General features: G+C 68.8%; 205 protein-coding genes, 2 tRNA genes and 1 riboswitch (2 of these 208 cut by a window edge). Of the genes, 103 read left to right on the top strand and 104 right to left on the bottom strand.

The window, feature by feature from the left end:
• Both paaA and ACWPKK_RS26795 read right to left on the bottom strand, forming a co-directional pair.
• Window positions 1-838, bottom strand: the 5' portion of a protein-coding gene (gene paaA / locus ACWPKK_RS26800; protein WP_452010509.1) for a 1,2-phenylacetyl-CoA epoxidase subunit PaaA. 176 nt of this gene lie to the left of the window's left edge; the window shows 838 of its 1,014 coding nt (coding positions 1-838); it begins with the start codon at window positions 836-838; its stop codon lies off the left edge, out of view.
• A gap of 378 nt (window positions 839-1,216) precedes the next feature.
• Entirely contained in the window at window positions 1,217-2,044 is an 828-nt protein-coding gene (locus ACWPKK_RS26795; protein ID WP_324870851.1) for a Crp/Fnr family transcriptional regulator, read from the bottom strand.
• 255 nt (window positions 2,045-2,299) lie between these two features.
• On the opposite strand from ACWPKK_RS26795, the gene ACWPKK_RS26790 reads away from it, so the two are divergent.
• Entirely contained in the window at window positions 2,300-2,545 is a 246-nt protein-coding gene (locus tag ACWPKK_RS26790; protein ID WP_324870852.1) for a hypothetical protein, read from the top strand.
• Between the two features lie 34 nt (window positions 2,546-2,579).
• Here ACWPKK_RS26790 and ACWPKK_RS26785 read toward each other — a convergent pair whose 3' ends face one another.
• From ACWPKK_RS26785 to rimO, 7 genes are all read right to left on the bottom strand, one after another.
• Window positions 2,580-4,958 (bottom strand): ATP-binding protein, encoded by a 2,379-nt coding sequence (locus ACWPKK_RS26785; RefSeq protein ID WP_452010506.1) that lies wholly within the window; start codon window positions 4,956-4,958, stop codon window positions 2,580-2,582.
• An 8-nt stretch (window positions 4,959-4,966) separates the two neighbouring features.
• Window positions 4,967-6,064 (bottom strand): ABC transporter substrate-binding protein, encoded by a 1,098-nt coding sequence (locus tag ACWPKK_RS26780; RefSeq protein WP_452010504.1) that lies wholly within the window; start codon window positions 6,062-6,064, stop codon window positions 4,967-4,969.
• Between the two features lie 351 nt (window positions 6,065-6,415).
• Window positions 6,416-6,841 (bottom strand): OsmC family protein, encoded by a 426-nt coding sequence (locus ACWPKK_RS26775; RefSeq protein WP_452010502.1) that lies wholly within the window; start codon window positions 6,839-6,841, stop codon window positions 6,416-6,418.
• 163 nt (window positions 6,842-7,004) lie between these two features.
• Window positions 7,005-7,256 (bottom strand): hypothetical protein, encoded by a 252-nt coding sequence (locus tag ACWPKK_RS26770; RefSeq protein ID WP_014189516.1) that lies wholly within the window; start codon window positions 7,254-7,256, stop codon window positions 7,005-7,007.
• Window positions 7,257-7,387: 131 nt separating this feature from the next.
• Window positions 7,388-7,555 (bottom strand): hypothetical protein, encoded by a 168-nt coding sequence (locus ACWPKK_RS26765; RefSeq protein WP_452010500.1) that lies wholly within the window; start codon window positions 7,553-7,555, stop codon window positions 7,388-7,390.
• 53 nt (window positions 7,556-7,608) lie between these two features.
• Window positions 7,609-7,956: an HNH endonuclease gene (locus ACWPKK_RS26760; protein WP_452010498.1), complete on the bottom strand. Its 348-nt coding sequence runs from the start codon at window positions 7,954-7,956 to the stop codon at window positions 7,609-7,611.
• 21 nt (window positions 7,957-7,977) lie between these two features.
• On the bottom strand, window positions 7,978-9,297 hold the full coding sequence (gene rimO, locus ACWPKK_RS26755) for a 30S ribosomal protein S12 methylthiotransferase RimO (protein ID WP_452010777.1): 1,320 nt from the start codon (window positions 9,295-9,297) through the stop codon (window positions 7,978-7,980).
• Between the two features lie 492 nt (window positions 9,298-9,789).
• Here rimO and ACWPKK_RS26750 point away from each other — a divergent pair, with 492 nt between their 5' ends.
• Window positions 9,790-10,242 (top strand): MarR family winged helix-turn-helix transcriptional regulator, encoded by a 453-nt coding sequence (locus ACWPKK_RS26750; protein WP_149227146.1) that lies wholly within the window; start codon window positions 9,790-9,792, stop codon window positions 10,240-10,242.
• Window positions 10,243-10,324: 82 nt separating this feature from the next.
• On the opposite strand, the gene ACWPKK_RS26745 is transcribed toward ACWPKK_RS26750, so the two are convergent.
• From ACWPKK_RS26745 to ACWPKK_RS26720, 6 genes are all read right to left on the bottom strand, one after another.
• The gene (locus tag ACWPKK_RS26745; protein ID WP_452010496.1) at window positions 10,325-11,308 is read right to left on the bottom strand and encodes a DUF1624 domain-containing protein; all 984 of its coding nucleotides are present in this window, start codon (window positions 11,306-11,308) and stop codon (window positions 10,325-10,327) included.
• Window positions 11,305-12,198, bottom strand: a complete 894-nt coding sequence (locus ACWPKK_RS26740) for a hypothetical protein (RefSeq protein WP_452010493.1) — start codon at window positions 12,196-12,198, stop codon at window positions 11,305-11,307. The genes ACWPKK_RS26745 and ACWPKK_RS26740 overlap by 4 nt, the downstream gene beginning before the upstream one ends.
• A gap of 33 nt (window positions 12,199-12,231) precedes the next feature.
• Window positions 12,232-13,116 (bottom strand): alpha/beta fold hydrolase, encoded by an 885-nt coding sequence (locus tag ACWPKK_RS26735; RefSeq protein ID WP_452010490.1) that lies wholly within the window; start codon window positions 13,114-13,116, stop codon window positions 12,232-12,234.
• A gap of 134 nt (window positions 13,117-13,250) precedes the next feature.
• Window positions 13,251-13,865: a hypothetical protein gene (locus ACWPKK_RS26730; protein ID WP_452010489.1), complete on the bottom strand. Its 615-nt coding sequence runs from the start codon at window positions 13,863-13,865 to the stop codon at window positions 13,251-13,253.
• A 97-nt stretch (window positions 13,866-13,962) separates the two neighbouring features.
• On the bottom strand, window positions 13,963-14,190 hold the full coding sequence (locus tag ACWPKK_RS26725; protein ID WP_324870862.1) for a hypothetical protein: 228 nt from the start codon (window positions 14,188-14,190) through the stop codon (window positions 13,963-13,965).
• 210 nt (window positions 14,191-14,400) lie between these two features.
• Entirely contained in the window at window positions 14,401-15,393 is a 993-nt protein-coding gene (locus ACWPKK_RS26720) for a LysR family transcriptional regulator (RefSeq protein ID WP_452010485.1), read from the bottom strand.
• 166 nt (window positions 15,394-15,559) lie between these two features.
• Between ACWPKK_RS26720 and ACWPKK_RS26715 the strand changes: the two genes are divergently transcribed.
• A complete protein-coding gene (locus ACWPKK_RS26715; RefSeq protein WP_452010483.1) occupies window positions 15,560-16,732 on the top strand; it encodes a mandelate racemase/muconate lactonizing enzyme family protein in 1,173 nt (390 codons plus the stop codon).
• 565 nt (window positions 16,733-17,297) lie between these two features.
• Window positions 17,298-17,852: a carbonic anhydrase gene (locus ACWPKK_RS26710; protein WP_452010480.1), complete on the top strand. Its 555-nt coding sequence runs from the start codon at window positions 17,298-17,300 to the stop codon at window positions 17,850-17,852.
• A gap of 67 nt (window positions 17,853-17,919) precedes the next feature.
• Here the strand turns inward: ACWPKK_RS26710 and nadC are convergent, their stop codons facing one another.
• The 3 genes from nadC to nadA form a co-directional block, all read right to left on the bottom strand.
• Complete coding sequence (gene nadC, locus ACWPKK_RS26705; protein ID WP_452010478.1) at window positions 17,920-18,753, bottom strand: carboxylating nicotinate-nucleotide diphosphorylase; 834 nt, start codon at window positions 18,751-18,753, stop codon at window positions 17,920-17,922.
• Window positions 18,738-20,372: an L-aspartate oxidase gene (locus ACWPKK_RS26700; RefSeq protein ID WP_452010475.1), complete on the bottom strand. Its 1,635-nt coding sequence runs from the start codon at window positions 20,370-20,372 to the stop codon at window positions 18,738-18,740. Before ACWPKK_RS26700 ends, nadC begins: the two co-directional genes overlap by 16 nt.
• Before the next feature lie 208 nt (window positions 20,373-20,580).
• Window positions 20,581-21,630, bottom strand: coding sequence for a quinolinate synthase NadA (gene nadA, locus ACWPKK_RS26695; protein WP_452010473.1), 1,050 nt, complete (start codon window positions 21,628-21,630; stop codon window positions 20,581-20,583).
• A 180-nt stretch (window positions 21,631-21,810) separates the two neighbouring features.
• On the opposite strand from nadA, the gene ACWPKK_RS26690 reads away from it, so the two are divergent.
• From ACWPKK_RS26690 to ACWPKK_RS26635, 12 genes are all read left to right on the top strand, one after another.
• Window positions 21,811-21,987, top strand: coding sequence for a hypothetical protein (locus ACWPKK_RS26690; protein WP_324870869.1), 177 nt, complete (start codon window positions 21,811-21,813; stop codon window positions 21,985-21,987).
• 137 nt (window positions 21,988-22,124) lie between these two features.
• Window positions 22,125-22,733, top strand: a complete 609-nt coding sequence (locus ACWPKK_RS26685) for a TorD/DmsD family molecular chaperone (protein WP_452010470.1) — start codon at window positions 22,125-22,127, stop codon at window positions 22,731-22,733.
• Window positions 22,730-22,939, top strand: coding sequence for a twin-arginine translocation signal domain-containing protein (locus tag ACWPKK_RS26680; RefSeq protein WP_014189537.1), 210 nt, complete (start codon window positions 22,730-22,732; stop codon window positions 22,937-22,939). The genes ACWPKK_RS26685 and ACWPKK_RS26680 overlap by 4 nt, the downstream gene beginning before the upstream one ends.
• 19 nt (window positions 22,940-22,958) lie before the next feature.
• On the top strand, window positions 22,959-25,865 hold the full coding sequence (locus tag ACWPKK_RS26675) for a formate dehydrogenase subunit alpha (RefSeq protein WP_452010467.1): 2,907 nt from the start codon (window positions 22,959-22,961) through the stop codon (window positions 25,863-25,865).
• Window positions 25,866-25,894: 29 nt separating this feature from the next.
• Window positions 25,895-26,530: a formate dehydrogenase FDH3 subunit beta gene (fdh3B, locus tag ACWPKK_RS26670; protein ID WP_014189539.1), complete on the top strand. Its 636-nt coding sequence runs from the start codon at window positions 25,895-25,897 to the stop codon at window positions 26,528-26,530.
• Window positions 26,531-26,690: 160 nt separating this feature from the next.
• Window positions 26,691-27,689, top strand: coding sequence for a formate dehydrogenase subunit gamma (locus ACWPKK_RS26665; RefSeq protein WP_452010464.1), 999 nt, complete (start codon window positions 26,691-26,693; stop codon window positions 27,687-27,689).
• Window positions 27,690-27,890: 201 nt separating this feature from the next.
• Window positions 27,891-29,411 carry an aldehyde dehydrogenase gene (gene adh / locus ACWPKK_RS26660; protein WP_452010461.1) on the top strand — a complete coding sequence of 507 codons (1,521 nt, stop codon included), beginning with the start codon at window positions 27,891-27,893 and terminating at the stop codon, window positions 29,409-29,411.
• Between the two features lie 92 nt (window positions 29,412-29,503).
• A complete protein-coding gene (locus ACWPKK_RS26655; RefSeq protein ID WP_452010459.1) occupies window positions 29,504-29,899 on the top strand; it encodes a DUF779 domain-containing protein in 396 nt (131 codons plus the stop codon).
• Between the two features lie 156 nt (window positions 29,900-30,055).
• The gene (nosP, locus tag ACWPKK_RS26650) at window positions 30,056-31,228 is read left to right on the top strand and encodes a nitric oxide-sensing protein NosP (RefSeq protein WP_452010457.1); all 1,173 of its coding nucleotides are present in this window, start codon (window positions 30,056-30,058) and stop codon (window positions 31,226-31,228) included.
• A 3-nt stretch (window positions 31,229-31,231) separates the two neighbouring features.
• Complete coding sequence (locus tag ACWPKK_RS26645) at window positions 31,232-33,070, top strand: NahK/ErcS family hybrid sensor histidine kinase/response regulator (protein WP_452010455.1); 1,839 nt, start codon at window positions 31,232-31,234, stop codon at window positions 33,068-33,070.
• 55 nt (window positions 33,071-33,125) lie between these two features.
• The gene (locus tag ACWPKK_RS26640) at window positions 33,126-33,845 is read left to right on the top strand and encodes an endonuclease III domain-containing protein (RefSeq protein ID WP_452010452.1); all 720 of its coding nucleotides are present in this window, start codon (window positions 33,126-33,128) and stop codon (window positions 33,843-33,845) included.
• A 128-nt stretch (window positions 33,846-33,973) separates the two neighbouring features.
• Entirely contained in the window at window positions 33,974-34,159 is a 186-nt protein-coding gene (locus tag ACWPKK_RS26635; protein ID WP_452010449.1) for a hypothetical protein, read from the top strand.
• Window positions 34,160-34,220: 61 nt separating this feature from the next.
• Here the strand turns inward: ACWPKK_RS26635 and ACWPKK_RS26630 are convergent, their stop codons facing one another.
• From ACWPKK_RS26630 to ACWPKK_RS26615, 4 genes are all read right to left on the bottom strand, one after another.
• Window positions 34,221-35,729, bottom strand: coding sequence for an acetyl-CoA hydrolase/transferase family protein (locus tag ACWPKK_RS26630; RefSeq protein ID WP_452010447.1), 1,509 nt, complete (start codon window positions 35,727-35,729; stop codon window positions 34,221-34,223).
• 272 nt (window positions 35,730-36,001) lie between these two features.
• On the bottom strand, window positions 36,002-38,062 hold the full coding sequence (locus tag ACWPKK_RS26625) for a putative bifunctional diguanylate cyclase/phosphodiesterase (protein ID WP_452010444.1): 2,061 nt from the start codon (window positions 38,060-38,062) through the stop codon (window positions 36,002-36,004).
• A gap of 349 nt (window positions 38,063-38,411) precedes the next feature.
• Window positions 38,412-39,047 (bottom strand): LysE family transporter, encoded by a 636-nt coding sequence (locus ACWPKK_RS26620; protein WP_310115428.1) that lies wholly within the window; start codon window positions 39,045-39,047, stop codon window positions 38,412-38,414.
• Window positions 39,048-39,161: 114 nt separating this feature from the next.
• Window positions 39,162-41,000, bottom strand: coding sequence for a hypothetical protein (locus tag ACWPKK_RS26615; RefSeq protein WP_452010441.1), 1,839 nt, complete (start codon window positions 40,998-41,000; stop codon window positions 39,162-39,164).
• A gap of 354 nt (window positions 41,001-41,354) precedes the next feature.
• Between ACWPKK_RS26615 and ACWPKK_RS26610 the strand changes: the two genes are divergently transcribed.
• Window positions 41,355-42,131: a DUF1194 domain-containing protein gene (locus tag ACWPKK_RS26610; RefSeq protein ID WP_452010439.1), complete on the top strand. Its 777-nt coding sequence runs from the start codon at window positions 41,355-41,357 to the stop codon at window positions 42,129-42,131.
• Window positions 42,132-42,143: 12 nt separating this feature from the next.
• On the opposite strand, the gene ACWPKK_RS26605 is transcribed toward ACWPKK_RS26610, so the two are convergent.
• A complete protein-coding gene (locus ACWPKK_RS26605; protein ID WP_085092305.1) occupies window positions 42,144-42,332 on the bottom strand; it encodes a hypothetical protein in 189 nt (62 codons plus the stop codon).
• A gap of 320 nt (window positions 42,333-42,652) precedes the next feature.
• On the opposite strand from ACWPKK_RS26605, the gene ACWPKK_RS26600 reads away from it, so the two are divergent.
• The 3 genes from ACWPKK_RS26600 (at window position 42,653) to eat (ending at window position 46,297) form a co-directional block, all read left to right on the top strand.
• Complete coding sequence (locus tag ACWPKK_RS26600) at window positions 42,653-44,047, top strand: ethanolamine ammonia-lyase subunit EutB (RefSeq protein WP_452010436.1); 1,395 nt, start codon at window positions 42,653-42,655, stop codon at window positions 44,045-44,047.
• Window positions 44,044-44,820: an ethanolamine ammonia-lyase subunit EutC gene (gene eutC, locus ACWPKK_RS26595; protein ID WP_452010433.1), complete on the top strand. Its 777-nt coding sequence runs from the start codon at window positions 44,044-44,046 to the stop codon at window positions 44,818-44,820. Before ACWPKK_RS26600 ends, eutC begins: the two co-directional genes overlap by 4 nt.
• A gap of 64 nt (window positions 44,821-44,884) precedes the next feature.
• Window positions 44,885-46,297 carry an ethanolamine permease gene (gene eat / locus ACWPKK_RS26590; protein WP_452010430.1) on the top strand — a complete coding sequence of 471 codons (1,413 nt, stop codon included), beginning with the start codon at window positions 44,885-44,887 and terminating at the stop codon, window positions 46,295-46,297.
• Between the two features lie 154 nt (window positions 46,298-46,451).
• On the opposite strand, the gene ACWPKK_RS26585 is transcribed toward eat, so the two are convergent.
• The 3 genes from ACWPKK_RS26585 to ACWPKK_RS26575 form a co-directional block, all read right to left on the bottom strand.
• Window positions 46,452-47,678, bottom strand: coding sequence for a polyhydroxyalkanoate depolymerase (locus ACWPKK_RS26585; RefSeq protein ID WP_452010428.1), 1,227 nt, complete (start codon window positions 47,676-47,678; stop codon window positions 46,452-46,454).
• A gap of 264 nt (window positions 47,679-47,942) precedes the next feature.
• Window positions 47,943-48,752 carry an endonuclease/exonuclease/phosphatase family protein gene (locus ACWPKK_RS26580; protein WP_452010425.1) on the bottom strand — a complete coding sequence of 270 codons (810 nt, stop codon included), beginning with the start codon at window positions 48,750-48,752 and terminating at the stop codon, window positions 47,943-47,945.
• Window positions 48,749-51,025, bottom strand: a complete 2,277-nt coding sequence (locus ACWPKK_RS26575) for a VTT domain-containing protein (protein WP_452010422.1) — start codon at window positions 51,023-51,025, stop codon at window positions 48,749-48,751. Before ACWPKK_RS26575 ends, ACWPKK_RS26580 begins: the two co-directional genes overlap by 4 nt.
• A 252-nt stretch (window positions 51,026-51,277) precedes the next feature.
• Here ACWPKK_RS26575 and ACWPKK_RS26570 point away from each other — a divergent pair, with 252 nt between their 5' ends.
• The 3 genes from ACWPKK_RS26570 to ACWPKK_RS26560 are packed head-to-tail and all read left to right on the top strand — an operon-like array spanning window position 51,278 to window position 54,583.
• The gene (locus tag ACWPKK_RS26570) at window positions 51,278-52,042 is read left to right on the top strand and encodes an ABC transporter permease subunit (protein ID WP_452010419.1); all 765 of its coding nucleotides are present in this window, start codon (window positions 51,278-51,280) and stop codon (window positions 52,040-52,042) included.
• 16 nt (window positions 52,043-52,058) lie between these two features.
• Window positions 52,059-52,865, top strand: a complete 807-nt coding sequence (locus ACWPKK_RS26565) for an ABC transporter permease subunit (protein ID WP_452010416.1) — start codon at window positions 52,059-52,061, stop codon at window positions 52,863-52,865.
• Window positions 52,862-54,583: an oligopeptide/dipeptide ABC transporter ATP-binding protein gene (locus ACWPKK_RS26560; protein WP_452010413.1), complete on the top strand. Its 1,722-nt coding sequence runs from the start codon at window positions 52,862-52,864 to the stop codon at window positions 54,581-54,583. The genes ACWPKK_RS26565 and ACWPKK_RS26560 overlap by 4 nt, the downstream gene beginning before the upstream one ends.
• Window positions 54,584-54,670: 87 nt before the next feature.
• Here the strand turns inward: ACWPKK_RS26560 and ACWPKK_RS26555 are convergent, their stop codons facing one another.
• Window positions 54,671-55,282: a cold-shock protein gene (locus tag ACWPKK_RS26555; protein WP_452010411.1), complete on the bottom strand. Its 612-nt coding sequence runs from the start codon at window positions 55,280-55,282 to the stop codon at window positions 54,671-54,673.
• Window positions 55,283-55,537: 255 nt separating this feature from the next.
• Window positions 55,538-56,035 (bottom strand): YchJ family protein, encoded by a 498-nt coding sequence (locus ACWPKK_RS26550; RefSeq protein ID WP_452010409.1) that lies wholly within the window; start codon window positions 56,033-56,035, stop codon window positions 55,538-55,540.
• A 170-nt stretch (window positions 56,036-56,205) separates the two neighbouring features.
• On the opposite strand from ACWPKK_RS26550, the gene ACWPKK_RS26545 reads away from it, so the two are divergent.
• The 4 genes from ACWPKK_RS26545 to lhpI all read left to right on the top strand — a co-directional run bounded on the left by ACWPKK_RS26545 (window position 56,206) and on the right by lhpI (window position 59,454).
• Complete coding sequence (locus ACWPKK_RS26545; protein ID WP_452010407.1) at window positions 56,206-56,871, top strand: ribonuclease HII; 666 nt, start codon at window positions 56,206-56,208, stop codon at window positions 56,869-56,871.
• An 89-nt stretch (window positions 56,872-56,960) separates the two neighbouring features.
• Entirely contained in the window at window positions 56,961-58,043 is a 1,083-nt protein-coding gene (locus ACWPKK_RS26540; protein ID WP_452010405.1) for a DNA methyltransferase, read from the top strand.
• Window positions 58,044-58,131: 88 nt separating this feature from the next.
• Window positions 58,132-58,515, top strand: a complete 384-nt coding sequence (locus ACWPKK_RS26535; protein ID WP_085092178.1) for a dihydroneopterin aldolase — start codon at window positions 58,132-58,134, stop codon at window positions 58,513-58,515.
• Between the two features lie 36 nt (window positions 58,516-58,551).
• Window positions 58,552-59,454, top strand: a complete 903-nt coding sequence (gene lhpI, locus ACWPKK_RS26530) for a bifunctional Delta(1)-pyrroline-2-carboxylate/Delta(1)-piperideine-2-carboxylate reductase (protein WP_452010402.1) — start codon at window positions 58,552-58,554, stop codon at window positions 59,452-59,454.
• Between the two features lie 30 nt (window positions 59,455-59,484).
• On the opposite strand, the gene ACWPKK_RS26525 is transcribed toward lhpI, so the two are convergent.
• From ACWPKK_RS26525 to ACWPKK_RS26510, 4 genes are all read right to left on the bottom strand, one after another.
• Entirely contained in the window at window positions 59,485-59,976 is a 492-nt protein-coding gene (locus ACWPKK_RS26525; RefSeq protein ID WP_452010399.1) for a hypothetical protein, read from the bottom strand.
• Between the two features lie 96 nt (window positions 59,977-60,072).
• On the bottom strand, window positions 60,073-60,771 hold the full coding sequence (locus tag ACWPKK_RS26520; RefSeq protein ID WP_324870900.1) for a phosphatase PAP2 family protein: 699 nt from the start codon (window positions 60,769-60,771) through the stop codon (window positions 60,073-60,075).
• A gap of 80 nt (window positions 60,772-60,851) precedes the next feature.
• Window positions 60,852-61,805 carry a D-2-hydroxyacid dehydrogenase family protein gene (locus ACWPKK_RS26515; RefSeq protein WP_452010397.1) on the bottom strand — a complete coding sequence of 318 codons (954 nt, stop codon included), beginning with the start codon at window positions 61,803-61,805 and terminating at the stop codon, window positions 60,852-60,854.
• Window positions 61,806-61,818: 13 nt separating this feature from the next.
• Window positions 61,819-62,799, bottom strand: a complete 981-nt coding sequence (locus ACWPKK_RS26510) for a phosphoribosylaminoimidazolesuccinocarboxamide synthase (protein WP_452010394.1) — start codon at window positions 62,797-62,799, stop codon at window positions 61,819-61,821.
• A gap of 103 nt (window positions 62,800-62,902) precedes the next feature.
• Here ACWPKK_RS26510 and ACWPKK_RS26505 point away from each other — a divergent pair, with 103 nt between their 5' ends.
• Window positions 62,903-63,685: a 4'-phosphopantetheinyl transferase family protein gene (locus tag ACWPKK_RS26505; RefSeq protein ID WP_452010392.1), complete on the top strand. Its 783-nt coding sequence runs from the start codon at window positions 62,903-62,905 to the stop codon at window positions 63,683-63,685.
• A 121-nt stretch (window positions 63,686-63,806) separates the two neighbouring features.
• On the opposite strand, the gene ACWPKK_RS26500 is transcribed toward ACWPKK_RS26505, so the two are convergent.
• From ACWPKK_RS26500 to ACWPKK_RS26475, 6 genes are all read right to left on the bottom strand, one after another.
• Window positions 63,807-65,234, bottom strand: a complete 1,428-nt coding sequence (locus ACWPKK_RS26500) for a S41 family peptidase (protein WP_452010389.1) — start codon at window positions 65,232-65,234, stop codon at window positions 63,807-63,809.
• 305 nt (window positions 65,235-65,539) lie between these two features.
• Entirely contained in the window at window positions 65,540-66,208 is a 669-nt protein-coding gene (locus tag ACWPKK_RS26495) for a sugar transferase (protein ID WP_452010387.1), read from the bottom strand.
• A gap of 187 nt (window positions 66,209-66,395) precedes the next feature.
• On the bottom strand, window positions 66,396-67,442 hold the full coding sequence (gene hypE, locus ACWPKK_RS26490; protein ID WP_324870906.1) for a hydrogenase expression/formation protein HypE: 1,047 nt from the start codon (window positions 67,440-67,442) through the stop codon (window positions 66,396-66,398).
• A gap of 44 nt (window positions 67,443-67,486) precedes the next feature.
• Window positions 67,487-67,717 carry a HypC/HybG/HupF family hydrogenase formation chaperone gene (locus ACWPKK_RS26485; RefSeq protein ID WP_324870907.1) on the bottom strand — a complete coding sequence of 77 codons (231 nt, stop codon included), beginning with the start codon at window positions 67,715-67,717 and terminating at the stop codon, window positions 67,487-67,489.
• A 16-nt stretch (window positions 67,718-67,733) separates the two neighbouring features.
• Complete coding sequence (gene hypB / locus ACWPKK_RS26480; protein ID WP_452010384.1) at window positions 67,734-68,762, bottom strand: hydrogenase nickel incorporation protein HypB; 1,029 nt, start codon at window positions 68,760-68,762, stop codon at window positions 67,734-67,736.
• Between the two features lie 93 nt (window positions 68,763-68,855).
• Window positions 68,856-70,037 carry a nickel-dependent hydrogenase large subunit gene (locus tag ACWPKK_RS26475; RefSeq protein ID WP_452010382.1) on the bottom strand — a complete coding sequence of 394 codons (1,182 nt, stop codon included), beginning with the start codon at window positions 70,035-70,037 and terminating at the stop codon, window positions 68,856-68,858.
• A 237-nt stretch (window positions 70,038-70,274) separates the two neighbouring features.
• Here ACWPKK_RS26475 and ACWPKK_RS26470 point away from each other — a divergent pair, with 237 nt between their 5' ends.
• From ACWPKK_RS26470 to ACWPKK_RS26445, 6 genes are all read left to right on the top strand, one after another.
• Window positions 70,275-70,874, top strand: a complete 600-nt coding sequence (locus tag ACWPKK_RS26470; protein ID WP_452010379.1) for a HupE/UreJ family protein — start codon at window positions 70,275-70,277, stop codon at window positions 70,872-70,874.
• A gap of 152 nt (window positions 70,875-71,026) precedes the next feature.
• Window positions 71,027-71,890: a DUF3618 domain-containing protein gene (locus tag ACWPKK_RS26465; RefSeq protein WP_452010377.1), complete on the top strand. Its 864-nt coding sequence runs from the start codon at window positions 71,027-71,029 to the stop codon at window positions 71,888-71,890.
• 12 nt (window positions 71,891-71,902) lie between these two features.
• A complete protein-coding gene (locus ACWPKK_RS26460; protein WP_324870912.1) occupies window positions 71,903-72,964 on the top strand; it encodes a YihY/virulence factor BrkB family protein in 1,062 nt (353 codons plus the stop codon).
• A gap of 276 nt (window positions 72,965-73,240) precedes the next feature.
• Window positions 73,241-73,414 carry a hypothetical protein gene (locus ACWPKK_RS26455; RefSeq protein WP_452010374.1) on the top strand — a complete coding sequence of 58 codons (174 nt, stop codon included), beginning with the start codon at window positions 73,241-73,243 and terminating at the stop codon, window positions 73,412-73,414.
• Between the two features lie 232 nt (window positions 73,415-73,646).
• Window positions 73,647-74,348 (top strand): hypothetical protein, encoded by a 702-nt coding sequence (locus tag ACWPKK_RS26450; protein ID WP_324870914.1) that lies wholly within the window; start codon window positions 73,647-73,649, stop codon window positions 74,346-74,348.
• A gap of 72 nt (window positions 74,349-74,420) precedes the next feature.
• Entirely contained in the window at window positions 74,421-75,017 is a 597-nt protein-coding gene (locus ACWPKK_RS26445; RefSeq protein WP_452010371.1) for a HutD/Ves family protein, read from the top strand.
• Here ACWPKK_RS26445 and ACWPKK_RS26440 read toward each other — a convergent pair.
• Together ACWPKK_RS26440 and ACWPKK_RS26435 are read right to left on the bottom strand one after the other, a co-directional pair.
• Entirely contained in the window at window positions 75,014-76,345 is a 1,332-nt protein-coding gene (locus ACWPKK_RS26440) for a GH1 family beta-glucosidase (protein WP_452010368.1), read from the bottom strand. The two genes, ACWPKK_RS26445 and ACWPKK_RS26440, sit on opposite strands and share 4 nt — an antisense overlap.
• Before the next feature lies 1 nt (window position 76,346).
• A complete protein-coding gene (locus ACWPKK_RS26435; RefSeq protein WP_324870917.1) occupies window positions 76,347-76,685 on the bottom strand; it encodes an acyl carrier protein in 339 nt (112 codons plus the stop codon).
• Between the two features lie 268 nt (window positions 76,686-76,953).
• Here ACWPKK_RS26435 and ACWPKK_RS26430 point away from each other — a divergent pair, with 268 nt between their 5' ends.
• On the top strand, window positions 76,954-78,321 hold the full coding sequence (locus tag ACWPKK_RS26430; RefSeq protein ID WP_452010364.1) for a nucleobase:cation symporter-2 family protein: 1,368 nt from the start codon (window positions 76,954-76,956) through the stop codon (window positions 78,319-78,321).
• Here ACWPKK_RS26430 and yddG read toward each other — a convergent pair.
• Window positions 78,318-79,271, bottom strand: coding sequence for an aromatic amino acid exporter YddG (gene yddG / locus ACWPKK_RS26425; protein ID WP_452010361.1), 954 nt, complete (start codon window positions 79,269-79,271; stop codon window positions 78,318-78,320). The genes ACWPKK_RS26430 and yddG overlap by 4 nt on opposite strands.
• A gap of 197 nt (window positions 79,272-79,468) precedes the next feature.
• Between yddG and ACWPKK_RS26420 the strand changes: the two genes are divergently transcribed.
• A complete protein-coding gene (locus ACWPKK_RS26420; protein ID WP_452010359.1) occupies window positions 79,469-80,209 on the top strand; it encodes a helix-turn-helix domain-containing protein in 741 nt (246 codons plus the stop codon).
• On the opposite strand, the gene ACWPKK_RS26415 is transcribed toward ACWPKK_RS26420, so the two are convergent.
• Window positions 80,206-80,895: an alpha/beta fold hydrolase gene (locus ACWPKK_RS26415; RefSeq protein ID WP_452010357.1), complete on the bottom strand. Its 690-nt coding sequence runs from the start codon at window positions 80,893-80,895 to the stop codon at window positions 80,206-80,208. The two genes, ACWPKK_RS26420 and ACWPKK_RS26415, sit on opposite strands and share 4 nt — an antisense overlap.
• 121 nt (window positions 80,896-81,016) lie before the next feature.
• Window positions 81,017-81,634, bottom strand: a complete 618-nt coding sequence (locus ACWPKK_RS26410; RefSeq protein WP_452010354.1) for a DedA family protein — start codon at window positions 81,632-81,634, stop codon at window positions 81,017-81,019.
• A 137-nt stretch (window positions 81,635-81,771) separates the two neighbouring features.
• Between ACWPKK_RS26410 and ACWPKK_RS26405 the strand changes: the two genes are divergently transcribed.
• On the top strand, window positions 81,772-82,251 hold the full coding sequence (locus tag ACWPKK_RS26405; protein ID WP_149223014.1) for an Lrp/AsnC family transcriptional regulator: 480 nt from the start codon (window positions 81,772-81,774) through the stop codon (window positions 82,249-82,251).
• Here ACWPKK_RS26405 and ACWPKK_RS26400 read toward each other — a convergent pair.
• The gene (locus ACWPKK_RS26400; RefSeq protein WP_452010350.1) at window positions 82,211-83,497 is read right to left on the bottom strand and encodes a winged helix-turn-helix domain-containing protein; all 1,287 of its coding nucleotides are present in this window, start codon (window positions 83,495-83,497) and stop codon (window positions 82,211-82,213) included. The two genes, ACWPKK_RS26405 and ACWPKK_RS26400, sit on opposite strands and share 41 nt — an antisense overlap.
• 327 nt (window positions 83,498-83,824) lie before the next feature.
• Here ACWPKK_RS26400 and ACWPKK_RS26395 point away from each other — a divergent pair, with 327 nt between their 5' ends.
• Window positions 83,825-85,027: an NnrS family protein gene (locus ACWPKK_RS26395; RefSeq protein ID WP_452010348.1), complete on the top strand. Its 1,203-nt coding sequence runs from the start codon at window positions 83,825-83,827 to the stop codon at window positions 85,025-85,027.
• A 28-nt stretch (window positions 85,028-85,055) separates the two neighbouring features.
• Here ACWPKK_RS26395 and ACWPKK_RS26390 read toward each other — a convergent pair whose 3' ends face one another.
• The 4 genes from ACWPKK_RS26390 to ACWPKK_RS26375 all read right to left on the bottom strand — a co-directional run bounded on the left by ACWPKK_RS26390 (window position 85,056) and on the right by ACWPKK_RS26375 (window position 89,737).
• Entirely contained in the window at window positions 85,056-85,436 is a 381-nt protein-coding gene (locus ACWPKK_RS26390; protein ID WP_324870926.1) for a response regulator, read from the bottom strand.
• A 154-nt stretch (window positions 85,437-85,590) separates the two neighbouring features.
• Window positions 85,591-85,971, bottom strand: coding sequence for a hypothetical protein (locus ACWPKK_RS26385; protein WP_452010345.1), 381 nt, complete (start codon window positions 85,969-85,971; stop codon window positions 85,591-85,593).
• A gap of 161 nt (window positions 85,972-86,132) precedes the next feature.
• The gene (locus tag ACWPKK_RS26380) at window positions 86,133-88,895 is read right to left on the bottom strand and encodes an ATP-binding protein (RefSeq protein WP_452010343.1); all 2,763 of its coding nucleotides are present in this window, start codon (window positions 88,893-88,895) and stop codon (window positions 86,133-86,135) included.
• A complete protein-coding gene (locus ACWPKK_RS26375) occupies window positions 88,892-89,737 on the bottom strand; it encodes a phosphate/phosphite/phosphonate ABC transporter substrate-binding protein (protein ID WP_452010341.1) in 846 nt (281 codons plus the stop codon). The genes ACWPKK_RS26380 and ACWPKK_RS26375 overlap by 4 nt, the downstream gene beginning before the upstream one ends.
• Window positions 89,738-90,083: 346 nt before the next feature.
• On the opposite strand from ACWPKK_RS26375, the gene ACWPKK_RS26370 reads away from it, so the two are divergent.
• The 6 genes from ACWPKK_RS26370 to ACWPKK_RS26345 all read left to right on the top strand — a co-directional run bounded on the left by ACWPKK_RS26370 (window position 90,084) and on the right by ACWPKK_RS26345 (window position 94,753).
• Window positions 90,084-90,272 (top strand): hypothetical protein, encoded by a 189-nt coding sequence (locus tag ACWPKK_RS26370; RefSeq protein WP_452010338.1) that lies wholly within the window; start codon window positions 90,084-90,086, stop codon window positions 90,270-90,272.
• 85 nt (window positions 90,273-90,357) lie between these two features.
• A complete protein-coding gene (locus ACWPKK_RS26365) occupies window positions 90,358-90,651 on the top strand; it encodes a toxin-antitoxin system TumE family protein (protein WP_452010336.1) in 294 nt (97 codons plus the stop codon).
• Window positions 90,648-91,001 (top strand): HVO_A0114 family putative DNA-binding protein, encoded by a 354-nt coding sequence (locus tag ACWPKK_RS26360; RefSeq protein WP_324870932.1) that lies wholly within the window; start codon window positions 90,648-90,650, stop codon window positions 90,999-91,001. Before ACWPKK_RS26365 ends, ACWPKK_RS26360 begins: the two co-directional genes overlap by 4 nt.
• A 204-nt stretch (window positions 91,002-91,205) precedes the next feature.
• Window positions 91,206-92,393 carry a urate hydroxylase PuuD gene (locus ACWPKK_RS26355; protein ID WP_452010774.1) on the top strand — a complete coding sequence of 396 codons (1,188 nt, stop codon included), beginning with the start codon at window positions 91,206-91,208 and terminating at the stop codon, window positions 92,391-92,393.
• 198 nt (window positions 92,394-92,591) lie between these two features.
• Entirely contained in the window at window positions 92,592-93,938 is a 1,347-nt protein-coding gene (guaD, locus tag ACWPKK_RS26350) for a guanine deaminase (protein ID WP_452010334.1), read from the top strand.
• A gap of 26 nt (window positions 93,939-93,964) precedes the next feature.
• A riboswitch (yybP-ykoY riboswitch) is annotated at window positions 93,965-94,091 on the top strand.
• A gap of 83 nt (window positions 94,092-94,174) precedes the next feature.
• Window positions 94,175-94,753: a manganese efflux pump MntP gene (locus ACWPKK_RS26345; protein WP_324870934.1), complete on the top strand. Its 579-nt coding sequence runs from the start codon at window positions 94,175-94,177 to the stop codon at window positions 94,751-94,753.
• Between the two features lie 183 nt (window positions 94,754-94,936).
• On the opposite strand, the gene tenA is transcribed toward ACWPKK_RS26345, so the two are convergent.
• Genes tenA through ACWPKK_RS26330 form a run of 3 tightly spaced genes read right to left on the bottom strand, consistent with a single transcriptional unit; the run spans window position 94,937 to window position 97,320 of the window.
• Window positions 94,937-95,623 carry a thiaminase II gene (gene tenA / locus ACWPKK_RS26340; RefSeq protein ID WP_452010331.1) on the bottom strand — a complete coding sequence of 229 codons (687 nt, stop codon included), beginning with the start codon at window positions 95,621-95,623 and terminating at the stop codon, window positions 94,937-94,939.
• Between the two features lie 49 nt (window positions 95,624-95,672).
• Complete coding sequence (locus ACWPKK_RS26335) at window positions 95,673-96,524, bottom strand: ABC transporter permease (RefSeq protein WP_452010329.1); 852 nt, start codon at window positions 96,522-96,524, stop codon at window positions 95,673-95,675.
• Window positions 96,511-97,320 carry an ABC transporter ATP-binding protein gene (locus tag ACWPKK_RS26330; RefSeq protein ID WP_452010327.1) on the bottom strand — a complete coding sequence of 270 codons (810 nt, stop codon included), beginning with the start codon at window positions 97,318-97,320 and terminating at the stop codon, window positions 96,511-96,513. The genes ACWPKK_RS26335 and ACWPKK_RS26330 overlap by 14 nt, the downstream gene beginning before the upstream one ends.
• A 78-nt stretch (window positions 97,321-97,398) precedes the next feature.
• Between ACWPKK_RS26330 and ACWPKK_RS26325 the strand changes: the two genes are divergently transcribed.
• Window positions 97,399-98,805, top strand: coding sequence for an ActS/PrrB/RegB family redox-sensitive histidine kinase (locus ACWPKK_RS26325; RefSeq protein ID WP_452010325.1), 1,407 nt, complete (start codon window positions 97,399-97,401; stop codon window positions 98,803-98,805).
• A gap of 36 nt (window positions 98,806-98,841) precedes the next feature.
• Complete coding sequence (locus tag ACWPKK_RS26320) at window positions 98,842-99,411, top strand: ActR/PrrA/RegA family redox response regulator transcription factor (RefSeq protein WP_044553362.1); 570 nt, start codon at window positions 98,842-98,844, stop codon at window positions 99,409-99,411.
• An 88-nt stretch (window positions 99,412-99,499) separates the two neighbouring features.
• Here ACWPKK_RS26320 and ACWPKK_RS26315 read toward each other — a convergent pair whose 3' ends face one another.
• Together ACWPKK_RS26315 and ACWPKK_RS26310 are read right to left on the bottom strand one after the other, a co-directional pair.
• Entirely contained in the window at window positions 99,500-99,703 is a 204-nt protein-coding gene (locus ACWPKK_RS26315) for a YgaP family membrane protein (RefSeq protein WP_452010323.1), read from the bottom strand.
• Window positions 99,704-99,967: 264 nt separating this feature from the next.
• On the bottom strand, window positions 99,968-100,654 hold the full coding sequence (locus ACWPKK_RS26310) for a Crp/Fnr family transcriptional regulator (protein WP_452010321.1): 687 nt from the start codon (window positions 100,652-100,654) through the stop codon (window positions 99,968-99,970).
• 393 nt (window positions 100,655-101,047) lie between these two features.
• Here ACWPKK_RS26310 and ACWPKK_RS26305 point away from each other — a divergent pair, with 393 nt between their 5' ends.
• The 8 genes from ACWPKK_RS26305 (at window position 101,048) to ACWPKK_RS26270 (ending at window position 112,368) form a co-directional block, all read left to right on the top strand.
• On the top strand, window positions 101,048-103,204 hold the full coding sequence (locus ACWPKK_RS26305) for a GumC family protein (protein WP_452010318.1): 2,157 nt from the start codon (window positions 101,048-101,050) through the stop codon (window positions 103,202-103,204).
• Between the two features lie 91 nt (window positions 103,205-103,295).
• On the top strand, window positions 103,296-104,759 hold the full coding sequence (locus ACWPKK_RS26300; RefSeq protein WP_452010316.1) for a flippase: 1,464 nt from the start codon (window positions 103,296-103,298) through the stop codon (window positions 104,757-104,759).
• 419 nt (window positions 104,760-105,178) lie between these two features.
• Entirely contained in the window at window positions 105,179-106,534 is a 1,356-nt protein-coding gene (locus ACWPKK_RS26295) for a nucleotide sugar dehydrogenase (RefSeq protein WP_452010314.1), read from the top strand.
• Between the two features lie 34 nt (window positions 106,535-106,568).
• Window positions 106,569-107,564, top strand: coding sequence for an NAD-dependent epimerase/dehydratase family protein (locus ACWPKK_RS26290; RefSeq protein WP_452010312.1), 996 nt, complete (start codon window positions 106,569-106,571; stop codon window positions 107,562-107,564).
• A gap of 161 nt (window positions 107,565-107,725) precedes the next feature.
• Window positions 107,726-108,691, top strand: a complete 966-nt coding sequence (locus tag ACWPKK_RS26285) for a GDP-L-fucose synthase family protein (protein WP_452010310.1) — start codon at window positions 107,726-107,728, stop codon at window positions 108,689-108,691.
• A gap of 7 nt (window positions 108,692-108,698) precedes the next feature.
• Complete coding sequence (locus ACWPKK_RS26280) at window positions 108,699-109,979, top strand: glycosyltransferase family 4 protein (protein WP_452010307.1); 1,281 nt, start codon at window positions 108,699-108,701, stop codon at window positions 109,977-109,979.
• Window positions 109,976-111,217 (top strand): glycosyltransferase family 4 protein, encoded by a 1,242-nt coding sequence (locus ACWPKK_RS26275; RefSeq protein ID WP_149222994.1) that lies wholly within the window; start codon window positions 109,976-109,978, stop codon window positions 111,215-111,217. The genes ACWPKK_RS26280 and ACWPKK_RS26275 overlap by 4 nt, the downstream gene beginning before the upstream one ends.
• 2 nt (window positions 111,218-111,219) lie before the next feature.
• A complete protein-coding gene (locus ACWPKK_RS26270; protein ID WP_452010304.1) occupies window positions 111,220-112,368 on the top strand; it encodes a glycosyltransferase family 4 protein in 1,149 nt (382 codons plus the stop codon).
• 181 nt (window positions 112,369-112,549) lie between these two features.
• On the opposite strand, the gene ACWPKK_RS26265 is transcribed toward ACWPKK_RS26270, so the two are convergent.
• Entirely contained in the window at window positions 112,550-113,029 is a 480-nt protein-coding gene (locus tag ACWPKK_RS26265) for an Lrp/AsnC family transcriptional regulator (RefSeq protein ID WP_452010302.1), read from the bottom strand.
• A gap of 136 nt (window positions 113,030-113,165) precedes the next feature.
• Between ACWPKK_RS26265 and hppD the strand changes: the two genes are divergently transcribed.
• Entirely contained in the window at window positions 113,166-114,239 is a 1,074-nt protein-coding gene (hppD, locus tag ACWPKK_RS26260; protein WP_452010299.1) for a 4-hydroxyphenylpyruvate dioxygenase, read from the top strand.
• A gap of 157 nt (window positions 114,240-114,396) precedes the next feature.
• Here the strand turns inward: hppD and ACWPKK_RS26255 are convergent, their stop codons facing one another.
• Complete coding sequence (locus tag ACWPKK_RS26255) at window positions 114,397-115,572, bottom strand: AI-2E family transporter (RefSeq protein ID WP_452010296.1); 1,176 nt, start codon at window positions 115,570-115,572, stop codon at window positions 114,397-114,399.
• Window positions 115,573-115,995: 423 nt separating this feature from the next.
• On the opposite strand from ACWPKK_RS26255, the gene ACWPKK_RS26250 reads away from it, so the two are divergent.
• Together ACWPKK_RS26250 and ACWPKK_RS26245 are read left to right on the top strand one after the other, a co-directional pair.
• Window positions 115,996-119,145, top strand: a complete 3,150-nt coding sequence (locus ACWPKK_RS26250) for a carbohydrate-binding domain-containing protein (protein ID WP_452010293.1) — start codon at window positions 115,996-115,998, stop codon at window positions 119,143-119,145.
• Between the two features lie 307 nt (window positions 119,146-119,452).
• Entirely contained in the window at window positions 119,453-120,184 is a 732-nt protein-coding gene (locus tag ACWPKK_RS26245) for a phytochelatin synthase family protein (protein WP_452010290.1), read from the top strand.
• A gap of 6 nt (window positions 120,185-120,190) precedes the next feature.
• Here ACWPKK_RS26245 and ACWPKK_RS26240 read toward each other — a convergent pair whose 3' ends face one another.
• Window positions 120,191-120,604 (bottom strand): hypothetical protein, encoded by a 414-nt coding sequence (locus tag ACWPKK_RS26240; protein ID WP_452010287.1) that lies wholly within the window; start codon window positions 120,602-120,604, stop codon window positions 120,191-120,193.
• A gap of 121 nt (window positions 120,605-120,725) precedes the next feature.
• On the opposite strand from ACWPKK_RS26240, the gene ACWPKK_RS26235 reads away from it, so the two are divergent.
• Window positions 120,726-121,295, top strand: coding sequence for a DUF3305 domain-containing protein (locus tag ACWPKK_RS26235; RefSeq protein ID WP_452010285.1), 570 nt, complete (start codon window positions 120,726-120,728; stop codon window positions 121,293-121,295).
• On the top strand, window positions 121,288-121,917 hold the full coding sequence (locus ACWPKK_RS26230; RefSeq protein WP_452010282.1) for a DUF3306 domain-containing protein: 630 nt from the start codon (window positions 121,288-121,290) through the stop codon (window positions 121,915-121,917). The genes ACWPKK_RS26235 and ACWPKK_RS26230 overlap by 8 nt, the downstream gene beginning before the upstream one ends.
• 107 nt (window positions 121,918-122,024) lie before the next feature.
• Here ACWPKK_RS26230 and ACWPKK_RS26225 read toward each other — a convergent pair whose 3' ends face one another.
• From ACWPKK_RS26225 to ACWPKK_RS26215, 3 genes are all read right to left on the bottom strand, one after another.
• Window positions 122,025-122,771, bottom strand: a complete 747-nt coding sequence (locus tag ACWPKK_RS26225) for a glucose 1-dehydrogenase (RefSeq protein ID WP_324865238.1) — start codon at window positions 122,769-122,771, stop codon at window positions 122,025-122,027.
• Window positions 122,772-122,961: 190 nt separating this feature from the next.
• Window positions 122,962-123,038 (bottom strand) — tRNA-Asp (locus tag ACWPKK_RS26220).
• Window positions 123,039-123,042: 4 nt separating this feature from the next.
• Window positions 123,043-123,118, bottom strand: a tRNA-Asn gene (locus ACWPKK_RS26215).
• A gap of 217 nt (window positions 123,119-123,335) precedes the next feature.
• Here ACWPKK_RS26215 and ACWPKK_RS26210 point away from each other — a divergent pair.
• Complete coding sequence (locus ACWPKK_RS26210; RefSeq protein WP_452010280.1) at window positions 123,336-123,914, top strand: hypothetical protein; 579 nt, start codon at window positions 123,336-123,338, stop codon at window positions 123,912-123,914.
• 40 nt (window positions 123,915-123,954) lie between these two features.
• Here the strand turns inward: ACWPKK_RS26210 and ACWPKK_RS26205 are convergent, their stop codons facing one another.
• From ACWPKK_RS26205 to exbB, 4 genes are all read right to left on the bottom strand, one after another.
• A complete protein-coding gene (locus ACWPKK_RS26205) occupies window positions 123,955-125,232 on the bottom strand; it encodes a PepSY-associated TM helix domain-containing protein (protein WP_452010277.1) in 1,278 nt (425 codons plus the stop codon).
• A 153-nt stretch (window positions 125,233-125,385) separates the two neighbouring features.
• A complete protein-coding gene (locus ACWPKK_RS26200; RefSeq protein ID WP_452010275.1) occupies window positions 125,386-126,258 on the bottom strand; it encodes an energy transducer TonB in 873 nt (290 codons plus the stop codon).
• Entirely contained in the window at window positions 126,255-126,686 is a 432-nt protein-coding gene (gene exbD / locus ACWPKK_RS26195; protein WP_324868959.1) for a TonB system transport protein ExbD, read from the bottom strand. Before exbD ends, ACWPKK_RS26200 begins: the two co-directional genes overlap by 4 nt.
• A gap of 5 nt (window positions 126,687-126,691) precedes the next feature.
• Entirely contained in the window at window positions 126,692-127,642 is a 951-nt protein-coding gene (gene exbB, locus ACWPKK_RS26190; protein ID WP_452010272.1) for a tonB-system energizer ExbB, read from the bottom strand.
• 392 nt (window positions 127,643-128,034) lie between these two features.
• On the opposite strand from exbB, the gene ACWPKK_RS26185 reads away from it, so the two are divergent.
• From ACWPKK_RS26185 to ACWPKK_RS26175, 3 genes are all read left to right on the top strand, one after another.
• Entirely contained in the window at window positions 128,035-128,289 is a 255-nt protein-coding gene (locus tag ACWPKK_RS26185) for a hypothetical protein (protein WP_324868961.1), read from the top strand.
• 70 nt (window positions 128,290-128,359) lie between these two features.
• A complete protein-coding gene (locus ACWPKK_RS26180) occupies window positions 128,360-129,160 on the top strand; it encodes an SDR family NAD(P)-dependent oxidoreductase (protein ID WP_452010269.1) in 801 nt (266 codons plus the stop codon).
• The gene (locus ACWPKK_RS26175) at window positions 129,157-129,609 is read left to right on the top strand and encodes a nuclear transport factor 2 family protein (RefSeq protein ID WP_452010266.1); all 453 of its coding nucleotides are present in this window, start codon (window positions 129,157-129,159) and stop codon (window positions 129,607-129,609) included. Before ACWPKK_RS26180 ends, ACWPKK_RS26175 begins: the two co-directional genes overlap by 4 nt.
• Here ACWPKK_RS26175 and ACWPKK_RS26170 read toward each other — a convergent pair.
• From ACWPKK_RS26170 to ACWPKK_RS26155, 4 genes are read right to left on the bottom strand one after another with little or no spacing between them, the layout of a single operon-like run.
• On the bottom strand, window positions 129,572-130,099 hold the full coding sequence (locus tag ACWPKK_RS26170) for a DUF3833 domain-containing protein (RefSeq protein WP_452010264.1): 528 nt from the start codon (window positions 130,097-130,099) through the stop codon (window positions 129,572-129,574). The two genes, ACWPKK_RS26175 and ACWPKK_RS26170, sit on opposite strands and share 38 nt — an antisense overlap.
• A gap of 16 nt (window positions 130,100-130,115) precedes the next feature.
• Entirely contained in the window at window positions 130,116-131,363 is a 1,248-nt protein-coding gene (locus ACWPKK_RS26165) for a class I SAM-dependent methyltransferase (protein WP_452010262.1), read from the bottom strand.
• Entirely contained in the window at window positions 131,360-132,355 is a 996-nt protein-coding gene (locus ACWPKK_RS26160) for a DUF1365 domain-containing protein (RefSeq protein WP_452010259.1), read from the bottom strand. The genes ACWPKK_RS26165 and ACWPKK_RS26160 overlap by 4 nt, the downstream gene beginning before the upstream one ends.
• Window positions 132,355-133,746 carry an NAD(P)/FAD-dependent oxidoreductase gene (locus ACWPKK_RS26155; protein WP_452010256.1) on the bottom strand — a complete coding sequence of 464 codons (1,392 nt, stop codon included), beginning with the start codon at window positions 133,744-133,746 and terminating at the stop codon, window positions 132,355-132,357. The genes ACWPKK_RS26160 and ACWPKK_RS26155 overlap by 1 nt, the downstream gene beginning before the upstream one ends.
• 215 nt (window positions 133,747-133,961) lie before the next feature.
• Here ACWPKK_RS26155 and ACWPKK_RS26150 point away from each other — a divergent pair, with 215 nt between their 5' ends.
• A complete protein-coding gene (locus tag ACWPKK_RS26150) occupies window positions 133,962-134,624 on the top strand; it encodes a sigma-70 family RNA polymerase sigma factor (RefSeq protein WP_452010254.1) in 663 nt (220 codons plus the stop codon).
• Entirely contained in the window at window positions 134,621-135,361 is a 741-nt protein-coding gene (locus tag ACWPKK_RS26145) for a ChrR family anti-sigma-E factor (protein ID WP_452010251.1), read from the top strand. Before ACWPKK_RS26150 ends, ACWPKK_RS26145 begins: the two co-directional genes overlap by 4 nt.
• Before the next feature lie 108 nt (window positions 135,362-135,469).
• On the opposite strand, the gene ACWPKK_RS26140 is transcribed toward ACWPKK_RS26145, so the two are convergent.
• The 4 genes from ACWPKK_RS26140 to ACWPKK_RS26125 all read right to left on the bottom strand — a co-directional run bounded on the left by ACWPKK_RS26140 (window position 135,470) and on the right by ACWPKK_RS26125 (window position 143,792).
• Window positions 135,470-137,539 (bottom strand): methyl-accepting chemotaxis protein, encoded by a 2,070-nt coding sequence (locus tag ACWPKK_RS26140; protein ID WP_452010249.1) that lies wholly within the window; start codon window positions 137,537-137,539, stop codon window positions 135,470-135,472.
• A gap of 198 nt (window positions 137,540-137,737) precedes the next feature.
• Window positions 137,738-141,190 carry a PAS domain S-box protein gene (locus ACWPKK_RS26135; protein WP_452010246.1) on the bottom strand — a complete coding sequence of 1,151 codons (3,453 nt, stop codon included), beginning with the start codon at window positions 141,188-141,190 and terminating at the stop codon, window positions 137,738-137,740.
• Window positions 141,190-142,881: a hypothetical protein gene (locus tag ACWPKK_RS26130; protein ID WP_452010244.1), complete on the bottom strand. Its 1,692-nt coding sequence runs from the start codon at window positions 142,879-142,881 to the stop codon at window positions 141,190-141,192. The genes ACWPKK_RS26135 and ACWPKK_RS26130 overlap by 1 nt, the downstream gene beginning before the upstream one ends.
• 194 nt (window positions 142,882-143,075) lie before the next feature.
• The gene (locus ACWPKK_RS26125; protein ID WP_452010241.1) at window positions 143,076-143,792 is read right to left on the bottom strand and encodes a LuxR C-terminal-related transcriptional regulator; all 717 of its coding nucleotides are present in this window, start codon (window positions 143,790-143,792) and stop codon (window positions 143,076-143,078) included.
• Between the two features lie 298 nt (window positions 143,793-144,090).
• On the opposite strand from ACWPKK_RS26125, the gene ACWPKK_RS26120 reads away from it, so the two are divergent.
• Both ACWPKK_RS26120 and ACWPKK_RS26115 read left to right on the top strand, forming a co-directional pair.
• On the top strand, window positions 144,091-144,549 hold the full coding sequence (locus ACWPKK_RS26120; protein ID WP_452010239.1) for a response regulator: 459 nt from the start codon (window positions 144,091-144,093) through the stop codon (window positions 144,547-144,549).
• Window positions 144,546-145,607, top strand: coding sequence for an HD domain-containing phosphohydrolase (locus tag ACWPKK_RS26115; protein ID WP_452010237.1), 1,062 nt, complete (start codon window positions 144,546-144,548; stop codon window positions 145,605-145,607). Before ACWPKK_RS26120 ends, ACWPKK_RS26115 begins: the two co-directional genes overlap by 4 nt.
• A gap of 33 nt (window positions 145,608-145,640) precedes the next feature.
• Here ACWPKK_RS26115 and ACWPKK_RS26110 read toward each other — a convergent pair whose 3' ends face one another.
• From ACWPKK_RS26110 to ACWPKK_RS26080, 7 genes are all read right to left on the bottom strand, one after another.
• Entirely contained in the window at window positions 145,641-146,069 is a 429-nt protein-coding gene (locus tag ACWPKK_RS26110) for a hypothetical protein (RefSeq protein WP_324868976.1), read from the bottom strand.
• A 125-nt stretch (window positions 146,070-146,194) separates the two neighbouring features.
• On the bottom strand, window positions 146,195-146,590 hold the full coding sequence (locus tag ACWPKK_RS26105) for a hypothetical protein (protein ID WP_149222966.1): 396 nt from the start codon (window positions 146,588-146,590) through the stop codon (window positions 146,195-146,197).
• A gap of 219 nt (window positions 146,591-146,809) precedes the next feature.
• Window positions 146,810-148,612: a gamma-glutamyltransferase gene (ggt, locus tag ACWPKK_RS26100; protein ID WP_452010232.1), complete on the bottom strand. Its 1,803-nt coding sequence runs from the start codon at window positions 148,610-148,612 to the stop codon at window positions 146,810-146,812.
• A 208-nt stretch (window positions 148,613-148,820) separates the two neighbouring features.
• The gene (locus ACWPKK_RS26095) at window positions 148,821-149,144 is read right to left on the bottom strand and encodes a YgaP family membrane protein (protein WP_452010230.1); all 324 of its coding nucleotides are present in this window, start codon (window positions 149,142-149,144) and stop codon (window positions 148,821-148,823) included.
• A gap of 99 nt (window positions 149,145-149,243) precedes the next feature.
• Window positions 149,244-151,487, bottom strand: coding sequence for a response regulator (locus ACWPKK_RS26090; RefSeq protein ID WP_452010227.1), 2,244 nt, complete (start codon window positions 151,485-151,487; stop codon window positions 149,244-149,246).
• 144 nt (window positions 151,488-151,631) lie between these two features.
• The gene (locus tag ACWPKK_RS26085) at window positions 151,632-152,513 is read right to left on the bottom strand and encodes an EamA family transporter (protein WP_452010224.1); all 882 of its coding nucleotides are present in this window, start codon (window positions 152,511-152,513) and stop codon (window positions 151,632-151,634) included.
• A gap of 293 nt (window positions 152,514-152,806) precedes the next feature.
• On the bottom strand, window positions 152,807-153,448 hold the full coding sequence (locus ACWPKK_RS26080) for a hypothetical protein (protein WP_452010222.1): 642 nt from the start codon (window positions 153,446-153,448) through the stop codon (window positions 152,807-152,809).
• A 134-nt stretch (window positions 153,449-153,582) separates the two neighbouring features.
• On the opposite strand from ACWPKK_RS26080, the gene dnaE reads away from it, so the two are divergent.
• Complete coding sequence (dnaE, locus tag ACWPKK_RS26075) at window positions 153,583-157,074, top strand: DNA polymerase III subunit alpha (protein WP_452010220.1); 3,492 nt, start codon at window positions 153,583-153,585, stop codon at window positions 157,072-157,074.
• 27 nt (window positions 157,075-157,101) lie between these two features.
• On the opposite strand, the gene ACWPKK_RS26070 is transcribed toward dnaE, so the two are convergent.
• The gene (locus ACWPKK_RS26070; protein ID WP_452010218.1) at window positions 157,102-157,536 is read right to left on the bottom strand and encodes a flagellar export protein FliJ; all 435 of its coding nucleotides are present in this window, start codon (window positions 157,534-157,536) and stop codon (window positions 157,102-157,104) included.
• Window positions 157,533-158,870, bottom strand: a complete 1,338-nt coding sequence (fliI, locus tag ACWPKK_RS26065) for a flagellar protein export ATPase FliI (RefSeq protein ID WP_452010215.1) — start codon at window positions 158,868-158,870, stop codon at window positions 157,533-157,535. Before fliI ends, ACWPKK_RS26070 begins: the two co-directional genes overlap by 4 nt.
• A 254-nt stretch (window positions 158,871-159,124) precedes the next feature.
• Here fliI and ctrA point away from each other — a divergent pair, with 254 nt between their 5' ends.
• The 4 genes from ctrA (at window position 159,125) to ACWPKK_RS26045 (ending at window position 160,962) form a co-directional block, all read left to right on the top strand.
• Window positions 159,125-159,865 (top strand): response regulator transcription factor CtrA, encoded by a 741-nt coding sequence (ctrA, locus tag ACWPKK_RS26060; protein WP_014189665.1) that lies wholly within the window; start codon window positions 159,125-159,127, stop codon window positions 159,863-159,865.
• Between the two features lie 267 nt (window positions 159,866-160,132).
• Window positions 160,133-160,342: a cold-shock protein gene (locus ACWPKK_RS26055; protein WP_012977930.1), complete on the top strand. Its 210-nt coding sequence runs from the start codon at window positions 160,133-160,135 to the stop codon at window positions 160,340-160,342.
• Between the two features lie 128 nt (window positions 160,343-160,470).
• Complete coding sequence (locus ACWPKK_RS26050) at window positions 160,471-160,689, top strand: hypothetical protein (RefSeq protein ID WP_324868987.1); 219 nt, start codon at window positions 160,471-160,473, stop codon at window positions 160,687-160,689.
• A gap of 48 nt (window positions 160,690-160,737) precedes the next feature.
• Window positions 160,738-160,962: a hypothetical protein gene (locus tag ACWPKK_RS26045; RefSeq protein WP_014189667.1), complete on the top strand. Its 225-nt coding sequence runs from the start codon at window positions 160,738-160,740 to the stop codon at window positions 160,960-160,962.
• Between the two features lie 57 nt (window positions 160,963-161,019).
• Here the strand turns inward: ACWPKK_RS26045 and ACWPKK_RS26040 are convergent, their stop codons facing one another.
• From ACWPKK_RS26040 to ACWPKK_RS26020, 5 genes are all read right to left on the bottom strand, one after another.
• Complete coding sequence (locus ACWPKK_RS26040) at window positions 161,020-161,859, bottom strand: CheR family methyltransferase (protein ID WP_149222955.1); 840 nt, start codon at window positions 161,857-161,859, stop codon at window positions 161,020-161,022.
• Window positions 161,856-163,022 carry a protein-glutamate methylesterase/protein-glutamine glutaminase gene (locus tag ACWPKK_RS26035; protein WP_324868988.1) on the bottom strand — a complete coding sequence of 389 codons (1,167 nt, stop codon included), beginning with the start codon at window positions 163,020-163,022 and terminating at the stop codon, window positions 161,856-161,858. The genes ACWPKK_RS26040 and ACWPKK_RS26035 overlap by 4 nt, the downstream gene beginning before the upstream one ends.
• A 130-nt stretch (window positions 163,023-163,152) precedes the next feature.
• Window positions 163,153-163,518: a response regulator gene (locus ACWPKK_RS26030; RefSeq protein WP_014189670.1), complete on the bottom strand. Its 366-nt coding sequence runs from the start codon at window positions 163,516-163,518 to the stop codon at window positions 163,153-163,155.
• Window positions 163,519-163,608: 90 nt separating this feature from the next.
• Window positions 163,609-164,109 carry a chemotaxis protein CheW gene (locus ACWPKK_RS26025; protein WP_111070250.1) on the bottom strand — a complete coding sequence of 167 codons (501 nt, stop codon included), beginning with the start codon at window positions 164,107-164,109 and terminating at the stop codon, window positions 163,609-163,611.
• Window positions 164,106-166,889 carry a hybrid sensor histidine kinase/response regulator gene (locus tag ACWPKK_RS26020; RefSeq protein ID WP_452010210.1) on the bottom strand — a complete coding sequence of 928 codons (2,784 nt, stop codon included), beginning with the start codon at window positions 166,887-166,889 and terminating at the stop codon, window positions 164,106-164,108. Before ACWPKK_RS26020 ends, ACWPKK_RS26025 begins: the two co-directional genes overlap by 4 nt.
• A gap of 205 nt (window positions 166,890-167,094) precedes the next feature.
• Between ACWPKK_RS26020 and ACWPKK_RS26015 the strand changes: the two genes are divergently transcribed.
• Window positions 167,095-167,268, top strand: a complete 174-nt coding sequence (locus ACWPKK_RS26015; protein WP_452010208.1) for a hypothetical protein — start codon at window positions 167,095-167,097, stop codon at window positions 167,266-167,268.
• A gap of 6 nt (window positions 167,269-167,274) precedes the next feature.
• Here ACWPKK_RS26015 and ACWPKK_RS26010 read toward each other — a convergent pair whose 3' ends face one another.
• Window positions 167,275-167,970: a histidine phosphotransferase family protein gene (locus tag ACWPKK_RS26010; RefSeq protein WP_452010206.1), complete on the bottom strand. Its 696-nt coding sequence runs from the start codon at window positions 167,968-167,970 to the stop codon at window positions 167,275-167,277.
• Between the two features lie 125 nt (window positions 167,971-168,095).
• Here ACWPKK_RS26010 and ACWPKK_RS26005 point away from each other — a divergent pair, with 125 nt between their 5' ends.
• The 3 genes from ACWPKK_RS26005 to ACWPKK_RS25995 all read left to right on the top strand — a co-directional run bounded on the left by ACWPKK_RS26005 (window position 168,096) and on the right by ACWPKK_RS25995 (window position 170,445).
• Window positions 168,096-168,275 (top strand): DUF3553 domain-containing protein, encoded by a 180-nt coding sequence (locus ACWPKK_RS26005; RefSeq protein ID WP_324868992.1) that lies wholly within the window; start codon window positions 168,096-168,098, stop codon window positions 168,273-168,275.
• A 116-nt stretch (window positions 168,276-168,391) separates the two neighbouring features.
• Complete coding sequence (locus tag ACWPKK_RS26000; RefSeq protein ID WP_310115319.1) at window positions 168,392-168,514, top strand: hypothetical protein; 123 nt, start codon at window positions 168,392-168,394, stop codon at window positions 168,512-168,514.
• 125 nt (window positions 168,515-168,639) lie between these two features.
• Window positions 168,640-170,445, top strand: a complete 1,806-nt coding sequence (locus ACWPKK_RS25995) for a sensor histidine kinase (protein WP_452010202.1) — start codon at window positions 168,640-168,642, stop codon at window positions 170,443-170,445.
• A 22-nt stretch (window positions 170,446-170,467) separates the two neighbouring features.
• Here the strand turns inward: ACWPKK_RS25995 and ACWPKK_RS25990 are convergent, their stop codons facing one another.
• Window positions 170,468-171,337, bottom strand: a complete 870-nt coding sequence (locus ACWPKK_RS25990) for a DMT family transporter (RefSeq protein ID WP_452010770.1) — start codon at window positions 171,335-171,337, stop codon at window positions 170,468-170,470.
• A gap of 169 nt (window positions 171,338-171,506) precedes the next feature.
• Window positions 171,507-172,589, bottom strand: a complete 1,083-nt coding sequence (locus tag ACWPKK_RS25985) for an esterase-like activity of phytase family protein (protein ID WP_452010200.1) — start codon at window positions 172,587-172,589, stop codon at window positions 171,507-171,509.
• 244 nt (window positions 172,590-172,833) lie between these two features.
• Between ACWPKK_RS25985 and ACWPKK_RS25980 the strand changes: the two genes are divergently transcribed.
• On the top strand, window positions 172,834-173,538 hold the full coding sequence (locus ACWPKK_RS25980) for a sensor histidine kinase (RefSeq protein WP_149222947.1): 705 nt from the start codon (window positions 172,834-172,836) through the stop codon (window positions 173,536-173,538).
• Window positions 173,539-173,549: 11 nt separating this feature from the next.
• Here the strand turns inward: ACWPKK_RS25980 and ACWPKK_RS25975 are convergent, their stop codons facing one another.
• Window positions 173,550-173,939 (bottom strand): NifB/NifX family molybdenum-iron cluster-binding protein, encoded by a 390-nt coding sequence (locus tag ACWPKK_RS25975; protein ID WP_452010197.1) that lies wholly within the window; start codon window positions 173,937-173,939, stop codon window positions 173,550-173,552.
• A 233-nt stretch (window positions 173,940-174,172) separates the two neighbouring features.
• Between ACWPKK_RS25975 and rpoH the strand changes: the two genes are divergently transcribed.
• From rpoH to pcp, 3 genes are all read left to right on the top strand, one after another.
• The gene (rpoH, locus tag ACWPKK_RS25970; protein WP_452010195.1) at window positions 174,173-175,051 is read left to right on the top strand and encodes an RNA polymerase sigma factor RpoH; all 879 of its coding nucleotides are present in this window, start codon (window positions 174,173-174,175) and stop codon (window positions 175,049-175,051) included.
• Window positions 175,052-175,153: 102 nt separating this feature from the next.
• Complete coding sequence (locus ACWPKK_RS25965; protein ID WP_452010193.1) at window positions 175,154-176,014, top strand: urea carboxylase-associated family protein; 861 nt, start codon at window positions 175,154-175,156, stop codon at window positions 176,012-176,014.
• A 13-nt stretch (window positions 176,015-176,027) separates the two neighbouring features.
• Window positions 176,028-176,675, top strand: coding sequence for a pyroglutamyl-peptidase I (pcp, locus tag ACWPKK_RS25960; RefSeq protein ID WP_452010191.1), 648 nt, complete (start codon window positions 176,028-176,030; stop codon window positions 176,673-176,675).
• 3 nt (window positions 176,676-176,678) lie between these two features.
• On the opposite strand, the gene ACWPKK_RS25955 is transcribed toward pcp, so the two are convergent.
• Complete coding sequence (locus ACWPKK_RS25955; RefSeq protein WP_452010188.1) at window positions 176,679-177,563, bottom strand: LysR substrate-binding domain-containing protein; 885 nt, start codon at window positions 177,561-177,563, stop codon at window positions 176,679-176,681.
• A 131-nt stretch (window positions 177,564-177,694) separates the two neighbouring features.
• On the opposite strand from ACWPKK_RS25955, the gene ACWPKK_RS25950 reads away from it, so the two are divergent.
• Window positions 177,695-178,123 (top strand): VOC family protein, encoded by a 429-nt coding sequence (locus ACWPKK_RS25950; RefSeq protein ID WP_452010186.1) that lies wholly within the window; start codon window positions 177,695-177,697, stop codon window positions 178,121-178,123.
• An 88-nt stretch (window positions 178,124-178,211) separates the two neighbouring features.
• Here ACWPKK_RS25950 and ACWPKK_RS25945 read toward each other — a convergent pair whose 3' ends face one another.
• Window positions 178,212-178,901: a LuxR C-terminal-related transcriptional regulator gene (locus tag ACWPKK_RS25945; protein WP_014189689.1), complete on the bottom strand. Its 690-nt coding sequence runs from the start codon at window positions 178,899-178,901 to the stop codon at window positions 178,212-178,214.
• A 533-nt stretch (window positions 178,902-179,434) separates the two neighbouring features.
• Here ACWPKK_RS25945 and ACWPKK_RS25940 point away from each other — a divergent pair.
• On the top strand, window positions 179,435-179,632 hold the full coding sequence (locus tag ACWPKK_RS25940; RefSeq protein ID WP_324869003.1) for a hypothetical protein: 198 nt from the start codon (window positions 179,435-179,437) through the stop codon (window positions 179,630-179,632).
• Window positions 179,633-179,730: 98 nt separating this feature from the next.
• Here ACWPKK_RS25940 and ACWPKK_RS25935 read toward each other — a convergent pair whose 3' ends face one another.
• The 3 genes from ACWPKK_RS25935 to hflK form a co-directional block, all read right to left on the bottom strand.
• Window positions 179,731-181,212: a DegQ family serine endoprotease gene (locus ACWPKK_RS25935; RefSeq protein ID WP_409017840.1), complete on the bottom strand. Its 1,482-nt coding sequence runs from the start codon at window positions 181,210-181,212 to the stop codon at window positions 179,731-179,733.
• A 353-nt stretch (window positions 181,213-181,565) separates the two neighbouring features.
• The gene (hflC, locus tag ACWPKK_RS25930) at window positions 181,566-182,507 is read right to left on the bottom strand and encodes a protease modulator HflC (protein WP_452010182.1); all 942 of its coding nucleotides are present in this window, start codon (window positions 182,505-182,507) and stop codon (window positions 181,566-181,568) included.
• Between the two features lie 13 nt (window positions 182,508-182,520).
• Window positions 182,521-183,780 carry an FtsH protease activity modulator HflK gene (hflK, locus tag ACWPKK_RS25925; protein ID WP_452010180.1) on the bottom strand — a complete coding sequence of 420 codons (1,260 nt, stop codon included), beginning with the start codon at window positions 183,778-183,780 and terminating at the stop codon, window positions 182,521-182,523.
• A gap of 175 nt (window positions 183,781-183,955) precedes the next feature.
• Between hflK and apbC the strand changes: the two genes are divergently transcribed.
• A complete protein-coding gene (gene apbC / locus ACWPKK_RS25920; protein WP_452010178.1) occupies window positions 183,956-185,104 on the top strand; it encodes an iron-sulfur cluster carrier protein ApbC in 1,149 nt (382 codons plus the stop codon).
• A 209-nt stretch (window positions 185,105-185,313) separates the two neighbouring features.
• On the opposite strand, the gene ACWPKK_RS25915 is transcribed toward apbC, so the two are convergent.
• Both ACWPKK_RS25915 and ACWPKK_RS25910 read right to left on the bottom strand, forming a co-directional pair.
• Window positions 185,314-186,564 (bottom strand): Hsp70 family protein, encoded by a 1,251-nt coding sequence (locus ACWPKK_RS25915; protein ID WP_452010176.1) that lies wholly within the window; start codon window positions 186,562-186,564, stop codon window positions 185,314-185,316.
• A 116-nt stretch (window positions 186,565-186,680) separates the two neighbouring features.
• Window positions 186,681-187,673, bottom strand: a complete 993-nt coding sequence (locus ACWPKK_RS25910) for an SDR family oxidoreductase (RefSeq protein WP_452010174.1) — start codon at window positions 187,671-187,673, stop codon at window positions 186,681-186,683.
• Between the two features lie 149 nt (window positions 187,674-187,822).
• Between ACWPKK_RS25910 and ACWPKK_RS25905 the strand changes: the two genes are divergently transcribed.
• The 3 genes from ACWPKK_RS25905 to ACWPKK_RS25895 are packed head-to-tail and all read left to right on the top strand — an operon-like array spanning window position 187,823 to window position 189,699.
• Complete coding sequence (locus ACWPKK_RS25905; protein WP_452010171.1) at window positions 187,823-188,065, top strand: sulfurtransferase TusA family protein; 243 nt, start codon at window positions 187,823-187,825, stop codon at window positions 188,063-188,065.
• 48 nt (window positions 188,066-188,113) lie between these two features.
• A complete protein-coding gene (locus tag ACWPKK_RS25900) occupies window positions 188,114-189,340 on the top strand; it encodes a DUF2478 domain-containing protein (RefSeq protein ID WP_452010168.1) in 1,227 nt (408 codons plus the stop codon).
• Between the two features lie 32 nt (window positions 189,341-189,372).
• Entirely contained in the window at window positions 189,373-189,699 is a 327-nt protein-coding gene (locus ACWPKK_RS25895) for a DUF1244 domain-containing protein (protein ID WP_452010166.1), read from the top strand.
• Window positions 189,700-189,766: 67 nt separating this feature from the next.
• Here the strand turns inward: ACWPKK_RS25895 and ACWPKK_RS25890 are convergent, their stop codons facing one another.
• The gene (locus tag ACWPKK_RS25890) at window positions 189,767-190,393 is read right to left on the bottom strand and encodes a glutathione S-transferase family protein (protein WP_452010163.1); all 627 of its coding nucleotides are present in this window, start codon (window positions 190,391-190,393) and stop codon (window positions 189,767-189,769) included.
• A gap of 82 nt (window positions 190,394-190,475) precedes the next feature.
• Complete coding sequence (locus ACWPKK_RS25885; protein WP_452010160.1) at window positions 190,476-191,285, bottom strand: substrate-binding periplasmic protein; 810 nt, start codon at window positions 191,283-191,285, stop codon at window positions 190,476-190,478.
• A 267-nt stretch (window positions 191,286-191,552) separates the two neighbouring features.
• On the opposite strand from ACWPKK_RS25885, the gene ACWPKK_RS25880 reads away from it, so the two are divergent.
• Window positions 191,553-195,065, top strand: coding sequence for a response regulator (locus ACWPKK_RS25880; RefSeq protein WP_452010158.1), 3,513 nt, complete (start codon window positions 191,553-191,555; stop codon window positions 195,063-195,065).
• Window positions 195,066-195,197: 132 nt separating this feature from the next.
• Window positions 195,198-196,112: a response regulator gene (locus ACWPKK_RS25875; RefSeq protein WP_452010155.1), complete on the top strand. Its 915-nt coding sequence runs from the start codon at window positions 195,198-195,200 to the stop codon at window positions 196,110-196,112.
• Between the two features lie 105 nt (window positions 196,113-196,217).
• On the opposite strand, the gene ACWPKK_RS25870 is transcribed toward ACWPKK_RS25875, so the two are convergent.
• Window positions 196,218-196,523: an STAS domain-containing protein gene (locus ACWPKK_RS25870; protein WP_324869014.1), complete on the bottom strand. Its 306-nt coding sequence runs from the start codon at window positions 196,521-196,523 to the stop codon at window positions 196,218-196,220.
• A 102-nt stretch (window positions 196,524-196,625) separates the two neighbouring features.
• Window positions 196,626-198,287, bottom strand: a complete 1,662-nt coding sequence (locus tag ACWPKK_RS25865) for a diguanylate cyclase (protein WP_452010151.1) — start codon at window positions 198,285-198,287, stop codon at window positions 196,626-196,628.
• 265 nt (window positions 198,288-198,552) lie between these two features.
• On the opposite strand from ACWPKK_RS25865, the gene ACWPKK_RS25860 reads away from it, so the two are divergent.
• The gene (locus tag ACWPKK_RS25860) at window positions 198,553-199,779 is read left to right on the top strand and encodes an ISAzo13 family transposase (RefSeq protein ID WP_452006970.1); all 1,227 of its coding nucleotides are present in this window, start codon (window positions 198,553-198,555) and stop codon (window positions 199,777-199,779) included.
• 4 nt (window positions 199,780-199,783) lie between these two features.
• Here ACWPKK_RS25860 and cobD read toward each other — a convergent pair whose 3' ends face one another.
• A complete protein-coding gene (gene cobD / locus ACWPKK_RS25855) occupies window positions 199,784-200,848 on the bottom strand; it encodes a threonine-phosphate decarboxylase CobD (protein ID WP_452010148.1) in 1,065 nt (354 codons plus the stop codon).
• A gap of 69 nt (window positions 200,849-200,917) precedes the next feature.
• Here cobD and cbiB point away from each other — a divergent pair, with 69 nt between their 5' ends.
• Window positions 200,918-201,880, top strand: coding sequence for an adenosylcobinamide-phosphate synthase CbiB (gene cbiB / locus ACWPKK_RS25850; RefSeq protein ID WP_452010146.1), 963 nt, complete (start codon window positions 200,918-200,920; stop codon window positions 201,878-201,880).
• 33 nt (window positions 201,881-201,913) lie between these two features.
• Here cbiB and ACWPKK_RS25845 read toward each other — a convergent pair whose 3' ends face one another.
• On the bottom strand, window positions 201,914-202,507 hold the full coding sequence (locus ACWPKK_RS25845; protein WP_452010143.1) for a hypothetical protein: 594 nt from the start codon (window positions 202,505-202,507) through the stop codon (window positions 201,914-201,916).
• 158 nt (window positions 202,508-202,665) lie between these two features.
• Here ACWPKK_RS25845 and ACWPKK_RS25840 point away from each other — a divergent pair, with 158 nt between their 5' ends.
• From ACWPKK_RS25840 to ACWPKK_RS25805, 8 genes are all read left to right on the top strand, one after another.
• A complete protein-coding gene (locus ACWPKK_RS25840) occupies window positions 202,666-205,005 on the top strand; it encodes a hybrid sensor histidine kinase/response regulator (RefSeq protein WP_452010140.1) in 2,340 nt (779 codons plus the stop codon).
• A gap of 150 nt (window positions 205,006-205,155) precedes the next feature.
• Complete coding sequence (locus ACWPKK_RS25835) at window positions 205,156-207,966, top strand: penicillin acylase family protein (protein ID WP_452010138.1); 2,811 nt, start codon at window positions 205,156-205,158, stop codon at window positions 207,964-207,966.
• The gene (locus ACWPKK_RS25830; protein ID WP_452010136.1) at window positions 207,963-209,177 is read left to right on the top strand and encodes a threonine ammonia-lyase; all 1,215 of its coding nucleotides are present in this window, start codon (window positions 207,963-207,965) and stop codon (window positions 209,175-209,177) included. The genes ACWPKK_RS25835 and ACWPKK_RS25830 overlap by 4 nt, the downstream gene beginning before the upstream one ends.
• A gap of 381 nt (window positions 209,178-209,558) precedes the next feature.
• Window positions 209,559-210,371, top strand: coding sequence for an ABC transporter ATP-binding protein (locus ACWPKK_RS25825; protein WP_452010767.1), 813 nt, complete (start codon window positions 209,559-209,561; stop codon window positions 210,369-210,371).
• Window positions 210,361-211,233 (top strand): ABC transporter permease, encoded by an 873-nt coding sequence (locus ACWPKK_RS25820; protein WP_452010133.1) that lies wholly within the window; start codon window positions 210,361-210,363, stop codon window positions 211,231-211,233. Before ACWPKK_RS25825 ends, ACWPKK_RS25820 begins: the two co-directional genes overlap by 11 nt.
• A complete protein-coding gene (locus tag ACWPKK_RS25815; RefSeq protein WP_452010130.1) occupies window positions 211,230-212,357 on the top strand; it encodes an ABC transporter permease in 1,128 nt (375 codons plus the stop codon). The genes ACWPKK_RS25820 and ACWPKK_RS25815 overlap by 4 nt, the downstream gene beginning before the upstream one ends.
• A gap of 56 nt (window positions 212,358-212,413) precedes the next feature.
• Window positions 212,414-213,430 (top strand): ABC transporter substrate-binding protein, encoded by a 1,017-nt coding sequence (locus ACWPKK_RS25810; protein ID WP_452010127.1) that lies wholly within the window; start codon window positions 212,414-212,416, stop codon window positions 213,428-213,430.
• A gap of 198 nt (window positions 213,431-213,628) precedes the next feature.
• Entirely contained in the window at window positions 213,629-214,387 is a 759-nt protein-coding gene (locus ACWPKK_RS25805; RefSeq protein WP_452010125.1) for a GntR family transcriptional regulator, read from the top strand.
• A gap of 28 nt (window positions 214,388-214,415) precedes the next feature.
• On the opposite strand, the gene ACWPKK_RS25800 is transcribed toward ACWPKK_RS25805, so the two are convergent.
• On the bottom strand, window positions 214,416-214,862 hold the full coding sequence (locus tag ACWPKK_RS25800) for a methylglyoxal synthase (RefSeq protein WP_452010123.1): 447 nt from the start codon (window positions 214,860-214,862) through the stop codon (window positions 214,416-214,418).
• Window positions 214,863-215,100: 238 nt separating this feature from the next.
• Between ACWPKK_RS25800 and kduI the strand changes: the two genes are divergently transcribed.
• From kduI to ACWPKK_RS25785, 3 genes are all read left to right on the top strand, one after another.
• A complete protein-coding gene (kduI, locus tag ACWPKK_RS25795; protein ID WP_452010121.1) occupies window positions 215,101-215,937 on the top strand; it encodes a 5-dehydro-4-deoxy-D-glucuronate isomerase in 837 nt (278 codons plus the stop codon).
• Window positions 215,938-215,951: 14 nt separating this feature from the next.
• On the top strand, window positions 215,952-216,725 hold the full coding sequence (gene kduD, locus ACWPKK_RS25790; protein ID WP_452010118.1) for a 2-dehydro-3-deoxy-D-gluconate 5-dehydrogenase KduD: 774 nt from the start codon (window positions 215,952-215,954) through the stop codon (window positions 216,723-216,725).
• Window positions 216,726-216,797: 72 nt separating this feature from the next.
• Window positions 216,798-217,175 (top strand): cupin domain-containing protein, encoded by a 378-nt coding sequence (locus ACWPKK_RS25785; RefSeq protein ID WP_310115277.1) that lies wholly within the window; start codon window positions 216,798-216,800, stop codon window positions 217,173-217,175.
• A gap of 45 nt (window positions 217,176-217,220) precedes the next feature.
• Here the strand turns inward: ACWPKK_RS25785 and ACWPKK_RS25780 are convergent, their stop codons facing one another.
• Window positions 217,221-218,003 (bottom strand): GntR family transcriptional regulator, encoded by a 783-nt coding sequence (locus tag ACWPKK_RS25780; RefSeq protein WP_452010114.1) that lies wholly within the window; start codon window positions 218,001-218,003, stop codon window positions 217,221-217,223.
• A 310-nt stretch (window positions 218,004-218,313) separates the two neighbouring features.
• Between ACWPKK_RS25780 and uxaC the strand changes: the two genes are divergently transcribed.
• Together uxaC and ACWPKK_RS25770 are read left to right on the top strand one after the other, a co-directional pair.
• Window positions 218,314-219,714 (top strand): glucuronate isomerase, encoded by a 1,401-nt coding sequence (gene uxaC, locus ACWPKK_RS25775; protein ID WP_452010111.1) that lies wholly within the window; start codon window positions 218,314-218,316, stop codon window positions 219,712-219,714.
• A 186-nt stretch (window positions 219,715-219,900) separates the two neighbouring features.
• On the top strand, window positions 219,901-220,598 hold the 5' end (the start) of the coding sequence (locus ACWPKK_RS25770) for a UxaA family hydrolase (RefSeq protein ID WP_452010108.1). It continues 826 nt past the right edge of the window; the window shows 698 of its 1,524 coding nt (coding positions 1-698); the start codon lies at window positions 219,901-219,903; its stop codon lies beyond the right edge, outside the window.

Genomic DNA, 220,598 nt, shown 5'->3' with positions numbered 1-220,598 from the left:
CGTAATGGCCGGTCTCGGCATTGAAGCGCAGTTCCGGGTCCGGGATGGTCAGGCCCAGGAACTCCGCCTGCGGCACCGTGGCGTCGACGAAGCGCTGGCGCAGCTCGTCGTTGGAGAAGCGCTTGATCTTCCAGGCCATGTTCTGGGCGGAGTGGGCGGACTGGTCGTCCGACGGGCCGAACATCATCAGCGATGGCCACCACCAGCGGTTCAGCGCGTCCTGCGCCATCCGCTTCTGCTCCGGCGTGCCCTGGGCCAGCGCCAGCATCAGTTCGTAGCCCTGGCGCTGGTGGAAGCTCTCCTCCCGGCAGATACGGACCATGGCGCGGGCGTAGGGCCCGTAGGAGCAGCGGCAGAGCGGCACCTGGTTCATGATCGCCGCACCGTCCACCAGCCAGCCGATGGCGCCGATGTCGGCCCAGGTCGGGGTCGGGTAGTTGAAGATGCTGGAATATTTGGCCTTTCCCGACAGCAGTTGCCCGACCAGCTCGTCGCGCGACACGCCCAGCGTCTCGGCGGCGCTGTAGAGGTAGAGGCCGTGCCCGCCCTCGTCCTGCACCTTCGCCAGAAGGGCCACCTTGCGGCGCAAGGTCGGCGCGCGGGTGATCCAGTTCCCTTCCGGCAGCATGCCGACGATTTCCGAATGGGCGTGCTGCGAGATCTGGCGGACCAGCGTGCGGCGGTAACCCTCCGGCATCCAGTCGCGCGGCTCGATCTTCTCTTCGGCGTCGACGCGCTCCTGGAAGCGGCCCTGGAGAGCGGCTTCCTGTTCCGTCACCAGCCGGGGAGACGGTTGAGCGCCCTGCTCGGTCTTGGCATCCAAACCTTGCGTGTACATCGGCATCCCCGAGATGGATTGCGCGTCCAGCGAACAATTTCTCAAGGAAAAATATGATACAGATCAACGACTGTAAAGCGGAATTGTGTGTCGCTTTCGGGGTGGGGTGAGCGGTCTGCAGAAACACATGATCTTTCAAATGCTTAGTTTAATGAATGACAGCGTGCCTTGGGCCGCTGTCCGTTGAGAATAGACGTGCCAAGGCATCCCCCGATACAAGGGCGATGTGGTTTTGCAAATTTTGTGCGGTGCAGAATGGGGAGGTCGAGGGGGGAGGGGCTCTGCCGCGGGAATAGCTGATCAAAGCCGTAGGATAATCCCCTCTCCCCAGGAGGGAGGGGGATTGGTGCCGGTGAGAAGGTCCGAGAGAGTGGAAACCTATGCCTTCGGGCGGTCTTCGCCGTCCGGGCGGGCGCCGTTGTGGTGATGGGGCGCGCCGGAGAAGGCGCGTTCCAGACGGCGGGGCGCGCGGATCAGGTGGAGGTACAGTTCGTCGAACTGGCCGACGGAGGCGAGTTGGCGCACGTCGTTGACGGTGATGCGCTGACCATTCAACTCGATCAGGCCGCTGTCGCGCAGGCGGCGGAGGGTGCGGTTGATGTGGACGATGCTCAGCCCCAGCGCGTCGGCCAGGATTTCCTGCGTCACCGGCAGCACGAAATGCCCATCGGTCGCCATGTTGACGATGCTGAGCCGGCGCAGAAGCTCCACGATCAGGTGGGCGGTTCGCTCCAGCGCGGTGCGCCGGCCCAGGCTGAGCAGGCGTTCGGCGACGATGGCCTCCTCCCGCGCGCCGGACCAGGCGAGGGCGGCGGCAAGGCGGGGAAAGGAGCGGAAAAGCTCGCCGATCCGTTCGGGCGGGAAACTCGCCACCTCCACCGCGGTCAAGGTGGTGACGCTGTGGTCCGCGGATTCGAACAGCGTGCAATACATGCCGATGAGATCGCCGGGCAGCACGAAGTTAACCACCTGGCGCCGTCCGTCCGGCAAGGCTTTGTGACGAATTGCCCAGCCGTCGCGTATGATGCGGACATCCCGGTATCTTTCGCCCTGCTGGAGAAGATCCGTCCGGGGCGGCTCGCGCACGATCGTCCTTTCCAAATCAGAAAGGTACGATTTCTCCTCATCCGACAGAACGAGGTAGCTGCTCAATTTGAGCCACAATGGAGTGGGCTCGAGGGCGCGGCTCGCCGGGGCGCGAGTCATGTTCGTCTCTTTGCCTTCTTTGTCCTAATATTGGCGCCTTGATGAACGGATGCGCAGTTCAACCGGTTCCGCGTCGTATCGAACGTTTAAGGCTTTCGGAAAAAGGGGCTACAACATAGGTTAATAGGCCGGATATTTTTCTCGAATGTGGTGTGACGCGCCACAGACCCCGCTGTTGTTCCTATGCCTTTTGCGATGTCGGATGGGCAGCACCGACGCCGGAGGGGCAGTGCAAGGAACAAACGGACGGGGGGCATGATGACGGCGGAGGAAGAGGCGGCGGGCATGGCCGCTCTCTCGATTTGTGAATCGCTGGTGATTGCAATGGTTGAAAAGGGCCTCCTCACGCCCGAGGAGGCGCGGGGCGCGCTGGAAGACGCGGCGGCGGCCCATCTGCGGCAGGAGATACGAGACCCGGCACGCCGCCAGGAGATGGCGGTGCGCGCCATAGAGCGGCTCGCCCTCCAGGTCGATGCCGCAGGGCAATCCCAGCGCGGGTAGCGTGCCGAAGGCAGGAAGCGGCCGGCCGGCGCGCTCAGCCCTGCAGGATGGCTGAGTCGCGGCGGCCGGCGCCTTCAGGTGTGGGCCCGCGGGCATCGTCGCGGCCGGACCCGTCCAGCAGCGCGCCGCTCAGCAACTGCGCCACCTCCTTGGCGGCGATGGGCTTGTGCAGGATGCGGTAGCCGCTGGCCTCGGCATCGGCGATGCGTTCGGGCGCGGTGTCGCCGGTCAGCACGACGCTGAGGGGCGGTGCGTGCCCCTGTTCCGTCAGCGCGGTCTCCACGGCGTGGATCGCCTGCAGCCCGGTGGCCCCCGCCTCCAGCCGGTAATCGGCGATCACCAGATCGGGCGGGCGCGGCTGCTCCCGCAGCAGGCGGAGCGCATGGCCGGCGCTGTCCGCCGCGATCGCCCGCCAGCCGAGATCCTCGATCAGCAGGGTCAGTCCCTCGCGCACCAGCGGGTCGTCGTCGATCACCAGCGCGATGCCGCGCCCCGGTTGCGGGGCGTGCTCCGCCTCCGCCTCCGCCGGTACGATGGCCGGCGCGGACAGGGCCGGCATCGGGATCTCCAGCGTGAAGCAGGAGCCGCGGTTGGGCCGGGACGCGACATGCACCCGGTATCCCAGCAGCCGCGCCAGCCGGTCGACGATGGCGAGCCCCAGCCCCAGCCCCTTGCCGCGGTCGCGGGTGGGGTTGGAGATCTGGTAGAACTCGTGGAAGATCCGCTCCAGATGCTCCGGTGGAATGCCGATGCCGGTGTCGTGGATCTGGATGCGCAAGGTCCCTGAGCCATGGCGGCAGCCCAGCAGGATACGGCCATGGTCGGTGTAGCGCAGTGCGTTCTCCACCAGATTGCGGATGATCCGCTCCAGCAGGGCCGGGTCGGCGTTCAGCGTCACGCCGGTGGGAACGCTGCGGAAGGCGATGCCCTTCTCCGCGGCGCGGAGCCGGTACTCCCCCTCCAGCCGCGCGAAGATGGCGCCGAGAGACACCGTCTGCACGTTGGGGGAGACGGTGCCGGCATCCAGCTTCGAAATGTCCAGGATGGCGTCGAGCAGCCGGCACAGCGCGTCCATCGACGCCTCGATGCTGCCGACCAGCGCCGCGGCGGGATGGTCGCCCAGCCTCAGCGCCAATGCCGAGGTCAGCAGGACCAGCGACTGAACCGGCTGGCGCAGGTCATGGCTGGCGGCGGCCAGGAAATGGGTCTTTGCGGCGTTGGCGCGCTCCGCCACCATCAGCGCCATCACCGCCTCCTGGCGCGAACGCTCCGCCTCGTTGCGGGCGCTTTCGGCCTCGGCGCGCGCCTGTTCGGCGCGTTCGGCCAGCGTGCGCTGGATGGTGATCTCCTCGGCAGCGCGCATCTCGCGCTCGCGCTGGATCGCCGCGATATGGTCCAGCATGGCGTTGAAGCCGCGGGCCAGCGCCGACACCTCGTCGTTGCCGCGCACCCTGGCGCGCTGGCCGGTGAATCCGTCGGTGGCGATGGAGCCGGCCAGCCGTTCCAGTTCGCGCAGGGAGCGGGTCATGTGGCTGCCGACGGCGCGGCTGCCGATATAGATCGCCAGCAGGGCGGCAACGGCGACCAGGCCGTAGGCCGGCAGCATCCAGGAGAGCAGGGCGGTGGTCGGCGTGCCCGGCGCCTCCAGCCGAAGCTGCAGCCCGAGCGTTGACAACCTGTTCGGCACGGTGAGCGGAACGGTCACCGCAATCATGTCCGAAGCCAGTGGCCGCGGTTGCTCCCCGGTGTGCAGCAGCTCCGCTTCCGGATGCAGCACCAGGGAGTCGAGCGGAACCTTGTAGAGCAGCGCCCCTTCCGGCGAGCTGGTGCGGGAATAGATCAGCATCTCCGCCGCCAGCAGGTAATGGGTGTCGTCCTGGTGGATCACGGTGGCGGCCGGCTTTCCGGCGGCGATTGCCGCGCGGAGCCAGGCCATGTCGGCGGGGGAGATGGACAGCGTGCCGGACTGGCGTCCGTTGTCGGCGATCGGTTCCCCTTCGAAATCGGTGAAAACGATCGCCACGGGCACGCTGGCGATGTGATTGAAGCTGCCCAGGAAGGGGACCAGATAGGTTTCCTTGCCCGCGGAATCGACCAGAGCCGTGGCGAGCACGCTGTTGTCCGCCAGTTCGCGCATGGTGGTGACCAGCGTGTTGAGCAGCCCTTCGGTCTGGCGGGCGGCGAGGCTGGCGTTCGCTTCCACATTGGCGAGATGCTGGCGCGCCAGATGGCGGCTGGACACCACATAGAGGCTGGCGCCGATCAGGATGGCGATCAGAACGCCCAGCATCAGCGACACCAGCGCGAAGCGGCGGGCCAGCCGGCCGGAGGTCAGCATCCGTTGCGCCGCGCTGGGGATGGCGCTCGGGGGGATGGCGCTGTTCGGGGGGCGGTAGGGATCGGGTCCGGTCATCGGCGCGCTCATTCCACCGGGACCAGCGCGCCGTCGGCACGGAAGCGTGCCATCAGCAGGTCTTGCGGTCCCAGCGCCTCGTGCCGGTCGGGGGCGAAGGGGCGGTCGAAATCGCGGATCACCCCACGATAGGGGCCGACCTGCTCCAGCGCGTCGCGCACGGCGGCCCGGTCGGTGGTACCGGCACGGTCGATCGCCAGCGCCAGGATGCGGGTCAGGTCATAGGCGTGCAGGAAGCCGACCGGCGACACGATGTCCTCCGGCCGGTGGATTCCGAACAGGCGCCCGGCGGTCTCCAGGACCGGAGCCAGCCGTTCGGGCGGGATGCGGAAGGGGCTGACCGTCTGGATCACGGTGAAGTCGACCTCCTGCAAGGCGGGTCCGGCCTGCCCAACGAAATCCCCGCCGGTAACCCCCCAGTGGCTGAGGATCGGCAGCCGCCGGCCGGGCGGCAGGGCCGCCACCTCGCGCACCAGCACGGCGGCCTCGTCGTCGTTGGCGACCAGCAGGATGGCCTGGGCGCCGGCGGCCTCCAGCTCCTCGTACTTGTCGATCAGCTTGCGGTCGCGCCAATTGTACCAGGCGGTGCCGACCACGCTCGGGCTGTCGCGCCCGGCGAGATGACGGTTCGCGGCCTCCAGGTTGGAGCGCCCCCAGGCGGTGTTGGTCAGCAGCAGCCCGACGCGGGTCAGCCCGCGGTCGGCGGCGCGCGTCAGCAGGAAGGGCATGGCCAACCCATCGCGCAGCGACAGGCGGAAGATGTAGTTGGGATTCATCCCGTTGTCGACGATGCCGTCCGCCGACGACCACGGCGCCAGGAACAGGGTGCGGGTCTGCTGCAGGACCGGCAGCTCCTCGATCACCACCGGGCTGAACCGGCCGCCGAACACCGCGATCAGGTCGGGGATGGTGGCGAGTTCCCGGATGTTCTTGATGCCGCGGGCGGAGATCGACCGGTGTTCGCGCGTGATCAGGGCCAGCGGCCGTCCGCCCAGCACGCCGCCCTGGCGGTTGATGTCGTCGATGGCGGTCAGGATGCCGCGTTCTATGGCCTCGGCCGAGGTGCTGTTGGTCAGCCCGAATTCGCCGTCCAGCGCCAGGATCACCGGTTCGGGTCCGGTCGCCGGCCTGCCGGCATCGGTCGCAGCCGCCGGTACAGCCCACGCGAGCGCAAGCAGAAGAAGTGCTGGCTTAAGAAGGCGAGTGGCTGCGGCAAACATTGTCCGTCGTTCGATTGATACGGCGGACGGAAGACGGGAGCTTCCGCGCGCGGAACGCGGCACTATGGGTGGGCGGATGCTGTTGGGTCAATCTGCCCTTCGGCCGAGCAGCGGCGCGGACGACCCCTTGCCCTTCCGGCAGGTTCATCCCGGCCAAGCCGATTTATTATCGCCGGCGGCACGCGAATTGGACGAAGCGCCGCCCGTCGACCGGGCGGCGCATGGATCGCCGTGGCGTCAGACCAGCTTGGCGGTCAGGCTGATCTCGGTGCCGGCGAGCGCCTTCGACACTGGGCAGTTGGCCTTGGCGCCGGCCGCCTGTTCCTGGAAGGTGGAGTCATCGATGCCGGGGATCTCCGCCTCGCACTCCAGCTCGATCCGGCTGATGGCGAAGCCGGCACCGGCCTTTTCCAGATGGACCTTGGCGGTGGTGTGGACGCGGGTCGGGGTGTGGCCGGCCTGGGCGAGGCCGGCGGACAGCGCCATGGAGAAGCAGCCGGCATGCGCGGCGGCGATCAACTCCTCCGGATTGGTGCCCTGGCCGTTTTCGAAGCGCGACGGGAAGGAATAGGCGCCTTCGAAGGCCCCGCTGCCCAGCCGCATCTTGCCGCTGCCCGATTTCAGGTCGCCGCGCCATTCGGCGTCCGATTGCCGCATCGCCATGTCGGTGTCTCCCCTCTCAGGTCTGGTGGTTCCGATCCGCAAGTCGGGACCGGTCGAGCCTGACCTAGGGCGGTGGAACGTTGCGGCCAGCCGCATAACACCTTCGCGCCGGTTGGGCGCGCTGAACTGGCGCGCCCAACCGGCGCAGGGGAAGGTCCGGCGGTCAGGCTTCCTGGACGGTTTCGATTTCCGACAGGTCGGACAGGCGGCGGGCCAGCCGTTCGGTGCAGCGGACCTCCAGGATGCCGAAGCCGGCGTTGGGAGCGATGGCGTGCAGGTCGCCGGCCATGCCGTTCTCGCTGGCCAGCCGCCGCACGCGCTCCACCATGGCGTCCCGTTCCGGCCGGCCGGGGCGCAGGCCGGGCAGCGGCCGCGTGAAATGGAGCTTGTAGCGTTTGAAGATCGAAGGGGCCATCTGGTCACGGGTGCGAAGTGGGGGCGTTCGCCTGGGGCAGGAAGTCTGCGGGCGCCGTCCCCCGGATCTCGCACAGGTCTCGCACAGGCCGGGCAGGGGATGCCAGCCCGAAAAGTCCCCGATCCCGCTGCTTACGTCTTGGGCTCGACATTCTCCGCACCGGCGCGGGTGCCGCCGAAGCGGTCGGCGCCCTTGGCGTCGGGGGCATCCGGCTTCTTGTGGTTGCCGGTGTTCTGCTCGCTCTCGGTGTGGCGGATGGTCTCTTCGGTGTGGGGCTGCTTGTTCTGCGAACCGGTCATCGGGGGAGTCTCCCATTATATAAGGTATCCTCCCATCAACCGGATCGGGCGCCTTACCGTTCCCGCGCGATCGCCTGAGCCACCGCCATCCACCGCTCCTCCTCGTCGGCCCCTTCATCCCCGTCGCGCAGCGCACGCAAGGGGGGCCAGACGCCGAGCCGGCTGGAGCGGCGCAGCGCGAAGAAGCGGTCGAGCTCCTCGTCGGTCGGCAGGCGGTCGCCCTTGCGCTGGTTGCAGCGGCGATGCGCCAGCACGACGTTGGCCGGATCGTCGATCCCGCCATAGGCCTGGGGGATCAGGTGGTCGAAAGTCGCCTTCGCCCCCACCGGCCCGTCGCAGAAGAAGCAGCGCCCGCCCTGCTGGACGTCCATCAGTTCGGCATCGTCCGGCGTGACGGGCATGGCGCTCTTCCTATAAAGGCGTTACAGGTCGCGCTCGACGCTGCCCCACAGGTCGTACTCGTCGGCATGCTCGATGGTGACGTCGACCATGTCGCCGGGCTTCAACCCGGTCTCGCCGTTCAGGAAGACATTGCCGTCGATTTCCGGCGCGTCGGCGTAGGAGCGGCCGATGGCCCCGTCCTCGTCGACCTCGTCGATCAGCACGCCCAGCGTCCAGCCCACCTTCTGCTGGAGCCGTTCGGCGCTGATCGCCTTCTGCGTCTCCATGAAGCGCTCCCAGCGCTCCTGCTTAACCTCTTCCGGGACGGCGCCGGGCAGGTCGTTGGCGGTGGCGCCCTCCACCGGCTCGTACTTGAAGCAGCCGACGCGGTCGAGCTGGGCCTCCTTCAGCCAGTCCAGCATGAACTGGAAGTCCTCCTCCGTCTCGCCGGGGAAGCCGGTGATGAAGGTGGAGCGCAGGACCAGATGCGGGCACTCGTCGCGCCACTTGCGGATGCGGTCCAGCTGCTTTTCCTGGGCGGCCGGGCGGCGCATCGCCTTCAGCACGGTGGGCGAGGCATGCTGGAACGGGATGTCGAGATAGGGGAGGATCTTGCCCTCCGCCATCAGCGGGATGACCTCGTCCACATGCGGGTAGGGGTAGACGTAGTGCAGGCGGACCCACAGGTCGAAGTTCGCCAGCTCGTTGCACAGGTCGAAGAAGCGGGTGCGGACCTCGCGGTCGTACCATTTCTCCGTCTTGTACTTCACGTCGACGCCGTAGGCGCTGGTGTCCTGGGAGATGACCAGCAGTTCCTTGACGCCGGCGACCGCCAGCTTTTCCGCTTCGCGCAGGACCGAATGGATCGGCCGGCTGACCAGATCGCCGCGCAGGGACGGGATGATGCAGAAGCTGCAGCGGTTGTTGCAGCCTTCGGAAATCTTCAGGTACGCGTAGTGGCGCGGGGTCAGCCGCAGCCCTTCCGGCGGCAGCAGGTCGGTGAAGGGGTTGTGCGTCGGCGGCACCGCCTCGTGCACCGCGGTGACCACCTGTTCATACTGGTGGGGACCGGTGACGGCCAGCACGTCGGGGTGGATCTGCCGGATCAGGTCCGATTCCACGCCCATGCAGCCGGTGACGATGACCCGCCCGTTTTCCTTGATCGCCTCGCCGATGGCGTCCAGCGATTCCTTCTTGGCGCTGTCCAGGAAACCGCAGGTGTTGACCAGCACGACGTCGGCGCCGTCGTAGCTGGGGGAGATCTCGTACCCCTCCGCGCGCAGGCGCGTCAGGATGCGCTCTGAATCGACGAGCGCCTTCGGGCAGCCGAGGCTGACGATGCCGACCTTCGGGGCGCCCATGGTCTGAGCGGCGGCCGGCGATGCGGACTTCGGAACGGGGGATGTGGTCATCGCGCGCGTATACCGCCGAATCGAAGATTACGCCAGTGAAACATGGCGACGAAGCGAGTTAGCATGGCCGATATGCCGATTTTGCCTGTGTTTCACAAGGGTTTCCAACAGCCGAGCCTTAGCCGGGACCCCTGCGCCGATGCGACAATTCGCAACAAACGAGCGAAGTGTTCACGGTTCCGTTTTCAGTTCAGTCGCGCTACAGTATGTGACGATCTCATGATCGACGTGGCTGCCGCCTTTCAGCGATAGCCGCCTGCCTCTTTGTATGGCCATCGTATAGCCACTAAACTTTATAGAGTGGAAAAAATGGACTTCGCAAAAGTGCGCGGCGTTGCTGCGGGACGGATGTCGGTGCGGAAGAACGGTGCGCTGGATCGCACTCCAATCGGTTCTCCCATTGGAGCGGGTTCGATCGGAACCGGACCCATGGGAGCCGGAATGGATATCGCCCACTCGGATCACACCGGCGGCGCGTCGCCGCAGGCCATTGCCGACGTGATGCTGCAGATCGCCCACATCGCGGACAGCCTGGGCTATACCCACGGGCTGAAGCCGTCGCAGTGGACGGCGTTGCGCTATTTCGCCGGCGCCAACAACAGCCAGCGCACCGTGTCGGCCTTCGCCGACTTCCATGCCACCACGCGCGGCGCCGCCTCGCAGATGGTGGAAGTGCTGGTGGGCAAGGAACTGCTGGTCCGCGTTCCGGTTCCGGAGGATCGCCGCGTAACCCAGCTGCATCCGACGCCCAAGGCGCTGGAACTGCTGCGCCACGATCCGCTCAACGACTTCGCAGGCGTCATCGACACCCTGCCGCCCGAGGACCAGTACCGTCTGGCCGAGACGCTGACCAGCCTGCTTCGCGGCCTGTTGGAAAAGCGGCAGTCAGTCTGATCGGTTCGGTCTGATCGGTTCGGTCTGATCGCTTCGGTCCGATCGGTTCGGGGGGCGGCCAGCCACCCGGCCGCACCCTTTCTCAGGGCTTCCGGCAGACGGCAACCGCGTCTTCGAGCCCGCGCTGCTCCCGCTCGCTCAGGCGATTGGCGACGAAACCTTCCCATAGCCCCTTCCGCGCCAGTTCCGACTGCACGCACCGGCAGTTGGCAGTGCAGGTCGCCGACGCGACGCCGGCGCGCTCGCAGTTCGCCACGCAGGCGGCTTGGAAATCGCGCACCGCCGGCGCCTCCACCGGCAGCATCTGTGCTGCCGCCCAAGCGATGCCAAACAGAACCGGCTGGTGCAGCAGATAGACCGCAAGACTGTGCCGTCCGGCCAGCGCCAGCGTTCGTCCGGCAGCACCGCTCACCGCCACGCCCTCGCCCATCCCCGGCCAAAGCCGTGCCAGCCCGATTCCCGTCAGCACGGCACCGATCCAGGGCAGGACCGGCACGAAGTCGTTGGAATCCGGCGCCACACTGGTCAGCCCGATCCAGCGCAGCCATGGGCTGTCGAACGCGGGGAAGGACAGCGAGGTGCCGGCCAGCACCGCCGCCGCAGCCGCCGTCAGGGTCAGTGCCGCCGGCAGGCGGACGAAGGCGAGGCCGACGATGCTCGCCAGCACGATGTGGTGCAGCACGCCGAAGAAGATCGGGCTGTCGGGGAACAGCGCGTAGGATGCCGCCGAAACCGCCGCCGCCCCGGCCACCACCCGCCCCAGCCGGCGCAGGAAGCGTCCGGTATCGAGCCCGTCGCGGGTCGCCAGCACCAGCCCGACGCCGGCCAGCAGCAGGAAGCTCGACAGGATCACGGTGCGGGCGGCGAGCCAGAGCGGGTCGCCCAGCAGATCGAAGCGGGCGAGCCCGAAATAGGTCGCGTCCCAACTGGCGTGATAAAGCGCCATGGCGACCAGCGCCACCCCGCGCGCGACATCGATCGCCGGGCGGCGCGATCCGCCCACTTTCGATCCGTCTGCCGTGCCCGGAGTTGAACCATCCGCCGGCACACCGTCGACTGCACTCATGATCCCGTCATCCCCACGCCGAAAATCCATCCTTCCTGCCGTCGCGCCACCTCGTCCAGTTCCGGCGGCGTCCAGGCCCGCGGGATGGCGGCGAACCGGCGCAGGCCGGCGGCCGAGACGAGCGCGTCGCTGTCATGGTCGCTGATGATGCCGGTCCGTTCCAGCGGACGCGAGCCCAGCCGGTGAAGTGCCTCGTCCAACTCGGCGGCGTCGCGGATCTTGCGCTGGCCGAAGCCGGTGTGTTTCAGGAACAGGCGCGGGTAGATCTCCACCATCACGCTGCCGTCCGGCGCCGGGTCCTCGAAGGGCCAGACTGCCAGCCGTCCGGGCAATGCCGCGCGCAGGGCGCGCAGCACACGCATGCCGGCCAGCGCGCCCTTGCCGACCTGACGCGAGCCGATCAGCTTGTAGGGGCTCTGCGGATAGCCGAGCCCGTCGGCGCGGCAGGCCCATTCGGTCGCCCGGTGCGGGTCCTCGTACCAGTCCGGCTGCGGGCCGCCATGCCAGAAGCCGGCGCCATGCAGCGGATGGACGGCGAAAGGGCCGCCGCCGAAATCGGGTTCGCCGGCACAGACCTCTTCCACCGCGTCCCACAGGTCGAAGACGGTGGCTTCCCGGCCGGGAAAGCCGCGCGCCGCCACCGCGAAGGGCAGGGAGAAGGCGCAGTCGATGCCGACCAATGCCGGCTCTCGCACCAGTTCCGTTCGCAGCCAGTCGAACAGAGCCGTCCGCGACCACCAGCCGCCGGGGCCGTCCACCAGACCGGGCGCCGCATCGCCGTTCCGGCACTCCGCCACCGCGATGCCGGCATAGCGCTTGCCACGGGCGCCGGACCAGTCGATGGCGATGAAGCGGGGGAAGGCCGGTATTGCCGATGAACCAGCCATCATGCCGGCCATCATGCCGGACACCGGTCGTGCCGGTCAGGGGGCAGGGACGCGTTCCGCCGTTGCCGCTTCCCGGCCTCGGCCATCCGCCGGAACGTCGGAGTGGAGAAAGTCGGCCAACAACCGGTTGACCGCTTCGGGTTCCTCATGCTGCACCCAGTGGGAAGCCTGCGTCAGGTGACTAACCTGCACTGTATCGCACAGAGCCGCAGCCTCCTCCGCCAAACTTCGATCCAGGAAAGCGTCGCGGTCGCCCCAGACGATCAGCGTCGGCGCCCGGACGCGCACCGTCGGCAGGGGCGGGCGCAGCCGCAGGGCGCGATACCAGTTGATCATCCCCGTCGGCGCGCCGGGCTGCTGCCAGGCCTGCCGATAGCCGGCGAGATCGTCGCGGCTGAAGGTGCCGGGGCGGCTGGAGGCCAGCAGCGACCGTTCCGCCATGCGGAAGCCGTTGGCGCGCATCAGCCGCTCCGGCAGGCCGGGCAGCTGGAAGAAGCCGACATACCAGCTTTTCAGCATCTGTCCGGGGTGCCGCATCATGTGGCTGCGCAGCGTCGCCGGATGGGGAGCATTGAGGATGGCCAGCCGCTCGATCCGGTCGGGATGGGTCAGCGCCAGCCACCATGCCACGATCCCGCCCCAGTCATGGCCGACGACGGAAAAGCGCGAACGCCCGGCATCGTCGGCGAGGCGCAGGATATCCTCCGCCAGCCGGTCGATGCGGTAATCGGCGATCCGTGGCGGCTTGTCGCTGAGATTGTAGCCGCGCTGGTCCGGCACCAACACGCGGAAACCGGCGTCGGCCAGCGGCCCGACCTGTCGGCGCCAGGACCGGCTGTATTCGGGAAACCCATGCAGCAGAATCACCAGGGGACCGTTGTCGGGACCTGCCGTGGTGCAGTGCAGCCGAACCTGGGCCATCGTAGCTTTCCCCCGTCGTTGAAGCCTCCCGAACCGGGACTTCAAACAGGAGGCGGAGCGATCCGTCGCGACCTGATTGCCGCGGCAGTCATCATCACAAGAGGGGATTGTCCGACGGAAGGGGGCGGAAGCGCTCAGACGGTGACGGAGACGAGGCCGCCCGGCGATCCGCTATAGCCGCCGGCCGCCGCGGCGGGCGTGAAGCCGGCGGAAACGCCTGTCGAGACGCTTGAGGAAACCGCCGCTCCGCTGCTGCCGGTGGCGCTGGCGAAGGACACGCCCGGGGATGTGCCGCCCGCTCCGCTCCCGGCAATGCCTCGCGTCGTTGCGGAGCCTGCCCCCGATGCAGTCCTGGCCGACCCGTCGGTGGAACCGGCAGCCGTATCCGCCTTGCCGCCGCTTGCCGCCTGCGTCCCGGCGGATTTCCTCTGGTCGTCCTGCGCAAGACGGTCGGCGGCGCGGCGATATTCCTCGACGACGCGCTGGGACGGGATCTGGTCCTGGGTTTCGCCGGTATCGAAGTCGCGGAAATATAGCACCGCGACCCGCGCACCCTGATCGTAGCGCAGATAGGGGCTGATATAGCCGGGTCCGGAGGACTTCCCCGCTTCCCCTCCGGTGGCGGTGCCGCCGGTCTGGGTGGGGGTGGGCTGGGTAGAGCCGGCCGAAGGGGCGGCGACGCCGGCCTCCGTCGGCTGGAAGGCCGTCGGGCGGACTGCCGTCGTGCTGGAAACGCCACGGATCTCCATCGGTGCCTCCCGCGTCTGTTGTCCGCTGACTGGAGGGGGCCGTTGCCGGGCGCCCCGTTTCACTCCCCTGCCGTTCCGGCCGTGCGACAGGTGCCGATCAGACCGTGATGTTCAGGTTCTGGCCGCGGGTCGGGGTGGTGTTGCCGCCGGAACCGGCCTGGACGTTCTGCGCCTCCTGCTGGCGGCGGGTGCGTTCGTCCTGGTCTTCCTGTGCGGATTCGACCGGCGAGGTGGACCGCTGCGCCGCGGCCGGACCGCTGCTGAGCGGGGTGACGTAGGGCTGCTGCTGATAGCCGCCGATACCGCCGATGCTGCTCACGCCCATGATGGTTCCTCCGGTCGCTGGTGCGACGCTTCTTGGACCAGCCGGCGAACAGGTCTTTGCTCCGGCCATCCGGCCGGGGGCGTCGGGGCCCGGCTGCACCCCAAACTAGGCAAATTTTGCCTGATCGAAAGGGTTAGCGCCAGCGAAATCGACTCGTTGGACGATCATCGGTGGGAATGTCAACGAACAAAGTGCCTTAGGAGGCGAACATCACAACTCTTTTTCCATAGGGTGTTCCAGCCCGGCAACCGCGATTCCGGGATCCGGCGGCGACTCGGCATTGCGCCACAGCGCGGCCTCCACCGCCAGGGTCCAGAAGCTTTCCGCCGCCTTGCTCTGGCGCGCGCGCGGACGGACCAGCCGGATCTGCACCGGCACGGTCCAGCGCGTGTCGGCGGCAGGAACGCCTGCCCGAACCAGGGTTCCGCGGGCCAGATCCTCGGCGATCAGGCTTTCCGGCAGCCATGCCACCCCGCGCCCGTCACGCGCCAGCGTGCGCAGAACCGCCGCGAGGTGAGAGGTGAAGACGGTGTCGAGCGCGCCGGGCAGCGGTTGCACTGCCCGCACCGCCTCCAGGATGCGGCCCATGCCGGATTCCCGGCTGTAGGACAGGTGGGGCAGCGCCGTGGTTTCGCCATCGGACAGCAGATGGCGGGGCCGCCCGCCGGCATCCGGGGCGGTCACCGCCAGCAGCCGGTCGCTGCCGACGACGATGGAGCGGAAGGATTCCGCGTCGAGACGGCCGGCCGCCGCCGGGTGGGCATGGCACAGCAGGAACTGCGCCTGGCCTGCCAGCATCAGCCGCTCGCAGGCCTCCATGCTGTCCGACGACAGGGTGATGGCGCCAAGACGTGCGCGGGCTTCCAGCGCCCGCAGCCAGGAGGGGAAGAAGGTCAGCGACAGCGCGTGCGTCGCGGCGAAGCGCAGGGTCGCGGCCTCAGACTGGGCGGCGAGCCGCGCCTCCTCGCGCCCCTGCAGCAGGCGGCGCACCGTCTCGTCGGCGAAGGGGCGGAAGCGGCGTCCGGCCTCGGTCAAGGTCACCGGCTGGCCGCTGCGGTCGAACAGCGGGGTGCCGGCCCAATCCTCCAGCGCGCGGATGCGGCGGCTGAAGGCCGGCTGGGTCAGGTGGCGCGCGTCGGCGGCGCGGGAGAAGTTGCCGCAATCCACCAGCGCCAGGAAATCGTCGAGCCAGGAGAGTTCCATCGCCCAATCTTCGTCACGGAATCTTCATCGCGTCCGGCGGGCCGGCGTTCCGCCACCCTATGCCGAACCCGCATGATGCGTTCCGGCCTTGGCATTGGCCCGGCGCCCCGCACCATCCCTACAGTGCCGGCACGAAACGCGCCACCACGCTGCAAGGGGAACCGCCATGCGCATCGTCGAAATCCGCGAGCAGACCGCCGGCATCAAGTCCGACATCGCCAACGCCTTCATCGATTTCAGCCAGATGACCTGCAGCGTGGTGGCGGTCGTCACCGACGTGGTGCGCGACGGCAAGCCGGTGATCGGCTACGGATTCAACTCCAACGGCCGCTATGCCGCGGGCGGGCTGCTGCGCGAACGGTTCATTCCTCGGCTGATGAGCGCCGCCCCCGACAGCCTGCTGGACGACACCGGCGAAAACCTGGACCCGTTCCGCATCTGGGCGCGGCTGATGACCAACGAGAAGCCGGGCGGCCATGGCGAGCGGTCCGTCGCCGTCGGCACCATCGACATGGCGGTCTGGGATGCCGTGGCGAAGATCGCCGGCGTTCCGCTCTACCGCCTGCTGGCCGACCGCTTCCGCGGCGGGGTGGCCGACGACAGCGTGTGGGTCTATGCGGCCGGCGGCTACTACTATCCCGGCAAGGATGTGACGGCGCTGCAGGACGAGATGCGCAGCTACCGCGACCGCGGCTACAAGGTCGTGAAGATGAAGATCGGCGGCGCCCCGCTGGAGGAGGATCTGCGCCGGATCGACGCGGTGCTGGAGGTCGTGGGATCGGGCGAGAACCTGTGCGTCGACGCCAACGGCCGCTTCGACCTCGACACCGCCATCGCGTATGCGGAGGCGCTGAAGCCCTACGGCCTGTTCTGGTACGAGGAGGCCGGCGATCCGCTGGACTATGCGCTGCAGGCCGAACTCGCCAACCATTACGACCGCCCGATGGCGACGGGCGAGAACCTGTTCTCGCACCAGGACGCCCGCAACCTGATCCGCCACGGCGGCATGCGCTCCGACCGCGACTGGCTGCAGTTCGACTGTGCGCTCAGCTATGGGCTGGTGGAGTATATGCGCACGCTGGACATGCTGAAGGAGAACGGCTGGTCGAGCCGCCGGGTGGTGCCGCATGGCGGGCACCAGATGTCGCTGAACATTGCCGCCGGCCTGCATCTGGGCGGCAACGAATCCTATCCCGACGTCTTCAAGCCCTTCTGCGGTTTCGCCGACGGCATCGCCGTGGAGGACGGCCGGGTGCGCCTGCCCGACCTGCCCGGCATCGGGTTCGAGGCCAAGTCGGAGCTGTTCGCGACCATGAGCGGCCTGCTGGAAACCCGATAAAATTGATCGGATATAGACTCCAAACCTGTCCGTATGGGAGACGGAGCACAGGCGACCGAATCGGCCATTGACCCAGCGCCATGCTGTGTCAATCTATTGGTGGTCGCAACGTTTCAGAAAGGAGGTGATCCAATGTCTCATGGAGCCAGTCCGGTTGTCGCCGCATTGTTCGGTCTCGCCGCACTCCTGACGGCGGGGATCGCCAACGCGGAGTGTTCGTCCAGCCATAGCGCGAGCGCGTCGCCGCCGCCGGCCTCCGGCACCGTCGGATCGGTCGGAACCCCGGCGCCCAGCAGCACGCGCGGCGGGTGATCGCCGGACGCTGACGACCAGGAACGTCCATGCTTTGGAACGGGCCGCCCCTCACCGGGCGGCCCGTTTCTTTTGTGCCGTTGAAGGGCGCGATTTCATGGTTGTGGGGCGAGCTTTCCGAAAAATGCCACAGAGATGAATAATTATTGCTTTTCCGCTTGGTGGAAGCCCCTATATTGAAATTTTTACTATTTGCCTGCCACCATCACGCGTGAAACCCCCGATATGGGTTCGGGGCGTGTTGGAGGGCACAATGGATCATTCGACCGGTCATCACCATGGCTGCTGCCAGGGCGAACACAGCTCGCGCCGCGGGTTCCTGAAGCTGGCGACGTTGGGTGCCGGCGTGACCCTGATGGCGCCGATGATGATGAGCCGCCCGGCCCGCGCCGGCAGCGTCGACACGCTTCTGCTGTCCTGCATGGATTATCGCCTGATGGGGCATGTCGCCGGCTACATGAACGCCCGCAACATGCAGGCGAATTACGACCACGTCATTCTGGCCGGCGCCAGCCTGGGCGCCCTGACCGACAAGAAGCCGGCCTGGGGCGAGGCTTTCTGGGACCATGTCGCGGTCGCCAAGGAACTGCACCACATCAAGCGCGTGATCGTCATGGATCACCGCGACTGCGGCGCCTACAAGGTCTTCCTCGGCATGGACGTTGCGTCCGACCCCGCCAAGGAGACCGCGGTGCACGGCCAGTACCTGACCAAGCTGAAGGCGATGGTCAAGGAGCGCCATCCCGACCTCGAGGTCGAACTGCTTCTGATGGGCCTTGACGGCACGGTCGAGAAGCTGGCGGCGTAAGGGAATGCACCTGGGAGCATCTCCCTCTCCCCGGGGGGGGAGAGGGGATCTCTTCCAGGTCTCACACTCACATATCCAGCCCCAAATCCAGGTTCGGGGCGCTGTGGGTCAGCCAGCCGCAGCTGATCATGTCGACGCCGGTCTCGGCGATGGCGCGGACGGTGGCGAGCGTGACGTTGCCCGATGCCTCGGTCAGCAGCCGGCCGTCCACCATCCGCACGGCGCGGCGCAGCGTGTCCGGGTCCATGTTGTCGAGCAGGACGACATCGACCGGCAGGCCCAGCAGTTCGTCCAACTGGTCGAGCGTGTCGACCTCCACCTCCACCTTCACCATGTGGCCGATGGCGGCGCGGACGCGCTCCACGGCCTGACGCACGCCGCCGGCGACCGCGATGTGGTTGTCCTTGATCAGAACCGCGTCATCCAGCCCGAAGCGGTGGTTGAAGCCGCCGCCCAGCTTCACCGCATGCTTTTCCAGAACGCGCAGGCCCGGGGTGGTCTTGCGGGTGCAGACGATGCGGGCATTGGTCCCCTCCACCTCGCGCACCAATGCGCGGGTGGCGGTGGCGATGCCGGACAGGCGGCCCATCAGGTTCAGCGCCGTGCGCTCCGCCGTCAGCAGGGCGCGGGCCTTGCCGGTCAGGGTGGCGATGGTGCCGCCGGGCGCCACGTCGTCGCCGTCGGCGCGCTCCACCGTCACCGAGATGGCGGGGTCGAGCAGGCGGAAGGCGATCAGCGCCGCGTCCAGCCCGGCGACGCGGCCGTCCTTGCGGGCGGCGATGCGGGCGGTCGCCACCGTATCGGCCGGGATGATGCTGTCGGTGGTGATGTCGCCGGCCCGGCCCAGATCCTCGGCCAGGGCGGCGCGGACGATGGGCTCGACGGTCAGAGGATGCAGCATGCGGCGTCTCCGGGCAGGGGACCGGCGGTGCCGGCCAGATCGCTGAGGGTCAGGGAGTGGCGGTTGGAGGCGGGATTCGGCAGGGGATGGTCGCTGCGGCAATGGGCACCGCGGCTTTCCTCCCGCGCCAGGGCGGCATGGACGACCAGCCGGCCGACCAGCAGCCGGTTGCGCGCCTCGCCCCACTGGCGGACGACCTCGGGCGGAGCCACGTCGCCGTCCTCGCAGCGCAACGTGTCCAGCGCCGTTGCCAGCCGGTCGAGCTTGCGCCGGGCGGCCAGCAGCCCAAGCCCGTCGCGGACCAGCCCGGCGCCTTCGTAGAGCGCCGTCCGCGCCTCCGCTCCGATGGCGTCGAGCAGGGCATGGCCGACATCGGCGGCGACCGCCGGGGGACGGGGCAGGGCGAAGGGCGGCAGCGGCGCCAGCGGCCGTTCCGCCACGTCGCGGGCGACACGGGCGCCGAACACCAGGGCTTCAAGCAGGGAATTGCTCGCCAGCCGGTTGGCGCCGTGGACGCCGGTGCAGGCGACCTCGCCGCAGGCCCACAGCCCCTCCAGGCTGGTGCGCCCGCCGGCGTCGGTGACCACCCCGCCCATGTGGTAGTGGGCGGCGGGCGCCACCGGCATCGGCTCCGCGAACGGGTCGAGACCATGCTCGGCGCAGAGCGCCAGCACGGTGGGAAAGCCGTCCGGCTTGGCGGCCAGCACCGGGCGCAGGTCGAGGAACACCGGCTCCCCCGCCGCGACGCGTCTGCCGATGGCGCGGGCGACCACGTCGCGCGGCGCCAGTTCCGCCAGCGGATGCTCGTCGGGCATGAAGCGGCGGCCCTTGCTGTCGAGCAGGAGGGCACCCGCACCGCGCAGGGCTTCGGTCAGCAGCGGCACCGGGTCGGCATCGACGGCGAGCGCCGTGGGGTGGAACTGCACGAATTCCAGGTCGGCCAGCCGGGCGCCGGCCCGCGCGGCGATGGCCAGCCCGTCGCCGGTCGCCTCCGCCGGGTTGGTGGTGCGGGCGAAGGCGGCGCCGATGCCGCCGGTCGCCAGGATCACGCGGGGCGCACGGTGCAGGACCCAACCCTCCGGATGGCAGGCCAGCAGGCCGCAGACCCGGCCGTTGCGGAGGACGAGATCGACGGCGAAGGCATCGGTCTCCACCCGGATCGAAGGGGTGGCGTGCAGGCGCTCGGCCAGGGCGGTGACCAGCGTGCGGCCGGTGGCGTCGCCCCCGGCATGAATGATGCGCGCCGCGCCATGGGCGGCCTCGCGGCCCAGCAGCGGCGAGCCGTCCGGCGCACGGTCGAAGGGCAGGCCGTCGTCCAGCAGGCGGCGGACCAAGGCGGCGCCGTCACGGGTCAGCAGGGCCGCCATCGCGGCGTCGACCAGCCCGGCCCCGGCGGAGACGGTGTCGGCGGCATGGTCCTCCGGCCGGTCGCCGGGGCCGACGGCGGCGGCGACGCCACCCTGTGCGTAAAGGCTGGAACCGCCGGGAAGGCCGGCGGTCTTGGTGATGAGCGTGACGGCGCGGGGGGCGAGTTGCAGCGCCGCGGTCATCCCGGCAAGGCCGGAGCCTACGACGATCACCTCGGCATCGCGGACATCGTAAGGCGTGCTGGAGGTCATGGGAGGACTCCTCGACGCAACGCGGACAAGTCCCTTCTCCCCCCTGGGGAGAAGGTTAGGATGAGGGGGTTCGGCGAAGCCGAAGAGACCCTCGAAGCGGATGCCCCCACCCCGACCCTCCCCCGCTCTCAGTGGACCTACGGTCCGCCTGTCGCGTCAGCACAAAGCAAAGCTTTGTGCGAGAGCTGGGCGGGGGAGGGGGATTGTTTTACTTCGGCTTTACCGCCAGCATCCGTTCCACGGAGCGGCGGGCGCGGGCGGCGAGCGCGTCCGGAATCTCGACCCGCGGTTCCAGGGTCTGCAGCGACTCCAGGATGCTCGACAGCGTCACCGTCTTCATGTGCGGGCAGAGGTTGCAGGGGCGCACGAACTCCGTCTCCGGCGACGCGGCGGCGACGTTGTCGCTCATCGAGCATTCGGTAACCATCAGCACCCGCGGCGGCTTCTCCGCGCCGACGAAGTCGATCATGCGGGCGGTGGAGCCGACGAAATCGGCCGCTTGCAGCACGTCGGGCGGGCATTCGGGGTGGGCGATCACGGTCAGCCGGTCGAAACGGCGGCGGAACTCGTCGATTTCCGCGCCGGTGAAGCGCTCGTGCACCTCGCAATGACCCTTCCAGGCGATGATCTCGACCTTGGTCTGGGTCGCGACGTATTTCGCCAGATACTCGTCGGGCAGGAAGATCACCCGGTCGACGCCCAGCGATTCGACCACCTCCACCGCATTGCCCGACGTGCAGCAGATGTCGACCTCCGCCTTCACCTCGGCCGAGGTGTTGACGTAGGCGACCACCGGAACGCCGGGATGCGCCTCGCGCAGCAAGCGGACATCGGCGGCGGTGATGCTGTCGGCCAGCGAGCAGCCGGCGTTGCGGCTGGGGATCAGCACCGTCTTGGCCGGGTTCAGCAGCTTCGCCGTCTCCGCCATGAAATGCACGCCGGCCAGCACGATCACGTCGGCGTCGGTCTGGGTCGCCTTGGCGGCCAGTGCCAGGCTGTCGCCGACGATGTTGGCCACGCCGTGGAAGATCTCCGGCGTCTGGTAGTTGTGCGCGAGGATGACGGCGTTGCGTTCCCGCTTCAGCTCGTTGATGGCGTGGACCAGCGGCGCGTGGAAGGGCCACTCGATGGCCGGCACGACACGCTTCATCCGGTCGTAGATCGGCGCGGTCGCCGCGGCGACGGCGGGGGTGTAGGCGAGTTCGGCGACCTCGGGCATCTGGCTGCTCCGCTGTATGCTCGTTCTGAGCAAAACCATATGTACTCTCTTAGAGCATATCAAGCGGAAAAGAGAACGCGGAAACATTCCGGTTCCCGCGGTGTTGTGCCCGGGTTGGGGGGAAGCCCGGATGCGGCCTCGCTCATCCGGGAGTTCGCTCATCCGGGAGTTCGCTCATCCGGGAGTTCGCTCAGTCGGGCGTTGTTTGGAGAACCGTCGATGAAAGCCTTCCTCGCCGCGCTCTGCGCCATCGTGGTCCTGGCCGCGGGCACTTGGGCAGTCCTGCCGACCCTGTTCGCCCGAACCGCCGACGAGACCTTCGCCTCCGTCGGCGCGCGGGTGGGGGAAGAGGCGTCCGTCGAGCACCGCAACTTCTCCGGCCGTCCGCAGAAGTGATGCCGCGGGTGGGAAAAGGATGACACCGGCCGGGTAACCTCGACCGGATAAGGCAACCTTTGCCCCCGCGGACCGTTATCCCAGTCTGGGCCAGCCATGGCCTTCGCGATTTGTCGGGAGCGGCTTGCGGGAGTGCGATGACGGTTCATGATCCGGAAAGCGGCGCGGACGGCCTGCGCGCCGACGTCTACCGGCTGCTGGCACTGGCGCTGGCGGCTCCGCCCTCCGCCGACCTGCTGGGATTGCTTGGCGACCTCACGGGCGACGCCACCGCGATCGGCCATGCCTTCGACGACCTCGCGTCCCGCGCCCGCGCCACCAGCCCGCAGGAGGCGGAGCGGGAGTTCAACGCGCTGTTCATCGGCGTCGTCCAGGGCGAGCTGGTCCCCTATGCCTCCTATTACCGCACCGGCTTCCTGACCGACCGGCCGCTGTCGGCCTTGCGCGCCGACCTGCAGGCGCTGGGGTTGGAGCGCGCGCCCGACGTGTCGGAGCCGGAGGACCACATCGCCGCGCTCTGCGACGTGATGGCCGTGCTGATCCGCGAAGGGGCCGATCCGGCCGTGCAGCGGCACATGCTGGACAGCCATCTGACGCCCTGGGCCGGGCGATTCTTCCAGGATTTGGAAACGGCTGAGGCCGCCGCCCTCTATCGCCCGGTCGGCGCCATCGGCCGCCTGTTCCTGGAGATCGAAGACGAAGCGCTGGCCAGACATCCTGGCCAGCTGGAGGGAGCCGACGCATGAAGACGCCGCCAGAACCCGCGCGCAATCCCCTGCAGCGCCGCGACATCCTGAAGACGCTCGGCCTGGGCGCGGCCGGGGCTGCCGCGGCCACCGTGCTGCCCGGTGGCGAGGAAGCGCAGGCCATGGAATCGCCGCAGGAGCAGGTGAAGGCCCGCTACCGCGAAACCGAACACGTCAAGCGCTTCTACGCGCTGAACCGCCTCTAGAGTGGCCGGGAGAGTTCCAATGCTGGTCAAACGGTCCTCAGCGAAAGCGGCGCGCGGCAAGAGCTCCGGTCTGTTCGGGGCGCTGGCCGACAGCCTGGAATCGGGCGTCAGCCGCCGCGGCTTCCTGCGCCGGTCCGGCCTTGCCGCGGGCGGCATCGCCGCCGTCGGCGCGCTGCCGGGCGCGATGATCCGCAAGGCGGAGGCGGGTCCCATCCTGCCGAACATCGAGGTGGTGACGCGCAAGAACGTCTGCACCCACTGTTCGGTCGGCTGCACCGTGATCGCGGAGGTGCAGAACGGCGTCTGGGTCGGGCAGGAGCCGGGCTGGGAAAGCCCGATCAACCAGGGCACCCACTGCGCCAAGGGTGCATCGGTGCGCGAGCTGACCAAGGGCACCCGGCGGGTCAAATATCCCCTCAAGCTGGTCGACGGCGTGTGGCAGCGCATCAGCTGGGACCAAGCGATCGAGGAGATCGGCAACCAGCTGGCGGACATCCGGCAGGCGTCGGGGCCGGACGCCGTGTTCTGGCTGGGCTCCGCCAAGTTCTCCAATGAAGGCGCCTATCTCTACCGCAAGCTGGCGGCCTTCTGGGGGACCAACAACGTCGACCATCAGGCGCGCATCTGCCATTCCACCACGGTCGCCGGCGTGGCGAACACGTGGGGCTACGGCGCCATGACCAACAGCTACAACGACATCCAGAACTCCAAGGCGCTGCTGATCGTCGGCGGCAACCCGGCGGAGGCGCATCCGGTCTCGATGCAGCACATGCTGCGCGGCAAGGAGCACAACCGCGCCCCCTTCATCGTCATCGACCCGCGCTTCACCCGCACCGCCGCGCACGCCACCGAATATGTCCGCATCCGCCCCGGCACCGACATCCCGATCGCCTGGGGCCTGCTGTGGCACATCTTCGAGAATGGCTGGGAGGACAAGGAATACATCCGCCAGCGCGTCTACGGCATGGACGAGATCCGCGCCGAGGTGAAGAAGTGGACGCCTGAGGAGGTGGAGCGGGTGACCGGCGTTCCCGGTGCCCAGCTGCGCCGGGTGGCGGAGGTGATTGCGAAAAGCAAGCCCAGCACCGTCATCTGGTGCATGGGCGTCACCCAGCACACGGTGGGCACCGCCAACGTCCGCGCGCTGTCGATCCTGCAGCTGGCGCTGGGCAACATCGGCGTGGCCGGCGGCGGCGCCAACATCTACCGCGGCCACTGCAACGTGCAGGGCGCCACCGACTTCGGCCTCGATGTCAGCACGCTGCCGGCCTATTACGGGCTGGCCGAAGGGGCGTGGAAGCATTTCGCCCGCGCCTGGGACGTCGAGTACGACTATCTGAAAAGCCGATTCGGCTCCAAGGAGCTGATGGAGGCCAAGGGCATCCCGACCACGCGCTGGTTCGATGCGGTGCTGGCCAAGCCGGGCGAGATCGACCAGCCCAGCCCCCTGCGCGCCATGATGTGCTTCGGCCATGGCGGCAACACCGTCACCCGCATGCCGGAGATGGTGAAGGGGCTGGAGAAGCTCAGCCTTCTGGTCATCGCCGACCCGCACCCGACCACCTTCGCCGCCATCAAGGAGCGGCGCAACGGCACCTACATCCTGCCGGCCTGCACCCAGTTCGAGACCGACGGGTCGCGCACCTGCTCCAACCGCTCGATGCAGTGGGGCGAGAGGGTGGTGGAGCCGATCTTCGAATCGAAGGACGACTACACCATCATCTACCTGCTGGCCCGCAAGCTGGGCTTCGCCGACGAGATGTTCAAGCACATCACGGTGGAGAACACGCGTCCGGTGCCGGAGGATATCCTGCGCGAGATGAACCGCAGCTGCCTGTCCATCGGCGCCACCGGCCAGTCGCCGGAACGGCTGAAGATGCACATGAAGCATCAGGCCGATTTCGACAAGATCACCATGCGGGCCGCCTCCGGCCCCTGTGCCGGCGACTATTACGGCCTGCCCTGGCCCAGCTGGGGCCATCCGGAGATCAGGCATCCGGGATCGGCGGTGCTCTACGACACCTCCAAGCATGTGATGGACGGCGGCGGCGTCTTCCGCGCCCGCTTCGGGGTGGAGCGCAACGGCGTCTCGCTGCTGGCCGACGGCTCCTATTCCAAGGGGTCGGAGATCGAGGACGGCTATCCCGAATTCACCATGGCCGTGCTGAAGAAGCTGGGCTGGGACAAGGATCTGACGCCGGAGGAGATGCGCGTCATCCAGGCCATCGGCGGAGCCGAAGTGGACAATGTCAGCTGGCAGACCGACCTGTCGATGGGCATCATCCGCGTCGCGCTGAAGCATGGCTGCGTGCCGCACGGCAACGCCAAGGCCCGCGCCGTCGCCTGGAACCTGCCCGACCCGGTGCCGATCCACCGCGAGCCGATCTATTCCCCGCGCCCCGATCTGGTGAAGGCCTTCCCCGCCGTCGAGGACCGCCGCGATTTCCGTCTGGTCCAGCTTGCCCGCTCGCTGCAGTTCAAGGTGGCCGACAGCGACCTGCGCCAGCGCTTCCCCATGGTGCTGACCTCCGGCCGGCTGGTGGAATACGAGGGCGGCGGCGAGGAGACGCGCTCCAACGTCTGGCTTGCCGAGTTGCAGCAGTCGATGTTCGTGGAGATCAACACCAAGGACGCCGAAAGGCTGGGCATCAAGGACGGGTCCTGGGTCTGGGTCTATGGGCCGGAGGACGGCAGCAAGGCCAAGGTGAAGGCGCTGGTGACGGAGCGCGTCGGCGGCGGCACGGTGTTCATGCCCTTCCACTTCTCCGGCTTCTGGCAGGGCGAGTCCTTGCGCAGCAACTACCCGCCCAACACCGACCCCATCGTGCTGGGCGAACCGGTCAACGGGGTGACGACCTACGGCTACGACCCCGTCACCTTCATGCAGGAAACCAAGGTCACCCTCTGCCGGGTCGAGCCGGCGTGAGCGGAACGCGACAGGGAAGCAGGTAGAACATGGCCCGGATGAAGTTCCTGTGCGACGCCGAACGCTGCATCGAGTGCAACGCCTGCGTCACCGCCTGCAAGAACGAGCATGAGGTCCCCTGGGGCATCAACCGCCGCCGGCTGGTCACGCTGAACGACGGCAAGCCGGGCGAGCGGTCGATCTCCATGGCCTGCATGCACTGCAACGACCCGCCCTGCGCCGCGGTGTGCCCGGTCGACTGCTTCCTGCAGACCGCGGACGGGGTGGTGCTGCACAGCAAGGACCTGTGCATCGGCTGCGGCTATTGCTTCTACGCCTGCCCGTTCGGTGCGCCGCAATTCCCACGCACCACCGATTTCGGCAGCCGCGGCAAGATGGACAAATGCACCTTCTGCGCCGGCGGCCCCGAGGCCGACAACAGCGTGGAGGAGTACCAGAAATACGGCTCCAACCGCTTGGCGGAAGGCAAGCTGCCCTTGTGCGCGGAGATGTGCTCCACCCGCGCGCTGATGGGCGGCGACGGTGCGGTGCTGGCCGACATTTATCAGGAACGTTCGCTGCGCCGCGGCTACGGCTCGGGCGCGCCGGGCTGGTCCACCGCCTACGGCCGCAACGACCGCGGCTCCCCCTTCGCGCCCGGCGGGCCGGGTACGGGAGGGGCGTGAGCGTCGGCTGACGATACCCCCCACCCTGACCCTCCCCCGCTGGGCGGGGGAGGGGATTGGACTTTTGTCGGCGTTCGGCGGCAGTCCCTCCCCCGCCCAGCGGGGGAGGTTAGGTGGGGGCAAGTGAAGCAAGAAGTCGCCTAACCGGGAGACCCAACCCATGCGCCCAACTCTGCGCCCCCTGCACGCCCTGCTGCTGATCGTCCTGCTCGCCGCTCCGACTTTCGCACAAGCGCAGCTCTATCAGGCGCCCGGCCCCAACTCGCCCACCACCAAGGAGCAGGTGCCGCTCTACGTCCCGCAGGACGACAAGCTGATCGGCCGCGTCAGCATTCCGGACGAGAAGCTGGCGGTGCTGGTCCAGCCGGAAGGGCGGGAATGGCGGGAATGGCGCAGCCACACGCTGCGGCTGGCGATCGGCGGGCTGGCCATCGGCATGACGGCCGTGCTGACGATCTTCTTCCTCTATCGCGGCACCATCCGCATCCATGGCGGAAAGGCGGGCCGGCTGGTCCTGCGCTTCAATTGGGTGGACCGCTTCGCCCATTGGACGACGGCGGTCAGTTTCCTGGCGATGGCGCTGACCGGCGTGGTCCTCACCTTCGGCCGGACGCTGCTGATCCCGCTGATCGGCCATCAGGCCTTCACGCCGCTGGCGGAATATTCCAAGTCGATCCACAACTTCGTCAGCGTGCCCTTCGTCGTCGGGCTGCTGATGATCGTGGCGCTCTGGATGCGCGACAACATTCCCGAAAAGTCGGACTGGCAATGGATCAAGACCGGCGGCGGCCTTTTTTCCAAGGCCGGCGGCCACCATCCGGAAGCCGGGCGCTTCAACGCCGGACAGAAGGGGGTGTTCTGGGGCATCGTGCTGGGCGGGATCGGCATGGCGGTCACCGGCTACCTGCTGATGGTGCCCTTCGCCTTCACCGGGATCGGCGGCATGCAGATCATGCACGTCATCCACGGGCTGCTGGCGGCCGTGCTGATCGCGGTGGTGATCGGCCATATCTACATCGGCACCATCGGCATGGAAGGCGCCTTCGACGCAATGGGCAGCGGCGATGTCGACGAGGCCTGGGCCATCGAGCATCACCGCCGCTGGTATCAGGAGCAGCTGCGCAAGGGCTATGTCGAGGGCCGTCATCCCGCCGAGTGAACGGCCGCCGAGTGAGCGGCCGCCCGGCGGGCGGCGGTCCCGAGGGTGGCGGGATCGGGTGGTGAACGAACAATCCCTCCACCCGATCTTCTCCTTCCATAGTACAATTTACCCTCCACCTCCCAGAGTGGCTGAATGGCGCAGACAAACGCGCTGGACCGGGGACCTGTCCGGTTCGCCACACTGAGAGGAACGGCCCAAATGCTCCACCAGGCTCTCGACACGCTCCAGAAGCAGATCGCGCTCCGCCCCCGCTACGACAACTTTATCGGCGGCCAGTGGGTGGCTCCGGTGGACGGCCAATACTTCACCAACCTGACTCCGATTACCGGCAAGCCGCTGTGCGAGGTCGCCCGTTCCCAGGCCGCCGACGTGGAACTGGCGCTCGACGCCGCCCACAAGGCCAAGGACGCCTGGGGCCGCACCTCGCCGACCGAGCGCTCGAACACCCTGCTGAAGATCGCCGACCGCATGGAAGAGCGGCTGGAGGTCATCGCGCTGGCCGAGACGCTGGACAACGGCAAGCCGATCCGCGAGACCCGCGCCGCCGACGTTCCGCTGGCCATCGACCACTTCCGCTACTACGCCGGCTGCATCCGCGCCCAGGAAGGCTCGATCGCCGAGATCGACCACACCACCTACGCCTACCACTTCCATGAGCCGCTGGGCGTCGTCGGCCAGATCATCCCCTGGAACTTCCCGCTGCTGATGGCCGCCTGGAAGCTGGCCCCGGCGCTGGCCGCCGGCAACTGCATCGTGCTGAAGCCGGCCGAGCAGACCCCGATGGCGATCATGGTCCTGATGGACATCATCGGCGACCTGCTGCCGCCCGGCGTCGTCAACGTCGTCAACGGCTTCGGCATCGAGGCGGGCAAGCCGCTCGCCACCAGCAAGCGCATCGCCAAGATCGCCTTCACCGGCGAGACCTCGACCGGCCGCCTGATCCTGCAATACGCCTCGGAGAACATCATCCCGTCGACCGTCGAGCTGGGCGGCAAGTCGCCGAACATCTTCTTCGAAGACGTGATGGCCGCCGACGACGAGTTCCTGGACAAGGCGCTGGAAGGCTTCGCGATGTTCGCGCTGAACCAGGGCGAGGTCTGCACCTGCCCGAGCCGCGTCCTGATCCAGAAGTCGATCTACGACCGCTTCATCAAGCTGGCGGTGGAGCGCGTCGCCAAGATCACCCAGGGCCATCCGCTGGACGGCGCCACCATGATCGGCGCCCAGGCCTCGCAGGAGCAGCTGGAGAAGATCCTCTCCTACATCGAGATCGGCAAGGCCGAAGGCGCCAAGGTCCTGCTCGGCGGCGAGCGTTCCCATCTGGGCGGCGAGCTGGAGGGCGGCTATTTCGTCCAGCCGACCATCCTGGAAGGCCACAACAAGATGCGCATCTTCCAGGAGGAGATCTTCGGCCCGGTCGTCGCCGTGACCACCTTCGAGATCGAGGAAGAGGCGCTGGCCATCGCCAACGACAGCGAGTTCGGCCTGGGCGCCGGCGTGTGGAGCCGTGACGGCAACCGCGCCTTCCGCATGGGCCGCGGCATCCAGGCCGGCCGCGTGTGGACCAACTGCTACCACCTGTATCCGGCGCACGCCGCCTTCGGTGGCTACAAGAAGTCCGGCATCGGCCGCGAGACGCACAAGATGATGCTCGACCACTACCAGCAGACCAAGAACCTGCTGGTCAGCTACAGCCCGAAAGCGCTCGGCTTCTTCTGAGCCCCGCTCCTCCCTATCGGGCAAACCTGGGCCGGGGGCGCGTCCCCCGGCCTTTTTTCTTTCCCCGCGTGGTTTCGTGATAAAGGACCACCATGCCAGCCGCCCCCACGCCCACGGACCGCGTCATCGCCACCCCCGAAGCCGTTGCCCTGCTGGACCGCCTGTCGGCCAAGCACGGCTCGCTGATGCTGCACCTGTCGGGCGGCTGCTGCGACGGGTCGGCGCCGCTCTGCCTGCCGCTGGGGGAGTTCCGCCTGGGCGAGCGCGACCTTTGTCTCGGCATCATCGCCGGTGCGCCCTTCTGCATGGGCGACGATACCTTCCAATGGTGGCGCAACACCCAGGTCATCCTGGACGTTATCCAGGCGCGCGGCGGCGGCTTCTCGATCGAGGCGCCGGACGGCGTGCGCTTCACCGCCAAGGCCCGCCTGTTCACGGATGAGGAATTGGCGGGACTTTCCGATCCGCGGCCTGCAAACACTCTCTGACAGACCATCACCGGGGAGCCATCCTCCACCATGTCCTCCTTCACCGGCCCGCGGATTGGCCTTGCCCGCCGCCATCCCTGGAGTACCCTTGCCGGATCGCATCCGCGGACGGAGCGGGAGGTGCAGGGGGAAGCCATGTCCGCACGGGAGACTTCCGTGAGAGGGCCGGCGAGGACGGCAACCGGCGACGGCATGCCGCGCGCCGTCACCCATGCCGAACGTCCCGACGAGGCGGCAAGGGAGCTGCGAGCCGGGCTGGGCGACGTGGCGCTGGAACTGGTGCTCGTCTTCTGCGCGCCCAGTTACGACCGCCATGCCCTGGCCGACGCGCTGGCGGCGGAGTTCGGCATGGTGCCGGTCATCGGCTGTACCACGGCGGGAGAGATCGGCCCCGGCGGCTACACCACCAACGCGGTGGTGGCGGTGGGCTTCCCGAGCGAGGATTTCTGCGTCGTCACGGCGCTGGTCGACCATGTCGACCGTTTCGAGATCGCCGACAGCACGGCCATCGCCCGCTCCCTGCTGTCCCGCCGCGACCGCGCCATGGCCTCGCGGCCGGTGCCGCTGGGCGAGGATGCCCGCAGCTTCGCCATGCTGCTGATCGACGGCTTGTCGATGAGCGAGGAGACGGTGGTCAGCGCACTGCACAACGCGCTGATCGACATCCCGCTGTTCGGTGCGTCGGCGGGCGACGACCTGCATTTCGAACGCACCTTCGTCCTCCATGAGGGTGCCTTCCACCCCAACGCGGCGGTGGTGGCGCTGTTCACCACAAACCGCCCCTTCACCGTCTTCCGCACCCAGCATTTCGTCAGTTCCGACCGCAAGATGGTGGTCACCGGCGCCGATCCGCAGCACCGCATCGTCCACGAGATCAATGCCGAACCGGCCGGACGCGAATACGCCCGGCTGGTCGGGCTGGAGGGGGAGCCGCTGACCCCGATGATCTTCGCCTCGCATCCGGTCGTGGTGCGGGTCGGCGGCCAATACCATGTCCGCTCGATCCAGAAGGTGAACGACGACGAAAGCCTGACCTTCTTCTGCGCCATCGACGAGGGCATCGTCCTGACCGTGGCGGAGGGGGTCGATCCGGTGTCCAACTTCGACGGGCTGATCGAGGGCATCGAGGCGGAGGTCGGCGCGCCCGACCTGATCCTCGGCTGCGACTGCATCCTGCGCCGGCTGGAGATGGAGCAGCGGCAATTGAACGCGGTGATGTCGGAACGGTTGGCCCGTCACCGGGTTGTCGGATTCTGCGCCTATGGCGAACAGGTGAACGGCATGCACGTCAACCAGACCTTCACGGGCGTCGCCATCGGAGGGCGCTAAGCCATGGCCGGCATCCCCACCCGCGGCCTGACCGCCGGGACGATCGATCCCGCCGACCGCATCGCCGAGCTGGAGCGCGAGAACGCCAAGCTCCAGCGCATCAACAAGGTGCTGATGGACCGCGTCGAGCGGTCGATGGACTTCCAGGGCGGCGCCTTCTCGCTGTTCCAGACCGCCATCGTGCTGGAGCAGAAGATCCGCGAACGCACGCTGGAGCTGGAACGCGCCCTGCACAAGCTGGAGGACAGCAACCGCGACCTCGCCCGCGCCAAGGAACTGGCGGACACCATGCGCACCCGCCTGTTCGAGGCGATCGAGTCGGTGAACGAGGGGTTCGCCCTGTTCGACTCCGCCGACCGGCTGGTGCTGTGCAACCGCAAATACCTGTCCTACTGGCCCTCGGTGGCGGGCCGCATCCAGGCCGGCATCCGCTTCAACGATCTGGTCGCCATGGTCGCCGGCGCCGGCGCGGTCAGCGAGCCGCCGCCCGATGTCTGGCTGCGCGAGCGGATGGAGCACCGCCACGACCTGAAGGGCGTCTTCCTGAACCGGCTGTCGGACGGCCGCTGGATACAGGTGAACGAGCGGCGGACCCGCGACGGCGGCATCGTCGGCGTCTACACCGACATCACCGTCATCAAGCGGGAGGAGGAGCGGCGGCGGGAGTCCGAACAGGCGGAGAAATCCGCGCTGATGATGCTGAACGACCAGCTTCAGCAGGCGAAATCCCAAGCTGACCAGGCCAATTTGTCGAAGACCCGCTTCATCGCCGCCGCCAGCCACGACCTGCTGCAGCCGCTGAACGCCGCCCGCCTGTTCGTCTCGGCACTGGCCGACCTTGAGCAGCCGGCCGGCAACATCGAACTGGTGGAGAACATCGACGTCGCGCTGGCGTCGGTGGAGGATCTGCTGTCGGCGCTGCTCGACATCTCCAAGCTTGACGCCGGGGCGGTGACGCCGGAGGTCACCGATTTCCCGCTGCGCGGCATCCTGGCGCCGCTCGCCACCGAATATGCCGCGGTGGCGGCGGAGCGCGGCATCGACCTCAAGGTGGTGGCTTCGGGAGCGGTGGTGCGCAGCGACATGCGGCTGCTGCGCCGGATCGTGCAGAATTTCCTGTCGAACGCGCTCCGCTATGTCCAGGGCGGCCGGGTGGTGGTCGGCTGCCGCCGGACCGGCGACGGCATCCGGATCGAGGTGTGGGACAACGGTCCCGGCATTCCGCGCGACAAGATCACTGAGATTTTCCAGGAGTTCCGCCGCCTCGACACCCCCGTCACCAAGGGGCGCGACCGCGGCATGGGGCTTGGCCTCGCCATCGTGGACCGCGTCGCCCGCATGCTGGGCCACCCCATCACCGTGCGGTCGGAGCCGGGCCGCGGTTCTGTCTTCGCCGTCACCGTGCCGCGCGGCACCGAGCGCCGCGCCGTGCGCCCGGCCAGCATCGCCGCCCGGCCGATGACCAACCGGCTGGCCGGAACCTCCGTCCTGGTGCTGGACAACGAGCCGGCCGTGGTGGCGGGGATGGAGGCGCTGCTGCGCGGCTGGGCCTGCGACGTGGTGTCGGCCACCAACGGCGACGAGGCGCTGGCGCTGCTGTCCGGCATGCCGCAGCCGCCGGACCTACTGATCGCCGACTATCACCTCGACGACGGCGCGCTCGGCGTCAACGAGGTGGCGCGGCTGCGCGCCGCCTGCGGCCGCATCCTGCCCGCGGTGATCGTTACCGCCAACCGCACGCCGGAACTGGCGGACGAGGCCAAGGCGGCCGGTTGTCTGGTGCTGAACAAGCCGGTGAAGCCGGCGCAGCTGCGCGCGGTGATGTCCGGGCTGGTGGGCTGAGCGGAAGCCGATGATTTACCGGTAACGCCTTACCGGTTCGGCTGTTGTCGGTTCCATGACCGACCCGGCTGCGTTGCGCGACAAGGCGCTCGAAATCCACCGGCTGCTGTGCACCGTCTATGGCTGCCCGGTCGCCTATTTCCACAGCCTCGACCCGCTGAGCGAGCTGGTGTCGTCGCTGCTGTCGCACCGCACCCGGAATGCCGCCTCGGGTGCCGCCTTCAAGGCGCTGCGGCGGCGCTGGCCCGACTGGGAATCGGTGCGCGACGCGCCCGTCGCGGAGGTCGAGGCGACGATTGCCGGCGTCACTTGGCCGGAGCAGAAGGCGCCGCGCATCCAGGCCATCCTGCGCCGGATCACCGAGCGGGTCGGCAGCCTGTCGCTCGACCTGCTGTCCGGCATGCCGGTGCCCGAGGCCCGCGCGTGGCTGGAGGAACTGCCGGGGGTGGGGCCGAAGACCAGCGCGGCGGTGCTCAGCTTCTCCACCCTGCGGCAGGCGGCGCTGCCGGTGGACAGCCACCACCACCGCGTCGCCGTGCGCACCGGCCTGATCCCCGCCAACGTCGCCGTCGGCCCCTCCCACGCGGTGTTGTCGGCGCAACTGCCGGAGGATTGGGACGCCCAGCAAGTCTACGACAACCACGAGGTCATGATGCTGCACGGCCAGCGCTGCTGCTACTATCAGGCGCCGGCCTGCGACCGCTGCGTGCTGCTGCGCCTGTGCCCAACCGGTCAGGCGCTCCGCCCGTCGGAGGATGAGCGGGAGAGGGCTTGAACATGCGTTTTGTGCATTGCAACACGCAGCCATTCCCAGAATGCAGGGCCATTCACCATCACCTGGGCCATATAAGACTGTGAGGGCGACGAAGACGTCGCTCCGGTTCGCACAAGACGAGGCCTGAGGTGATTCACAAGATTTTGGACGCGATCGACACAATCGTCGCGGAAAAGCGGGAAAATGGGCAGCTTGAGGAATGGCTCAAGAGCGGTGCCGCCCGGCGGTTCTGCGAGAAGATTTCGTCCGAGCGCAAGCACTACTACCCCGCCCTGCTCCTGTACTTGGAGCGCAATGGCGAGCAGCACGTATGACGGCATATGGGTAACGGGGACGGGCCGCGGATTTCCGCGGCCCGCCCGTTTTTGAGGGGTCCTATTCGGCGGCCAGCGGCTTCGGCATCATGCTGCCGGTCTGCTGGAAGCGGGTATGCCAGGCGAAGGCTTCCTCCAGCAAATGCGGGGTGTGGCCGCCGCGTTGAAGCGCCCGGCGGTGATAGTCCGCAGCCAGCTCGCGGTAGCTGGGGTGGACGCAGTTGCGGATGATGCTCTCCGCCCGTTCGCGCGGCGCCAGCCCGCGCAGGTCGGCCAGCCCGATCTCCGTCACCAGCACATCAACGTCATGTTCGTTGTGGTCGACATGGCTGACCATCGGCACGACGCTGGAGATGGCGCCGCCCTTGGCCAGCGACTTGGTGACGAAGATGGCGAGGTGGCTGTTGCGGGCGAAGTCGCCGGAACCGCCGATGCCGTTCATCATCTGCGTGCCGTTGACGTGGGTGGAGTTGACATTTCCGTAAATGTCGCACTCCAGCGCCGTGTTGATGCCGATGACGCCCAGGCGGCGGATCACCTCCGGATGGTTGGAGATCTCCTGCGGGCGCAGCAGCAGCCGGCCCTTGTAGGAGCCGATCTTCGGCAGCACTTCGGCGTACTTCCCGGCGCTGAGCGTGATCGAGGAGCCGGACGCGAAGTTCAGCTTGCCGGCGTCGAACAGCTCGAAGGTGCTGTCCTGCAGCACCTCGCTGTACATGGTAAGGTCGTGGAACGGCCCGTCGATCAGCCCGTGCAGCACCGCGTTGGCGATGGTGCCGATGCCGGCCTGCAGCGGCGCCAGCGACCGGCCCATCCGGCCTTGGCGAACTTCGCGACCCAGGAACTCGATCAGGTGGCCGGCGATGGCGTTGGTCTCGTCGTCCGGCGGCAGGATGCTGGCGGAGCTGTCCTGCTTTCGCGTCACGACGATGGCCGCGATGCGCGACGGGTCGATCGGGATGTAGGGCAGGCCGGCGCGGCTTTCCGCCGTCACCACCGGGATCGGTTCGCGGAAGGGGCGGCGCGTCGGGATATAGACGTCGTGCATCCCTTCCAGATCCAGCGGCTGGGTCAGGTTCAGCTCGACGATGATCTTCTCGGCCAGGATGGCGAAGGTCGCCGAATTGCCGATGGAGGTGGTCGGCACGATCCCGCCGTTTTCGGTGATGGCGCAGGCTTCGATCACCGCGACGTCGACCGGCCCCATCTGGCGCGAGCGCAGCAGTTCCACCGTCTCCGACAGATGCTGATCGACGAACATCACTTCGCCGCGGTTGATCGCCTTGCGCAGCACCGGGTCGGCCTGGAAGGGCAGGCGGCGGGACAGAACGCCGGCCTCCGTCAGGATGCGGTCCACGTCGTTGCCCAGCGACGCGCCGGTCATCAGCGTGATCTTCAGCTTCTCGGACGCGGCGCGCTCGGCCAGCGCCAGCGGCACGGCCTTGGCGTCGCCGGCACGGGTGAAGCCGCTCATGCCCACGGTCATGCCGTCCTTGATCAGGAAGGCGGCCTCTTCCGCCGGCACGACCTTGCCCCACAGCGACTTCAGGCGAATGCGATCTCGGTACATCGGGCGTTCCTTTTATGAGTGCTTTTTGGCGAATGGAGAACGATCCGTTCCCATGCGGTCATATTTTCTATTTGAAAATACTCATAAGGAGACGCCGTCCGGCGCCGCAATTGTTCGTCCGGAATATCAGGCCATCCTGATGTGAATGGGTGGGCGAATATCGGCAAAATGGTGCGGAATGCGGACGGAAACTTGGGACCGAGGGGGAGCCGCTAAATGAAACTGAATTCCATTTAGGCGGATTCCGAGAGGTTACTTGGCGTCTGCTCCCGTCACGCCGTCAGCGGCAGCACCTCGTCACAGGCGAAGGTCGTCATCACCATCGCCTCTGCGGCATCGGCCGACAGCGGGCGCGAGATCAGAAAGCCCTGCAGGCAGTTGCAGCCGGCTTCGGCCAGCCAGTGCCGCTGTTCGGCGGTCTCCACCCCCTCCGCCACGGTCGACAGCAGCAGCTTCTGGGCCAGGGCGATGACGGTGGAGGCGATGTCGGGAGCGTGCGGCAAGTCGTTGACGAAGCTGCGGTCGATCTTCAGCACGTCCACCGGCAGTTCGCGCAGGTAGGCCAGGGAGGAATAGCCGGTGCCGAAATCGTCGATGGCGATGCGCACGCCCAACGCCCGCAAGCGGTTCAGCGTCGGCAGGTGATGGCGCACGTCCTTCATGATGACGGTTTCGGTGATCTCCAGCTCCAGCAGGTCGGGCGGGGTGCCGTGGCGCTGCAACACCTGCTCGACCAACCGGGCGAAGCCGGGATCGGCGAGCTGGCGGGCGGAGACGTTGACCGCCACCGGCACCGGGCCGTGGTCCAGCGCCCAGCGGGTGGAGGTCCGGCACGCCTCCTCCAGCACCCAATGGCCGATCTCGATGATCAGGCCGGTGTCCTCGGCGACGGGGATGAAATCGGCGGGGGAAATCGCCGCCCCCTCGTGCCGCCAGCGGATCAGCGCTTCGAAGCCGGTCAGCCGGCCGGCTGCCGCCTCGATCTTCGGCTGGTAGACCAGTTCGAAGGACTTGGCCGCGACCGCCTCGCGCAATCCCGCCTCCAGCCGCAGGCGGGTCTCGGCCCGGTCGGTCATGTCGCGGGTGTGGAAGACGAAGCGGTTGCCGCCCGCCGTCTTGGCGGCCTGCATCGCCGAATCGGCCATCCGCATCAGCCCGGCGCCGTCCGCGGCACCCCCGCCGGCCGCAGCGTCCACAGGGTGAAGGACGATGCCGATGCTGGCGGTGACATGGACGCGGTGGTCGCCCACCTCCCGCAAGGCGGACAGCCCGTCCAGCAGCCGTTGCGCCACCATCGCCGCCTCTTCGCCGTCGGCGACGCGCTCCAGCACCACCAGGAACTCGTCGCCGCCCAGCCGGCCGACGGTGTCGCAGCGCCGGACGCTGGCGCCGAGCCGTTCCGCCACCCGGCAGAGCAGCAGGTCGCCCACACCGTGGCCCAGGCTGTCGTTGACCCGCTTGAAGCGGTCGAGGTCGACATAGAGCACTGCCAGCCGGCCGGCGCCAGGAGCCCGCGAACGCTCCGCCAGATCGATGGCATGGTCCAGCCGGTCGAGCAGCAGTGCGCGGTTCGCCAGCCCGGTCAACGGGCAGCGGGTCGCCAGCCGGCGCAACTCGTCATGCTCCTGCTCCAGCAGGGTCAGGGTGTGGTTGAAGCGGGCGATGACGAAGCCGAGTTCGTCGTCGGCATGGCCGCGGGGCACGACCAACGGCTGCCCATAGGGCTTCTCCGGATCGATGCGCGCCACCGCGCGGCCGATCTGCAGAAGCGGGCGGGTCAAAAGCCGGTGGAACACCGCCGCCATCGCCAGCCCGATCAGGAGGTTGCGCAAGGTCCCCGCAACCAGCGCCGCCGAGACATAGGCGAGAAAGCCGGCCGCCGCCCGCCCGGTGTCGATCCCGACCGCCAGCCGGCCGACGATACGGCGGCTGCCCGCGGCGGGGACTGGGAGGTCATGGACCAGGACCGGCCGGTCGGTGAAGAGCAGCGCGGTCGCCGCCCGTTCCAGCAGCGTCGGCGGCGGGGCCGCCTGTTCGCGCAGGGCCAGCAGCGTGCCGTCCCCCAGCCGGATCTCCGCCCAGCCGGCATTCGCGCGCACCATGCCGTCCAGCACCTGCCCGGCCAGATCGCCGTCGATCAGCCAAGCGGCGGTGGCGGCCGGCCCCTCCACCAGAGCGGCCGCCTCCTCGATCCGGGCAAGCGCCATCGCCCGCTCGCGTGAGGCGGTCCAGGCGAACTCCACCGCGGTGATGGCGAATCCGATGACGAAAGCGGCGAGGACCGCATGAATCGCCTGCTTCAGCGTCAAGCTGCGCAGGACTGGGATCGCCATCGCACCATTCCTCGACCGCGGGTTTCGCACCGCCACACCACCCCTGGGTTAACCCTTCGGGGGATGTGGCAAACCGATGCATTAATAGGGCGGGCGATGACTCGAGCGCGGCGGTTCTATGAAATTTTTGTAACCGAGAGCCGGACCTTATTGCTGACAATGCATATTGCTGCATAGGGCCATTCCCGCAACGCATGGCTACCATTCAGCATTGGTAATACCAGTTCGTGTGCGGCGCAGCATATCTTGGCCTTGCCCATTCTCGGGGCGTTTCCTCCCTAAACTTCAGGGCCGCGCATTTGCGCGGCCCTTTTCTTTTGAAGAACGGGAGGGAGGCGGGGCCGGTGCGTCAGACCCGGCGGGCGAGCGCCAGCAGGCCGCCGGCGCCGATCATCAGGCCGCCGGTCAGCCGGTTCAGCGACTTCGCCGCCGACACCGTCGTCAGTCTCGCCGCCAGCCGGTCGCCGCCGGTGGCATAGGCCATGATCCAGCCGAACTCGATCACCACCATGGTGGCGACAAGGGCGATCAGCTGCGGCGCCAGAGGCGCGCCGGCATCGATGAATTGCGGGAACAGGGCGCCCATGAAGACCAGCGCCTTCGGGTTGCTGAAGGCGACCAGGGCGCCGCGCAGGAACAGCCGCACCGCCGACCCTTCGCCGGTGGCGGAGGCCGCGGCGTCGCGGCTTCCGGCCGGCTCCACCGGCGCCCGCCACGCGGCGATGCCGAGCCAGGTCAGATAGGCCACGCCGGCCCAGCGCACGATCTCGAAGGCGAGCACGGAGGTGGAGAGCAGGGCGCCCAGTCCGAAGGCCGACAGCGCCGCCATCACCGCCAGCGCCGCGCACATGCCGGCCCCGCCCCAGGCGGCGCGCCGCGCGCCGAAGCGCAGGCCAAGGCTCATCGCCAGCAGCATGTTCGGCCCCGGCGTCATCGAGATCACGAAGGCGGTGGCGAAGAAGAAGGCGAGCGTCTGCCACGTCATGGTCTGGGGCCTCGACAACGGGGGTGGGCAACAATCGGGTGCACCACAGCACCATGCGCGCGGTTCCGCCGCAAGCGGCGCGGGCGAAACTCAGCCATGCCCTGCCGGTGCGGGTTAAGGGAAGGCCGCCTGCACCCGCCAGGCGCGGAAGGCGAGGTTGGCCGAATCCTGGTCGGGACGCTTGTAGGCGGCGAACCGGCGGTCGCGGATGCGGGCGCGGGCGTCGGTCCACACCGCGTTCCAATCGATGGTGCCGTCCGCCAGCAGCCGTTCCTCGATGATGCCCAGCAACGTCTCGTTGACGGCCGACACGCCGATGTTCTGCGTCGCCAGGACCAGCGCGTCGGGCGCCCGCTCCAACGTGGCGCGGAGCCGCGTGTGGCCGCCGCAGGACCCCCAGAAGACCAGCGCCGTGGCCGGCGCGATCTCCGACATCGTGCCGTCCTCGTGATAGCTGTGGCCGCGGTGGACGACGATCGACGGGGTCAGCCCCTCGCGCGCCATCCAGTCCCAGGCGGCGGCCCGCCCGGCATCGCCGGCGCCGGGCACGTCGGCGACGATGACGATGCGGCGGCCATGGCGGTCGGGGCTGACGGCGACGACGAAGCCGGACCGGCTGTGCAGCGCCCAACCCTGCATCCGGTGCTGCCGCAGGAAGCCGCGGAAGGACGCGCGCCCGTCGGGATCGTCGTAGAAGGTCATCCGCTGCACGTTGAGGCCGTTGCGGAACAGGCGCTCCGCGGTCAGCACCGGCGGCGCACCCAGGGTATGGCGCTGGTGGAACCGCTCCGCCTCGAAGGCGGGAGTGGCCGGCCGGCCGGACAGGCGCGTCGCGTGCAGGCTGCCCGCCAGCCCTGCCATCGCCTTGACGGAGCTTTCGCCCGCGTCGCGGTACCAGGCCGCCAGCTCGTCCTCCAGCGCGGCGCGGACCGCGCGGTTGTCGAGGTCCATGGCGTCGGCCAGCACGCCGATGACCACCGCGGGATCCGGCATGCCGCTGGTCGCCGGTGTCTGCGGCGTCAGGATGGCCGGCAGCAGGGCCTGGATGCTCTCGCGCATCAGCTCCCGCGCGATGGCGGGGTTGGTGCCGAACAGGCTGCCGGCCCGTCCGCCGCCGACGACGGCGATGAAGAAATCCGCCCACAGCGGCCGGGTGCGCCCCCCGCGGGCAAGGTCGAGGATGCCGCGCCGCTCCTGCTTCAGCTGGATCTGGAGGATATTGACCAGCCCGTCGAGCGAGGAGGTGTAGAGCTGCGGCCCGATCCGGGCGATCAGTCCGAACAGATCCTCCGACGACAGGGCCAGCGTGATGCGGAAGCGGTCGGCCGGCGGGTCGTCCACCATGTCGTCCAGCAGCACGCCGATCTTCGGCGCCACCAGCGCCGGGTCGCGCGCCAGGGTTGCCGCCAGCGCCTTGGCCGCCTGGGTTTCCAGCAGGCGCAGGTGCTCCTTGGCCAGGCGTTTGCGCAGCTCGTGCCGCGTCTCGTAGAAGGGCAGGCCGCTGTCGAGCGAGCGCGTCAGCAGCCCGATGTCCAGCGCCCGCGCGATGATCTCCGCACCGCCGGGACGGGTGGACAGCTGGTCCGCGGCACCCACGGCGTCGAAGGGGGCGAGCATCACCGCCTCCCGCAGGGCGGCCAGCGCCGCCTCGCCGGGAAACAGGCTGGAACAGCGGAAGGCCTCCGCCGGGTTGCCGCGGGCCAGTTCCGCGAAGGCGGCATCCCCGCCGAACAGCGCGTCGAGCACCGGCTTGCCCGCAGGCTCGTGGTCGGCGCAAGCCGTGGGCGTTTCGATGGCGCGGACGGCGGGGGTTGCCGGCTTGGGCAGGTCGGGCGCCATCAGCTCGGCCGAATGGAGCGGTGGAGGCACGGTCTGCGCCTTCGCCGCGCCAGACCAGCCGCCAGACCAGCCGCCGGGCCAGACGGCAGGCAGGAGGGCCAGGAGGACGCACACGGTCAATCCCGGCCGCGGCAGGACGGCTGAGGGTGAGCGGCCTGAAAGCATGTCGATAACTGATGCGGACATGAACTGCCGGATGTGGGGCGCATGCGGGGCCTCCGCCGGTCGGCTTACCCCTTACGGCTTAAGCTATGCAGGCAATTGGGCCTTTGTCACCCGTTACCAGTGCCGCCGTCACGGATTGTTCCGGTCATTCCGGGTTGCGATGGCGGCGGAGTACTCCGCCTTGGCCTTTCGTTGCCGCCGGAATCGCCCGGCAGGGCATGGACAGAGACCGTTCGCATACCAATCCTCAATCCTTCGTCCGGACGCCAGGCGTCCGGACAGCCGTGGCGAAGGGGGGTGCGTATGCGTGCATACCGTCTTTTGGCCCAACTCCTTTCTGGTTTCCCGGCCTGCGTCCTGATCCTCACCCCCTTATGCCTGTCCTTATCCGCAGTCCCGGCCGCGGCCCAGACGCCGGTGGATCTGGAACTGGTCCTGGCGGTGGATGTGTCCGGCAGCGTCGATCCGGACGAGGCGAAGCTTCAGCGCAACGGCTATGTCCAGGCGCTGCTGAACCCGAAGGTGCAGGCGGCGATCCGTGGCGGACCCTTCGGCCGGATCAGCGCCACTTATGTGGAATGGGCGGGGGAGGGCCACCAGCACACCGTCGTCGGCTGGACCGAACTGAGCGATCCGCCCAGCATCGAGCGGTTCGCCGGCATGGTGGCGGAGGCTCCGATGATGACGGAGCAATGGACCTCCATCAGCTCCGCCATCGACTATTCCGTCCCGCTGTTCGAGAACAATGGGTTCGAGGGCACGCGGCGGGTCATCGACCTGTCGGGCGACGGCGAGAACAACCGCGGCCGCCCGGTGGAGGAGGCGCGCGATGCCGCGGTCGCCAGCGGCATCACCATCAACGGGCTGCCGATCCTGAACGACCGGCCCAACCCCTGGGGCGGCGCGGCGCCGAACGACCTGGAGGGCTATTACCGCGACCATGTCATCGGCGGCCCCGGCGCCTTCCTGGTCCCCGCCCGCGACTTCGACGCCTTCGCCGACGCGATTCTCAGCAAGCTGCTGCTGGAGGTGTCGGGGATCCAGCCGGCCGGGCGGGACCGGGACCTCGCGGCCCGCTGAGCGAAGCGGGTATCAATCCACCGCGCGATCGATGGCGCGGCCGGCCTTTTCGGCGGGACCTGGCGGATCGATGGCGTCCTTCACGCTCTGGCCGGCGTTGTCGATGGACTCGCCGGCCCGTTCGGCCGGGCCGTCCTTGTGGCAGGCGGCCACGGCGACCAGCGGCAGGACCAGGACGGCGGTGCGCAACAGCGTCAGCATGACGGTCTCCTTCTTTCGGTGCGCGCGCGGCGTCCGGTAACGGGCGGCGCGCTGCGGTGCGAGATGAACGGTATGGCCGGGCTACAGGTTCGGCCGCCTACCCGATTGCACCGCCGAAGGTCGCGCTTGGGCTGAAGCGTCGCCGTTTCCGCTACTCCCCATGGGCGCCTCCCCCTCTCCCCCCCGGGGAGAGGGGATCCTGGTCGGGGAGAAGGAATTCTCACGAAGGTCGAACACCGCATTTTGTGTTCTACGGTCAACTGCCCGCCGTCCGTCCCGTGCCACTCTTGCCCGAGGGATGAGACGGGCGGGAGGCCGGCATGGCTGGGTACCATTGCGATCTGGGGCGGCAACGCCACCGTTTCGACGACCTGAAGGCGCTGATGGCCTGCGCCTCGCCGCGGCGGTCGGGGGACGAACTGGCGGGCATCGCCGCCGACAGCGACGAAAGGCGGGTGGCGGCGCGCATGGTCCTGGCCGACCTGCCGCTGAAGACCTTCCTGACCGAGGCGCTTGTCCCCTACGAGACCGACGAGGTGACGCGCCTGATCATCGACCGCCATGATGCCGAGGCCTTCCGGCCGGTGGCGCACATGACGGTCGGGCAGTTCCGCGACTGGCTGCTGTCCTACGAGGCCGACACGGCGGCGCTGACGGCGCTCGCCCCCGGCCTGACGCCGGAGATGGCGGCGGCGGTGTCCAAGCTGATGCGCAACCATGATCTGGTCTGCGTCGCCGCCAAATGTTCGGTCGTCACCCGCTTCCGCACCACGGTCGGGCTGCCGGGGCGGCTGTCGAGCCGGCTGCAGCCCAACCACCCGACCGACGACCCGACCGGCATCGCCGCCTCGACGCTCGACGGGCTGCTCTACGGCATCGGCGACGCGGTGATCGGCATCAACCCGGCGACCGACAACGTCCCGGCCTGCATCGCGCTGCTGGAGATGCTGGACGCCGTGCGCACCCGCTTCGACATTCCGGTGCAGTCCTGCGTGCTGGCCCATGTCACCACGACGATCCAGGCGATCGAGCGCGGGGCGCCGGTCGATCTGGTGTTCCAATCCATCGCCGGCACCGAGAAGGCCAATGCCGGCTTCGGCGTCACGCTGTCACTGCTGGCCGAGGCGCAGGAGGCGGCCAGATCGCTGAAGCGCGGCACCATCGGCGACAACGTGATGTATTTCGAGACGGGGCAGGGGTCCGCCCTGTCGGCCGACGCCCATTTCGGCGTCGACCAGCAGACGGTGGAAACCCGCGCCTATGCCGTCGCCCGCGCCTTCGACCCGCTGCTGGTCAACACGGTGGTCGGCTTCATCGGCCCCGAATATCTCTATGACGCCAAGCAGATCACGCGGGCGGGCCTGGAAGACCATTTCTGCGCCAAGCTGCTCGGCGTGCCGATGGGCTGCGACGTCTGCTACACCAACCATGCAGAGGCCGACCAGGACGACATGGACGTCCTGATGACGATGCTGGCGACCGCGGGCGTCAATTTCCTGATCGCCGTGCCCGGCGCCGACGACGTCATGCTGAACTACCAGAGCCTGTCCTACCATGACGTGCTCGGCCTGCGGCATCTGCTGAAACGCCCGCCGGCCCCGGAGTTCGAGGCGTGGCTGGACAAGGCCGGCTGGCTCGACGAGCAGCGCCGCCTGCCGCCCTGGCCCGACCAGAGCCTCGTGGTCTCCGCCCTGCTGGGGAGTGCGGCGCGATGAGCGATACTCAGAAAGATCCCTGGGCGCGCTTCCGCAGCGCCACCCGCGCCCGCATCGCCTTGGGCCGCAGCGGCGACGCCCTGCCGACCAAGGCGCTGCTGGAGTTCCAGCTGGCCCATGCCCGTGCCCGCGACGCGGTGCACAGCGCGGTCGATTTCGATCGGCTGGCTGCCGACCTCGCGCCGCTGGAGACGATCCGCGTCCACAGCGCGGCATCAGACCGGCCGACCTACCTGCGCCGGCCCGATCTCGGCCGCCGGCTGGATCCGGCCAGCGCGGCGACCCTGCCGGGCGGTGAGTGGGACCTGCTGTTCGTGATCGCCGACGGGCTGTCGGCCGCCGCGGTGCAGGTCAATGCGGCGCCGCTGGTCCATGCCTGCACGGCACGGTTGGGGTATCTGCGCATCGGCCCGGTGGTGCTGGCCGGACAGGCGCGCGTGGCGCTGGGCGACGAGGTGGCATCGGCCATGGGCGCCCGGCTCGTCGCGCTGCTGGTGGGGGAGCGGCCCGGCCTGTCGGCCGCGGAATCGCTGGGGGTCTACCTGACCTGGGACCCCAGGCCCGGCCGCGCCGATTCCGAACGCAACTGCATTTCCAACATCCATTCCGACGGCCTGTCCATCCGGACGGCCGCCGACAAGCTGTGCTGGCTCGCAACCGAGGCGGCGCGGCTGAAGCTGACGGGGGTCGCCCTGAAGGAGGACGCCCCGTCCCTGGCCGGTCCGGACAACGAGAAAAACCAACTGACCGAGCCAGGAAACCGGGTGCCGTGAGAGAGCGCCGCCATCCAAACCAACGCCACTAAATCCAAAGCCTTGAACAGGGGCAGGAGGCAACATGTCTGGGAACACGAAGCCTGAATTGAGCAAGAGCCTGAGCGGGCTCCATCTGTGGGGGATCGCCGTGGGGCTGGTGATCTCCGGCGAGTATTTCGGCTGGAGCTACGGCTGGGCGGCGGCGGGGACGCTGGGCTTCCTCGTCACCACGATCCTGATCGCGGCGATGTACACCACCTTCATCTTCAGCTTTACCGAGCTGACGACCGCCATTCCCCATGCCGGCGGTCCTTTCGCCTACAGCTACCGCGCGTTCGGACCGAAGGGGGGCTTCGTCGCCGGGTTCGCCACGCTGATCGAGTTCGTCTTCGCGCCGCCGGCCATCGCGCTCGCCATCGGCGCCTATCTGAACGTGCAGTTTCCGGGGCTCGACCCGAAGCTGGCGGCAGTCAGCGCCTATGTCATCTTCATGGGTCTGAACATCGCCGGCGTGTCCATCGCCGCCACCTTCGAGCTGTTCGTCACGCTGCTGGCGATCTTCGAACTGGTGGTGTTCATGGGCGTGGTGTTCCCCGGCTTCTCCTGGGCGAACTTCACCGCCAACGGCTGGGCCGGGTCGAACAGCTTCAGCATGGACGCCTTCGGCGGCATCTTCGCCGCGATCCCCTTTGCCATCTGGTTCTTCCTGGCGATCGAGGGCGCGGCGATGGCGGCCGAGGAGACCAAGGACCCCAAGCGCACCGTGCCGCGCGCCTATATCGGCGGCATCCTGACGCTGGTGGCGCTCGCCTTCGGCACCATGATCTTCGCCGGCGGCGTCGGTGACTGGAAGGCGCTGTCCAACATCAACGACCCGCTGCCCCAGGCGATGAAGGCGGTGGTCGGCGAGTCCAGCGGCTGGCTTCACATGCTGGTGTGGATCGGCCTGTTCGGCCTGATCGCGTCCTTCCACGGCATCATCATGGGCTATTCGCGCCAGATCTTCGCGCTGTCCCGCGCCGGCTTCCTGCCGCCGGTGCTGTCCCGCCTGCACCCGACCCGCAAGACTCCGCACTGGGCGGTTCTGGCCGGGGGCGTGGTCGGCATCGCCGCCATCTATTCCGACGAGTTCATCCAGATCGGGGGCCTGCCGCTGACCGCCAACATCGTCACCATGTCGGTGTTCGGCGCCATCGTCATGTACATCATGAGCATGGCCGCGCTGTTCCGCCTGCGCACCGCCGAACCGGCATTGGAGCGCCCCTACCGCGCGCCCTTCTATCCGGTGTTCCCGGCGATCTCGCTGGTGCTGGCGGTGCTGGCCCTGGTGACGATGATCTACTACAACGCCCTGGTGTTCGGGCTGTTCGTGGCGCTGTTCGCGCTCGGCTACCTGTTCCACATCGCGACGGCCGGCATGCGGGTGAAGGCCGGCGCGACCGGCGGGCTGGGGCATATGGATGCCTTCACCGAGGCGCGGACGATGGTGGATTGAGGGGCGGGGGTGGGAACGTTAGACCCCCACCCCAACCCTCCCCCGCTGGGCGGGGGAGGGGGTTAAATGCTGGTCCGGGAGAGGGCGGCAGTCCCTCCCCCGCCCAGCGGGGGAGGTTAGGTGGGGGTCTGACTCCGCAAGGAACAGTTCGCCCTCACTCCCCGTCGTGGCTCCGGATGAAGCTGCGGATTTCCGGGAGGATGGCTTCGCGCCAGCGGCGGCCGTTGAAGATGCCGTAATGGCCGACGCCCTTCTGGAAATGCGTCTTGCGCATCCCGTCCGGCAGGGACGAGCACAGGCGCTGCGCCGCGATGGTCTGGCCGGGGGCGGAGATGTCGTCCAACTCGCCTTCCACCGTCATCACCGCGGTCTTGGCGATCGCCGCCGGCTCCACCTTGCGGCCGCGGGACACCATGGTGCCGTTGGGCAGGGCGTGCTTCTGGAACACCGTCTCGATGGTCTGCAGGTAGAATTCCGCCGACAGGTCCATCACCGACAGGTATTCGTCGTAGAAGCGGCGGTGCTGCTCGGCCGAATCGCCGTCGCCGCGGACGAGGTGGCGGAACAGCCCGACATGCTCGTTGATGTGGCGGTCGAGGTTCATCGACATGAAGCCCGACAGCTGGATGAAGCCCGGATAGACGCGGCGGAAGGCGCCCGGATAATAGACCGGGACCGTGGTGATCACGCTGCGCTCGAACCACTTCAGCGGGTGTTCCATCGCCAGCTTGACCGGCGTCGTCGGGTTGGCCATGGGGTCGATCGGCCCGCCCATCAGGGTCATGCTGCGGGCCTGAACCGGCTCGTCCGCCGCCGCCATCAGCGACACTGCCGCCATCACCGGAACCGCCGGCTGGCATACCGCGATGACGTGGGTGTTCGGCCCCAGGAAGCGGATCAGCTCCGCCACCGTGTCGATGTAGTCGTCCAGGTCGAAGCGCCCGGCCGACATCGGCACCAGCCGCACGTCGATCCAGTCCGTGACGTAGACGTCATGGTCGCGGATCAGCGCCTCCACCGTGCCGCGCAGCAGCGTGGCGTGGTGGCCCGACATCGGGGCGACCAGAAGCACCTTCGGCTGGCGCGGCGTGCCTTCCGGCTTGGCGAAGTTCAGCAGCTTGCAGAAAGGCGACTGCCAGACGAACCGTTCGGTGACCGGCACGGTCCGACCGTCGACCACCGTCTCCGCCAGCCCGAAGGCCGGCTTGCCGAAGCGGCGGGTCGTCCGTTCCATCAGCTCCGCCCCGGCGGCGACCGCCCGGCCGAGCTTGGTGTAGGACAGCGGAACCAGCGGGTTCTGGAAGGTGTGCTGGGCGGCTTCGGCCCAGAAACGCATCGGCCGCATGGCCGCGTGTTGCATGTCGTACAGGTGATACAGCAAGTCAGATCCTCACATCACGGCTACCCCCGGTCGGCCAGGGTACGTTGGTCCGGTTCGTTATTCCTTCGACCACTTATTGATCGTATTACCAACCATATCCTTCGTCAGGGGTCGCGTATAGGTCAAGAGCCTCTTCGCATTTGCAAAGCTCTGTTGTTAAAAGAACATTGCGGTGCACAAAAAATTATCAACCGCAACAATCCCGCTATGACCCCGGCGCGTGACTCCGTTGGTCATACTGACGTTCAGGGAAATGGCTGACGATCAGGGGACGGCCAGCACGGCGCGGACCGGCAGATGGTCCGATGCCCGACGGGTCAGGACGCTGCGCACTACCTCGAAAGCGGGGATTTGCAAGCCTCCCGTCACATAGATGCGATCGAGCCGCAGGGTCGGCATGCGGGCATGGAAGCTGCGCGGGTTGGCGACGTCGGCGAAGGAGGCGGCCAGATGGCGCAGCCGCGGCGAGCTGGGCGTCCATTCGTTCAGGTCGCCCATGAACAGGGTGGGCAGCTCCGGTTGGTCCAACACCCGCGACACTATGTCGCCGACCTGTTTGGCCCGTTCCCAGGGATCGAGGCCGAGATGGGCGACGATCACCCGCACCGGGCGGCCCTCCACCTCCACCACCGCGTCGATGGCGCCGCGCGGCTCGCGCTTGCCGACGGAGAGGTCCATCGTCTCCATCGAGCGCACCGGCAGGCGGGTCAGCAGGCAGTTTCCGTAATGGGCACGTTCGCTGTGCTTGGTCGGGCCGGCATAGGCCTTCATGCCCGTGTGCTGTTCCAGGAAGGCGAACTGGTCCATCCCCGATTCGCCGCGATGGTGCCAGCCGACTTCCTGCAGCCCGATCAGGTCAACCTCCAAGTCGCGGATCACCTGGGCGATGCGGTCGGGCGCGAATCGGGCGTCCAGCCCGACGCAGCTGTGAATGTTCCAGGTGGCGACGCTGAACGCGGCCATGCCGTCCGGAACGGGGGAACTGCGGCGGTCGGCGCGGCGGGGACGGCGGGCACGGGCTGCGCGCAACGCGGCGGCGATGCGCTGGACACGCTCACGGCTGAAACGGATCACGGTTCCAAAATCCTTTCCTCCGGCCTGTCGTCTTGCCGGCCATTTTCCTGTGTCTTCCGCCCGACCTTCCGTCCTGACCGGCCGAGCAGCCGGCTCGTCAGCCAGCCGAGCCCGATCGCCACCGCACCCATCGCCACCAGCAGCGCGATGTCGGCGGCGCCGGGATTGCCGATGGTCCGTTCAAGCTGGTGCCCGAGCAGATTGAAGGCAAGGATGCCGGGCGCAAGACCGACCATGGTGCCGATCACATAATCGCCGAAGCGCAGCTTGGACGCACCGGCGGCGAGGTTCACCACGGTGTAGGGCGCCACCGGCACGGCGCGCACGCTGGCCACCGCGGCGATGCCGCTGTCCGCCAGCTTCTCGTTGAGCCGCGCGATCAACGGACCGCCATGGCGGTCCAGCAGGTCGCGCCCCGCCATTCGGCCGGTCCAGAACATCGCCACCGCCGAGGCGACCGCCCCGCCCATGGCGGTGGGGAAGCCCCACCACGGACCCATCACGATGGCGGTGGCGGCGATCAGCACGGTCAGCGGGAACATGACGTAGCCGCCGGCGACATAGGCCAGGATCACCCACAGCGGCGCCAGCGGGCTGTCGCGCAAGGTCTGGAAGACCGACAGCACGGCGTCCAGCGTCGCCCATTCGCTGAGCGCGGTGTAGCGCCACATCCCCCACAGCCCCAGCAGCGCCAGGATGCCGGCCAGCATCAGCCAGTGGCGGGTGCGCGGGATCCGCGACGGCAGCACCCGGCGCACGATGTCCACCGCGTCGACCGGATGTTCGGGATCGAAGACGCGGGCGTCGGCGACCGCGGCGGCCAGCCCATCCGGCTCGGGGTCGTGCAGCGGCTCCAGCGTGCGCCCCACCGGCTTGCGCAGCGACTCGATGGCCGCGGCGAGCGAGCCCAGCCGCCGGTGCGCCGCCGCCACCGCGGCCGGGCTGGTGCCCAGATGCTCGGCGATCAGGTCGTCGCGCGTGTGGCGGATCGCCCGGCGGGTCTCGGCGTCCTCCGGCCCCGGCCCGGCTTCCAGCGCCAGGTCGCATTCGGTGTCGAGGCCCATGGAGCGGTTGTTGAGGTTGGCGGAGCCGATGCGCAGCAGCCGGTCGTCCACCACCATCACCTTGGCATGCACGGTGATGCAGGCGCCGCCGTCGGTCAGCGCGGCGAACAGGCGGAAGCGGCCGTGCCGGTCGGCCTCGCGCAGTTCGCGGGTCAGCCGGGCGCGGGCGCCCAGCATCACGGTGTTCTCCAGCCAGCTGGTGGTGCGCACCGGGTTGACGACGATCACCTCCGGCCCGTCCTCCTCCGCCAGCCGGGCCTTCAGCGCCTCGGCCACCGCGGTGGAGGCGAAATACTGGCTTTCCAGATAGATGACCTCGCGCGCCTGGGCGATTGCCTCCAGATAGAGCGCTTCCACCTCGCGCACCGCCTCGCGGCCGTTGCAGGCCGGATCGGTGCGGGCGATGCCCACGCGCACGCCGCGCAGCATCGGCTCGAAGCCTGGCGGCCAGGGGTCGGCGGCCAGCGGATGGCGGCGCGGCGGCCGGCCGGGCGACGGGGCGGGGGGCAGCAGCGTTTCGCCGGTCGCCCGCGCCCAGCGCTCGCGGAACATCTCGCCCAGCGCGCGGGCGGCGGCGCCGTCCACCGCCATCATCACGTCGTGGAACGGCTCGTAGGGCTTGCCGTCGGGCTGGCGCCGCCGTGGGTCGTGGCCATGATGGGCGCGGGTGTCCCAGCGGTTGGCGGTGATGTCCAGCCCGCCGCAGAAGGCGACCTGATCGTCGATCACCAGCATCTTCTGGTGATGGCAGGCGCCGGTCGGGTGGTCGCCGTCCAGCCGGTACTGCAGGCGGCGGTGGGTCAGCCAGTTGCGCAGCATGAAGGGGTGCGACCAGCGGGCGAGGTCGAACAGCTCGGCGTAGTCCCACTTCAGCACATGGATGTGCAGGTCGGGCCGGGTGGTCGCCAGCCAGTTCAGCAGAGTGCCCAGCCGGTCGGGGCGGCGCGGGCGGCGCGTCTGCGGCATCAGGCGGATGCGGGCGTCGAAATCCCAGGCGGTCATGTAGATGGTGCGCCGGGCCCGCCGCATGGCGGCCTTGGCCAGCGCGAAATAATCCTCGCCGTCGACGATGACGCCCAGCCGCGCCGTCTCCTCCACCCGCCAGCAGGTCCGTCCCGGTTCCAGGATCGGCCGCAGCGCGCCGGCGGGGACGGCGGCCTCGGGCGGCGGTCCGGCGGAGGGAAGCGGCTGGGGCGAATGGGCGTACATGGGGTCCGGTCGTCTGTGTGTCCTGGGTCATAACATCTGGGAAGGCCTTTCCTTCCCCGCCCTCAGCCATTTGGTGAAAGCTGCCGGGAATTGCAGCCACCCCGGCCATGCTGCCGGTCGAAAATTCGGGCAGGACGGCTTTTCCGCTGCGGATCCGGGGCCGGCGCTAATTCTGTTGCCCCATGGGGGTGGGGGCGCTTACGGTCGCATGTCGCACCCGATATGCCGTTTTCCCCCGATACCGTTCTTCCGATGCCGCGCCCCCTGATCCGCCGCCTGATCGATGCCGTGCCGACCGCCATCCTGCCGATGGCGGCGGGGATCGGGCTGTCGGCGCTGGTGGCGCCGCAGCCGGACGCCGCGACGGCGCTGCTGAGCGGGCTGGCGGTGACGCTGCTGCTGACCCTGCCGTCGCTGGCGGTGGGCACCGCGCTGGGCGCCCTGGCCGGCTCCTGGGCGGCGGTGGCGCCGCGCTCGGCGGGCGGGCTGATCGGCCGGTTCCTCGCCGGGGCGGGTCCGCTGCTGCCGGGTTTCCTGCTGGCCGCCGTCGCGGCGCTCGCCGTGCGGGCAGGGGCGTCGGCGGCACCGCTGGGCTGGACCGCGCTCGCCATTCCCGCCGCCTGCCAGGCGGCGAGGCTGTCGCGCCCGGCGATGGAGCGCGCGCTCGGCGCCGGGCCGGAGGGCGGCGCGGTGCGCATGGCGCGCGGCCTGGGGCTGGACGAACGCACCGTGCTGCGCCACCACGCCCTGCCGCAGGCGGTCGCCCCGGTGATGGGCGGCCTGCGCGCCGCGGTGCTGGCCGCGATGGTGGGGGCGGTGGCGCTGGAAAGCCTGTTGGACCTGCCGGGGGCGGGGGCGCTGATGATCGACGCCGCCCGCGGCGGATCGGCGGCGGGATCGCTGCCGGTGCTGGTGGCGCTCTGCGGGCTGACCGCGCTGCTGGGTGCTCTCGGCCTCGCCGTGCGCGACTGGATCGATCCGGCCAACCACAGCTCCACGCCCTATGACGGGGCGTGACGGACGAAGGGATTCGATGGCCGAGTTCGACCAATCACCGCAGTCCCACCCGGTGTCGCCCCACCCGGTGCCGCCGCGCGCCGGCTTCGCCCGTGGCCTGTCGGGGGCCGCGGTGCTGGTCGCCCTGGCGCTCGCCTCGGCCGCCGCCCCGCTGATGGCCGACGGGGCCGCCATCCAGCGGCTGGACGCCGATCCGGTGGCCGCCGCCCTGCTCGACGGGCGGGGCAGCCTGTCCTTCGCGCTTTTGGCTGCGGTGCTGGGCGGCGCGCTGGGCGTCGGCTGGGCGCTGCTGGCCGGGCTGCTCGGCAAGCTGTCGGGTACCAGGGCGGAGCGGCGGACCATCGCCGCCGCCCACCGGCTGGCCGGTCTGCCGCTCGCCCTGCTGGTGCCGCTGGCCGGCGGGCTGGTGGGGGAGGTCGGGCCGCTGGCCGTCGTCACCGCACTGACCGCCGCCCCCGCCGTCGCCGCGCTCGCCCATGCCGAGCTGTCGGCGCTGCTGCGGGCGGAGTTCCTGACCGCCGCCCGCGCCGCCGGCCTGTCGGAGGGCGAGGTGCTGCGCCGCCACCTGATCCCAAACGCGGCACGCCCGCTGCTGGCCGCCGGGACTCTGGCCCTGCCGCGCGTGCTGGCGGCGGAAAGTGCGGCCAGCCTGCTCGGCCTCGGCCTGCCGCCGGCGCTCGGCAGCTGGGGCGCCTCGGTCGGGCTGGCGGCTCGGCTGGGCGACCCGGTGGCCTTCGTCCCGCCGGCCCTGCTGCTGGCGCTCGCCCTCTGGGCCGCCTGCGCCATCGCCGATGCCGCGGTGGCGGGAAACCGTAGGCCATGAACCACATCGCCCCGAAACCCACGCCCAAGCCCGCCCCGGTGGAGACCGAGGCGCTGACCCTGATGGTCGGCGACCGCGTCCTGCTCGACCGTGCCACCTTGCGGGTGGAGCGCGGGGAGGTGCTGGCAATCACCGGCGGTGCCGGCAGCGGCAAGACCGCCCTGCTCGGCGCGCTCGCCGGCCAGCCACTCGCCGGGGTGGACATGGCCGGCAGCGCCCATGTCGAGGGGCGCCTGCTGATCGCCCAGGGTGGGCGTCTGGCGCCGCGCCGGCCGCTGGCCCTGCAGGTGGCGGAGGTGGTCGGCCATCATCTGGGGCTGGACCTGCGTGGCGCGCTGCGCCGGATGGCCGACGGGCTGGACCGCATGGGCGTGCCGCCCGCCGCCCGCCGGTTCGACCTGCCCCCCGAACAGCTGCCGGACTCCCTGCGCTGGGCCTGCCTGTTCGCCATGGCGGCGGCGGTGGGGCCGGCGGTGCTGCTGGCCGATGCGCCGGCCGCCGGGCTGGACCCGACCGTGCGGCTGCGGCTTCTCCATCGGCTGGCCGACTGGGCGCGGGCGGACGGGGTGGCGCTGATCCTGGCCGGACGGCCGGAGGACGGCGTGGCCGGCCCCGCCGACCGCGTGCTGTCCCTGCGCCGCGGCCGTCTGCTGCCATATGAGCCGCCGCGCATCGCTCCGGTGGCGCCGATGGACGCGCCGGGGACCGCCCGCCTGCATGCCCGCGGCGTCGGCATGGCCTATCCGCTCGCCCCCAGTCCGAAGGGGGAACCACGGGCACTGACCGTGCTGCACGGGATCGACCTGGATCTCGGCCTGGGGGAGACGCTGGCCCTGCTGGGCGAGACCGGCAGCGCCAAGGCGACGCTGGCCCGCTCGCTGCTGTGCCTGCCGCCGCCGACGGCGGGGGCGGTGGTTTGGATGGGCCGCGATCTTGCCGCCGCTGCCGCGCCGCCGGCCGACGCGGCGGGGGAGGATGCGGATCCCGGCGGCCTGCGCCGTGCCCGGCGCGACCTGCAGCCGCTGTTCCCCGACCCGGCCGCCTCCTTCGATCCCGCCATGACCATCGGCGACCAGTTCGCCCTGGCGCTGGGAAGCCTGCGCCCGGACATCGCTGCCAACCGCCGCGAGCTGCGCATCGACGAGGCGTTGGAGGAGGCCGGGCTACGCCACGACACGGCTCTCCGCTGGCCCGGCGGGCTTGGCAAGGCGGAGGCTGCCCATGCCGGGCTCGCCCGCGCCCTGTTGCCGGAACCGCGGGTGCTGATCGCCGACGATCCCGCCGCCAGCCTGTCGGCGGAGGAGCGCGAAGCCTTCCTCGATCGCCTTACGGCGGTGCGTGACCGGCGCAGTCTGGCACTGGTGCTGGCGACCGACCGCTACCTGGAGGGGCTGCGCGATGCCCATCGCGGCATCGTGATGCTGTCGGGACGTGTGGTGGAGAGTGCCGATTCCGAGACGTTGCGGACGGCGCCGCTGCATCCCTATAGCCGGGCGATGCTGGCTGCGGCCCGTGGCGAACGCCCGGCCTTGGATGGCGACGCGCCTTCTGCCTTCAGCCCGCCCGGCGGTTGTGCCCTGCGCCGACGCTGCCCGCTGGCCCGCGATTTCTGTGCCCAGGCCGTCCCGCCGCTGGAGGAGGTGGCGCCCGGCCACCATGTGGCCTGCCATTACTGGGACACGGCACTCGACGGCGGCGCCCCTTGCCTGGATTCGTAACGCGCTTCATCAACGCGTTTCGGGTATGAAAAAGCCCCCGCTCCATTGGAGCGGGGGCTTTTTCACATCACAACGACCGATGAGAGATCAGGCCATCTCGATGCGCTGAGCCTCGGGACCCTTGGCGCCCTGGCGGATGGTGACGCGGACCTGCGCACCGTCGTCCAGGCCGCTGATGCCCGACCGCTCCAGCGCACGGATGTGCACGAAGATGTCCTTGCCGCCGGTCGACGGGGCGATGAAGCCGAAGCCCTTCGACACGTTGAACCACTTCACCGTGCCGTCGACGGTCTCGCCGCTGTCCGAGTCGCCGTAGCTGTCGGCGCCGTAGCCGCCGCGGGTGCCGCCGCCGTAGCTGTTGCCGCCGCCGTAGCCGCCGTCGTTGCCCCAGCTGTCACGCTCGCGCGGGGCGCGCGGGCGGCTCGGAGCGGCGGTCGAGGTGTCGACCGCGTGGATGGTGGCGACCTGCGGGCCCTTCGGGCCGCGCGACAGGTCGCAGGTGATGGTCGCGCCTTCGGGCAGGCTGTCGTGTCCGCAGAACTGCAGAACCGTGGAATGCAGGAAGGCATCGGGCGAACCGTCGTCGGGGGTGACGAAGCCGAAGCCCTTGGTGGCGTTGAACCACTTGACGGTGGCGCGGATGTCGCGCTGGGTGATTTCAGGAGCGCGGAAGGAAGAGCGCTGCGGACGGTCGAACATCAGTATCGTCTCATCTGTCGTGTTAAACCCCATCCCGGCAAAGCACCAAAGAGGGAGACCCGGAACAGGGCCATCGAAGGATGATCGGTTCCGACCCATAATTCAATCGTCATTGCGTGATTCGACCCTGCGCGCACAACAAAAACACCGCCGCCGCCCAATGGATGGGCGGGGCGGGCCGATTTCGCCGAAATTGTGCAGGTGCAGCGTGACGACTCAACCGCGACTCAGGGTGCGGCCGTCAGGCGTGCAGGCTCAGGCGCCGTGGCACTTCTTGTACTTCTTGCCGCTGCCGCACGGGCAGGGGTCGTTGCGGCCGACCTTCGGGCCGCTGCGCGGGCGGGCGCCCAGCTGGCCGTCCACATAGAACCAGCGGCCGTCCTGGTGGGTGAAGCGGCTGGTCTCGTGGTGGGTCATCGGCTTGCCGTTCATGCTGAAACGGGCGACGAACTCCACCAAGCCTTCGCTGTCGCCGGGCTGGCCGGCTTCGGTGGAGCGGATCTCCACGCCGGTCCAGACGCTGTTCTTGGCCCAGGTCTCGATCTCTTCACGGTTGAAGTCGTCGCGGGTGCTGGGCAGCAGCGTGTCGTGCAGGTAATCGATGTTGCCGGTGGCGAAGGCGGAATAGCGCGAGCGCATCAGCGCTTCGGCCGTCGGGGCGGGCATGCCGGCCAGATAGGGACCGCAGCAGGCGTCCAGCGGCTTGCCGGAACGGCAGGGGCATTCGGCGGCGGTCTGGGTCGTGTCGGTCATGGCCTGCTCTCGGGTGATGGCGTGGTCCGGCGTTGCGGGGCGCATCCATAGCGCAGCCGTGCGCCGCTTCTCAAGAGCTTGGTTGACGCAAATGGCCGCGGCCTTGCGCCCGGAATCCGCTGCCGCTATCAAGCGGCCCCATCCCACCCCTTCCGGAAGGCCGTCCCCCGATGCCTGCCAAAGCGCCCCGCAAAGCAGCCGTTCCCCGGCAGCGCCCCGATCTGTCGCTGGAGGCCGGCTTCGGTCCCGGGCGCCGCGTCTGCGGCATCGACGAGGTCGGCCGCGGCCCGCTCTGCGGCCCGGTGGTCGCCGCCGCCGTGGTCTTGGCCCCCGAAGGGCTGCCGCCGGAGATTGCCGCCCAGATCGACGACAGCAAGGCCGTCACCCGCCGTCTGCGCGAGGAGATCGAGCCGGCGATCCGGGCGCATGCGCTGGCATTCGCCATCGCCGAGGCGTCGGCGGCGGAGATCGACGAACTGAACATCCACAAGGCGACGCTGCTGGCGATGAAGCGGGCCTATCTGGCGCTGCCCGGCCCGGCCCCCGACGCGGCGCTGGTCGATGGAAAATTCACCCCCGACATCGCGTGCGAGAGGGTGGCGGTCGTCAAGGGCGACAGCCGCAGCCAGTCCATCGCCGCCGCCTCTATTCTCGCCAAAGTGGCGCGCGACAGCGAGATGTTGCGGTTGTCGGCCCAGTATCCACACTATGGATGGGATCGAAATGCCGGCTATCCGACGCCCGAGCATCTGGACGCGCTGACCCGCCATGGTGTCACGCCGCATCACCGAGTCAGTTTTGCACCAGTGAAACGCCAAAAGGCACTAAGCGGCTGAGCGTTCGTCACTTGGCAAAGAAAGCTGTTGACGGCGACTCGGCCGCGACTCATTGTCCGGCCGAGTTTCAGTTCTTTGCCGGTCGTAAAATGCTCCCTGAAAACCGTATCCTGGTCGGCGATTGCATCGCTCTCATGAACGATCTGCCGCCCGCGTCGGTCGATCTCGTCTTCGCCGATCCGCCCTACAACTTGCAGTTGGGTGGCGAGTTGCTGCGGCCGAACCACACCCGCGTCGCCGGGGTGGATGACGAGTGGGACAAATTCGACGATTTCGAGACCTACGACCGCTTCACCCGCGACTGGATGACGGCCGCCCGCCGCATCCTGAAGCCGGAAGGCTCGCTGTGGGTGATCGGCAGCTATCACAACATCTTCCGCGTCGGCGCCACGCTGCAGAATCTGGGATTCTGGATTCTGAACGACATCGTCTGGCGCAAGACCAACCCGATGCCGAACTTCCGCGGCACCCGCTTCGCCAACGCCCACGAGACGATGATCTGGGCGGCGCGCGACAAGGATGCGCGCTATCGCTTCAATTACGACGCGATGAAGAGCCTCAACGAGGATCTTCAGATGCGCAGCGACTGGCTGCTGCCGATCTGCAGCGGCGGCGAGCGCTTGCGCGACGAGGACGGCAAGAAGACCCATCCGACGCAGAAGCCGGAATCGCTGCTGTACCGGGTGATCCTATCCTCCTCCCGCCCCGGCGACGTGGTGCTGGATCCCTTCTTCGGCACCGGCACCACCGGCGCGGTCGCCAAGCGGCTCGGCCGCAAGTGGATCGGGCTGGAACGCGACGACACCTACGTCAAGGCGGCGCAGGCCCGCATCGACGCGGTGGAGGAGGCGCCGGAGGCGGCCATCCTCGACACGCCGCCCAAGCGCAGCGCGCCGCGCATTCCCTTCGGCTGGGTGGTGGAACGCGGGCTTCTGCGCCCCGGCTCGACCCTGTTCGACCAGCGCCGCCGCGTCGCCGCCCGCGTGCGCGCCGACGGCACGCTGATCGGCTCCGGCCCGCGCGGCGACCATCGCGGTTCGATCCATCAGGTGGGTGCCGCCATGGCCGGCCTGCCGGCCTGCAACGGCTGGACCTTCTGGCATTATGAGGAGGGCGAGGATCTGCGCCCGATCGACGTGCTGCGCGAGCGCATCCGCTCGGAAATGCACTGAGTCCATCCCAGACCTGTCCGTCCGGTATGGTTATGGGCCGGGACGGCTGCTTGGCAGCGGCGCCGCCGCCGTGTTAGGGCTTTCGTCCATGAACAAGCTCTTTGCCACCGTCACCGCCCCGGTGCCGCGCTCGGCCCCGGCAGCGCTGTCCACCCGTTGTTTCGTGCGCGATCTGGTGATGGACGCGCTGATCGGCGTCTATGCCCATGAGCGGCTGAAGCCGCAACGCATCCGCCTGAACCTGGACCTCGAGGTGATCGCCCCCGGCGTCACCGGCGAGGACATGGCGACCATCGTCAAGGGCGTGGTCACCCAAGGCCACGTCACGCTGGTGGAAACGCTGGCGGAGCGCATCGCCGAACGCTGCCTTGCCGACGCACGGGTGACGATGGCCAAGGTGCGGGTGGAAAAGCTGGATGTTTTCCCCGACGCCGCCAGCGTCGGCGTGGAGATCGAGCGCGCCCGCGCCTGACCGTTTCCCAACTCATGAGAGAGGAAGCCGCTCACCGTGTCCTTGCTCGCCGTTCTCACCGCCGAACAGACCGCCGCCCGTCTTCCTTTCCCCGCCTTGTGCGACGCGGTGGCCGCAGCCGCCCGCGACTATGCCGCCGGCCGCATCACCAGCCCGGAACGGCAGGTGCTGCCGCTGCCGGATGGAGGCGTGCTGCTGTCCATGCCGGCCACGGCGGCGGACATCGCCATCCACAAGCTGGTGAACGTCAACCCCGGCAATGGCGCCAAGGGACTGCCGACCATCCATGGCGTGGTCAGCGCCTTCGACGCCGCGACCGGTGCCCCCCAGGTTATTCTGGACGGCCCGACCGTCACCGCGCGCCGCACCGCCGCCGTGTCGATGCTGGCGATCCGCACGCTGGCTCCGGCCCCGCGCCATGTGGCGCTGCTCGGCGCCGGCACCCAGTCGGCCGGCCATGTCGCGGCGCTCGCGGCGCTCTATCCCGGCATCCGCATCGACGTCCACAGCCGCAGCCTGGACAGCGCCGCCGCCTTCTGCGCCAGGCAGGGCGGGCAGGGTGTGGACCTGCGGCCGATGAGCGGCGCGGTCGATCCCGCGGCGGAGGTGGTGATCGCGCTGACCACCAGCCTGTCCCCCATCTATGACGAGACGCCGCGCCCGGACCGACTGCTGGTCGGCGTCGGTGCCTTCAAGCCGGAAATGGCGGAGTTCGGCCCAACCGCCGTCCATGGCAGCGAGTTGTTCGTCGACGATCCCGCCGGCGCCCGCCACGAGGCTGGCGACTTCATCCAGGCCGGCGTGGACTGGGCGACGGTGAAGTCGCTGGTCGATGCGCTGGACGGCCGCGCGACGGACGGGCGCCCGCGCCTGTTCAAGAGCGTCGGCTGTGCGGCGTGGGACTTGGCCGCTGCGCGTTGCGCGCTGGGGCAGGGGTAAAGCGCCGGCCTGAGGCGTCGCCCCTCTCACTCACTCCAGCGTCGGTTCCACCCGCTGCCCGACGCGGCGTTGCGTGTCGACTGCGGCGCGCAGGCGGTCGCGGGCGGCACCCCGGCTGCCGGCGGTCGCCGCCGGACGCAGGCCGTTGAGGGCCGCCAGGAAGTTGGTGCCGGCCCGGCCCTTCTGTTCGCGGCCCTTCTGGTCCGGCGCATGGCGGGTGACGGCCGGTATTTCCTGGGTCACCGCATCGCGGTCAGTGGTCTTGCCCTTCGCTTCCGCACGGGCTTGCTGCGCTTCCACCCGCGCGCGGGCGACGATGCGATCGCGCAGGTCGGCGTCGAGCGTGCGGAAGACGCGCGACGCCTCGGTCAACTCGCGCTCCCGCCCGCTGTCCAGCGTGCGTTTCAGGGCGTTCGCCAGCAGGCGGCATTCCAGGACGCCGGGCACCCGCTCGCGTTCCACCGCGCGGGCAAGGACGCCGACGGCTTCGAGGGTTTCGCGGTCGAGGGTGCCGTGAGGCATGATGCGGCCTGATCCGAAAGGGTTAGGGCCGACACTATCGGCGGGCAGGCGTCCGTATTCAACCCGCTTGTTAACCCTTTCGGCGATGCAGCCCGATCAGCGCCCCGCCGTCGCCTCCGGCCGGTCCTGCTCCACCGCGCCGCGCCGCTGCAGCCATTCGGCGATCATCCAGCAGAAGGCCGCCCAGGCAGCGCCGACGCTCCAGCCGGCCAGCACGTCGGTCGGCCAATGGACGCCCAGATAGACGCGGCTCGACCCGATGACGAGCGTCAGCAGCATCGCCCAGGTCAGCAGATAGGCCTTGGTCCGCCGGCCCTCGACGAATTGGGACATCAGCGCGCCCAGCGTCAGGTAGACCACGGCCGACTGCATGGCGTGGCCGCTGGGGAAGCTGGCGGAGATCACCTGATCGCCGTGCGGCACCAGATCGGGGCGGGCGCGGTCGAACAGCATCTTCAGCAGGGTGCTGAGCGTCCCGCCGCCGCCGATCGACACCAGGACCAGCAGCGCCGCCGCCCGCTTGTGCAACAGCAGCAGGAAGCCCAGCGTGGCGACGGTGACGAGTGTGAGGATGGTGGTGCTGCCGAGCGATGTGATGTCGCGCGCCACGCGGGAAAGCCACCAGGGGCCGCCGGGCTGTTCGGGGTTCAGCGGGTCGCGCAGGGCCAGAAGCAGGCGCTTGTCGAAGGCGCTGGTTTCGCCCTCCATCACCTCGCCGGCCAGTTCGACGAAGCCGAACAGCAGGCCGGCGACCACCGACATGCCGACCAGCATGCCCAGCTGGTGCCTGCCCATCCTTGCCCAGATGCCGCCCCGGACGCCGTCTCCAACCCTGTCCCGCCAGCTCACCGGTGCCCTCCGTCTCTGTTTCCCGTTCAGCCGGGAGAGAGCAGCCGCACCGGTGAACCGGCCGTCCAGGCCAGGATGTCCTCCAGCGCGTCGCGGTAGAACACCGCGTAATTCTCCCGCGTCACGTAGCCCAGATGGGGCGTCAGCACGGTGTTGGGAAGGTCAAGCCAAAGGCTGTCTTTCGGCAGGGGTTCGATGGGGAAGACGTCGATGCCGGCGCCGCCGATATGGCCGTGGCGCAGCGCATGGGCCAGCGCCGCCTCGTCCACCAGCCCGGCGCGCGAGGTGTTGACGAGGAAAGCCGTCGGCTTCATCGCGCCGATCTCCGCCGCACCCACCACGCCGCGGGTGCGCTCGCTCAGAACCAGATGGACGCTGACCACGTCGGAGCTGCCGAACAGGTCGCGCTTTTCGACGCGGGTCACGCCGGCCGCGGCGGCGCGCTCGTCGGTCAGGTTGGGGCTCCAGGCCACCACCTCCATGCCGAAGGCCTGGCCGACCTGGGCGACCTTGCTGCCGAGCTTGCCCAAGCCCACCAGCCCCAGCCTCTTGCCGGCCAGATCGCCGGTCAGCCCGGTCTGCCAGCGCCCCTCGCGCAGCGCCCTCTCTTCCGCAGGGATGCGCTTGGCCAGCGCCAGGATCAGGCCCCAGGTCAGTTCCGCCGTCGGCGTCCCGACCATGCGGGTGCCGCAGACGGGGATGCCGCGGGCGGCGCAGGCCGCGAGGTCGACGGCGTTGTTGCGGGCGCCGGTGGTGACCAGCAGCTTCAGGTTCGGCAGCCGGTCGATCAGGGCTGCGGGGAACGGCGTCCGTTCCCGCATGATCACCAGCACGTCGAAGGGCTCCAGCGCCGCCGCCACCGCCGCCTCATCGCCCAGCGGCTTGTCGAAGACCGTCAGGTCGCTCCCCGGCGGCAGCTGCGACCAGTCGGCGAGGTCGCGCGCGACCCCCTGATAATCGTCGAGGATGGCGACGCGCATGGAGCCCGCCCTCTTACTTCGTGAAGTAGGGCGCCAGGTTGGCGCGGATGCGGTCGAGGATCGGGACGGCGGTCGCCGGCACCTCGAACGGGCGGCCGGTGATGGTCTCGCCGGCCTCGATGTAGACGCGGGCGGCTTCCAGAACCACGTCGGCGGGGATCTCCGGAACGTCCTGGGTGTAGGGATCGCAGCGGGCGACGACCCAGTTGCGGACGAAGTCCTTGTCGAAGCTTTCCGGCTTCTCGCCGGCCTCGAACCGCTCCTGGTAGCTGGCGGCGAACCAGTAGCGCGAGCTGTCGGGGGTGTGGATCTCGTCGGCCAGCAGGATGTTGCCGTCCTCGTCGAAGCCGAACTCGTACTTGGTGTCGACCAGGATCAGGCCGCGTTCCGCCGCAATCTTCTGGCCGCGGGCGAACAGGGCCAGCGCCTTGTCCGACACCTCGTCCCACTGGGCGCGGGTCAGCAGGTTGCGCTCCACGATCTCGGTCGCGGTCAGTTCCTCGTCATGGCCGGCGTCGAAGGCCTTGGTGGTCGGCGTGATGATGGGGGTGCCCAGCTTCTGGTTCTGGCGCAGCCCGTCGGGGAAGATGTGGCCGTACATCTCGCGCCGGCCCTGCTTGTACATCGACCAGACCGAGGTGCCGGTGGTGCCGGCCATGTAGTCGCGGACCACGACCTCGACCGGCATGATGGTCAGCCGCTTCGCCACGACGACGTTGGGGTCCGGGTATTCCAGGACGTGGTTGGCGCAGATGTCCTTCGTCGCCTCGAACCAGAAGCGCGCGGTCTGGGTCAGCACCTGCCCCTTGAAGGGGATGGCGGTCAGGGCGCGGTCGAAGGCCGACAGCCGGTCGGTGGTGATGAGGATCCGCCGCCCATCCGGAAGGTCGTAGTTTTCACGCACCTTGCCGCGGTAATGATTGGGCAGCTCCGGGATGAAGGCGTCGCGAAGAACGTTGGTCAGGTGCGGGGCGAGCAGGGCGGTGTCAACCATGGGATCCTGGTCCGGATGCGGGGGCGGATGCGAGAGGCGCGCATGATACCCGAAACCCCTGCCGGAGCCAGGACGCTAATTCAAGAGGGAGGATCGCTGTCCGATGCATGACACGAGCGTCACGAAGGCGGCGGGCGGGTGCGCCGGCGATTATGATCTGAAGCCCGGAGTCGTCCGCGTCTGGTTCGCCGATCTGACCGGGCTGTCGGCCCATAGGTCGGCGATGCGCGCCCTGCTGTCCGCCGACGAGGTGGAGCGCGCCGACCGGTTTCTGATGGAACGGCTGACCGACCGCTTCGTGCTGCGCCGGGGCTTGTTGCGGCTGCTGCTGGGGCGCTGCACCGGCCGTGATCCGGCGGCGCTGGTCTTCGATTACGGCACGCATGGCAAGCCGGCGCTGCCCGGCGGTCCCTCCTTCAACCTCAGCGACAGCGAGGACAGCCTTGCCATCGCAGTGGCGGCGGAGGGGCGGATCGGCGTCGACATCGAACGGCTGCGCCCGATCGAAAGCGCCGACGGCATCGCCGACCGCTTCTTCCACGCCACCGAGCGTGCCGCCCTGCAGGCGCTGGGGCCGGAGCGGCGGGACGAGGGCTTCCTGCTGGCCTGGACGCGGAAGGAGGCCTTCATCAAGGCGGCCGGCGTCGGGCTGTCGATGCCGCTCGACCAGTTCGCGGTGGAGGTCACGCCCGGCGCGCCGCCGGCCCTGCTGGAGATCGGCGAGGGCTTGCGGGGGGATGTGGGAATTCCGGCGGACTGGAGCCTGTTCGACCGCCGGGTGCTTCCGGGCACCGTCGCCGCCATCGCGGCGCACGGGACGGGCTGGACGGTGGAGACGCGGGTGATGGATTCCTCCCTCTCCCCCCCGGGGAGAGGGGCGGGGTGAGGGGGATGCACAGGGTGGATTTAGTGGGGGACTGGGGGCTCGACTCTTGAAGATCCTCGCCGCGCGGCCCCCTCACCCTAACCCTCTCCCCGGGGGGGAGAGGGGATCTGAAGCGCTTCCCTCACTCCCCGCCGGCCAACGTCCCGGTCAGGCGGTTGCGGATGGCGGAGACGGCGCATTCCAGGGGGCGGTCGTCGTCGGGCTTGGGGGCCTTGTCCATCACGTCGGGGCACATGTCCTGCGCCATCCACACCTGCGGCTTGGGCGGGGTCGGGGCATTGGCGTCGCAAGTGGCCGGGTCGGGGTGGGTTTCCTCGGTGCTGCCGTGGGTCGGCTTGACCTCCAGGTTCGGGGAGACGCCGAAGCAGTCCACCAGCGCGCCCGACGGGCGGTAGTAGCGGGCGGTGGTCAGGCGGATGCCGGTGTCGACGCTGAGCGAAGAGATCGTCTGCACCGACCCCTTGCCGTAGGAGCGCGAGCCGAACAGCAGCGCGCGGTGATGGTCCTGCAGGGCGCCGGCCACGATCTCCGACGCCGACGCCGAGCCGCTGTTGATCAGCACCACCACCGGCAGCCCGGCCAGCAGGTCGCCCGAGGTGCCGCGGTAGGAGCGGGATTCCTCCGGGTCGCGGCCGCGGACGGAGACGATGTCCACCGTCTCCAGGAAACGGTCGGCCACCTGCACAGCCTGCTCCAGCAAGCCGCCGGGGTTGTTGCGCAGGTCGATGACGGCGCCGGTCAACCGGCCTTTCGCCTGCCGGCGCATGTCCTCGACCGCCGCATCCAGCGCCGAGGAGGTCGACTGGTTGAAGGTGGCGATGCGGACATAGGCGACATTGCCTTCCAGCCGGTAGCGGACGGGCTGGATCTTGACGATGGCGCGGGTCAGCGAGACGCGGGTGTTGGCGTCGGTCGACGGCGGGCGGCGGATCGCCAGGGCGACCGAGCTGCCGACTGGACCGCGCATGCGGGCCACGGCGTCGTGCAGGTTCAGCCCCTTGACCGCCACATCGTCGATACGGGCGATCAGGTCGCCGCTGCGCAGGCCGGCGCGGGCGGCGGGCGAGCCGTCGATGGGGGACACGACCTTGATCAGGCCGCTCTCCTCGTCCATCGTCACCTCGATGCCCAGCCCGCCGAACTCGCCCTGCGTCTGTTCGCGCAGGTAGCGGTAGCGTTCGCTGTCGAGGAAGCTGGAATAGGGGTCGAGCGAGCCCAGCATGCTGTCCAGCGCCGCTTCGGTCAGCATGCGGTCGCTGGCGCGCGGGTTCTCAGCCTTTTTCTTCTTCAGCCCGTCCTCCGCCTTGTCGACCAGCACCTGCGGATCGAAGGGCTTCACATGCTCCGTCAAAACGCGGCGCATGGCGTCGGAGAAGAGGACGTAGTTGCGGTCGGCGGCGGACAGCGAACCGTAGCCGCGGATCTTCGCGAAATCGGTGCGGTATCGGTCGAGCGCCGCGACGGTGTCGGCACGGCTGGTTGGCGCCACGGCGCATGCGGGCCCGATCGCCACCATCATCAGCAGCAAGGCAGCCAGCAGCTTCGCCATCCTAGGCCCCTCTTGACTGGCCGGTCCGGCCGGCGGTCTTACGCTCATCGTTCACTTATACCAGGGTTTCGCCGGTTGGCCCGACCCTAGCACGTCGTTCCGCCATTCTCAAAGTCCACCCCGGATTCGGCAAGAGTGTCATGCAACGGGATGATCGGCGGGATGACCGCTGGGGGCGGCCGTCCGGCTCCCCTATCGGAAATGGTGAGCGCAAACAGCAATGTCGCGCGCCCCGATGGGACGCGCGACCGGTGTGAAGGGATGAGTGCTTTCGGAGAGAAGGGGGCGAAGGAGGAAGGGAGAGCTCAGTAGGCGCCGCTGCCCTTCACCACCACCCGCACGGTGCGCAGCATGATGCCGATGTCGGCCCAGAAGCTCCAGCCCACCACATAGGCGGTGTCGAGCTGCACGCGGCGCACGTAATCGACGTCGCTGCGGCCGCTGACCTGCCACAGCCCGGTCAGGCCGGGGCGGCAGCGGGTGTAGAAGGGGAAGCAGGCGCGGTAATAGGGGACCTCGTCGTCGATGATCGGGCGGGGGCCGACCAGGCTCATGTCGCCGCGCAGGACGTTGATCAGCTGGGGCAGCTCGTCCAGGCTCGACTTGCGCAGGAAACGGCCGACCGGGGTGACGCGCGGGTCGTTGCGCAGCTTGCGCGTCGCCAGCCATTCGGTGCGCGCCGTCTCGTCGGTGGCGAGCAGCCGCTCCAGCACCTCGGCGGAGTTCACCACCATCGAGCGGAACTTCAGGCAGGTGAAGGAGCGTCCGTCGGCACCGATGCGCCGATGGCCGAACACCGCAGGCCCGCCGTCACGGGCCACCATCCAGGCCAGCACCAGCATCAGCGGCCCGAATATGGCGAGCAGCCCCAGCGAGCCGACGATGTCGAAGGCACGTTTCACGCGATGCCTGTGCAGGGGAGGGCAACCGGGAAGCCGGTCCATCGCCTGCATCGCCGACCGGGTCCCGGCCATGCGGCCGGGGTCCAGGCGGGGTGCGCCCAAAAGAGCGATGTTGGACAACGCCATTGTAATCTCTCGTCGCTGAACGTCTCTGGTCAGAGCATAGGACCATCCGAGAGAGGCAACGGCCAGCGCGCGAAAGGGGTCCTGCCGAAGGGACAGGATTTTTGGAAAGGGTGAGTTAGCCCGCCGGTACGGGTCAGCAGATCCGGGGAAGCTGTTCTCCGGTCAGCCAATCCACAATCCGGCGGCCGCCGAAGCGGGTCTCCATTTGAACGAACCGATGGGGGTCCTCCACCACACATCCGATGCAGGCGGCATCCCGTCCCAGCGGGTGTTCGCGCATGGCGGCGAGCATCCGGTCACGCTCCTCCGCCGCGCAAATCGCGATCAGCTTACCTTCGTTGGCGGCGTAGAGCGGATCCAGCCCCAACAATTCGCAGGCCGCGGTGACCTCCGCCCGAACGGGGATGTCGGCCTCGCGCAACCGCATGCCGACTCCGGACTGGTGGGCGATCTCGTTCAACGTCGTCGCCAGTCCGCCGCGGGTGGGGTCGCGCAGCACATGCACGTCGGGCACCGCCGCCACCATCGCCGCCACTAGCCCGTTCAGCGCCGCGCTGTCGGACAGGATCGCCGTCTCGAAGCCCAGATTGTCGCGGGTCGACATGATGGCGACGCCATGATCGCCCATGGTGCCGCTGACCAGGATCACGTCGCCCGGCCGCGCCCGATCGCCGGAGGGGGCGACGCCGGGGGGCACCATGCCGATGCCGGTGGTGGTGATGAAGATGCCGTCGCCCTTGCCGCGCTCCACCACCTTGGTGTCGCCGGACACGATGGCGACCCCGGCCTCGCGCGCCGCGGCGGCCATGCTGTCGACCACCCGCTTCAGGTCGGCGAGCGGGAAGCCTTCTTCTATGATGAAGCCGGCGGTCAGGTGCAGCGGCACTGCGCCGGCCATGGCGACGTCGTTCACCGTGCCGTGGACCGCCAGCGATCCGATGTCGCCGCCGGGGAAGAACAGCGGCGAGACGACGAAGCCGTCCGTCGTCATCACCATGCGTCCGCCCGGCACGTCGAAGGCGGCCTGATCGTTGCCCTGGTCGAGATACGGGTTGGCGAAGGCGGCGGCGAACAGCTCGCGCACCAGCTGCGCCATCGCCTTGCCGCCAGACCCGTGGGTCATGTCCACCGCCCCGCGGGCGATGTCGAGCTTGCGGGTGAAGAGGCGGCGGTCGGTCATGGCGGGTGGTCCGGATGGTCGGCGGGTGTGTGTGGGGGCAGGCGTCAAGCCGCTGCTTCTGCGTCCGCGACCTCGGCCAGCAGAGCGAGCGTTCGCTCGGCCTCCTCGGCGTCGAGACGGGACAGGGCGTAGCCGACATGGACGATCACGTAGTCGCCGACGGCGACGCCCTCCACCAACTCCAGCGAGCAGGTGGAGGTGACGCCGCCCAGGCTGACCGTGGCGCGGTCGTCGGGCAGCAGGGCGGTGACCAGGGCTGGAACGGCAAGGCACATGGCGGCGGTCCTCCGGTCAGACGGCAGCTGAGGTCGGGTGAGAGGCGCGGGCTTCCGCTAGCCCGTCGGCGATCCAGTCGTACCACTCCTCCAGACCCTGGCCGGTGGTGGCGGACAGCTGGATCACCGCCAGCGACGGGTTCAGGCGCTGGGCATAGCCGATCATCCGCTCCACATCGAAGGTCAGGTGAGGCAGCAGGTCGATCTTGTTGACGACCAGCAGGTCGGCGCGGACGAACATGTCCGGGTATTTCAGCGGCTTGTCCTCTCCCTCGGTCACCGACAGCACGACGACGCGGTGGGTCTCGCCCAGGTCGAAGCCGGCGGGGCAGACCAGATTGCCGACATTCTCGACGAACAGCACGCCGTCCTCGGCGAAGCCGCTCTCGGCGGCCAGCTTGTCGGCGGCCTGTGCCACCATGGAGGCGTCGAGGTGGCAGCCCTTGCCGGTGTTGACCTGCACCGCCGGGGTGCCGGTGGCGCGGATGCGGTCGGCGTCGAAGCTGGTCTGTTGGTCGCCTTCGATCACCGCGACCGGGAAGCGGCCCTTCAGGTCGGTCAGGCTGCGGGTCAGCAGGGTGGTCTTGCCCGATCCGGGGCTGGACATCAGGTTCAGCACGAACACCCCGCGCCCGGCGAAACGGCGGCGGTTGATGTCGGCCAGCGCGTCGTTCTTCGCCAGGATGTCGCGCTCGATGGTGATCAGCCGCGGCTGGTTCAGCGCGGCGCCGCCGTCGATGGCGTCGGGGCGGTCGGGACGGTGGTGGTGATGCGCGTGGGCGTGGTCATGGCCGTGCTCATGACCATGCCCGTGATCATGGTGCCCGTGATCGGTGTGGCTGTGGCGGAACACCGTGCCGTCGGGGGCGACATGCTCGTGGGTGTCGTCGTGATGGTGGTGAGCATGGTGGTGCGCCGCCCCGTGCCCCTCGCCGTGACGGTGGCGGTAGACCTTGCCGTCCGGGCCGATATGCTCATGCTCGGCATCGGTGGCCTTGCCGTCGATCCGGGTTTCGCCTTCTCCGCATCCGCAAACCGTGCACATCACGCGCTCTCCCACTCTTCGATCCGCAAAGCGATCGCTCTGTCCGTTCGGCGGCCCATCATCGGACGGCCCGTCCGCTTCGGCAAGCGATCGTCATTCGTGTACCTCTATGCCGCAGGCGACGCAGGGGTCGAGCATCGCGACCAGCAGCCGCGCCCGTTCCGCCGCGTCGTCGCGGCTGTGCACCTCGGCACCGGCCAGTCCACGGGCCAGCGGGCCGTCGGCGGCGAAGTTCCAGTCGGTCGGGGCCACCATGCGGGCATCGGCGATCCGCCCGGCCTCGTCCAGCCGCAGCCAGTGGGCCAGCCGTCCGCGCGCCGTCTCCGCCACTCCGCAGCCTTTGCCCGGTCCCGGACCCGCCGCCATCGCCGGATCGGCCGGGCACAGGTCGGCCATGGCCGCCTCCATCCGCTTCGGCAGCTCTGCCAGATCGGCGAGCCGCGCCGCGAACAGCCGGGCCAGCCCGTCGCCGAAGCGGTCCGTCACCGAAACCACCAGCGGGTGCGCCGCCTGACGTTCCAGCGGCCCGGTCAGCGCCGGGGCGCCGTCATGCTGCGGCCGTATGGCGAAGGCCGGATCGCCCGACAGGGCCGCGGCGAACCAGTCCGGCCCGCTTTCGCTCAGCAGCGGCACGCCGCCCGCTCCCCAGCCGGCCAGATCGGGGCCGAGCAGCCGGGCGCCCAGACGCGCGGCGTCGCTGGCGCCGCGGCCGGCCCAGCGGAGGAGGTCGTCAACATCCCGCGGCGGCGGTCCGGCGAAGACCTCCTCCTCCACCCAGTCCTTCATCCGGTCCAGCGCCCCCCGCAGCGCAGTCCCATCGGGCCGAAGGACACCGCCGCCCGGCCGCAGCCCGTCCTTGGCCGGATAGAGCGCCGGCATGACCGCGGAGACCGCCTGGCGCAGGGCGCGCAGGGTAGCAAGCCGGGGAGGGGCGCCGAGGCGCGCCGGCCATTCGACGACGGCCTGCCAGCCGTGGCTGTCCAGGGCCTCCGCGTCGGTCAGCAGGCGGCGCGCCGTCTCCTGCGCGCCCGCGTCGATCCCCAGGGCCGCCTCGGAGGCGCGGGCGACGGCAAGTGCTTGCGCGGTTCCGCACAGGCTGAACAGCAGTGGCGCCAGCCGCACCGCCTCCTCCGGCGGGCGACCGACCAGGACGGCGACGGCGCGCGGGCGGCGGGCGGCGACCTCGGCCCGGCCGATGGTGTCGGCGCCCTTTTTGCCGTCGAGCCACAGCCGGACGGATACCGATCCCTCTGCGGGACGTGTCGCTGCGGTCATGGTGAAGTCCTGGCGGCAGGGCGGGCGGCGGCGGATCCATCCTGACGGAACCGGGGTGCAACTCATTGACCTGCGTCAAAATACGTAGATCCGGCGGGGCGGACCCTGTGTTCCGGCCATGGCCGAGATGACGCTTTCTGCTACACTTCGCCCCAACCGCGCCATGCAGCCCGGCTCCCCATGCGTCGGGCGGGAGGGCCGTGGCGGGCGCGACACGACATCAGAGGATGCTTGTCCATGAAACGTTTCCCCCTCGCCTCGGCCGTCCTGCTGGCCGGGCTGGTGCTGCCGGCGGTTGCCGACGCCCACACCTTCGGCGCCCATGATGCCGGCTTCGTCCATGGCTTCCTGCATCCGGTCGGCGGCTGGGACCACCTGCTGGCCATGGTTGCGGTCGGGCTGTGGGCGGCGCAGCGCGGCGGTGCGGCGTTGTGGGCGCTGCCGGCGGCCTTCGTCACCGCCATGATCGGCGGCGGCCTGCTGGGCATGGCCGGCATCGGCCTGCCGGCGGTGGAACTGGGGATCGCCGGTTCGGTCATCGTGCTGGGCGCCCTGGTCGCCGCGCAGTCGCGCCTGTCGCTGCCGGTGTCGCTGGCGGCGGTCGCGCTGTTCGCGCTGTTCCACGGCCATGCCCATGGGGCCGAGATGCCGGAGGCGGCGCAGCCGCTGCTCTATGGCCTGGGCTTTGCGCTCGCCACCGCCCTGCTGCATGGGGCCGGCATCGCCCTGGCCCTGTCGCTGCGCGGTTTCGCCCGCGAAGGTATGGGCGGGCTGGTCCTGCGTGGCCTGGGCGCGGCCATTGGTCTCGGCGGCGTGGCGCTGGTCACGCTCGCCTGAGTCCGGCTTGCCCGATCGCGGGCAACGGATTCGTTTGCGGAAGGACGGGGCCGGGAGGGAGACCTCCCGGCCCTTTGCCTGTGCAGGTCAGGCCGGAACAATCGCCTCCCCGTGGTGTTGCAAGCCGGCAGCCCCCACAGGAGACGTCCGGCATGACCAACCACAACGACGCCATTCCGCCCGCCGCTCCGTCTGCGTCGGTTCCCTCCGACCGCGAGGCCGCTGCCGGGGCCGCGACAGCGACGCAGAACCGGCGGCCCGAAGAGATCGAGCATGAGATCGAATCAATCCGCGCCCGCATGGACGCGGTGATCGACGAGATCGAATTCCGCCTGTCGCCCGGCCAGATGTCCGGCGGGGTGGTGCAGGTGGTGCGCGACGTCATCCAGGGCGGCGGCGACGGCATGTCCGGCCGGATCGCCCGCGCCGTCCGTGCCAACCCTATTCCCGTGGCGCTGATGGGCGTCGGCGCCCTCTGGCTTGCCTGGGCGGTCGCCCGCACCCCGGAGGCCACCACCGAATTCGACGATTACGATCCCCGCGGCCGGCAGTTGGACCCGCGCAGCCGCCATCTGCTGACCGACCTGATCGCCGCCTGCCGCGACGGATCGGACGCCTTCCGCCGCGCCGACATGACCATCGCCGACCCGGCCCTGTCCTCCCGCCTGGAGACCCTGGCCGACCAGCTCGACCGCAGCGCCATGGAGTTGGACGCCGAGTTGCGCAACGGCGGCGGCTGGATCGAGACCGCGGGTGACGGTGGCCGGGTCTGGTCGCCCCTGCATGGCCTGGCGGAGGCGAGCGCGCGCAGCGTCGTGGCGGGCGTCGGCGGAATGGCCGGGCGGGGCGACCTGCTGGCACGGCTGGAAAGCGGGCTGGACGGTACGCTGGCCCTGTTCCGCGATGCCCTGCGCGACGCGCCGGACGATCACCTGCAGGTCGTCATCGGCGCCCAGTTCCATGCCGTGGAAACCGCCCGCCACCGCGTCGGCGCGCTGCGCGAAGCCGTGGTCTGAGGAGGGCGGGTCATGCTGGGGTTGAGCCGCCGCCATTACTACGAGCACCGGAACCGTGCGAACGGGTACCATGCGGCCGGGCGCGCCGCCAACGACGCGCGCGGTGGGAGCCGGGACGGCCGCGGGCGGTCGGCGGAAACCCCGTCCGACATTCCCAAGAAGGGATGGAAGGACATCCTGCTGCGGGTGTGGGACGAGCAGAGCAAGGACAACGTGTCGATGCTGGCCGCGGGCGTCGCCTATTACGGGCTGCTCGCCATCTTCCCGGCCATCGCGGCGCTGGTCTCCATCTACGGCCTCGTCGCCGACCCGGCGCTGATCGAGAACCAGCTGAGCCAGATGGGCGGTCTGCTTCCTCCGGAAGCCCTGTCCATCGTCAGCGACCAGGCCCGCAAGGTGGCCACCGCCCCGTCCGAGGGGCTGGGGGTCGGCCTGATCTTCGGCCTGCTGCTGACCCTGTGGAGCGCATCGCGCGGCACCAACTCGATGGTGACGGCGCTCAACATCGCCTATGGCGAGCAGGAGACGCGCGGCATCATCAAGCTGGCGGTGCTGTCGATGGCCCTGACGGTGGCCGGCCTGCTGTTCGTCATTGTCGCCATGGTGATGATCGTCGCCGTGCCGGCTGTGATCAACATCATCGGGCTGCAGGACACGCCGATCGGCTGGATCGCCAGCCTTGCCCGCTGGCCAATCCTGGCGGTGGCGATCATCCTGGGGCTTGCCGTCTTCTACCGCTATGCCCCCGACCGGCGGGAACCGCAATGGCGCTGGGTCACCTGGGGGTCGGCGGCGGCGACCCTGGTCTGGCTGTTGGGATCGTTGGGCTTTTCCATCTATGTGTCGAACTTCGGCAGCTACAACGAGACCTATGGGTCGGTCGGTGCGGTCGTGGTGCTGCTGCTGTGGTTCAACCTGACCTCCTACGTCGTGCTGCTGGGGGCCGAGCTGAACGCCGAGATCGAGCACCAGACCGCCCGCGACACCACCGACCGCAACGGCCGGCCCGCCCGGCCGCTGGGCCAGCGCGACGCCTATGTCGCCGACACGGTGGGCGAGCGCAAGGCAGGCTGATCGGGAAAATGTCCCTTGGCAGGGCGGCGGCCACGCGCTATGGTCGCCGTCATGCAACAGGCGCTTTCCATCGCGTCCTCCGGACGCTCCCGATATTTTGGCCGCTGGTTTCGTCCGGCGGCCTAGGAACGCGCATCTGTCGCTCATTCCCGAAGCCGCCCGGACCGACCCGCGGCGGCTTTCGTGTTTGTGATCTCTGCCCTTGACGGGCTGCACATCCTCAAAATCCGAACACGGGCGATCCGGGCGGCCTCATCTTCCGCAAGAGAGGTTGTCATGTTCGATTTCGATGTCGTCACCGGCCCCACCCAGCCGCCCCATTGCCCCCCGGTCGACGAGCCGGCCGGACCGGCCGCCTCCGAGTCGGCCCCGCAGGCGGCAGCCCTGGGCGCTGCAGCCGCTGCGCACTCCGCACCGAAGCCGGAAATGGAGGGAAAGCCGCGATCCTGAGCAGGGATCGGGCTGCCAACCGTGGCGTGGAGGCCCCGCATCCCAGCTTTGGACCAAAAAAATCACGAATCCTGCCTATGTTCCGCCGGCTGTTGTCGTATACTCCCTTAGGGCAGACGTGTCCGGGTGGCGGCGCAGCCGGCCGCACCCTTGTTGGTACTCCTCGGTGGCATTCGAATCCGCTCGTTCGGGTTTGAGTGTGATGGTCGGATCGGAAGAAGGATGACGGATCATGGCGGATGATGCTCTCTCAAGCGTCAGCTCTATGGTTTCCGGCCTCAACGCGTCGATCAAAAACGCGGTCGAGGCCATCAAGAAGTCGCAGAGCAACCAGGCCGTCGGCGACGTCCAGGAATATTCCAAGACGGTCAAGAAGTCGGCGCTGACCACCACGGCCGGCGCCACGGACATCGGCGTGCTCGCCAAGAACACCACCCGCCTGAATGTCGCCAGCACGCTGACGGCGAACGACAAGGTCGATTTCTACAAGTTCAAGGTCACCTCCAAGGGTGAGATGACCATGGGTCAGGTCGGCGACGACGGCGTGCGCGTCCAGCTGATGAACCGGCTGGGCCGGGTGATGGCCGACAGCGACCCGAAGTCCGGCGACAATTACGACTCCTTCAAGAAGCTGCAGGCCGGCAACCTGACGGTCGACAAGGGCGACTACACCCTGCGCGTCACCCGCGACAAGGGCCAGTCCGACAAGGACCCCAAGAACTACGCCATGCAGCTGGTGATGGGGAACTACAGCAAGGACTACGACACCGTGGCCAAGGCGCCGGCCAAGGGCGACACCGGCGCGGCGGCGCTGACCACGGGACAGCAGGCGACGCTGGACGGGCTGAACAGCGCCATCGGCAGCCTGAACTCGATCCCCACCGGCCAGACCGGAACGCAGAAGCTGATGGGCAGCTTCAACCTCTTCGTCTGAGGCTCTTCGTCCATGCCATCGGCACCGGCTGTGCTATGACGGTGCGGAGTTCATCCGCGCCGGAGCCTGACATTGCCCACCGTCACCCTTCTGAGCCCCGCCGATCACCGCCGCGTTCCCTGGAAGAATGGCGGCGGCGTCACCACCGAACTGGCGGTGGAGCCGACCTCCGGCCCGAACTCCGGCCCAACCTCCGATAGTCGCTTCCTTTGGCGGGTCAGCATCGCCGATGTCGTCGAACCCGGTCCATTCTCGGCCTTTCCCGGCTATGACCGCCTGATCGCCGTGGTGGAGGGCGACGGCATGCGCCTGTCCGTCGATGGCGCCCCGCCTGTCGAACGGCACCGCCTGGACCCCGCCTTCGCCTTTCCCGGCGAGGCGGCGGTGTGGTGCGAGCCGACCGCCGGCCCGATCCGCGACGTGAACCTGATGCTCGACCGCGCGTCGGCCACCGGCACCCTGACCCTGCTGGCCGATCCGGCCGGCTATCGCGCCGACGGCGATGTGGTTCTGGTCCATGCCCTTGCCGGATGCCTATCCGTCACCCCCGATGGCGGGGATACTCTGCCGGTTCCCGAAGGACACAGCCTGCTCCTGCGCGACGGCACCGCGCGGGTGGAGGTGCCGGACGGAGCGGAGGGCGTGTGCGCGGAGGTGCGCCGACGTTAGGCCTTCGCCTTCCGGATCAGCTCGGCGTACCAGCGCGCCGAGTCCTTCGGCGTGCGGGCCAGGGTCTGGAAGTCGACATGGACGATGCCGAAGCGTTGGCCATAGCCGCTGCCCCACTCGAAATTGTCCAGCAGCGACCAGACGAAATATCCCTGCACGTCGGCACCCTGGGCCATCGCGTCGCGCATCGCGGCGTTGTAGATGGTCAGGTAGTTGATGCGGTGGGGATCGTGGACGGCGCCGTCGGGGCTGACGGTGTCGCTGCCGCCGCAGCCGTTCTCCGTCACGACGATGGGCAGGCGGTAGCGGCGCTGGATGGTCAGCAGCTCGTCCCGGAAAGCGTCGGGGAAGATGGCCCAGCCGACGCCGTGGGTCGGCGAATCGGGCGGCGCGTCGCCCCAGCCGTACCCCCAGGTCCGGGCCGGGTCGGCCTTGGCGAAGATCGGGCCGTAATGGTTCAGCCCGAACCAGTCCACCGGCCGGGCGATGCGCGCCATGTCGCCGGCCTGCACGTAAGGTTCGATGGCGGCGGCGGTCTGCGGCGGATAATGGCCGAGGATCTGCGGATCGCAGAAGACGAGGTTCCAATGCTCGTCCAGCAGCGAGGCGGCGGCACGGTTTTCCGGCGTGTCGGTTTCCGGGATCACGACCTGCCGGTTGTGGATCGCGCCGATGGAGGCGCCGGGCACCAGATCGCGCAGCACGTCCACCCCGGCGCCATGGGCGAGATTGACATGGTGGATGGCGCGCAGATGCTGCGCCCGGTCGACGATCCCCGGCGCCGCCCACGGAATGGCGTAGCCGAACAGGGTGAAGACCGAGAACTCGTTGAAGGTGATCCAGCGCTTCACCCGGTCGCCGTAGCGCCGGGCGCAGAGCGCGGCATAGTCGGCATACCAGCCGGCGCAGTCGCGGGCCGACCAGCCGCCCATGTCCTGCAGCGCCTGCGGCAGGTCCCAGTGATAGAGGCAGAGCCAGGGTTCGATCCCCGCCTCCAGCAGCCGGTCGACCAAACGGTCGTAGAAGTCCAGCCCGGCCTCGTTCACCGCCCCCTTGCCGCGCGGCAGCACCCGTGGCCAGGAGACCGAGAAGCGGTAGGCGTCGACGCCCAGCCCCTTCATCAGCGCCACATCCTCCGGCATCCGGTGGTAATGGTCGCAGGCCACGTCGCCAGTGTCGCCGTTCACCACCCCGCCCTGGGTGCGGCAGCGGACGTCCCAGATGCTGGCGCCGCGCCCGCCCTCGGCCGCCGCCCCTTCGATCTGGTAGGCGGAGGTGGAGACGCCCCAGACGAAACCGGGCGGATAGGAGAAGGTCGGGTCTGTCATCTCAGGCGGCAATCTCGTTGATGCTGCGGCAGCGGCTTTCGAACTCGTCGGAGATGAACTCAGGGCGCTTGTAATAGCCCTTGATCCAGCTCGCCAACAGGCAAAGCTCCTCCAGCTTCACCAGCTCGTCCAGCGTCCCTTCGGGGAAACGGATGCCGAAGCTCTCGGAGATGTATTCCAGAACCTGTTCGACCTGGTCAATCGACAGCTGGATGTCGGTCTCCAGCGTCGCATTCCGGGTCAGCAGAGCTTCGTCCACCCCGTATTCGTCGCGGATCAGCTTCACGATCCAACGGAACATGTGCATCCAGTTGGATACACCCTCGATCGACTTGCTCATCGCGACGCTCTGTTCGGGTTGCGCGAAAGGGGTAGGCGACAGCGACTGTACCCACGGATCGTTAAAGAATAACGCAGCCCGCATCGCCGTCTCCACCCGGCGCGGCAAAAAACCGCGCGGGATCTGCCACCTGCACGGGCAGTCTCCATCGGAGGATGCCCACGTCTTGTGCAGGCGCGTTTGATGCCCGCTACGCAGGATGCGGTGCGGCGACGCGGCACGGCCCATGCATCGCGGTGCCGTACCACAGGACAGCGAGGCCAGCGCCATGACACGCGCCACCGACAAGACAGCCGCCCATCCCGTCGACGAGGTGCTGCCGCCCTGGCGGCTGCTGGCGCTGGGGCTGCAGCATGTGCTGGTGATGTATGCCGGGGCCATCGCGGTGCCGCTGATCATCGGCGGGGCGCTGAAGCTGCCCAAGGACCAGGTCGCCATGCTGATCAACGCCGACCTCTTCGCCTGCGGCGTGGTCACGCTGATCCAGGCGGTTGGGTTCTGGCGATTCGGCATCCGGCTGCCGATCATGATGGGCGTCACCTTCGCCGCCGTCGGGCCGATGGTGGCGATGGCGGCAAACCCGTCGCTGGGATTGCTGGGGATCTATGGCGCGGTCATCGGGTCCGGCGTCTTCGCCATGGTGGCGGCTCCCCTGGTCGGCCGGCTGTTGCCGCTGTTTCCGCCGGTGGTGACCGGCAGCGTCATCGCCATCATCGGCATCTCGCTGATGCGGGTCGGGGTGGGGTGGGCCGGCGGCGGGGTGGGCAATCCGCGCTTCGGCGACCCGGCCTTCCTGGGTGTCGCCGCCTTCGTGCTGGTGACGATCCTGGCGCTGATAAAGCACGGCCGCGGATTCGTCCGCAACGTCGCGGTGCTGCTGGGGCTGGTGGCCGGGATGGTGCTGGCGATGGCGCTGGGCATGGTCAATTTCAACGGTCTGGCAGAGGCGCCGTGGGTGGCGCTGGTCCAGCCCTTCCAGTTCGGCCTGCCGGTCTTCGACCCCGTCGCCATCCTCACCATGTCGCTGGTGATGATCGTGGTGATGATCGAGTCGACCGGCATGTTCCTGGCCGTCGGCGATATGGTCGGCCGGCCGGTAACGCAGGAGGATCTGGTCCGCGGCCTGCGCACCGACGGGCTGGGCACGCTGATCGGCGGCGTCTTCAACACCTTTCCCTACACCTCCTTCTCGCAGAATGTCGGGCTGGTCGGGGTGACGGGCGTGCGCAGCCGCTGGGTCTGTGCGGCGGGCGGGCTGATCCTGCTTCTGCTGGGTCTGCTGCCGAAGCTGGCCCATGTGGTGGCGTCGGTCCCGGCCTTCGTGCTGGGCGGCGCCGGGCTGGTGATGTTCGGCATGGTGGCGGCGACCGGCGTGCGGATCCTGTCGCAGGTCGATTACGCCAACCGGCGCGAGAACCTGATCGTCGTGGCGGTCAGCGTCGGCGTCGGGCTGATCCCGCTGGTGTCGGACAAGTTCTTCTCGCAGATGCCGTCCTTCCTGTCGCCGCTGCTGCACAGCGGCATCCTGCTGGGCACGCTGACGGCGGTGGCGCTGAACTGGTACTTCAACGGCCTGGCGACCGGCGACCGCGCCCGCCACGACGTCGCCACCGCGGCTCAAGGGGCGGAGGCCTAAGAGGATTTCCGCTGCAGCAGGTCCTTGCTCGCCAGCAGCGAGCCGCCGGCGATCAGGGCGCAGGACACCCAGATGATCCCCGAATTGGCGGCGAGGCCGAACAGGACCAGCAGCAGGGTCGACAGCAGCGGCGCCAGATAGGACAGCGCCCCCAGCGCCCGGATGTCACCATGGCGCACGCCGTAATCCCAGACGAAGAAGGCCGCCCCCACCGGACCCAGCCCCAACAGCAGCATCGCTCCCCAGCCGGCGGCGGTCTCCGGCCACACCGTCTGTTCCAATGCCAGATGGCAGAGCAGCGACAGGATCGCGGTGGCGAGGCAGAAGGCGCTGACGGCGTCGGTCGGCGCCTCGCCGATCTGGCCCAGCCGGCGGCGCAGCACCGAATAGCCGGCCCAGGTGACGGCGCTGCCCAGGGCCGCGGCATAGCCCGGCAGATGCGCCGGATCGATGGAAAGCCCGCTCCCCAGGCCGCCGCTCCCGCCACGGGCGATCAGCAGCGCGGTGCCCGCCAGCCCGGCGACGGCGCCGCCGACATGCCACGCCCGCAGCCGCTCCCCCGGCAGCAATGCTGAGAACAGCACGATCAGCAGCGGCCACAGGTAGTTGATCAGGTTGGCTTCCACCGGCGGGGCCGCCTGCAGCGCCATGAAATAGAGGAAGTGAAAGCCGAACAGCCCGCCCACCCCCAGCGCCCAGGCGGCCGGCGGCTGGCGGAAATAGCGCAGCGGGTTGTCGCCGCGCAGCACCGTCCAGGCGCTGCCGACCAGAAAGGCCAGCAGGAAGGAGCTCGCCACCAGCTGGAACGGCGGCACCATCGAGGCCAGCGTCGCCAGCGGGGCCAGCGTCGCCCACATCAGGATGGCGGTGAAGCCGACCAGCGTGGCGCGGTTGACGGCCCGGCGGTCGGGCAGGGCGGGGCTGGTGGTGGCGGCTGACGGAGCGGGCATGGTCACTGTCGATCGGTTGGCGTGGATCGGGCGACCATAACCGGTGGACGGAAGGTTGTCTTGACCGGGGCTCCGGCCGGAATTGACCGGCTCTCCGGGGGAGGGAACCGGCAGAAGGACTCGTACGTGTGCCTGTACGCATGGGGGCTGACGGCGTAGCATGGCCGCTTCAACCCGCTCCCCAGGAGTCCGACGGCGTGGCGTCCCCGCATCGGCCGAGCGTCAGCACCCGCAGTTACGACGGGTTCGAGCGGCGGCACGCGCATGATCATCACCAGATCGTCCTGCCCATCGCCGGGACCCTCGACATGGAGGTCGCCGGCATTTGCGGGCGGGTGGGCGACGGGCGCGGCGTGCTGGTGGCAGACGGGATGCCGCACAGCTTCCGCAGCGCCGGGACCAACCGTTTCGTCGTGCTGGACGTGCCGGTGGGAGGGCTGGTGCCGGAGACCGCAGTACGTGTCTGCGACGCCTTCTTCCCCATCGACACGGCGCTTGATGGGTTGGTGCGTTATCTGGCGGCGGAGGCGGCCGACCGGCCGCTCGACCCGGTGCTGGCGCACCATGCGGCCGGGCTGCTGCTGCGCGCCCTGGAATCGCGTCGGCCCACGCCCGCCCTGCCGGACGACCCGGTCGAGCGCGCCCTGGCCCTGATGGCGGAGCGGTGCGAGGAGCCGCTGACGGTGGCGGAACTGGCCGCCGCGGTCGGGCTGGCACCCAGCCGTTTCCACGAGCGCTTTCGGGCGCAGACCGGCACCACCCCAGCCCGCCGGCTGGCCGAGCTGCGGCTGGACCGGGCGGAGGCGCTGCTGCGTACCGGCGATCTGCCGCTGGCGGAGGTGGCGTTGGCTGTCGGCTTTTCCGACCAGAGCGCACTGACCCGCAGCCTGCGCCGCCGGCGCGGCACCACGCCGGGAGCGCTGCGGAGCGGTGTCTAGACCGCCGCGCGCGCCGCCTCGACGATCACCGCCGCCACCGCGTCCGGGCGGGACAGGTGGGGGGCGTGGCCGCTCTCGACCTCCACCTTGCGGGCGCCGATGCGCGCGGCGGTGGCGCGCAGGAAGTCCGGCGGCAGCATGCGGTCCTGCGTGGCGACGATGTACCAGGCGGGCTTGGCCTTCCAGGCGGCGGCCGTGACCCTGGTGGCGAAGCAGGCGGCAGCCACCGGCCCCTGGGTGGCGGCCAGCAGGGCGGCCTCCTCCGGTGCCAGATCCTGGGCGAAGTTGCGGGCCATGCCCTCCGGCGTCAGGGTCAGGAAACGGCCCTTGTCGACCGAGACGCCGGACAGGCCGGCTGATGGCGGGAAGGGCTTCAGCGTGTCGTTCGGCGACTGTCCGGAGTCGGGGGCGAAGGCGGCGACATAGACCAGCCCCTTCACCCGCTCCTGATCGCCGATCTGAGTGATGACGGCCCCGCCCCAGGAATGGCCGACCAGCAGCACCGGCCCCTTCGTCCGGTCGATGGCGCGCTGGACATGGGCGGCATCGTCGTCGAGCGAGACCAGCGGGTTCTGCGCCGCGACCGCCGCCAGCCCCTCCGCCTGCAGGCGGGGGATCACCCGGCCCCAGGAGGAGCCGTCGGCGAAGGCGCCGTGGACGAGGATGACGGTTGGGGTGGAGGTCATGGGCTGATGTTCCCGCTGGCGGTCGGACCCACCAGGGAGAGCATGCGGCCGGCGGCGCCGTCCAGCCGGGGCGGGGGAGTTTTCCTCTGGGCGGAATTCCTCTGGGCGGAAACGGAACCTGCTATTCCGCCGGCTGCTTGGACGTCCGCCGGCCGAAGGTGGCGACCCGGTAGACGTACCAGAGGGCGATGCCCACCGCGACGATGTTGGACACCGGGTTCAGCCAGCCGGAAACCTGCTGATACCGGTCCTCCAGTAGATAGCCAGCGGTGGCGAGGAAGGTCGTCCAGATCGCGGTGCCCAGGGTGGTGTAGAGCAGGAAGGGCGCCAGCGCCATTTCCGACACGCCGGCGGGGATGGAGATCAGCGTGCGCACCGCCGGGATCATCCGGCCGATCAGCACCGCCCGCCCGCCATGCTCGCGGAAATGGGAAGCGGCCTCGTCCACTTCGTCGGGGCTGATGGTCAGCCAGCGGCCATGGCGTTCGGCCCAATGCTTCAGCCGGCGGCAGCCGACCCAGCGGCCGATCACATACCAGAACAGCGCGCCCACCAGGGCGCCGGCCGTGCCGGCGACCACCACCAGTGGCAGACTCATGTCCCCGCGAGCGGCGGTGAAGCCGGCCAACGGCAGGATCAGCTCTGATGGAATGGGCGGAAACAGGTTCTCCGCGAACATCAGCAGAGCCACGCCGAGATAGCCGGTCTGCTCCACCATCCTGACGATCCAGTCGAACACACCCATCCTCCTGCGTCTGCCCAACCGGAGAACACCGGACGGGCCGATTGGTTGCGCCGGGGGGACTCGCAGTCGCTGTCCGCCCGGCATATGTTCCCCTAGATGATGGTTTCCGGCGCGGATTGAAGAGAGACGGAATGGCGACGATCAAGCTCGACCGGCATGAGAAGGGGATCCTGGCGGCCCTGCAGGAGAATGCCCGCCTGACCATGCAGGAGTTGGGCGACACCGTCGGCCTGTCGGCCTCCCCCTGCTGGCGCCGGGTGCGGTCGATGGAGGACATCGGCGTCATCCGCCGCTACACGGTCCAGCTCGACCCGCGCAAGCTGGGGCTCGGCGAGTGCGTCTTCGCCCATGTCACGCTGGAACGCCATAAGGAGAACGCGGTCGAACAGTTCGAGAGCGCCATCGCCGGCATGCCGCAGGTGCTGGAATGCTTCGCCGTCACCGGCGACGCCGACTATCTGCTGCGCATCGTCGTGCCGACCACCGAGGATTACGGCCGCTTCCTCAGCGAGCGCATCTTTTCCATCCCCGCGGTGTCGCACGTCAAATCGAGCGTCACCCTGAAGGAGGTCAAGTTCGAGACCCGACTGCCGCTGGACCATCTGGAGTGAGCGAAGCGTCTGCTCCAGTCTGCGCCAACGCCCCCGCCAAAGCCGGCGTCAGATCGCCGCCGCCGGCCACCGCCACCCGTTCCAGCCCCAGCCATCCGGCCAGCCGGCGCAGTTCCGCCGCCAGGTGCGGGGCGACGGTCTCGGGACGGGCGTGGGGTTCGGTGTGGGCGGCCTGGACCAGCAGGGTGCAGGCCTTGCGGTCGGATTTCAGGTCGACACGGGCGGCGATGCGCTCGTCCATCAGGAAGGGCAGCACGTAATAGCCATGCTCCCGCTTGTGGGCGGGGGTGTAGATCTCCAGCCGGATGCGGGCGCCGAACAGGCGTTCGGTGCGCTGCCGCTCCCAGATCAGCGAATCGAAGGGGGAGAGAAGGGCGCGGGCCGGCGCCTTGCGAGGGATGCGCAGGTCGGCGGTGACGTAGGCGGTGCGCTCCCATCCCTCCACCGTCACCGGCAGAAGCTCGCCGGCCTCCACCAGCTCGGCGATTCGCAGGCGGGCGTCGGCAACCTCCAGCCGGTGATAGTCGCGCAGGTCGCTCATCGTCGCCACGCCATGGGCGCGGGCGGCGATGCGCAGCAGGGCACGCTGGGCCTCGGCCTCCTCCGGTGTCGGGGTGTCGAGGATGGCGGCGGGCAGCACCCGCTCCGGCAGGTCGTAGAGCCGCTCGAAGCCGCGCCGTCCGGCGGTGGTGACGAGACCGGCCCAGAACAGGTACTCCAGCGCCCGCTTGCCGTCGCTCCAGCCCCACCAGCCGCCGGCTCCGCGCCCGGCCTCGCTGAGTTCCGAGGCGCCCATCGGCCCGCGCGACGCGACCTCCGCCAGGACGGAGTCGATGTAGGCGCGGCGCTCGACGGCGAAGCGGGCAAGTTCGCCATAGATGCCCTCGCCGCGTTCTGCCCGCGCCATGCGCCAGCGGAACAGCGGCTGCTGCTCCACCGGGATCAGCGAGGCCTCGTGGCCCCAATATTCGAACAGCGCCCGCCGCTTGCCGCCATAGGCCAGCCGGTCGAGCAGCGCCGCCTCGTACGGTCCCAGGCGCGAGAAGAGCGGCAGGTAATGGGAGCGCACCAGCACATTGACGGAATCGATCTGCACCAGCCCCAGCCGGCCGATCATGCGCCGGGCATGGCGGGCCTCCACCGCAGCGGCGGTTGAAGCGTCTTCGAGGACAGTGTTGGCGAAGCCTTGCGCCGCGATGGCGATGCGGCGGGCCTCACGCAGGGACAGGCTGTCGGGACGGGGCATGGGCAAAGCGACCGTTTAAAGCCCCTCTCCCCTTGCGGGAGAGGGGTTGGGGTGAGGGGTATAGATACTCGGTGAGGGGTAAACATACGTACGACACTGGTACAGAACAGGTTTCCGGCCGGTATGCACCGGCGCCACCCTCACCCCAACCCCTCTCCCATCGAGGGAGAGGGGCTTCAAACGGTCGATCCGTGGGCAGGGAACCGTGAGAGGGTGGGGGAGGAGCTTGCGAATGCGTTTGATTTTCGTCAAGGCAGGGACGGGGTTCCGGGCTCACGCTGGCGGTCAATCCTGCACCGCAGCATCCGTTTTGGGGAGTCCCCGTTCATGTCCTCACCCAGTCTTGCCGGCCGCGACGACGGCCCCACGATTCCGATCCTGTTCCAATATGGTTTCCGTTTCTTCTTCCTGTTCAGCGGCGTGGCCGCCGTCGGCCTGCTTGGCGCCTGGCTGGCCGTGCTGGTGACCGGGGAATGGCCGCAGCATGCCGCCGGCGCCAGCGCCTGGCACGCACATGAGATGCTGTTCGGCATGGTGGTGGCCGCCGTCGCCGGCTTCCTGCTGACCGCCGTGCCGAGCTGGACCGGCACCAAGGCGGTGGCGGGCGCTCCGCTGATGGCGCTCGCAGCAGTGTGGATGGCCGGCCGCGTCGCCGTCTTCCCCTGGGCCGGCGTGCCGGAACCGGTGGCAGCGGTGATCGACATCGCCTTCCTGCCGGCGCTGGGCGTGGCGCTCGCACGGCCGCTGGTGGCCGCCGGCAAGTGGCGCAACAGCGCCTTCCTGATCCTGCTGGGGCTGCTGACCACCGCCAACCTGCTGATCCATCTGGAATGGCTGGGCCTGCTGGACGGCGGGGTGGAGGCCGGATTCGCGCTCGGCCTCGGCATCGTTCTGATGATGGTGACGGTGATCGGCGGGCGCATCCTGCCGGCCTTCACCCGCAACGGGTTGGGCCGGGCCGGTCTTGGCGTGCGGTCCTGGCCGCTGGTGGAGCGGGCGACCCTCGTCCTGACGCTGGCGCTGATCCCGGCGACGATGGCCGCGCCTGAGTCGGCGGTCACCGGGCTGATCGCGCTTGCCGCCGCCGTGGCCCATACCGCGCGGCTGGCCGGCTGGCAGGGCTGGAAGGCCTGGCGCTCGCCGATCCTGTGGATCCTGCATGTCGGGTATCTGTGGGTGCCGGTGGCACTGCTGCTGCGCGGGCTGCACGCGTTTGCCGACGTGCCGGCCGCGGCGGGAAACCATGCGCTGACGGTAGGCGCCTTCGCCACGCTGATCCTGGCGGTGATGAGCCGCGCCTCGCTGGGCCACACCGGGCGGCCGCTGGTGGTGACGCGGGTGACGGTCGCCGCCTATGTGCTGCTGACGGTCGCGGCGGTCGCCCGCACCGTCTCGCCGCTGCTGCCGGTGGACTGGGTGTGGGCGGCGCTGCAATGGTCGGGCTATGGCTGGGTCGCAGCCTTCACCCTGTATCTGGTCGCCTACGCCCCGGTCCTGCTGGCGCCGCGCGTCGACGGTCGCCCCGGTTGAGGCTGCCCGGGTCGAGGCTGATGAACGGTCACGCGGCGCCGCGGAAGTAGCGGTCGATGGCGTCGGTCATCTCGACCTCGCGGAAGGGCTTGGTCAGGACGGGGCGGTCCTGATGGCCCTTCGGCAGGCCGGCGGCGCCATGGCCGGTGGTGAAGACGAAGGGGATGCCCTGCGCGCTCAGCGCGTCGGCGACGCTGTCGACGCGCTCCCCGCGTAGCGAGACGTCGAGCAGTGCCGCGTCGATCCCCCCCTTGGCGATCAGGTCCAGCGCCTCGGCCACGGTGCCGGCCGGGCCGATGACGCCGACATTCTGGACTTCCAGCGAATCCTCGATGGCCATGGCCACCAGCGGCTCGTCTTCGACGAGCAGGATGCGCAAGGGCTTGGACTGGTCGGCTTCCATGGACATGCGGCTCGCTGCTGGTCTGGGCGATGGTCAGGCCGCAGATGGGGACCGAAATCCCATGCGGCAACAGGCGTGAGCTTTTCCGTTCGGCCGTCCGCTTGTCCATCCTGACCTTGGTCATCGCCCATTGGGCCATCCGCAAGCTGCATCCGGACTATCACCCCAGATCATCAAGCGCTTGTTGGAGAGACGGATAGAGGGCTTCCACCACAGATCCGTCCGGCCGAACCGGCGACGGCAGGACGTCCGCCCCTTCCAGCGCGCGGGACAGCGGCAGGCCGCCGACCTCGACGAAGCCGCCGCGCTCACCGTACTGGCCGACGATCCAGTCCCTGACCGCCGGGTCGCCGTCGAGCGCGTTGTTGTGCGAGATCAGCGCATGGTTGCCGTCGTCGGAACGCCGATACCAGGCATGGCAGCCATCGCCCAGATCCATGGGCCGGAAGCCGGCCGCCGTCAGGGGTTCCCGCACCGTCGCGCGCACCTTGTCGGTCCGCAAGCCGGTCGGCCGGTCGAGATCGTCCGCAAGCTCGCTCATGTCGCCTCTCTGGTCGTGGTCCTGGATGGACAACGCCGCAGGAAGGCTTTTGTGCCGTGCATACCTGTCCGAACGTGGGGTGCGGGACTGCCTGTTGGTGCAAGTCCGGCCGCCTGCCTACCCGTTCAGACGCCCATTCAGGCGCCCATTCAGGCGCTCATTCAGGCATTCTGGGGCCGGCGGGGGCGCAGTGCGGCCAGGGAGCGGTCCAGCAGGTCGTAGAGCCGGTTCTGCTGCGCCAGGACCGCGGCGGACGGGGCGTGTTCCAGCTCCTTCGCCAGCCGGCCGAGCGCCGCCGCGCCGAGGTTCAGCGAGGTGCCCTTCAGCGTGTGGGCCGTGCGGTTGTGCGGCTCTCCGGCACGGGCCTGGGCGATCATGCTGTCGATGGTCTTGCGGCCGTTGTCGGCGAAACCGTCCAGCGAGGCGCTCCAGTCCTCGGCGGTCAGCACCTCCAGCAGGAGGGAGACCTGTTCCTCGTCTAGAAGGCCCGGGTCCGGAGCATTGTCCGGGACATCTTGCGTATCGGTCATGGCAGCCTTCGGGGCAGCGGTGTGATGGGCGGGTTGATGAGCGGAGCCGGCAAGCGGCGAAGCAGGGGGTGCCGCCTTGCCCAGCACCGACGCCATCTCGGCGAAGAGGGCGGCGGGGCGCAAGGGCTTGGTGACGAAACCGTTCATTCCCGCCGACAGGCATTCCGGCCGCGAGCTGCCGGAGGCGTGGGCGGTCAGCGCCAGGATGGGAACCTGTCCCTTGGGGTCGGCAAGCTCGCGCACCCGGCGGGTGGCGGTCAGCCCGTCCATGCCCGGCATCTGGATGTCCATCAGCACGAGGTCGAAGGGCTGCTCGCGCACCATGCGCACCGCCTCCCCGCCGCCGGCGGCCAGCGCCACGGTGTGGCCGGCACGTTCCAGGATGCCGCGGACGATGTCGCGGTTGACCTCGATGTCGTCGACCGCCAGCACGCGCAGCGGCGGCAATGCCGCGACGCGGGCGGCTTCGCCGACGCTCGTGGACTGCGAGGGATCGACCCGGCGCAGGGCCGACGGGTCTCCGGGACGGGCGACGACGGTGAAACGGAAGACGCTGCCCCGGCCGGGAGCGGTGTCGACCTTAATGCTGCCGCCCATCAGCAGGCAGAGGTCGCGGCAGATCGCCAGCCCCAGCCCGGTCCCGCCATAGCGCCGGGTGATGGAACTGTCGGCCTGGGTGAAACGGTCGAACAGCGTGGGCACCGATTCGGGGGCGATGCCGATGCCGGTGTCCTCCACCTCGAACTCCAGCGCGAAGGAGTCCGGATGGCGGCAGTCGATCAGGTCGTCGGGATCGCGGTCCAGCCGGCGCACGCGGACGGCGATGTGGCCCTCCTCGGTGAACTTCACGGCGTTGCCGACCAGATTGAACAGGATCTGGCGCAGGCGGGCCGGGTCGGTGACGATCACCTCCGGCACCGAGGGCATCAGCCGGGCCGACAGCTCCAGCCCCTTGTCGGCGGCGTTGGGGCGCAGCACCTCCAGCACGCTGTCGATCAGCTGGGGCAGGGCGCAGTCGGCCTCCTCCAGGTCGATGCGGCGGGCCTCAAGCTTCGACAGGTCGAGGATGTCGTCCAGCAGCCGCAGCAGCGTCTCGGCGGACCGGCGGGCGACACCGGCCAACCGCTTCTCCTCCGCCGGCAGATGCCCGTCGGCCAGCAGGGTCAGGTTGCCGAGCACGCCGTTCATCGGGGTGCGCAGCTCGTGGCTGACGGTCGCCAGGAATTCGGTCTTCGACCGGCTGGCGGCCTCCGCCTTCTCCTTGGCCTGGAGCAGCTGTTCGGCGGCGCGGCGCGGCTCGGTCACGTCGATGCACAGCCACAGCTTGCCGATGGCGGTCCCGGCGGCGTTGCGCACCGGCACATTGTGCCAGCTGACGATGTGCCCGTCGGTCAACGTCATCTCGCGCCGCTCGTCGGCATCCACCGCCGACAGCAGGGCGTGGTCGGTGTCCAGCGGGGCGTTGCCGGCAGTGGCCAGCGTCTCGTCCAGCCGGTGGCCGACCGGCGCGCCGGCGACCGCGAACAGGGCGGAGAAGGCCGGGTTGGCATAGGCGATGCGGCCGTCGCCGCCGACGAACAGCACGCCGAAATCCATCGCCGACAGCAGCGCGGACAGGCGGGCGCGTTCCTGCTCCACGTCGCGGGCGAGCGCCTCCTGCTCGTCCAGGGCCACGGTCAGCTGGTCGACGCGCTCCTTGATGGCGTGGGACATGGTGTTGAAGGCGGCGCCCAGCCGGCCGATGTCGTCGTCGCCCTCCGCCAGCTCCGGCGGGCTGTAGTCGCCGGCGGCCACCCGTTCGCTGGCCCGCGCCAGCGCCGCCAGATGCCGGGTCAGCCACAGGCCCAGCAGGGCCAGCAGGCCGGCCGACAGCAGGATCTCCGACAGGGCGATGGCGATGCCCTGGGTCAGCAGGTCGCGCCGCGCCTGGACGATGTGCAGCAGGTCCAGCCCAAACTGCACCGCCCCCAGCCTTTGCCCGGCCAGCGACACCGGCACCGCCACGTCGTAGCGGGCGACGCCGTCCTTGCCGTCCAGCGACAGGGACGGATCGGGATCGGGCAGCTGGCGGTCCGGCGGCCAGCCGCTGATCGCCACCAGCTTTCCCTTGCTGTCGCTGACGGCGAGATAGAGCACGCCGCCGGTGGATCGGCTTTCATCGAGGACCGCCTGCAGGGTCGCATAGTCGCGCTGGGCCAGCGGCGCCACCAGCGCGGCGTTCAACACCGGGGCCACCTGATCGGCGTGCAGCCGGGCCTGTTCGGCGAGACTGCCGTAGAGCAGGCGCACGCTGTTGGCGACCAGCAGGGTCAGCATGATCGCCTCGACCGCCATCGCGGCGGCCAGCATGCGCCCGCGCAGGGTCTTCCAGGGCGCCAGACGGGTCAGGATCATTTGCCGGCCTTCAGCATGTTCCGCACCTCGTCCGCCAGCGGATCCATCGCCTCAAGCTCCGCGTCGGTGACCGGACGGTAGCCGCCCAGCTGGTTGCTGTCGAAATAGGTCTTTCCCTCATTCGTCGCGCCGAAGGCGAACAGGGCCTTGCGCAGCGGCTCCAGCAGCGCCGCCTGCTTGCCGTTCAGCATGTAGGCGCGGCCGGCCATCGGGGGGCTTTCCGCGATGGTGGCGAGCTGGGCCTGCACCTCCGGCGCCAGCTTGGCGCGGTTGGCGAGCGACATGAAGCCGGCCGATGCATCGCCGGCCAGGATCAGCTGGGCCACGCTGTCGGCGGCGCTGACATAGCGGAGTTGGATGTTGGGCAGCGTCCGGTCGGCCAGCCAGCGCTGACCCCACAGCGTCACCAGCGAGGACGGGCTGAGCCCCAGCACGGTGGTGCCGGCCAGCGAATCCGCGGTCTGATGGGGTCCCTTGGCCGCCGTCACCACCACGGCACGGAAGTCCGCCTTGTAGGTCAGCAGCGGCAGATAGCCGGCGTCCTTGCGCAGAAGCTGCGCCTGATGGCCGGTGGTGACGGCGACGTCGTATTCCTGGTCGACTGCGCGGCGGGCGAAGGCGGTGAAATCGGGCGCCGTCACGATCTCCACCGACCGGCCGAGTGCCTCCTCCACCGCCCGGCGCACCGGCTGGTACTGTTCGACGATGACGCGGGCGCTGGTGTGCGGGGCGATGCCGATGCGCAACGCCGGCTCCTCCGCCCGGACCGGCATGGCCGCCGTCAGGCCGCAGAGGAGGGCGGTACAAAGCCCGAGGATGCCGGCGGACAGGCGCTTGGTCATGGGGATTCGATCCTTGCGAAGTGCAGGCGCGCGAACGGACGACTGTGATGACGACGGCGGCCAGACACCGGGCCTAGGCCAAAAGATATAACACTGGATAAATGCAACAGATAGGGACAAGAGCGCGCAGGGCAGTGACATGGGTGCTTGTCACGGGCAGAAACTGGATTTGCGCCATGCTTTTGAAATTTCTGCCAATTCCACTTGCGCTATTGTTTCGGCCCTGCGCAATTCCGAGACCGGCCGGTGCTGCTGGAACAGGTCCGCGGCCAAGAAAGATCACGCTTTGGTTGCGGAGCGGTCCGCTATGTGTCGGCGGACTTCACCGCCCGCCAGGAAAGCCGCCGTGCCGGAACGCGCCGCCAATCCACAATCCGCCATCCACCGCGCCATTCGCCTGCTGCGTGAACACAGCCGCGGCTGCAACAGCATCGAGACTCGGCGCCTCCTGATCCATACCGAACGCTGGCTGGTCTGGATGCTCCGCCGCGAAGAGGGGGAGGAGCTTCCGGTGCCGGCGGAACTGGCGGGGTGAGGATCGGGAGGGCAATGTTGGGAAATAAGGTGTTCATCACCATATGGTGATTGAAGCCATAGAAGGTGTGTGACATGCTGCCGGGATGACCAAGGCCACGCTTCTGCGCGATCGAAAGATGGTGCTGCCCGATGGTGCCATCGTGCAGTTCCGGGTGTGGCTCGTGACTGCCCCGGTGCCGCCGAGCGAGCATTGTTTCAAGTACAGCTTGTATTATGGCCTCAATGGCGAGCGTCTTGTGGCTTACGACAATGAACGAGGCAAGGGAGACCACAAGCACATCGGCAAGGAAGAAATGCCTTATTGCTTCACCGACATTGATACCCTGCTGAGCGACTTCCTGGCAGATATCGAGACCTTGAGAGGGGAACCGCTATGACGGATCTGAAGATCACGGTCGGCCAAAGCCTGAGGGATATGGCGGCGGAGGTTGCGGATGCCGTCCATCGGGTGGAGCGCGGCGAACCGGTCGAGCCGGAAAGCTCGATCAACTTCGCGGATTGGGAAACGCTGGCCCGGACATTGACCGGAAAGCGGTTGGAGTTGCTGCGCCACTTGCACCGCCATCCAACGACGAGCGTGCGGGCCTTGGCGACGGCGCTGAAGCGCGATTACAGCAATGTTCACGCCGACGTGCAGGCTTTGGCCGACGCGGGCTTGATCGAGCGCAACGAGGCCGGTCACCTGCGGGCCGAATATGACGGCATTCAGACCCGGATTGCCCTGTAGCCGCGGCCTTGAGCAATGGCGGACCTGAACGTCCTTCCGATTGCTCTTCGATCTTTCGCCATTTTTTGAAGCTGTTGGGATACGAGCGCGGTTTTCCGCACCCGCACAATCGCCGTAGACTCCAAGCCGGAGAGTCCAGTCCCGGACCCAGAACGGCCCGGACCCTGAGCGGCCTGGACCTTAAGCGGAAGGAGCGTGCGCGTGATGGAGCCCATCCTGTGGGAGTGGATCAACGCCCTGGCGCGGTGGCTGCACGTCATCACCGCCATCGCCTGGATCGGATCGTCCTTCTACTTCATCCATCTCGACGCCTCGCTGCGCCGCCGAGCGGGGGCGCCGTCCGGGACGGCGGGCGATGCGTGGCAGATCCATGGCGGCGGCTTCTACCACATGACCAAATACATGGTCGCCCCGCCGCAGCTGCCGGAGGAGCTGACCTGGTTCAAGTGGGAATCCTACGCGACGTGGCTCAGCGGTTTCTTCCTGATGTGCGTGCTGTATTACCGCGGCGCCGACCTGTTCCTGATCGACCAGGACGTGATGGCGCTCGGCCACTGGCAGGCGGTGGCGATCAGCGTCGCGGTGCTGGTGGCGGGCTGGGTCGCCTATGACCTGATGTGCAAGTCGCCGCTGGGCCGCAACGATGGGGCGCTCGCGGTCGCCGGCTTCGTGTTGCTGGTGGCGACCGCCTGGGGCATGACGAAGATCTTCAGCGGGCGCGGCGCCATGCTGCAGGTCGGTGCGCTGATGGCGACCATGATGGCCTGCAACGTCTTCATGCTGATCATTCCCAACCAGCGCAAGACGGTGGCCGCCATGCTGCGCGGCGAGACGCCGGACCCGTCGCTGGGAAAGAAGGCCAAGCAGCGGTCGCTGCACAACAACTATCTCACGCTGCCGGTCGTCTTCCTGATGCTGTCCAACCATTATCCGCTGGTCAGCTCCACCCGCTACAACTGGGTGATGGTGGCACTGGTGCTGGTGGTCGGCACGGCGATCCGCCATTTCTTCAACAGCCGCCATGCCGGCAAGCCGACGCCCTGGTGGACCTGGGGCGTTGCCGCCGCCGGTATGCTGGGCTGCGTCTGGCTCAGCACCATGGGGCCTGCCAGCGGCGACACGGCCGCGGCCGCGCCGGTGAAGGTCGGCTATGCCCAGGTCGAGGAGATCGTTGCCACCCGCTGCAGCATGTGTCACGCCGCCCAGCCGGTGTGGGACGGCATCGCCACCCCGCCGCGCGGCGTGGTGCTGGAAGGCGACGGCATCCGCCGCCATGCCGAGCAGATCCGCCTGCAGGCCGGTTTCAGCAGCGCCATGCCCCCCGCCAACATCACAGGAATCACGCCCCAGGAGCGTGCGGTGTTGGCGGCGTGGTCGGGGGACATGAAATAACCCTCTCCCGTCCCGGGAGAGGGGAGGGGCCCGCCGCGAAGCGGTGGGAAGGGTGAGGGGTGATCCAAGGCGCCATGCGGTTCATTGCTCTTGGATTCCCCCTCACCCTCCCCACTTCGTGGGTCCCCTCCCTCTCCCGGGGCGGGAGAGGGCGTTATCCTCGCTCCAATCCTCTTACTCATCGCCAACCGGAACCCCATGCCCAACCAGTCCATCGTCTCCCCTGCGTCCGCTGCCATCCGCGGACGCCTGCTCAGCTTCCACCGCGCGCCGGCCGGGCCGGGCGACCTCGATGCCGTGCGCTATCACGAGGATGGGCTGCTGCTGGTCGGGGCCGATGGGCGGATTGCGGAGGTCGGGGACTGGGCCGATCTGCGCGGCCGGGTGCCGGAGGGGGTGGCGGTCGACGACCATGGCGGCAAGCTGGTGCTGCCGGGCTTCATCGACACCCACATCCATTTCCCGCAGACCCAGGTCATCGCCTCCTACGGCGCGCAGCTGCTGGACTGGCTGGAGAAATACACCTTCATCGAGGAGCAGCGCTTCGCCGATCCGGCCCACGCCGCCGCCAACGCCGCCTTCTTCATGGACGAGCTTCTGCGCAACGGCACGACCACGGCGGTGGTCTACGGCTCGGTCCATCCGCAGTCGGTCGACGCCCTGTTCGCGGAGGCTGAATCGCGCGGCGCCGGGCTGATCGCCGGCAAGGTGATGATGGACCGCCATGCCCCGCCCGCCCTGACCGATACGGCGGAGAGCGGCTACCGCGACGGCAAGGCCCTGATCAGCCGCTGGCACGGGACGGGGCGGCAGCGCTATGCCGTCACCCCGCGCTTCGCCATCACCTCGACCGAGGCGCAGCTGGAGGCGGCGGGCGCGCTGCTGCGCGAGCATCCCGGCGTCCACATGCAGACCCACCTTTCGGAGAACACCGACGAGATCGCCGAGGTGCGCCGCCTGTTCCCCGGCGCCCGCGACTACACCGACGTCTACGACCGCTTCGGCCTGCTGGGTCCGACCTCGCTGTTCGGCCACTGCATCCATCTGTCGGAGGCGGAGATGAGCCGGCTGTCGGAAAGCGGGTCGGTCGCCGTCTTCTGCCCGACCAGCAACCTGTTCATCGGCAGCGGCCTGTTCGACCTCGACGCCCTGTCGAAGCCGGAGCGGCCGGTGCGCACAGCCATCGCCACCGATGTCGGCGGCGGCACCAGCTATTCGATGCTGCGCACGGCGGCGGAGGCCTACAAGGTGCTGCAGCTGCGGCGCCGGAACCTGCCGGCGCTCGCAGCACTGCACTGGATGACCCGCGGCAATGCCGAGGCGCTGGGCATGGCCGACGAGATCGGCAGCCTGGAACCCGGCCGCTGGGCCGACCTCGTCGTTCTCGACCCGGCCGCCACGCCGGCTATGCGACATCGCATGAAGGCGGTCGACGGCGACCTGGAGGAGGAGCTGTTCATCCAGGTGACGCTGGGCGACGACCGCTCGGTGGCCGCCACCTACCTGCGCGGCCGCAATTCGCACCTGCGGCAATCGGGCGCTTGACCGAAGCCCCTAGTCCCTGTAGGACTTCCGCCGTCATTGGGGAGTAGCCACCCGCCGGCATTCGGACCGGACGGGGTTCGCGTCAACAGACTTGGATGGTTCCGGCCTCCGGCCGTTACCGCCATGGCGCGCGCGGCGGCCAGCGGGCCGACCCGGCGAGACCAGTGGATCGGGCATCTCCGCGGCCAGCCGGAGTCCGTTCGATTCCACTGCGTTTGTCTGGCCCGGGAATAGCCATGATCGCCACGTCCCTCGTGCTCGCCTTCAGCCTGTCCATGGATTCCTTTGCCGCTGCACTCGGCCGCGGCGCCTGCTCGCGCCGTGCCGGCCTGCCCGAGGCGGTGCGCGTGGGCGCGGCCTTCGGCATTTGCCAGTTCGCGATGCCGCTGGTCGGCTGGGGCGTCGGCATCGCCTTCGCCAGCCTCGTCGAATCGGTCGATCACTGGATCGCCTTCGGCTTGCTGCTGGCCGTCGGCGGCGCGATGCTGCGCAACGCCATCATGGACGGCGAGGATGAGGGCGAAGAGGATTGCGGTCCGGTGCGCAGCATGCGCGCCGAATGGCTGGCCCTGCTGACCACCGCCGTCGCCACCAGCATCGACGCCGCCGCCGTGGGCGCGGGCCTGGCTCTGGTCGATGTGGACATGGTGACGACATCGGCGCTGATCGGCGCCGTGACCTTCGCGGTGGCGTTCGGCGGCGTGCTGATCGGACGCGCGGCCGGCGCGCATCTGGGCCGCTGGGCGGAGATGGCCGGCGGCGTGGTGCTGATCGGGCTCGGGGCGAAGATTCTGCTGGAGCACACGATGGGGTGAAGGGGCGCGTCAGTCCTCTGCCCCTCCTGCCCCCTCCCTAACCCTCCCCCTCTTCGAGGGAGAGGGAACTGCCGCCGCTTTGGCACATTCGTAACGCCGACAAGCGTCCCACCCCCTCTCCCGCGAAGCGGGGGAGGGATGGGGCGGGGGCATTCGAAGCCGACAATTCTCGTTACCGCCACCTCACCCTGCCAGCGTCATTCCCATTTCCCAGAAATCCGCTTCCAGCCGGCAGGCCTGCCGGAAGACCGTAGCCAAGCGGGGGAAGCGTGCCTCCGTCATCCCGTCGGCTGCCAGCCTGTCCAAATTCTCGCGCGCCGCCCGCGCCACCTCCTGGTAGGCCTCGCCCGCATATTCGGCGATCCAGGCGCGGTAGGGGTTGGCGTCGTCCAAGGCACCCGGCAGCGCGGCCAGCTGCCGGCCGATCTCGGCATAGCCGATGACGCAGGGGCTGAGCGCGACATGCAGGTCCAGCAGGTCGCCGCGCAGGCCGGTTTCCAGCACATAGCGGGTGTAGGCCATCGTCGCCTTGGCCTCCGCCGCCTGTTCCAGCTCGGTCGCCGACAGGCCCCAGCCGGCGCACAGGCCGACATGCAGGTCCATCTCCACGTCCAGGATCGCCTTCAGCCCGTTCAGCGACGCCCGCATCTCGCGCAGGTCGCGGCCCTTGTAGATGGCGAGCGCGTAGGCGCGGGCGAAATGGATCAGGAACAGGTAATCCTGCACCAGATAATGGCGGAAACACTCCTGCGGCAGCGTCCCGTCGCCCATCCCGCGCACGAAGGCGTGGTCGACATAGGCCGACCAGTCCGGCCGTGCCTCGGCGACGAGCCGGTCGAACAGGTCGGGGCGGGAGGCAGAGGCAGTCATGATGGCGGTCTCCGGGATCGCTGACGGTATCGGGCGCATAGTCTACCGATCATTCGCCCGTTTGCAGCAACGCGCCGCGCACCCGTGCCTGCCGGAAGGCGTACAGGAACACCGCCACGCCGGCCGCCATGTAGAGCGCGTTCAGCCCGACCGCCCAGGCCAGGTGGTCCCAGCGCAGGACACCTTCGAACACCAGCGCCCGCATTCCCTCGAACACATGGGCCGACGGCAGGGCCAGCGAGACCGGCTGCAGCCACGCCGGCAGGACCGAGACCGGATAATAGACCGCGCTGACCGGGGCCAGCATGAAGACGACGATCCAGGCCAGCCCCTCCGCCCCCATGCCGTAGCGCAGGATCAGCGCCACGATCAGCAGACCCAGCGACCAGCCCAGCACGATCAGGTTGGCGAAGAAGGCGGCCAACGGCAGGCCGAGCGCGAAGACCGAATAGCCGAAGAAGGGAATCGCCAGCGCCGCCGCCGGCAGCACGCCGATCAGGGTGCGCAGCAGGCTCATGGTCATCAGCGCCGTCACCCATTCGCCGGGACGCAGGGGGCTGACGAACAGATGTCCCAGGTTGCGCGACCACATCTCTTCCAAAAAGGAGATGGACACGCCGAGCTGGCCGCGGAACAGCACGTCCCACAGCAGCACGGCGCTGACCAGCACGCCGGCCCCCTGCGCCACCCAGCCGCTGCCGCCGCCGCTGGACGAGGCCATGAACTGGTTGATGTAGCCCCACAGGATCATCTGCATGGTCGGCCAATAGGCCAGTTCCAGGATGCGCGGCCACGACCCGCGCAGCAGGTACCAATAGCGCAGCACCATGGCGCCGACCCGGCGCAACGAGAAGTCGGCCCGCGGGATTGGGTGATGAACGGTCGCGTCATTCGGCGGCATCGGCGGCCTCCCCGGCCAGGAGCGTCGAGCCGTCGGACGCGCGGGCGATGTCGAGGAACACCTCCTCCAGCGTCTGGCGGCCATAGCGGGCGAGCAGGGCGGACGGGGCGCCGCGGTCGACGATCCGCCCCTGCCGCATCATCAGCACGCCGTCGCATAAGCGTTCCACCTCCAGCATGTTGTGGGAGGCGAGCAGGATGGTGGCGCCGGTGCGGGCGCGGTACCGCTCAAGATATGTGCGGATCCAGTCGGCGGTGTCGGGGTCGAGCGAGGCCGTCGGCTCGTCCAGCAGCAGAAGCTCCGGATCGTTCAGCAGAGCTTTCGCCAGTGCCACGCGGGTTTTCTGCCCTGCCGACAGCCCGCCGGAGGGGCGATCGAGAAAACGCGTCAGGTCAAGATGCTCGGACAATTCTCGGACGCGCTTTTTGACGCATGTCAAACCGTAGAGGTGGGCATAGACGGTAAGGTTCTCCCGCACCGTCAGCCGATGGGGCAGTTCGACATAGGGGGAGGAGAAGTTCATGCGCGGAAGCACGGCATGCCGATGGCGCGCCATGTCGACGCCCAGGATCTCCACTGTCCCGGCCGTCGGCAGCAAAAGCCCCAGCAGCATCGAGATGGTCGTCGTCTTGCCCGCACCGTTGCCGCCCAGGAGGCCGGTCACGCTGCCGCGCGGCACGGTGAAGTCGATGGCGTCGACCGCCGTCACCTCCCCGCCGCCGGGCGTGGGGAAGCGCTTGGTCAGCCCGGCCACCCGGATGGCGGGCGGATGCTGTGGGATGGTTCGCTCGGTCATGGGCACAGAATATGGCGGCGGGAGCCGCAACCGCCAGGGGCATGCGGGCGACGGGCATGCAGGCCAGGGGTATGGATCATGGTGACGCTCGCCAGCGTATTGCCCGCCCCGGTTCCGGCCGCAGCACCGCCGCAATGGGCGCAGCCCGACGGCCGCATCACGCTGCGCACGCTGATCCTGATCCGCTGGGTCGCGGTGATCGGGCAGCTGGCGGCGGTCGGCTTCGTCAGCCTGGGCCTGGGCTTCCCGCTGCCGCTGGGGCCGGTCCTCGCCGCCATCAGCGCGTCGGCCCTTCTGAATGCCGTTGCGATGGCCCAGCAGGGCGGCCGGCTGCGGCTGGCCGACCGCGACGCCGCGCTGTATCTCAGCTACGACATGCTGCAGCTGACGCTGCTGCTCTATCTGACCGGCGGCCTGAGCAACCCCTTCGCCATCCTGCTGCTGGCGCCGATGACGGTGGGGGCTGCCATCCTGTCGCGCTACAGCACGGTGCTGCTGACCGGGCTGAACCTGATCTGCCTGACCGCGCTCGCCCTCTGGCACTTCCCGCTGCCGTGGGAGGAGCCGGTGCGCTCCATGGCGCCGCTCTATGCCTTCGGCGTGTGGCTGTCGCTGTCGGTGTCGTCGGTCTTCATCGCCGGCTATGTCTTCCGCGTCGCCGCCGAGGCGCGGCGCTTCGCCGACGCGCTCGCCGCCTCGCAGGTGGCGCTTGCCCGCGAACAGCGCCTCGGCGCGCTGGGCGCGCTCGCCGCGGCGGCTGCACATGAGCTGGGTTCGCCGCTCGGCACCATCGCCGTGGTGGCGAAGGAACTGGCGCGCGACCTGCCGCCCGACAGCCCCTATGGCGAGGACGTCGAGCTTCTGCAGAGCCAGGTGATGCGCTGCCGCGAGATCCTGGCCGATCTGGCGCGCAAGCCCGAGGCCGACGGCGGCGACCCGTTCGAACGGCTGCCGCTGACCACGCTGATCGAGGCCGCTGCCGCACCGCATCGGCTGGGCCACATCGACTTCGTCGTGGAACCGCACCCGGTCGGCGGGGCGGAGGAACCGTTCCTGCGCCGCAGCCCGGAGATCATCCACGGCATCGGCAACTTCATCCAGAACGCCCACCAGTTCGCCCGCCACAAGGTGACGGTCGCCGCCGCCTGGGATGGCCGCGGCGTCACCATCACGGTGATGGACGACGGCCCGGGCTTTCCGCCCCATCTGTTGGGCCGCATCGGCGAGCCGTACCTGTCCGTGCGCGGCGAGCGCTCCGGCCCCAAGGGGCAGACGGGCGGCGGACATATGGGGCTGGGCATCTTCATCGCGCAGACGCTGCTGGAGAAGACCGGCGCGACGGTGCGCTACACCAACAACTCCCCGACCAACAACCCGCCGGCCGGCACTCCGCCCGCTGATCAGGCCGCCGGCGGACACTCCAATCAGGGCGGAACGGGTGCGCGGATTTCCGTGCGCTGGAAGACCATCAACGCCAAGAAATGAGGTTTCACGGTGGACACCCTGAAAACAACCGATGACCTGCTGTCGGGCGATGCCGTCAAACTGACATTCACTGGCGACGTCACCCGCAGCCTGCTGATCGTCGACGACGACGCCCCCTTCCGCACGCGGCTGGCCCGCGCCATGGAAAAGCGCGGCTTCAACGTCGTGGCGGTCGATTGCGTGCAACTCGGCATCGAGGTGGCGCAGGAATCCGCACCCGCCTTCGCGGTGGTCGACCTGCGGCTGGGCGACGGCAACGGGCTGGACGTGGTGTCCGCCCTGCGCGACGCCCGCCCCGACGCCCGCGTCGTCATGCTGACCGGCTATGGCAACATCGCCACCGCCGTCGCGGCGGTGAAGGCCGGCGCGGTCGACTATCTGCCCAAGCCCGCCGACGCCGACGCCGTCGAGTCGGCGCTGCTGGCCGACGGCCGCCCGCTGCCCCAGCCGCCGGAAAACCCGATGTCGGCCGACCGCGTGCGGTGGGAGCATATCCAGCGGGTCTTCGAACAGTGCGACCGCAACGTCTCCGAGACCGCGCGCCGCCTGAAGATGCACCGCCGCACCCTGCAGCGCATCCTGAACAAGCACGCCCCGCGCGCCTGAAAGCGCGGCCCGGCGCTTTTCGCGAAAACACGGACGGCCCGCCCCCCGGAAGGGAGCGGGCCGTTCGCATGTCCGGCTGATGCGCCCGTCAGGCGGTGCGGTCTTCCGTGCGGCAGGTCTTGACACCCAGCAGCGTATAGGCCGGGCAGTAGCCGACGAACGCCGTCAGCAGCGGCACCAGCCCGACCAACCCCCACAGGGTCTGCGGCCCGACGACGGTCAGCGAAAGCAGGATCAGCCCGACGATGGCGCGCAGCGCGCGATCCACCGGGCCCACATTGCGGCAATACATGGCGGCACCTGTCCCCTTGTTGAAGTGATGGTCGCGGGGCTCGCGTCCCGCATGAGGACCGGTGTAGGCCGTGGCGAGGCGTGCCGTCTGTGACGGAGTCACAGGGGGACAGGGCTCCGGCGATTCTCGACAGACGCTGATTGCCCCCTCCCTAACCCTCCCCCGCTAGGGCGGGAGAGGGAACTGCCGCCGCTTCGCGCAAGGCACCCTCTCCCGCCACAGGTGGGGGAGGGTTGGGGAGGGGGCCCCGCAGCGACACTTCATTCACCGCTCCTCTGCGAGCGCCGCCGCGTCCAGCACCTGGATACGTCCGCGCGACAGCGCCACGAACCCGCGGCGCTCGAACTCCTTCAACTGGCGGCTCACCACTTCCCGCGCGGTGCCCAATTCCACGGCCAGCGCCTGATGCGTGATGTCCAGCCCGCCGGCGCCATCGCGCCGGTCGGCCAGGAAACGGGCCAGGCGCAAATCGACGCGGCCGAAGGCGACCTCCTCGATCAGCATCATCATGCCGGTCAGCCGGTTGCCGAAGGACGCGAAGACGAAGTCGCGGAAGGCGGCGGAACGGGCCACCAGATTGTGGAAGGGGCCGGCCGCCAGCGCCACCGCGTCGATGTCGGTCTCGGCCACCGCTTCGGCGCTGTAGGGATTGTCGGTCAGCAGGCAGGCGGTGGTGACGATGCAGGTCTCCCCGCGGGAGACGCGGTACAGCACGATCTCGCGCCCGGTCTCCGACGCCATCTGCACCCTGACGGCGCCGTCCAGCACCATCATGAAGGTGTGACAACGGTCGCCGGCACGGAACAGGACGGTTCCGCGGGGAACGTTCACCCGTCGGCCGGCGTTGCCCAGACAGGTTGCCGAATCCGGTTCCAGCTTGGCCAGCGTGGGGAAAAGCGCGGGGATCAGCGCAGCCCAGTCGGTCCGTTCGCCCGCTCGTTCGTTCGTCATGGAACCTGTCCTTCCGAGTAACCCCCATTATCCCCCGTCCTGTCTCTGCGGTCCATACTGCACTGCAACAGGGTCAGGAAGGCTACCCACTGCGCGCCCATTGCTCGCCGCATGCACTGGATGGCCGATGCAACGGCTGGACTAACACTGCGTTTCAGCCAATCGGACGAACCGCCGAGCCTGCCAGCCGGACAGCAGCCGCTGTCCGAAACGGCGGATCGGGCAAACGGACGGTCCTATGGCCGCGCTTTTGGTCGTTACGCGAGGAGGACCCCCTTGGCCACCCAGGAACTTCAGGATCAACCCCGACGCAACACCCCTGAGTCTCGGCGGGGCCCAGGTTCCGTCTCCCCCGGAATCTCCTACGATCTGTCGGCCAGTGCGGCCAGTGCGGTGCGCCGGACCACCGGGCTGTTGCGGCGGCACAAGCTGCTGATCGGCACGGTGATCGTGGTCGGCACCGGACTGGCGGTCCTCGCCGCGTTCCGGATGACGCCGCTCTACACGGCCGAGACCCTGATCATGGTGGAGCACCGCAAGAACACCGTCCTCAATTTCGAGGGCGTGGTCTCCGACATGACGCCCGACATCAGCTCCCTGCAGAGCGAGGTCGCCATCCTGAAGTCGCCGGCCTTCGCCGAGAAGGTGGTGGCGAAGCTGAAGCTGATGAACGATCCGGAATTCAACGCCTCGCTGCGGCCGCCGCCCCCCGGCTGGGTGGCGGCGCTGAACCCGCGCAACTGGATTCCCGACAGCTGGAAGCAGACCAGCGACGTGCCGCTGTCGCCCGAGGAGATCGAGCGCAACCATCTGACCTCGGTGGTCAACGAGGTGCTCGACAACACGTCGGTCCGGCCGCAGGGCCGCTCCTACGTCATCGCCGTCAGCTTCGACAGCGAGGACCCGCGCAAGGCCTCCCTGATCGCCAACACCATGGCCGACCTCTATCTGGTCGACCAGCTCGACGAGAAGTTCAAGGCGTCCAAGCGCGCCACCCAATGGCTGGAAGAGCGGCTGGCCGACCTGCGCCGCGAAGCGCAGACCACCGGCGACGCGGTGGAGAAGTACCGGACCCAGCATGGCCTGACCACCTCGTCGGTCAACGAAAGCACCGTGGTCGGCCAGCAGCTGAGCCAGCTGAACGCCGACTACATCCTGGCCCGCACCAAGCGGCAGGAGGCGGAGACCAAGCTGCGCGACGTCACCGCGATGGCCAATTCGCCGCGCGGCGCCTCGGCGGTCGGCGACGTGCTGGGATCTCCGCTGATCCAGGCCCTGCGCGAGCGCGAGGTCGACATCCAGCGGCAGATGGCCGACGCCACCAACCGCTACGGCAGCAAGCACCCGATGCTGCAGGCCCTGCAGAGCCAGCTGCGCGACCTGCAAGGCCAGATCAAGGCCGATGTCGGCAAGATCGTCTCCAACCTCAGCAACGAGGTGGAACTGGCGAAGGGCCGCGAGCAGGGGCTGAAGGCCAGCCTGGATCAGGCCGAGGCCAAGCAGAACGAACAGCAGCAGGCGACCGTCGGCCTGCGCACCCTGGAACGCGACGCCACAACCGCGCAGTCGATGTACGAGGCGCTGCTGACCCGGTCGCAGCAGATCGCGGCACAGACCGACATGCGCCAGCCCGACGCCCGCGTGGTGTCGGAGGCGTCGATCCCGCTCGACCCGTCGCAGCCCAACCGCAAGCTGATCGTGCTGCTGGCGCTGGTCGCGTCGGGCACGCTGGGCGTGCTTCTGGCCATGCTGCGCGAACGGGCCGACGGCGGTTTCCGCAGCCCGCACCAGTTCGAACTGGCGACCGGCGTGCGCAGCCTGGGCATCGTGCCGCGCATCCCGCGCTTCGGCGGATCACCCGCCAGCTATGTGGTCGACAAGCCGATCTCCGCCTTCGCGGAATCGATGCAGAACCTGCGCACCTCGCTTCTGCTCGCCAATCCGGACGGGCGGCACCGGGTGATCCTGTTCAGCTCGTCGGTTCCGGGCGAGGGCAAGAGTTCCGTCGCCGCGGCCTTCGCCCGTACCTGCGCCAACGCCGGCCAGCGGACGATCCTGGTCGACTGCGACCTGCGGCGGAAGAGCCTGCACGAGATGCTGGGCATGGCCAACAACCGCGGCCTGTCGGAGGTGCTGGCCGGTACCGCGGCGCTGGAGGACGTCATCCAGGTCGATCCGCGCACCGGCCTGCACGTCATCCCCGCCGGTCACGGCCCGTCGCTGCCGCAGGATGCCCTGGGCTCGTCCGGCATGCATCAGCTGCTGTCGCGCCTGTCGGTCAACTACGACCGCGTGGTCCTGGATTCGCCGCCGGTCCTGGCGGTGTCGGAAGGCAAGCTTCTGGCGGCGCTCGCCGACCAGACCGTCTTCATCGTCCGCTGGGGGCTGACCAAGCGCGGCACCGCCATGGCCGGCCTGAAGGAGGTGGTCGAGGCCGGCGGCGAGGTGGTGGGCGTCCTGTTCAGTCAGGTCGATACCCGGCGCCACGCACAATACGAGTTCCCGGACAGCGGCCGATACCACGGCTACCGCCGCTACTACGCGAACTGAGGATGGCTCCCCCCTCTCCCGCCCCACAGGGCGGGAGAGGCCGTTTTGCCCTGTGTATCGAAGATACTGTCCACCACCGAAGAGCCTGTGAATGTCAGCTGGCCACCGCATCTTCCGGAACATCCGAGCCCTTGCCGCCGCAAAGGCGGCGACGATGGCGAGCGGGCTGGTCACCGCCGCCTGGACCGCGCGGGTGTTGGGCCCGGACAGCTTCGGCGTGCTGGGGTTCGGCACTTCGCTGATGGCCTATGCGGCCCTGTTCGTGAACATGGGCCTGTCTACCTACGCTATCCGCGAGATCGCGCGCGACCGCGATCGGAACGACCACCGGGACCGGGCGGCCGAATTGTCGGAGCATGTGCTGACGCTGCGCACCGTCCTGGCCCTGCTGGTGGGCGCCGTCTACGCGGTCTTCATCCTGTCGCTGGACAAGCCGATGGAGGTGAAGGCGGTTCTTCTGGTGCAGGCGGTCCAGCTGCTCGGGAACGCCCTGGTGCTCGACTTTGTTTACCAGGCGACCGAGAAGATGGGGGTGATCGCCACGCGCGAGATCGGGACATCCATCGGCTCCATGCTGCTCGTCTTCCTCCTGGTGCGTGGACCTGAGGACGCCATCACCGCAGCCGCCATCACCGGCGGCTCCATCACCGTCAACGCGCTGATCATGATCGGCCGTTTCCGCCGCGATTTCGGCACGCTGCGCCCGAGGATCGACCTGAAGGTGTGGCGGGAGATCCTGACGGCGGCGACGCCGATGGCGGTCGGCGTCTTCGCCTGGGCGATCTTCACCCATCTGGACGTGGTGATGCTGGGTTTCCTGGCCCCGCACACCGAGGTCGGCTGGTACAGCGCGGCGGTTAAGATCCAGACCCTGGCCAATCTGGTCGGCAACATCGTGATGAACGCCTTCCTGCCGCAATTGGCTGCCTCTTATGGCGAGATCGGGCCGATGCGCGACCGGATGCGCGCCTATGCCGGCGTCATGCTGGCGGTCGGCGGGCTGGTCGTTGCCGGCGGCTTCGCCCTGGCGCCGGTCATCCTGGGCACGCTGTTCGGCGACGCCTACGCCCCGGCGACGCTGGCGCTGCGGCTGCTGATGCTGGCCTCCGCGGTGGTCTACGCCAACATGATCCTGGGCAACCCGCTGCTCGTCTGGCACCGGCAGACCGGCTACATGATCGCCATGCTGTCGGGTGGCGCGCTGAACGCCCTGCTGAACATCTGGTGGATTCCCCGCTACGGCATCGAGGGCGCCGCGATGGCGACCTTCACCGCGGAGCTGGCCGCCACCGTCGCCATCGCCTGGATCCACCGTCGGGCGGTGGGCGAGCTGTATGTCGGGATAACCGCGCGGGCGATGCTGTGCGCCGGCGCGGCCATCGGAGCGGCCTTCGCCCTGGCCCATGTCGGCGCCCCGTTCTTCGACCGCATGCCGGCGCTGGTGCATTTCGTCGCCGGCAGCGCGGCGATGGTCGTGGTCTACGCGCTGGTGGCCGTCCTGACCGGCTTGGTGCGCCCGAAAAGGCTGCGCCGGCTGACCAGCGCAACGGCGTGAAGGAGGTGAAGCATGACAGTCCGGTTGTCCGGCCCGGTGATCGCACCCGACAATTTTGCAAGGCCGTCCTTCGGTTTTCGGCTGCGGGAACGGAATGTGCCTATTGCACCACTTTCGAACGTCTCTGTTGGTGCCTCCAAGCATTCATTCAGGCGCGGCGAGGGTTAGTACTATTAATACGGCCGTGATCTGCAATCATGGTCTTTTCATCGGACGGCGATTTCTGAAACACTTCGCGCTGCACAACGCCGGTAACGAGGTACTTCATCGTCACGGCGAAGTCACAACAAGAAAACAATTTCGAATTTCGAGGTTTCTCCGTCTGCATCCTTGGAGACAGGGCAGGGCAGTCGGGGCGTCTCCAAACTCTCGGCAACCCGCCGCCGGTGGCGGGGCCTCAGCAAACGGCAGGAGCGACGATGCTTCCCAAGACTTTTTCCGATCGTAACGTCTGCGTCCTCGGGCTCGGCTATGTCGGCCTGACGCTGGCGGTGGCGATGGCGGACGCCGGCTTCCAGGTGCATGGGGTCGAGGTGCGGCAGGACGTGCTCGACAAGCTCGGCCAGGGCAACCCGCACTTCCACGAGCCGGGCCTGACGGAGAAGCTGCGCCACGTCATCGCGCGCGGTCGCTTCACCTTCAGCCGCAACCAGCAGGATTGCAGCAAGGCCAGCGTCTTCATCATCACGGTCGGCACGCCGCTGAGCAAGGACGGCCGGGTCCGCACCGACATGATCGAGGCGGCCACCCGTCAGGTCGCCAGCTGCCTGCATGACGGCGATCTGGTCATCCTGCGCTCCACCGTGAAGCTGGGCACCACCCGCAACGTCGTGGCGCCGATCCTGCGCGCCACCGGCAAGCAGTTCGACATCGCCTTCTGCCCGGAACGCACGCTGGAAGGCCAGGCGCTGCTGGAGCTGAACCAGCTGCCGCAGATCATCGGTGCGGAGAGCCTGGACGTCGCCACCCGCGCGGCGCAGATCTTCGGCTTCCTGACGCCGACCACCGTCAAGGTTTCCACGCTGGAAACGGCGGAGCTGATCAAGCTGGTCGACAACACCTACCGCGACGTCACCTTCGCCTTCTCCAACGAGATTGCCAAGCTGTGCAACGCCATGGAGATCTCGGCGGTCGAGGTGGCCCGCGCCGGCAAGCTGGGCTATCCGCGCACCAACCTGCCGCTGCCCGGTCCGGTCGGCGGCCCCTGCCTGGAGAAGGACCCCCACATCCTGATCGAGGCGGCGCGCGAGGTCGGCGTCGACATGGCCATCACCGCCGCCGGCCGTCTGGTCAACGAAAGCCAGCCGGTCGAGGTCGCCGACTTCCTCGGCAAGCTCGCCCGCTCCATGCAGGGCTTCCCGGAGGTGCCGACCATCAGCCTGATGGGCCTCGCCTTCAAGGGCCGGCCGGCGACCGACGACCTGCGCGGCACCATGGCCAAGCCGGTGCTGGAGGAACTGCGCCAGCGCTTCCCCACCGCCCGGCTGCGCGGCTTCGACGCGGTGGTGCGCCCCGACGACATCCGCTCCTTCGGTCTGGAGCCGGCGGCCAACATGACCGAGGCGGTGTCCGGCGCCAATCTGGCGGTCATCCTGAACAACCACCCGGTCTTCACCTCGATGCCGCTGCCGGATCTGGCCCAGCGGATGGACCGGCCGGGCGTGATCTACGACTTCTGGAACAACTTCAACAGCCGCGATGTCGACCTGCCGGACGGCACCGCCTACGTGGCTCTCGGCAGCCATGGGGCCGCCCGCTACGCGCATGTGGCCTGACGTCATCCGGGCCTCCAAGGGGAATCGAACCGACATGAAACACTATCTCGTCACCGGCGGCAGCGGCTTCATCGGCGCCGCCCTGGTCCACCGGCTGGTCCGTGACGGCCACCGCGTCCGCGTGCTGGACGACAACTCGCGCGGGCATACCGGGCGGCTGGCCGGCGTGCTGGACGACGTGGAGTTCGTCCAGGGCGACATCCGCGACCCGGCCGCCGTGCGCGGGGCGGTGCAAAACGTCGACGGCGTGCTGCATCTGGCCGCCGTCAACGGCACCAAGCATTTCTACGAGAAGCCGGAAGTGGTCCTGGACGTCGGCGTGCGCGGCATGCTGAACGTGCTGGACGCCTGCCGTGCCGACGGTGTTGGTGACCTCGTCGTCGCCTCCTCGTCGGAAGCCTACCAGACCCCGCCGGTGGTGCCGACGCCGGAGGACGTGCCGCTGGTGGTGCCGGACGTGCTGAACGCCCGCTACAGCTACGGCGGCTCGAAGCTGATCTCGGAGCTGCTGGCGATCAACTGGGGCCGCAGCGGCTTCGACCGCGTGGCGATCTTCCGTCCGCACAACGTCTACGGCCCCGACATGGGCTGGGAGCATGTGGTGCCGGAATTCTCCCGCCGCGCGGTGGAGGCGATCGCTTCCCATCCCAGCGGCCCGGTTCCCTTCCAGATCCAGGGCGACGGTCGCCAGACCCGTGCCTTCGTCCACATCGACGACGCCATCGACGGCATCGTGACGGTGGTCGACAAGGGCGAGCATCTCGGCATCTACCATGTCGGCAACCCGGAGGAGGTCACCATCGCCGACCTCGCCCGGCAGACGGTATCCTGCCTCGGCCGCGAGGCCCAGGTGATGCCCGGCCCGGCGGCTCCCGGCGGCACCGACCGCCGCAGCCCCGACATCGCCAAGCTGACCGCGCTGGGCTTCACCCCGCGCATCCCGCTCTCCGCCGGCCTGCCCGGCGTGGTCGAGTGGTACGCGGAGCGTGCGCGGGCGGAGTTGGGGCGCATGGGGCAGGCGGCGGAGTAGGGCGTCGATTGGGGGGTTAGACCCCCACCTAGCCTCCCCCGCTGGGCGGGGGAGGGACTGCCGCCACTCTACCGGACAAGCACTTGCTCCCTCCCTCGCCCAGCGGGGGAGGGTCGGGGTGGGGGCAAGTGCTCGCACAAGATCTTAAGGAGACGGCCCGCATGGACCGCAACAGCCGTATCTTCGTCGCCGGCCACCGGGGACTCGTCGGGTCCGCCATTCTGCGGCGGCTGACCGAGGCCGGGCACACCGACCTGGTGATCCGCGACCGGTCGCAGCTCGACCTGACCGACCAGGCGGCGGTGCGCGCCTTCTTCGACCGCGAGGGGATCGAGCATGTGATCCTGGCCGCGGCGAAGGTGGGCGGCATCCTCGCCAACGACCGCTTCGGCGGCGACTTCATCCGCGACAACCTGCTGATCCAGAACAACGTCATCGACGCCGCCTGGCGCGCCGGCGTGAAAAAGCTGCTGTTCCTGGGCTCCTCCTGCCTCTACCCGAAGCATGCCGAGCAGCCGATCAAGGAGGAGGCGCTGCTGTCCGGCCCGATGGAGCCGAGCAACAAGCCCTACGCCGTCGCCAAGATCGCCGGCATCACCATGTGCCAGGCCTACCGGCGCCAGTACGGCTTCAACGCCATCTGCGCCATGCCGTCCAACCTGTACGGGCCCGGCGATCATTTCGATCCGGAGACCTCGCACGCGCTGCCGGGCATGATCCGCCGCTTCCACGATGCCAAGCTGGCGGGCGACCCGACGGTGACGCTGTGGGGCACGGGCACGCCGCGGCGCGAGTTCCTCTATGTCGACGACATGGCGGACGCCTGCCTGCACCTGATGGACCATTACGACAGCGAGGAGATCATCAATGTCGGCCCCGGCGACGACATCGCCATTGCCGACCTCGCGGCGCTGATCCGCGACACCGTCGGCTACACCGGCACGCTGACCCACGACCTGAGCAAGCCCGACGGCCATCCGCGCAAGCTGATGGACGTGTCGCGCCTGTTCGCCACCGGCTGGCGCCCCAAGGTGTCGCTGGAGGAGGGGCTGCGCCGCACCTACGACTGGTTCCTGGAGAACGCCGCTCCGGACCGTCGCCAAGCCCCGAAGCAGGCTGCGGAGTAAAGCCCCGATGCCGGACGATTCCATCCATCTGCGGGAGCCGGTCATCGACCGGCCGTCCAGCTCGCTTTCCCTGTCGGACGTGCCCGTGCCGGAAGAGCTGCTGCTGGTGGCGCAGAGCTATTGGCCGGAGCCGGCCGGCAGCGCGCCGATGATGACCGACCTCGCCACCGCCTTCGCGGCGGCCGGGGCCGAAACGACCGTGCTGACCGCGCGGCCCAACTATCCCGGCAACAAGGTGTATGACGGCTACGCCGACGGGGCGCAGGACAGCAAGACGGTGGACGGCGTGCTGATCGAGCGCCTGCCCACCATCCCGCCGGCCGGCGGCGGCATGAAGGCCCGCCTGATCCACGAGGGCGTGCTGCATGCCGGTTTCGCCGCGGCACTCGCCCGCGGCAGGGTCGGGCGGCATGACGCGGTGCTGTCGCTCTGCCCGTCGATCCTGTCGGTGGCCATCGCCGACCGCCTGACCACGCCGGGCGGCCGCCACGTCGCCATCGTCCACGACATCCAGTCCGGCCTCGCCGGCGCGCTGGGGATGGGCGGCAAGGCGGCGGTCAAGGCGATCCGCGCCATGGAGCGCACGGCGCTGAACCGCGCCGACGCCATCGTCGTCCTGTCGGAGCCGATGCGCGGCGTGCTGGAGGAACTGGGCGTCACCAGGCCGATCCATGTGATCCCACCCCATGTCGATGCCGACGCCGTCCATCCGCTGCCGCGCCCCGACCAGCCGCCGACCGCGCTCTACAGCGGCGCCTTCGCCCGCAAGCAGGGGCTGGAGCAGGTGCTGGACATGGCCGGCCATCTGGCGGAGCTGATGCCGCAGGCCCGCGTCAAGATGCGCGGGCAGGGCGGGTTGGAGGAGGAGCTGAAGTCGCGCGCCCGCGCCATGGGGCTCGCCAACGTGATCTTCCAGCCGCTGGCGCCCAAGGACCAGTTGAACGAAGCGATGGCGGAGGGCGACGTCCATCTCGTGCCCCAGCGGCCCGAAGGAGCGGCCTTCGCCATGCCCGGCAAGGCTGTGACCATCCTCGCCGCCGGCCGGCCTTTCGTCAGCACCTGCCTGCCGGGTTCGGCGCTCGCCACGCTGGAGGCGCAGGTCGGCGCCTTCCTGTGCACGCCGCCGGAGGAGCCGCGCGCGATGGCGGAGGCGGTGGCAGCATTGCTGTCCGATTCCGCCCGCGCAACCGCCATGGGCCGCCGCGGCCGCGCCTGGGTGGAAGCGAACGCCACCCGTGCCGTGGCGCTCGACCGATACGCCCGTCTTCTGTTGGGAGAGGCAGCATGAAGAAGCCCGCGCTGGTCTTCAGTTGGGAGATGTTCGGCCCCTACCACATGGACCGGCTGGAAGCCGTCGGTCGCCGCCTGGGCCATGTCTATGACGTGATCGGGCTGGAGGTCGGGTCGAAATCGCACACCTACGCCTGGGACTCGACCGGAACGGGCCAGAACTTCCGCAAGATCACCCTGTTCCCCGGCCAGTCGAAGGCCGACCTGTCGAAGGCCGCGGTCTACCGCGCCCTGCTGCGCGAATGCCGGCGCGTCGACGCGCGCTTCGTCTTCCTGTGCCATTACGAGGATCCGGACGTCTTCGCGCTTGCCCTGACCATGCGGCTGACGGGGCGCAAGGTCATCAACATGAATGCGTCCAAATACGACGACAAGCCGCGCATCCTGTGGCGAGAGATGGTCAAGAGCGTCTTCTACTCCCCCTATCAGGCGGGGATCGGCGGCAGCCACCGCACGGTGGATTACTTCCGCCTGTTGGGACTCCCGAAAGACAGACTCTATATCGGGTACGACACGCTGTCCCTGGACCGCATCCGGCGGCTGTCCGGGATGGAGCCGGCCCCTGGCGGAGTACCCTTCGCCGACCGCCACTTCACCATCATCGCGCGCTTCGTCCCGAAGAAGAACTTGTTCCGGGCGGTCGAAGCCTACGACATTTACCGGCGGCTGGCCGGTCCGGCCGCCCGTCCGCTCCACCTCTGCGGGTCCGGTCCCCTGGAGGCGGATCTGCGGGCCGAGGTGACCCGGCGCGGGCTGGACGGATCGATCATCTTCCGCGGTTTCCTGCAGGAGAAGGGGATCGCCGAAACGCTGGGGTCCACGCTGTGCCTGCTTCTGCCGTCCTTGGAGGAGCAGTTCGGTCTGGTGGTGAACGAGGCATTGGCCATGGGGGTTCCGACCATCCTGTCCGATCAGTGCGGCGCCCGCGACGTGCTGATCCGCAGCGGCCTGAACGGCCACATCGTGGAGCCGGACAACCCCGAGGGGCTGGCGCGCTACATGCTGTCGGTCGCGGGGGATGAGGATGAATGGCGCCGTCTGAGCCTGAACGGGCGGCCTTTCCAGGCCTTGGCCGATGCCAGCTTCTTCGCCCAGTCGGTGGAGAAGGCCGTGGTGGCGCTGGGCGGCCCGAAGGCGGAGCGCAGCGCGGACACGGAGTATGCGTCCGACTATTCCGCCGACCCGGAGGGTGGCCAGCATGGCCGGTCCGCCGGAGCGGCACTGACCGGGAGTTGACGATGGAACGGAACGCGCGCACCCATGTGGTCGTCTCGGGACGGCTGCCGCCGCCGGTGGACGGGATGAGCCGGGTGACCGCCCTGGTGCTGGAACGTCTCCAGGACCGCATGCGGGGGCGCGGCCGTGTCGAAGTGGCCGACCTGTCGCCGGGATGGAACGGCGGCGGTGCCGCCTACCACCTGCGCAAGATGGCGCGGGTGTTCGGGACCATGGGGCGGCTGGCCGCCGGGCTGAGCAAGGCCGACCGGCGCTTCTACATGCCGGTCGATTCGGGTTGGGGTGCGCTTTACACCGCGGCGCTTGCCGGCACCGCGCGCCTGTTCGGCTACGAGCGGGTGCTGCACCACCATTCCTTCGCCACCATCAGCAAGCCGACCTGGCGGATGCGGCTGCTGACCCGGGTGGCCGGCGCCGACTGCACCCATGTGCTGCTGTGCCCGGCGATGCAGATGCGGTTCCAGTCGATCTATCCGGCGGCGCGCAGCTGCATGACCATGTCCAACGCCATCTTCTCCGTCCCAGACGCGATCCCGCGCCCGCGGCGCGACGGCCCGCTGCGCATCGGCCACCTGTCGAACCTGTGCAGCGAGAAGGGGTTGGACACGCTGTTCGCCCTGCTGCGCGCCCTGCAGCTGGACGGGGTGGACGCCAAGCTGGTGCTGGCCGGCCCCGGCCTGAAGCCCAAGGACAATGCGATGATCGCCGCCGGGCTGATGGCCTTCGACGGGGCGGTCGAGTATCACGGCCCGGTCCATGGTGAGGCCAAGGAGGCGTTCTACCGCGACATCGACGTCTTCGTCTTCCCGACCCGCTACCGCAACGAGGCGCAGCCGCTGGTCCTGTTCGAGGCGATGGCGGCCGGCGTGCCGGTCGTGGCCTATGAGCGCGGCTGCATCGGTTCCGACATCCCGGCCGACGGGCTGGTCCCGCAGGATGCCGACTTCGTGAAAGCGGCGTTGCCGATCCTGGCGGCCTGGGCCGACGACCGCGAGGCTCTGGCCGTCGCGTCCGCCCAGACGCTGACCCGCGCACGGGTGGCTTACGAGACCAGCCGCACCGGCCTGGACCTGCTGCTCGACCGCATCGCCGGCCCGCACCCCGCGACCGCCGCCGCCGCCGTGCCGACCAAGCGCCGGGTGGCGGGGTAGCTCCCTCTCCCCCCCGGGGAGAGGGTCGGGGTGAGGGGGATGCACCGCGTGCCTTCCCGAGAATCCTCGCCGCGCGTCCCCCTCACCCTAACCCTCTCCCCACTTTCGGCGGACCAATGGTCCGCCTGTCGCGTCAGCGCAAACGAAGTTTGCGCGTGAGCGGGGGGAGAGGGGATTTTTGCTAAGCCCCCGGCGCTCCCAGCGGCAGCGCCGTCTCGAACTTGATCTCCTTCAGGGCGAAGTTGGAGCGGATGCGGACCTGGAAGGGCAGCTGGAAGACGAACTCCTCCAGGAAGCGGTTGTAGTCGGCGATCGCCCGCACCGCGACCCGCAGCAGATAGTCGGCATCGCCCGACACCGCATAGCATTCCAGCACCTCCGGCCGCTTGCGCACCGCGTCGATGAAGACGGCGGCGGTCTCGGCCGAATGGTGGTCGAGCGTCACATGGGCGAACACGCACTCCCCCACCGACGCCGCCTTCGGATCGACCAGCGCCGTGTAGCGGCGGATCACCCCTGTCTCCTCCAGCGAGCGCAATCGGCGCCAGCAGGAGGAGGGGGAGGTGCCGACCCGGTCGGCAAGCTCCTGCACGGTCAGGCGCGAATCCTCCTGCAGGGCGATCAGGATTTTGACGTCGATTTCCGATAGGGAGGCAGGCAACGGACGGTTTCTCCGAATGGGCGCCGTTCAGCGAAAAATCCTGCCAAAATCATAGGTGTGCCCGCCCCACTTTGAAAGCTATTTCCACCAGCAGTCCGGCATACTGATCGCATAACGAACCAAGGGAGAGGCGATCATGGCCGACATGTGGGAAAACCCGATGAAGACCGACGGCTTCGAGTTCATCGAATTCACCGCGCCGGACACCGTGGCGCTGGGCCGCCTGTTCGAACAACTGGGCTTCTCGGCAATCGCCCGCCACCGGTCCAAGGACGTGACGCTCTATCGCCAGGGCGACGTGAACTTCATCGTCAATGCCGAGCCGTCGGGCTTCCCACGCAATTTCGCCGCCCAGCACGGCCCGTCGATCTGCGCCATCGCCTTCCGCGTCGCCGACGCCGCCTTCGCCTACCGCCGTGCGGTGGACCTCGGCGCCTGGGGCGTCGAGAACCGGGTCGGCGCGATGGAGTTGAACATCCCCGCCATCAAGGGCATCGGCGATTCGCTGATCTACCTCGTCGACCGCTATGGCGAGCGCGGCAGCATCTATGAGGTCGATTTCGTGCCGCTGCCGGGTGTGGACCAGCATCCGAAGGGCGCCGGCCTGACCTACATCGACCACCTGACCCACAACGTCCACACTGGGCGGATGGAGGAGTGGGCCGGCTTCTACACCCGCCTGTTCGGCTTCCGCGAGATCCGCTACTTCGACATCGAAGGCAAGCTGACCGGCCTGCGGTCGAAGGCGATGACCAGCCCCTGCGGCAAGATCCGCATCCCGATCAACGAGTCCGCCGACAACAAGTCGCAGATCGTCGAATATCTGCGCGACTACAAGGGCGAAGGCATCCAGCACGTGGCGCTGGGCACCAACGACATCGTCCACACGGTGGAGGCGATGCGCGGCCTGGGCACCCCGTTCCAGGACACGCCCGACACCTATTACGAGCGCATCGACGCCCGCGTGCCTGGCCACAACCAGGATCTGAAGCGGCTCCAGGCCAACCGCATCCTGGTCGACGGCGCGCCGACCGAGGGCCAGGGCCTGCTGCTGCAGATCTTCACCCAGAACGTCATCGGCCCGATCTTCTTCGAGATCATCCAGCGCATCGGCAACGAGGGCTTCGGCGAAGGCAACTTCAAGGCGCTGTTCGAATCCATCGAGCTCGACCAGATCCGCCGCGGAGTGCTGAACGAGAACGCCGCCTGATCATCGGGGCAGGTTCGACAGCCAGGGTTCCGAACGCCGTCCGGTCGCAAGGCCGGGCGGCGTTTCCGCTTTGGGGCGCACTTGAATTAAATTTCCATAATGATAGTTATGCATTTTCGGTGCGCCCTCAAGGCCGGCGCCTTCGCGCCGGTCCGGGTCACTCCGCCCGTGTGTGGGCGTCGAAGCGTTCGCGGTCGCTCTTGTCGCTCATGAAGATGGCGAAGGGGCGCAGCGCGTCGGCGTGGTTCAGGGTGATGGCGATCAGCACCGCCATCGGGGCCGCCAGCAGCGCGCCGGCGGCTCCCCACAGCCAGCTCCACAGCAGAAGCGCGATCATCACCACCAGCGGCGAGATCGCCAGCTGCTTGCCCTGCATGTGCGGCGCCACGAAGTTGCCCATCACCTGCTCGATCACCAGCAGGCCGGCGGCGACCGCCGTCGCTGTGCCGGCATCCTTGGTCGCGACGGTCAGCAGGACCGGCAAGGCTCCGGCCACCACCGATCCCACCACCGGCACATAGTTCAGCAGAAAGGCCAGCAGGCCCCACAGCAGGACCAGATCCACCCCGAACAGCGACAGCCAGCCGATATAGAGTGCAGCGGTGATCAGCCCCAGCACGCTGCTGACCACCAGATAGCGGCGGAACTGCTGGGCGATGGCGGCCACCGCCTCCACGGCGGTCTGGCAGCGCTCGCGGCCCAGCGTCATGACGATCTTTTCGCGCCAGATCGGCGCCTCCAGTTGCATCAGCAGGGCGAGGAAGACGGTCAGCACCAGAATGGAGGCCGTCTGGCCGGCCGATGACAGGGCCGCCTTGGCGAAGCCGGTGATCGGGTCGACCGGCACCTCGCCGCTGGCCTGCTGGCCGCTCCCCTGCCCGGCCGCCGGCCCCAGATCGGCCTTGGCGCCCTGGATCCACTGGTTGACCTTCGCCCACAGCTTGCCCAGCGCCTCGGCATATTGCGGGAAATCCTCCGCCACGCGCTGTGCCACCAGCGCCATGCCGCCGAAGAAGGCGGCCAGGATGCCCAGGATCAGCAGCATCGATGCGGCCAGTCCCAGCCAGGACAGGCGCCGCGGCACCCGCTCGCGCACCCAGCGGCTGACCGGGGCGACGGCGACGGCGACGAAGAAGGCCGAGATGACCGGGATCAGGATCGAGGCTGCCGCCTGCAGCAGCCAGAGTACCGCCACCCCGGCCAGGATGCCGAGCAGCCAGAGGGCGAGGTTGACGCGGTCGATGCGCCCCCTGCCCTGCCGCTGCCCGTCATCCCCCTGGCCGTCATCCCCCTGCCCGTCATCCCAGCGCCCGCCATCCGTTCCGCTGTCCACGCTCTCCGCCTCCGCATGCCGCATCCTGCGTCGCCGGGGACGCTCGTTCTAGACGCAGTTCCGGGCCTTTCGGTTCCATTCGCCCGACAGGGTGCCTCCCGCGGGAGGTGATCCCGTCACGCCAAGTCGGCGGTCCGAAAAAGTGGCTTTTGAGCTTATTTCGCAACGCCTCCGGCAAATACAGACAGTCAGGCTCAAGGTGGCTGGGAAAAATCTGCCGATCGACTGCTCCGGGTTTCGCCTGAAGGTGGAAGTTTCGTTTTTGGCTGATTCATGACGAAGGAGTGATGCCCGTTTTTTGTCTCATTCATGCCACGGGAAACCACCTCATTCATAATTTCCTAACCATAAGTGTTAGTACCCGATTAAGGCTAACAGACGAGCCTGCGGAACAAGGCGATACCCATAAAGCGGAGTTCCAAAATGGCTACCACCAACACCGACGGCACGATCCAGGTCACCTTCGCGGTCAATGCCTGGGGCACCGTGGCCGGCGGGAAATGGCCGCATTTCCAACTGCTTGTCGATGGCAAGGTCATCGGCGACGCCACCGTCGCCTCCGCCTCCCAGTCGCGTTACGTCTTCACCGCTAACGTGCCGGCCGACAAGGCGCACGCCCTCCAGTTGGTCTACGACAACGACGACACGGTTAACGGCGTCGACCGCAACCTGTTCGTCAAGTCCTTCGAGGTCAACGGCAAGACCATCCTCGCCATCGACCCCTCGGTGAAATACGACACCGGCAAGGTCGACGGGCTGAGCGTCATCGCCGGGCAGAGCGAGATGTACTGGCCGGGCGCGCTGAACGTCGCGCTGCCCGCCACGCTGTTCTCGACGGCCCCGGTCGATACCGGCACCGACACCGAGACCATGACCACGACCATCAAGGTGAAGGCCTACGGCATCAACGCCGGCGGCCAGGCCCCGCATTTCAAGCTGCTGATCGACGGCGAGGTGGTGGGCGACGCCTGGGTCAACGCGACCTCGGCCACCGACTACACCTTCACCGCCAAGGTGGACCCCAACGAGGCCCACAAGATCCAGGTCTGGTACGACAACGACGCGACCGTGAACGGCGTCGACCGCAACCTGTACGTCAAGTCGATCAACATCGACGGCAAGACCATTTCCGCCACCTCCGACATGGCCTCCTACGACAAGGGCCCGGTCGACGGCAAGTTCGTGGTCGCCGGCCAGGAAGGCCTGTTCTGGGGCGGCGCCCTGTCCTTCGGCGTGCCGGAGGAGTATTTCGGCGGCGCCTATGTCCCGCCGCCCCCGCCGACCCCGACCAAGCCGGTCGACATCGTCGTCAACGCCTACGGCAACTCGGCCGGCGGACAGGCGGCGCATTTCAAGCTGCTGGTCGACGGGCAGGTGATCGGCGACGCCAAGGCCACCTCCACCACCGCGGGCTACAAGTTCACCGCCGACATCGATCCGACCAAGGCCCACACGGTCCAGGTCTGGTACGACAACGACGCGACCGTGAACGGCGTCGATCGCAACCTGTTCGTCAAGTCGGTGGTCATCAACGGCAAAACCGTCCCCGTCACCGACAGCATCGTCACCTATGACAAGGGTGCGGTCGACGGCAAGGACGTGGTCAAGGGCCAGGAAGGCCTGTATTGGGGCGGCGCCCTGAACATCAAGGCCGGTGCCGAGATGTTCGGCGACACCCCCGCTCCGCAGAACCCCGTCCCGACCCCGCCGACCAAGCCGGCCTTCTACGTCGCGACCAACGGCAAGGATTCCTGGTCCGGCAAGCTGTCGGCTCCGAACGCCGACGGCACCGACGGTCCCTTCGCCTCGCTGGAGAAGGCGCAGGCCGCCATGCGGGCCAGCTCGACCGTCGACACCACCTATGTCCGCGAGGGCACCTACCACCTGACCAAGACGCTGGAGCTGACCTCGCTCGACAACGGGCACAGCTTCCAGAACTATCCCGGCGAAAAGCCGGTGCTGAGCGGCGGCGAGGTGGTGAAGGGCTTCACCAGCGAGGGCAACGGCCTCTATTCGGCCAAGCTCGGCACCGCCAGCAACCTGGACCTGATCGTCGGCGACGTGCGCCAGCATCTGGCGGAGAAGTACGCCTATGACGCCGCCGACGTCACCAGCGGCTGGAAGTTCGCCGATGCCGCCTCGGGGGGCCCCAGCGGCTGGTACATCCGCTCCCATGGGACCGAGGTGACCGCGTCCGACATCCAGCCGGGCACGATGATCCAGGTGATGGACGCGGAGCGGCTGGGCGACACCCTGACCAGCATCGAAAGCTTCAACGCCGCCACCCGCATGATCAAGCTGAAGAACGGCGCCTCGCTGCCGTTTGCGGAAGGCACCACCTACAAGCTGCTGAACAACGCATCCTACGTCGATCAGGCGGGCGAGTTCGCCTGGCGCGCGTCGGACGGCAAGCTGTTGTACAAGGCCGCCAGCTCCGGCTTCGCATCGACCGGCGTGGAAGTGCCGCGGCTCGGCACGCTGATCAAGCTGACCGGCGCCAGCGACGTCACCCTCGACGGGCTGACCTTCAAGAACACCACCACCGGCGGCGACGCCCTGCTGCTGACCAATGCCGACGGCAACCACATCAGCGACAACAGCTTCCTGAACGTCGGCACGGCGATCCGGCTCAGCTCGGGCTCGTCGAACAACCAGATCGCTCACAACACGCTGAACCACCTGGCGGAAAACGGCATCGAGATGGACGGCCGCAGCAACGGCAACACCATCTACGCCAACAGCATCAGCAACATCGGCGAGGTGCGCAAGGCGGTTTCCGGCATCTTCGGCACCGGCGTCGACAACAACGTCATCTCCAACAACGACATCGACCACAGCGCCCGCTACGGCATCTCGTTCAAGGATTACGGCGGCAGCACCAACACGGCGAACCACAACAACGTCATCCAGTACAACAACGTCTCCTACACCGGGCTGGAGACCGCCGATGGCGGCGCCATCGAGATCCTCGGCCGGTCCAGCACCAACACCGGCCTGATCATCCAGGGCAACCGGATCGAGCACGCCAACGGGCTCGCCACCAGCGCCCAGGACAGCTGGATGTACGGCCAGAAGGGCTTCGGCATCTATCTGGACGACATGGCCGGCGGCGTCACCGTCAAGGACAACTTCATCAAGGATGCCGACTGGGCCTCGGTGCAGATCCATGGCGGCGACAACAACGTGGTGACCAACAACTTCTCGGTCATCGCCAGCAACAAGGAAGACTTCATCCGCATCGAATGGCAGCCGGTGCACGGCACGGCCGGCGACCCGCACAACAACACGATCACCAAGAACGTGGTGATGGGAACCCTGCCGCTGGACGACTACACCGAACTGCTGAGCGCCAACGACTTCGTCATCGACCAGAACCTGGTTTACAACGTGCCGAAGTACGGCGACCACGACGTCAGCGCCAAGCCGATGTTCACCAACGCCTATTGGGGCGACTACTCGCTGCAGGCGTCCTCGCCGGCCTTCGCGATGGGCATCCACGACCTCGCCTGGGCGAAGATGGGCGTCGACGGCACGGCGGCCGCCGGGATGGAGCAGTTCTGGGACGGCGTCTGATCGCACGATCCCGGATGGCGGCACCGGAGGCTGATCCCTCTGGTGCGCCGATCCCGGCGATGGGCGGAGTCCGGTGGGCGGAGCCTGCCCTGCTCGACGGTGTCGGGCAGGACGGGTTCCGCCCTTCGGCGTTCGTCCATCCGCGTTTCCGGCATGGCACATTGCCCCGGCTTGGCTCCAGCCTTGCCGCGCACCATATGCGGATTCCCGATCGAGACCGGACGGACAGAGACCGTTTCCATTGATGATGCAGATGAGCAGGATTGCGGGGACAGCAGGCGGGGCAGCAGGCGGGAGGGTGGCGGCGATGGTGGCCGGCCTCCTGATGTGCATCGCCGGCCCGGCGCCGGCCTTGGCGCAGGAAGACCAGAAGCCGAAATTCGGCCCCGACGCGGTGCCGATCACCCGCGCCGCCGACCATCTCCGCAGCGCCCCTGCGCCCGATTACTGGGCGCTCAGCCCCTTTTACGTGCCGCAGACGACCAGCGCCTCCTGTTCGCTGGCCAGCGTGACGATGATGCTGAACGCCCTGCGCGGGTTGCCGGCACAGGCGTCGGAGCGGCTTGTGACCGGCCGGCAACTGCTCGACCGTCTGGACGACGACCATTGGCGCGCCGCCACCGCCGAGGATGGCGAGGGCGTCTCCTTCGGCGAACTGGAGCGCTATGTCCGCCGCAGCCTCGCCGCCTACGGCATCGACGCGGAGGTGGAGGTCTGGCGCCCGCGCGACGCCTCCCCCGCCACGCTGGCGGAACTGCGCCGCATCCTGACCGAGAACGAGCGCAGCGCCGACGACATCATCCTGCTGGCCTTCGACCAGGGGACGCTAACCGGCGACATCGGCGTCGGCCATATCGCGCCGCTGGGGGCCTATGATCCGGCGACGCGGCGTGCGCTGGTGATGGACCCCGACCGGCTGTGGTACGTGCCCTATTGGACCGGCGACGCCCGGCTGCTGGATGCCATGCTGAAGCCGGACCGTGCCGATCCGGAGGGCAGCGGCCTGATCCGCGTCCGTGCCCGCCGGGTGTCGGGATAGGCGGCGTTACTTCACTTCCTGGCTGGTGAGGTCGGAGGGATTCTGCGAGCGTGTCGGCTCGTTCGGCTGGTCGGGCTCGCTCGCCCACTGGTTCGGGCGGGGAACCGGCGTGCCGTTCAGGTCGGGCGGCGCCCGGCGGACCTCGGCGAGCGCCTGCTGCAGCTCCCCGCTGCCGGTGGCGGCGGAACTGGTCGGGTTGGGCGGCTTGTTGCCCTGCTGGCTGGGGAGCGGGTCCTGGCTCTGCTGGACATTGCCGTCGCGGGCGAGCGCGTCGCCGGCCGACTCCTTCGATCCGGATTCGACCGGCTGGGTCGGTTGCTGCTGAGCCGGTTCATGCTGGGCCGGCTGCTGGGCCGTGGCGGCCAGCGGTAGGCCGGCGAGAAGGCTGGACAGCAGCAGGGCGGCGGCGAACTTGCGCATGGCGCATCCTTGGGTTCGGGGGCTTTGATCTGGGGCTTTCGAGAGCCCGGCGGCACCAATCGCCCGCCGGCGCGTTGTACCGGGGACGGAGTCCGCCTCCAGCCCATCAGGAACACCGCCCATGCCCACCGAGTTCCCACCCGCGCCCGCCTTGCCCGCAACTCACCCGGCCTCCTCGCCCGACCGCGCCGAACGGCGGACGGTCGGCGTCGTGGTGGAGCGGCGGCGCGTCGACAATCCCTGGATCGAAGCGCGCTGGCAACCGGTCCTGCTGGTCCCGCCCGAGCCCGACCGGCCGGATTGGAGCGTGGTGGCGGAGGGGCCGGACTGGACGCGCCACTACGCCGGCACCGCCGAGATCGCCCTGTTCCCGACCGAAGCGGAGAACTACAAGCACAACCTCGACGGCGGCAACCCCTGCGCCTACGTCATCCTGCGGCCGGGCGGTCCGGCACCGGGGATGCAGTTGCTGGCAGTCACCGTGGACCCCGGCGAGATCGACGCCCATGCCGAGGCTGGCGACGACGTGATCGAGCCGCTGGCGCTGCCGATCCCGCTGCTCCTGTGGATGGACGGCTTCGTCGCCCGGCATTATGTCGAACGCCCCTTCCACAAGCGCAAACGCGACCGCGCCGACACCGAAGCCCTGGCCCGGCACGGCAGGAGGACGGAGCGGCCTCGGCATGGCTGACCCCACAGGCGCGGATGAAGGCTTCCTCGGCCGCTGGTCGCGGCTGAAGCGGGAAACGCGGACGGAAGAGGTGCCGGTCGAGGTGCCGATCCAGCCGATGGTGCCGGGGCAGGTGGACGAATCCTCGGTCGCGGTTCCGGCGGAGATCGCGGCTGCCCCTCCGGCGGCGGAGGAGGCGCCTGACCTGTCCGACCTTCCCCCGCTCGACAGCCTGGACGGCGGCAGCGACTACACCGGCTTCCTGCGCCGCGACGTGCCGGAGGAATTGCGCCGCCAAGCCCTGCGCAAGGCCTGGGCCAGCGACCCGGCCATCGCCGGCTTCCGCGGCTTCGCCGAATATGACTGGGACTACAACGCCCCCGGCTATGGCGCCCTGCGGCCCACCGACGACATCGCCCGCCTGCTCGACGCCGTGCTGCCCGACGAGAAGCGGGAGGAGGACCTGGTTGAAGAGGACGAGGTGGTGGTTGCTGACGCTCCAACCGAGGGGGATTCGGCTGACGCCGACGTGCCTGTCGACACCACTTGCCCCCACCCCAACCCTCCCCCGCTGGGCGATTGCAGAATACACACACCTTGCAACGCAGCGGTAATCCCCTCTCCCCCCCGGGGAGAGGGTTAGGGTGAGGGGGGAGCACCTCGGGATTTACCCAGCGGTCCCGCCATGCATCCCCCTCACCCCGACCCTCTCCCCAGGGGGGAGAGGGGGAAGTCAGTTGGGAACTTCCCTCACACGCACCGCCCGCCATCCACCTCCAGGCACACGCCGGTCAGGAAATCCGCCTCGTCGGAACAGAGGTAGAGCGCAGAGTTGGCGATGTCGTCGGGCGTCGACAGCCGGCCGAGCGGGATGCTGCGCAGGAACTGTTCGCGGCGCTCGGGCGTGTCCTGCCCCATGAAGCGGTGGAGCATGCCGGTCTCGCCCGCCACGGGGGCGATGGCGCAGACGCGGATGCGGTCGGGGGCCAGTTCGGCGGCCATCGACTTGGTCAGGGTGATGACCGCCCCCTTGGAACCGTTGTACCAGGTCAGGTTCGGCCGCGGCCGCAGACCGGCGGTGGAGGCGATGTTCAGGATCACGCCGCCGCCCTGGGCGCGGAATACCGGCACGGCATGGAGGGCGCCGTGATAGATCGACTTCACGTTGACGGCATAGATGCGGTCGAAGGTGGCCTCGTCCACCTCCAGCATCGAGCCGTAGCGGTGGGTGTAGCCGGCATTGTTGACCAGGATGTCGAGCCGCCCGAACTCGCCGATCGCCGTGGAGACGATCGCCCCGTAATCCTCCCCCACCGCAACGTCGGCGCGCACGGCGAGCGCCGTCTCGCCCAGGCTGTCGGCCACCCGGCCGGCCGCCGCCTCGTCCAGGTCGGCGACGATGACGCGGGCGCCTTCGGCGGCGAAGCGTCGGGCGATGCCCTCGCCGAAGCCCGATCCGCCACCGGTGATGACGGCGACTTTCCCTGACAAACGCATGAGCGGTTCCTCCCCGGCAATTCGCGTTCCCAAAAGCGCGCGGCCGTTGGGCGCGCGGACTCCGTACAACAGGGAACCGGCGCTTTCGGCCGCATCGTGAACACGGCGAAGAACGCATGATAGCGCGAAGCCGCCCGGTGGGGCAGTCGCCATCATCCGCTACATCGATTTGGAGAGATATAGGAGAGAATGGCGCGAGTGACGGGACTTGAACCCGCGGCCTCCGGCGTGACAGGCCGGCGCTCTAACCAACTGAGCTACACCCGCGCGATGGCTCCCGGTGCTGGACTCGAACCAGCGACAAGCGGATTAACAGTCCGCTGCTCTACCAACTGAGCTAACCGGGAACAGAGGCCGCCTTATAAAAGCGCTGGCGGATCCTGGCAAGCGGAAAAATGCAAAGCTCCGCATTTTTTCCGGAGAAGGCCGGTTTCGCGCCATTTGCCTGTGACAACGCACACCCGGCGCAGCCATGGGTTGCCCTCGTCCAGGCTTGCTCTTGACAGTTCGGGCCTTCTCAGGCTTTTTCTCGCGCTCCCCTTCCCACCATTGCCGCAGGCCCCGATGTCCGAGGTCGTTCCCTTCGCCGCCGCCCGCGAGGCGCTGCTCGCGCGCCTGACCGAACAGCTTCCGCCCTCGTCGGAATGGGCGGGCCGGCTGATGCTGATGCCGGACGGACGACGGGTGGAGCCGATGCCGGCGGCGGACGCGGTTGCATCGCTGCGCGCCTTCCGCGCCGGGTTGGGCGAGGCGATCGGTGCTGCCGCCTGCTCGGTCGGCGGCGTCTGGGTCAGCCGGGAGGATTGCCTGGACTGGGATGGGCTGCTGGCGCCGCTGGCGGTCGCCGCCGCCTATGTGGTGGGCCGCACCCAGTCGGCGGGTGGTTTCGCCGCCGAACTGTTCCGCTGCAAGGACGCGCTGGCCGGCTGGGGCGTGCGCGGCCTGCGCGGCGACCCGGCGGTGGCGCGCGCCGCCGGCTATGCCGTGGTGTCGGTCAGCCGCCGCCCCGACGACCAGGAGATCGTGTTGGACCGGGTGATGGACACCTTCGCCTTCGTCATGCGCAGCCAGGGCGAACCCACGGTGACCGCCGCGGACATGGACCGCCGGCTGGTGAAGCGGGCGGTGCCGCTCCGTCGGTGACGGACGGGGGTATCGTCGCCGACGCCCCCCTCGATAACCGTCACCCCGCCGTGGCGAGCTCCGCTGCGCGCTCCGCGTTCTTGGCCCGGCGGGCCTTGCGCTTCAGCCACCACATCAGCGTGCCGGTGACGGCGAACAGCGGCGGCAGGACGCCGGACAGGAAGACTGCCCATTTCCACAGCGGCCCCAGCCCTTCGCCGGCATGCAGCGGGCGCTGCCATGCGATCACCGTCTCGCCTGCGCTGTAGGTTGCGGGATCGCGCACTTCGGCGACACGGGCGGCCCAGGGATCGATGAAGACCGTCGCGGCCGGCGCGCCGTGCGCCTGACCGGCCGGGGCAAGCCCGATCCGATAGGCTTGGTCCGGCCGTGCCGGCGGCGAGACGGACCGCAGTTCGGCGCCCGGCAGGGCCTCCCGCGCCAGGGCGACCGCGCGGTCGACGTCGATGGGGGTGGCGCCCTTCACCGGCTGGACCGTCACGGCGGCGCGCAGGTCGCGGGCTGGCAGGACCGACGACACCCCCGCTCCCAAGGTTTGCGGAAAGGCGAGATAGACGCCGGAGAAGGTGACGACGATGAAGATCACCAGCGACCAGATGCCGACCGCGCCGTGAAGGTCGCGGTGCAGGCGGACACCGCGGGCGCCGGCCTTCACGGTGAAGGCGGCCTTCCAGCGGCCGGGCCGCGGCCACCACAGCACCAGACCGCTGACGCCCAGCACCAGCATCGCGACGCCTAGCCAGCCGACGATCTCGCGCCCGCTGCGGTCGCGGATCAGCAGGTTGCCGTGCAGGATGTGAACCGTGCGCAGGAAGCCGCCGGACGCCTGGGCCGGATTGGCATCCCCGACCACGGCAAGCGACACCGGATCGATGCCGAGCATTCCCATCGGCCCCTGCGGCGGCCCACCCTGGGGAGCGCCGCCCTGGGGAGCGCCTCCTGGGGCACCACCTTGCGGTGCGCCCTGCTGCCCGCCCCGTTCACCTCCCCGTTCTCCACCGCGCGCCGCGACCAGACGGACGACCGCCGGACGGCCCGGCTCCTCGGGCAGGATCAGGGATCCGGGCTGGGTGCCGGCCGGAGCGGCGGCGCGGGCAGCGGCCAGGATCGCCGACACCGGCTGCATCGGCCCGTCGGCCATCGCCTGGGCGGGCGTGTCGCCGGTCAGCGCGCGAAGCTCGTCCTCTACCACCAGGATGGAACCGGTGATGCCGAGAAGGACCAGCGGAAGGCAGAGGATCAGGCCGACCCACAGGTGAATGTTCTGAAGCGTGAGGTACCACAGGCGCTGGCTGCGCGGCTTGCTGGCGTTGGCCATGGCGACGACCTTGAGGGAGATGGCGGGCGGGGAAAAGATGCCGGGACCGGCCCGTCGACAAGGGAGCGTCGACAAGGGAGCAGCCCCGGCAGTTTGCGAGCTACGCGGGCACGCGCACCTCAAAGACCAGTCACTCTGACCGTGGAAAGCGGCCTATCGGATGAAGAACTGGACCGGAACGACCAGCTCGATGCGGTCCTGAGCCATCTCCTCCGGCGGGGCCGGCAGCGGCGAGGCGCGGCGGACCATCTCCACCGTCTCTTCGTCCAGCACGCCGTGGCCGGAACTGCGGTCGAGCTGGACCGACAGCACGCGCCCCTCGCGGTCGATGGTGAAGCGGACCTGGGCGACCCCTTCCTGCCGGCGGGCCTGGGCGGAGCGCGGGTAGCGCTTGTGCCGTTCCAGATGGCCGAGCACGCGGCCCTGCCAGGTCGGCACCGCCCGGCTGGGGGCGGCCGACGGCGCCGGGGCCGCGGGGACAGGTGCCGCGGCCGGAGCCGGCGGGGCGGCGGCGGGCGCGGGCTGCGCCTGCTGGACCGGCTGGGCCACCGGGCGGGGCGGCGGCTTCGGCTTCTCCGGTTTGGGCTTCGGCGCTTCCTTCTTCACCTCGGGCTTGGGCTTCGGCGGTTCGGGCGGCGGCTTGGGCAGCACCACCTCCGGCTCCACCACGGGCGGCGGTTCCGGCGGCGGGGGCGGCTCCTCGACAACCGGTTCGGGTTCCGGCGGCGGCGGTTCGGGAAGCGGTTCGATGACCGGCTCGGGCATCGGCTCCGGCAGGGGGATGTCGATGGCCGGGGCAGGTTCCGGCGGCGCGACCGGCAGCGGAGCCAGTTCCAGCAGCACGGCCGGCGGTTCCGCTTCCGACGGCGTGATCGGCACATGCCACGCCACCATCGCGACGCCGGCCGCGGCATGGACGCCCAGCGCCAGCAGCAGGCTGCCGCCCCAGCGGGCGAAGCCGCGGGCCGGACGCTCGCCGCCATCAGCGGACCAGTCCGCCGCACCGTAATCGGACGCCGCACTCATGGGGCGGGGGCCGTTTCCAGGCCGACGAGGCCGATCTTCAGGTAACCGGCGCCGCGCAGGCTGTTCATCACCTCGGTCAGCGCGCCGTAATCCACCGTCTTGTCGGCGCGCAGGAAGACGCGCTGGCTCTTGTCGCCATGGGTGGCGGCGTCGAGCGCGGCACCCAGCGACTCCTTGGTTGTCGGAGTCTCGCCGAGCGACAGGGTCTTGTCGGCCTGGATGGTCAGGAACAGCGGCTTGTCCGGACGCGGCGTCGGCGTGGCGGTGGAGGCCGGCAGGTCCACCGGCACGTCCACCGTCGCGAGCGGCGCGGCCACCATGAAGATGATCAGAAGGACGAGAACGACGTCGATGAAGGGCGTGACGTTGATCTCATGAGTTTCGGTCAGTTCGTCGTCGTTGCTGCCGGAGCCGAGGCGCGCACCCATCGCCGTTACTCCGCCGCGCGGGAATTGCCGTGGGCCTGCGCGGCATGACCCTGTGCACGGGGCAGCGCATGGCGGTCGATGTCGCGGCTCAGCAGGCGCAGCACCGCCGCCGACGCGTCGGTCAGCTGGGCCTTGTGGCCGCCGATGGCGCGGGTGCAGGCGTTGTAGACCACCACCGCCGGAATGGCGGCGACGAGGCCGATGGCGGTCGCCAGCAGCGCCTCGGCGATGCCGGGCGCCACCACGGCGAGGTTGGTGGTCTGCGCCTTCGAGATGCCGATGAAGCTGGTCATGATGCCCCACACCGTGCCGAACAGGCCGATGAAGGGACCGGTCGAACCGATGGTGGCGAGGATGCCGGTGCCGCGCGCCATGCGCCGGCCGGCCGCCGCCTCGATCCGCTCCAGCCGCGAGGCGGCTCGGTCCATCAGGCCGTCGCGCGACGGCGCATCGGCAGACAGGTGGGTCTCGGCGATCACCGCGCGGACCAGCGCCGCCGCCGTGCCCTGGCTGAAGCCGACCCGCTCCGCCGCCTGGGACAGCGACCGCGCTTCCTCCAGCATCTCCAGGGCGGCGCGCGCCTTGCGCTTGGCCGAGGACAACTCGACCGCCTTGGCGATGGCGATGGTCCAGGTGACGACGGAGGCGAGCGCCAGACCCACCATCACCGCCTGAACGACCGGGCTGGCGGCGATGAACATGCCCCAGGGCGACAGGTCGTGCGGAAGAGTGGCCAACGCGGCGGCCGCGTCCGCGGCACCCTGGGCGGCGGGAGCCATGCCCTGCGCCACATCCGGCACCGTGCCCTGCACCGCACCCTGCACCGTCGGCGCGGCGGGCGCGACGGTGGCGGGTGCGGCAGCCTGCTGCGCGCGGGCGGCGGCGCCGGCCATCAACGTCCCGGCGCCGGTAAGGACGGCAGCCAGAACAGGACGGTGGCGAAACGATGTCGGCATGGCGGTCCAACTCCCCTCGACGCGTGTCCGGCACGCGCGATGCAAAAACCCGATGACACTCCAGAGCAAAGCCCCCACCGCGGTTATAGTGCGAATGAGTCGCACTCGCACGGAAAATCGACCTCCGCGGCACGCGATCGGGTCATTTTTTGCGGGAATATCAAACAGCTCGACTGCCGCGCCGTTTGCCTTGCGAACTGTGCAAGACCAGGAAAACGGTGAAGACTCGATACTGCGACTAAGTCTCAATACCACCAAACAGCCACCCTGTCGCGGGGAATCTCGCATTCTTCCCGGCAGGCGAGGCCGACCGAAATGATCCTCCGCCGCGCAACAATCAGGCGCCGCCCGCGGTTGAACCGGCAGTGGCCACAGTCCCGAGGAGGAAGCCGATGAACCGCGTTTCGGTTGTGGAGGAAAAGGGCAGCTTCCGGCTGGTCGCCTGCGACGGCCGTTTCGCCGTCGTGGAGGCGCGGGCCGGACAGGTCTTCGGCATGCCGCAGGACCGCGACGGCGGCCGCGATGGTGCCGCCGACGGCCCCGAGGGCATCGAATCGGTCGCCCAATGGACCGGCGAGGACGAGGCGCGGGCGCTGATGCGCGACCTGTCACAGCGCGGCGACCAGCTGGCCCGCCGCATCTGGTAGGGCCGAGATCGGGTGATCCGCCAAGACCATGGCTGCGTAGGGGGCAGCGGGAAAAGCTGCGGAGCGCACCATGCACGGCGAGGAAAACGGCCAAAAGGCCGATCCGAATGGCGGGGCACCGCCAACACAGCCACTCACCTGGATCACCGGCGCCAGCAGCGGCATCGGCCGGGCGCTGGCGATCCATCTCGCCAATGCGGGCGAGCGGGTGGCGCTGTCCGCCCGCAACACCGAGGATCTGGCCGCAACCGCCCAATTGTCGGCGGAGCGCATGCGGATCTTCCCGCTGGACGTCACCGACCGCAAGGCGACCGCCGCCGCCGTTGCAGCCATCGAACGCTGGCTGGGTCCGATCGACCGGGCGGTGCTGAACGCCGGCACCCACACCCCGATGTCGCTGGAGGACTTCTCGGCCGATACCGCCCGCCGGCTGATGAAGGTCAACTATATGGGCGTCGTCCATGGGCTGGAGGCGCTGCTGCCGCGGATGCGCGCCCGTGGCCGCGGGCATGTGGCGGTGGTCGCCTCCGTCGCCGGATACCGCGGCCTGCCGACCGCCGCGGCCTATGGCCCGACCAAGGCGGCGCTGATCAACCTGTGCGAATCGCTGAAGCCCGACTGCGACCGCGCCGGCATCCGGCTTCAACTGGTCTGCCCCGGCTTCGTCGACACGCCGCTGACCGCCCGCAACGGCTTTCCCATGCCGGACCTGATGCCGGTTGAGGATGCGGCGCGGGAACTGGCCGACGGGCTGGAGGGCGGCGGCTTCGAAATCGCCTTCCCCACGCGCTTCACCCGCAAGCTGAAGCTGGCGCGCCTGCTTCCCTATCGGGCCTACTTCCCGCTGGTCCGCAAGGTTACGGGGGCATGATGGCAGTGAACGAATCGAGGGCACGCGGGCTCGACGCCTGGGCCGATTTCTTCGAGACGCTGAGCCACGGCACGCTCGACCGGCTGAGCGCGCTGACGGTGCCGGAGGTGCGCTTCCGCGATCCCTTCAACGACGCCCGCGGGCGCGACGCGGTGCGCGCGGCCCTGCTCCACACGCTGAACGGCTGCCGGGATCTGCGCTTCACCGTCACGCACCGGCTGCCCGCCGATGATCTGGCGATCCTGCGCTGGCGGTTCGAAGCGACGGTGACCGGCATCGGCCGGATGGATGTCGTCGGCACCAGCGAGGTCCGGCAGGCTCCCGACGGCCGGGTGACCGAGCATATCGACCATTGGGATTCCGGCGAACATGTCTACCTGCGCCTGCCGGTGCTGGGCGCGCCGCTCCGCCTCATTCGGCGGCGGCTGGGGGCGGCACCGCCGCGTTGACGGCACCCGGCCGGATCATCCGCCCTTCCGGCAGGAAGAACAGGCTGACGGTGCCGATCCACAATCCCCAGCGATAGACGTTGGCCCGGTTGATCAGCGCGTCGCCCGGCTGCAGCCACATCCAGTCGTCGAACCGCACGCGCCAGCGTCCGCCGCCGACCTTCAGCGCCATCTCGTAGGTCCAGTTCAGGGCGTTGCCGGCCGACCGGCCGACCGCCTTGCCGATCACATCGTCGGCCTGCCCCTCGTACCGGCCCTCCCCGGTCCTGGCGATGCGCCAGACCCGGCGGTCGGTCTCGCCGTCGGCATAGTCGAACCGTTCGTCCAGCGTCAGCTCCCGCCCGTCCCAATGCCCGTCGATGACGACGGTGAAGCTGCGGCGCAAGGTGCCGAACCGGTCCTCGAACAGGCCCCAGGCATGGGTGCGGCCGGCGAAATACCGCTCGATCCGGAATTCCGGACCCGTCCCGGCGAAATCCTCGACCTTCATCGCGGGAGGCCTCCGTTCAGGGCGCCGGTCCGGGCCGGCGGAAGCGCCAGAGCCCGACATCGATGGTGCCGGCGCGGAATCCCGCCTCGCAGTAGGCGAGGTAATAGTCCCACAGCCGGCGGAACCGCGGATCGAAGCCCATGGCGGCGACCCGCGGCGCGGCCTCATGGAAGCGGCGGCGCCACTCGGCGCAGGTGCGGGCATAGGAGGCGCCGAAGGTCTCGACATGCTCCACCACCAGCCCGGCCCGCTCCGCCTCGGCCCGCAGGGCCAATGGGCAGGGCAGCAGCCCGCCGGGGAAGATGTGGCGCTGGATGAAGTCGCAGTTGCGGCGGTAGCGCTGGAAACGGGCATCGTCGATGGTGATCGCCTGCACCACCGCCGCCCCGCCGGGAACCAGCCGGTCGCGCAGGCTGGCGAAATAGCGCGGCCAATGCTCCTCCCCCACCGCCTCGATCATCTCGATGGAGACGATGCGGTCGAAGCTGCCGCCGGCATCGCGATAATCCATCAGACGGAGGTCCACCGTGCCGGCCAGCCCGGCCTCCGCCATGCGGTGGCGGGCGAAGGACAGCTGTTCCGCCGACAGGGTGAGCCCGACGACCGAGGCGCCGCAGCGGCCGGCCAGATGCTCCGCCATGCCGCCCCAGCCGCAGCCGATCTCCAGCACCCGGTCGCCGGGCCGCAGTTGCAGAAGCTCGGCGACGCGGCGGATCTTGGCCTCCTGCGCGTCCTCCAGGGTCTGCCCCTCGTCCTGGTAAAGGGCGGAGGAATAGGTCATGCCGGGGTCGAGCCACAGCCGGTAGAACTCGTTGCCGAGGTCGTAATGGAAGGCGATGTTGCGGCGGCTGCCGTGGCGGGAATTGGCGCGGCTGCGGTGGAACAGCCGGTTGATCGCGGACGCCGCCAGGGTGCCTTTCAGCACGCCTTTCAGCGCCTCCTCGTTGCGGATCGCCAGTTCGATCAGCGCCGGCAGGTCGCCGCTGTGCCATAGCCCGTCGCCATAGGCCTCCGCCATGCCGATCCCGCCGCCCAGCGCCAGCCGCCGCGCCGCCGCCCCGTCGAGCAATGCCAGATCGGCGCTGGGGCCGGTTGTCCCGTCACCGAACCGCATCGTCCGCCCATCCGGCAGGCGCAAGCTCAGCTCGCCGACGCGAATGCGGGCGGCCATCCTCTGCAGCACGCCGGTCCACAGGTCGTGTCCGGTCACCAGCCGCAGCCATCGGGGGTGACGGCGAAGCGCGGGCGCAGCGATGTCGGTCATACGGGAAGGCCTTCTCGGGAACGGTCGGAAGTGGTGGTGCCGGCGACGACGGTCACCGGATGCGCAGGCGCGGGCGGGCGCGGGTGGATCGCCAGCCCCTTGCGCCAGAGATGCAGCGCCTCCCAATGGATGCCGGCGACCACCTTGGCGGTCATCAGCGGGTGCCGGGCCCAGGCGCGCAGGATGGCGCCGTCGGTCAACTCCACCCGCCGCAGGGCGAGCGACGCATGCAGGACCGGCCCGGCTGCATCGGTCTGGCGGATCGAGACGGACAGCGGCTCCCCCTCCTCCCCCACGGGCGGGCGGATGCGGAAGTGATAGGCGGTCTCCATGTCCATGAAGGGCGACACGTAGAACCGCTTGTCGCAGCTCTGGCGCACCAGCCCGTCCGGTCCGGGTTCCGCCGGGATCAGATAGGCGTGGCGCTGGCCGAAGGTGTTGCTGACCTCATGGATGATGGCGGCGAGCGTCCCGTCGGGCCGGTGGCAGAACCAGACGCAGAGCGGGTTGAAGACGAAGCCCAGCACCCGCGGGAAGCACAGCAGCCGCACCGGCCCCCCCGCCTCGATCCCGGCCGCGGCCAGCTGATTTTCCGCCCATTGCTTCAAGCCCCTCTCCCCTTGCGGGAGAGGGGTTGGGGTGAGGGGTTGCAAACCTGGACTTGCACCGGCCTGCGGCCGGCCGCCCCCCTCATCCCAACCCGCGGGTCGGCAAAACGCTGTTGGCGTTTGGCCGATCCTGCCCCGCAAGGGGAGAAGGGCTTCCGGCTGCAAAGGGTTGTTTTCCAGCGGCCCGAAGTCGCGGTCGTGGAAACCGGTCAGGCCGAAGCGGTTGTGGGCGAACAGCCGCAGCGCGCGGTCCAGCCGGGGAAGCTCGTCCAGATCGGCCAGCAGGCTGAACACGCGGTAGGACAGGCGGTGGCGCACCGGCTTTACCCGGTGGTGCATCACCGTGCCGACATAGAGGCCGGAGGCGAAACGCTGCCGCCCCATCACACCGCCTCCAACCGGGCGACGGACGCGGCAGGCGCGGGCGACGGGCCGAGGTGGATGCGGCCGGACTCGTTCGGCACGCTCCAGGGCCGGCGCAGGCCGCCCAACGCCTCGGCCGCCGCCAGCCCCGCCTGCACGCCGTCCTCGTGAAATCCGGCACCGAAATACGAGCCGGCGAACCAGGTGCGCCGCTGCCCCTGAAGGGTCCACAGACGCTTCTGCGCCGCAAGTGCCTCCATCCCGAAGATGGGGTGGTCGTAGAGGACGCTGCGCAGGATGCTGCCCTCGCGCGGCTGATGGGACGGGTTCAACGTGACGAACAGGTCGCGCTCCCGCGGCAGGAAGCCCTGCAGCCGGTTCATCCAGTAGGTGACGCAGACTGCGTCGTCGCCATCGCCATCGCTCTGCCGGCTGAGATAGTTCCAGCTCGACCACACGGCGCGGCGTTTCGGCATCAGGGCGGCGTCGGTGTGGAGGATGGCGAGGTTGCGCTCGTAGCCGAAGGCGCCCAGCAGCCGGCGCTCCCCCTCGCCCGCATCGTCGAGAAGGGCGAGCGCCTGGTCGGCGTGGGTGGCGATCACGACATGGTCATGGGCACGCACGCCGCCGCGGCGGTCGCGCACCAGGACGCGCCCCTCCTCGCGGGTGATCCCCTCCACCGCACAGTTCAGGCGCAGCGCGCCGGGCATGTCCGCCAGCATGCGTTCGACATAGCTGCGGCTCCCGCCCTCCACCGTGCGCCAGACCGGACGGCCCTTGATCTTCAGCAGGCCATGGTTGTCGCAGAAACGGATGAAGGCGGCGGCCGGATGGTCGCGCATCGCCTCGGCCGGGCTCGACCAGATGGCGGCGGCCATCGGCAGCAGGTGGTCGCGGACGAAGGCATCGGAATAGCCGCCGCGGTCCAGGACATCGCCCAGCGTCAGCGTCTCCGCCGCCGGCCCCTCCGACAACTCGGTCAGCAGCCCCGGCGCCTCGCGGTAGAAGCGCAGAAGGTCGGCCAGCATCCGCCAGAAGCGCGGGCGCAGCAGGTTGCGTTTCTGCGCGAACAGCGTCCCCAGCGAGCTGCCGGCATATTCCACCCGCCCGCCGTCGAGCGAGGCCGCGAAGCTCATGTCCGTGGCACGGGTTCGCACGCCCAGCCGGTCGAACAGCGCCACCAGATTGGGATAGCAGGGCTCGTTGTAGACGATGAATCCCGTATCGACCGGACCGGCTCCGTCGGCCTCCACCGTATTGGCATGGCCGCCTGGCCGGTCCTCCTTCTCGTACAGGGTAACGCGGTGCGCCTTCGACAGCAGCCAGGCCGCCGACAGCCCGGCAATGCCGGCGCCGATCACGGCGATGTCGAGCGGGGCGGATGGCGGAAGGGCGGGTTCGGAAAGCGGCATGGCGGACGGCCCTTCTCGGGGTCTTTGTCGTGATCGGGTCCGGACCCTATCCGAAATGGGTAGGTCCGGCGCGAATGATGCAGATACGGCGGTCGGCCGCGGTTGGATCATGCCACGCTGGCGCTTTCCGGCGCTCCGGTCGAGTGGACGAAACGCGCACCGATAAATGTCTCACCGGCGGTGATCCGAAGCGGCAGCGCTGGCGTATCCTGGCCATGATCGCACCGCTGGCCTCACTGCTGTCGCATGCCACCGGCCCGGACCAGACCAGGACCGGGTCAGCCCGGCCGTTCGCTGCCCAGCCATCGCCAGCCCGGTCTCCAGACGATGCGCTGGCGGCACGGCTGTCGGACGATCTGGTCGCGGTGGCCTCCGGCGACCGGGCGGCCTTCGCCCGGCTGTTCGGCCACTTCGCCCCGCGGGTGAAGGCCTACATGCTGAAGCTGGGCATGCCGGCACAGCGGGCGGAGGATCTGGCGCAGGACACCATGCTGTCGGTGTGGCGGAAGGCGTCGCTCTACGACCCGGCGAAGGCGGAGGCGGCGACCTGGGTCTTCACCATCGCGCGCAACCTGCGCATCGACGCGCTTCGCCGCGAACGCCACCCGGAGGTGTCGGACGACGAGTTGCTGGAGCATGAGGACGACCGCCCACGCGCCGACGAACTGCTGGACGGCGACCGCCGCGCCAGCCGCCTGCGCGGCGCGCTGGCCGCGCTGACGCCGGAACAGGCGGAGGTGGTGCAGCTGTCCTTCTTCGCCGACCTCGCCCACCCGGCCATCGCCGAACGGCTGGACGTGCCGCTGGGCACAGTGAAATCGCGCCTGCGTCTGGCCATGGTCAAGATCCGCAAGGCGCTGGGAGACGACGACCGATGACAGCGCGACAAGCCACCGCCGCCCAGGCCCTCCTGCCGAACCACCACCCCAGCGACGCCCTGCTGGTGGCCTATGGCGCCGGCAGCCTCGCAGAGGGGCTGTCGCTGGCGGTCGCCGTCCATCTCGCCCACTGCCCCGACTGCCGCGCCGCCATGGCGGAGGTGGAGGCGCTGGGCGGCGCCCTGCTGGAGGAACTGCCGCCCGCTCCGCTGGAAACCCTGTCGCTGTCCGCCACGCTGGCCCGCCTGGATCTGGAGGAGGCCCCCGCCAACCCCTGCAAGGCCGGACGGGCCGGCCCGCTGTGGGGCAGCCGCCGGCCGGCCGGTCCGGTGCCACGATGCGGCCCGGCTCTTCCCGCGCCGCTGCGGCCCTATGTGCCCCGGGCGACCGACCTGGACGGGCTGACATGGCAGCGTCTGGCACCCGGCGTCCGGCGGGTGGAACTGATGCCGCGCAGCGCGGCGGGCGGTGCCGCCCAGCTTCTGCGCATCGCCCCGGGAACCGCCCTGCCCCACCACGGCCATGGCGGGCTGGAACTGACCGTTGTGCTGAGCGGCCATTTCGCCGACGAGCTCGGCCGCTACGGTCCCGGCGATCTGGCCGAGGCGGACGGCGATACCGACCACCAGCCCATAGCCGACAGCCACCGCGACTGCATCTGCCTGATCGCGACCGACGCGCCGCTGCGCTTCACCGGGCTGATGGGACGGCTGATGCAGCCGTTCATCGGGCTTTAGATCGGATCGCGTAAAATCGGAATCGATTTGGAGCGTGAATCCGATCGCCAAACATAAAGCTACGGTGTCGCGCGTTTCACATTGAACGCACGACACTGTAGCGTACCGTCACGCCACCACTTCCAACGGAGTCAGCCCGCGGGTCAGCCGTTCGACCTCGCGCTCGAAGGCGACCTGGTCGGCGTCCGACAGGTCGAACTTCACATGCAGGCGGCCCTGCTCGCTTGATTTGATGCGGGCGGCGAGCGGCCGGGCGACGCCGTCGATGCGCAGGACCAGCGGCGCGCCGGCCGGCCGGTCGGGAGCGCCGGTCAGCATGGCGCCGCCCGACGACAGGTTGGCGACGGTGGCGCGGATCGGTGGCGCGCCGGCGCCCTCGACCGTGCAGTCGATCGACACGGCGAAGCGCGGAAGCTGGCGGCGGTCGACGTCGGTGGTGGCGGTGCGGACGACCCGGATCAGCACGTTGCGCAGGGCATCGATGCCGCCGGCCACGTCGACGGCGACGGTCCGCACCTCGCCGGCCCGGTCCTGGGTGGAGCTCGCCTCGGCGGAGACCCGCCCGATGCGCAGCGACACCTCCTTCGCGGCCTCGCTGGTCTGGCCGACGGAGCGGGCGATCTCGTGGGTCGCCGCCGCCTGTTCCTCCACCGCCGCGGCGATGGAGGAGGAGATGCCGGCCACCTCGTCGATGGTCTCCGACACCTCGCCGACCGCGCCGACGGCCGACGCCGTCACCGCCTCCACCTCCGCGATCAGCGAGCCGATCTCCTCGGTGGAGCGCGCGGTCTGGCTGGCGAGGTTCTTCACCTCGTTGGCGACGACGGCGAAGCCGCGCCCGGCATCGCCGGCCCGCGCAGCCTCGATGGTGGCGTTGAGCGCCAGAAGGTTGGTCTGGCTGGCGATGTCGCCGATCAGCCGGGCGACGGCGCCGATGCGTTCCACCGAGACCGACAGCCGTTCGATGGTGGAGCGGGCGAGGCCGGCACGATCCACCGCCCGGCCGGTGATCTCGGTGGCGGTGGACACCTGCATCCCGATGTCGGCGATGGCGGCCGACAGTTCCTCCGTCGCGGCGGCGACGGCTTCGGCGTTGCTCAACGCCTGCTGGGCAGCGGCCGCGACGGTCTGGGCATTGTCGCTGACCTGCACCGCCGATTCCGCCATCGCGCCGGCGTTGGTGCTCATGCGGGTGGTACGCTCCGCCACATGGTCGACGGCGACGCGGGTCTCCTGCTCCACCTTTTCTGCCATCGCCTCCAGCGCATGGCGCCGATCCTCCTCGCCACGGCGGCGGGTCTCCTCCTGCTCGGCACGCAGCCGGGCGTTCTCCTGCGCGCTCTGCTGGAAGACCCGGACGGTGTCGGCCATGTGGCCGATCTCGTCCCGGCGTTCCGTCAATCCGATCTCCACATCCAGCGTGCCGCCGGCAAGCGTCACCATGGCGCGCCGCAGCCGCTCCATCGGCCGGATCATCGCCACCTCCAGGAACACCACGCAGGCGGACGCCATCAGCAGGATGGCCAGACCGGCGCCGATCAGCGTCAAGCGCAGCCCGTCCGCCGTCGCCCGCACCTCCTCGATGCCGGCGGTCAGCTCCGTCAACCGGTCGGAACTGACGGCGACCACGCTGGCGCCCAGCGCCTCCAGGCTGGCGCCCATCGCCTCGGCGACGCTGTCGAACTGTCCCATCATCGGATTGCCGGCCGCCGGCCCGCCGGCGACATAGGCCTTCGCCATGCGCTGGCCCGTCTCATAGAACGGACCGAAGGCGGTGCGGGTCCTCTCGATCTCGGCGACCACCTGCGGAAGCTTCAGCTCGCGCGCCAGATCGGCGGCTCTGGCGGTGTGCTCCCCGAAGCGGCGGGCGAAATCGGCCGCCTTCGCCCCGCCGTCGTCCAGACCGTCCAGACCGCGCGTGGCCGACAGGTCGGTCAGCCATTGCTGGGTCTGCACCACGTCGTGCCGAATCTCCGCCACCAGCGACACGAGGGGTATGATCCGGCCGACCACGTCGCCGGTTTCACGCTGGACAGCGGACAGATGCTCGGTCTGCCGTCCCATGTCGCGCATGGTGAGGACCGAGGACAAGCCGACCGCGGCGAACACGAACACCGCGACAGCCACAACCTTCGCCCGGATTGAAACGACGTGGAGAATGTTGCCGGCAGCGACCATGATCAGGCACTTCGCACGTTAAGAGTACAAATGATTTACGCCATTCGACGCATAAGCACTCTAAACCGTTTCGCCACCTTCGTCACGGCAAACAGTCTAGATCGGGCGAGACTCGGGCTGAACTGCAGGAAATACTCTTGAGTTCTTTGATTTTCGCTTTTGAGCAACAAAAATTCTAACTACTGAATTTCTATTGCTTCAAACCAATTCGCTTCGACTTTCAGGGCTTGCCACAGGCTGCAGGCGCGACGTCAGCACCTCCTTGGTGGCGGCGGCGACCTCCCCAAGCGCCTCGTACAGCGGGTCGTCGGGCGGGCAGGTGCCGGACGACTGCAGCCGTTGTTCCATCAGCGAGGCCAGACGGCTCAAGCGCACGGCGCCGATGTTGGCCGCCGTCCCCTTCAGCGTGTGGGCGATGCGAGGGAGATGGGCCGGGGAATTGCCGGGCGCATCTTCCGCACCGCCCTGCCCGGCCAGCCGGTTGGCTTCCCGGATCGCCGCGATGCTGTCGTCCACCGTCTGCCGGAAGGCGCTCACCGTCCTCGCCCAAGTCTCTTCGCCGATCACCGCACGCAGGGACTCCGCCTGCCCGGCGTCGAGAAGCGGTGCGGACCGCCACAGTTCGGCATCCGCCGAAGCCGGAGCCGGCGATGGGCCCGCCGGCGCGGAGACGGTCTCCCTCGCCCTTGCGTCCGAAGAGGACTGCCGGGGACGGGCGGCGCCCGTGCCGGATGGCTCCTCCGTCCGGGATGCCGACACGCTGCCCAGTATCTCGAACAGGTCGGCCGATACGATGGGCTTGGTCAGGTAGGCGGTCATGCCTGCGGCGAGATACTCGGCGCGGTGGCCCGGCATGACGTTGCCGGTCAGCGCCACGATGGGCAGGCGGGATGCCGGACCCGGCATGGCACGGATGTGGCGGGTGGCGGTGACGCCGTCCATCACCGGCATCTGCACGTCCATCAGGACCAGATCGAACCGATCCTCCTCCACCAGCCGCACGGCCTGCAGCCCGTCCTCCACCGCCGTCACCCGGTGGCCGGCGCGGCGCAGCATGGTGACGACGATGTCGCGGTTGATCTCGTTGTCCTCGGCCACCAGCACGCGCAGGCCGCCGGCTTCTTCCGTCCCCCGCCCGCCCGGCAGCGCCGGTTCCGGGGCGCAAGGCGCGGTCGGGACGCCGTCGCACGGGTCGGCGGCGGGTTCGCAGCGCACGGTGAACCAGAAGGTGCTGCCCTTGCCCTCGGCACTGGCGACGCCGATCCGCCCGCCCATCAGCGTCACCAGTTCGCGGCTGATCGCCAGCCCCAGCCCGGTTCCGCCGAAGCGCCGGGTGGTGGAGCTGTCGCCTTGGGTAAAGCGGCGGAAAAGGGTCGGCTGCACGTCCTCCGGAATGCCGATGCCGGTGTCGGCCACCTCGAACCGCAGGAAGAAGGGACGGCCCGGCACGGCCTCCCCCTCCAGCCCGACCCGCACGGCGACGCCGCCGCGCTGGGTGAATTTCAGCGCGTTGCCGACCAGATTGACCAGCACCTGCCGGATGCGCCGCAGGTCGGCGCGCACGCGGTCCGGCACCGCCGGAGCCACCTCCCGCGTCAGGATCAGGCCGCGTCCGCCGGCCGTCGGTTCCAGCAGGTCGATGCAGTCGCGCATCACGACGCGCAGTTCGAAATCCGCCGGCTCCACCTCCGCCTTGCCGGCCTCGAGCTTGGACAGGTCGAGGATGTCGTCGATGATCTGCAGCAGCGCCTTGCCCGACCGGTTGGCGACGTCCAGCAACTGGCGCTGCTCCTCGTCCAGGTTGGGGCCGTCCACCAGGGCGAGCGCGCCGAGGACGCCGTTCATCGGCGTGCGGATCTCGTGGCTCATGGTGGCGAGGAACTCGCCCTTGGCGCGGTTGGCCTGATCGGCGGCCTCCTTGGCGCGGCGCAGGCTGGCCTCGATCTCGCGCTGGGCGGTGACGTCGCGGAGCGCGCCGGTGACATAGCGGCGGTCTCCTTCCCGCCAGCCGGCCAGCGACGCCTCCAACGGGAACTCGCTGCCGTCCTTGCGCCGCCCGGTCAGCTCCTGCACCTCCGACCGCGGGGTGTCGCCGCCGCCGTCGCGATAGGTGGCCAGCAGCCCGTCGTGGACCGCCCCGACCGCGGCCGGCATCAGCCGGGTCATCGGCCCCCCCACCACCTCCGCCGCCCGATAGCCGAACAGCCGCTCCGCCGCCCGGTTGAAGGCGTCGACGGTGCCGTGTTCGTCGATGGTGACGATCGGCTGGCCGACCGCCTCGAACATGGCGCGGTAGCGCGCCTCGCTCGAGGCAAGCCGGTTGGCGGCCGTCTCCCGCTCGGTGATGTCGGTGGCGGAGCCGCGATAGCCGCGGAAGTCACCGCGCCGGTCGAAGATCGGCCGGCCGCTGACGCTGAAGTAACGCGGCCCGGCCGCCGTCATCACCCGGTAGCGGAAGTTCCGGAACGGTTCCCGCCGCTCCATGACGCGGCGATGCTCCTCCCACTTGGCGCCATCCCCCGGCTCGCGCAGGGCGATATCCTCCCGCCGCAGCCCGATGGGCAGAGAACCGTTGGCGATGTGCGGGACCAGCGGACCGGCCAGACCGGAAAAGCGCAGATCCGCATCCATCTCCCAGAACCAGTCGGAAGCCGTCTCCGCCTGGTCGCGGAACCGCTCTTCGTTCTGGGCGAGGCGCCGGGCGAGCGCGGTGAGCCGCGCCGTCTGCCGCGTCGCCAGCAGCGCAAGCCCGAACAGGCCGAAGCTGCAGACGGTCGCCCCCAGCAGGTAGATCCGCTGCCGCCGCCGGGTATCGGCCATGAAGGACGCCTCGTCGAAGGCGGCGGTGACGATCAGCGGATAAGCCGACAGGGTGCGGTAGGATTGCAGGCGCAGAATGCCGTCGATCACGCTGGCGGTGCGCAGGAAGCCGGTGGGCTGGCGGCGCGCCATGGCCAGCGTCGCCGAATCGCTCACATCGCGGCCGATGATGCGGTCGTTCATCAGGGAACGGGCGCGCAGGATGCCGTCCGTGCCGATGATCGCCACGGCACCGTTCGGACCGACGTCCAGCTCCTCCAGCGAGCGGCTGAAATAGAAGGGATCCATCGACGCGACCAGCACGCCGGCAAAGCTGCCGTCCGTGCGGTCGATGCGGCGTGTCAGCTGGATCGACCATTTGCCGGACGCCCGGCCGAACACCGGCTTTCCGATGAACAGGCCGGTCTTGGGATTGTTGGCGTGGACGCGGAAATGCTCGCGGTCGGCTAGATGGACGCGGGCGGGGGCATCCTCCACGCTGGTGTAGGTGAGGTCGCCATGTTCGTCGATGATCGCGAGCTGGACCAGGATGCCCGACCGATCCACCGCCTGCCGCAGCATCCGCGACACGCCATGGCTCCAGACATCGCCATGCTCGCGGAAATCGTCGATCATGAACAGAAGGATCTGGTCGGCCTCGGCGATGGTTCTGTTCGCCTGCTCGGCCACGACGCGGGCAAGATTGCCGCCGTCGCGCTCGGCCCGCTCCATGGCCTCCGCATCGTCGTAATGGACCAGCATCAGGGATGCCGCCCATAGCCCGGCGGCGATCACCAGGGTCGCCGCCCAGACGGCCGCGATGAAGCCATGCTGCTGAAGCCGCTCCCCCATCAGCTGCGCTCTCCGCCGGTCCGGGCTCCGTTCGGCCCCCCCGCGGCGAGCGCCGCCACCCCACGCGCAAGCCGCGGCAGGTCCACCGGCGTCGGCAGCACGAGGTCGGCAGGCCCGGCAGGTCCGCACGGGGCGTCCCCGCCGTAGAGCACGCAGGGCAGATCACCGCGCAATTCCTTGAGGCGTCCAGCCAGCGCCAAGCCCGCGGGCAGCGCGCTCAAGCCCGGCCCGATCACCACCGCATCGAAAAAGCCGGGCTCCTCGGCGACCACGTCCACCGCGTCGCGCAGATCGTCGCAGACGGACACCTCGAAGCCCTGCCGTTCCAGACCGGTCTGGAACCGGTCGCCCGACGCCGGGTCAGCCTCCACCACCAGAACCTGGAGCACCGGAGCCTTGCGCTGCTGCGATGGGAGAGCGGGGGCTGCCGGCGCGGGCACCGGCCGGGGGGGTGAAACGGCGGGAATGTAGAGGCGGATGGCCGTGCCTTCGACAGGATGGGTCAGCAGGCTGAGACCGCCATCGTGGCGCCGCGCCGTCGAAAGGGCCGTCGGCCAGTCGGCATCCTCCCGCGCCGGCTGGCCGCGCCGGTAGCGCGTGCGGACGGCCAGCAGCGGGTCGACCAGGGCGAACAGGAGGTCGTCGGCCAGCGGCGCACCGTTGACGCGCAGCTCAAACAGGGTGTGCGGGCCTTCCCGCGGCTGCAGGAGCTGGCGCACATGCCAGCCGGCGCCCGCCGCGTCCTCGCCCTCACCGGAGTCCTGGTCTCCGCCGGCAGCCTCCCTGTGGGAACCTCCGCATGGCACGGCGCCAGGGACACCGGAAGAGCCGGCCCGCAGGCAGAACCGCAAATCGGAGCCTGAGCCGGTCGCCAGCACGATCTCCGCCGCCAGTCCGGCCAGCGTCCGCGCCAGCAGCCCGGCATCGCAGAGGGGGTCGGGCGTGGCGGGGTCGTGCCGGACCGCCAAGCTGGCCGGCGTCGCCGACGCGGTGCGCAGAAGGGCCGCGGCCTCGTCCAGCACGCTGGCCGCCCGCTGCTGGACGACGGCGGCCGGCTCCATCCTCGCCGCCATCACCAGACGGCGGAATCCCGGACGTGCGCGTTGGACCGCGTTCAGAATTCTCTCGGCATAGTCGGCCTCGGACGAGTCGGCCGGCAGGTCGGCGGCGAGGAAATCGGCATAACCGGCCACGGCACCCAGCGCGTTGTTGATGTCGTGAACGATGGTGCAGGCCAGTTCGGCACGGGCGTCCATCGCCGCCATCTGCTGGGCGCGCAGCTGGGCCGACATCCGGCGCCGCACCTCGTGCAGCGCCTCTTCCAACGCGGCGATCCGGGCGGCGTCCGCGGCGCTTCTCGCACCTCCGCCCCCTTGCTCGGCCGACGGGGACGCGGCGTGCGGCGTGGTAGGTGCTTGGCGTTGCGGCTCCGGTCCCGCGGGCCGGCGGTGCGCGGCCCAGGCACGGAAAAGCGCCAGCCCGGCTGCCGCGCCGGTGCCGGCGGCAATCAAGGGAAGCGCCCAGGGGGCAGCACCGCCCAGCGGGTCGAGCACGGGCAGGAGCAGCACCGCCGAACCCGCCAGAGCGGCCAATGCCGGCGCCGCGACGGCATTGCCGGAGGCATCCCGGCCGGCAGGAGCAGGGGCCGGCGGGACGGCCGGCCGTGGCAGGGAATGGTCGGATGGGCTCATCGGCGACTCGGGAGTGCGGCCATTTGCGATTACGCCCCCGCCTTGCGGCGGACCTGACAGCGGACGGGGCAGGAAAGGCGACCGGATGGAGAAGGACTATACCAGAAGGGTCGGGGTCGCGCTGCTGGGACCAGCCCTATGCGTCACCCTGGCCGCCACCGCCCCAAAGGCGCCTCCAGCGACGGCCCCGCCGGTCAGGGCGACGCCTCGTCCAGGCTGCGCGACAGCAGCCCCGCCTGCTGGGCCCGGCGGACGGCGTCGGTACGGTTGCGCGCACCCAGCTTGCGCAGGATGCGGCGGGTGTGCAGCTTGACCGTCACCTCCTGCAGGCTCAGATGGCGGCCGATCTCCTTGTTGGTCGCACCGGTGGCGAGCATGGACAGCACCTGCTGTTCCCGGTCGGTCAGGGGGGACGACAGCGCTCCCTCCGGCACGGGATCGTCGGCCTCCTCCGCCTCGTCGATGTCGAGCGACAGGTCGGTCATGTGCATCAGGTCGAGCGCCACGCATTTCGGCACGAAGCTGCCGCCTTCCGCCACCAGCCGCAGGGCCTGCGCCAGGACGCGGCGCGGCGTGGTCTTCGGCAGATAGGCTTCGGCACCGCAGCGCAGCACCTCCAGCGCGGTCAGCGGATCCTCCGCCCCCGTCACCACGGCGACCGGCCCCTGAATCCCGGCTTGGCGCAGCACGCTGACCGGGTTGCTTCCCTCGGCACCCGGCATGCGCCAGTCCAGCACGATCAGGTCGTAGCGGAGAGCCACGGCAGGCGCGCCGTCGGAAAGCTGCCGCACCGCCGGCAGTTCCAGCAGCGAACCGATGCAGCCAACCTCGGCATCCGGCCAGGCCTGCCGGACCGACAGCTCAAGCGCATCCCGGAACAGGGGATGGTCGTCTGCCACCAAGATCTTCATCAAACAGCCTCCGCCACCCTCGGCTCCCGCCCGACTCTTTATATCAGCATTCCCCCTTATGCCGGTCGAAATCTTAAGTTTTCGTGGCTTCGGTATATTTCACGTCGGTCACATTGGAACATGCTTCAGTGAAGCCACTCCTTGCCGCGCGCGGGATAATATCCCCACTATCCCATTTCCTGATCCTGCTATCCCAGACTCAACCGCCGCGGAGGGTCGCATCCGGTTATGGTGAAGGCTCAGCGATCCTATCCAGCGCAGCCCGCCAGCATCAAGGCGGACGACGGAAGCGGCGACCATGGACATGACCCTTTACGAGTTGCGGGCGCATCCCGCTTCCTCCCCCGCGACCGCCGCCGACCCAAAGCCCGGCACCATCCTGCTGGTCGATGACGATCCCGACTTCCGCGGCATGACCCGCATCGCCTTCACACGTGCCGGCTACGCCGTCCATGAGGCCGAGAACGGCAACGCCGCCCTGGCAATCCTGGCCGGCCAGACCGTCGATCTGGTCGTGACCGACATCATCATGCCCGAGGCCGACGGATACGAGGTGATCCTGCGGCTGAAGGAACAACCATCGCGCCCGCCATTGATCGCGGTCACCGGCGGCAGCCTGCGGCTGCGCATGGAGCTGCCGGGAATGGCCCGCCTGCTGGGGGCCGACGCGGCGTTCGAAAAGCCGGTCGACCTGTCGGCCCTGCTGGCGGAAGCCGGCCGGCTGATCGCCGCCCGCAAGGGGGACGCCACCGGATGAACATCCTTATCGTCGACGACGACCGCACCAACCTGTTCATCATGGGCGCCATCGTCCGCCGTCTGGACGATGCCGAGCCGATCGCCATGGAAAGCCCGCTGGACGCCATGGAGTGGCTGCGCGGGAACGAGCCGGACCTGATCCTGCTGGACCAGATGATGCCGGACATGGACGGCATGGATCTGCTGCGCCACATCCGCGAGGATTCGCGGCTGGACAATGTTCCGGTGGTGATGATCACCGCCAACACGGCGGTGGACGTCCGGGTGCGGGCGCTGGACGAGGGTTGCAGCGATTTCCTGACCAAGCCGATCGTGGTGCCGGAGGTGCAGGCCCGCCTGCGCAACCTGCTGGCCCTGCGCCAGAGCCGCGCCCTGCTGCGCGACCGCGCCGCCCTGCTGGCCGACGAGGTGGAGCGGGTGACCGCCGCCCTCCAGCGCCAGGGGGAGGAGCTGGTCAACCGCCTGTCGCGCGCGTCCGAATACCGCGACCCCGAAACCGGCGCCCATATCGAGCGGATGGCGCTCTATTCGCGCCTCATCGCCGAAGCGGCGGGCTGCGGCGGCGCCTATGCCCAGGAATTGCAGAAGGCGGCGCCGATGCACGACATCGGGAAGATCGGCATCGCCGACATGATCCTGCTGAAGCCGGGGCGGCTGACGCCGGAGGAGATGACGGTGATGCGCCAGCACGCCGCCATCGGCCATCGCATCCTGGCGAACAGCGACATCCCGCTGCTGCGTCTGGCGGCGGAGATCGCGCTCAGCCATCACGAGAAGTTCGACGGCAGCGGCTATCCCAACGGTCTGGCCGGCACCGCCATCCCGCTGTCCGGCCGCATCGTCGCCATCGCCGACGTGTTCGACGCCCTCACCTCCACCCGGCCCTATAAACGGTCGTGGACGCTGGAGGAGGCGCGCAGCTTCATGATCGAGCAGCGCGGCCGCCACTTCGACCCCGCCCTGCTCGACGCCTTCCTGTCGCGCTGGGACGAGGTCTGTACCATTCACCGCGAGAATGCCGACGACCTGCCGGAGATCGTGCCGGAGGATGCGTGACCCCCGGCGGAAGCCTTGGTCGACGATGCGCCCCTAATTGACGATGCGCCAAGTGCCGTCGGGCTGCAGGCAGGCGGTGCCGTAGACCGGCTGCGACCGGCCGCCGACCATGGCGCGGCTCTGGTATTCGCGGCACTGCTGGCCACTGCGCGAGTAATAGGCCGGACCGGCCGGATCGACGCCGATGGCGGCCGGAGGCGGGGTGTAATACTGCACCACCGGAGGCGGGGGGGCATAGACCACCGGCGGCGGCGCGTAATACTGCACCACCGGCGGGGGCGGCGCGTAGTAGCGGTGGGGCTGGTAATAGCCGTAACCCGGGAAGAACGGCCCGAAGCCGATGCCGACCGACACCGACGTGCGCGCCTGCGCCGGTCCAGGAACCACGGCCACCGCAGCGGCAGCCGCGGTCGCCAGCATCACAGCACCCAGGGCGAGCGCCCTCCGCACCGTCTTCATCATGTGTCTCCCGGTCGCGACCCCCGGCGGCCCCGCCGCCGACATGCCCGACAGGGCATCATACACCGACCCCGCGGCGCATCACAGGGGCTGCGCGCGGAAGGCCGTATGCGGTCGGATCGGATCGCTCAGATGTCGAGCGGCAGGTTGTCGGGGTCGAAGCCCAGCTGCTCCACGATGGCGCGGGCGAGCGGGATGCTGGTCTCGAACCGCCATTCGGCCGTGCCAGGACGGTATTCCGACACATTGGGACGGCCGTTGGCGAAGCGGCGCGGGTGCAGCTCGTACCAATAGATGTCGCCGAGCGCGACGCCCTGTTCCTTCGCATAGGCTTCGGCAATGCCCGGCCAATCGTTCACGGCCGGCTGGGGCGACCCGGCCGCCTTGGCGATGTCGGTCTGTTCCAGGAAGGCGACGATGCGCTTCCCCTCGCGTTCGAAATCTGCGACCCGGATGGTGACGGGCTGCTTTCCTTCACGCTGATAGGTCCACTCGCGGTTCTTTTCGACCAAGGCCTTGTCCACGGCAAATGCTCCGGTTCACTCCTGCAAAGGCTAACCGACCGGCCCGCCTTAAGCCAACTGTTCCGTTGCCTTATCCGAACGAGCCCGAGCCCTCGCGACCCCGTGCCCCCCGGCACGGCGGATCAAAGGTTACCAAAGCACGACGCTTTTTCTTTGTACACGGGAATTGTAACGCCCGGCCTGCGCCGGGCGTCCATTCTGCCGTCCGCCCCCCTCTCGTCAGTATCCCAGCGTCATGCCGTCGGGGTTGCGCGGGTCGGAATAGCCGTACAGCCCGTCCTCGCGCAGCTGGATGGTCTGGGTGCGGCCCATCGTCGGCTTCACCGCGACCTTGTGGCCCATCTGCTCCAGCAGGCGGACGGTGTCGGGGCTCAGGCCCTTCTCCACCCGCAGCTCGTCGGGGGTCCACTGGTGATGAACGCGCGGCAGGGCGGCGGCCTCGGCCGGGTTCATGCCGAAGTCGATGTGGTCGATCACCGTTTCCATGGTGGTGGTGATGATGCGGCTGCCGCCGGGGCTGCCGGTGACCAGCCAGGGCTTGCCGTCCTTCAGCACGATGGTCGGCGACATGGAGCTGAGCGGCCGCTTGAAAGGCTGAATGGCGTTGGCGTCGCCGCCGATCAGCCCGAAGGCGTTGGGCACGCCCGGCTTGGCCGAGAAGTCGTCCATCTCGTTGTTCAGCAGGATGCCGGTGCCCGCGGCGACGATGCCGCTGCCGAAATTGAGGTTCAGCGTGTAGGTGGTGCTGACCACGTTGCCCCGGCTGTCCGCCACCGAGTAATGGGTGGTCTGGTCGCTCTCGTAGGGGGCCGGCTTGCCGGGCTTGATGCTGCTGGCCGGGGTCGCCTTTTCCGGATCGATCTTCGCCGCCAACTCGTCGGCATATTTGCGCGAGGTCAGGCCCTTCACCGGCACCTTGGTGAAGTCGGGATCGCCCAGATATTCGGAGCGGTCGGCATAGGCGAGCTTCATGGACTCAGCCATCAGATGGATCGACCGGGCACTGGCCGGGCCGTACTCCTTCAGCGGCCAGCGTTCCAGCATGTTCAGCATCTGGATGATGTGCGTCCCGCCGGAGCTGGGCGGCGGCATCGACTTCACCGTATAGCCGCGATAGCTGCCGCTGACCGGCTCGCGCTCCACCACCTTGTAGGCCTTCAGGTCCTCCTTGGTGATGGCGCCGCCATGTTTGGCCATCTCCGCCGCGATCTTCTCGGCGATCTCCCCCTCGTAGAAGGCCTTCGGCCCCTGTCGGGCGATCATCTCCAGCGAGTTGGCGAGGTCGGCGTTGACCAGCGTCTCCCCGGCGGTCACCGGGCGGTCGCCCTTGAAGAAGACTGCGCGGGTGGCGTCCCATTTGGCCAGGTGGTCGCGTTCGACCTCCAGCAGGCCGGCAAGCTGCGGGGTGACGGTGTGGCCCTCGCGCGCCAGCCTGATCGCCGGGGCCAGCACGTCGGCCAGCGTCATCGTGCCGTATTTCTCCAGCGCGTGGGCAAGCCCGGCGACCGTGCCGGGAATGCCCACCGCCAGATGGGTGTAGAGCGAGCGGTCCGGGACCACCTTGCCCTGCGCGTCCAGATACATGTCGCGGAAGGCCTTGGCCGGCGCCATCTCGCGGAAGTCGATGGCGACGTCCTTCCCGCTGGCCGCGTCATGGACGATCATGAATCCGCCGCCGCCGACATTGCCGGCGTTGGGCAGAACCACCGCCAGCGCGAAGCCGACGGCGACCGCCGCGTCGACCGCGTTCCCGCCGCGCTTGAGGATATCGACGCCGATCTCCGTCGCCAGCCTGTGCTCCGAGGCCACCATCCCGTTCTGCGAACGGACGGGATAGAAAATGTCGTAGCCGACGTCGTAGCGGACCGATGCCGGGGCCGAGGTGGCGGCGGGGGCGGCTGCCGGAGCCTGTTGGGGAGCCTTCTGGGCAAGGACCGGAGCCGGCAGGACCAGGGCCGAGCCGACGCAGAGCGCAGCCACCGCCGCGATGGAGGAACGGGACCGTAAAGCGGGAAACCACATGCGGTGAATCTCCTGAGCGGGACGACAGGTCGGGGGCTGCAACCCGGGTCCCGCAGGATGTCACACCCGCGGCGCCCGGTCTTCACCCCGTCGCTGGTCTGCCCAACAATTCACCATCAGGGTTAATGGCGTCGCTCATTCCCGTGAATGGACTGTGACGGCCGGTGAATGGATTGCGACGCGGTTCAGGGCGCGGCCGCCGTTGCCGTCAGTAGGTCTCCGCCATCCGCGACCGGCTCATGCTGCCGGAACCGGAATCGTAGGAGCCGTGGGAGCCATGATGGCCCAGCGCGCCCTGGTGGTCGCCGGAAAGACGCTCCTTCACCGGGCAGTGGCCGCTCATGCCGCGGGCGACCAGGGCGGCCCCGACCAGCCCCATGATGGCGCCGGGAATGCTGGCGCCCTTGCGCAGGCCGCCCGCCGCGACGGCAAGGCCGAGACCGGTCGAGACGATGCGCTCACCCATGCCCATGTTGGTGTGGCCTTCGAAGACGCTGTCATAGGCATGGCGGATCGAGGATTGGGCGTTCATGGCTGCTCCGGAGGACATTGGGGGTGGGATGCCCCTTCCAACGCGGTACATCCCCGTCTGTTCCCTCCCCTGCCGTCGCCGTGAGGCCCCGGCGGGCGTTCAATCCTCGGCCGCCGCCATGTGGCGGATGGAGCGGGCCAGCCGCGACGGTTCCACCGGCTTGGACAGCACGGTCAGCGCCACTTCCTGGGCTGCGGCGGTGGTGGTCAGATCCTGGGCATAGCCGGTGACCATCAGGATCGGCGTGGCGTCCTGCCGGGCGCGCAGGGCGCGGGCCATGTCCAGACCGGTCATTCCCGGCATCATGTGGTCGGTGACGATCACGTCCGGCCGGAAGCCGTGGTCGAGCAGGGACAGCGCCGCCGCCGCGTCGGCCGCCTCCCGCACCGAGAAGCCGGCCTGCGCCAGATATTCGGCGGTGGCGGTGCGCACCAGTTCCTCGTCATCCACCAGAAGGACGGCGCAGCCGCCCCCGGCAGCGACATCGCCCCCGCTGCCGATTACGTTCGCCGCGGTTTCCCCCGCTCCCGCTCCCCCGGCCGGCGCGGCGGCCGGTTCCGTGAGGGCGCGCGGCAGGTAGAGCGTCACCGTGGTGCCCCGCCCCGGCCGGCTGTCCAGTTCCACCCCGCCGCCCGACTGGGTCGCCAGCCCATGCACCATGCTGAGCCCCAGCCCGGTGCCGCGCCCGACCTCCTTGGTGGTGAAGAAGGGTTCGAAGGCGCGGGCGGCGACCTCGGCCGGCATGCCGGTGCCGGTGTCGCACACCTTCAGCACCACATAGTCCCCGGCAGAGAGGTTGGGCACCGCATCGGCGGCGACCGTCCGGTTGGCGGCCGTGATCCACAGCATGCCGCCGCCGGGCATGGCGTCGCGGGCGTTCAGTGCGAGATTCAGCAGGGCCATTTCCAGCTGGGTCGGGTCGATCATCGCCGGCCAGAGGCCGGGCGCGACCTCCACCTCGATCCGCACCGACTGGCCCAGCGTGCGGCCGAGCAGGCGGCTGACCCGCTCCACCAGCCCGGCGACGTCGACCGGCATCGGCCGAAGCTGCTGCCGGCGCGAGAAGGCCAGCAGATGCTGGGTCAGGGTGGCGCCCCGCTCCACCGCCTGCAGGGCCAGACGGGCCGGGCCGGTGATGCGCTCGTCGTCGCTTCGGCTGTCGATGACATGCAGGTTGATGCCGATGGCCTGGAGCAGGTTGTTGAAATCATGGGCGACGCCGCCGGTCAGCTGGCCGATTGCCTCCATCTTCTGGCTCTGGCGCAGGGCGTGCTCCGCCTGTTCGCGTCCCTCCACCGCAAGGCGGGCGGCGTCCATCGCCTGCGTCGCCGCCTCGTAGGCGCTGAACTGGCGGGCCAGCGCCCATAAGGACAGCAGCAGCGCGGCGACGCCGATGGTGCCGGCGGCCCCGATGGTCCAGGCCTGGATGCGCCACTCGCTCAGCACCGCCTCCAGCTTGCGGGTGACGTTGACGACCAGCGGATAATCGGCCAGCGCCCGCGTCGCCACCATCCGCGGTCCGTCATTCAACCCGACTGGGGCGAGATAGACGCCCGACCGGGCCTTCTGCAGCACCTCCAGGAAGAGGCGCTGGCCCAGCGGTCGGCCGATGTCGGGCAGGAACGGATAGCGGGCCAGCAGGATGCCGTCGCGCCGCCACAGGCTGATGCTTCCGTCGCCGTCGGGCTGCAGCGCCTTGTACAGCCGTTCAAAATAGCTGAGCTCGATGGCGCCCAGCACGAGGCCGACGAAGGTGCCGTCCGGCCCGCTGATGCGGCGGGCCAGATAGATGGTCCAGCTGCCGTTGCCGCGGTTCTGCACCGGTTCGCTGATGAAGGGCTCCGCGGTGTCGTGGTCGCGCAGATAGGCGAAGTAATCGCGGTCGGCCACGTTGACCGGCGGAATCGGGTAATAGCGCGAGAAATTGATCAGGTGCCCGTCGGCCGCGATCATCGTCACCGCGTCCAGCTGCGGCAGGCCGGAGATCCGCGCCCGCAGCATCTGGTAGGTGTCGCGCCCGCCCATCCGGCGGACATAGTCGCCGGGCGTGGCGATCCCCTCCGACTTCATCTGGTCGATGATGGTGGTCAGGACCAGATCGACGCTCTGCATCGCGCGGGTCGTCTGTTCGGCCAGCGACAGGTTCAGGGTCGACAGCTCGCGCTCCGCCCCCTCCATCTCGCGCTCGTGCATGCTGCCGATATAGTGGACCGTCGCCGCCAGCAGGACGGCGACCGACAGCCCGCCGATCAGCAGAAGGAGGCGAAGCGGCCGGCTGGCGCGCAGATGGGCCAGCCACTGCCCGATCGGGGACTTCGGCAGCCCGCCGTCCGGTCGCGCCATCCTGTCGGAAGAGATCAAGGCACGCCTATGGTGTAGTGTCTAACTTATCGACTGGAATGATCCGGACGCCGTACCGTCCCGTCAAGACCGTCAAGGCTAATAGGACCTTGACGGCCGCAACCGCCAAACCGGCAAGCCGCCGGATCAGGCCCGCGCCCGCATGGGTCCCGGCAGCTTCAGCACCGACAGGGCAAGGCCGGCGAAGACCAGCAGCCCGCCGGCCAGCTTGGCCGCGGTGAAGGTCTCACCCAGAAGGAGCGCGCTGGAACTCATGCCGAAGATGGGCACGAGCAGCGAGAAGGGGGCGACGAGGCTGGCCGGATAATGCCGCATCAGGAAGCCCCAGGCGGCGAAGCCGAACAGCGTCGCCCCCGCCGCGATGTAAACCAGCGAGCCGACGCCGACGATCGTCAGGGTGGTGAAGGCGTGGACAATGCGCTCCGGCCCCTCCAGCGCCAGCGACATCGCCAGCAGCGGCAACGGCGGGATCAGGCTGACCCAGACCATCAGGCTGAACAGGTCGGGCGCCTTGGCCTGCTTCATTACGATGTTCGACACGCCCCAGGCCGCCGCCGCCGCCAGCGTCAGGGCAAGGCCGAGCAGCGAGTCGCCCGCCGGCATCTCCAGCGCGATCAAGCCGACTCCGGCAAAGGCGACGACCATGCCGGCGATCTGCCGCGGCCCAGGCCGGTCGCCCAGCACCAGGGCGGCGAAGATTGCGGTGAAGAAGGCCTGCGCCTGCAAAACCAGCGAGGCGAGCCCGGCCGGCATGCCGACGTCGATTCCCAGGAACAGCAGCGGAAACTTCACCACGCCCAGCATCACGCCGATTCCGATCACGAATTTCCAGGGCACCGGCGGCCCCTTGGCCCAGCCCAGCACCAGGATCGGCAGCGCCGCCAGCGCGAAACGCAGGCAGGAGAAGAGCAGCGGCGGGAAATCGCGCAATCCGACCTTGATCGCGACGAAGTTGAAGCCCCAGACGGCGGCGACCGCCACCGCGAGCAAAATGTGGGAAGCACGCATGATCGGCAAGCTAAACGGGCGCCGCCGGGCCGGTCAATCGGAGGTTGGACGCTACCGCCTGGGCTGAGCCGATGGGCCGCTCAGCCGACTCCCAGCCGGAAAGCCCTTCTCCCCTTGCGGGAGAAGGGTTGGGATGAGGGGTACAGACGGCTACAGGCCGTTGGAAATCCTGGATTTGCGTCCCCTCACCCCAACCCCTCTCCCGCAAGGGGAGAGGGGCTTTTGCCGCCCTCTCCGCTCGGATGGTGTCGCGGTGAGGCGCGCGGCGCGCGGGTCTGACCTGCGCGGTCCCGTCACGGATCGGCATGCAGAATTCGGCATTCGTCCGACGCGTTGATCGCCCAGGACGACCCCGCCAGCACCATCGTGCCGATATCGCCCAGGCCGCTGCTGCGGAAGCTGACCCGGCGGGCGCGGGCCAGCGGCTCCAGATCCTCCAGGAAGCTCTTGGTCGGGATGGCGACATAGAGGCTGCCGTTGGGCAGGCCGCGGGCGCTCAGCGACATCCGCGATCCCTGGTCCAGGCTGGCCGCCAGATCGTAACGCTCGCCGGGCTTCACCGCCGCTCCGCTGTCCGAAGGGGCGAAGCCCGACAGGATGAAACCCGATTCGGTCGAGGCGGTGCGGAAGGTCAGGCGCGGAGCGGCGTCCTGGCCGATCGCAATCCCGCGCTCCGCGACGCAGAAGGCCTTGCCGCCGGGGGGCGTGTGGATGGTGACGGTCCAGCCCTTGCCGGCGCTGAAGGGCTTGGCCGGTCCGTCCGGCAACCCGGCGGCGGGCGGCGGCGGGGCCGGAGGAGGCGGCACCGTCTCGCAGGCGGCAAGCGCCAGCACGAGGCCGGTCAGCAGGGCCAAAGGCGTCGCCGCCCGGACGGCGCGGCGGCTCATGAAGGCCGGCCGCAGTCGGACGACGGGTGCAAGGTGCGGCCGATCCATCGCGGCGTCCTCCCCATCCCTGAACGTGATGCGGCGATCTGCATACCACGTTCGCATGCATCCGGCGACCGTCGCGGCGACCGCCCCGCCTGTGCTAGAACCGGGGGCCCTGTCGCAGCAAGCCCCCGGTTGCCATGCCCCACGCCGACTTCATCCACCTGCGCGTCCATTCCGCCTATTCGCTGTCGGAAGGCGCCATCAAGGTGAAGGAACTGGTCAAGCTCTGCCTCAAGCAGCAGATGCCGGCCGTCGCGGTCACCGACACCGGCAACCTGTTCGGCGCGCTGGAATTCGCGCTGGCGGCCTCGGATGCCGGCGTGCAGCCGATCATCGGCACCGTTCTGGGCATCACCCGCGTCGGCCCGGCCCAGACGAAACCCGGCCTGCCCGGCAAGGCGGCGGCGACCCCCGACCAGCTCGTCCTGCTCTGCCAGAACGAGGAGGGCTACCGCAACCTGACGGCTCTGGTGTCCAAGGCCTTCCTCGAATCGGACCCGCTGGCCGGCCCGCAGGTGACGCTGGACGCGCTGGAGGGCCGGTCCGCCGGGCTGATCGCGCTGACCGGCGGCCCCGGCGGCTCCATCGGCCGGCTGCTGCATGAGGGGCAGAAGGATCTGGCGCTCGACGTTCTGGAACGGCTGAAGCGGCTGTTCCCCGGCCGCCTCTATGTCGAGCTGCAGCGGCACGAAGGCGGGCGCGGCCATTTCGCCACCATCGAGAACGCCATCGAGCCGGCGCTGATCGACCTCGCCTACAAGCACGACCTGCCGCTGGTCGCCACCAACGATTGCTATTTCGCCACCGCCGACATGTACGAGGCGCACGACGCGCTGCTCTGCATCGCCGAGGGCGCCTATCTCAGCCAGGAGGACCGCCGCCGCCTGACCCCTGACCATCGCTTCAAGTCGGCGGAGGAGATGCGGCTGCTGTTCGCCGACCTGCCGGAGGCGGTGGACAACACGGTCGCCATCGCCCGGCGCTGCTCCTTCCTGCTAAAGCCGATCAAGCCGATCCTGCCCCCCTTCGCCTGCGAAGGCGGCCGGACCGAGGACGACGAGCTGCGCGCCCAGTCGCGCGCCGGCCTGGAGATGCGGCTGGAAAAGGTCGTCTTCACGCCGGAGATGACGCCGGAACAGCGCGAGGAGACCCGCAAGACCTATTTCGAGCGGCTGGAGTTCGAGCTGGACGTCATCGTCAAGATGAAGTTCCCCGGCTACTTCCTGATCGTGTCGGACTTCATCAAATGGGCGAAGAACCACGACATTCCCGTCGGGCCGGGCCGCGGGTCGGGCGCCGGCTCCGTCGTCGCCTGGGCGCTGACCATCACCGATTTGGACCCGCTGCGCTTCGGCTTGCTATTCGAGCGCTTCCTGAACCCCGAACGCGTGTCGATGCCCGACTTCGACATCGACTTCTGCCAGGACCGCCGCGAAGAGGTCATCCGCTACGTCCAGAACAAGTACGGTTACGACCGCGTCGCCCAGATCATCACCTTCGGTAAGCTGCAGGCGCGCGCCGTGCTGCGCGACGTCGGCCGCGTCCTGCAGATGCCCTACGGGCAGGTCGACAAGATCTGCAAGATGGTGCCGAACAACCCGGCCAACCCGGTGACGCTGCAGCAGGCGCTGGACAGCGAGGAGATGCTGCGGCAGGCGCGCGACAGCGACGACACCGTGCGCCACCTGGTCGACATCGCGCTGAAGCTGGAGGGTCTCTTCCGCCACGCCTCGACCCATGCCGCCGGCGTGGTGATCGGCGACCGGCCCTTGCAGGAACTGGTGCCGCTCTACCGAGACCCGCGCTCGGATATGCCGGTCACCCAGTTCAACATGAAGTATGTCGAACAGGCCGGTCTGGTGAAGTTCGACTTCCTCGGCCTGAAGACGCTGACCGTGCTGAAGACGGCGGTCGACCTGATCCCCGAGAAGCCGGACCTGACCACCGTCCCGCTGGACGACGAGAAGAGCTACCAGTTGCTCAGCCGGGCGGAGGCGACCGGCGTGTTCCAGCTGGAAAGCTCGGGCATGCGCGACGTGCTGCGCCGGCTGAAGCCGAACCGGTTGGAGGACATCATCGCGCTGGTGTCGCTCTATCGTCCCGGCCCGATGGACAACATCCCGAAATACATCCGGGTGAAGAACGGCGAGGAAAAAGCCGACTACATGCATGACAGCCTGGAAGGCATCCTGAAGGAGACCTTCGGGATCATGATCTACCAGGAACAGGTCATGCAGATCGCCCAGGTGCTGTCCGGCTATTCGCTGGGCGGCGCCGATCTTCTGCGCCGCGCCATGGGCAAGAAGATCAAGGAGGAGATGGACAACCAGCGCAAGATCTTCTGCGACGGCGCGGAGGCGCGCGGCGTGAAGGCGGAGCTGGCCAGCCTGATCTTCGACCAGGTCATGAAGTTCGCCGGCTACGGCTTCAACAAATCCCACGCCGCCGCCTACGCCCTGGTCGCCTATCACACGGCGTACCTGAAGGCGAACCACCCGGTGGAGTTCATGGCGGCGTCGATGACGCTCGACCTCGGCAACACCGACAAGCTGAACGTCTTCCGGCAGGAATTGGCCCGGCTGCGCGTCAAGCTGCTGACGCCGGACATCAACCGGTCCGACTCCATCTTCGGGGTGGAGCAGCTGCCCGACGGGACCAAGGCGGTGCGCTACGCGCTGGCCGCCGTGAAGGGCGTCGGCCTGCCCGCCATGAAGGCGGTGGTGGAGGAGCGGCGGAAGAACGGCCCGTTCAAGAGCCTGTTCGACTTCGCCCGCCGCCTGGACCTGAAGACCATCAACAAGCGCCAGCTTGAGAATCTCGCCTGTGCCGGCGCCTTCGACGGGCTGAACCCCAACCGCGCCCAGGTCCATGCGGCACTTGAGACCATCATCCGCTATGCCCAGGCGGAGGCGGCGGAGCGCGACAGCGGCATCGGCAACCTGTTTGGCGGTGGGGGCGGCGGCCTGCCCGAACCCGACCTGCCCAAGGTCAAGGATTGGGAGCCGCTGGAAAAGCTGAAGCACGAGTTCGGCGCCATCGGCTTCTACCTGTCGGCCCACCCGCTGGACGCCTATTCCGGCCCGCTCGGCCGCATGAAGGTGGTGCGCTCCGCCGAGTTGCAGACCGCCATCGCGAAGGGCGGCTCCACCCGCTACAAGATGGCGGGCATCGTCGTCTCGAAGAAGGAGAAGACCGCCAAGTCCGGCAACCGCTTCGCCTTCGTCGAACTGTCGGACGCCACCGGCGGCTATGAGGTGACGCTGTTCTCCGAGGTGCTGGCCGCCAACCGCGACCTGCTGGAGCCCGGCCGCCCGGTGCTGATGACGGTGGACGCCCAGTTGAACGGCGAAGAGGTCCGCCTGACCTGCCAGGAGATCAAGCCGCTGGAGGAGGCCGTCGCCTCGGTCAGCGCCGGCTTGCGCGTGGTGCTGCGCGATCCCACGCCGATCGAGCATCTGCGCGCCACGCTGGACCGGCTGTCGCGCGGCAAGAGCCGGATCAACGTGCTGGTGGAGATCGACCCGCTGAAGGAGGTCGAGATCGAACTGCCCGGCAGCTACACCATCACCGCACAAAGCCGCTCGGCCCTGAAAGCCGTGCCGGGCGTGGTCGAAGTGGCGGAATTGTAAGGAGGTTCGACGCGGCCGGCGGGGCACTCACCCGCCGGCCGCCTCCTCCTCCGCCTGGCGGCGGCGGAAGCCGACCAGAGCGGTTTCGTCCAGCATCCCGGCATCCTTGCGCTTCTGCTTGTCGCGTTCGCGCTTCTGCCGCTCCTCCTCCGCCAGTTCGTAGCGTTTCAGCTCCTGGAAGGCTTCGGCCATCTCGTCGGTGGCGATCTCGATCTGCGCCTCCACCTGGGCCAGCGACTGGCCGAGCCGGCGGCCGCGCTCCAGCGCCGCCTGGGCGAAGTTGGAGTAGGTGAAGGAGACGGAGAAATCGTCGCGAACCGTTTCCTGTTCGTGCGCGATCTCCTGCTTCACCTTCTCGATCTCGTTGCGCAGCCGGTCGGCCAGCGTGTGGAGTTCCGCCAGGACGCGACGCTTCTCGTCCAGTTGCAGCTTCTGCAGGCGGATGATCGTCTTCAGGCTCATTGCGGCCACTGCACCCCAAAGATTTCAGCCAGCATGGCGTAGCTGGTCTCCAGATCGGTGGCTTCGCGCTTGCCCTGCTTCAGGAAAGCCTCCAGCGCCGGCTGAAAGTGGATCGCCTCGTCCACCTGCGGGTCGGAGCCGCGGCGATAGGCTCCCAGCCGGATCATCTCGGCCATGTTGTCGTAGGACGACAGCAGGCGCCGGGCATGGCCGACCAGCTCGTTCTCGTTCGGCGTGTTGCAGCCGGGCATGGTGCGCGACACGCTGCGCAGGATGTTGATGGCGGGATAGCGCCCGCGCTCGCCGATCTGGCGTTCCATCACGATGTGGCCGTCCAGGATGCCGCGCACGGCGTCGGCGATGGGCTCGTTGTGGTCGTCGCCGTCCACCAGCACGGTGAACAGGCCGGTGATTGTGCCCGACCCGACCACCCCCGGACCGGCGCGCTCCAGCAGGCGTGGCAGCTCGGCGAAGACGGTCGGCGGATAGCCCTTGGTCGTCGGCGGCTCGCCGGCGGACAGGCCGATCTCGCGCTGGGCCATGGCGAAGCGGGTGACGCTGTCCATCATGCACAGCACGTCGCGGCCCTGGTCGCGGAAATGCTCGGCCACCGCCAGCGTCATGTAGGCCGCCTGCTTGCGCATCAGCGGCGCCTCGTCGGAGGTGGCGCAGACGACGACGCTGCGGGCCAGCCCCTCCTCGCCCAGATCCTCGGTGATGAATTCCTGCAACTCGCGCCCGCGCTCGCCGATCAGCCCGATCACCGCCACCTCGGCGGCGGAAAAGCGCGCCAGCATCGACATGACCGACGATTTGCCGACGCCGGAGCCGGCGAAGATGCCCATGCGCTGGCCGCGGCAGCAGGTGAGGAAGGCGTTGACGGCGCGGATGCCCAGATCCAGCTTCCCTCCCACCCGCGCGCGGGAATGGGCGTTGGGCGGGCTGTTGCGGATCGGCGTGCCCTGCGGCCCCTTGGGCAGCGGTCCCTTGCCGTCGACCGGCTCGCCCAGCGCGTTGACGACACGGCCGAGCCAGGCATCGGTTGGGTAGATCATCGCCTGGTCGCCCGCCACCAGCGCCCGGCAGCCCAGCCCCACCCCGTCGAGCGCACCGAAGGGCATGGCGAGCGCCCGGCCCTGGCGGAACCCCACCACCTCGCAGGGAACCTGCCGCCGGTCGCGCGTCTCCACGATGCAGCGGCCGCCGACCGACAATTCCTTCTCGATCCCGCCGACCTCGACCATCAGGCCGGACACGGCGGTGACGCGGCCATAGCGGCTGCAGTCTGGAATCTGGTCGATGTCGCGGATCAGCTGGTCGAAATCGAACGGCATGGGTCGGATACCGACATCCCCAAGACGGGATGCGCTCCTATTAAGTGGTAGTTCTGTGGACGGAGGCGACGTTAACCACCATGATCGCATCTTGCGATGGAAGGATTAACGTTGTGTAAGCGCTTGGCACTGGCGTTAAGCTGAATCGTCTGTTAACTTGTGTAAACGGGATGGTTGAAATCGGTCATCAAGGATCGGGGACCATGTCGGGGGTCGGGTAGCGAAAGCGCGCCATCAAACGTCGGGATATCGCCATGAGGGTTCTGCTGGTTGAAGACGATTCCTCCGTCGCCAAAAGCATTGAACTGATGCTGAACACGGAAGGATTCATCGTCGACTCTACCGACCTGGGTGAGGACGGTCTCGAGATCGGCAAGCTCTATGATTATGACATCATCATTCTCGACCTGATGCTGCCGGACATCGACGGGTACGAGGTTCTTCGCCGCCTGCGCGCCGCGCGCGTGACCACCCCGATCCTGATCCTCTCGGGCCTGACCGAGATGGACAACAAGATCAAGGGCCTGGGCTTCGGCGCTGACGATTATCTGACCAAACCGTTCGACAAGCGCGAACTGATCGCCCGCATCCAGGCCATCGTCCGCCGGTCGAAGGGCCATTCCGACAGCATCATCCGCACCGGCCGCCTGACCGTCAACCTCGACACCCGCACGGTGGAGGTCGACCAGTCGCCGCTGCACCTCACCGGCAAGGAATACGGCATCCTGGAGTTGTTGAGCCTGCGCAAGGGCACGACGCTGACCAAGGAGATGTTCCTGAACCATCTCTATGGCGGGATGGACGAGCCGGAACTGAAGATCATCGACGTCTTCGTCTGCAAGCTGCGCAAGAAGCTGGCCGCCGCCACCCAGGGCGACAACTACATCGAAACGGTGTGGGGCCGTGGTTACGTGCTGCGCGACCCGCACGAGGAAATCTCGGAAGCGAATCCGCCGCCGCCGCCGCGCGTGCCTCAGCAGCAGGCAGCCGGCTGACCACCAACTGAAAAAGGTGGAGCGGCACTGTCGCTCTCACAATCGAACGCCCGGACGTCTTTCACCTTGAAAGCCGGACCGGGCGTTCCCATGTAAAGCGGGTCATTCTGCTACGGACTGCGGGACGTTCAAACGCCCCCACGCTCAGCCCCCCTTTTTTCGCCATTGCGAGCATGCCTTTGCGGGCATTCGGGGGCCGCCAATCCCACATCCAGTCTGATGCGCCGCACCGGTGGTGCGGCGCCCTTCGCGTTATGGGAGACAGACATGCCCGTCGGCACCGTCAAATGGTTCAACAGCACCAAGGGCTTCGGTTTCATTCAGCCGGAAAGCGGCGGCCCGGATGTGTTCGTTCACATCTCCGCTGTCGAACGCGCCGGGCTGCGCAGCCTGGTCGATGGCCAGAAGATTTCCTACGAGGAGCAGCGCGATCCCAAGCGCGGCAAGACCTCGGCGGAAAATCTGAAGGCGGTCTGACCGCCTGACCGCCGACCTGCGGAAAGAGGGGCATCGGGAAACCGGTGCCCTTTTTCCGTGTTGCGCATTCAGTGCCGCCCATACGCCGGGCCTATGCCCCGCCGGGACCTGCCCAGAGGAGAACCGCTATGGCTTTCAAACCGAACTACAACCAGCAGCGGGCCGAGCGTAACCGGGCCAAGGAACAGAAGAAGCAGGAAAAGCTTCAGCGCCGCGAGGAAGAGGTCGCCGCCCGCCGTGCCGGCACTCAGATCGACGGCGAACAGACCGGGCAGGACGATACGGACGTGCAGGATGACGCCGTTTCGACCGACACCGAGACCAAGACCGATATCAACAATGCTTGACCGCAAGGCCGATCCTACGGCCGACCGCGATTATACGGAGGACAGGCCATGGCCCGTCAGAAGAAACAACCCGTCGAAAACGCCTTTGCACTGTTCGATGTGATCTACCAGGACGGTGCGCGCACCTCGAACCGCAAGGTGCCGACGTCCGACATCGATCAGTTCGACCGCGAGAATTCCATCCGCGCCTTCATCGAGGCGCAGGACCGCAAGATCGCCGAGATGTCCGGCAACCCGCGCGGGCCAATCAAGTCGATCACGCCGTCGGCCTGAAGCTACAGTGATCGAGTGGGGGCGGCTCTCCCGCCCCCGTCGCTCTCCAGAAGGCTCTCACGCCACCTTGGCGCCGGCGGCGGAAAAGCCGCCCAGGCTGTACAGGCCGCGCTGGCCTTCCACCGGCTTGAACTTGTCGGTGATGCCCAGCACCGTTTCCGCACCGCCCAGATACAGAACGCCGTCCTGCGGCATCTGGCGGGAGATGGACTCCAGAACCTTCGCCTTCGTCGGCTGGTCGAAATAGATCAGCACGTTGCGGCAGAAGACGATGTCGAACTGGCCCAGCGCCGACAAATCGCCCAGCAGGTTCCATTCGCGGAACGAAACCATCTGGCGCAGCTGCTGGCTGATCTGCCACTTGTCGCCGTTCTGCTTGAAGTGCTTGACCAGCATGGTGATGGGAAGTCCGCGCTGCACCTCGAACTGGGTGTAGACGCCGGACTTCGCCCGCTCCACCATTTCGGCCGAGATGTCGGTGCCGACGATCTCGATGCGCCAGCCGGCCAGCTTCGCCGCCTCGTCGTTGAGGATCATCGACAGCGAATAGGCTTCCTGCCCCGAAGAACAGGCGGCCGACCAGATGCGCAGACTGCGCTTGGCCGCCCGCGCCTCCATCAGCTTCGGCAACACCAGCTGCTTGAACTGGTCGAAGGGCTTCTGGTCGCGAAAGAAGGACGACTCGTTGGTCGTCATCGCTTCCGTGATGTCGCGCAGCAGCGCCTCGTCCTTGCGGGTGCGGACGGTGGTCGCCAGCTCCTCCAGGCCCTTCATGTTCCACTTGCGCGCCACCGGCATCAGCCGGGATTCGAGCAGGTAGGCCTTGTCGCGGGTGAGGACCAGGCCGGAACGCTGCTTGAGCAGCGTGGAGAACATGTCGAAATCTTCGACTCTCATGCTGCCCTCGAAGCGAGCTTGCGGATGTGGGGACCGATTTCCTTGAGCGGCAGGATGGCGCTGCAGATGCCGGCTTGCGCCACGGCACCCGGCATGCCCCAGACCACGCTCGACGCCTCGTCCTGGGCGATCAGCATGCCGCCGCCGTTGACGACGTCGGTGCAGCCCTTCAGCCCGTCCTGCCCCATGCCGGTCAGGATGCAGGCCAGGATCTTGCGGCCGCCGAAGGCCTTCAGGATAGAGCGCATCATCGGGTCGACGGCCGGGCGGCAGAAATTCTCCGGCGGATCCTTGCTGAGCGTGATCACGTTGGCCCCGCCGCGCTGCGCCACCAGCATGTGGAAGTCGCCGGGGGCGATGTAGCAGCGGTTCTGCACGATCGGCTCGCCGTCCTTGGCCTCGCGCGCATCGATCCCGCATTGGCGGGTGATATGCTCGGCCAGGATGGTGGTGAAGGTCGCCGGCATATGCTGGGTGATCAGGATCGGCTGGCTGATGCCGGCCTTCAGGTGCGACAGGACCTCGAACAGGGCCTGCGGGCCGCCGGTGGAGCTGCCGATGGCGATCACGTCCGGCTTCACCGCCATGGCGCCGACCGGGGCCGGGCGGGTGGTGATCGGCCCGACCTCGCGCTTGAGCAGCCCGACCGGAGCCGCCGGGGTCAGCGGGCGGATTTCACCGCGGGTGCGCGACCCGGCGCGCTTCGCCGCGGCGCCCAGCGCCTTGACCTTGGCGACCAGCTCGCGCTTGAAGTCCTCCGCCCCGCCGATCTCGCGGGTGGAGGTCGGCTTCGGAATGTAATCGGCCGCACCCGCCGACAGGCAGCGGATGGAGACGTCGGCCCCGCGCAGCGTCAGCGTGGAGGCCATGATGATCTTCACCTGCGGCGCCACCGCCAGCAGCTTCGGGATGGCGGTCAGCCCGTCCATCACCGGCATCTCGATGTCCAGAACGATGACGTCGATCGAGTTGCGCTGCAGCGAATTCACCGCCATCTGACCGTCGCCCACGGAGGTGACGACGCGGATGTCCGGGTCTCCTTCCAGCGCACGGGTCAGCAGGCCGCGGATGACGGCCGAGTCGTCCACCACCATGACCCGGACGGGATCCGGATTGGCCGGTCGCGCGGTGGTGAGGGGGCCTCTGCCAAAACTGTCCGACATATCGGCGATTCGCCTTTCAACTCGACTGGTTCAACGCGGCTTGTCCAGCGTTCAGACAGGGAGCCTGTCCCGACCGACCCATGCCCCGGCGGCCGTGTGCTGGACGGTCATGTCCGGCACGGGCAGGAGATCACAGCAAGCCGACTTGCGCGAACTTGGTCTGGATGATGTCGCTGTCGAAGGGCTTCATGATGTACTCGTTGGCCCCCGCGGACAGCGCCTCCTGGATGTGGGCGAGGTCGTTCTCGGTGGTGCAGAAGACCACCTTGGGCTGCTCGCCCCCGCTCATCTTGCGCAGCCGGCGCAGGAACTCGATGCCGGTCATCACCGGCATGTTCCAGTCCAGCAGGATGGCATCGGGCATCTGTGCCGCGCAGGCCTCCATCGCCTGTTTGCCGTCCTCCGCCTCGGTGCAGGTGAAGTTCAGCTCTTCAAGGATCTTGCGTGCGACCTTGCGGACCACGCGGCTGTCGTCGACCACCAGGCAGGATTTCATTGCGGCAGGGCCTCAGGTCATCTGTTCGTCGGCGGAAAAGCCGGCCGGAAGGAGCGGCGCCTTTCCCCGACGGGAAGACGCCGCGGACCGTCAGGCCGTCTCGATGGTTGTGAAGTTGAGCAGACGAGGCACGTCCAGCACAACCATCAACTGGCCGTTCAGCCTATAAATTCCGGTAGAGACCTCGCGCCAGCGCGGATCCAGCGTCGCCGGGTTGCGTTCGAAGTCCTCCTTGGTCAGGCTCAGCACCTCTCCGACCGAATCGACCATTAGGCTGTACAGCTCGCCGCGCAGGTCGACGACGATCGACATGCCGGGCTTGTCCTTCGGCCGGCCGGTCAGGCCGAGCCGCAGGCGGACGTCGATCGCGGTGACGATGCGGCCGCGCAGGTTCAGCGACCCGGCGACCTCCGGCGGAGCCAGCGGGATACGGGTGATCCGCTGATGGCCCAGCACGTCCTGCACCTGAAGGACCGGGATGCCGAACATCTGGTCGGCGATCGTCATGGTCACATAGTCCTGGTTGCCGGAGACGACGATGTCGTCGCCCTTCGACTTCCGGACGGTGGACGGCAGCTTGGCGTTGCTCATGCGGCACCTTTCTGGTCGGTCAGCGTCTGCTGCAGCGCGAAGAGCAGCGCGTCACGGTCGAACTTGGCGACATAGTCGTTGAAGCCGGCGATCCGGCCGCGGTCGAGGTCGCGGGCGCTGGCGTGGCTGGACAGCGCCACCATCGGCACGCCCTGCCAGCGGCTGCCGTGGCGAACAGCCTCGGCGAAGTCGAAGCCGCTCATGCCCGGCATCTCGATGTCGGAGACGATGACGTCGAAGTCCTCGCCCGCCTCGCAGAGAGCCAGCGCGTCGCCGGCATTCTCCACCGCCGTCACGTCGTAGCCGGCGACCGACAGCAGCGGCGTCAGCAGGTTGCGGAAGAAGGGGCTGTCGTCGACCAGAAGCACGCGCTGCAGCTTCTCCTCCTCGAACCCCTCCTGGGCGGAGGAGCCGAACCAGTCCTTGTAGGCCTGGGTCAGGAAGAAGCCGGCGTCGATCACCTCGGTCGCCTTGCCGGCGATGATGGCCGACCCCATCAGGCCGGGACGCTCCGCGGCCAGCTGGACGTTCAGCTTCTCCTCCACGATGTCGACGATCTCGTCGACGATCAGGCCCATCGAGCGGTCGCCGTCGGCGAAGACCAGGACCGGCTGGCGCCCTTCGTTGGCCAGGGCGAAGTTCGGGTCGATCGGCACCAGAGGCATCAGCTTGCCGCGGTACTGGACCACCGGCAGGCCGTTCGACATCTCGACCGTGGCGAGATCGACGTCCTCCAGGCGGGCGACCAGCGACAGCGGCACCGCCTTGGGCGCGCCCTCGCCGGCGCGGAACAGCAGGAGCGCCATCTTGTCCTCCTGGCGCTGGGTCTGGACCGCGGTGGTCTCCTTGCCCGCAGCCTCGCCCATCGCCATCTCGCCGGTGGCCGACGCGATGCCGTTGGGGTCCAGGATCATGATGACCGAGCCGTCGCCCAGGATGGTATTGCCCGAGAACATCTCGATGTGGCGCAGGATCGGCGCCACCGGCTTCACCACGATTTCCTCGGTGTCGAACACGCGGTCGACCATGATGCCGAAGGTGTAGGTGCCGACCTGGGTGACGACGATGAAGGTCTCGTCCGCCGGCTTCTTGGCGTCCTCGCTGTCGTCCAGCCGCAGCAGCTGCTGCAGCGAGACCAGCGGCAGCAGGCGGTTGCGCAGGCGCAGCACCGGCGTGCCCTTCAGGCGCTCGATCGTATGCTCGCTGTCGGCGGCGGCACGCACCAGCTCGACCACGCTGATCTGCGGGATGGCGAAGCGTTCGCCCGCGCACTCGACGATCAGGGCGGAGACGATGGCCAGCGTCAGCGGGATCTTGATGACGAAGGTCGACCCCTTGCCCTGGGCCGACTTGATCTCGATCGTGCCGCCGATCTTCTCGATGTTGGTCTTCACCACGTCCATGCCGACGCCGCGGCCCGACACGTTGGTGACCTTGGCGGCGGTGGAGAATCCCGGCTTCATGATGAACTGGATGATCTGCTGGTCGGTCATCGAGGCCAGCTCGATCTCCGACGCCATCCCGTTCTGGATCGCCTTCTGCTTGATCCGGTCGATGGCAAGTCCCTTACCGTCGTCCTGGATCTCGATGATGATGTGGCCGCCTTCGTGATAGGCGTTCAGCGTGATGCGGCCGGTCTCCGACTTGCCGGACTTCAGGCGCTCCGCCGGGATCTCCAGGCCATGGTCGGCGCTGTTGCGCACCATGTGGGTCAGCGGGTCCTTGATCAGCTCCAGCACCTGGCGGTCCAGCTCGGTGTCGGCGCCGAGCATCTGGAGGTCGATCTTCTTGTTCAGTTCATGCGCCAGGTCGCGCACCAGGCGCGGCAGCTTGGCCCAGGCGTTGCCGATGGGCTGCATGCGCGTCTTCATGACGCCTTCCTGCAGCTCCGACGTCACATGGTTCAGGCGCTGCAGCGGGGCGGCGAACTCGCTCTCCTTCTGCGACCGCAGGATCTGGAGCAGCTGGTTGCGGGTCAGCACCAGCTCCGAGACCATGGTCATCAGGTTTTCGAGCAGGTCGACGTTCACGCGGATGGTCTGCGCGGCGACCGCCGATTCCTTGGTCGCGGCCTCGGCACCCGCATCGGCACCGCCCGCATTGCCGCCGGCGGAACCGCCGGCCATCGGGGCGACCGGGGCCGGCACCTTGGCGGCGGCCGGCTCGGCATCGGGAACGACGAGGTCCTGCGACGGGGCGGGCTCCTCGGCCGGCTCCGGCGCGCGGGTGGCGACCGCCGTGCTCGCCGGAACGGCGGGAGCCGCGGCCGGCGGGTCATTGGGACCCGGGATGGAGTTCCACAGCGCCTCCAACTCGTCCAGCGTCGCCGGACGATCGTCCGCGGCGGCGACTGCGGGAGCGGTCGGCGGCGGAGCGGCGGCGGCCGGAGATGGCCCGCCCAGCTTGCCCTCGGCGCACAGGTTCAGCCGCTCGATCAGCGGCAGGTCGTCGCCGGGCGGTTCCGCCTCGGTCGCTTCCAGAACCGCCAGCAGGCTCTTGATGGTGTCCAGAGCCTGCAGGATCAGCGAAACCGCTTCCGGATTGATCGTCAGCTCGCCGTCACGGAACTTGCCCAGCACGTTCTCCGACGCGTGCGCCACCTTTTCCAGGCGGGGCAGGCCGAGGAAGCCGCAGGTTCCCTTGATGGTGTGAACGAGGCGGAAGATGTTCGACAGCAGTTCCGGATTGTTGGGATTCTGCTCCAACCGCACCAACTCGACGTCGAGCACCGAGAGGTTTTCGTTGGTCTCCGTCAGAAATTCGGACAGCAGATCATCCATGTCGCATTCCCCAGGCCCAATGTTTATGGTCCGCGCCGGCCTGCGGCTCGAACGGGCAGCATCTAAGGGCCGCCGGTTGCGCTCCAGTCCAGGTAGGTCGGGAGCCTGTCAAACACTGATTAAGAGAACCTTACCTCTTCCGATAGGGAGTCTTCCGAGCGCTTCCACCGGCAGGATAAGGGACCGATTGTCACAGGGAGGATCGATGACCGACGCCGAACTCGCCCAGTCCGTGCGCGACGCCGTGGACAACCTCAACGCCGCCCTGGCGGAGGCCGCACGCCACAATCTGGCCGTCACGCTGCGCACCACGTCCCACCAGACCACCGGCGGGGTGGAGCAGGTCGTGGTGGAAACGCGGATTTTCAAACAGCTGTAAGGAGCCTCACCACTCCGCGGTGAAGACCAGCCGCTCACTGCTTTCGGTGGCGACGGCGATGCGGAATCCGTCGCTCTCCGCCAGCCGTCCGGCGAGATAGGCGTGGATGGTGCGGGGCGTCAGCGCATCGGGCGCGGCCGTGCCGGCCAGGGCCGCGGCGGCATCCGGATTCAGGGTGCCGGGGCGGCCGGCGGCGGTCACGGTGATGCGGCCGGCCGTCTCGTCTCCGTCGGCCGCGACGGACACGAGGCCTCCATGGGTCAGCGCCTCGTCCGCCAGCAGGATGAGGTTCAGCACCAGCTTCACCACGCCGCGGCGCTGGGCCGTCATGTCGTGCGGCACCCGTTCCGGCCAGTCCAGCCGGGTGCGGCCGCCCTCGAGATAGCCGGCGGCGGAGTTGCGGGCGTCGCCGAACCCCTTCTGGTCGCGCCCGGCCACCCCGTAGGCCAGCCGGAACACCCGCAGCCGGCGGTCCGCCTGACCGGAGGAATGGTCGATCAGCTTCACCGCCTCGCCCAGGAAGCCGCCGGCCAACCCGCCCCCGGCCCCGCCGCCATCCTCGTCCTCCTGCATCTCCTCGATCAGTTCCAGGCCGTTGCGGATGGCGCCGACCGGGCTGACCAGATCGTGGCACAGCTTCGACGCCAGCAATTCCAGGACGCGGATGTCGACGCTGACGGGTTGGGAAGGCGATTCGGTCACGAGACGGTCTCCGGTGGAAAAAAGGAGCGGCGACGGCGCGGTGCCGGCGATTCTATACTCTCACGGCGCCGCCGCACAGGCGGTCGCATTTCCTATGTACAATAGACTGACGGATGGGACGCGACATGGACGATTCGCTGGTGCCCGGCGCCTGGGTGCGCCACCCGGACCAGCCCGATTGGGGGCTGGGGCAGGTGCAGTCGGCCATCCGCAACCGCATCACCGTGAATTTCGAGCATGCGGGCAAGGTGCTGATCGACAGCGACGTCATCTCGCTCTCGGTGGTGGATCCGGACGAGGTCTGACGCCGGCCCGGAATTCGATGTTCCGACTCCGGGAAAGCGCGGATTGCGCCGCCGGTGCCGCTTTGCTTTTATGCGCCGAATCCAAGCATGCCGAATCCAAAAAAGGGAGACCAGAGATGAAGGCCATGATCCTCGGCTTTGCCGCCGCGGCGGTGATCGCGCTGGGTGCGGCGGTGGCGTTGAACTCCATCGGCCATTCGACCGCAGAGCGCTTCTCCAGCTCCACCGTCCGGCTTTAGGAGAACAAGCTCATCACCTCTTCCACGAAAAGGCGACTTCCGGCATTGGTGTTCGCGGTGTAGCATCGGTAGATCCATGATCGGACACGGCGGACCGTCGGTTGATCTCGCGTCTCAAAGGGGGAATGGGTGCCTTCGGCGTGGCGTTGATCGTCGGCTTCAACGCCATGATCGGCTACGACCTTCTGCATGAGCGTAGCGAGACCGTCACCCGGGCACGGGAAGAGAACGGAGCGATGGCGCTGGTGCTGGAGCGCCATGCGACCGACAGCTTTTCGGGCGTATCGAAAATCCTGGCCGGCGTGGCGGAAGTGCTGGCCGTCCGCGGCGACAGTTGGGAACGGGGCGATGCCGACGTGCATGCCCTGCTGCGCCGTCAGGCCAGCCAGTCGCCGCTGATCCGCGCCATGCTGGTGGTCGCCGCCGACGGCAGGCTGGTTCACGACACCCAGACGCTGACCCCCGCCAACCTCGACCTGTCGGACCGTGACTACCTGATGGCTCACCGCGAAGGGCTGGTCGCCGGCGGAGCCGACGGGGTCTTCGTCGGCAATCCGGCGCGGGGGCGCACCTCCGGCAACTGGTTCATCGGCATGAGCCGACGGCTGAACGCCCCGGACGGGCGGTTCGCCGGGGTGGTGGTCGCGGTGATGGAGCCGACGGCCTTCCGCGGCCTCTACCGAACGCTGGCACTTCCCGGCGATGCCGTGGTGACGCTCTATCATGCGGACGGGCCGGTGTTGGCCCGCTTTCCCGACCATGAGACCTATATCGGCCGCTCGGCCCGCCATCTGCCGCTGTTCGCCCGCCTGCTGAAGGAGGCACCGGCCGGCACCGAGTTGCTGGACAGCCCGGCCGACGGGCCGCGACGCATCCTCAGCTACCGCGCCTCGGCCGAAATGCCGCTGGTGGTTACGGTGTCGTCGTCGCGCGACGCGGTGCTCGCCCCCTGGCAGTCCAAGGCCGTCATGCTGGCCGCCGCCGGCCTCGCCGGCACGCTGGTGATCGGGTTGATGATGCTGGCCCTGCTGCGCGAGGCCGGGCGGCGCGAACGGGCGATGGCCGATCTGCAGGGCAGCGAGCGGGCGCTGCGCGACAGCCAGCACAGGCTGATCCAGGACATCGCCGCCCGCCACCGGATCGAGGCGGAGCTGATCGCCGCCAAGCAGGTCTCCGACGCCGCCAACCGGGCCAAGACGCAGTTCCTGGCGAACATGAGCCACGAACTGCGCACCCCGCTGAACGCGGTGATCGGCTTCGCGGAGGCGCTGGAAAGCGGCATCTTCGGCGCGATGACGCCCAAGCAGACCGAGTATGTCGGCGACATCCGCCGGTCCGGCCAGCATCTGCTGAGCCTGATCAACGACATCCTCGACACCACCAAGATCGAATCGGGCAAATACGTCCTGCACCAGGAGGAACTGGCGGTGGAGGACCTGATCGGCGAATGCCTGCGCCAGATGGAGCAGCTGGCGCTCGAAAAGGGCGTGACCCTGTCTGCGAAGCTGGACGATCCCCTGCCCATCCTGTACGCCGACGCCCGCGCGGTGCGGCAGATCCTGCTGAACCTGCTGTCCAATGCCGTGAAGTTCACGCCGCCCGGCGGCCGGATCGCGGTGGAGGCTGATCGGGCGGCGCGCAGCTTGCGCCTGCGGGTCAGCGACACCGGCATCGGCATCCCCACGGTCGAGTTGGAGCAGGTGATGGAGCCGTTCCATCAGGTCGACAACTCCCACACCCGGCGCTATGCCGGCACCGGGCTGGGGCTGCCGCTGGTCAAGTCGCTGGTGGAGATGCAGGACGGGCGATTCGTGCTGTCCAGCGTGCTGGGGCGCGGCACCACCGCCACCGTGCTCTTTCCACCGGGACGCCTGCGCAGCCGTCCCGCCGACCTCATGGCGCTGGAACGGACGCAGACGGTCCCCGTGTGACCTCGCGGGGCGAAGACCCCCCTCAAGCCCGCCGCTTCCCGACGATCACCAGCGCGATGCCGCCCAGTACCGCGACGGAGGAGACCGCCAGCGTCGGCGTGATCCGCTCGCCAAGCGCCAGCGCCGCGGCCAGCGCGGTGATGACCGGGACGCTCAACTGCACCGAGGCGGCGCGGGCGGCGGTCAGGGCCGGCAACGCGGCGTACCAGATCGCATAGCCCACCCCCGACGCCAACGCCCCGGACAGGACGGCGTAGAGCAGCCCGCCTGCATCCCAGCGCAGTCCGCCGCCGGTGAACGGCCCGGCCAGCGCCGACAGCAGGGCCAACGCCGCTGCCATCGGAACGGCGCGCAGGAAATTGCCGGCGGTGGTGGCGATCGGATCGCGGCTGGCCCGTCCCAGCAGCGAATAGACGCCCCAGGCCGCACCGGCCGCCACCATCAGCAGCGCCCCCAGCGGATCGGGGGCCGACAGGCCCGGCGCCAGCAGCAGCGCCAGCCCGCAGAATGCCAGAGCCAGACCGCCCCACTGCAGCGCCACCAGCCGTTCACCACGGTAGAGTCCGACCAGGATCATGGTGGCCTGCACCGCCCCGAACAGCAGAAGCGCCCCGGTCCCCGCGGTCATGGTCAGGTAGGCGAAGGAGAAGGCCGCCGCATAGGCCAGCAGCGCCGCCGCACCGCGCCAACTGCCCGCTCCGGGCTTCGCATGCCCGGTCGCGCGGGCGATCAGCCACAGGCTGGCGGCACCGGAGGCGATCCGCACCAGGGTGAATCCGGCCGGATCGATGGCGGTCCGGGTCAGGGCCAGCCGGCACAGGATGGAGTTGGCGGCGAAGGCCAGCATCGCCAGCAGGGTCAGCAGCGCCGCCTGCCTCAGCCCGGGGATCATCGCCGGAACCGCCGGTGCGGCAGCGGCCCGCGCCGCGCCCAGCTTATCGCTTGCCGCCATGATTGTTTCCTCCGCAAGCATCCGGAGGCAGCTAGCCGCAAGGGCGCCGTGCTGTCAAATCCGCAGCAGGCTTCGCCCCGTCCGACTTTGGTCGGAGGCGGTGGGGCCTTCAGGAGGACGGCCCGTCCAGGGCGAACTGCAGCAGGTAGGTGCGCTGGAGCGAGCTGAAATTGTCGTCGGAGATCAGGTAGACCAGCGTTTCCCCCGCCGGTCCGGGGCGCGTGGCGATGCCTTCGAAATTATCGTTCAGCAGGGGCGACTCCAGCCGGGCGAGTTCCTCCCCCTCGATGACGGCGCCGGCGCTCAGCTGTTGCGGCGCCACCCGGACCAAGCGCGACGACCAGCCGCCCAGAAGCGATACCCGCCGTTCCAGCACCAGAACGCCGCCGTCGGGCAGCGGGGCGACGCCGGTCGGCCGGTAGCGGGGTGCAGCACGGTAGGCAAGGGGCTGCCAGTCCGCCGCGTTGCGCGGCACGGCGTCCTTCGGCAAGTCCCGGCCTGTGATCCCTGCTCCCGTAATCCCTACCCCCGTAATCCCTACTCCCGCAATCCAGGCGCGGCGCTCCTGCCGGCCGTCGTCCTCGCCCTCCTCCAGGACCAGAAGCCGGCCGTCAGGAAGGCGGGTCAGCGCCTCCAGCCCGCCATTCTCCGAACCGTCCTCCGCCTCCGGCGGCAAGGGGATCGGCGTCGGCGTCCCTTCCGGTCCGTGGTCGCCGGCCGAATAGCGCAGGATGCGGTGGTCGCGCTCCAGCGAGACCAGCCAGCTGCCGTCGTCCAGACGCGCCAGATCCTCCGCATCGGTGCGGCGCTTGCGGCGGGAAACCCCCTCCTCCACCGGCAACGGGCGGGCGCGGACCTCTGCGATCCCGGCCAAGCGCCCTGCGGCGTCGGTCCGCAGCCGGCCATCGACCACCAGCCCGGTGTCGCCGACGGCGACGAACCGCTCGCCGGCCGGGTGGACCCACAGGCCGGACAGCCCGCCGACCCGGTTACCCCCGGCGATCTCGAGCCCACCCAGGAACCGCAAGGGCCCGACCGCCGCCTTCTCCGGCCGGCCGCGGTCGAGCGGCACCTCCCTGGCGGTGACAATTTCCGGGTTGCGAAGGCCGCCGCCGGCCCCGACCACGGCGGCGCAGCCGCCCGACAGGGCCGTCAGCAGCAGGCCCCAGACCAACATCTTTCGCATCGTCATGCGGCCACTCTTGCCAGTGCAACCGACGGATACAACCTATCTTTCGGCGGGCACCCGCCCGCTCCCATCCGCATGCCCATCCGGGGCCGGCGGGTTGCGGCACGACCGTCATGGCGCCTCGGACTTAACGGTTAGGCGCGGCGGGTTACTCCCTCAGAACCGGTGGGGCCTGCCGGACAAGCGCTTAGATTGACGAATGTTTTCGACGATGCTTACCTGTGATGACCGAGCCGAGTCCGTTCCCATGCCGATGCTTCCGCGGTCCCAGGCCGCCTACTCTCCTCCGGACCAGCCGGGCGACGGCGTCGCGTCGGGGGCGTCCCCGGCCGACCGGCTGACGGCGCGCATCCAGGAGCTGGAAGCCGAGCTTCGGGAACTCCAGCATCGCGCCAAGAACAGCCTGCAGTTGGTGATCAGCCTGCTGAAGCTGCAGGCCGGCCGCATCCGCGACCCCGATGCCCGCGCCGCCTACGAACAGACGATGGTGCGCATCGAGGCGCTGGCGATCCTCTATCGCCAGTTGCACGAGAGCGGCGCCGGCACCCATGTCGACCTTGGCCGCTACGTCACCGCCCTGTGCGAGGCGGTGCGCGAAGGCACACCGGGCGCCCTGTCCCGCGTGCCCGTGACGGTCGATTCCGACCCGATCCAGATCGGCCTGTACGAGGCGATGCCGCTCGGCCTGATCATCGCGGAGCTGGTGACCAGCTGCCTGCACCACGCCTTCCCCGACGACGGCTGGATCCGCATCACCGTGCGCCAGCAGGGCGACAGCGGCCGTGCCCGCCTGACGGTGGAGGACAACGGCCGCGCCCTGCCCGCCGGCTTCGACACCACCGCCGAGGACGGCCTGATGCTGGCCGAGGCGCTGGCCGGCCAGCTGGGCGATACGCTGTCCACCGACAGCGACGCCGCCGGCACGACCGCCAGCGTCAGCTTCCCGGTCTGATCCGCAGCCCCTCAGTGGCGGTACCCGTCGCCGTGATGGTGGCCGTCATGGTGCTCATGCGGGTGCTCCGGTTCGGCGGCGGGGGCCAGCGTTCCGGCGAACCAGCCGCGGATCGCCCGGACCGGATCGGTCTCCGTCGTCGTCACCGGTTCGATGCCGCGGCGTTTCATGTGCGCGACGAATCCGGAGCCGGACGATCCCGTGATGACCACCCGCACCGCGTCGATCGGGTGCGGCCGGCCGTCGCCGCAGAGGTGGAGGACCTCCTCCTCCGCCAGTTCGATCCGGCCGGTCTCGACCGGGTCGCCCCCGGCCTCCGCCTCATAGACCAGGAAGCGGCGGGTGCGGCCGCCATGGGTGGCGATGGTCTCGAAGTCCTTGGTGCCGACAGCGATTTTCATGGCATGCGGTTCCTTCGCGATGGTGCCCGGCGACGGTTCGGTCCTGCCACGCTCCGGCTTCGCGCGCACAGAGGAAGGTCAATCGGCGGCTGCGCCCGCTGCGATACCCGACCGCCAAGCTTGACTTTCAGCACCGATTTTGTACTATATGCCTGCCTGCTCCGCCGGAGAGGCCTGGGCTCGCCATTCCGGGGGTCCTGCACCCGTCATATCGCTTTGCACGAGGATGTGACATGAGCACCGCTGTTGCCCTTCGTTCGCCAGATTCCGGCGAATCGCTGTCCCGCTACATCAACGACACGCACCGTTACCCGGTCCTGACGGCCGAGGACGAGTACATGCTGGCCAAGGCCTGGACTGAGCATGGCGACGTCGATGCGGCGCACAAGCTGGTTACCAGCCACCTCCGTCTCGTCGTCAAGATCGCCGGCGGCTATCGCGGCTACGGCCTGCCGTTGTCCGACCTGATCGCCGAAGGCAATCTCGGCCTGATGACGGCCGTCAAGAAATTCGAGCCGGAACGCGGCTTCCGCCTGTCCACCTACGCGATGTGGTGGATCAAGGCCTCGATCCAGGATTACATCCTGCGGTCCTGGAGCCTCGTGAAGATCGGCACCACCGCCGCGCAGAAGAAACTGTTCTTCAGCCTGGGCCGCCTGAAGCGGAAGCTGGGCGAATACGGCAGCGGCGACTTGCAGCCCGACAGCGTGACCCGCATCGCCACCGACCTGTCGGTGCCGGAGGACGACGTCGTCGCCATGAACCGCCGCCTGTCGGCGCCCATGGCCTCGCTCAACGCCCCGATGAGCGCCGACGGCGATTCGGCCGAATGGCAGGATCTGCTGACCGACGAGCGTCCGTCGGTCGAGGATTCGCTGGTCGAACGCGGCGAGGCCCGCCAGCGCAGCGCCCTGCTGCACGAGGCGATGGGCGTGCTGAACGACCGCGAGCGCGACATCCTGACCAGCCGCCGCCTGTCGGACAGCCCGCTGACCCTGGAGGACCTGTCGGTCCGCTACGGCGTCAGCCGCGAGCGCATCCGCCAGATCGAGGAACGCGCCTTCGAGAAGGTCGCCCGCCAGACCCGCGTCCTGGCCGCCGCCGCGGCCTGAGCGGGTCGGTCCGAAGAGCGGCTGTGCGAACAGCTGTTGCTCGCGGTGCTCCTCCCTGGCCATGATCGCCGACCGGCCCGATCAACCCCAGAGGAGACCGCGATGCCCAGCTATCCCGCTGCCTACCAAGCCAGCAAAGGGTCTGCGCTCGACGTCGACCGCGCCTTCTACGGGCGCATCGGGTCGCAGACCGAGGGGCGGGAGCTGGTGGACAGCTTCGTGGTGCCGATCCGCTCCGGCCGTGCCTGGACCGTGCCGGCGGGCCATGTCTTCCGTATCGTCACCGTCGAGGGGCCGCAGGTCGCGGACCTGAACATCTGGAACCGTCACAACCCGCGCGAACGCTTCTGGGCCTCGCGCACGCGGCAGCTCCAGCAGGCGCATGTCAGCACCTTCGACCGGCTGTGGTCGACCCTGCCCTATCTGCGGCCGCTGGCGACCATCACCCACGACACGCTGGCCGATTACGGCATCGACGAGTATGGCGGCCGGGTCCACGACCTGCTGGGCACGCGCTGCGATCCCTATGTCAACCGAATGCTGACGGGCGAGGATTTCCACCACCACTGCCATTCCAACCTGACCCGCGCCATCGCTCCCTACGGCCTGACCGAGTTCGACGTGCATGACGTGCTGAACGTCTTCCAGGTCACCGGGCTGAATGCCGAGGACAAGTATTTCATGAAGGCCTGCCCGGCCAAGAAGGGCGATTTCCTGGAGTTCTTCGCCGAGATCGACCTGCTGTGCGCCCTGTCCACCTGCCCCGGCGGCGATCTCAGCGTACCGCTGTGGGGACCGGACGCCCGCGACCCTCTGGAGGTCTGCCGCCCGCTGGGCGTCGAGGTCTACCGGCTCGACCCGGCCCTGCTGGAGGGCTGGTCGTCGCCGGAGGTCGCGGCCTATCGCGGCAACCACGGCATGACTCTGCCGACACCGTCCTGGGAGCGGACGGACCTGGTATAACCGAGGGGGCTCGATGCCGACGATCCTGCTGACCGGCTTCGAGCCTTTCGGCGGCGAGGCCGTCAACCCGTCCTGGGAAGCGGTGCGGCAACTCGACGGCTGGGAATGCCGCGGCCACCGCATCGCCGCCCGCCTGATGCCCTGCGTCTTCGGCGCGTCGCTCGACGCGCTCGACCTTGCGGTGGCGGAGACGGACCCGGTGGCCCTGCTCGGCGTCGGGCAGGCGCAGAGCCGGGCGGAGCTGTCGCTGGAACGGGTGGCCGTCAACCTGGACGATGCCCGCATTCCCGACAATGCCGGCAACCAGCCGGTGGACGCGCCGGTGGCGGCGGGCGGTCCGGCGGCCTATTTCACCAGCCTGCCGGTGAAGGCCATCGCCGCCGCCCTGCGCGACGCCGGCATCCCCGCCGGCCTGTCGCACAGCGCCGGCAGCTTCGTCTGCAACCACCTGTTCTACGGCGCCTGCCATCTGCGGGCGGTCCGGCGCCCGTCCCTGCGCGTCGGCTTCCTGCACATCCCGCTGGCCCCCGAACAGGCGGTGCGCCACCCGGGTTCCCCGTCGATGGCCGTCGAACAGGTGGTCGCCGGCCTGCGCATCGCGGTGGAGACTATCCTGACGACGGCGGAGGACCGGCATGAGGTGGCGGGGACGCTGGAGTAACGCCTACTCCACCTCGGTCAGCAGCCAGTCCTTGAAGCGGCGGACGCGGCGCGCCCGCTCCGCACCCGGCGCGTGGGCGATCAGGTAGCAGCCGCGCGGGCGCAGGGTCTCCGGCATCGGCTGGACCAGCCGGCCCGATGTCACATCGTCGCCCACCAGGAAGACCGGCAGCAGCGCCGCTCCCATGCCGGCCGACGCCGCTTCGATGATCATGAAGAAATGCTCGAAGGCCAGCGACAGCGCAGCCTCCGGCAGCGTCAAACCGAAGGCGGAGAGATAGACGCGCCAGGAATCGGGCCGGGTGGTGTGCTGCAACAGCCGGTGATGCGCCAGATCGGCCGGGCGGCGCAGCGGCGGCCCTTGTTCCAGCAGCGAGGGCGCGCAGAAGACACCCATCGTCTCCGGCATCAGCGTCGCCATCTCAGCCCCCGGCCAGTCCTCCACGCCATAGCGGATGGCGACGTCGATCCGCTCCTTGGCGAAATCGACGCGATGCTCGCCGATGCCGACCTCGACCTGTATGTCGGGATTTTCAGCCTGGAAGCGCTTCAGCCGCGGGATCAGCCAGCGCTGGGTCAGGGTGGGCAGCGCGCTGACCCGCAGAACCCCGCCGTCTTGCGCGCGGGCCGCCCGCGCCGCCGCCGCGATGCGGTCAAGCGCCGCCGACGCTTCGCCATAGAAGGCGGCGCCGGTCGGCGTCAGTTCGATGCCGCGGCCGACGCGGCGGATCAGCTCCACGCCCAGATCGGCCTGCAGGGTCTGCATCATGCGGCTGACGGCGCCCTGGGTCACCGCCAGTTCGTCGGCCGCCTTGGTAAAGCTGAGATGGCGGGCCACCGCGACGAAGCTGCGGACGGCGTTGAGCGACGGCAGGACGCGGTCTGGCATGGGGCGAACCGACTCATGAGTTGAACTCATAAGTCTCCGCCCGAGAACTCGTTTGTCAAGTCCGGAGGGATCGGGTCTGCTGGGCACACCAACAGCTATGTGCCAACCGGTACCGAAAGGCCACGCCCCCGATGACGACCCTGACGCCCTTCCACATCGCTTTTCCGGTCGACGATCTGGCCGCCGCCCGTCATTTCTACGGCACCGTACTCGGTTGCCCGGAGGGGCGCAGCAGCGACGAGTGGATCGACTTCGACCTGTTCGGACACCAGATCGTCGCCCATCTGAAGCCGCGCGACCCCAACGCCGTCCCGGCCCACCACAATCCGGTGGACGGCCACGACGTGCCGGTGCCGCATTTCGGCGTCGTTCTGCAGCCCGCCGATTGGGACGCACTGGCCGAAAAGCTGAAGGCCGCCGGGGTGAAGTTCGTGATCGAGCCCTACACCCGCTTCAAGGGGCAGGTGGGCGAACAGTCCACCATGTTCTTCCTCGACCCCGCCGGCAACGCCCTGGAGTTCAAGGCCTTCGCCGACATGTCGCAGCTGTTCGCCAAGTAAGCGGCAAAAGCAGACGGAAGAAGCAAACGGGAAGAACCCTCCCCCGGGATGGCGGGGGAGGGTCAGGTGAGCGCAATGGACAGGCGGGTTACTGGTTCGCGGCAGCCGCGACCGCGCCGGCCCCGGCCAACTCGCCGCCGATGCCGTTGTTCAGCGCCCAGATGGCGGCCTGGGTGCGGTTCGATGCGTTGATCTTGCGCAGCAGGCTCTTCAGGTGAACCTTCACGGTGGCTTCCGTGATGTTCAGGTGGTTGGCGATCATCTTGTTGCTGTCGCCGTTCAGCAGGCAGCGCAGGATCTGCACCTCGCGCTGGGACAGGCCCTTGCGCGACACCGGCATCTCGGTGCCGTTGCCGTTGACGCGGCCGGAGATCAGCAGAGCCGCCAGATGGGTCGGGAACACCTTCTCGCCCATCATCACCAGCTTCAGCGACTGGGCGAGCGCGTCGGACGACAGATCCTTCATCAGATAGCCGTCGGCGCCGGCCTCCAGCGCGTTGGCGAGGCGGCGGGTGCAGAGGTCGCTGGTCAGGATGACCATGCGGGTGTCCGGCAGCAGGGCACGCAGACGGCGCATCCCTTCCGCTTCCTCGTCGCCGCCATTCTGCAGGTCGAGGAGAAGGAGCTGCGGCTTCAGGCCGTTTTCGACCGAACCCAGCGCCTCGCGCAGATTTCCCGCCTCCGCGAGGATCTGGAAGGGCGAATCGTCAAGGAGGCGCTTCAGCCCCTCGCGAAACAGCTTGTTCGAGTCGATAAGAAAAGCGCGCACTGTGTCCATTGTCCGCTCCCGCAATTTTGAACCGAGCATCATCAGGTGATGGCCGACGGTTGGGCCGGTGGTGGCCGCTGCACGAAGGAAGATCCCGACGCATTGGCGACTGGCCGATTACCCCTCGACAGCTTCGGCAGGCCGTTATTTAGGGGGAGGTTACCCCCGTGTCGTGTCCTACGGTACCACTCTCCGGAGTTAAAAGAAGAACGCATTGGGCATATGCGCAAAGCCTCCCCAAGATTTCCGGATCCAAAGATATCACAGCAGCGAACATTACAGTGTGCGAAAGCGTTAACTGCTTTGTTAACCACCACTTATTTGCGTATGGCTGCGCCTCATAAGCGAGCCATGCCGCATTTTTCTCACACGAAGTTGAAGTCACGGCTCCTGCGGTGGTGATGCCAACAGATAACCCGAATGGAGACCCCCACCATTCGATATAGGGAACAACCCGGCCATGGTCGTACGGCTTGACCAGGACCGGCCGCGCATGCGCTTTTCCATGCTGCCTCCCCGATGGCGGGGATGGGCCGAAGACGATGCTGGGCAGGGTCGAGACTGGAATGGGCTGGCAGATCATCGCCGCCGCAGTGGCGGGCTATCTGGCGCTGCTGGGGCGGAGCGCCTGGAAGCAGGGGGAGTTCCGCCAATTCCTGCGCAGCCTCGCCATCGTCGCCGTCCTCTGCGCCCTGTTGGCCGGTACGGTCGCGGTGGCGATGATGCTGGACCGGACGTAGAAGCGCACCGCGCCCCTTCGAGGCACATACGAACCCGCACAAACGAAAAGGGCGCCGGCGGTCTCCCGCCGACGCCCCTGTTCTTCGCCCGCCGCCGATCAGCTGAGCGGAATCGCCACGAAGCGCAGGTCGCCCTTGCGGTCGACCAGGAGCAGGACGGACTTCTTGCTCTGCTCCTTGGCCTTCTGGACCTTGGCGGTGACGTCCTCCGGCTTGCGGACCTCTTCCTGCCCGACTTCCAGGATGACGTCGCCGGCGCGCAGGCCCTTCTCCGCGGCGGTGGAGTTGCCGGCCACCTCGGTGACGACCACGCCCTTCAGGTCGGGCTTGATCTCGAACTGCTGGCGCAGTTCCGGGGTGATGCCGGTCAGCTTCATGCCGAGCGATTCGGTCGGCTTCTGGGCCGGGGCCTTGTCCTTCGGCTGCTGCTTCTCGTCCGGATTGGCGGCGAGCAGGCCCTGCTCTTCCGCGGCTTCCAGTTCGCCGACCTTGACCTGCATGGTCTGGGCCTTGCCCTTGCGCCAGACCTCGACCGGAACGGCCCGGTCGATCGAGGTTTCGGCGACGACGCGCGGCAGGCGCCGCATCTCGTCGATTTCCTTGCCGTCGAACTTCGTCACCACGTCACCGGCCTGGATGCCGGCCTTGGCGGCCGGGCCGTCCGGGGTGACGGAGGCGACCAGCGCGCCCTTGTGGCCGGGCAGGCCGAGGCTTTCGGCGATCTCCGGCGTGACCGCCTGGATGCGCACGCCCAGCCAGCCGCGGCGGGTCTTGCCGTATTCCTTCAACTGCGCCACCACCTGCTTGGCCAGGTTGGACGGGATGGCGAAGCCGATGCCGACCGACCCGCCCGACGGCGAGAAGATGGCGGTGTTGATGCCGATGACCTCGCCGTTCAGGTTGAACATCGGGCCGCCGGAATTGCCGCGGTTGATCGAGGCGTCGGTCTGCAGGAAATCGTCATAGGGACCGGCATCGATGTTGCGCTGGCGCGCCGAGATGATGCCGGCGGTGACCGAACCGCCCAGGCCGAACGGGTTGCCGATCGCCAAGACCCAGTCGCCGACGCGCATGGCGTCGCTGTCGCCGAAGGGCACCGCGACCAGCGGGTGGCTGGTCTTGATCTTCAGGAGCGCGAGGTCGGTCTTGCTGTCCTTGCCGACCAGTTCCGCCTTGATGTTGGTGTCGTCCTGCAGGATGACGGTGATCTCGTCGGCGTCCTGAACGACGTGGTTGTTGGTGACCACATAGCCGTTCTTGGCGTCGATGACGAAGCCGGAACCCAGCGAGGTCGCCTTGCGCTGCGGCTGGTCCTGCTGTTGCTGACGGTCGAAGAAGTCCCGGAAGAAATCCTCGAAGGGCGAGCCCGGCGGGAATTGCGGGATCTCCGGCCGCGGCCCCTGCGGACGCTGCGGCGCGCTCTGGCTGGTGGAGATGTTGACGACCGCCGGCAGCAGCTTTTCCGCCAGATCGGCGAAGCTGCCCGGCGCGTTGCGGTTGGGCGTCGCCGCCTGGGCCTGGGCCGGTGCGGCACCGGCGAAGGCGCCGATGACGGCGCCGCCGCCGATGACCGACGTCATGCCCCAGACGATGGCGGCGACCAGCGGCCGGACGCCCGCCTTACGCGGCCGGGCCCCGGCCACGGCGCCCCGCGCGGCGGGTTCGAATTTGGGTATGCGAATCAACGTGGTCTCCCTACCAGACGTCCGGCCGGTTCCATGGACGGGAGCGGCCGCCCAGTTCTGGGCCATATATGTGTTGGTCCAAGAGTATGGCCGCAAGATGGCGTGCCGGTCCAGTCGGCACCAGCGGAAATCACAGGCCCGCCGATTTCTTTCCACAGCTGCCGCGCACCTTGGGCCCGGCAAAGCAACGGCCGGATCGGGGGAAACCCCGACCCGGCCGCTTGCCGTTCGTATGCGGACCTTCGGCCTTACTGCGCCGGAGCGGCCGCAGCGGCAGGCGGAGCCGCCTGGGGAGCCGATTGCGCGGCGGCCGGAGCGCCCCCCGCCTGCGGACCCGGACCGCTGAAGTAGCGGAAGAACTCGCCGTTCGGCGACAGCACCATGGTGGTGTCGTTGCCGTTCAGCGACTTCCGGTACGCCTCCAGCGAGCGGTAGAAGCCGTAGAAGCCGGGGTCCTGCGACGTCGCCTCGGCGATCAGCTTCAACGCGCTGTTGTCGCCTTCGCCTCGCAGGATCTGCGCGTCGCGCTGGGCCTCGGCGATGATCACCGTGCGTTCGCGTTCGGCGCGCGACTTGATCTGCTGCGACTGCTCCTGGCCCTGGGCTCGCGCCTCGGACGCCTCGCGTTCGCGCTCCGACCGCATGCGGGCGAAGATCGACTGGCTGGTCTCCTCCGGCAGGTCGGCGCGGCGGATGCGCACGTCGACGATCTCGATGCCGAAGCGCTTGGCCTCGTCGTTCACCTGTCCCTTGATGTCGGTCATGATGCGGGCACGCTCGTCCGACAGGACGGCCAGCACCGTGACGTTGCCGAGCACGCGGCGCAGCGCCGAGTTGACGATGGAGTTCAGGCGGGTTTCGGCCACCGCCTCGGTCCCGGCGGTCTGGTAGAAGCGCAGCGGGTCCTGGATGCGGTAGCGGGCGAAGGCGTCGACGTCCAGGCGCTTCTGGTCGGCCAGGATCACCTGCTCCACCGGCGGATCGAGATCGAGCACGCGGCGGTCGAGAAGGCGGACCTCCTGGATGAAGGGGATCTTGGCCTGCAGGCCCGGCTCCTGGATCACCCGGCGCGGTTCGCCGAACTGCAGGATCAGCGCCTGCTGGGCCTCATTGACGGTGAACAGGGACGACGAGGCGATGATGCCGAGGGCGACGATGCCGATGCCGGCGATGGCGAGGGTGCGGTTCATGATGCGATCCTCCTCACTGGCCGGACATCAGCGGGTTCTGCGGCAGCGACGACAGCGGCTGTGGCTGCGTCTGCGTGCCGGGCCGCGGCCCGCCCTGGTTGCCGCCGGAATTGGCCGGCGGAGCCTGGCGCGGCGCCTGCTGCGGGGCCGGGGTGGCGTTCGGGGCCAGCTGGTTCAGCGGCAGGTACGGCACGACGTTCTGCGCCGACCCGTCCACAATGATCTTGTTCCGGCCGCGGAAGATCTCCTCCATCGTCTCCAGATACATGCGCCGGGCGGTGACGTCCTTGTTCAGCGCATAGGCCTCGTACACCTTCCGGAAGCGGTCGGCGTCACCCTGCGCCAGGCTGACCACCTGCTCGCGATAGGCCGACGCCTCCTGCACCAGTCGTTCCGCCTCGCCGCGGGCGCGCGGGATGATGTCGTTGCGGTAGGCTTCCGCCTCGTTGCGGGCGCGTTCGCGGTCGGCGCGGGCGCGCTGCACGTCGTTGAAGGCGTCGATGACCGGCTGCGGCGGATCGGCCTTCTGCAGCTGGACCTGGGTGATCTCGATGCCCGACTGGTATTCGTCCAGCATGGCCTGGAGCAGCTGGCGGGTCGAGGTTTCGATCTGCTGGCGGGCCTCGGTCAGGGCCGGCTGCAGGTCGGTGCGGCCGATGACCTCGCGCATCGCGCTTTCGGCGGCCTTCTTCACCGTCGATTCCGGATCGCGGATCTTGAACAGGTAGTTGCCGGCGTCCTTGATGACCCAGAACACCGTGAAATCGATGTCGACGATGTTCTCGTCGCCGGTCAGCATCAGCGATTCGTCCGGCACGTCGCGGTCGTTGCGGCCGCCGCCGGCCGAGGAGCGGTAGCCGACCTCGATCCGGTTGACGCGCGTGACCTTCGGCAGCAACACCGTCTCGATCGGCGACGGCAGGCGATACCGCAGGCCCGGCTGTTCGGTGCGCGTCCATTCGCCGAACCGCAGGACCACGCCCTGCTCGTCCGCCTCGACGCGATAGATGCCGCTGGCGAGCCAGATCAGCGCGAGCACGCCCACGACCAGCGCCACGCCCCGGCCGCTGCCGAAGCCGCCGGGCATGGCGCGGCGCAGCCGGTCCTGGCTCCGGCGCAGGAGATCCTCAAGGTCGGGAGGCTGCGGGCCGCCGCCACCGCCGCCATTTCCCCCGCCCTGGGGCCGGCCCCACGGGTTGCCCGGGCCGTTGTTGCCCGGCGGGGGACCCCAGGGACCGCCACCGCCGCCCCCTCCTTGATTGTTCCACGGCATCCGAGTGAGTCCCCCTTACTTTGCGATTCGTCCCATGATGTGGAAGCGCAATGGCATGGCCCCGCGCCTCCCTTTACCGATGTCCTCCGTCGGTCCTATAGTCCCCCATACCCTTCGGCAAGGATTCCACCAACGGATATCCGCCAATATCGGGAAGATAGCGGAGTTTTCAACCATGGCGCAGATCAGCGAAGCTCAAGTCATGCAGGCGCTGAAGACCGTCGTCGACCCGGACCGGGGCGGCGACATCGTCAGCTTGGGCATGTTGTCGGGCCTCGTGGTGCGTGACGGCCATGTCGCCTTCTCCATCGAAGTCGACCCCAAGCGCGGCGCCCAGGCGGAGCCGCTGCGCCACGCCGCCGAAAAGGCCGTGGACGCCCTCCCCGGCGTCCTGTCGGTCACCGCGGTGCTGACCGCCCATCGTGCCGCGCCCCAGGCCGCGCCGCAGCAGGGGCATTCGCATGGCGGGCACTCGCACGGGCATTCGCATGGCGGTGCGCCGCAGGGTGATCCGCAGAAGCCGCTGGTCCCCGGCGTGAAAGCCATCGTCGCCGTCGCCTCGGGCAAGGGCGGCGTCGGCAAATCGACCACCTCGGCCAACCTCGCGCTGGCGCTGGCCGCCAACGGGCTGAAGGTCGGGCTGCTCGACGCCGACATCTACGGCCCGTCGATGCCGCGCATGATGGGCATCGCCGGCCGCCCCAACAGCCCCGACGGCAAGCGCCTGGAGCCGATGGAGAATTACGGCGTCAAGGTCATGTCCATGGGCTTCCTGGTGGCCGAGGACACGCCGATGATCTGGCGCGGGCCGATGGTGATGAGCGCGCTGCAGCAGATGCTGCGCGACGTCAACTGGGGCACGCTCGATATCCTGGTGGTGGACATGCCGCCGGGCACCGGCGACGCCCAGCTGACGATGGCCCAGCAGGTGCCGCTGGCCGGTGCGGTGATCGTCTCCACCCCGCAGGACATCGCGTTGCTGGACGCCCGCAAGGGGCTGAACATGTTCCGCCGCGTCGATGTGCCAGTGTTGGGCATCATCGAGAACATGAGCTATTTCTGCTGCCCCAACTGCGGCCACCGCACCGACATCTTCAGCCACGGCGGCGCCCGCAAGGAAGCCGACACCCTGGGCATGGAGTTCCTGGGCGAGATCCCGCTGCACCTGTCGATCCGCGAGACCTCCGACCAGGGCCAGCCGATCGTGGTGTCGCAGCCGGAGTCCGAGCACGCCCAGTCCTACCGCCGCATCGCCACCCGCCTGTGGGAGAAGATCGGCGGCGGCACCGGCGGCCGTGCCGCGCCGCGCATCGTGGTGCAGTGAGGCGGAGTTCAGCGAGGCGGAGTTAGACCCCCACCCTAACCCTCCCCCGCTCTCAGCGGACCTACGGTCCGCCTGCCGCGTCAGCACAAAGCAGAGCTTTGTGCGAGAGCTGGGCGGGGGAGGGACTGCCGCTGCCTTTCCGAACAAGCACTTATCCCCTCCCCCGCCCAGCGGGGGAGGGTTAGGGTGGGGGCAATCGAAGCCGCCCCTCACCCATACCGCCGCAGCGCCTCCACCGTCAGCCCCAGGCCGACCGAGCCGAAGATGTTGCCCTCCACCACCCGTGCGCCCGGCGCCTCGGCCAGGATCGCGGCGCGCACCTGCGGCAGCAGCGTGGAGCCGCCGGTGAGGAACACCGCGTCGATGCGGTCGGCGGTCACGCCCGCATCCGCCAGACAGTCGCGGATGCGCGAACCGATGCGGGCGGCGAGCGAGCCGGTGGCGCGGTTCAGCGCCTCCCGGTCCACCGCCAGGGCGAGTTCGCCGTCGCCCCAGTCCAGCGCCAGATCCGCCGCGTCGCGGTCCGACAAGGCGATCTTGGTGCGCTCCACCGCCATGGCCAGCGCGTGGCCCTGCCGGTGCTCGACCACGCCGATCAGGCGCTCGATCTTCTCCTGCTCGGCGGAGTCGCGCTGCAGGCGCTCCAGTTCGGCCATCGCCTTGGCGGTGTAGAGGAAGTTGATCTTCGACCAGGTCGCCAGATCGAAATAGATGCTGCGCGGCGCCAGCAGCCCGGCGCGCTTCATGGCGCTGCCCAGCCCCAGTTCCGGCATCGCGGTGGCAAGGCTGAGGTCGCGGTCGAAATCGGTGCCGCCGACACGGATGCCGTCATTGGCCAGGATGTCGCCGGCCCGATCGGCCTTGCCGCGCCGCTCCGGCCCGATGCGCACGACCGAAAAGTCGGAGGTGCCGCCGCCGATGTCGGCGATCAGCGCCAGTTCCTCCCCCGCCACCTGCTGCTCGTAATCGAGCGCCGCGGCGATGGGTTCGAACTGGAAGGAGACGTTGCGGAATCCGGCGGCCCGCGCGATCTGACCCAGCGTCTCCTCCGCAGCGGCGTCGCCGGCCGGGTCGCCGTCGACGAAATGGACCGGACGCCCGACCACCACGTCGCCCAGCTCTCCCCCCAGCGCCTGTTCGGCCCGCGCCTTCACCAGATCGAGGAAGGTGCCGATAACCGCGCGGAAGCTGATGCGGCCCTTGCGTAGCGCGGTGTCGGCATCGATCAGGTCGGTGCCGAGCATCGACTTGATCGAGCGCATCAGCCGCCCTTCCACCCCCGACACATAGGCGTCGATGGCCTCCTGGCCGATGGTGGTCCGGTCATGCTCGAAATCGAAGAACACCGCCGTCGGCAGGGTGGTGCGCACGCCGTCCAGCGCCAGAAGCCGGAAGCCGCCGGCGTCCTGCACGCCCAGCGTCGTGTTCGAGGTGCCGAAATCGAGTCCGCACGCCGTCATGTCCCGCCTCCTGCCCGGATGACCGCTGCGGCCACCCGCCGCACCGGAAAAGGGGCGAGCGTATAACGGCTCCCGACCGCGGGATCAAGCACCCTGCCGGACTACCGGATGCGGCATCACCAGACGTGCCGCGTCCGCCCGTTGCCCAGCGGACGGCTGGCAAGCACCACCGGCAGCAGGAACAGGGTCAGGTTGGTCCAGGAGAAGGGGCGGCGCGGCGGCTTCGGTTCGATCCAGCCGCCGCTGGCCCCCTGATATTCCGGCATCGCGGCCATCACGCCGCCCGACGTGGCGGGAGCGGAGCGGTTCTGGAACATGTCCCGCTCGATGGTGTGGGCGAGCGCCCGCTCGGTCAGCTGCGGGGCCATGGCGTTGCCGACCGCGGCGATGCGGGCCTCGGTGCCGACGAACTGCTCGCGCTGGGGGTTGCGGGCCAGCGACAGGATGGCGGCGGCGACCTCCTCCGGCGGGTGGATGGGGTTCAGCGGCTTCACCGCCCGGCCGGTGTAGTTGGCGGCATGCTGCCACAGCGGCGTGTCGATGGAGGCCGGCATGACCATGCAGACATGGATGGCGGGTTCGTCCACCAGCTCCTGCCGCAGCGATTCGGAGAAGCCGCGCACCGCGAACTTCGCCGCGGTGTAGGGCGTGGCATAACGCTGGCCGATGTTGGACACCATCGACGCGGTGTTGATGATGATGCCTTCCCCGCGGTCGAGGAAATGGGGCAGCACGGCACGGCAGCCATGGACGGTGCCGAAGAAATCGGTGCGCACCACCTGCTCGAACACCTCGTCGGGGATGTCCTCGAACCGGCCGAAGGCGATGACGCCGGCATTGTTCACCCAGATGTCGATGCCGCCGAAAGCCTCGACGGCGCGGTCGGCCAGATGCTGCATGGCGCGCTGGTCGGTGACGTCGGTCGGAACCACCATCGCCCGGCCGCCGGCCTCCACGCACTCCTCCGCCACCTCATGCAAGGCCGCCATCCGGCGGGCTGCCAGGATCACCGCGGCGCCCTGGCGCGCGAACTCCAGCGCGGTTGCCCGCCCGATGCCGCTGGACGCGCCCGTGATGACCACCACCTTGTCGTCAAGACGCTTCGCCATGACCGCAATCCTTTCGTCGAAATCCCGTCGTTGGGCCGTACAACAGCGCGGCTTGAGGAAAATCTCGGGGTCTGGAGAAGCGGGCGCGAACCGGCTACAGTCACAGGCGGAGTAAGGATTTCGTCCTCAACGATCGTGGAGCGGGCCCGGTGCCGGCGAGAGAGCTTGACGTGAAGGGGCTGCATTGCCCGTTGCCCATCCTGCGCACCCGGGCTCTGCTGGACCGCATGGAACCGGGGGAGGAACTGGTGGTCCATGCGACCGACCCGGCCTCGGTCATCGATTTCAAGCATTTCTGCAACACGACCGACAACGCGCTGCTGTCGCACGAGACCCAGCCGGACGAGGTCCACAAGACCGTCTTCGTCTACCGCATCCGCCGGGGCGGCTGAGGCATCCGTTCTTCCCCTTCCTGCCGATCCGCGAAAGGTTCCACCCCGATGCCGCTTCCCCCCGCCTCCCCGCCGCCCCTGCGTCCCGGCGCCGTGATCCACGGCCCCGGTTCGTACGGCGTCGACGCGCTGCTGGACGGCTTCACGGCGGAGTTGAAGCGGCGCGGCTTCCGCGTCGGCGGGCTGGTGCAGCGCAACCACGGGCCGGGCGACGACTGCGCGGAGCGGATGGAGCTGGTCGACGTCGCGACCGGCCGCGCCTATGACATCACCCAGCGGCTGGGCCGGGAGTCGCAGTCCTGCCGCGTCGATCCGACCGGCGTGGCGGAGGCCAGCCAGGCCATCCGCGATGCGGTCGCCTCGAATGTCGACCTGCTGGTGGTCAACAAGTTCGCCGGGCTGGAATCGCATGGCGACGGCCTGTCGGACGAGATGCTGACGGCGATTGCGGAGGGCATCCCGCTGCTGACCAGCGTCGGCAGCCGCTATCTCAACGAATGGCAGACCGCCACCGGCGGCTTCTGCGACCTGCTGTCGCCGACCGCCGACGCGCTGTGGCGCTGGTGGGGGCCGCAGCGGATGTACCCGGATCTGGTGCAAGGCGTCGCCGACGCCGAGGTCCGCCGCGTCGTCACCGGCGACAAGTGGGTCCTGGTGGAAACCGGCGAAGGGCTCGGCGTCGCCGCCCGGCAGGCACCGGCGGCAGAGGACCCCCCAGGGCGCTGGGCCGGCCGGTCCTTGCGCGATCTGGCCGCCATGGCCGCACAGTCCTGGGATCCCCTGGAGATTTCGGTGGGCGTCGCGGCGCTGAACGCCCATTACAACCGTCCCGACCTGGCCGGCGTCCCCGGCAACGGGCTGGACCTGTTCGCTTCGGTGGAGGGGCGCGTCGTGGTGGTCGGCGGTTTCCCGCAGGTCGCCCGCCGGATGCCGCGCGCCCAGGTGATCGACATGACCCCGCAGGAGGGCGAGCATCCGGAGGCCGCCTGCGACTGGCTTCTGCCGGGCGCGGAGGCGGTGGCCGTCACCGCGTCGGCCTTCGCCAACCGCACCCTGCCCCGCCTGCTGCGGGTGTCGGCCGGGGCACGGGTGGCGATGATCGGCCCCGGCACGCCGCTGACCCCGCGCCTGTTCGACTACGGCGTCGACGTGCTGGCCGGCTTCGTCGCCATCGACCGCGAGGCGGTGGTCCGCACCATCGCCGGCGGCGGCGGCTCGCGCGATTTTCATCCCCATGGCCGGATGGTCACGCTGCACCGGCCACCCCACTCTTAACAGAACAAGAAAACCGGAGGAGTAGAGACCCCATGGCCGATCTGGACCACCAGACCCGCATCGAACTGGAAGCCGCGGCCTTCCGTGGCCTGGTCGAGCACCTGCACAGGCGCACCGATGTGCAGAACATCGACCTGATGAATCTCGCCGGCTTCTGCCGCAACTGCCTGTCCAAATGGTATGCGGCGGCGGCCAAGGAGCGCGGCGTCGCGCTGTCCGACGAGGACGCCCGCATCGCCGTCTACGGCATGCCCTATTCCGAATGGAAGCAGAAGCACCAGAAGGACGCCACCCCCGAACAGCAGCAGAAATTCGAGGACACCAAGCCGCTGCACGCGGAGATCAGCGGGCACCGGTAAGGCGCGGCGGTGGGAAGCAAGCCCCCTCCCCTCCCATGCTGACGCATGGGAGGGGCGGGGCACCGGCTCAGGCGCTGATCGAAAAGGGCTGCACCACCGCCTGGAACTCCGCCATTGCCTCGCAGGCGTCGGAATGCGCGGCAAGCGCCGGCCAGCGGGCGCGGTCGAAGACAGCGGGATGCGCTTCGCCGACGAAGCGCAGGGCACAGCCGGCGGCGATGTCGGTATGGCCGATCCGCTCGCCGAACCACCAGGGTCCCGCCACAGCGGCACGGTCGGCCTCCAGAACGTCGAGGACGGCGCCGATCTGGCCGGTGCAGCGCTCCACCCACAAATCCGACCGCTCCTTGTGCAGGACCCGTTCATAGACGAGGCTGACCGCCTTGTCCGCCAGCCCGGTCGACAGCGCGCAGAGCTTAAGCGCCCGGCGCCGCTCCGCACCCTGGCGGGCGATCAGCGCCCGGTCCGGCCCCGCGACCTCGTCGAGATGGTCGAGGATGGCGCCGCTCTCGATCAGCACCTCCCCGTCGTCCAGCACCAGCGTCGGCACGCGCTTCAACGGGTTGAAGCGCGCGAGCTCCGCCCCGTCGGAGAAGACCGACCAGGGCCGGTGCTCGTAGGCCATGCCGTAGAGCCGCAGAGCGACGGCGACGCGGCGGACGAAGGGCGAGTCATACTGTCCGATCAGGATCATCGACGGTTCCCCAGGGTGATGCTGGACCACGCCACATATCCTAAACCGGATCGTTCCCGCGGACGCATTCTGATGGCGCGGTTCAGTCCCGCGCCACGATGGGGGTCAGCTTGTAACGGGCGGCGATGCTCTCCAGCCGGCCGTCGGCCTTGATGGCGGCGACGAAGGCGTTGACCCGCTCCAGCCAAGCCGCGTCGCCGGGCGCCACCGCATAGGCATAGGGCGTCGGCTGCACCGGCATGTCCGGCACGACCAGCCGTGCCCAGGGGTGGAAGGCCAGCATGCGCTGACCATAGGGATAATCGGTCAGAAAGGCGTCGGCGCGGCCGGCCTGCACCTCCTCCTCGCGCTCCTGCGGGCGGGTGACGGCGACGATGCGGGCGGCCTTCATCGCGCTGCGGGCGTAGCCGTCCATATAGGTGTCCTTCTGAACCGCCACGACATTGCCGCCGCGGTCCAAATCCTCCCAGCGGCGGATGGTGTCGTTGGTCTGGGTGGTCACCGCATAGATGCCGCTGCGCAGATAGGGCTGGCTGAAGGCCACGCGCTGTGCCCGCGCCGGGGTGGCGCCGATGGCGAACATGCCGATGTCGCAGCGGTCGGCCAGCAGATCGTCGATGAAGCGGGGAAAGCTGCTCTCCACCACCGCCAGCTGCACGCCGAGATCGTCGGCAAAGGCCTGCGCCAGTTCGGCGTCCAGCCCCTCCAGCGCGCCGGTCCGCGGATTCCGGAACGAGATCGCGTAGTAATCAGGCCAAGAGCAGACACGAAGTTGCTTCTGCGCTGCAATTTTCTGAAGTCTCCCATCCTGCGCCATTGCCGGAGCGGTGTTGCCGACAGCCAGAAGGACCAGAATTGTGCAGCAGACAGCCCAAAGGATCCGCGTCGCCATGTCACACCTTTCGTTAACCACTCGACCCTGTTCTTCATCATCGCCGCGCAATGCCATGCGGCGGGAGCGGCATCTTAGCATCGACCGGTTGCAAGCGGCAGTGGATGCTTGGCGTATGGTCCGCGTACCTGCTATTGTCACGAGTACCAACGTCGGCCAGGCACCGGGCCGTGTGCGGATGACCGCGCCTGCCCGACCCAACCGTTCGACCACACCTGACCGTCCGGAACGCAAGCCCTGTCCTCGCCCCCAGCAAAAGCGGATCTGATGGGTCTTTTCCAGAAGCGCGGCGGCATCATCGCCTTTGCCCTTCTGGCCGTCTTCGCCCTGCTGGTCAACCAGGGACAGCAGCTGAGCGCCGCGCGCAAGGCGGCGCTCGACACCGCGGAGATCAATCTCGCCAGCCTCGCCGCGGCGCTGGAGGTGTCGACCACCCGCACGGTGCAGTCGGTTGACGTCACATTGTCGGCGATCGTCGATTCCCTGTCCGACGCCAGCTGGACGGGCGAGGATGGCCTGCCCGGTGCCGATCTGGCGGCGCTTCTGACCGACCGGCTGCGGCGGTCGCCGCACCTGCGGGGCCTGACCCTGCTGGACCGCACCGGCCGCATCCTGGCCACGACCGAGGGCGCGCATCCCGCCGACGCCTACCTGACGGAGTTGGACGCCTTCCGCCTGCAGGCCGCCGGCCAGGGCAGCGGGCTGGTGATCGGCGATCCGCGGCCGGGACGCGGCCTGCTGGACCGCGCGGCGGGGGGCGAGCGGTCCGGGCGCTGGCTGCTGCCGATGAGCCGTGCGCTCCGCGATGCCGACGGCATGCTGCAGGCGGTGGTCGTCGCCACCGTCAATCCCGACTATTTCCAGGGGCTGTACCGCGCGGTCCAGGGCGGCGACGCGGCCGGGGTGGGCGACCGCATCGCGCTCTATCGCTATGACGGCACTCTGCTGACCGTCCAGCCGCAGGCGGGGGAGGAGATCGGCCGCTCCTTCGCCGCGACGCCGCTGTTCCGCGAGCGCCTGCCGCAGGCCGAGTACGGCGTGTTCCGCCATTCCGGCACGGATATCGGCGCCGGTCCCGACACGCGCATCGTCGCTTACCGGACGACACCGGTCTGGCCGCTGGTGCTGACGGTCAGCGTGCGGCAGGACGCCGTGCTTGTGAGCTGGCGCGACAATCTGTGGATGGCGACCCTGCTTTCGGGCGGCATGATCCTGCTGCTCGGGCTGTTCGGCCTGCTGCTGGCGCGGTCGCTGGCCGCCCAGCGCCGCCAGGGCGAGGAGTTGGAGGAGGCGAACGCCCGCCTGTCCGCCATCGTCGACACCGCGGCGGAGGGCATCGTCACCGCCCGGCCCGACGGGGTGATCGAAGCCGCCAATCCGGCCGCCCACGCCATCTTCCGCTGCGCGCCGGGCGGGCTGGTCGGTCGGCCGGTGACGGGCCTGCTGCCGGCCGACAAGCGCGAGGCCACCGCCCGCACCCTGTCGGAGATCGCGCGAGGCGGCCGCCCGATGGACACCTCCATCCGCGGAGAGACCATGGCGATGAGGCCGGTGGCGCAAGCGGAGAAGGCGGAGGGCGAAGAGAGCTTCCCGCTGGCCTATTCCATGGCGCTGGTGAAGACCGCGGCCGGGCCGCTCTACGCCGCCATCCTGCGCGACCTGACGGAAGAGAAGCGGCTGGAGCACACGCTGCGCGACGCCAAGGAGCGGGCGGAGGACGGGCAGCGCATCAAGATGGAATTCCTCGCGACGATGAGTCACGAGATCCGCACCCCGATGAACGGGGTGATCGGCATGGCCGGGCTGCTGCTCGACACGCCGATGGAGGCGGAGCAGCGCACCTACGCCGAGACCATCCGCGATTCCGCCGAATCGCTGCTGGTCATCATCAACGACATCCTGGATTTCTCGAAGATCGATGCCGGCCGCCTGGATCTGGAGGTCGGCGAATTCGAACTGGTGCCGATGGTCGAAAGCGTGGCGGAAATCCTGGCGCCGCGCGCGGCGGCCAAGGGCCTGGACCTGGCCAGCTTCGTGCCGCCCGGCCTGCGCGGCACCCTGCTGGGCGATGCCGGGCGGCTGCGGCAGATCCTGCTGAACCTCGCCGGCAACGCGGTGAAGTTCACCGACAGCGGCAGCGTCACCATCCTGCTGGGCGAGGAGCCGGCAGATCCCGGCCAGCCGCCGGGGGACGGCGTCCGCGTCCGCTTCGAAGTGCGCGACACCGGCATCGGCATCCCCGAGGAGGAACGCCCCCGCCTGTTCGCCATGTTCACCCAGGTCGATTCGTCCCCCGCGCGGCGTCATGGCGGCACCGGCCTGGGGCTGGCGATCTGCAAGCGGCTGGTGGAACTGATGGGCGGCCGCATCGGGGTGGAGAGCCAGCCGGGCGCCGGCAGCACCTTCTGGGTGTCGATCCCGCTGAAGCGCGGCGCCGGCAGCGCCCATCCCCCGACTCCCGCCGGCAACTGGGCCGGGCGCCGCCTGCTGCTGGTCGACGACATCGCGGTCAACCGCGACCTGCTGACCCGGCAGCTGGACGGCTTCGGCATCGTGACCGAGACCGCGGAGAACGGCGAGCAGGCGCTGGACCGTTTGGTCGCCGCCGCTCTTGCGGGCCGTCCGTTCGACGCCGCGATCCTCGACCACCGCATGCCGGGCCTAACCGGGCCGGAGGTGGCGCAACGCATCCGCTCCATCCCGGCGCTGGCCGGGATCCGTCTGGCGCTGGCCTCCTCCCAAAGGCTGGAAGGGCAGGAACCGGAGCGGGCACCGGTCGACACCCATCTGCCGAAGCCGATCCGCTTCAGCACGCTCTGCCAGTGCCTCGCCCGCCTGCTGGAGCCGCAATCGGGGCCAAGCCGATCAGGACCGGAGGCGAAAGCCGCGGAGCCGGCGCCTGACTGGCCGGCACCCGCGCGGACCGGCAATGTCGTCCCCCTCCCCACCCGGACCCCGGCCGGTCCGGCGGCTCAGCCCGACGGCAAGCCGCGGGTCCGGGTGCTGGTGGCGGAGGACAATCCCGTCAACCAGCAGCTGACGCTGGCGCTGCTGCGCCGTGCCGGCCACAGCGCGGAGGCGGTGTCCAACGGCGAGGAGGCGGTGGAGGCGGTGGAGGCCCGCCGCTACGATCTGGTGCTGATGGACGTCCAGATGCCGGTGATGGACGGGCTGGAGGCGACGCGGCGCATCCGCCGGCTGTCCGGCCCGGCCACGCGCATTCCCATCGTGGCGCTGACCGCCAACGCCATGCAGGGCGACGCCGCCATCTGCCTGGAGGCCGGCATGGACGATTATCTGTCGAAGCCGATCAATGCCCGCAAGCTGCTGGACACCATCACCCGCTTCGTGAAGCCGGCCGGGGGGGAGGATGGCGGCCCCGGCGGCGAGACCGCCGGCCCGCCATCCTCTCCGCCGGCCGAACCGGAACCGGCCACCGTCAACGCGGAGAAGATCGAGGAACTGCGCGACGCCCTGGGCAAGGACGGCTTCGCCCTGCTGCTGGACACCTTCTTCAGCGACAGCCCCATGCATCTCGACCTGTTGCGCGGCGCCATCGACCGCGGCGACTGCACCGACATCGAGCGGGAGGCGCATATCCTGAAGGGCTCCGCCGCCAATGTCGGCTTCGATCGGCTGGCCGCCACCGCCCATCATCTGGTCACCGCCGCCCGCCGCCGCGACCAGGATGCGCTCACCCCCGCCGCCGGTGCCCGCGTCGCGGAGGAGCTGGAGGCCGCCCGCCGGGCGGCGGCGGCGCTGGAGGCACCCGTCGGCTGAAAAGCGCCTTACCCGGATCGCGAATCATGCTGCGGCGCAATGCCGCCGGTGATTGTGCGATAGGCGCAGTTTCAGTAAAATGCAGCGGATTTCATCCTCTCCCTGTCGAGAACCGCTGGAGCCAAGCCGACCATGGCCGATGCCGTCACCGCTCTGGTCGTCGATGACGAGGAAATGACCCGCGCCATCGTCGCCGGGTATCTGTCCCGCATCGGCTACCGGACGCTGGAGGCGGAGACCGTGGCGCAAGCCTGGGAGATCCTGTCGGCCAACGGGGCGGCGATCCATGTGGTGCTGCTCGACCGCCGCCTTTCCGACGGCGACGGGCTCGAGCTGTACGAACGGATGAAGGGCGTGCCGGAGTTGGCCGGCATCCCCGTCATCGTGCAGACCATTTCCGACAGCAGTGCGGAGATCGCGGCGGCGATCCGCGCCGGGGTGTTCTATTACCTGATCAAGCCCTATGACGGGGCGCTGCTGCGGTCCGTCGTCCGCGCGGCGGAGGAGACGACCGGCCGGCTGAAGAGCCTGCAGGGCGACCTGCGCTCCCGCTCCGACGCCATCGCGCTGCTGCGCGATGCGCGTTTCCGCTTCCGCACCCCGCAGGAGGCGCAGAACCTCGCCATCGCCCTGTCGTCGGTCGCCTCCACCGGGCACAGCCTGACCTTCGGCCTGTCGGAAATCCTGGTCAACGCGGTGGAGCACGGCAATCTCGGCATCGGGTTCGAGGCGAAGGGCCGGCTGAAGGCCAGCGGCATGCTGTCCCGCGAGATCGAAGCCCGGCTGACCTCGTCCGAGCACCGCGACAAATACGCCACCCTGCATGTGGAACGCAGCGACAGCCGCGTCATCTTCACCGTCACCGACATGGGACCGGGTTTCGATTTCAACCGCTATCTGTCGGTCGATGCCACCCAATCGCACGCCACCCACGGCCGCGGCATCGCACTGGCCCGCATGGTCGGGTTCGACCAGCTGACCTTCGTCGGCACCGGCAACCGGGTGGTGGGGATCGTCAATCTGGACCGGAGCCAGGGCGGGGAGTAGCGGTTGGAATGCGATCGGTTCGGACGGAATCGTCTGAAGCGTGAATCGCACGGAAGATCAAAAGGCCAGAGTCCATCAGATGCTCCAATAAGCATCTGATGGACTCTAGAACTCGCAGGGGATGATGGTGTGGAACTCCGAGCTCTCGATCAGCTCGCGCACCTGTCCACGAGGATGCTTCAACCGGAAGGTGACGCCCGTCCGCCTTGCCGCATTGTTCGCCAGCACGAGCAGCCCGAGCCCGGCGGAGTCGATGTAATCGACGGCGGCGAGGTTCAGGACGCAGTCCGCCACGACGCCCGTCTCCCAGCCGGCGATGATCTCGCGGAACCCGGAATCGGCCTCGAACGTCATCTGGCCGCGAAGCTCCAGTTCACGCAGTCCGCCGCTGTCATGCACCGTGTAGTCCATGCCCCGATCCGCCGTTGCATCCGGCCCCATCCACACACCCGGGCATGGCGGAGCCCGTCACGGCCACGTTAGCAGAACAGCCGCGGAGCACCAACCCTGAGCCTACATTCCGGGCTCGAACACCGCCACCCGGTTGCGGCCGAGGTGCTTGGCGCGGTAAAGCGCGAGGTCGGCGCGGTGGATCGCCCGCTCCAGCGTGTCGGTGGCTCCCTCCAGCCCGGCGATGCCGATGCTGGCGGTCAGGCGGAAGGTGCCGTCCGGCGCCTCGATCGGCATGCGGGCGAGGTGACGGCGCACCCGCTCGGCCACCACGCGGCTTTCGTCGGCGGTGGCGCCGGGCAGGACCACCACGAACTCCTCCCCGCCCAGCCGGCCCAGCAGGTCGTATTCCCGCAGGATCGCCTGACAGCCGGCGGCGACCATGCGCAGCGCGTCGTCGCCGGTGGCATGGCCGAAGGTGTCGTTGATCCGCTTGAAATGGTCGACGTCCAGCACGAAGACCGACAGCGGCTCGTGGAAGCGGTGGGCGCGGGCCAGCTGGGAGCGGGCCAGCTCCATGAAGGAGCGGCGGTTGTAGATGCCGGTCAGCGGATCGCGCGAGGCCATGTCGCGCAACGCCTCTTCCATGCTGCGGCGTTCGGTGTAGTCGTAGATCCAGGCCAGATTGACCGGCACGCCCTGGATCACCGCCTGGTTGACGGTGAACAGCGTCCAGAAGGGCGACCCGTCGGCCCGCTTGAACTGGACCTCCATGTTGGTGACCCCGCCGCCGCCGCGCAGACGTTCCAGGACGCGCAGGCGCTGGTGGCTGTCCAGGTAATAGTCGCGGGCGCGGCTGCCGATCAGCTTCTCCCGCGGCAGGCCGATCAGTTCGGCGAAGCGGGTGTTGACGAAGATGATCCGCCCGTCGTCGCGGCGGGAAACGGAGACGCCGATCGGGCTCTGCTCCAGGATCGCTTCCAGCCGCTCCTCGTTCGGGCGGGTTTCCGTCAGTTCGTGAATGGCGCCGACAATACCCATCGCATGGCCGGACTGGTCGCGGAAGGCGGCCTTGGTCAGGTTGACCATGCGCATCGCGCCCTCCGCCGTGCGGACCGGCGCCTCGTACTGGATGCTGCCCTCCCGCTCCATCACGGCGCGGTCCTGGCCGACATGCTCCCTCGCCATGTCGGGGCCGGTCAGCGCGAAGGTGGTCCGTCGCAGCATGTCCGCCCTGCTGATGCCGGTGAGGCGCGTGAAGGCATCGTTGACCGCGATGTACTGGCCGTCGGCATCCTTGACGAACAGCGGCACCGGCGCCGCTTCCAGCAGGGCATCGACCATCGGCATTCCGGCGGGGCCGGGGCGGGAGGGGGCGCCATCGCCGGCCACCTTCTCCTGACGGCACAGGGCGTCGACATCCGTCACCGTCAGCATCCGCAGCGCGTCCGCACCCTGACCGTCGGCGTCGGGATCAGGGGACGGGTCGGCGGGCAATGGTGTTTCCGCCACCGTCACCCAGCGGACGGCGCCATCGGCCCGCCGCGCCGGCCATGCCTGCGGCAGACCGCGGTCCAAGTCGAACTCGCACAGGCTCCGCCCCGGCAGCCCGCCCGGCTCGCAGCCGAGCAGCCCATGCAGCGTAGGGTTGGCGTAGCGGATCATCCCCGAGGCCGTGACGATGCAAACCCCGACCGGCAAACGGTCGTAGGCCGACCATGCGGAGTCCCGCATGTCCTGCACGCCACGGTCGGAGATCATTGCCATGCTATCCGAAACCAGCATGGCACACAGTGTCCCATAGAATTTTATTTCCCTACAACGTCGGCGCGACCCTAAGGGGTCGAAGTGCTCCGGCCAGACTTCTAAAAACAGTTGAGTGTATAAAATTTTCGGCGATTGTTCAAGGTGCTGACTTTTTGCTTGGTTGCACCGCCCCAACCTTGTCTCCGCCTTGTTCTTAGGAGCTGAGCCAAAATAGATGAATCGACCGGGCTTGCTGTGCGGTCGGGGATTCTCAGGGGGCGTCGGGGTCGGTAGACTCGTCGGCATGATTGATGAAGCCGTGCTGCGCCGCCAATATGCCCTTTTGCGTCCGAGCCTGGACGAGCGGGGCCGCCGTCTGTTCGCCGCCACCCAAGCGCAGGCGCTCGGCCGTGGCGGGATCGCCGCGGTGGCACGGGCCACCGGGATCGCACCGAGCACCATTGGGCGCGGTTTGAAGGAGATCGCCGCTGGCGTAGCGCCGTCTGGGCCACGGTTACGGCAGCCGGGCGGTGGGCGCAAGCGGTTGACTGACAGGGATCCGCTGCTGGAGCGCGCCCTGCTGGAGTTGGTCGGGCCGATGACGCTGGGCTGTCCGGAGCGGCCGTTGCTATGGGTGTCCAAGAGCCTGGAGAAGCTGGCGGCGGCCTTGCGGGACAGAGGTCATCGGGTGTCGGCCAACTCGGTGCGCCGCCTGCTGCGTCGGCTCGGCTTTTCCCGTCAGGGCAACCGCAAGGCCAACGAGGGGCGCGGCCATCCCGACCGCGACGCACAGTTCGAGCACATCAATGCCCAGGTGCTGACTTTCCAGGCCGCCGGCGCTCCGGTCATCTCGGTGGACACCAAGAAGAAGGAGTTGATCGGCCCCTACAAGAATGCTGGAACCGACTGGTGCCCCGAGGGGAAGCCGCGCCGAGTGAACGTGCACGACTTCGAAGACAAGGAGCGCGGCAAGGCCATTCCGTACGGCGTCTACGACGTCGCCGAGAACGCCGGGTGGGTGAGTGTCGGGGTGACCCACGACACCGCCCAGTTTGCTGTCCAGTCCATCCGTCGCTGGTGGCAGACGATGGGACAGGCCCGCTACCTGCAGGCCCGCACCCTGATGATCACCGCAGACGGTGGCGGCTCCAACGGCAGCCGGGTCCGGCTGTGGAAGGTGGAATTGCAGAAGCTGGCTGACGAAACCGGCCTGACCATCAGCGTCTGCCATTACCCGCCGGGCACCTCGAAGTGGAACAAGATCGAGCATCGCCTCTTCTGTCACATCTCGCAGAATTGGCGCGCTCGCCCACTGACCAGCCGGCTCGCCATCGTCGAACTGATCGCCGCCACCACCACCAAAACGGGCCTGACGGTTGCCTGCGAACTCGACACCGCAGACTACGCCAAGGGTATCAAGGTAGCAGACGCCGAGATGGACGCTCTCGCCATCACCCGAAACGCCTTCCATCCCGAGTGGAACTACAACATCGCTCCCCGAGCAGAGATAAACGCACTTATTTTGGCTTAGAGCCTTAGGTCCCGTGCCGGTCGAGTGCGACGCTAAGTCGCTGCCAAGCCTCCTCCGGACCGGGCAGGCCGAAGCGCAGCCAGTCCGGCCGCCGTTCGAACCGGCGCACCAGGATCCCGGCCTCCCCCAGCGCGCGATAGAGATCGGGTGCCCGCCGATCCTCGACGAGGCAGAACAGCGCGGTGCCGCCGACCACATTCAGGCCGGCAGCGGACAGCAGGCGGCGCAGCCGCGCCATCGCATCGTCCAGCATGCCGCGCGTCCCTGCGATCCAGTCGCCGTCGCCGAGCGCCGCCGTGGCGATGGACAGGCCGGGGCCGGACACCGCCCAGGGGCCGACGGCGTCGCGCAACGCCGCCGCCAGCCCGGCCGGCGCCAGCGCGATCCCCAGCCGCAAGCCCGCAAGCCCGAAGAACTTTCCGAAGGAGCGCAGGACCACCAGCCCCGGCCGGCCGGCGAAACGGGCGACGCTCTGCTCCGGTTCCATGTCGGCGAAGGCCTCGTCCACCACCAGCCAGCCGCCGCGCGCCGCCTGCGCCTGTACCAGTTCCAGCAGCCGCTCCGGCGGCAGGAGCCGGCCATCCGGGTTGTTGGGGTTGACCACGACCAGTACGTCGGCGGCGGAAGTGCCCACCCCATCCACGCCATCGACGCCGCGCACCTCATGGCCGGCCAGCGTCCAGCAGCGGGCATGCTCGGCATAGGTCGGCTCCACGACCGCCACCAATCCGGGCGGCAGCAGGCGGGGCAGAAGCTGGATCAGCGCCTGCGAACCGGACGCGGCAGCCACCAGTTCCGCCGACGGCGCGCCGTAGCAGGCGGCGGCGGCGGCGCGCAACGCCTCCTCCTCCGCCCGGCCGGGCAGCCGGGTCCAGGCCTGCGGCGGCACCGGCGGCAGCGGGTAGGGCCAGGGGTTGATGCCGGTGGACAGGTCGACCCAGGGTTCGGGCGCCGACGGGAAGGCGGCGCGGGCGCCGTCCAGGTCGCCGCCATGCAGCAGCTTGCCGCCTCCGCCCGCCCCGCCCCCACCCGTCACGCGCGGCTTGGTCACCGTGCTGTCTTCGGCCATGATCGCGCCTCCTTCACACCCACCCTCGCGCGGCCAGCCGGCCGCCCCATCCGCTGGAACGTCCCGCCCGTGCCGCTTCATCCCTTCCTGCTCGCCGCCGCGCTCGTGATCGAGGCGGTGGCCGGCTATCCGGACCCACTCTATACCCGCATCCGCCACCCGGTGGTGTGGATCGGTGCGCTTATCGCGCAGCTCGACGGCGCACTCAACCGCGAGGACGACGGTTTTGGCCGGCGCAAGGCATTCGGCGTGCTGGCGCTGGCGGTGCTGCTGCTGACGGTGGGGGGTGTGGCGGTGGCGGTGGCCTGGGCCTGCCGGTTGCTGCCCTTCGGCTGGCTGATCGAGGCGGCGCTCGCCTCCACCCTGCTGGCCCAGCGCAGCCTGCACGACCATGTGGCGGCGGTCGGCGACGGCTTCCGCACCGGCGGGCTGGAGGGCGCGCGCAAGGCGGTGTCGATGATCGTCGGCCGCAACCCCGCCACGCTGGACGAGCCGGCCATCGCCCGCGCCGCCATCGAAAGCCTTGCGGAGAACTTCTCCGACGGGGTGGTGGCGCCGGCCTTCTGGCTGCTGGTGGGAGGGCTGCCGGGACTGGCGCTCTACAAGGCGATCAACACCGCCGACAGCATGATCGGCCACCGCACGCCGCGGCACGAGGCCTTCGGATGGGCGGCGGCCCGGCTGGACGATCTGGTCAATCTGCCGGGCTCCCGCCTGACCGCCCTGCTGCTGGTCGGGGCGGCCCGGATGATGGAGGGGGCCGACCCGCGGCAGGCGTGGCGGTCCGTGCGGCAGGATGCCCGCCGCCACCGCTCCCCCAACGCGGGCTGGCCGGAGGCGGCGATGGCCGGCGCGCTCGATTTGCGGCTGGGCGGTCCGCGCGTCTATGGCGCCACCCGCATCGACGATGTCTGGCTCGGCGCCGGCCGCACCGCCGCGACACCGTCCGACATCGGCCGCGCGCTGGCGCTCTACCGCCGCGCCTGCGGTCTGCTGATCGGCGGGGCGCTGGTGCTGGCGCTGCTGGGCTGATCCGCTGAGCCGATCCGCTGGGCTGCTGATCCGTCACCGCCCCGCCGCCCGCCGCACCATCAGGAAAATCCGGCGCGCGACTCGCCGCAGCCCGCGCAGCAGGCGGCGGGCGGCCCGGACCGGGGCGGTTTCCTTCAGCCAGGCAAGCCATGCGGTCACCCACCCGTAGCCGCGGGCGAACCAGCCGATGGTCAGCAACTTCGGCTTGGCGATGTGGAACAGCCGCTCCACCAGGGTGATCTTCACCAGCTCCGCACCGGCAATCACGGCGGCGCCGGCCAGCGGCCGCCCGGTGGCGAACAGCCACGCCCCGGCCGGCTTCGCCGGTTCCAGCAGGGCCAGCGGCACCAGGACGAGCATCAGCGACGGGTAGGGTCCCAGCCCGGCGATCCAGGCGCCGATCCAACGGCCGATGCGCGCGAAGACCGGAAGTTGCGCGATCCGGCGCAGGATGGGCCGCACCACCCAATAGGCCAGCGCATCCAGAAGGAAGTACACCAGTGCCGCCAGCGTCCCCACCGGACGAAGCAGGCGGCCCGCCGACGAGCCGGAACGGGAGCGCGAAGGAGCCGACCGTTCGGGAGAATCGGGGCCATGTGGCTGCCCGGAGGAGGAGTGCCTGATCATCCGTCATATCCCGCCGGACGGCGTAGGTCGCAGTCTACCACCAAGGCGAGCCTTTCGTTCGTGGGAAGGGACTGGCACTGTCCCCCCAATTGTCTCCGCACATATGCAAACGATATCGCTACAAACCCGATCAGTCCGTACAACTCACCACGAACCCCGTGCCCGGCCAATACGACCCACTGCTCGTCGCCTTATCCTACGTCATCGCCGTCTTCGGCGGTTACGTTGCCCTGGATTTGGCGAATCACGCCCGCGTCAGCGAGGGCAGTCTCCAAGGTGGCGGCCGCGGCGACGTGCGTCGGCTGGCCGGTGCTGCGCTGGCGCTGGGCGCCGGGATCTGGTCGATGCACTTCATCGGCATGCTGGCCTACCGCAGCGACGTGCCGATCGGCTACGACGCCGGTCTGACGGCTCTTTCCTTCCTGCTGGCGGTCGCCGTATCTGGTGCCGGGCTGTTCGCGGTGGCCCGCAACCGGCCGCGCCGCTTCACCCTCGGCGTTGCCGGAACACTCACCGGTCTCGGCATCGTCAGCATGCACTATGTGGGAATGGCGGGCATGCGCATGGACATGGAACTGTCCTACGACCTCCTTCTGGTCGCCGTCTCCGTCGTCATCGCCATCGTCGCCTCGACCGCGGCCTTGTGGCTGGCCTTCCGCACCCGGCGCCCGCTGCAGCGCGCCGCCGGCGCCGTCCTGCTGGGACTGGGCGTGGTGACGATGCATTATACCGGCATGGCCGCGGCGGGCATGGAGCCGGTTACGGAGTTGAGCGCCGCCGGACAGGTCCTGGCGCCCGCCCATCAGGCAGGACACCAACCGGAGATGACGGCCACGGGCCAGGGAATCGCGTTGTCCTCCACCCTTCTCGCCATCATGACCGGGCTCGGGACGCTGCTTCTTCTGTGCCTCGCTTTGCTGTCCTCCCTGCTCGACCGCCGGCAGCAGGCGGACCGCTCGGCGGAGCAGGAGGCGCGCTACCGCGCCATCGTCGACACCGCGGTCGATCCCATCATCCTGATCGACGACCGCGGCACCGTGCAGTCCTTCAACCATGCCGCGGAGAAGACCTTCGGCTATCGCGCCGACGAGGTGATCGGCCGCAACGTCAACATGCTGATGCCGGAGCCCTACCGCACCGCCCATGACGGCTATCTCGACCGCTACCACCGCACGGGAGAGCGGCGGATCGTCGGCATCGGCCGCGAGGTGGAAGGGTTGCGCAAGGACGGATCCACCTTCCCGCTCGACCTGTCGGTCGGCGAATGGCATGTCGGCAAGCGGCGCATGTACACCGGGATCATGCGCGACATCACCGCCCGCAAGGCTGCGGAGGAGGCGATCCTGCGCGCCCGCGACGAGGCGGAAGCCGCGAGGATCGAGGCGTTGCGCGCCCGCGACGACGCCCAGCGCGCCGACCGCGCCAAGACGAAGTTCCTGGCCGCCGCCAGCCACGACCTGCGCCAGCCGCTGCAGTCGCTGTTCTTCTTCGCCCACGCGTTATCGGACAAGCTGGAGGACCACCCGACCGCCCCGCTTCTGGCCAGCATGACCGAATCGCTGACCGGCCTGCGGGTGATGCTGGACAGCCTGCTGGACGTCTCGCGCCTGGATGCCGGGGTGGTGAAGCCCGGCGTCACCGACTTCGCGCTCGGCCCCCTGCTGGACCGTCTGGCGGAGGAGTATCGCATCCGCGCCGCCGAATCGGGCCTCGTGCTGCGCCACGTCCCGACCTCCGCCTGGACCAGCAGCGATCCCGCCCTGCTGGAGCGCATCCTGCGCAACCTGATCGAGAACGCGATCCGTTACACCGAGCGCGGCCGCATCCTGCTCGGCTGCCTGCATCGCGGCGGCGGGCTGCGGCTGGCAGTGCTGGACCAGGGCATCGGCATTCCCGCCGACAAGACCCAGGACATCTTCCAGGAGTTCACCCAACTCGCCAACCCGGAGCGCGACCGGCGCAAGGGCCTCGGCCTCGGGCTGGCGATCGTGCGGCGGCTGGCCGGGCTGCTGGAACACGAGGTGGCCGTGCGCTCCACGCCACAGCGGGGCAGCGGCTTCTTCCTCGACCTGCCGGCGGCGGTGCCGCGCCCGATCCCGAAGCCGGTGCGTCTGCCGGTGGAGCCGGCCCGTGCCAAGGGCCTGATCGTGGTGGTCGACGACGACACCATCATCCTGCTGAGCATGCGCGCGATGCTGGAGGAATGGGGATACGACGTGGTGGCCGCGGTGTCGGCCGACGAGGCGATCGAATCGCTGCTTAATCTGGGCCGGCAGCCGGCGATGATCGTCGCCGACTACCGCCTGCGCGAAGGCCGGACCGGCGTGGAGGCGATCCGTGACATCTACGGCGTCTGCGGCGTGCGCGTTCCCGCCGTGGTGCTGACCGGCGACACCGACCCCGCCCGCATCGCCGAGGTCCAGCGCAGCGGCCACCGCCTGATCCACAAGCCGGTATCCGCCCCCATGCTGCGGGAAATCCTGACTTCCGCAGCCTGAGGGGCAGCCTGAGGGTTCAGGTCCGAAAAAGCGTTCGCCTCCACCCATGCAGCCCTGGACGCACAGGCGGCCGGGAACTAGCATCCGCCACCCGAACGAGCCCCCGGCGGCCCCCGCCCGTCGCCGCCCCATTCTCTCCCACGGACTGTGATGCTGCGCCGTTCCCTGATCCGCGCCGGCGAGACCTGCGCTTTCCACCTCCGCGCCGCCCTGGCGCGTGCGCTGTCCCGCCCCGCTCCTCCGCCTGCCGCGCCTCCTCCCGTCGGCTATCCGCCACACCAGACGCAGCAGGGGCCGGTCCAATATCCGGGCGCGCCCTATCCCGGCGCCCCCTATCCCCAGGCGCCGCAGCAGCCGGTCCATCCGTCCAACGGCTATCCCCCGGGCGGCTATCCGCCCGCCCCGCCCCCCTATCCGCAGCAGCCCGCTCCGCCCCCCGTTCCGCCCCATGGCGGCCAGCCGGCCTACGGCACGCAGCCTCCCTATGCCCCGCCTCCGCCGAACCGCCCGCGCGTCCGCCTGCCGCGCTTCCGCCTGCCGCGCGGGCGCTGGGGCAAGGTCGCGGCGGTCGCCGGGGTGCTGGTGCTGGTGCCGCTGGCGGCTCTGCTCGGCACCTATCTGTGGATGCGGGCGCAGCAGCCGCAGACCAGCGGCACCGTCGCCATTCCCGGCAGCGGCGCCCCGGCGGAGATCGCCCGCGACGGCCAGGGCGTCGTCCACATCTTCGCCGCGACCGAACGCGACGCCTACCGCGCGCTGGGCTATGCCCACGCCCAGGACCGGCTGTGGCAGATGGAGACGATGCGCCGGGCCGGCGCCGGCCGGCTGGCCGAGCTGATCGGCATCAAATACGGCGACTTCGCGCTGCGCACCGACCGGCTGATGCGCACGCTGGGGGTCCGCCGCTCGGCCGAGGCGATGGCCGCCACCCTGTCGCCCGATGCCCGCGCCGCCTTCGACGCCTATGCCGAGGGCGTGAACGCCTATCTCGATACGCGCTCCGAAGCGCTGCCGCTCGAATTCCAGCTTCTGCGCCACACGCCGGAGCCCTGGACCGTCGCCGACAGCCTCGTCTGGGCCAAGTTGATGGCGCTGCAGTTGTCCGCCAACTACCGGGACGAGCTGTTCCGCTCCCGCGTGCTGGAGCGGCTGTCGCCGCAGCAGATCGACGACCTGTTCCCGCCCGACGCCCCGGGATCGCCCACCACGCTGGCCGGCGAGCTGCGCGGCATGGACATGCGGGACATGGTGCGCCGCACCCTGGCGGCCCTGCCGCAGATGGGCTTCGACACCGCATCGAACGAATGGGTGCTGACCGGTGCGCGCACCACCACCGGCAAGCCGATCCTCGCCAACGACCCGCATCTGGGTCTGGAGGCGCCGATCCTCTGGTATCTCGCCCGCATCGTGACGCCGGGCTTCACCAGCGCCGGGGCCACCGTGCCGGGCGTGCCGCTGACCATCCTCGGCCACAACGGCAAGGTCGCCTGGGGCTTCACCACCACCCACAGCGACACCCAGGACCTGTTCGTCGAGAAGACCGACCCGCAGGACCCGGCCCGCTATATGACGCCCGACGGCAGCGAACCTTTCGAGACACGGGCAGAGACCATCGCCGTCGCCGGCGAGGCGTCGCAGACGCTGACCGTGCGCAGCACGCGCCACGGCCCCGTCATCTCCGACCTCGACACCGCGCCGGCTGATGGCGCAGGCGGAAACGCGCCGGGCCCGGTGCTGGCGCTGTCCTTCCCCGGCCTTGCCGACGACGACACCAGCGCCGAGGCTCTGTACCGCCTGAACCATGCCGCGACGGCGGAAGCCGCGCGCGACGCGCTGCGCCTGCATGTCGCCCCGCAGCAGAACGTCGTCTATGCCGACGTGACCGGGGAGGTCGGCTTCATCACCCCCGGCCGGGTGCCGATCCGCCGCAAGGGCGACGGGCGCGTGCCGGTTCCCGGCTGGACCGGGGAGTATGACTGGACCGGCTTCCTGCCCTATTACGCGCTGCCGCAGGCGGTGAACCCGCCGTCCGGCCAGTTCGTCAACGCCAACAACGCGGTGGTCGGGCGCGATTATCCCTACCGCCTCGCCACCGAATGGCCGGACCCGTCGCGCGCCAAGCGGATCGTCGAGATGCTGGGCGCCGGGCGCCATTCCGTCGAGGACGTGGCGCGCCAGCAGATGGACATCGTCTCGCTGCCCGCCCGCGACTTCCTGCCGGAACTGCTGAAATACCCGACGCCTCCGGGCCTTGCCAGCGACGCGGCGGCGCTGCTGCGCGGCTGGGACGGGCGGATGGACCGCGAGCGGCCGGAACCGCTGATCTTCACCATGTGGCTGCGAGAGTTGGTGCGGGCGGTCTTCGCCGACGAACTCGGTGCCGATTTCGCTTCCTACTGGGACCTGCGACCGGAGGCGCTGCGCCGGGTCATCCACGAGCGGCCGGAGTGGTGCGACGACGTCAGCACCCCGCAGAAGGAAAGCTGCGCCGACATGATTGGCCGCTCGCTGGAGACCGCGGTGGCGGCGCTGGCCGAGCGCCACGGTTCCAGCCCGAAAAGCTGGCGCTGGGGCGATGACCACAAGGTGGCGCTGGCCCACCGGATGCTGAGCCGCCTGCCGCTGATCGGCGGGACCGCGGACCTGTCGGTGGAGACCGACGGCGATTACTTCACCGTGAACCGCGGATCGACCACCATCCGCGATTCCGCCAACCCGTTTCGCCATGTCCACGGGTCCGGGTTCCGCGCGGTCTATGATCTGGCCGACCTGGACAATTCCCGGTTCGTGATCGCCACCGGCCAGTCCGGCAACATCTGGTCCCGCCATTGGGGCGATCTGGTGGAGATGTGGCGCGATGGCGGCGCGTTGCGTCTGGCCGGCGACCGTGGCACGCTGGTCTCGGCAGGGGCGGAGGTGCTGACACTCACACCACGCAACACCGGGACAAGCAACAGATGACCATAACTCTGGAGGACGTGCGCGCCGCTGCGGCGCGCATCGCGGGGCATCTGCCCCGAACGCCCACGGTGCCGGCGCCCCGCCTGGGGGACATGGCGGGATGCCGGATGCACCTGAAGCTGGAGAACCTGCACGCCACCTCCTCCTTCAAGGAGCGCGGCGCGCTGAACAAGCTTTTGTCGCTGGGCGAGGCGGAGCGCCGCGCCGGCGTCATCGCCATGTCCGCCGGAAACCACGCCCAGGCGGTGGCCTGCCATGCCACCCGGCTCGGCATCCGTTCCACCATCGTCATGCCCGGCTTCACCCCCTTCACCAAGGTGGAGCGCACCGAGAATCTGGGCGCCACCGTCGAGCTGCATGGCGAGACGCTGAGCGAGGCCGCCGCCTTCGCCCAAGACCTCGCCGCACGCGACGGGCTGACCTTCGTCCATCCCTACGACGACCCGCTGGTGGCCGCCGGCCAGGGCACCGCGGCGCTGGAACTGCTGGAGGACGTGCCGGATCTCGACGTTCTGGTGATCCCCATCGGCGGCGGCGGGCTGATCGCCGGCATGGCGACGGCGGCCAAGGCGCTGCGGCCTGACCTGGAAATCGTCGGCGTCCAGTGCAGCCTCTACCCCGCGGTGCGGCAGGCGCTTGCCGGACAGCCGATCACCTGCGGCGGCGCCACGGTGGCGGAAGGCATCGCGGTGAAGGCGCCCGGCGCCCTGACCCTGCCGATCATCCGCGCCCTGGTCGACGACGTGGTGGAGGTGGGCGAGGCGCGGCTGGAGGAAGCGGTCTACCGCCTCGCCACCGTGCAGAAGCAGGTCGCCGAAGGGGCCGGCGCCGCGGCGCTCGCCGCCGTGCTGGAGGAACCGGAGCGCTACCGCGGCCGCAAGGTCGGCATCGTGCTGTCGGGCGGCAACATCGACTCCCGCATCATGGCGCAGGTGCTGATGCGCGGGCTGGTCTATGAGGGCCGCATCGTCCGCCTGCGCATCGGCATCACCGACGCCCCCGGCGCTCTCGCCCGCGTCACCCGCCTGCTGGGCGAGGCCGGCGCCAACATCGTCGAGGTCCACCACCAGCGGCTGTTCCACAATGTGCCGGTGAAGATGGCGGAGGTCGACGTGGTCCTGGAAACCCGCAACCAGACCCATGTCGACGCGTTGATCGCCCGCATGAAGGACGCCGGCTACCCGACCACGCTGATGGTCGAGGTGGGGTGAGGGCCAGTACTGTCGCACTTGAATACCGTTCGGCAAGAAAGCCCCTCTCCCCTTGCGGGAGAAGGGCCTACGCAACGAAGGGCACCTGATCAAATCTGAAGTGCGATAGTACTGGCACTTCTCCAATGCCTGAAAATTGACCAGCCGGATAGACTCGGCCCGTAAATTGTGCGTCTGCCGGAACAGCACCCGGCCCGCGCATTGTCCATCCCGTCAGTTCCTGTCCCGGCAGACAGGTTTTCCCTCAGCGAAAACAAAGCGCTGTTCCTTTACATCAGTCCCCTCGTTCCGTCTGGCTCGCTTCTTGCTCCCGTTCCCCGCGAGAGACGTCAACGCGAAGGGACGAACGCCGTGCCAGCCGCCCAGCCCGCACCGCTCACTCTGGTTCCGCCGACCGCCGAACCGGCGCCGCGCACCATCGTCGACATCCGCAACCTGACCCTGACCTATCAGGCCGCCGACCATCCGGTCTACGCGCTGAGCGACGTCAGCCTGTCCATCGCCAAGGGCGACTTCATCTCGCTGATCGGCCCCAGCGGCTGCGGCAAGACCACGCTGATGCGGGTGGTCGCCGACCTGGAGCAGCCGACCTCCGGCGAGGTAACCGTCAACGGCATGACGCCGGAACAGGCACGGCTGAAGCGCGCCTACGGCTACGTCTTCCAGGCCCCGGCGCTCTATCCCTGGCGCAGTGTGGAGCGCAACGTCATGCTGCCGCTGGAGATCATGGGATTGCCCAAGGCCGAGCGGCATCAGCGCGCCCGCGAACAGTTGGCACTCGTCGGCCTGTCGGGCTTCGAGCGCAAGTTCCCCTGGCAACTGTCCGGCGGCATGCAGCAGCGCGTGTCCATCGCCCGCGCGCTGGCCTTCAATCCCGACCTGCTCTTGATGGACGAGCCGTTCGGCGCGCTGGACGAGATCACCCGCGACCACCTGAACCTGCAGCTCACCCGCCTGTGGCTGGAGACGCGCAAGACCTGCATCTTCGTCACCCACTCCATCGCCGAAGCCGTGTTCCTCTCCACCCGCATCGTTGTGATGAGCCCGCGGCCCGGCCGCATCCTCGACATCATCGACTGCGACGGCGACCTGCCGCGCGAGCGCACTCTGGACATCCGCGAAAGCCCGGAGTTCCAGCGCATCGCCCACCGCGTCCGTGAAGGGCTGATGGAGGGCCACAGCTATGACGACTAAGGGCTCCCTGCCGGTGACGGTCATGGCGCTGGCGGTTCTGGTGCTGTGGTACGCGGGCGCCGTCTGGCTGAACGCGCCGATGGCGACCGATGCGCTGAACCGTGCCGGCCAAAGCTGGACCACCGCCGACCTGATCCGCGCCACGCTGGCGATGAAGCGGCCGATCCTGCCGACTCCGGATCAGGTGGCGCTGGACCTCTACACCTCCCTGACCGGCCATCCGGTGACCAGCATCCGCAACCTGCTCTACCACACCGGCGTCACCGCCGGGGCGGCGCTGGCCGGCTTCGGCATGGGGGTGGTGCTGGGCGTGGCTTTGGCGGCGGGGATCGTCCAGGCGCGCACGCTGGAATCGAGCCTTCTGCCCTGGGTCATCGCCTCCCAGACCGTGCCGATCCTCGCCATCGCGCCGATGATCGTGGTGATCCTCGGCAACATGGGCTTCACCGGGCTGCTGCCCAAGGCGATCATCGCCATGTATCTGTGCTTCTTCCCGATCACCATCGGCATGGTGAAGGGGCTGCGCTCCGCCGATCCGCTGACGCTGGATCTGATGCGGACCTACAGCGCCGGGACGGCCCAGACCTTCCGCCTGCTGCGCCTGCCGGCCTCGCTGCCCTACCTGTTCACCAGCCTGAAGATCGCGGTCGCCGCCAGCGTCGTCGGCGCCATCGTCGCCGAGCTGCCGACCGGCGGGCAGGCGGGGTTGGGCGCGCGGCTGCTCTCCGGCTCCTACTACGGCCAGACCGTGCAGATCTGGAGCGCGCTGGTGATGGCCGCGCTGCTGAGCGTCACGCTGGTCGCCGCGGTGGGCCTCACCGAGCGGGCGCTGGTGCCGGGCGGCCGCGGAGGTGCGCGATGAGCCTTCCGCAAACCCGCCCCACCATGGCCCGCCCCACCATGGCCCCTTGGCCGCTGGTGATGCTGGCCGCCCCGTTGCTGCCCTTCGCCGGACAGGGCGGCACCGCCCTGTTCCTGCCGCAGCTTCCCATTGCGCTGGCCCTGTTCGCGCTGACCGTTACAACGATCCTCGCCCGCCGCCTGCCCGGCTCCACCCTGGGCGAGGCCCTGCTCTTGCTGGTAGGTGTCGCCGCCGCCTATCCCGCACCGCTGGTGCTGCTGAACCAGGGCTACGGGCTCGCCCAGGCCGGCGGACTGTGGGTCTGGCTGGCAGGCGCCACGCTGCTGCTGTGGCGGGTGCTGGCCCTGCTGGCGGAGGTCAGCGGTCCGGCGCGGCTGGCCGGGCCCGCCCTGTTCGGGCTGGCGCTGGTGATGCTGTGGGAGATCCTGACCCGCGGCTTCCAAGTGCCGACCATCCTGCTGCCGCCGCCCAGCGCGGTGCTGTCCGCCTTCGCCGTCCATGCCGCCGACCTGTGGGACGATTTCCGCCAGACGGTGCTGGTCTCCGTCTTGCGCGGCTATCTGATCGGCTGCGGCGCCGGATTCCTCGTGGCGATCCTGGCCGACCGGGTGCCCTTCCTGGCGCGGGGGCTGCTGCCGCTCGGCAATCTCGCCAGCGCGGTGCCGGTGGTGGGCATCGCGCCGATCATGGTGATGTGGTTCGGCTTCGACTGGCAGTCCAAGGCCGCCGTCATCGTGGTGATGACCTTCTTCCCCATGCTGATCAACACGCTGGCCGGGCTGCAGAGCGCCGAGCGCATCCAACTGGACCTGATGCGGTCCTACGGCGCCGGTTACTGGCGCACGCTGGCGATGCTGCGGCTTCCCTGCGCCTTGCCCTTTTTGTTCAACGGACTGAAGATCAACTCAACCTTGGCCCTGATCGGGGCCATCGTCGCCGAGTTCTTCGGGACGCCGGTGGTGGGGATGGGCTTCCGCATCTCCACCCAGGTCGCCCGGATGAATCTGGATGTCGTGTGGGCGACCATCGCCGTCGCCGCGCTCACCGGATCGCTGCTCTACGGCGCATTGGCGCTGGCGGAGCGGCGCGTCACCGCCTGGCACCCGTCTTTGCGCAAACGCTGACCGACTTTCCGTCCTTCAAGCCAAACCAAACTCCAGCCAGAAGAGGATCGAACGCGATGAAGACCCTTGCCTCCGCCGTCCTGCTCGCCGCCACCGCGCTCACCGGCCTCGCCGGCTGGGGTGCGCCGGCCGCCGCCGCCGATCCGCTGACGCTGCAGCTGAAATGGGTCACCCAGGCCCAGTTCGCCGGCTATTACGTCGCGGCGGCCAAGGGCTTCTACAAGGACGCCGGGCTGGACGTCACCATCAAGGCCGGCGGTCCCGACATCAACCCGACCCAGGTCATCGCCGCCGGCGGCGCCGACGTGATCGTCGACTGGATGCCGTCGGCGCTCGCCAGCCGGGAAAAGGGCGTGCCGCTGGTCAACATCGCCCAGATGTTCCAGAAGTCGGGCATGATGCTGACCTGCCGCAAGGACGCCAACATCAAGGATCCGAAGGACTTCAAGGGCAACACGCTGGGCGTCTGGTTCTCCGGCAACGAATATCCGTTCCTGTCCTGGATGAGCAAGCTCGGCTATTCCACCTCCGGGTCCAGCCCCGACGTGAAGGTGCTGAAGCAGGGCTTCAACGTCGATCCGCTGTTGCAGAAGCAGGCGGCCTGCATCTCCACCATGACTTACAACGAGTATTGGCAGCTGATCGAGGCCGGCATGAAGGCCGACGAGCTGACCGTCTTCAAATACCAGGACCAGGGCGTGGCGACGCTGGAGGACGGCCTCTACGCCACGGAGAAGTCGCTGGCCGATCCCAAGGTGGTGGCGAAGCTGGCGAAGTTCGTGAAGGCCTCGGCCAAGGGCTGGGAATATGCCGCCAAGAACCAGGCGGAGGCGGTGAAGATCGTGCTGGAGAACGACACCACCGGCGCCCAGACCGAGGAACACCAGACCACCATGATGCAGGAGGTCGCCAAGCTGGTCGACGGCGGCGCCAAGGGAACCGGCTATCTCGACCCGGCCGACTTCAACCGCACGGTGGACATCCTGATGTCGGGCGCCTCGGCGCCGGTGATCTCCAAGAAGCCGGAGGGTGCCTACAGCCACGCGGTGTTCGACGCGGCGGCCAAGCTGTAAGAAGCGTTACCCCCACCTAGCCTCCCCCGATGGGCGGGGGGAGGCTAGGTGGGGTCTAACTCCGCACAGACCCCCTCCCCATCTCCCCACCGCACAAGACAGGCGTGCATTTCTATCGGCAAAAGACTTTCCGCATGAGGAGCGTAAGAGATATATTAGTAAGCACGGCGTCACGCCGCTGACATGAACGGATCGAACATGGACACCAACGCGGGCGATATGAATCTGGCGGATGCGACCGCACCGGCGCGCCGCCGTCGCCGCCGGCCCGCCAGCGCCACGGCACGGCCGGCCCATCGCGGCACCACCGTGTCGGGTACGATCTACCGCGATCTGCGCGACGACATCGTCTCATTGCGCCGCAAGCCGGGCGAACCCCTGATCGAGAAGGAGGTGGCCGATACCTACGGCGTCAGCCGCACACCCGTGCGCGAGGCGATGCTGAAATTGGCCGACGAAGGGCTGGTGGAGGTGTTCCCGCAATCCGGCACCTTCGTCGCCCGCATCCCCTTGAGCGCCTTGCCCGAGGCCATCGCCATCCGCCGTGCGCTGGAAGAGGCGACGGTGCGCTATGCCGCCGAACAGGCGACCGGCAGCCAGGTGGCACGCCTGCGCGCCAATCTGGAACTGCAGCGGGAAATGCAGGAGGCCGGCAATTTCGACGGCTTCCACGATGCCGACGAGGATTTCCACGCGCTGCTGGCGGAGATGTCGGGCTATCCCGGCTTCTGGACGCTGACCCAGCAGGTGAAGCGGCAGGTCGACCGCTACCGCCACCTGACGCTTCCGGTCACCGGCCGGATGGAAAAGGCCCTTGCCGAACACAGCGCCGTCGTCGAGGCGATCGCCGCCCGCGATCCGGACCGCGCCGTCGCCGAGTTGCGCCGCCACCTGACCGACCTTCAGCTGGGCATCGCCGACGTCCAGCGGACCAATCCGCAGTATTTCACCAGCTGAAGCCGGCGGAGGAGAGGGCGACGCCCCCTTACACCGTCCGGGTTTCGTAGTCGGTGAAGCTCGCCCTGCGCGGGATGTAACCGCTGGCGAAATGGGACGAGGACACGATCATGTCGGCGGTGGCCTCGTTGCAGGCCATCGGAATGTTGTACAGCGTGGCAAGGCGGGTCAGCGCCTTCACGTCCACGTCGTGCGGCTGGGCCGTCATCGGATCGACGAAGAAGACCAGCAGGTCGATCCGGCCCTCCGCGATCATGGCGCCGATCTGCTGGTCGCCGCCGAGCGGGCCGCTCTTCAGCGGGGTCACGTCGAGAGTGGGGTGGGCGGCGCGCACCTTCTGGCCGGTGGTGCCGGTCGCCCAGAAGGCGTTCCCGTCCAGCACCGCGATGTTGGCGCCGATCCAGGTGATGAGATCCGCCTTGCGGGCGTCGTGGGCGACGAGGGCGATGCGCTTGCGGGGCTGCTGGGCGGTCATGGATTTGGTCTCCGAGGAATGCCTCCATACTGATATATTAGATTGGCCGCAGGCGCAACGAAGGTGCCCCGTCCGGCCGGCTCGGCATAACATTCCCGCGATTTTGTCGCGCATTCTCCGCCCGCTGAAATGTCCGGACTTCCATCATTAGGGCTTGCTCGTTTTACTAGTATATTAGTATGATCGGGGCAGACTTGCCGAATTGCCGGCCATCCCGAAATCGAAGGACCTGATCGACATGAAAATCTCCGTCCGGCACGCCTCCCACCCCGATGCGGTGCGCAACTTCGATTCCGAGACGCTGCGCGACCACTTCCTGGTTCCGACCCTGTTCGAGGCGGACGAGACCGTCTTCACCTACAGCCACATCGACCGTTTCGTCGTCGGCGGCGCCATGCCGGTCGCCGGCCCGGTCAAGCTGGTGTCGTCCAAGGAGATCGGCTCGCCCAACTTCCTCGACCGGCGCGAGTTGGGCGTGGTCAATGTCGGTGGTCCCGGCCGTGTCACCGTCGACGGTTCCGTGTTCGAACTGGCGCCGCGCGATGCGCTCTATGTCGCGATGGGCAGCAAGGACGTCACCTTCGAAAGCCTGGACCGCCGCGAGCCGGCCAAGTTCTACCTGAACAGCACGCCGGCCCATGCGCGGTTCGAGACGATGAAGATCTCCATCGGGCAGGCCAAGGCCGTGCATCTGGGCGACCCGGCCCAGTCGAACGAGCGCACCATCTACCAGATGATCCACCCGGACGTGGTGCGCACGGCGCAGCTGGTTCTGGGCATGACCGTGCTGAAGCCGAACAACATGTGGAACACGATGCCGTGCCACACCCATGACCGGCGCTGCGAGGTCTATTTCTACTTCGACCTGCCGGAGGATGCCCGCGTCTTCCACCTGATGGGCGAGCCGGAGCAGACCCGCCACATCGTCGTCGCCAACGAACAGGCCGTGATCTCCCCGCCCTGGTCGATCCACTCCGGCGTCGGCACCCGCAACTACACCTTCATCTGGGCGATGGGCGGCGACAACCAGGACTTCACCGACATGGACTTCATCGCCATGGACCGCCTGCGCTGAGGGCCGACGCAGCCATGACCAAGTCCTTCGATCTGTCCGGCCGGACAGCGCTGGTCACCGGCGCCAACACCGGCATCGGTCAGGCCATCGCCGTGGCGCTGGCCGAGGCCGGCGCCGACGTGGCGGTGGCCGGCCGCACCCCGCCGGTGGAAACTCAAGGGATGGTGGAGCGCGCCGGCCGGCGCTTCGTCGCCATTTCCGCCGACTTCACCAGCATCGAGCCGGTCCCTCGGATCATGGAGGAGGCGGTCGCAGGTCTCGGCCATGTCGACATCCTGGTCAACAATGCCGGCCTCATCCGGCGCGCCGATTCCATCGACTTCAGCGAAGCCGACTGGGACGACGTGATGAACGTCAACATCAAGTCGGTGTTCTTCCTCTGTCAGGCGTTCGGCCGCCATGTCTTCGCGCGCCGGGCCGCGGGTGAGGACGCCAAGGGCAAGATCATCAACATCGCCTCGATGCTGTCCTTCCAGGGCGGCATCCGGGTGCCATCCTACACGGCCTCCAAGAGCGGCATCGCCGGCGTCACCAAGCTCCTGGCCTGCGAATGGGCGGGCAAGGGCATCAACGTGAACGCCATCGCGCCGGGCTATGTCGAGACCAACAACACCACGGCGCTGCGTGCCGACGAGGCGCGCAATGCCGAGATTCTGGCGCGCATCCCCGCCGGGCGCTGGAGCCTGCCGTCCGACATGGCCGGCCCGGCGGTGTTCCTGGCCTCCGACGCCTCGGACTATGTCCACGGCATCACCCTGCCGGTGGACGGCGGCTGGCTGGCGCGCTGACGTGAACCAACCCTCGCTGCCGTCCCTGTCCGGGGCGGCGGCGGGATCTCAGGGGAAGAAGGAAGAAAACCAATGACCACCGACGTGTTCGTGACCGCGGACGATATCCCCTGGCAGGATCTCGGCGCCGGGGTGCGGCGCAAGATCCTCGGCTACAACGACGCCATGATGATGGTGCGGGTGGAGTTCGAGGCCGGCGCCATCGGCGCGCAGCACCGCCACCCGCATGTCCAGTGCGCCGTGGTCGAGAAGGGCTCCTTCGACGTCACCATCGACGGCCGCACCAAGCGCCTGAACACCGGCGACGGCTATATGGTGCCGTCCAATGTGCTGCATGGCGTGGTGGCGCTGGAGCCGGGCGTTCTGCTCGACATCTTCACGCCCATCCGCGAGGATTTCCTGGGCGAACCGGTGGCCTACGCCGCCGCGGCCGACGCCACCCAGGCTTGAGCGCCAGTGGGCAACGGGGGCCGGGCCGGCCCCCTTGTCCTCGGCTCAGGCGAGGTCGCCGGGTGCGGTGAAGTAGCGCGGATAGTCGCGGCGGATGTCGGCGACCGAGATCTGCAGGTCGTCCAGATGTTCATCCAACGCCTTGGCGGCGGCGGCCGGATCGTTGGCCGCGATGGCATCGACGATGGCGGTGTGCTCGGCGATCACCTCCGCGACGCGGCCGAGCACCGGCAGGGTCAGCAGGCGGTAGCGGTCGATCTGCACCTTGGTCTGCTGGATCAGCGTCCAGAATCCGGGATAGCCGGCGATCTCCGCGACCAGTGCGTGGAACGCCTCGTCGGCCTGATGGAAGCCGACGAAGTTGGCGGCCTCCTGCATCTCCTTCTGCAACTCGAGATTGGCTCGCAGCGCTGCGATCTGGCTGCGCGTGGCACGCGCCGCGGCATAGCGCACCGTCGCCTCTTCCAGCGCCTTGCGGATGGCGAATGCTTCCGGCAGGACGTCCAGCGGGATGCGCGCCACGAAGGTGCCGGATTGCGGGAAAATCTCGATCAGCCCCTCGTCGGCCAGCTTCAGCACGGCTTCGCGGACGGGGGTGCGGCTGACGCCGTAGGCCTCGGCGATCTGCTTTTCGGCGATGGCATCGCCGGGCTTGCGCTTCAGCGATACGATCTCCGCCCGCAGGTCGCGGTAGATGCGCGACGCCACCGTCGCGGCGCGGCGCGGCGGGCGGACCGTCGCGGCCGGGGCCGCAGCGCGGCGGGCGGTTGCAGAGGCCAGGCCGCCTTCATCGTCTGTCGTCGCGACCTTCTTCACCGATGACTCCATTCCGGCAGGCGTGTAACGGGGCGGCAGTCTTCCGCCCCTGGGGCGTTCCTTGTTTCCCGCAATCTACCCGCCCCGCTTTACCAAGGTCAAACCCATCGCCAGCATCATGCCCGACCTTTTGCCCGGTTCGGGTGCGGCGACTGGGCGCAGGCCATAGGGGTCCCAAGAGGTGATCGGGAGCATGATTGGGCTTGCAATCATATCTGATATATTAATATTATACGACCAGCCGGTAGGGACGGTCCCCCGCACGGACCCCGCCTTCTCCCCACCCTGCTCTTGTCACTCTCTTGCAGCGCAGAGGCTTCCGATGCTTCACCCCGACCGTCTGTTCCCGAGCGACCCGACGCAGCGCGACATCGCGCGGCGCCTCTACGGCGAAGTCAGCGCCCTGCCGATCATCAGCCCGCACGGCCACACCGATCCGTCCTGGTTCGCGAAGGACGAGGCGTTCCCCGACCCGGCGAGCCTGTTCGTCAAGCCCGACCATTATGCCTTCCGCATGCTGTACAGCCAGGGAATTCCGCTGGAGCAGCTGGGCGTGCCGCGCAAGGACGGCGGGGAAACCTCGTCCGACTCGCGCGCCATCTGGCGCCTGCTGGCCTCCAACTGGCACCTGTTCCGCGGCACGCCGACGTCGATGTGGCTGACCCACGCCTTCGAGACGGTCTTCGGCGTCACCGAGCGTCTGAGCGCCGCCAGCGCCGACCGCATCTATGACCAGATCGAAGAGTGCCTGCGCAAGCCGGAGTTCCGTCCGCGCGCCCTGTTCGAGCGCTTCAACCTCGAAGTGCTGGCGACCACCGAATCGCCGCTCGACACGCTGGAGCATCACAAGGCGATCCGCGAGAGCGGCTGGAAGGGCCGGGTCATCACCGCCTTCCGTCCCGACCCGGTCGTCGATCCGGAGTTCGAGGGCTTCCGTGAGAACCTCGCCGAGCTGGCCCGCATCACCGGCAAGGACACGGCGACCTGGGACGGCTATCTCGCCGCGCTCGCCGACCGCCGCCTGTATTTCAAGAGCTTCGGCGCCACCTCGACCGACCACGGCCACCCGACGGCGGCGACTGCCGATCTGCCGCGTGCGGAGGCCGAGAAGCTGTTCGACATCGTCCGCCGCGGCGGCGCGACGGCAGAGGAAGCGGAACTGTTCCGCGCCCAGATGCTGACCGAAATGGCGCGGATGAGCCTGGAAGACGGTCTGGTCATGCAGATCCATCCCGGTTCCTTCCGCAACCACAACAACCTGGTGTTCGAGCGTTTCGGCCGCGACAAGGGCGCCGACATCCCGAGCGGCACCGAGTATGTGCGGGCGCTGAAGCCGCTGCTCGACCGCTTCGGCAACGAGCGCGACCTGACCATCATCCTGTTCACCCTGGATGAGGACAGCTATTCCCGCGAGCTGGCTCCGCTGGCCGGCCATTACCCGGCGCTGCGCGTCGGCCCGGCCTGGTGGTTCCACGACAGCCCCGAGGGCATGCGCCGCTACCGCGAGATGATCACGGAGACCGCCGGCTTCTACAACACGGTCGGCTTCAACGACGACACCCGCGCCTTCTGCTCGATCCCGGCCCGCCACGACGTGTCGCGCCGCGTCGACTGCAGCTTCCTCGCCCGCCTTGTGGCCGAACACCGGCTGGCAGAGGACGAAGCGGCGGAACTGGCTGTCGACCTCGCCTACCGCCTCGCCAAGAACGCCTACAAGCTGTGATTGGTTGAGCTTTAAGACCAGCGAAGCCCCTCTCCCTTGATGGGAGAGGGGTTGGGGTGAGGGTGGCGCCGGCCACTGCCGGCCTTAAACCCGCTCCCGCCCTTGTCGGGCGGGCCGCACCCCTCACCCCAACCCCTCTCCCGCAAGGGGAGAGGGGCCTGCAAGTCTCCTCAAGGACATCTTCCCATGGCATCGCTGACCATCCGCCTGCACCCCGCCGACAACGTCGTCGTCGCCGGCGCCGACCTGGAGCCCGGCACGAACCTGCCCGGCACTGACGTCGCGACCACCGGGCCGGTGCCGGCCGGGCACAAGGTCGCGGTGCGCGCCATCGCACTGGGTGAACCGGTGCGCAAATACAATCAGGTCATCGGCTTCGCCACCGCGGCGATCCAGCCGGGCGACCATGTCCACGTCCACAACATGGGCATGGGCAGCGACTTCGAGCGCGATTACGCCTTCGGCGCCGACGTGCATCCGGTCGAGCCGATCACGGAGGCCGAGCGCGCCACCTTCCAGGGCATCGTTCGCCCGGACGGCCGCGTCGCCACCCGCAACTACATCGGCGTGCTGACCTCGGTGAACTGCTCCGCCACCGCGGCGCGGATGATCGCCGACCATTTCCGCGGCTCCGCGCTGGCAGCCTATCCCAACATCGACGGCGTCGTCGCGCTGACCCACGGCTACGGCTGCGGCATGGCCGGCAGCGGCGAAGTGATGGACACGCTGCGCCGGACCATCGCCGGCTATGCCCGCCACCCGAACTTCGCCGCGGTGATCCTGCTGGGCCTCGGCTGCGAGGTGAACCAGATCGACAAGCTGATGGAGGCCACCGGGCTTGAGGCAGGATCCCGCGTCATCCCCATCGGCATCCAGGACATGGG

The sequence above is a fragment of the Azospirillum largimobile genome, assembly GCF_977007025.2.
Note: the sequence above shows the minus strand (reverse complement) of the source record. Positions and strands in the feature narration are given on the sequence as shown.

What these genes read in the sequence shown, in the direction of transcription:
- ACWPKK_RS26795 (WP_324870851.1), bottom strand. Translation starts at nt 2,044, where the DNA reads ATGACTCGCGCCCCGGCGAGCCGCGCCCTCGAGCCCACTCCATTGTGG.
- ACWPKK_RS26790 (WP_324870852.1), top strand. Translation starts at nt 2,300, where the DNA reads ATGATGACGGCGGAGGAAGAGGCGGCGGGCATGGCCGCTCTCTCGATT.
- ACWPKK_RS26785 (WP_452010506.1), bottom strand. Translation starts at nt 4,958, where the DNA reads ATGACCGGACCCGATCCCTACCGCCCCCCGAACAGCGCCATCCCCCCG.
- ACWPKK_RS26775 (WP_452010502.1), bottom strand. Translation starts at nt 6,841, where the DNA reads ATGGCGATGCGGCAATCGGACGCCGAATGGCGCGGCGACCTGAAATCG.
- ACWPKK_RS26770 (WP_014189516.1), bottom strand. Translation starts at nt 7,256, where the DNA reads ATGGCCCCTTCGATCTTCAAACGCTACAAGCTCCATTTCACGCGGCCG.
- ACWPKK_RS26765 (WP_452010500.1), bottom strand. Translation starts at nt 7,555, where the DNA reads ATGACCGGTTCGCAGAACAAGCAGCCCCACACCGAAGAGACCATCCGC.
- ACWPKK_RS26760 (WP_452010498.1), bottom strand. Translation starts at nt 7,956, where the DNA reads ATGCCCGTCACGCCGGACGATGCCGAACTGATGGACGTCCAGCAGGGC.
- rimO (WP_452010777.1), bottom strand. Translation starts at nt 9,297, where the DNA reads ATGGGCGCCCCGAAGGTCGGCATCGTCAGCCTCGGCTGCCCGAAGGCG.
- ACWPKK_RS26750 (WP_149227146.1), top strand. Translation starts at nt 9,790, where the DNA reads ATGGATATCGCCCACTCGGATCACACCGGCGGCGCGTCGCCGCAGGCC.
- ACWPKK_RS26745 (WP_452010496.1), bottom strand. Translation starts at nt 11,308, where the DNA reads ATGAGTGCAGTCGACGGTGTGCCGGCGGATGGTTCAACTCCGGGCACG.
- ACWPKK_RS26740 (WP_452010493.1), bottom strand. Translation starts at nt 12,198, where the DNA reads ATGATGGCTGGTTCATCGGCAATACCGGCCTTCCCCCGCTTCATCGCC.
- ACWPKK_RS26735 (WP_452010490.1), bottom strand. Translation starts at nt 13,116, where the DNA reads ATGGCCCAGGTTCGGCTGCACTGCACCACGGCAGGTCCCGACAACGGT.
- ACWPKK_RS26730 (WP_452010489.1), bottom strand. Translation starts at nt 13,865, where the DNA reads ATGGAGATCCGTGGCGTTTCCAGCACGACGGCAGTCCGCCCGACGGCC.
- ACWPKK_RS26725 (WP_324870862.1), bottom strand. Translation starts at nt 14,190, where the DNA reads ATGGGCGTGAGCAGCATCGGCGGTATCGGCGGCTATCAGCAGCAGCCC.
- ACWPKK_RS26720 (WP_452010485.1), bottom strand. Translation starts at nt 15,393, where the DNA reads ATGGAACTCTCCTGGCTCGACGATTTCCTGGCGCTGGTGGATTGCGGC.
- ACWPKK_RS26715 (WP_452010483.1), top strand. Translation starts at nt 15,560, where the DNA reads ATGCGCATCGTCGAAATCCGCGAGCAGACCGCCGGCATCAAGTCCGAC.
- ACWPKK_RS26710 (WP_452010480.1), top strand. Translation starts at nt 17,298, where the DNA reads ATGGATCATTCGACCGGTCATCACCATGGCTGCTGCCAGGGCGAACAC.
- nadC (WP_452010478.1), bottom strand. Translation starts at nt 18,753, where the DNA reads ATGCTGCATCCTCTGACCGTCGAGCCCATCGTCCGCGCCGCCCTGGCC.
- ACWPKK_RS26700 (WP_452010475.1), bottom strand. Translation starts at nt 20,372, where the DNA reads ATGACCTCCAGCACGCCTTACGATGTCCGCGATGCCGAGGTGATCGTC.
- nadA (WP_452010473.1), bottom strand. Translation starts at nt 21,630, where the DNA reads ATGGTTTTGCTCAGAACGAGCATACAGCGGAGCAGCCAGATGCCCGAG.
- ACWPKK_RS26690 (WP_324870869.1), top strand. Translation starts at nt 21,811, where the DNA reads ATGAAAGCCTTCCTCGCCGCGCTCTGCGCCATCGTGGTCCTGGCCGCG.
- ACWPKK_RS26685 (WP_452010470.1), top strand. Translation starts at nt 22,125, where the DNA reads ATGACGGTTCATGATCCGGAAAGCGGCGCGGACGGCCTGCGCGCCGAC.
- ACWPKK_RS26680 (WP_014189537.1), top strand. Translation starts at nt 22,730, where the DNA reads ATGAAGACGCCGCCAGAACCCGCGCGCAATCCCCTGCAGCGCCGCGAC.
- ACWPKK_RS26675 (WP_452010467.1), top strand. Translation starts at nt 22,959, where the DNA reads ATGCTGGTCAAACGGTCCTCAGCGAAAGCGGCGCGCGGCAAGAGCTCC.
- fdh3B (WP_014189539.1), top strand. Translation starts at nt 25,895, where the DNA reads ATGGCCCGGATGAAGTTCCTGTGCGACGCCGAACGCTGCATCGAGTGC.
- ACWPKK_RS26665 (WP_452010464.1), top strand. Translation starts at nt 26,691, where the DNA reads ATGCGCCCAACTCTGCGCCCCCTGCACGCCCTGCTGCTGATCGTCCTG.
- adh (WP_452010461.1), top strand. Translation starts at nt 27,891, where the DNA reads ATGCTCCACCAGGCTCTCGACACGCTCCAGAAGCAGATCGCGCTCCGC.
- ACWPKK_RS26655 (WP_452010459.1), top strand. Translation starts at nt 29,504, where the DNA reads ATGCCAGCCGCCCCCACGCCCACGGACCGCGTCATCGCCACCCCCGAA.
- ACWPKK_RS26645 (WP_452010455.1), top strand. Translation starts at nt 31,232, where the DNA reads ATGGCCGGCATCCCCACCCGCGGCCTGACCGCCGGGACGATCGATCCC.
- ACWPKK_RS26640 (WP_452010452.1), top strand. Translation starts at nt 33,126, where the DNA reads ATGACCGACCCGGCTGCGTTGCGCGACAAGGCGCTCGAAATCCACCGG.
- ACWPKK_RS26630 (WP_452010447.1), bottom strand. Translation starts at nt 35,729, where the DNA reads ATGTACCGAGATCGCATTCGCCTGAAGTCGCTGTGGGGCAAGGTCGTG.
- ACWPKK_RS26625 (WP_452010444.1), bottom strand. Translation starts at nt 38,062, where the DNA reads ATGGCGATCCCAGTCCTGCGCAGCTTGACGCTGAAGCAGGCGATTCAT.
- ACWPKK_RS26620 (WP_310115428.1), bottom strand. Translation starts at nt 39,047, where the DNA reads ATGACGTGGCAGACGCTCGCCTTCTTCTTCGCCACCGCCTTCGTGATC.
- ACWPKK_RS26610 (WP_452010439.1), top strand. Translation starts at nt 41,355, where the DNA reads ATGCGTGCATACCGTCTTTTGGCCCAACTCCTTTCTGGTTTCCCGGCC.
- ACWPKK_RS26605 (WP_085092305.1), bottom strand. Translation starts at nt 42,332, where the DNA reads ATGCTGACGCTGTTGCGCACCGCCGTCCTGGTCCTGCCGCTGGTCGCC.
- ACWPKK_RS26600 (WP_452010436.1), top strand. Translation starts at nt 42,653, where the DNA reads ATGGCTGGGTACCATTGCGATCTGGGGCGGCAACGCCACCGTTTCGAC.
- eutC (WP_452010433.1), top strand. Translation starts at nt 44,044, where the DNA reads ATGAGCGATACTCAGAAAGATCCCTGGGCGCGCTTCCGCAGCGCCACC.
- eat (WP_452010430.1), top strand. Translation starts at nt 44,885, where the DNA reads ATGTCTGGGAACACGAAGCCTGAATTGAGCAAGAGCCTGAGCGGGCTC.
- ACWPKK_RS26575 (WP_452010422.1), bottom strand. Translation starts at nt 51,025, where the DNA reads ATGTACGCCCATTCGCCCCAGCCGCTTCCCTCCGCCGGACCGCCGCCC.
- ACWPKK_RS26570 (WP_452010419.1), top strand. Translation starts at nt 51,278, where the DNA reads ATGCCGCGCCCCCTGATCCGCCGCCTGATCGATGCCGTGCCGACCGCC.
- ACWPKK_RS26565 (WP_452010416.1), top strand. Translation starts at nt 52,059, where the DNA reads ATGGCCGAGTTCGACCAATCACCGCAGTCCCACCCGGTGTCGCCCCAC.
- ACWPKK_RS26560 (WP_452010413.1), top strand. Translation starts at nt 52,862, where the DNA reads ATGAACCACATCGCCCCGAAACCCACGCCCAAGCCCGCCCCGGTGGAG.
- ACWPKK_RS26555 (WP_452010411.1), bottom strand. Translation starts at nt 55,282, where the DNA reads ATGTTCGACCGTCCGCAGCGCTCTTCCTTCCGCGCTCCTGAAATCACC.
- ACWPKK_RS26550 (WP_452010409.1), bottom strand. Translation starts at nt 56,035, where the DNA reads ATGACCGACACGACCCAGACCGCCGCCGAATGCCCCTGCCGTTCCGGC.
- ACWPKK_RS26545 (WP_452010407.1), top strand. Translation starts at nt 56,206, where the DNA reads ATGCCTGCCAAAGCGCCCCGCAAAGCAGCCGTTCCCCGGCAGCGCCCC.
- ACWPKK_RS26540 (WP_452010405.1), top strand. Translation starts at nt 56,961, where the DNA reads ATGCTCCCTGAAAACCGTATCCTGGTCGGCGATTGCATCGCTCTCATG.
- ACWPKK_RS26535 (WP_085092178.1), top strand. Translation starts at nt 58,132, where the DNA reads ATGAACAAGCTCTTTGCCACCGTCACCGCCCCGGTGCCGCGCTCGGCC.
- ACWPKK_RS26525 (WP_452010399.1), bottom strand. Translation starts at nt 59,976, where the DNA reads ATGCCTCACGGCACCCTCGACCGCGAAACCCTCGAAGCCGTCGGCGTC.
- ACWPKK_RS26520 (WP_324870900.1), bottom strand. Translation starts at nt 60,771, where the DNA reads ATGGGCAGGCACCAGCTGGGCATGCTGGTCGGCATGTCGGTGGTCGCC.
- ACWPKK_RS26515 (WP_452010397.1), bottom strand. Translation starts at nt 61,805, where the DNA reads ATGCGCGTCGCCATCCTCGACGATTATCAGGGGGTCGCGCGCGACCTC.
- ACWPKK_RS26510 (WP_452010394.1), bottom strand. Translation starts at nt 62,799, where the DNA reads ATGGTTGACACCGCCCTGCTCGCCCCGCACCTGACCAACGTTCTTCGC.
- ACWPKK_RS26505 (WP_452010392.1), top strand. Translation starts at nt 62,903, where the DNA reads ATGCATGACACGAGCGTCACGAAGGCGGCGGGCGGGTGCGCCGGCGAT.
- ACWPKK_RS26500 (WP_452010389.1), bottom strand. Translation starts at nt 65,234, where the DNA reads ATGGCGAAGCTGCTGGCTGCCTTGCTGCTGATGATGGTGGCGATCGGG.
- ACWPKK_RS26495 (WP_452010387.1), bottom strand. Translation starts at nt 66,208, where the DNA reads ATGGCCGGGACCCGGTCGGCGATGCAGGCGATGGACCGGCTTCCCGGT.
- hypE (WP_324870906.1), bottom strand. Translation starts at nt 67,442, where the DNA reads ATGACCGACCGCCGCCTCTTCACCCGCAAGCTCGACATCGCCCGCGGG.
- ACWPKK_RS26485 (WP_324870907.1), bottom strand. Translation starts at nt 67,717, where the DNA reads ATGTGCCTTGCCGTTCCAGCCCTGGTCACCGCCCTGCTGCCCGACGAC.
- hypB (WP_452010384.1), bottom strand. Translation starts at nt 68,762, where the DNA reads ATGTGCACGGTTTGCGGATGCGGAGAAGGCGAAACCCGGATCGACGGC.
- ACWPKK_RS26475 (WP_452010382.1), bottom strand. Translation starts at nt 70,037, where the DNA reads ATGACCGCAGCGACACGTCCCGCAGAGGGATCGGTATCCGTCCGGCTG.
- ACWPKK_RS26470 (WP_452010379.1), top strand. Translation starts at nt 70,275, where the DNA reads ATGAAACGTTTCCCCCTCGCCTCGGCCGTCCTGCTGGCCGGGCTGGTG.
- ACWPKK_RS26465 (WP_452010377.1), top strand. Translation starts at nt 71,027, where the DNA reads ATGACCAACCACAACGACGCCATTCCGCCCGCCGCTCCGTCTGCGTCG.
- ACWPKK_RS26460 (WP_324870912.1), top strand. Translation starts at nt 71,903, where the DNA reads ATGCTGGGGTTGAGCCGCCGCCATTACTACGAGCACCGGAACCGTGCG.
- ACWPKK_RS26455 (WP_452010374.1), top strand. Translation starts at nt 73,241, where the DNA reads ATGTTCGATTTCGATGTCGTCACCGGCCCCACCCAGCCGCCCCATTGC.
- ACWPKK_RS26450 (WP_324870914.1), top strand. Translation starts at nt 73,647, where the DNA reads ATGGCGGATGATGCTCTCTCAAGCGTCAGCTCTATGGTTTCCGGCCTC.
- ACWPKK_RS26440 (WP_452010368.1), bottom strand. Translation starts at nt 76,345, where the DNA reads ATGACAGACCCGACCTTCTCCTATCCGCCCGGTTTCGTCTGGGGCGTC.
- ACWPKK_RS26435 (WP_324870917.1), bottom strand. Translation starts at nt 76,685, where the DNA reads ATGAGCAAGTCGATCGAGGGTGTATCCAACTGGATGCACATGTTCCGT.
- ACWPKK_RS26430 (WP_452010364.1), top strand. Translation starts at nt 76,954, where the DNA reads ATGACACGCGCCACCGACAAGACAGCCGCCCATCCCGTCGACGAGGTG.
- yddG (WP_452010361.1), bottom strand. Translation starts at nt 79,271, where the DNA reads ATGCCCGCTCCGTCAGCCGCCACCACCAGCCCCGCCCTGCCCGACCGC.
- ACWPKK_RS26415 (WP_452010357.1), bottom strand. Translation starts at nt 80,895, where the DNA reads ATGACCTCCACCCCAACCGTCATCCTCGTCCACGGCGCCTTCGCCGAC.
- ACWPKK_RS26405 (WP_149223014.1), top strand. Translation starts at nt 81,772, where the DNA reads ATGGCGACGATCAAGCTCGACCGGCATGAGAAGGGGATCCTGGCGGCC.
- ACWPKK_RS26400 (WP_452010350.1), bottom strand. Translation starts at nt 83,497, where the DNA reads ATGCCCCGTCCCGACAGCCTGTCCCTGCGTGAGGCCCGCCGCATCGCC.
- ACWPKK_RS26395 (WP_452010348.1), top strand. Translation starts at nt 83,825, where the DNA reads ATGTCCTCACCCAGTCTTGCCGGCCGCGACGACGGCCCCACGATTCCG.
- ACWPKK_RS26390 (WP_324870926.1), bottom strand. Translation starts at nt 85,436, where the DNA reads ATGTCCATGGAAGCCGACCAGTCCAAGCCCTTGCGCATCCTGCTCGTC.
- ACWPKK_RS26385 (WP_452010345.1), bottom strand. Translation starts at nt 85,971, where the DNA reads ATGAGCGAGCTTGCGGACGATCTCGACCGGCCGACCGGCTTGCGGACC.
- ACWPKK_RS26380 (WP_452010343.1), bottom strand. Translation starts at nt 88,895, where the DNA reads ATGATCCTGACCCGTCTGGCGCCCTGGAAGACCCTGCGCGGGCGCATG.
- ACWPKK_RS26375 (WP_452010341.1), bottom strand. Translation starts at nt 89,737, where the DNA reads ATGACCAAGCGCCTGTCCGCCGGCATCCTCGGGCTTTGTACCGCCCTC.
- ACWPKK_RS26365 (WP_452010336.1), top strand. Translation starts at nt 90,358, where the DNA reads ATGACCAAGGCCACGCTTCTGCGCGATCGAAAGATGGTGCTGCCCGAT.
- ACWPKK_RS26360 (WP_324870932.1), top strand. Translation starts at nt 90,648, where the DNA reads ATGACGGATCTGAAGATCACGGTCGGCCAAAGCCTGAGGGATATGGCG.
- ACWPKK_RS26355 (WP_452010774.1), top strand. Translation starts at nt 91,206, where the DNA reads ATGGAGCCCATCCTGTGGGAGTGGATCAACGCCCTGGCGCGGTGGCTG.
- guaD (WP_452010334.1), top strand. Translation starts at nt 92,592, where the DNA reads ATGCCCAACCAGTCCATCGTCTCCCCTGCGTCCGCTGCCATCCGCGGA.
- ACWPKK_RS26345 (WP_324870934.1), top strand. Translation starts at nt 94,175, where the DNA reads ATGATCGCCACGTCCCTCGTGCTCGCCTTCAGCCTGTCCATGGATTCC.
- tenA (WP_452010331.1), bottom strand. Translation starts at nt 95,623, where the DNA reads ATGACTGCCTCTGCCTCCCGCCCCGACCTGTTCGACCGGCTCGTCGCC.
- ACWPKK_RS26335 (WP_452010329.1), bottom strand. Translation starts at nt 96,524, where the DNA reads ATGCCGCCGAATGACGCGACCGTTCATCACCCAATCCCGCGGGCCGAC.
- ACWPKK_RS26330 (WP_452010327.1), bottom strand. Translation starts at nt 97,320, where the DNA reads ATGACCGAGCGAACCATCCCACAGCATCCGCCCGCCATCCGGGTGGCC.
- ACWPKK_RS26325 (WP_452010325.1), top strand. Translation starts at nt 97,399, where the DNA reads ATGGTGACGCTCGCCAGCGTATTGCCCGCCCCGGTTCCGGCCGCAGCA.
- ACWPKK_RS26315 (WP_452010323.1), bottom strand. Translation starts at nt 99,703, where the DNA reads ATGTATTGCCGCAATGTGGGCCCGGTGGATCGCGCGCTGCGCGCCATC.
- ACWPKK_RS26310 (WP_452010321.1), bottom strand. Translation starts at nt 100,654, where the DNA reads ATGACGAACGAACGAGCGGGCGAACGGACCGACTGGGCTGCGCTGATC.
- ACWPKK_RS26300 (WP_452010316.1), top strand. Translation starts at nt 103,296, where the DNA reads ATGTCAGCTGGCCACCGCATCTTCCGGAACATCCGAGCCCTTGCCGCC.
- ACWPKK_RS26295 (WP_452010314.1), top strand. Translation starts at nt 105,179, where the DNA reads ATGCTTCCCAAGACTTTTTCCGATCGTAACGTCTGCGTCCTCGGGCTC.
- ACWPKK_RS26290 (WP_452010312.1), top strand. Translation starts at nt 106,569, where the DNA reads ATGAAACACTATCTCGTCACCGGCGGCAGCGGCTTCATCGGCGCCGCC.
- ACWPKK_RS26285 (WP_452010310.1), top strand. Translation starts at nt 107,726, where the DNA reads ATGGACCGCAACAGCCGTATCTTCGTCGCCGGCCACCGGGGACTCGTC.
- ACWPKK_RS26280 (WP_452010307.1), top strand. Translation starts at nt 108,699, where the DNA reads ATGCCGGACGATTCCATCCATCTGCGGGAGCCGGTCATCGACCGGCCG.
- ACWPKK_RS26275 (WP_149222994.1), top strand. Translation starts at nt 109,976, where the DNA reads ATGAAGAAGCCCGCGCTGGTCTTCAGTTGGGAGATGTTCGGCCCCTAC.
- ACWPKK_RS26270 (WP_452010304.1), top strand. Translation starts at nt 111,220, where the DNA reads ATGGAACGGAACGCGCGCACCCATGTGGTCGTCTCGGGACGGCTGCCG.
- hppD (WP_452010299.1), top strand. Translation starts at nt 113,166, where the DNA reads ATGGCCGACATGTGGGAAAACCCGATGAAGACCGACGGCTTCGAGTTC.
- ACWPKK_RS26250 (WP_452010293.1), top strand. Translation starts at nt 115,996, where the DNA reads ATGGCTACCACCAACACCGACGGCACGATCCAGGTCACCTTCGCGGTC.
- ACWPKK_RS26245 (WP_452010290.1), top strand. Translation starts at nt 119,453, where the DNA reads ATGGTGGCCGGCCTCCTGATGTGCATCGCCGGCCCGGCGCCGGCCTTG.
- ACWPKK_RS26240 (WP_452010287.1), bottom strand. Translation starts at nt 120,604, where the DNA reads ATGCGCAAGTTCGCCGCCGCCCTGCTGCTGTCCAGCCTTCTCGCCGGC.
- ACWPKK_RS26235 (WP_452010285.1), top strand. Translation starts at nt 120,726, where the DNA reads ATGCCCACCGAGTTCCCACCCGCGCCCGCCTTGCCCGCAACTCACCCG.
- ACWPKK_RS26230 (WP_452010282.1), top strand. Translation starts at nt 121,288, where the DNA reads ATGGCTGACCCCACAGGCGCGGATGAAGGCTTCCTCGGCCGCTGGTCG.
- ACWPKK_RS26225 (WP_324865238.1), bottom strand. Translation starts at nt 122,771, where the DNA reads ATGCGTTTGTCAGGGAAAGTCGCCGTCATCACCGGTGGCGGATCGGGC.
- ACWPKK_RS26210 (WP_452010280.1), top strand. Translation starts at nt 123,336, where the DNA reads ATGTCCGAGGTCGTTCCCTTCGCCGCCGCCCGCGAGGCGCTGCTCGCG.
- ACWPKK_RS26205 (WP_452010277.1), bottom strand. Translation starts at nt 125,232, where the DNA reads ATGGCCAACGCCAGCAAGCCGCGCAGCCAGCGCCTGTGGTACCTCACG.
- ACWPKK_RS26200 (WP_452010275.1), bottom strand. Translation starts at nt 126,258, where the DNA reads ATGAGTGCGGCGTCCGATTACGGTGCGGCGGACTGGTCCGCTGATGGC.
- exbD (WP_324868959.1), bottom strand. Translation starts at nt 126,686, where the DNA reads ATGGGTGCGCGCCTCGGCTCCGGCAGCAACGACGACGAACTGACCGAA.
- exbB (WP_452010272.1), bottom strand. Translation starts at nt 127,642, where the DNA reads ATGCCGACATCGTTTCGCCACCGTCCTGTTCTGGCTGCCGTCCTTACC.
- ACWPKK_RS26185 (WP_324868961.1), top strand. Translation starts at nt 128,035, where the DNA reads ATGAACCGCGTTTCGGTTGTGGAGGAAAAGGGCAGCTTCCGGCTGGTC.
- ACWPKK_RS26180 (WP_452010269.1), top strand. Translation starts at nt 128,360, where the DNA reads ATGCACGGCGAGGAAAACGGCCAAAAGGCCGATCCGAATGGCGGGGCA.
- ACWPKK_RS26175 (WP_452010266.1), top strand. Translation starts at nt 129,157, where the DNA reads ATGATGGCAGTGAACGAATCGAGGGCACGCGGGCTCGACGCCTGGGCC.
- ACWPKK_RS26170 (WP_452010264.1), bottom strand. Translation starts at nt 130,099, where the DNA reads ATGAAGGTCGAGGATTTCGCCGGGACGGGTCCGGAATTCCGGATCGAG.
- ACWPKK_RS26165 (WP_452010262.1), bottom strand. Translation starts at nt 131,363, where the DNA reads ATGACCGACATCGCTGCGCCCGCGCTTCGCCGTCACCCCCGATGGCTG.
- ACWPKK_RS26160 (WP_452010259.1), bottom strand. Translation starts at nt 132,355, where the DNA reads ATGGGGCGGCAGCGTTTCGCCTCCGGCCTCTATGTCGGCACGGTGATG.
- ACWPKK_RS26155 (WP_452010256.1), bottom strand. Translation starts at nt 133,746, where the DNA reads ATGCCGCTTTCCGAACCCGCCCTTCCGCCATCCGCCCCGCTCGACATC.
- ACWPKK_RS26150 (WP_452010254.1), top strand. Translation starts at nt 133,962, where the DNA reads ATGATCGCACCGCTGGCCTCACTGCTGTCGCATGCCACCGGCCCGGAC.
- ACWPKK_RS26145 (WP_452010251.1), top strand. Translation starts at nt 134,621, where the DNA reads ATGACAGCGCGACAAGCCACCGCCGCCCAGGCCCTCCTGCCGAACCAC.
- ACWPKK_RS26140 (WP_452010249.1), bottom strand. Translation starts at nt 137,539, where the DNA reads ATGGTCGCTGCCGGCAACATTCTCCACGTCGTTTCAATCCGGGCGAAG.
- ACWPKK_RS26135 (WP_452010246.1), bottom strand. Translation starts at nt 141,190, where the DNA reads ATGGGGGAGCGGCTTCAGCAGCATGGCTTCATCGCGGCCGTCTGGGCG.
- ACWPKK_RS26130 (WP_452010244.1), bottom strand. Translation starts at nt 142,881, where the DNA reads ATGAGCCCATCCGACCATTCCCTGCCACGGCCGGCCGTCCCGCCGGCC.
- ACWPKK_RS26125 (WP_452010241.1), bottom strand. Translation starts at nt 143,792, where the DNA reads ATGAAGATCTTGGTGGCAGACGACCATCCCCTGTTCCGGGATGCGCTT.
- ACWPKK_RS26120 (WP_452010239.1), top strand. Translation starts at nt 144,091, where the DNA reads ATGGACATGACCCTTTACGAGTTGCGGGCGCATCCCGCTTCCTCCCCC.
- ACWPKK_RS26115 (WP_452010237.1), top strand. Translation starts at nt 144,546, where the DNA reads ATGAACATCCTTATCGTCGACGACGACCGCACCAACCTGTTCATCATG.
- ACWPKK_RS26110 (WP_324868976.1), bottom strand. Translation starts at nt 146,069, where the DNA reads ATGATGAAGACGGTGCGGAGGGCGCTCGCCCTGGGTGCTGTGATGCTG.
- ggt (WP_452010232.1), bottom strand. Translation starts at nt 148,612, where the DNA reads ATGTGGTTTCCCGCTTTACGGTCCCGTTCCTCCATCGCGGCGGTGGCT.
- ACWPKK_RS26095 (WP_452010230.1), bottom strand. Translation starts at nt 149,144, where the DNA reads ATGAACGCCCAATCCTCGATCCGCCATGCCTATGACAGCGTCTTCGAA.
- ACWPKK_RS26090 (WP_452010227.1), bottom strand. Translation starts at nt 151,487, where the DNA reads ATGGCGCGACCGGACGGCGGGCTGCCGAAGTCCCCGATCGGGCAGTGG.
- ACWPKK_RS26085 (WP_452010224.1), bottom strand. Translation starts at nt 152,513, where the DNA reads ATGCGTGCTTCCCACATTTTGCTCGCGGTGGCGGTCGCCGCCGTCTGG.
- ACWPKK_RS26080 (WP_452010222.1), bottom strand. Translation starts at nt 153,448, where the DNA reads ATGGATCGGCCGCACCTTGCACCCGTCGTCCGACTGCGGCCGGCCTTC.
- dnaE (WP_452010220.1), top strand. Translation starts at nt 153,583, where the DNA reads ATGCCCCACGCCGACTTCATCCACCTGCGCGTCCATTCCGCCTATTCG.
- ACWPKK_RS26070 (WP_452010218.1), bottom strand. Translation starts at nt 157,536, where the DNA reads ATGAGCCTGAAGACGATCATCCGCCTGCAGAAGCTGCAACTGGACGAG.
- fliI (WP_452010215.1), bottom strand. Translation starts at nt 158,870, where the DNA reads ATGCCGTTCGATTTCGACCAGCTGATCCGCGACATCGACCAGATTCCA.
- ctrA (WP_014189665.1), top strand. Translation starts at nt 159,125, where the DNA reads ATGAGGGTTCTGCTGGTTGAAGACGATTCCTCCGTCGCCAAAAGCATT.
- ACWPKK_RS26055 (WP_012977930.1), top strand. Translation starts at nt 160,133, where the DNA reads ATGCCCGTCGGCACCGTCAAATGGTTCAACAGCACCAAGGGCTTCGGT.
- ACWPKK_RS26050 (WP_324868987.1), top strand. Translation starts at nt 160,471, where the DNA reads ATGGCTTTCAAACCGAACTACAACCAGCAGCGGGCCGAGCGTAACCGG.
- ACWPKK_RS26045 (WP_014189667.1), top strand. Translation starts at nt 160,738, where the DNA reads ATGGCCCGTCAGAAGAAACAACCCGTCGAAAACGCCTTTGCACTGTTC.
- ACWPKK_RS26040 (WP_149222955.1), bottom strand. Translation starts at nt 161,859, where the DNA reads ATGAGAGTCGAAGATTTCGACATGTTCTCCACGCTGCTCAAGCAGCGT.
- ACWPKK_RS26035 (WP_324868988.1), bottom strand. Translation starts at nt 163,022, where the DNA reads ATGTCGGACAGTTTTGGCAGAGGCCCCCTCACCACCGCGCGACCGGCC.
- ACWPKK_RS26030 (WP_014189670.1), bottom strand. Translation starts at nt 163,518, where the DNA reads ATGAAATCCTGCCTGGTGGTCGACGACAGCCGCGTGGTCCGCAAGGTC.
- ACWPKK_RS26025 (WP_111070250.1), bottom strand. Translation starts at nt 164,109, where the DNA reads ATGAGCAACGCCAAGCTGCCGTCCACCGTCCGGAAGTCGAAGGGCGAC.
- ACWPKK_RS26020 (WP_452010210.1), bottom strand. Translation starts at nt 166,889, where the DNA reads ATGGATGATCTGCTGTCCGAATTTCTGACGGAGACCAACGAAAACCTC.
- ACWPKK_RS26015 (WP_452010208.1), top strand. Translation starts at nt 167,095, where the DNA reads ATGACCGACGCCGAACTCGCCCAGTCCGTGCGCGACGCCGTGGACAAC.
- ACWPKK_RS26005 (WP_324868992.1), top strand. Translation starts at nt 168,096, where the DNA reads ATGGACGATTCGCTGGTGCCCGGCGCCTGGGTGCGCCACCCGGACCAG.
- ACWPKK_RS26000 (WP_310115319.1), top strand. Translation starts at nt 168,392, where the DNA reads ATGAAGGCCATGATCCTCGGCTTTGCCGCCGCGGCGGTGATCGCGCTG.
- ACWPKK_RS25995 (WP_452010202.1), top strand. Translation starts at nt 168,640, where the DNA reads ATGGGTGCCTTCGGCGTGGCGTTGATCGTCGGCTTCAACGCCATGATC.
- ACWPKK_RS25990 (WP_452010770.1), bottom strand. Translation starts at nt 171,337, where the DNA reads ATGATCCCCGGGCTGAGGCAGGCGGCGCTGCTGACCCTGCTGGCGATG.
- ACWPKK_RS25985 (WP_452010200.1), bottom strand. Translation starts at nt 172,589, where the DNA reads ATGACGATGCGAAAGATGTTGGTCTGGGGCCTGCTGCTGACGGCCCTG.
- ACWPKK_RS25980 (WP_149222947.1), top strand. Translation starts at nt 172,834, where the DNA reads ATGCCGATGCTTCCGCGGTCCCAGGCCGCCTACTCTCCTCCGGACCAG.
- ACWPKK_RS25975 (WP_452010197.1), bottom strand. Translation starts at nt 173,939, where the DNA reads ATGAAAATCGCTGTCGGCACCAAGGACTTCGAGACCATCGCCACCCAT.
- rpoH (WP_452010195.1), top strand. Translation starts at nt 174,173, where the DNA reads ATGAGCACCGCTGTTGCCCTTCGTTCGCCAGATTCCGGCGAATCGCTG.
- ACWPKK_RS25965 (WP_452010193.1), top strand. Translation starts at nt 175,154, where the DNA reads ATGCCCAGCTATCCCGCTGCCTACCAAGCCAGCAAAGGGTCTGCGCTC.
- pcp (WP_452010191.1), top strand. Translation starts at nt 176,028, where the DNA reads ATGCCGACGATCCTGCTGACCGGCTTCGAGCCTTTCGGCGGCGAGGCC.
- ACWPKK_RS25955 (WP_452010188.1), bottom strand. Translation starts at nt 177,563, where the DNA reads ATGCCAGACCGCGTCCTGCCGTCGCTCAACGCCGTCCGCAGCTTCGTC.
- ACWPKK_RS25950 (WP_452010186.1), top strand. Translation starts at nt 177,695, where the DNA reads ATGACGACCCTGACGCCCTTCCACATCGCTTTTCCGGTCGACGATCTG.
- ACWPKK_RS25945 (WP_014189689.1), bottom strand. Translation starts at nt 178,901, where the DNA reads ATGGACACAGTGCGCGCTTTTCTTATCGACTCGAACAAGCTGTTTCGC.
- ACWPKK_RS25940 (WP_324869003.1), top strand. Translation starts at nt 179,435, where the DNA reads ATGCTGGGCAGGGTCGAGACTGGAATGGGCTGGCAGATCATCGCCGCC.
- ACWPKK_RS25935 (WP_409017840.1), bottom strand. Translation starts at nt 181,212, where the DNA reads ATGACGTCGGTCATCGGCGGCGGCGCCGTCATCGGCGCCTTCGCCGGT.
- hflC (WP_452010182.1), bottom strand. Translation starts at nt 182,507, where the DNA reads ATGAACCGCACCCTCGCCATCGCCGGCATCGGCATCGTCGCCCTCGGC.
- hflK (WP_452010180.1), bottom strand. Translation starts at nt 183,780, where the DNA reads ATGCCGTGGAACAATCAAGGAGGGGGCGGCGGTGGCGGTCCCTGGGGT.
- apbC (WP_452010178.1), top strand. Translation starts at nt 183,956, where the DNA reads ATGGCGCAGATCAGCGAAGCTCAAGTCATGCAGGCGCTGAAGACCGTC.
- ACWPKK_RS25915 (WP_452010176.1), bottom strand. Translation starts at nt 186,564, where the DNA reads ATGACGGCGTGCGGACTCGATTTCGGCACCTCGAACACGACGCTGGGC.
- ACWPKK_RS25910 (WP_452010174.1), bottom strand. Translation starts at nt 187,673, where the DNA reads ATGGCGAAGCGTCTTGACGACAAGGTGGTGGTCATCACGGGCGCGTCC.
- ACWPKK_RS25900 (WP_452010168.1), top strand. Translation starts at nt 188,114, where the DNA reads ATGCCGCTTCCCCCCGCCTCCCCGCCGCCCCTGCGTCCCGGCGCCGTG.
- ACWPKK_RS25895 (WP_452010166.1), top strand. Translation starts at nt 189,373, where the DNA reads ATGGCCGATCTGGACCACCAGACCCGCATCGAACTGGAAGCCGCGGCC.
- ACWPKK_RS25890 (WP_452010163.1), bottom strand. Translation starts at nt 190,393, where the DNA reads ATGATCCTGATCGGACAGTATGACTCGCCCTTCGTCCGCCGCGTCGCC.
- ACWPKK_RS25885 (WP_452010160.1), bottom strand. Translation starts at nt 191,285, where the DNA reads ATGGCGACGCGGATCCTTTGGGCTGTCTGCTGCACAATTCTGGTCCTT.
- ACWPKK_RS25880 (WP_452010158.1), top strand. Translation starts at nt 191,553, where the DNA reads ATGGGTCTTTTCCAGAAGCGCGGCGGCATCATCGCCTTTGCCCTTCTG.
- ACWPKK_RS25875 (WP_452010155.1), top strand. Translation starts at nt 195,198, where the DNA reads ATGGCCGATGCCGTCACCGCTCTGGTCGTCGATGACGAGGAAATGACC.
- ACWPKK_RS25870 (WP_324869014.1), bottom strand. Translation starts at nt 196,523, where the DNA reads ATGGACTACACGGTGCATGACAGCGGCGGACTGCGTGAACTGGAGCTT.
- ACWPKK_RS25865 (WP_452010151.1), bottom strand. Translation starts at nt 198,287, where the DNA reads ATGCTGGTTTCGGATAGCATGGCAATGATCTCCGACCGTGGCGTGCAG.
- ACWPKK_RS25860 (WP_452006970.1), top strand. Translation starts at nt 198,553, where the DNA reads ATGATTGATGAAGCCGTGCTGCGCCGCCAATATGCCCTTTTGCGTCCG.
- cobD (WP_452010148.1), bottom strand. Translation starts at nt 200,848, where the DNA reads ATGGCCGAAGACAGCACGGTGACCAAGCCGCGCGTGACGGGTGGGGGC.
- ACWPKK_RS25845 (WP_452010143.1), bottom strand. Translation starts at nt 202,507, where the DNA reads ATGATCAGGCACTCCTCCTCCGGGCAGCCACATGGCCCCGATTCTCCC.
- ACWPKK_RS25835 (WP_452010138.1), top strand. Translation starts at nt 205,156, where the DNA reads ATGCTGCGCCGTTCCCTGATCCGCGCCGGCGAGACCTGCGCTTTCCAC.
- ACWPKK_RS25830 (WP_452010136.1), top strand. Translation starts at nt 207,963, where the DNA reads ATGACCATAACTCTGGAGGACGTGCGCGCCGCTGCGGCGCGCATCGCG.
- ACWPKK_RS25820 (WP_452010133.1), top strand. Translation starts at nt 210,361, where the DNA reads ATGACGACTAAGGGCTCCCTGCCGGTGACGGTCATGGCGCTGGCGGTT.
- ACWPKK_RS25815 (WP_452010130.1), top strand. Translation starts at nt 211,230, where the DNA reads ATGAGCCTTCCGCAAACCCGCCCCACCATGGCCCGCCCCACCATGGCC.
- ACWPKK_RS25810 (WP_452010127.1), top strand. Translation starts at nt 212,414, where the DNA reads ATGAAGACCCTTGCCTCCGCCGTCCTGCTCGCCGCCACCGCGCTCACC.
- ACWPKK_RS25805 (WP_452010125.1), top strand. Translation starts at nt 213,629, where the DNA reads ATGGACACCAACGCGGGCGATATGAATCTGGCGGATGCGACCGCACCG.
- ACWPKK_RS25800 (WP_452010123.1), bottom strand. Translation starts at nt 214,862, where the DNA reads ATGACCGCCCAGCAGCCCCGCAAGCGCATCGCCCTCGTCGCCCACGAC.
- kduI (WP_452010121.1), top strand. Translation starts at nt 215,101, where the DNA reads ATGAAAATCTCCGTCCGGCACGCCTCCCACCCCGATGCGGTGCGCAAC.
- kduD (WP_452010118.1), top strand. Translation starts at nt 215,952, where the DNA reads ATGACCAAGTCCTTCGATCTGTCCGGCCGGACAGCGCTGGTCACCGGC.
- ACWPKK_RS25785 (WP_310115277.1), top strand. Translation starts at nt 216,798, where the DNA reads ATGACCACCGACGTGTTCGTGACCGCGGACGATATCCCCTGGCAGGAT.
- ACWPKK_RS25780 (WP_452010114.1), bottom strand. Translation starts at nt 218,003, where the DNA reads ATGGAGTCATCGGTGAAGAAGGTCGCGACGACAGACGATGAAGGCGGC.
- uxaC (WP_452010111.1), top strand. Translation starts at nt 218,314, where the DNA reads ATGCTTCACCCCGACCGTCTGTTCCCGAGCGACCCGACGCAGCGCGAC.